The 230686-nt window shown below is 34.8% G+C and carries 234 protein-coding genes, 14 pseudogenes, 2 riboswitches and 1 other annotated feature (1 of these 251 running past the window's edge); of the genes and pseudogenes, 188 read left to right on the top strand and 60 right to left on the bottom strand.

All coding sequences use genetic code 11. The features are described from left to right. Positions 1-571 precede the first annotated feature (571 nt). Positions 572-1963 carry an amino acid permease gene (locus Q9B79_RS01490; protein ID WP_306182358.1) on the top strand — a complete coding sequence of 464 codons (1392 nt, stop codon included), beginning with the start codon at positions 572-574 and terminating at the stop codon, positions 1961-1963. Positions 1964-2012: 49 nt separating this feature from the next. Here Q9B79_RS01490 and Q9B79_RS01495 read toward each other — a convergent pair whose 3' ends face one another. Then, complete coding sequence (locus Q9B79_RS01495; RefSeq protein ID WP_306182359.1) at positions 2013-3032, bottom strand: zinc-binding alcohol dehydrogenase family protein; 1020 nt, start codon at positions 3030-3032, stop codon at positions 2013-2015. A gap of 188 nt (positions 3033-3220) precedes the next feature. On the opposite strand from Q9B79_RS01495, the gene aiiA reads away from it, so the two are divergent. Further along, the gene (aiiA, locus tag Q9B79_RS01500; protein WP_306182360.1) at positions 3221-3973 is read left to right on the top strand and encodes a quorum-quenching N-acyl homoserine lactonase AiiA; all 753 of its coding nucleotides are present in this window, start codon (positions 3221-3223) and stop codon (positions 3971-3973) included. A gap of 40 nt (positions 3974-4013) precedes the next feature. On the opposite strand, the gene Q9B79_RS01505 is transcribed toward aiiA, so the two are convergent. The 3 genes from Q9B79_RS01505 to Q9B79_RS01515 all read right to left on the bottom strand — a co-directional run bounded on the left by Q9B79_RS01505 (position 4014) and on the right by Q9B79_RS01515 (position 5522). Then, the gene (locus Q9B79_RS01505; protein WP_306183301.1) at positions 4014-4508 is read right to left on the bottom strand and encodes a hypothetical protein; all 495 of its coding nucleotides are present in this window, start codon (positions 4506-4508) and stop codon (positions 4014-4016) included. A gap of 89 nt (positions 4509-4597) precedes the next feature. Next, positions 4598-5062, bottom strand: a complete 465-nt coding sequence (locus tag Q9B79_RS01510) for a DMT family transporter (protein WP_000967631.1) — start codon at positions 5060-5062, stop codon at positions 4598-4600. A gap of 13 nt (positions 5063-5075) precedes the next feature. Continuing rightward, a complete protein-coding gene (locus Q9B79_RS01515) occupies positions 5076-5522 on the bottom strand; it encodes a DMT family transporter (protein WP_306182361.1) in 447 nt (148 codons plus the stop codon). Positions 5523-5630: 108 nt separating this feature from the next. Here Q9B79_RS01515 and Q9B79_RS01520 point away from each other — a divergent pair, with 108 nt between their 5' ends. From Q9B79_RS01520 to Q9B79_RS01535, 4 genes are all read left to right on the top strand, one after another. Then, on the top strand, positions 5631-6323 hold the full coding sequence (locus Q9B79_RS01520; protein WP_001969245.1) for a cyclic nucleotide-binding domain-containing protein: 693 nt from the start codon (positions 5631-5633) through the stop codon (positions 6321-6323). 13 nt (positions 6324-6336) lie between these two features. Beyond that, entirely contained in the window at positions 6337-6690 is a 354-nt protein-coding gene (locus tag Q9B79_RS01525) for a glyoxalase superfamily protein (RefSeq protein ID WP_306182362.1), read from the top strand. Positions 6691-6893: 203 nt separating this feature from the next. Beyond that, positions 6894-7937: a flavin-containing monooxygenase gene (locus Q9B79_RS01530; protein ID WP_306182363.1), complete on the top strand. Its 1044-nt coding sequence runs from the start codon at positions 6894-6896 to the stop codon at positions 7935-7937. A gap of 277 nt (positions 7938-8214) precedes the next feature. Further along, positions 8215-8463, top strand: coding sequence for a hypothetical protein (locus Q9B79_RS01535; protein ID WP_000666952.1), 249 nt, complete (start codon positions 8215-8217; stop codon positions 8461-8463). 36 nt (positions 8464-8499) lie between these two features. On the opposite strand, the pseudogene Q9B79_RS01540 reads toward Q9B79_RS01535, so the two are convergent. Then, a pseudogene (locus Q9B79_RS01540) lies at positions 8500-9527 on the bottom strand (serine hydrolase domain-containing protein). A 103-nt stretch (positions 9528-9630) separates the two neighbouring features. Next, entirely contained in the window at positions 9631-9825 is a 195-nt protein-coding gene (locus Q9B79_RS01545; protein WP_306182364.1) for a hypothetical protein, read from the bottom strand. A gap of 131 nt (positions 9826-9956) precedes the next feature. Here Q9B79_RS01545 and Q9B79_RS01550 point away from each other — a divergent pair, with 131 nt between their 5' ends. Next, positions 9957-10238: a hypothetical protein gene (locus tag Q9B79_RS01550; protein WP_306182365.1), complete on the top strand. Its 282-nt coding sequence runs from the start codon at positions 9957-9959 to the stop codon at positions 10236-10238. Between the two features lie 29 nt (positions 10239-10267). Here Q9B79_RS01550 and Q9B79_RS01555 read toward each other — a convergent pair whose 3' ends face one another. Continuing rightward, positions 10268-10558: a DUF3784 domain-containing protein gene (locus Q9B79_RS01555; RefSeq protein WP_097889798.1), complete on the bottom strand. Its 291-nt coding sequence runs from the start codon at positions 10556-10558 to the stop codon at positions 10268-10270. Positions 10559-10674: 116 nt separating this feature from the next. On the opposite strand from Q9B79_RS01555, the pseudogene Q9B79_RS01560 reads away from it, so the two are divergent. Next, a pseudogene (locus tag Q9B79_RS01560) lies at positions 10675-10860 on the top strand (MazG-like family protein); the annotation flags it as partial. Beyond that, a pseudogene (locus tag Q9B79_RS01565) lies at positions 10834-11073 on the top strand (subclass B1 metallo-beta-lactamase); the annotation flags it as partial. The pseudogenes Q9B79_RS01560 and Q9B79_RS01565, both read left to right, overlap by 27 nt. 430 nt (positions 11074-11503) lie before the next feature. On the opposite strand, the gene Q9B79_RS01570 reads toward Q9B79_RS01565, so the two are convergent. Further along, positions 11504-12535 carry a hypothetical protein gene (locus Q9B79_RS01570; RefSeq protein ID WP_306183302.1) on the bottom strand — a complete coding sequence of 344 codons (1032 nt, stop codon included), beginning with the start codon at positions 12533-12535 and terminating at the stop codon, positions 11504-11506. Positions 12536-12813: 278 nt separating this feature from the next. Between Q9B79_RS01570 and hcp the strand changes: the two genes are divergently transcribed. The 6 genes from hcp (at position 12814) to Q9B79_RS01600 (ending at position 17593) form a co-directional block, all read left to right on the top strand. Continuing rightward, the gene (gene hcp / locus Q9B79_RS01575) at positions 12814-14100 is read left to right on the top strand and encodes a hydroxylamine reductase (RefSeq protein WP_306182366.1); all 1287 of its coding nucleotides are present in this window, start codon (positions 12814-12816) and stop codon (positions 14098-14100) included. 420 nt (positions 14101-14520) lie between these two features. After that, complete coding sequence (locus Q9B79_RS01580) at positions 14521-14841, top strand: PadR family transcriptional regulator (protein ID WP_000429488.1); 321 nt, start codon at positions 14521-14523, stop codon at positions 14839-14841. A gap of 74 nt (positions 14842-14915) precedes the next feature. Next, the gene (locus Q9B79_RS01585; RefSeq protein ID WP_306182367.1) at positions 14916-15257 is read left to right on the top strand and encodes a DUF1048 domain-containing protein; all 342 of its coding nucleotides are present in this window, start codon (positions 14916-14918) and stop codon (positions 15255-15257) included. Positions 15258-15410: 153 nt separating this feature from the next. Then, positions 15411-16172, top strand: a complete 762-nt coding sequence (locus tag Q9B79_RS01590) for an ABC transporter ATP-binding protein (RefSeq protein WP_306182368.1) — start codon at positions 15411-15413, stop codon at positions 16170-16172. Continuing rightward, on the top strand, positions 16173-16922 hold the full coding sequence (locus tag Q9B79_RS01595; protein ID WP_306182369.1) for an ABC transporter permease: 750 nt from the start codon (positions 16173-16175) through the stop codon (positions 16920-16922). Positions 16923-17221: 299 nt separating this feature from the next. After that, positions 17222-17593 (top strand): DUF805 domain-containing protein, encoded by a 372-nt coding sequence (locus Q9B79_RS01600; RefSeq protein ID WP_306182370.1) that lies wholly within the window; start codon positions 17222-17224, stop codon positions 17591-17593. A gap of 137 nt (positions 17594-17730) precedes the next feature. Here Q9B79_RS01600 and Q9B79_RS01605 read toward each other — a convergent pair whose 3' ends face one another. Then, entirely contained in the window at positions 17731-18693 is a 963-nt protein-coding gene (locus tag Q9B79_RS01605) for a helix-turn-helix transcriptional regulator (protein ID WP_306182371.1), read from the bottom strand. A 110-nt stretch (positions 18694-18803) separates the two neighbouring features. On the opposite strand from Q9B79_RS01605, the gene Q9B79_RS01610 reads away from it, so the two are divergent. From Q9B79_RS01610 to Q9B79_RS01625, 4 genes and pseudogenes are all read left to right on the top strand, one after another. After that, on the top strand, positions 18804-19283 hold the full coding sequence (locus tag Q9B79_RS01610; protein WP_097908018.1) for a GyrI-like domain-containing protein: 480 nt from the start codon (positions 18804-18806) through the stop codon (positions 19281-19283). 173 nt (positions 19284-19456) lie between these two features. Further along, positions 19457-19718: pseudogene (locus Q9B79_RS01615) on the top strand (DUF4176 domain-containing protein). A gap of 92 nt (positions 19719-19810) precedes the next feature. Further along, the gene (locus tag Q9B79_RS01620; RefSeq protein WP_306183303.1) at positions 19811-20200 is read left to right on the top strand and encodes a hypothetical protein; all 390 of its coding nucleotides are present in this window, start codon (positions 19811-19813) and stop codon (positions 20198-20200) included. A gap of 287 nt (positions 20201-20487) precedes the next feature. Next, positions 20488-20745, top strand: a complete 258-nt coding sequence (locus tag Q9B79_RS01625) for a DUF3963 domain-containing protein (RefSeq protein ID WP_306182372.1) — start codon at positions 20488-20490, stop codon at positions 20743-20745. 273 nt (positions 20746-21018) lie between these two features. Here the strand turns inward: Q9B79_RS01625 and Q9B79_RS01630 are convergent, their stop codons facing one another. Next, entirely contained in the window at positions 21019-21609 is a 591-nt protein-coding gene (locus Q9B79_RS01630) for a TetR/AcrR family transcriptional regulator (RefSeq protein ID WP_061536198.1), read from the bottom strand. Positions 21610-22224: 615 nt separating this feature from the next. Between Q9B79_RS01630 and Q9B79_RS01635 the strand changes: the two genes are divergently transcribed. The 7 genes from Q9B79_RS01635 to Q9B79_RS01665 all read left to right on the top strand — a co-directional run bounded on the left by Q9B79_RS01635 (position 22225) and on the right by Q9B79_RS01665 (position 31737). Then, entirely contained in the window at positions 22225-22878 is a 654-nt protein-coding gene (locus Q9B79_RS01635) for a CPBP family intramembrane glutamic endopeptidase (RefSeq protein ID WP_306182373.1), read from the top strand. Between the two features lie 330 nt (positions 22879-23208). Then, the gene (locus tag Q9B79_RS01640) at positions 23209-23970 is read left to right on the top strand and encodes a glycosyltransferase family 2 protein (protein ID WP_306182374.1); all 762 of its coding nucleotides are present in this window, start codon (positions 23209-23211) and stop codon (positions 23968-23970) included. A gap of 554 nt (positions 23971-24524) precedes the next feature. Then, a complete protein-coding gene (gene sigI / locus Q9B79_RS01645) occupies positions 24525-25247 on the top strand; it encodes an RNA polymerase sigma factor SigI (protein WP_306182375.1) in 723 nt (240 codons plus the stop codon). Further along, positions 25237-26607, top strand: coding sequence for an anti-sigma-I factor RsgI (gene rsgI, locus Q9B79_RS01650; protein WP_306182376.1), 1371 nt, complete (start codon positions 25237-25239; stop codon positions 26605-26607). Before sigI ends, rsgI begins: the two co-directional genes overlap by 11 nt. A gap of 177 nt (positions 26608-26784) precedes the next feature. Continuing rightward, complete coding sequence (locus Q9B79_RS01655; RefSeq protein ID WP_306183304.1) at positions 26785-30132, top strand: trifunctional glycoside hydrolase family 18/polysaccharide deacetylase/glycosyltransferase family 2 protein; 3348 nt, start codon at positions 26785-26787, stop codon at positions 30130-30132. Positions 30133-30361: 229 nt separating this feature from the next. After that, complete coding sequence (locus Q9B79_RS01660) at positions 30362-30637, top strand: ArsR/SmtB family transcription factor (protein ID WP_000662957.1); 276 nt, start codon at positions 30362-30364, stop codon at positions 30635-30637. A 299-nt stretch (positions 30638-30936) separates the two neighbouring features. Further along, positions 30937-31737 (top strand): ABC transporter ATP-binding protein, encoded by an 801-nt coding sequence (locus Q9B79_RS01665; RefSeq protein ID WP_306182377.1) that lies wholly within the window; start codon positions 30937-30939, stop codon positions 31735-31737. A 193-nt stretch (positions 31738-31930) separates the two neighbouring features. On the opposite strand, the gene Q9B79_RS01670 is transcribed toward Q9B79_RS01665, so the two are convergent. Then, positions 31931-32254, bottom strand: a complete 324-nt coding sequence (locus tag Q9B79_RS01670; RefSeq protein WP_001072984.1) for a winged helix-turn-helix transcriptional regulator — start codon at positions 32252-32254, stop codon at positions 31931-31933. Between the two features lie 124 nt (positions 32255-32378). Between Q9B79_RS01670 and Q9B79_RS01675 the strand changes: the two genes are divergently transcribed. From Q9B79_RS01675 to Q9B79_RS01705, 7 genes are all read left to right on the top strand, one after another. Next, positions 32379-32912, top strand: coding sequence for an NAD(P)H-dependent oxidoreductase (locus tag Q9B79_RS01675; RefSeq protein ID WP_025991632.1), 534 nt, complete (start codon positions 32379-32381; stop codon positions 32910-32912). Positions 32913-33046: 134 nt separating this feature from the next. Beyond that, positions 33047-34549: a class I adenylate-forming enzyme family protein gene (locus tag Q9B79_RS01680; protein WP_306182378.1), complete on the top strand. Its 1503-nt coding sequence runs from the start codon at positions 33047-33049 to the stop codon at positions 34547-34549. A gap of 165 nt (positions 34550-34714) precedes the next feature. Then, positions 34715-35263: a GNAT family N-acetyltransferase gene (locus Q9B79_RS01685; protein ID WP_000985519.1), complete on the top strand. Its 549-nt coding sequence runs from the start codon at positions 34715-34717 to the stop codon at positions 35261-35263. 182 nt (positions 35264-35445) lie between these two features. Beyond that, positions 35446-36009, top strand: coding sequence for a GNAT family N-acetyltransferase (locus Q9B79_RS01690; RefSeq protein WP_000775375.1), 564 nt, complete (start codon positions 35446-35448; stop codon positions 36007-36009). Next, the gene (locus tag Q9B79_RS01695) at positions 36006-36710 is read left to right on the top strand and encodes an SDR family NAD(P)-dependent oxidoreductase (protein ID WP_306182379.1); all 705 of its coding nucleotides are present in this window, start codon (positions 36006-36008) and stop codon (positions 36708-36710) included. Before Q9B79_RS01690 ends, Q9B79_RS01695 begins: the two co-directional genes overlap by 4 nt. Beyond that, a complete protein-coding gene (locus Q9B79_RS01700; protein WP_306183305.1) occupies positions 36707-37483 on the top strand; it encodes a GNAT family N-acetyltransferase in 777 nt (258 codons plus the stop codon). Before Q9B79_RS01695 ends, Q9B79_RS01700 begins: the two co-directional genes overlap by 4 nt. Positions 37484-37494: 11 nt before the next feature. Next, on the top strand, positions 37495-38394 hold the full coding sequence (locus Q9B79_RS01705; protein WP_306182380.1) for a PhzF family phenazine biosynthesis isomerase: 900 nt from the start codon (positions 37495-37497) through the stop codon (positions 38392-38394). 113 nt (positions 38395-38507) lie between these two features. On the opposite strand, the gene Q9B79_RS01710 is transcribed toward Q9B79_RS01705, so the two are convergent. Then, entirely contained in the window at positions 38508-38717 is a 210-nt protein-coding gene (locus tag Q9B79_RS01710; protein ID WP_000801653.1) for a hypothetical protein, read from the bottom strand. Between the two features lie 175 nt (positions 38718-38892). Here Q9B79_RS01710 and Q9B79_RS01715 point away from each other — a divergent pair, with 175 nt between their 5' ends. The 5 genes from Q9B79_RS01715 (at position 38893) to Q9B79_RS01735 (ending at position 43446) form a co-directional block, all read left to right on the top strand. Next, positions 38893-39732 (top strand): phosphotransferase, encoded by an 840-nt coding sequence (locus tag Q9B79_RS01715; RefSeq protein ID WP_306182381.1) that lies wholly within the window; start codon positions 38893-38895, stop codon positions 39730-39732. A gap of 27 nt (positions 39733-39759) precedes the next feature. Further along, a complete protein-coding gene (locus Q9B79_RS01720) occupies positions 39760-40317 on the top strand; it encodes a DUF7010 family protein (RefSeq protein WP_306182382.1) in 558 nt (185 codons plus the stop codon). A gap of 25 nt (positions 40318-40342) precedes the next feature. Further along, positions 40343-41170 (top strand): MBL fold metallo-hydrolase, encoded by an 828-nt coding sequence (locus Q9B79_RS01725; RefSeq protein ID WP_306182383.1) that lies wholly within the window; start codon positions 40343-40345, stop codon positions 41168-41170. 15 nt (positions 41171-41185) lie between these two features. After that, positions 41186-41752, top strand: coding sequence for an SGNH/GDSL hydrolase family protein (locus Q9B79_RS01730; RefSeq protein WP_306182384.1), 567 nt, complete (start codon positions 41186-41188; stop codon positions 41750-41752). A gap of 368 nt (positions 41753-42120) precedes the next feature. Further along, positions 42121-43446 carry a S8 family peptidase gene (locus Q9B79_RS01735; protein WP_306182385.1) on the top strand — a complete coding sequence of 442 codons (1326 nt, stop codon included), beginning with the start codon at positions 42121-42123 and terminating at the stop codon, positions 43444-43446. A 160-nt stretch (positions 43447-43606) separates the two neighbouring features. Here the strand turns inward: Q9B79_RS01735 and Q9B79_RS01740 are convergent, their stop codons facing one another. Next, positions 43607-44023 carry an SRPBCC family protein gene (locus tag Q9B79_RS01740; protein WP_000951533.1) on the bottom strand — a complete coding sequence of 139 codons (417 nt, stop codon included), beginning with the start codon at positions 44021-44023 and terminating at the stop codon, positions 43607-43609. Between the two features lie 80 nt (positions 44024-44103). Further along, positions 44104-45114, bottom strand: a complete 1011-nt coding sequence (locus tag Q9B79_RS01745; protein WP_131100344.1) for an aldo/keto reductase — start codon at positions 45112-45114, stop codon at positions 44104-44106. Between the two features lie 429 nt (positions 45115-45543). On the opposite strand from Q9B79_RS01745, the gene Q9B79_RS01750 reads away from it, so the two are divergent. From Q9B79_RS01750 to Q9B79_RS01770, 5 genes are all read left to right on the top strand, one after another. Then, a complete protein-coding gene (locus Q9B79_RS01750; protein ID WP_000860823.1) occupies positions 45544-45885 on the top strand; it encodes a winged helix-turn-helix transcriptional regulator in 342 nt (113 codons plus the stop codon). A gap of 190 nt (positions 45886-46075) precedes the next feature. After that, positions 46076-46402: a winged helix-turn-helix transcriptional regulator gene (locus tag Q9B79_RS01755; protein ID WP_000816333.1), complete on the top strand. Its 327-nt coding sequence runs from the start codon at positions 46076-46078 to the stop codon at positions 46400-46402. A gap of 308 nt (positions 46403-46710) precedes the next feature. Continuing rightward, entirely contained in the window at positions 46711-47883 is a 1173-nt protein-coding gene (locus Q9B79_RS01760; RefSeq protein WP_306182386.1) for a cyclopropane-fatty-acyl-phospholipid synthase, read from the top strand. Between the two features lie 212 nt (positions 47884-48095). Continuing rightward, a complete protein-coding gene (locus tag Q9B79_RS01765; protein ID WP_306182387.1) occupies positions 48096-49157 on the top strand; it encodes an oxidoreductase in 1062 nt (353 codons plus the stop codon). A gap of 31 nt (positions 49158-49188) precedes the next feature. Next, positions 49189-49926, top strand: a complete 738-nt coding sequence (locus Q9B79_RS01770) for a GntR family transcriptional regulator (RefSeq protein ID WP_306182388.1) — start codon at positions 49189-49191, stop codon at positions 49924-49926. Positions 49927-49989: 63 nt separating this feature from the next. On the opposite strand, the gene Q9B79_RS01775 is transcribed toward Q9B79_RS01770, so the two are convergent. After that, entirely contained in the window at positions 49990-50334 is a 345-nt protein-coding gene (locus tag Q9B79_RS01775) for a winged helix-turn-helix transcriptional regulator (RefSeq protein ID WP_000860831.1), read from the bottom strand. Between the two features lie 469 nt (positions 50335-50803). Here Q9B79_RS01775 and spxA point away from each other — a divergent pair, with 469 nt between their 5' ends. From spxA to Q9B79_RS01845, 14 genes and pseudogenes are all read left to right on the top strand, one after another. Further along, a complete protein-coding gene (spxA, locus tag Q9B79_RS01780) occupies positions 50804-51199 on the top strand; it encodes a transcriptional regulator SpxA (RefSeq protein ID WP_000236189.1) in 396 nt (131 codons plus the stop codon). Between the two features lie 47 nt (positions 51200-51246). Next, positions 51247-51381 carry a BA3454 family stress response protein gene (locus Q9B79_RS01785; protein WP_106824588.1) on the top strand — a complete coding sequence of 45 codons (135 nt, stop codon included), beginning with the start codon at positions 51247-51249 and terminating at the stop codon, positions 51379-51381. 110 nt (positions 51382-51491) lie between these two features. Further along, the gene (locus Q9B79_RS01790; protein WP_000573532.1) at positions 51492-51626 is read left to right on the top strand and encodes a BA3454 family stress response protein; all 135 of its coding nucleotides are present in this window, start codon (positions 51492-51494) and stop codon (positions 51624-51626) included. A gap of 189 nt (positions 51627-51815) precedes the next feature. Continuing rightward, on the top strand, positions 51816-52229 hold the full coding sequence (gene saiR, locus Q9B79_RS01795) for an Rrf2-family transcriptional regulator SaiR (protein ID WP_306182389.1): 414 nt from the start codon (positions 51816-51818) through the stop codon (positions 52227-52229). Between the two features lie 127 nt (positions 52230-52356). After that, positions 52357-52692, top strand: a complete 336-nt coding sequence (locus Q9B79_RS01800) for an IDEAL domain-containing protein (protein ID WP_000987469.1) — start codon at positions 52357-52359, stop codon at positions 52690-52692. A 7-nt stretch (positions 52693-52699) separates the two neighbouring features. Next, positions 52700-52837: pseudogene (locus Q9B79_RS01805) on the top strand (DUF3888 domain-containing protein); the annotation flags it as partial. A 1012-nt stretch (positions 52838-53849) separates the two neighbouring features. Next, complete coding sequence (locus Q9B79_RS01810) at positions 53850-55169, top strand: aromatic amino acid transport family protein (protein ID WP_001014168.1); 1320 nt, start codon at positions 53850-53852, stop codon at positions 55167-55169. Positions 55170-55339: 170 nt separating this feature from the next. Beyond that, positions 55340-55762: a SpoIIAA family protein gene (locus tag Q9B79_RS01815; RefSeq protein WP_306183306.1), complete on the top strand. Its 423-nt coding sequence runs from the start codon at positions 55340-55342 to the stop codon at positions 55760-55762. A gap of 242 nt (positions 55763-56004) precedes the next feature. Further along, on the top strand, positions 56005-56511 hold the full coding sequence (locus tag Q9B79_RS01820; RefSeq protein WP_306182390.1) for a heme-degrading domain-containing protein: 507 nt from the start codon (positions 56005-56007) through the stop codon (positions 56509-56511). 45 nt (positions 56512-56556) lie between these two features. Beyond that, positions 56557-57030 carry a tautomerase family protein gene (locus Q9B79_RS01825; RefSeq protein ID WP_306182391.1) on the top strand — a complete coding sequence of 158 codons (474 nt, stop codon included), beginning with the start codon at positions 56557-56559 and terminating at the stop codon, positions 57028-57030. 582 nt (positions 57031-57612) lie between these two features. Then, positions 57613-58827, top strand: a complete 1215-nt coding sequence (locus tag Q9B79_RS01830) for an MFS transporter (protein ID WP_306182392.1) — start codon at positions 57613-57615, stop codon at positions 58825-58827. A 16-nt stretch (positions 58828-58843) separates the two neighbouring features. Next, complete coding sequence (locus Q9B79_RS01835; protein ID WP_306182393.1) at positions 58844-59683, top strand: aldo/keto reductase; 840 nt, start codon at positions 58844-58846, stop codon at positions 59681-59683. Between the two features lie 426 nt (positions 59684-60109). Continuing rightward, entirely contained in the window at positions 60110-61183 is a 1074-nt protein-coding gene (locus Q9B79_RS01840) for a WD40/YVTN/BNR-like repeat-containing protein (protein WP_306182394.1), read from the top strand. A gap of 378 nt (positions 61184-61561) precedes the next feature. Next, the gene (locus Q9B79_RS01845) at positions 61562-62161 is read left to right on the top strand and encodes a nitroreductase family protein (RefSeq protein ID WP_306182395.1); all 600 of its coding nucleotides are present in this window, start codon (positions 61562-61564) and stop codon (positions 62159-62161) included. Positions 62162-62477: 316 nt separating this feature from the next. Here Q9B79_RS01845 and Q9B79_RS01850 read toward each other — a convergent pair whose 3' ends face one another. Beyond that, on the bottom strand, positions 62478-62795 hold the full coding sequence (locus Q9B79_RS01850) for a winged helix-turn-helix transcriptional regulator (RefSeq protein WP_087981308.1): 318 nt from the start codon (positions 62793-62795) through the stop codon (positions 62478-62480). A 303-nt stretch (positions 62796-63098) separates the two neighbouring features. On the opposite strand from Q9B79_RS01850, the gene Q9B79_RS01855 reads away from it, so the two are divergent. The 7 genes from Q9B79_RS01855 (at position 63099) to Q9B79_RS01885 (ending at position 73530) form a co-directional block, all read left to right on the top strand. Beyond that, complete coding sequence (locus Q9B79_RS01855; protein WP_306182396.1) at positions 63099-63836, top strand: GTP cyclohydrolase II; 738 nt, start codon at positions 63099-63101, stop codon at positions 63834-63836. Then, positions 63829-64932 (top strand): bifunctional diaminohydroxyphosphoribosylaminopyrimidine deaminase/5-amino-6-(5-phosphoribosylamino)uracil reductase RibD, encoded by a 1104-nt coding sequence (ribD, locus tag Q9B79_RS01860; protein ID WP_306182397.1) that lies wholly within the window; start codon positions 63829-63831, stop codon positions 64930-64932. The genes Q9B79_RS01855 and ribD overlap by 8 nt, the downstream gene beginning before the upstream one ends. Before the next feature lie 59 nt (positions 64933-64991). Next, on the top strand, positions 64992-65561 hold the full coding sequence (locus tag Q9B79_RS01865) for a 5' nucleotidase, NT5C type (protein ID WP_306182398.1): 570 nt from the start codon (positions 64992-64994) through the stop codon (positions 65559-65561). A gap of 459 nt (positions 65562-66020) precedes the next feature. Further along, entirely contained in the window at positions 66021-67736 is a 1716-nt protein-coding gene (locus Q9B79_RS01870) for a methyl-accepting chemotaxis protein (protein ID WP_306182399.1), read from the top strand. A 304-nt stretch (positions 67737-68040) separates the two neighbouring features. Beyond that, a complete protein-coding gene (locus tag Q9B79_RS01875) occupies positions 68041-70269 on the top strand; it encodes a putative mucin/carbohydrate-binding domain-containing protein (RefSeq protein WP_306182400.1) in 2229 nt (742 codons plus the stop codon). 165 nt (positions 70270-70434) lie between these two features. After that, on the top strand, positions 70435-72132 hold the full coding sequence (locus Q9B79_RS01880; RefSeq protein WP_306182401.1) for a M4 family metallopeptidase: 1698 nt from the start codon (positions 70435-70437) through the stop codon (positions 72130-72132). A 603-nt stretch (positions 72133-72735) separates the two neighbouring features. Continuing rightward, a complete protein-coding gene (locus Q9B79_RS01885) occupies positions 72736-73530 on the top strand; it encodes an SDR family NAD(P)-dependent oxidoreductase (RefSeq protein ID WP_306182402.1) in 795 nt (264 codons plus the stop codon). Positions 73531-73790: 260 nt separating this feature from the next. On the opposite strand, the gene Q9B79_RS01890 is transcribed toward Q9B79_RS01885, so the two are convergent. Both Q9B79_RS01890 and Q9B79_RS01895 read right to left on the bottom strand, forming a co-directional pair. Then, positions 73791-74249: an epimerase gene (locus Q9B79_RS01890; RefSeq protein ID WP_306182403.1), complete on the bottom strand. Its 459-nt coding sequence runs from the start codon at positions 74247-74249 to the stop codon at positions 73791-73793. 496 nt (positions 74250-74745) lie between these two features. Then, entirely contained in the window at positions 74746-75741 is a 996-nt protein-coding gene (locus Q9B79_RS01895; protein ID WP_306182404.1) for a zinc-dependent alcohol dehydrogenase family protein, read from the bottom strand. A 429-nt stretch (positions 75742-76170) separates the two neighbouring features. Here Q9B79_RS01895 and Q9B79_RS01900 point away from each other — a divergent pair, with 429 nt between their 5' ends. The 10 genes and pseudogenes from Q9B79_RS01900 (at position 76171) to Q9B79_RS01945 (ending at position 89050) form a co-directional block, all read left to right on the top strand. Further along, positions 76171-77124, top strand: coding sequence for an LLM class oxidoreductase (locus Q9B79_RS01900; protein ID WP_306183307.1), 954 nt, complete (start codon positions 76171-76173; stop codon positions 77122-77124). A 13-nt stretch (positions 77125-77137) separates the two neighbouring features. Beyond that, the gene (locus tag Q9B79_RS01905) at positions 77138-78091 is read left to right on the top strand and encodes an NADP-dependent oxidoreductase (protein ID WP_306182405.1); all 954 of its coding nucleotides are present in this window, start codon (positions 77138-77140) and stop codon (positions 78089-78091) included. A gap of 251 nt (positions 78092-78342) precedes the next feature. Then, positions 78343-78879, top strand: a pseudogene (locus Q9B79_RS01910) (glucose-6-phosphate dehydrogenase); the annotation flags it as partial. Between the two features lie 350 nt (positions 78880-79229). Beyond that, positions 79230-80714, top strand: a complete 1485-nt coding sequence (zwf, locus tag Q9B79_RS01915) for a glucose-6-phosphate dehydrogenase (protein ID WP_306182406.1) — start codon at positions 79230-79232, stop codon at positions 80712-80714. Positions 80715-80753: 39 nt separating this feature from the next. Further along, a complete protein-coding gene (gene tkt, locus Q9B79_RS01920) occupies positions 80754-82748 on the top strand; it encodes a transketolase (RefSeq protein ID WP_306182407.1) in 1995 nt (664 codons plus the stop codon). 112 nt (positions 82749-82860) lie between these two features. Beyond that, positions 82861-83754, top strand: coding sequence for a phosphogluconate dehydrogenase (NAD(+)-dependent, decarboxylating) (gene gnd / locus Q9B79_RS01925; protein WP_306182408.1), 894 nt, complete (start codon positions 82861-82863; stop codon positions 83752-83754). 51 nt (positions 83755-83805) lie between these two features. Beyond that, on the top strand, positions 83806-84474 hold the full coding sequence (gene fsa, locus Q9B79_RS01930; protein ID WP_000667675.1) for a fructose-6-phosphate aldolase: 669 nt from the start codon (positions 83806-83808) through the stop codon (positions 84472-84474). Between the two features lie 390 nt (positions 84475-84864). Next, the gene (gntP, locus tag Q9B79_RS01935; protein WP_306182409.1) at positions 84865-86190 is read left to right on the top strand and encodes a gluconate permease GntP; all 1326 of its coding nucleotides are present in this window, start codon (positions 84865-84867) and stop codon (positions 86188-86190) included. 130 nt (positions 86191-86320) lie between these two features. Next, entirely contained in the window at positions 86321-87862 is a 1542-nt protein-coding gene (gene gntK, locus Q9B79_RS01940; RefSeq protein ID WP_306182410.1) for a gluconokinase, read from the top strand. 126 nt (positions 87863-87988) lie between these two features. Beyond that, the gene (locus Q9B79_RS01945; protein ID WP_483861654.1) at positions 87989-89050 is read left to right on the top strand and encodes a lactonase family protein; all 1062 of its coding nucleotides are present in this window, start codon (positions 87989-87991) and stop codon (positions 89048-89050) included. Between the two features lie 143 nt (positions 89051-89193). Here Q9B79_RS01945 and Q9B79_RS01950 read toward each other — a convergent pair whose 3' ends face one another. Continuing rightward, entirely contained in the window at positions 89194-89370 is a 177-nt protein-coding gene (locus Q9B79_RS01950; RefSeq protein ID WP_001207874.1) for a DUF1272 domain-containing protein, read from the bottom strand. 195 nt (positions 89371-89565) lie between these two features. Between Q9B79_RS01950 and Q9B79_RS01955 the strand changes: the two genes are divergently transcribed. Together Q9B79_RS01955 and Q9B79_RS01960 are read left to right on the top strand one after the other, a co-directional pair. Continuing rightward, a complete protein-coding gene (locus Q9B79_RS01955) occupies positions 89566-90387 on the top strand; it encodes a pentapeptide repeat-containing protein (protein WP_306182412.1) in 822 nt (273 codons plus the stop codon). Between the two features lie 19 nt (positions 90388-90406). After that, positions 90407-90946, top strand: a complete 540-nt coding sequence (locus Q9B79_RS01960) for a hypothetical protein (RefSeq protein WP_306182413.1) — start codon at positions 90407-90409, stop codon at positions 90944-90946. A 14-nt stretch (positions 90947-90960) separates the two neighbouring features. Here Q9B79_RS01960 and Q9B79_RS01965 read toward each other — a convergent pair whose 3' ends face one another. Then, on the bottom strand, positions 90961-91845 hold the full coding sequence (locus tag Q9B79_RS01965; RefSeq protein WP_306182414.1) for a DMT family transporter: 885 nt from the start codon (positions 91843-91845) through the stop codon (positions 90961-90963). A gap of 343 nt (positions 91846-92188) precedes the next feature. Here Q9B79_RS01965 and Q9B79_RS01970 point away from each other — a divergent pair, with 343 nt between their 5' ends. Beyond that, positions 92189-92971 carry a glycosyltransferase family 2 protein gene (locus Q9B79_RS01970; RefSeq protein WP_306183308.1) on the top strand — a complete coding sequence of 261 codons (783 nt, stop codon included), beginning with the start codon at positions 92189-92191 and terminating at the stop codon, positions 92969-92971. Here Q9B79_RS01970 and Q9B79_RS01975 read toward each other — a convergent pair. The 5 genes from Q9B79_RS01975 to Q9B79_RS01995 form a co-directional block, all read right to left on the bottom strand. Then, a complete protein-coding gene (locus Q9B79_RS01975; protein ID WP_306182415.1) occupies positions 92940-93863 on the bottom strand; it encodes an NAD-dependent epimerase/dehydratase family protein in 924 nt (307 codons plus the stop codon). The genes Q9B79_RS01970 and Q9B79_RS01975 overlap by 32 nt on opposite strands. Continuing rightward, positions 93860-95083 (bottom strand): class I SAM-dependent methyltransferase, encoded by a 1224-nt coding sequence (locus Q9B79_RS01980; RefSeq protein WP_306182416.1) that lies wholly within the window; start codon positions 95081-95083, stop codon positions 93860-93862. The genes Q9B79_RS01975 and Q9B79_RS01980 overlap by 4 nt, the downstream gene beginning before the upstream one ends. A gap of 12 nt (positions 95084-95095) precedes the next feature. After that, positions 95096-96151, bottom strand: coding sequence for a CDP-glucose 4,6-dehydratase (rfbG, locus tag Q9B79_RS01985; protein ID WP_306182417.1), 1056 nt, complete (start codon positions 96149-96151; stop codon positions 95096-95098). Between the two features lies 1 nt (position 96152). Further along, entirely contained in the window at positions 96153-96920 is a 768-nt protein-coding gene (gene rfbF, locus Q9B79_RS01990) for a glucose-1-phosphate cytidylyltransferase (protein WP_306182418.1), read from the bottom strand. 114 nt (positions 96921-97034) lie between these two features. Beyond that, positions 97035-97829, bottom strand: coding sequence for a glycosyltransferase family 2 protein (locus Q9B79_RS01995; RefSeq protein ID WP_306183309.1), 795 nt, complete (start codon positions 97827-97829; stop codon positions 97035-97037). A gap of 276 nt (positions 97830-98105) precedes the next feature. Here Q9B79_RS01995 and Q9B79_RS02000 point away from each other — a divergent pair, with 276 nt between their 5' ends. The 4 genes from Q9B79_RS02000 to Q9B79_RS02015 all read left to right on the top strand — a co-directional run bounded on the left by Q9B79_RS02000 (position 98106) and on the right by Q9B79_RS02015 (position 101176). Further along, on the top strand, positions 98106-98513 hold the full coding sequence (locus Q9B79_RS02000) for a MerR family transcriptional regulator (RefSeq protein WP_000285637.1): 408 nt from the start codon (positions 98106-98108) through the stop codon (positions 98511-98513). Between the two features lie 120 nt (positions 98514-98633). After that, positions 98634-99962: a hemolysin family protein gene (locus Q9B79_RS02005; RefSeq protein WP_306182419.1), complete on the top strand. Its 1329-nt coding sequence runs from the start codon at positions 98634-98636 to the stop codon at positions 99960-99962. A 52-nt stretch (positions 99963-100014) separates the two neighbouring features. Next, a complete protein-coding gene (locus Q9B79_RS02010) occupies positions 100015-100428 on the top strand; it encodes an ATP synthase subunit I (protein ID WP_306182420.1) in 414 nt (137 codons plus the stop codon). A 199-nt stretch (positions 100429-100627) separates the two neighbouring features. Then, complete coding sequence (locus tag Q9B79_RS02015) at positions 100628-101176, top strand: DUF2179 domain-containing protein (RefSeq protein ID WP_306182421.1); 549 nt, start codon at positions 100628-100630, stop codon at positions 101174-101176. A 117-nt stretch (positions 101177-101293) separates the two neighbouring features. Here the strand turns inward: Q9B79_RS02015 and Q9B79_RS02020 are convergent, their stop codons facing one another. From Q9B79_RS02020 to Q9B79_RS02030, 3 genes and pseudogenes are all read right to left on the bottom strand, one after another. Further along, on the bottom strand, positions 101294-101533 hold the full coding sequence (locus Q9B79_RS02020; RefSeq protein ID WP_078419174.1) for a DUF3923 family protein: 240 nt from the start codon (positions 101531-101533) through the stop codon (positions 101294-101296). A 76-nt stretch (positions 101534-101609) separates the two neighbouring features. Continuing rightward, positions 101610-102005 (bottom strand): hypothetical protein, encoded by a 396-nt coding sequence (locus Q9B79_RS02025; protein ID WP_306182422.1) that lies wholly within the window; start codon positions 102003-102005, stop codon positions 101610-101612. Positions 102006-102161: 156 nt separating this feature from the next. Beyond that, positions 102162-103338, bottom strand: a pseudogene (locus tag Q9B79_RS02030) (MDR family MFS transporter). 112 nt (positions 103339-103450) lie between these two features. Between Q9B79_RS02030 and Q9B79_RS02035 the strand changes: the two are divergent. From Q9B79_RS02035 to Q9B79_RS02050, 4 genes are all read left to right on the top strand, one after another. Continuing rightward, complete coding sequence (locus Q9B79_RS02035; protein WP_306182424.1) at positions 103451-103993, top strand: CGNR zinc finger domain-containing protein; 543 nt, start codon at positions 103451-103453, stop codon at positions 103991-103993. A gap of 41 nt (positions 103994-104034) precedes the next feature. After that, entirely contained in the window at positions 104035-104790 is a 756-nt protein-coding gene (locus Q9B79_RS02040; protein ID WP_306182425.1) for a class I SAM-dependent methyltransferase, read from the top strand. 146 nt (positions 104791-104936) lie between these two features. Next, complete coding sequence (locus Q9B79_RS02045) at positions 104937-107444, top strand: collagen-like protein (protein ID WP_306182426.1); 2508 nt, start codon at positions 104937-104939, stop codon at positions 107442-107444. 23 nt (positions 107445-107467) lie between these two features. Then, complete coding sequence (locus Q9B79_RS02050; RefSeq protein WP_306182427.1) at positions 107468-109981, top strand: BC_3345 family exosporium-associated protein; 2514 nt, start codon at positions 107468-107470, stop codon at positions 109979-109981. A gap of 71 nt (positions 109982-110052) precedes the next feature. On the opposite strand, the gene Q9B79_RS02055 is transcribed toward Q9B79_RS02050, so the two are convergent. Both Q9B79_RS02055 and Q9B79_RS02060 read right to left on the bottom strand, forming a co-directional pair. Then, a complete protein-coding gene (locus Q9B79_RS02055; RefSeq protein WP_167498212.1) occupies positions 110053-110196 on the bottom strand; it encodes a hypothetical protein in 144 nt (47 codons plus the stop codon). A 97-nt stretch (positions 110197-110293) separates the two neighbouring features. Further along, positions 110294-110437, bottom strand: a riboswitch (cyclic di-AMP (ydaO/yuaA leader). A 29-nt stretch (positions 110438-110466) separates the two neighbouring features. Further along, the gene (locus Q9B79_RS02060) at positions 110467-110937 is read right to left on the bottom strand and encodes a GNAT family N-acetyltransferase (protein WP_306182428.1); all 471 of its coding nucleotides are present in this window, start codon (positions 110935-110937) and stop codon (positions 110467-110469) included. A gap of 136 nt (positions 110938-111073) precedes the next feature. Between Q9B79_RS02060 and Q9B79_RS02065 the strand changes: the two genes are divergently transcribed. Beyond that, positions 111074-111322, top strand: a complete 249-nt coding sequence (locus tag Q9B79_RS02065) for a GlsB/YeaQ/YmgE family stress response membrane protein (protein ID WP_306182429.1) — start codon at positions 111074-111076, stop codon at positions 111320-111322. A gap of 63 nt (positions 111323-111385) precedes the next feature. After that, entirely contained in the window at positions 111386-112507 is a 1122-nt protein-coding gene (locus Q9B79_RS02070) for an AI-2E family transporter (protein WP_306182430.1), read from the top strand. Between the two features lie 67 nt (positions 112508-112574). Here the strand turns inward: Q9B79_RS02070 and Q9B79_RS02075 are convergent, their stop codons facing one another. Beyond that, a complete protein-coding gene (locus Q9B79_RS02075; RefSeq protein WP_306182431.1) occupies positions 112575-112886 on the bottom strand; it encodes a hypothetical protein in 312 nt (103 codons plus the stop codon). A 152-nt stretch (positions 112887-113038) separates the two neighbouring features. After that, positions 113039-113244: a binding site (T-box leader), on the top strand. Between the two features lie 195 nt (positions 113245-113439). Here Q9B79_RS02075 and Q9B79_RS02080 point away from each other — a divergent pair. Continuing rightward, positions 113440-114438 carry a tryptophan--tRNA ligase gene (locus tag Q9B79_RS02080; RefSeq protein WP_306182432.1) on the top strand — a complete coding sequence of 333 codons (999 nt, stop codon included), beginning with the start codon at positions 113440-113442 and terminating at the stop codon, positions 114436-114438. Here the strand turns inward: Q9B79_RS02080 and Q9B79_RS02085 are convergent. Together Q9B79_RS02085 and Q9B79_RS02090 are read right to left on the bottom strand one after the other, a co-directional pair. After that, entirely contained in the window at positions 114435-114893 is a 459-nt protein-coding gene (locus Q9B79_RS02085; RefSeq protein WP_306182433.1) for an NUDIX hydrolase, read from the bottom strand. The two genes, Q9B79_RS02080 and Q9B79_RS02085, sit on opposite strands and share 4 nt — an antisense overlap. An 18-nt stretch (positions 114894-114911) precedes the next feature. Beyond that, positions 114912-115751, bottom strand: coding sequence for a DUF2785 domain-containing protein (locus Q9B79_RS02090; protein ID WP_306182434.1), 840 nt, complete (start codon positions 115749-115751; stop codon positions 114912-114914). A 123-nt stretch (positions 115752-115874) separates the two neighbouring features. Here Q9B79_RS02090 and Q9B79_RS02095 point away from each other — a divergent pair, with 123 nt between their 5' ends. The 5 genes from Q9B79_RS02095 (at position 115875) to Q9B79_RS02115 (ending at position 120637) form a co-directional block, all read left to right on the top strand. Beyond that, the gene (locus Q9B79_RS02095) at positions 115875-116597 is read left to right on the top strand and encodes a GNAT family N-acetyltransferase (RefSeq protein WP_306182435.1); all 723 of its coding nucleotides are present in this window, start codon (positions 115875-115877) and stop codon (positions 116595-116597) included. Between the two features lie 201 nt (positions 116598-116798). Continuing rightward, complete coding sequence (locus Q9B79_RS02100; RefSeq protein ID WP_306182436.1) at positions 116799-117818, top strand: tyrosine-protein phosphatase; 1020 nt, start codon at positions 116799-116801, stop codon at positions 117816-117818. A gap of 114 nt (positions 117819-117932) precedes the next feature. Then, positions 117933-118847 carry a phosphotransferase family protein gene (locus Q9B79_RS02105; protein ID WP_306182437.1) on the top strand — a complete coding sequence of 305 codons (915 nt, stop codon included), beginning with the start codon at positions 117933-117935 and terminating at the stop codon, positions 118845-118847. 46 nt (positions 118848-118893) lie between these two features. Then, a complete protein-coding gene (locus Q9B79_RS02110) occupies positions 118894-119604 on the top strand; it encodes a YjjG family noncanonical pyrimidine nucleotidase (protein WP_306182438.1) in 711 nt (236 codons plus the stop codon). A 70-nt stretch (positions 119605-119674) separates the two neighbouring features. Then, the gene (locus tag Q9B79_RS02115; protein ID WP_306182439.1) at positions 119675-120637 is read left to right on the top strand and encodes a tubby C-terminal domain-like protein; all 963 of its coding nucleotides are present in this window, start codon (positions 119675-119677) and stop codon (positions 120635-120637) included. Between the two features lie 160 nt (positions 120638-120797). Here Q9B79_RS02115 and Q9B79_RS02120 read toward each other — a convergent pair whose 3' ends face one another. Continuing rightward, a complete protein-coding gene (locus Q9B79_RS02120) occupies positions 120798-121001 on the bottom strand; it encodes a helix-turn-helix transcriptional regulator (RefSeq protein WP_098521473.1) in 204 nt (67 codons plus the stop codon). Continuing rightward, positions 120989-121348 (bottom strand): DUF3796 domain-containing protein, encoded by a 360-nt coding sequence (locus Q9B79_RS02125; protein ID WP_306182440.1) that lies wholly within the window; start codon positions 121346-121348, stop codon positions 120989-120991. The genes Q9B79_RS02120 and Q9B79_RS02125 overlap by 13 nt, the downstream gene beginning before the upstream one ends. A gap of 179 nt (positions 121349-121527) precedes the next feature. Between Q9B79_RS02125 and Q9B79_RS02130 the strand changes: the two genes are divergently transcribed. From Q9B79_RS02130 to Q9B79_RS02155, 6 genes are all read left to right on the top strand, one after another. Then, on the top strand, positions 121528-121722 hold the full coding sequence (locus Q9B79_RS02130) for a hypothetical protein (RefSeq protein WP_306182441.1): 195 nt from the start codon (positions 121528-121530) through the stop codon (positions 121720-121722). 89 nt (positions 121723-121811) lie between these two features. Next, positions 121812-122537: an ABC transporter ATP-binding protein gene (locus tag Q9B79_RS02135; RefSeq protein ID WP_306182442.1), complete on the top strand. Its 726-nt coding sequence runs from the start codon at positions 121812-121814 to the stop codon at positions 122535-122537. Then, the gene (locus tag Q9B79_RS02140; RefSeq protein ID WP_306182443.1) at positions 122530-124188 is read left to right on the top strand and encodes a putative ABC transporter permease subunit; all 1659 of its coding nucleotides are present in this window, start codon (positions 122530-122532) and stop codon (positions 124186-124188) included. The genes Q9B79_RS02135 and Q9B79_RS02140 overlap by 8 nt, the downstream gene beginning before the upstream one ends. 56 nt (positions 124189-124244) lie before the next feature. After that, entirely contained in the window at positions 124245-125003 is a 759-nt protein-coding gene (locus Q9B79_RS02145) for an SDR family oxidoreductase (RefSeq protein ID WP_306182444.1), read from the top strand. Between the two features lie 338 nt (positions 125004-125341). Next, on the top strand, positions 125342-126052 hold the full coding sequence (locus Q9B79_RS02150; protein WP_306182445.1) for a hypothetical protein: 711 nt from the start codon (positions 125342-125344) through the stop codon (positions 126050-126052). Positions 126053-126143: 91 nt separating this feature from the next. After that, on the top strand, positions 126144-127202 hold the full coding sequence (locus Q9B79_RS02155) for a pyruvate kinase (protein ID WP_306182446.1): 1059 nt from the start codon (positions 126144-126146) through the stop codon (positions 127200-127202). Between the two features lie 50 nt (positions 127203-127252). On the opposite strand, the gene Q9B79_RS02160 is transcribed toward Q9B79_RS02155, so the two are convergent. Together Q9B79_RS02160 and Q9B79_RS02165 are read right to left on the bottom strand one after the other, a co-directional pair. Continuing rightward, a complete protein-coding gene (locus Q9B79_RS02160) occupies positions 127253-127543 on the bottom strand; it encodes a DUF1292 domain-containing protein (protein WP_306182447.1) in 291 nt (96 codons plus the stop codon). Positions 127544-127774: 231 nt separating this feature from the next. Continuing rightward, entirely contained in the window at positions 127775-128650 is an 876-nt protein-coding gene (locus Q9B79_RS02165; RefSeq protein WP_306182448.1) for a LysR family transcriptional regulator, read from the bottom strand. Between the two features lie 138 nt (positions 128651-128788). Between Q9B79_RS02165 and Q9B79_RS02170 the strand changes: the two genes are divergently transcribed. Beyond that, positions 128789-129457, top strand: a complete 669-nt coding sequence (locus Q9B79_RS02170; protein WP_306182449.1) for a YczE/YyaS/YitT family protein — start codon at positions 128789-128791, stop codon at positions 129455-129457. 189 nt (positions 129458-129646) lie between these two features. Here the strand turns inward: Q9B79_RS02170 and Q9B79_RS02175 are convergent, their stop codons facing one another. The 3 genes from Q9B79_RS02175 to Q9B79_RS02185 all read right to left on the bottom strand — a co-directional run bounded on the left by Q9B79_RS02175 (position 129647) and on the right by Q9B79_RS02185 (position 133472). Next, entirely contained in the window at positions 129647-129958 is a 312-nt protein-coding gene (locus Q9B79_RS02175) for a hypothetical protein (protein WP_306182450.1), read from the bottom strand. A 161-nt stretch (positions 129959-130119) separates the two neighbouring features. Beyond that, a complete protein-coding gene (locus Q9B79_RS02180; RefSeq protein ID WP_372339532.1) occupies positions 130120-131400 on the bottom strand; it encodes a histidine--tRNA ligase in 1281 nt (426 codons plus the stop codon). A gap of 278 nt (positions 131401-131678) precedes the next feature. Continuing rightward, on the bottom strand, positions 131679-133472 hold the full coding sequence (locus Q9B79_RS02185) for a helix-turn-helix transcriptional regulator (protein WP_306182452.1): 1794 nt from the start codon (positions 133470-133472) through the stop codon (positions 131679-131681). 269 nt (positions 133473-133741) lie between these two features. Between Q9B79_RS02185 and Q9B79_RS02190 the strand changes: the two genes are divergently transcribed. The 5 genes and pseudogenes from Q9B79_RS02190 (at position 133742) to Q9B79_RS02210 (ending at position 139876) form a co-directional block, all read left to right on the top strand. Continuing rightward, a complete protein-coding gene (locus Q9B79_RS02190; RefSeq protein WP_306182453.1) occupies positions 133742-135904 on the top strand; it encodes a serine hydrolase domain-containing protein in 2163 nt (720 codons plus the stop codon). Between the two features lie 204 nt (positions 135905-136108). Then, entirely contained in the window at positions 136109-136585 is a 477-nt protein-coding gene (ybaK, locus tag Q9B79_RS02195; RefSeq protein ID WP_000710860.1) for a Cys-tRNA(Pro) deacylase, read from the top strand. A gap of 397 nt (positions 136586-136982) precedes the next feature. Next, positions 136983-137456, top strand: coding sequence for an Imm26 family immunity protein (locus tag Q9B79_RS02200; RefSeq protein WP_049111868.1), 474 nt, complete (start codon positions 136983-136985; stop codon positions 137454-137456). A gap of 279 nt (positions 137457-137735) precedes the next feature. After that, positions 137736-138860, top strand: coding sequence for a helix-turn-helix domain-containing protein (locus Q9B79_RS02205; RefSeq protein ID WP_306182454.1), 1125 nt, complete (start codon positions 137736-137738; stop codon positions 138858-138860). A 12-nt stretch (positions 138861-138872) separates the two neighbouring features. Next, positions 138873-139876 (top strand): annotated as a pseudogene (locus tag Q9B79_RS02210) (alpha/beta hydrolase family protein). A gap of 153 nt (positions 139877-140029) precedes the next feature. On the opposite strand, the gene Q9B79_RS02215 reads toward Q9B79_RS02210, so the two are convergent. From Q9B79_RS02215 to Q9B79_RS02225, 3 genes are all read right to left on the bottom strand, one after another. Continuing rightward, positions 140030-140686 carry a GAP family protein gene (locus Q9B79_RS02215; protein WP_306182455.1) on the bottom strand — a complete coding sequence of 219 codons (657 nt, stop codon included), beginning with the start codon at positions 140684-140686 and terminating at the stop codon, positions 140030-140032. A gap of 13 nt (positions 140687-140699) precedes the next feature. Continuing rightward, positions 140700-141458 carry a MerR family transcriptional regulator gene (locus Q9B79_RS02220; RefSeq protein WP_306182456.1) on the bottom strand — a complete coding sequence of 253 codons (759 nt, stop codon included), beginning with the start codon at positions 141456-141458 and terminating at the stop codon, positions 140700-140702. 64 nt (positions 141459-141522) lie between these two features. Continuing rightward, positions 141523-141666: a hypothetical protein gene (locus tag Q9B79_RS02225; protein WP_000808929.1), complete on the bottom strand. Its 144-nt coding sequence runs from the start codon at positions 141664-141666 to the stop codon at positions 141523-141525. Positions 141667-141883: 217 nt separating this feature from the next. Here Q9B79_RS02225 and Q9B79_RS02230 point away from each other — a divergent pair, with 217 nt between their 5' ends. From Q9B79_RS02230 to Q9B79_RS02240, 3 genes are all read left to right on the top strand, one after another. Then, positions 141884-142459 (top strand): TetR/AcrR family transcriptional regulator, encoded by a 576-nt coding sequence (locus Q9B79_RS02230; protein WP_000532767.1) that lies wholly within the window; start codon positions 141884-141886, stop codon positions 142457-142459. 49 nt (positions 142460-142508) lie between these two features. After that, positions 142509-143729 (top strand): MFS transporter, encoded by a 1221-nt coding sequence (locus tag Q9B79_RS02235; protein WP_306182457.1) that lies wholly within the window; start codon positions 142509-142511, stop codon positions 143727-143729. Between the two features lie 128 nt (positions 143730-143857). Then, entirely contained in the window at positions 143858-144316 is a 459-nt protein-coding gene (locus Q9B79_RS02240; protein ID WP_306182458.1) for a DUF2262 domain-containing protein, read from the top strand. 100 nt (positions 144317-144416) lie between these two features. On the opposite strand, the gene Q9B79_RS02245 is transcribed toward Q9B79_RS02240, so the two are convergent. Next, positions 144417-145847 carry a YfcC family protein gene (locus Q9B79_RS02245; protein ID WP_306182459.1) on the bottom strand — a complete coding sequence of 477 codons (1431 nt, stop codon included), beginning with the start codon at positions 145845-145847 and terminating at the stop codon, positions 144417-144419. Positions 145848-146047: 200 nt separating this feature from the next. Between Q9B79_RS02245 and rraA the strand changes: the two genes are divergently transcribed. The 7 genes from rraA (at position 146048) to Q9B79_RS02280 (ending at position 153644) form a co-directional block, all read left to right on the top strand. After that, positions 146048-146527: a ribonuclease E activity regulator RraA gene (gene rraA, locus Q9B79_RS02250; protein ID WP_306182460.1), complete on the top strand. Its 480-nt coding sequence runs from the start codon at positions 146048-146050 to the stop codon at positions 146525-146527. A 338-nt stretch (positions 146528-146865) separates the two neighbouring features. Next, positions 146866-148632, top strand: a complete 1767-nt coding sequence (locus tag Q9B79_RS02255; protein ID WP_306182461.1) for a DUF4430 domain-containing protein — start codon at positions 146866-146868, stop codon at positions 148630-148632. Between the two features lie 56 nt (positions 148633-148688). Further along, the gene (locus Q9B79_RS02260; protein ID WP_306182462.1) at positions 148689-149528 is read left to right on the top strand and encodes a DUF4430 domain-containing protein; all 840 of its coding nucleotides are present in this window, start codon (positions 148689-148691) and stop codon (positions 149526-149528) included. A 22-nt stretch (positions 149529-149550) separates the two neighbouring features. Next, complete coding sequence (locus Q9B79_RS02265; protein ID WP_306182463.1) at positions 149551-150429, top strand: energy-coupling factor transporter transmembrane component T; 879 nt, start codon at positions 149551-149553, stop codon at positions 150427-150429. Further along, entirely contained in the window at positions 150402-152063 is a 1662-nt protein-coding gene (locus Q9B79_RS02270) for an ABC transporter ATP-binding protein (protein WP_306182464.1), read from the top strand. The genes Q9B79_RS02265 and Q9B79_RS02270 overlap by 28 nt, the downstream gene beginning before the upstream one ends. Then, positions 152036-152737 carry an ECF transporter S component gene (locus tag Q9B79_RS02275; RefSeq protein ID WP_306182465.1) on the top strand — a complete coding sequence of 234 codons (702 nt, stop codon included), beginning with the start codon at positions 152036-152038 and terminating at the stop codon, positions 152735-152737. Before Q9B79_RS02270 ends, Q9B79_RS02275 begins: the two co-directional genes overlap by 28 nt. A 184-nt stretch (positions 152738-152921) precedes the next feature. Further along, a complete protein-coding gene (locus Q9B79_RS02280) occupies positions 152922-153644 on the top strand; it encodes a YwiC-like family protein (protein WP_306182466.1) in 723 nt (240 codons plus the stop codon). Positions 153645-153676: 32 nt separating this feature from the next. Here the strand turns inward: Q9B79_RS02280 and Q9B79_RS02285 are convergent, their stop codons facing one another. After that, positions 153677-153868 carry a hypothetical protein gene (locus tag Q9B79_RS02285; protein WP_000544998.1) on the bottom strand — a complete coding sequence of 64 codons (192 nt, stop codon included), beginning with the start codon at positions 153866-153868 and terminating at the stop codon, positions 153677-153679. A gap of 122 nt (positions 153869-153990) precedes the next feature. Then, positions 153991-154089, top strand: a riboswitch (SAM riboswitch). Between the two features lie 101 nt (positions 154090-154190). Between Q9B79_RS02285 and Q9B79_RS02290 the strand changes: the two genes are divergently transcribed. The 4 genes from Q9B79_RS02290 to Q9B79_RS02305 all read left to right on the top strand — a co-directional run bounded on the left by Q9B79_RS02290 (position 154191) and on the right by Q9B79_RS02305 (position 156038). Then, a complete protein-coding gene (locus Q9B79_RS02290) occupies positions 154191-154448 on the top strand; it encodes a hypothetical protein (RefSeq protein WP_000171478.1) in 258 nt (85 codons plus the stop codon). A 252-nt stretch (positions 154449-154700) separates the two neighbouring features. After that, positions 154701-155090 (top strand): SWIM zinc finger family protein, encoded by a 390-nt coding sequence (locus Q9B79_RS02295; protein ID WP_306182467.1) that lies wholly within the window; start codon positions 154701-154703, stop codon positions 155088-155090. 22 nt (positions 155091-155112) lie between these two features. Further along, on the top strand, positions 155113-155688 hold the full coding sequence (locus Q9B79_RS02300) for an NAD(P)H-dependent oxidoreductase (protein WP_306182468.1): 576 nt from the start codon (positions 155113-155115) through the stop codon (positions 155686-155688). Further along, on the top strand, positions 155685-156038 hold the full coding sequence (locus tag Q9B79_RS02305) for a group-specific protein (protein ID WP_306182469.1): 354 nt from the start codon (positions 155685-155687) through the stop codon (positions 156036-156038). Before Q9B79_RS02300 ends, Q9B79_RS02305 begins: the two co-directional genes overlap by 4 nt. 40 nt (positions 156039-156078) lie before the next feature. Here the strand turns inward: Q9B79_RS02305 and Q9B79_RS02310 are convergent, their stop codons facing one another. Then, the gene (locus Q9B79_RS02310; protein ID WP_306182470.1) at positions 156079-157425 is read right to left on the bottom strand and encodes a short-chain fatty acid transporter; all 1347 of its coding nucleotides are present in this window, start codon (positions 157423-157425) and stop codon (positions 156079-156081) included. Between the two features lie 441 nt (positions 157426-157866). Between Q9B79_RS02310 and alo the strand changes: the two genes are divergently transcribed. After that, the gene (gene alo, locus Q9B79_RS02315; RefSeq protein ID WP_306182471.1) at positions 157867-159405 is read left to right on the top strand and encodes an anthrolysin O/cereolysin O family cholesterol-dependent cytolysin Alo; all 1539 of its coding nucleotides are present in this window, start codon (positions 157867-157869) and stop codon (positions 159403-159405) included. Positions 159406-159841: 436 nt separating this feature from the next. Here the strand turns inward: alo and Q9B79_RS02320 are convergent, their stop codons facing one another. The 3 genes from Q9B79_RS02320 to Q9B79_RS02330 form a co-directional block, all read right to left on the bottom strand. Beyond that, on the bottom strand, positions 159842-161101 hold the full coding sequence (locus tag Q9B79_RS02320; RefSeq protein ID WP_306182472.1) for a serine hydrolase domain-containing protein: 1260 nt from the start codon (positions 161099-161101) through the stop codon (positions 159842-159844). A gap of 101 nt (positions 161102-161202) precedes the next feature. Further along, entirely contained in the window at positions 161203-162402 is a 1200-nt protein-coding gene (locus tag Q9B79_RS02325) for an MFS transporter (RefSeq protein ID WP_306182473.1), read from the bottom strand. Positions 162403-162417: 15 nt separating this feature from the next. Further along, on the bottom strand, positions 162418-162834 hold the full coding sequence (locus Q9B79_RS02330; protein ID WP_306182474.1) for a MarR family winged helix-turn-helix transcriptional regulator: 417 nt from the start codon (positions 162832-162834) through the stop codon (positions 162418-162420). A 174-nt stretch (positions 162835-163008) separates the two neighbouring features. Here Q9B79_RS02330 and phaZ point away from each other — a divergent pair, with 174 nt between their 5' ends. The 22 genes and pseudogenes from phaZ to Q9B79_RS02440 all read left to right on the top strand — a co-directional run bounded on the left by phaZ (position 163009) and on the right by Q9B79_RS02440 (position 177739). Beyond that, entirely contained in the window at positions 163009-163926 is a 918-nt protein-coding gene (phaZ, locus tag Q9B79_RS02335) for an intracellular short-chain-length polyhydroxyalkanoate depolymerase (RefSeq protein WP_306182475.1), read from the top strand. A 60-nt stretch (positions 163927-163986) separates the two neighbouring features. Beyond that, on the top strand, positions 163987-164220 hold the full coding sequence (locus Q9B79_RS02340) for a hypothetical protein (RefSeq protein ID WP_306182476.1): 234 nt from the start codon (positions 163987-163989) through the stop codon (positions 164218-164220). A gap of 114 nt (positions 164221-164334) precedes the next feature. Continuing rightward, entirely contained in the window at positions 164335-165531 is a 1197-nt protein-coding gene (locus Q9B79_RS02345; protein WP_306182477.1) for an MFS transporter, read from the top strand. Continuing rightward, positions 165515-165715, top strand: coding sequence for an NETI motif-containing protein (locus tag Q9B79_RS02350; protein WP_000166305.1), 201 nt, complete (start codon positions 165515-165517; stop codon positions 165713-165715). The genes Q9B79_RS02345 and Q9B79_RS02350 overlap by 17 nt, the downstream gene beginning before the upstream one ends. Positions 165716-166020: 305 nt before the next feature. After that, the gene (locus tag Q9B79_RS02355) at positions 166021-166443 is read left to right on the top strand and encodes a hypothetical protein (RefSeq protein ID WP_306182478.1); all 423 of its coding nucleotides are present in this window, start codon (positions 166021-166023) and stop codon (positions 166441-166443) included. A gap of 26 nt (positions 166444-166469) precedes the next feature. Further along, positions 166470-166775 (top strand): WXG100 family type VII secretion target, encoded by a 306-nt coding sequence (locus Q9B79_RS02360; protein ID WP_000014540.1) that lies wholly within the window; start codon positions 166470-166472, stop codon positions 166773-166775. A 22-nt stretch (positions 166776-166797) separates the two neighbouring features. Then, entirely contained in the window at positions 166798-167517 is a 720-nt protein-coding gene (locus tag Q9B79_RS02365) for a DUF5081 family protein (RefSeq protein ID WP_229130936.1), read from the top strand. Then, positions 167517-167843: an MFS transporter gene (locus tag Q9B79_RS02370; RefSeq protein WP_306182479.1), complete on the top strand. Its 327-nt coding sequence runs from the start codon at positions 167517-167519 to the stop codon at positions 167841-167843. Before Q9B79_RS02365 ends, Q9B79_RS02370 begins: the two co-directional genes overlap by 1 nt. 32 nt (positions 167844-167875) lie before the next feature. Next, positions 167876-169570: a polymorphic toxin type 15 domain-containing protein gene (locus Q9B79_RS02375; RefSeq protein ID WP_306182480.1), complete on the top strand. Its 1695-nt coding sequence runs from the start codon at positions 167876-167878 to the stop codon at positions 169568-169570. Positions 169571-169579: 9 nt separating this feature from the next. Further along, a complete protein-coding gene (locus Q9B79_RS02380; RefSeq protein WP_098883136.1) occupies positions 169580-170119 on the top strand; it encodes a T6SS immunity protein Tdi1 domain-containing protein in 540 nt (179 codons plus the stop codon). Positions 170120-170340: 221 nt separating this feature from the next. Further along, positions 170341-171063 (top strand): annotated as a pseudogene (locus tag Q9B79_RS02385) (HNH endonuclease). Continuing rightward, positions 171060-171485, top strand: coding sequence for an SMI1/KNR4 family protein (locus Q9B79_RS02390; protein WP_306182481.1), 426 nt, complete (start codon positions 171060-171062; stop codon positions 171483-171485). The pseudogene Q9B79_RS02385 and the gene Q9B79_RS02390 overlap by 4 nt, the downstream one beginning before the upstream one ends. 35 nt (positions 171486-171520) lie before the next feature. After that, positions 171521-171991, top strand: a complete 471-nt coding sequence (locus tag Q9B79_RS02395; protein WP_098672168.1) for an SMI1/KNR4 family protein — start codon at positions 171521-171523, stop codon at positions 171989-171991. A 316-nt stretch (positions 171992-172307) separates the two neighbouring features. Continuing rightward, positions 172308-172652, top strand: coding sequence for a DUF2185 domain-containing protein (locus Q9B79_RS02400; RefSeq protein ID WP_046957980.1), 345 nt, complete (start codon positions 172308-172310; stop codon positions 172650-172652). Between the two features lie 677 nt (positions 172653-173329). After that, positions 173330-173821: an SMI1/KNR4 family protein gene (locus Q9B79_RS02405; RefSeq protein WP_306182482.1), complete on the top strand. Its 492-nt coding sequence runs from the start codon at positions 173330-173332 to the stop codon at positions 173819-173821. Between the two features lie 18 nt (positions 173822-173839). After that, positions 173840-174271: an SMI1/KNR4 family protein gene (locus Q9B79_RS02410; RefSeq protein WP_306182483.1), complete on the top strand. Its 432-nt coding sequence runs from the start codon at positions 173840-173842 to the stop codon at positions 174269-174271. Between the two features lie 175 nt (positions 174272-174446). Beyond that, positions 174447-175103, top strand: a complete 657-nt coding sequence (locus Q9B79_RS02415) for an SMI1/KNR4 family protein (protein WP_306182484.1) — start codon at positions 174447-174449, stop codon at positions 175101-175103. Between the two features lie 191 nt (positions 175104-175294). Next, a pseudogene (locus Q9B79_RS02420) lies at positions 175295-175498 on the top strand (cytoplasmic protein); the annotation flags it as partial. A gap of 113 nt (positions 175499-175611) precedes the next feature. Then, positions 175612-176265 carry an SMI1/KNR4 family protein gene (locus Q9B79_RS02425; RefSeq protein WP_306182485.1) on the top strand — a complete coding sequence of 218 codons (654 nt, stop codon included), beginning with the start codon at positions 175612-175614 and terminating at the stop codon, positions 176263-176265. Between the two features lie 72 nt (positions 176266-176337). Next, positions 176338-176805, top strand: a complete 468-nt coding sequence (locus Q9B79_RS02430; protein ID WP_306182486.1) for a DUF2004 domain-containing protein — start codon at positions 176338-176340, stop codon at positions 176803-176805. Positions 176806-176833: 28 nt separating this feature from the next. Then, positions 176834-177291 (top strand): annotated as a pseudogene (locus Q9B79_RS02435) (immunity protein YezG family protein). A gap of 55 nt (positions 177292-177346) precedes the next feature. Further along, the gene (locus Q9B79_RS02440; RefSeq protein WP_306182487.1) at positions 177347-177739 is read left to right on the top strand and encodes an Imm30 family immunity protein; all 393 of its coding nucleotides are present in this window, start codon (positions 177347-177349) and stop codon (positions 177737-177739) included. A gap of 269 nt (positions 177740-178008) precedes the next feature. On the opposite strand, the gene Q9B79_RS02445 is transcribed toward Q9B79_RS02440, so the two are convergent. Then, positions 178009-178263 carry a SunI/YnzG family protein gene (locus Q9B79_RS02445; protein ID WP_000900622.1) on the bottom strand — a complete coding sequence of 85 codons (255 nt, stop codon included), beginning with the start codon at positions 178261-178263 and terminating at the stop codon, positions 178009-178011. Between the two features lie 312 nt (positions 178264-178575). On the opposite strand from Q9B79_RS02445, the gene Q9B79_RS02450 reads away from it, so the two are divergent. Together Q9B79_RS02450 and Q9B79_RS02455 are read left to right on the top strand one after the other, a co-directional pair. Beyond that, the gene (locus tag Q9B79_RS02450) at positions 178576-178908 is read left to right on the top strand and encodes a DUF3895 domain-containing protein (RefSeq protein WP_016087139.1); all 333 of its coding nucleotides are present in this window, start codon (positions 178576-178578) and stop codon (positions 178906-178908) included. 96 nt (positions 178909-179004) lie between these two features. Then, positions 179005-179361 (top strand): Imm3 family immunity protein, encoded by a 357-nt coding sequence (locus tag Q9B79_RS02455; RefSeq protein ID WP_306182488.1) that lies wholly within the window; start codon positions 179005-179007, stop codon positions 179359-179361. 404 nt (positions 179362-179765) lie between these two features. Here Q9B79_RS02455 and Q9B79_RS02460 read toward each other — a convergent pair whose 3' ends face one another. The 3 genes from Q9B79_RS02460 to Q9B79_RS02470 all read right to left on the bottom strand — a co-directional run bounded on the left by Q9B79_RS02460 (position 179766) and on the right by Q9B79_RS02470 (position 181069). Continuing rightward, complete coding sequence (locus Q9B79_RS02460) at positions 179766-180149, bottom strand: DUF1433 domain-containing protein (RefSeq protein ID WP_306182489.1); 384 nt, start codon at positions 180147-180149, stop codon at positions 179766-179768. A gap of 76 nt (positions 180150-180225) precedes the next feature. Then, entirely contained in the window at positions 180226-180609 is a 384-nt protein-coding gene (locus tag Q9B79_RS02465) for a DUF1433 domain-containing protein (protein WP_306182490.1), read from the bottom strand. 82 nt (positions 180610-180691) lie between these two features. Then, on the bottom strand, positions 180692-181069 hold the full coding sequence (locus tag Q9B79_RS02470) for a DUF1433 domain-containing protein (protein ID WP_306182491.1): 378 nt from the start codon (positions 181067-181069) through the stop codon (positions 180692-180694). 58 nt (positions 181070-181127) lie between these two features. On the opposite strand from Q9B79_RS02470, the gene Q9B79_RS02475 reads away from it, so the two are divergent. Continuing rightward, the gene (locus Q9B79_RS02475) at positions 181128-182309 is read left to right on the top strand and encodes an alpha/beta hydrolase family protein (protein WP_306182492.1); all 1182 of its coding nucleotides are present in this window, start codon (positions 181128-181130) and stop codon (positions 182307-182309) included. Between the two features lie 12 nt (positions 182310-182321). Next, on the top strand, positions 182322-182705 hold the full coding sequence (locus tag Q9B79_RS02480; protein ID WP_016134935.1) for a hypothetical protein: 384 nt from the start codon (positions 182322-182324) through the stop codon (positions 182703-182705). A gap of 285 nt (positions 182706-182990) precedes the next feature. Here Q9B79_RS02480 and Q9B79_RS02485 read toward each other — a convergent pair whose 3' ends face one another. After that, positions 182991-183698, bottom strand: a complete 708-nt coding sequence (locus Q9B79_RS02485) for a DNA alkylation repair protein (RefSeq protein ID WP_306182493.1) — start codon at positions 183696-183698, stop codon at positions 182991-182993. Positions 183699-183907: 209 nt separating this feature from the next. Here Q9B79_RS02485 and Q9B79_RS02490 point away from each other — a divergent pair, with 209 nt between their 5' ends. The 22 genes and pseudogenes from Q9B79_RS02490 to Q9B79_RS02590 form a co-directional block, all read left to right on the top strand. After that, positions 183908-184396 carry an antitoxin YezG family protein gene (locus tag Q9B79_RS02490; protein ID WP_306182494.1) on the top strand — a complete coding sequence of 163 codons (489 nt, stop codon included), beginning with the start codon at positions 183908-183910 and terminating at the stop codon, positions 184394-184396. A gap of 84 nt (positions 184397-184480) precedes the next feature. Next, positions 184481-184855, top strand: a complete 375-nt coding sequence (locus Q9B79_RS02495; RefSeq protein WP_306182495.1) for an immunity 22 family protein — start codon at positions 184481-184483, stop codon at positions 184853-184855. Positions 184856-184982: 127 nt separating this feature from the next. Then, a complete protein-coding gene (locus Q9B79_RS02500; RefSeq protein ID WP_088122617.1) occupies positions 184983-185321 on the top strand; it encodes a DUF4064 domain-containing protein in 339 nt (112 codons plus the stop codon). 101 nt (positions 185322-185422) lie between these two features. After that, a complete protein-coding gene (locus Q9B79_RS02505; protein WP_306182496.1) occupies positions 185423-185752 on the top strand; it encodes a hypothetical protein in 330 nt (109 codons plus the stop codon). A 55-nt stretch (positions 185753-185807) separates the two neighbouring features. Then, the gene (locus Q9B79_RS02510; protein ID WP_306182497.1) at positions 185808-186764 is read left to right on the top strand and encodes a DUF3994 domain-containing protein; all 957 of its coding nucleotides are present in this window, start codon (positions 185808-185810) and stop codon (positions 186762-186764) included. 155 nt (positions 186765-186919) lie between these two features. Further along, positions 186920-187378 (top strand): hypothetical protein, encoded by a 459-nt coding sequence (locus tag Q9B79_RS02515; RefSeq protein WP_306182498.1) that lies wholly within the window; start codon positions 186920-186922, stop codon positions 187376-187378. Between the two features lie 310 nt (positions 187379-187688). Further along, positions 187689-187976, top strand: a pseudogene (locus Q9B79_RS26935) (S-layer homology domain-containing protein); the annotation flags it as partial. 15 nt (positions 187977-187991) lie between these two features. Then, positions 187992-188315 (top strand): S-layer homology domain-containing protein, encoded by a 324-nt coding sequence (locus tag Q9B79_RS26940; protein WP_372339538.1) that lies wholly within the window; start codon positions 187992-187994, stop codon positions 188313-188315. A 410-nt stretch (positions 188316-188725) separates the two neighbouring features. After that, positions 188726-189472 (top strand): DnaD domain-containing protein, encoded by a 747-nt coding sequence (locus tag Q9B79_RS02525; protein ID WP_306182499.1) that lies wholly within the window; start codon positions 188726-188728, stop codon positions 189470-189472. A gap of 110 nt (positions 189473-189582) precedes the next feature. Continuing rightward, entirely contained in the window at positions 189583-193002 is a 3420-nt protein-coding gene (locus Q9B79_RS02530) for a DUF4132 domain-containing protein (protein ID WP_306182500.1), read from the top strand. 102 nt (positions 193003-193104) lie between these two features. Further along, complete coding sequence (locus tag Q9B79_RS02535; protein WP_306182501.1) at positions 193105-195495, top strand: penicillin acylase family protein; 2391 nt, start codon at positions 193105-193107, stop codon at positions 195493-195495. Between the two features lie 178 nt (positions 195496-195673). After that, positions 195674-196618: an ATP-binding protein gene (locus Q9B79_RS02540; protein ID WP_000999215.1), complete on the top strand. Its 945-nt coding sequence runs from the start codon at positions 195674-195676 to the stop codon at positions 196616-196618. A gap of 29 nt (positions 196619-196647) precedes the next feature. Beyond that, a complete protein-coding gene (locus Q9B79_RS02545) occupies positions 196648-198381 on the top strand; it encodes a tetratricopeptide repeat protein (RefSeq protein ID WP_306182502.1) in 1734 nt (577 codons plus the stop codon). Between the two features lies 1 nt (position 198382). After that, positions 198383-198748 (top strand): hypothetical protein, encoded by a 366-nt coding sequence (locus tag Q9B79_RS02550; RefSeq protein ID WP_306182503.1) that lies wholly within the window; start codon positions 198383-198385, stop codon positions 198746-198748. An 84-nt stretch (positions 198749-198832) separates the two neighbouring features. Next, a complete protein-coding gene (locus tag Q9B79_RS02555; protein ID WP_088081053.1) occupies positions 198833-199606 on the top strand; it encodes a DUF6612 family protein in 774 nt (257 codons plus the stop codon). 206 nt (positions 199607-199812) lie between these two features. Further along, the gene (locus tag Q9B79_RS02560; protein ID WP_306182504.1) at positions 199813-200880 is read left to right on the top strand and encodes a glycoside hydrolase family 113; all 1068 of its coding nucleotides are present in this window, start codon (positions 199813-199815) and stop codon (positions 200878-200880) included. Between the two features lie 89 nt (positions 200881-200969). Next, a complete protein-coding gene (locus Q9B79_RS02565) occupies positions 200970-201161 on the top strand; it encodes a DUF378 domain-containing protein (protein WP_000670803.1) in 192 nt (63 codons plus the stop codon). A 209-nt stretch (positions 201162-201370) separates the two neighbouring features. Beyond that, complete coding sequence (gene serC, locus Q9B79_RS02570; RefSeq protein ID WP_306182505.1) at positions 201371-202453, top strand: 3-phosphoserine/phosphohydroxythreonine transaminase; 1083 nt, start codon at positions 201371-201373, stop codon at positions 202451-202453. Between the two features lie 12 nt (positions 202454-202465). Next, positions 202466-203638: a 3-phosphoglycerate dehydrogenase family protein gene (locus Q9B79_RS02575; RefSeq protein ID WP_306182506.1), complete on the top strand. Its 1173-nt coding sequence runs from the start codon at positions 202466-202468 to the stop codon at positions 203636-203638. Positions 203639-203651: 13 nt separating this feature from the next. Next, on the top strand, positions 203652-204899 hold the full coding sequence (locus Q9B79_RS02580; protein WP_306182507.1) for a DUF1015 domain-containing protein: 1248 nt from the start codon (positions 203652-203654) through the stop codon (positions 204897-204899). A gap of 143 nt (positions 204900-205042) precedes the next feature. Continuing rightward, positions 205043-205552: a DUF4303 domain-containing protein gene (locus tag Q9B79_RS02585; protein WP_306182508.1), complete on the top strand. Its 510-nt coding sequence runs from the start codon at positions 205043-205045 to the stop codon at positions 205550-205552. Between the two features lie 72 nt (positions 205553-205624). After that, positions 205625-205762, top strand: a pseudogene (locus Q9B79_RS02590) (enoyl-CoA hydratase); the annotation flags it as partial. Between the two features lie 343 nt (positions 205763-206105). Here Q9B79_RS02590 and Q9B79_RS02595 read toward each other — a convergent pair. Beyond that, on the bottom strand, positions 206106-206501 hold the full coding sequence (locus tag Q9B79_RS02595; RefSeq protein WP_306182509.1) for a DUF3224 domain-containing protein: 396 nt from the start codon (positions 206499-206501) through the stop codon (positions 206106-206108). A 71-nt stretch (positions 206502-206572) separates the two neighbouring features. Beyond that, positions 206573-207604 (bottom strand): S66 family peptidase, encoded by a 1032-nt coding sequence (locus Q9B79_RS02600; protein WP_306182510.1) that lies wholly within the window; start codon positions 207602-207604, stop codon positions 206573-206575. A 276-nt stretch (positions 207605-207880) separates the two neighbouring features. Between Q9B79_RS02600 and Q9B79_RS02605 the strand changes: the two genes are divergently transcribed. After that, on the top strand, positions 207881-208522 hold the full coding sequence (locus Q9B79_RS02605) for a hypothetical protein (protein WP_306182511.1): 642 nt from the start codon (positions 207881-207883) through the stop codon (positions 208520-208522). 127 nt (positions 208523-208649) lie between these two features. After that, positions 208650-208919 (top strand): 2TM domain-containing protein, encoded by a 270-nt coding sequence (locus Q9B79_RS02610; RefSeq protein WP_000438997.1) that lies wholly within the window; start codon positions 208650-208652, stop codon positions 208917-208919. Between the two features lie 227 nt (positions 208920-209146). On the opposite strand, the gene Q9B79_RS02615 is transcribed toward Q9B79_RS02610, so the two are convergent. Further along, positions 209147-210019: a LysR family transcriptional regulator gene (locus Q9B79_RS02615; protein WP_306182512.1), complete on the bottom strand. Its 873-nt coding sequence runs from the start codon at positions 210017-210019 to the stop codon at positions 209147-209149. 182 nt (positions 210020-210201) lie between these two features. Here Q9B79_RS02615 and Q9B79_RS02620 point away from each other — a divergent pair, with 182 nt between their 5' ends. From Q9B79_RS02620 to Q9B79_RS02655, 8 genes are all read left to right on the top strand, one after another. Next, positions 210202-210930: a (Fe-S)-binding protein gene (locus tag Q9B79_RS02620; RefSeq protein WP_098347153.1), complete on the top strand. Its 729-nt coding sequence runs from the start codon at positions 210202-210204 to the stop codon at positions 210928-210930. Continuing rightward, positions 210927-212339 (top strand): LutB/LldF family L-lactate oxidation iron-sulfur protein, encoded by a 1413-nt coding sequence (locus tag Q9B79_RS02625; protein ID WP_306182513.1) that lies wholly within the window; start codon positions 210927-210929, stop codon positions 212337-212339. The genes Q9B79_RS02620 and Q9B79_RS02625 overlap by 4 nt, the downstream gene beginning before the upstream one ends. Position 212340: 1 nt before the next feature. Next, positions 212341-213033: a LutC/YkgG family protein gene (locus Q9B79_RS02630; protein ID WP_166688339.1), complete on the top strand. Its 693-nt coding sequence runs from the start codon at positions 212341-212343 to the stop codon at positions 213031-213033. Positions 213034-213073: 40 nt separating this feature from the next. Then, complete coding sequence (locus Q9B79_RS02635; RefSeq protein WP_306183311.1) at positions 213074-214426, top strand: MFS transporter; 1353 nt, start codon at positions 213074-213076, stop codon at positions 214424-214426. Positions 214427-214868: 442 nt separating this feature from the next. After that, the gene (locus tag Q9B79_RS02640) at positions 214869-215708 is read left to right on the top strand and encodes a YitT family protein (RefSeq protein WP_000747493.1); all 840 of its coding nucleotides are present in this window, start codon (positions 214869-214871) and stop codon (positions 215706-215708) included. A 152-nt stretch (positions 215709-215860) separates the two neighbouring features. Further along, on the top strand, positions 215861-216538 hold the full coding sequence (locus tag Q9B79_RS02645; RefSeq protein WP_098759280.1) for a response regulator transcription factor: 678 nt from the start codon (positions 215861-215863) through the stop codon (positions 216536-216538). A 1-nt stretch (position 216539) separates the two neighbouring features. After that, positions 216540-217916, top strand: coding sequence for a sensor histidine kinase (locus Q9B79_RS02650; RefSeq protein WP_306182514.1), 1377 nt, complete (start codon positions 216540-216542; stop codon positions 217914-217916). A 206-nt stretch (positions 217917-218122) separates the two neighbouring features. Next, positions 218123-218593 (top strand): DinB family protein, encoded by a 471-nt coding sequence (locus Q9B79_RS02655; protein WP_306182515.1) that lies wholly within the window; start codon positions 218123-218125, stop codon positions 218591-218593. 126 nt (positions 218594-218719) lie between these two features. Here Q9B79_RS02655 and Q9B79_RS02660 read toward each other — a convergent pair. After that, a pseudogene (locus tag Q9B79_RS02660) lies at positions 218720-218983 on the bottom strand (hypothetical protein); the annotation flags it as partial. 107 nt (positions 218984-219090) lie between these two features. On the opposite strand from Q9B79_RS02660, the gene Q9B79_RS02665 reads away from it, so the two are divergent. Beyond that, entirely contained in the window at positions 219091-220155 is a 1065-nt protein-coding gene (locus tag Q9B79_RS02665) for an ABC transporter permease (RefSeq protein WP_306182516.1), read from the top strand. Further along, positions 220155-220826, top strand: a complete 672-nt coding sequence (locus tag Q9B79_RS02670) for an ABC transporter ATP-binding protein (RefSeq protein WP_000202604.1) — start codon at positions 220155-220157, stop codon at positions 220824-220826. Before Q9B79_RS02665 ends, Q9B79_RS02670 begins: the two co-directional genes overlap by 1 nt. 49 nt (positions 220827-220875) lie before the next feature. Here the strand turns inward: Q9B79_RS02670 and Q9B79_RS02675 are convergent, their stop codons facing one another. Together Q9B79_RS02675 and Q9B79_RS02680 are read right to left on the bottom strand one after the other, a co-directional pair. Next, on the bottom strand, positions 220876-221994 hold the full coding sequence (locus Q9B79_RS02675; protein WP_306182517.1) for an LPXTG cell wall anchor domain-containing protein: 1119 nt from the start codon (positions 221992-221994) through the stop codon (positions 220876-220878). A gap of 150 nt (positions 221995-222144) precedes the next feature. Then, a complete protein-coding gene (locus Q9B79_RS02680; RefSeq protein ID WP_306182518.1) occupies positions 222145-222726 on the bottom strand; it encodes an ATP-binding protein in 582 nt (193 codons plus the stop codon). A 216-nt stretch (positions 222727-222942) separates the two neighbouring features. Here Q9B79_RS02680 and Q9B79_RS02685 point away from each other — a divergent pair, with 216 nt between their 5' ends. The 8 genes from Q9B79_RS02685 to Q9B79_RS02720 form a co-directional block, all read left to right on the top strand. Beyond that, on the top strand, positions 222943-223863 hold the full coding sequence (locus Q9B79_RS02685; protein ID WP_306182519.1) for a class I SAM-dependent methyltransferase: 921 nt from the start codon (positions 222943-222945) through the stop codon (positions 223861-223863). 362 nt (positions 223864-224225) lie between these two features. Next, a complete protein-coding gene (locus Q9B79_RS02690; protein WP_306182520.1) occupies positions 224226-224984 on the top strand; it encodes a DUF975 family protein in 759 nt (252 codons plus the stop codon). 170 nt (positions 224985-225154) lie between these two features. Continuing rightward, positions 225155-225568 (top strand): DUF6892 domain-containing protein, encoded by a 414-nt coding sequence (locus Q9B79_RS02695; RefSeq protein WP_306182521.1) that lies wholly within the window; start codon positions 225155-225157, stop codon positions 225566-225568. 91 nt (positions 225569-225659) lie between these two features. Beyond that, entirely contained in the window at positions 225660-226304 is a 645-nt protein-coding gene (locus Q9B79_RS02700; protein ID WP_306182522.1) for a hypothetical protein, read from the top strand. A gap of 630 nt (positions 226305-226934) precedes the next feature. Beyond that, on the top strand, positions 226935-227924 hold the full coding sequence (locus tag Q9B79_RS02705; protein ID WP_306182523.1) for a beta-ketoacyl-ACP synthase III: 990 nt from the start codon (positions 226935-226937) through the stop codon (positions 227922-227924). Next, complete coding sequence (locus Q9B79_RS02710; RefSeq protein WP_306182524.1) at positions 227914-229077, top strand: ATP-grasp domain-containing protein; 1164 nt, start codon at positions 227914-227916, stop codon at positions 229075-229077. The genes Q9B79_RS02705 and Q9B79_RS02710 overlap by 11 nt, the downstream gene beginning before the upstream one ends. Beyond that, positions 229074-230060: an NAD-dependent epimerase/dehydratase family protein gene (locus Q9B79_RS02715; protein WP_306182525.1), complete on the top strand. Its 987-nt coding sequence runs from the start codon at positions 229074-229076 to the stop codon at positions 230058-230060. Before Q9B79_RS02710 ends, Q9B79_RS02715 begins: the two co-directional genes overlap by 4 nt. Then, on the top strand, positions 230057-230686 hold the 5' portion of the coding sequence (locus Q9B79_RS02720) for an MBL fold metallo-hydrolase (RefSeq protein WP_060631502.1). The gene runs 222 nt beyond the window's last position; only the first 630 of its 852 coding nucleotides appear in the window; its start codon is at positions 230057-230059; the stop codon falls past the right edge of the window. The genes Q9B79_RS02715 and Q9B79_RS02720 overlap by 4 nt, the downstream gene beginning before the upstream one ends.

Genomic DNA, 230686 nt, shown 5'->3' on the forward strand with positions numbered 1-230686 from the left:
GGTAAAAGAGTCTCTTTTTTTAATGAGACTCTTTTATATTGTATCCCGCTGTTTTGAGGTAGCAAGATTCCTGCCTCAAAATTGGGCTGGACTAAAGAAGTTAGTAATTTATTAATATATTAAATTTCTGGTTGGTATATAAATCGGACGTGTGGGAAATTACGTTATCAACTATACAGATTGAAGTACATGAGGTGTGAAACCGAGGAAGAAATACTCTCCTCGGTTATTTATATTGTAATAATATTCATACCGGAATCAAATTGAATAGATGTATTTTATTGTTAATTCAGTTAAAAATTAAACATAATCATGCATATTAATTTATTGAAAAAATAATTGAATTTTTCAGATTAATGAATTAATATAAGGTAAGTAATTTTAAGATTTATAGAATATTGGAAGATGAAAGGTTTTGAAAATTTTGTAAGAGGCAAAAAAAAGATTTTAGGATAGCTTTAAAGCTAGTGTAAAATGACGTTTGCTTCATCATTTTTAAGGCCGAAAGGAATTAGGGGAAGGCATCTTGATTTAAAATGCGGCTATGAATCATCTAAGAGGGGGAAGTGAAGTGGCAAACAAAGAATTGAAAAGAGGCTTAGAAGCACGTCATATTCAAATGATTGCTTTAGGTGGAACGATTGGTGTTGGCTTGTTTATGGGGTCAGCCAGCACGATTAAATGGACAGGTCCGTCAGTAATGCTTGCGTATGCAATTGCAGGTATTTTTATTTTCTTCATTATGCGTGCGATGGGTGAAATGTTGTATATGGAGCCGAGTACAGGTTCATTTGCGACGTTTGGCCATAAGTATATTCATCCGTTAGCTGGTTATATGACAGCGTGGAGTAACTGGTTCCAGTGGGTTATCGTTGGGATGTCAGAAATTATTGCGGTAGGAGCATATATGCAATATTGGTTCCCAGACTTACCAGCATGGATACCAGGTGTAATCGCAATGGTTATTCTTGGCGCAGCTAACTTAATTTCTGTTAAGTCATTTGGTGAATTTGAATTTTGGTTTGCGATGATTAAGATCGTTACGATTCTATTAATGATTATTGCAGGATTTGGACTTATTTTCTTTGGAATTGGTAACGGTGGAGAAGCGATTGGCATATCAAATCTTTGGTCAAATGGCGGTTTCTTTACAGGTGGTTTTTCAGGATTCTTCTTTGCATTATCACTTGTAGTGGGTGCATACCAAGGTGTGGAGTTAATCGGTATTACTGCTGGTGAAGCAAAGGATCCGAAGAAGACACTTACAAGAGCGATTCAAAGTACCATTTGGCGTATTTTAATTTTCTATATTGGTGCTATTTTCGTTATTGTAACTGTGTATCCGTGGGATCAATTAAGTACAATTGGTAGCCCGTTCGTAGCAACTTTTGCGAAGGTTGGTATTACGGCAGCAGCTGGACTTATTAACTTCGTTGTTATTACAGCGGCGATGTCTGGTTGTAATAGTGGTATTTATAGTGCGGGTCGTATGCTTTATACGTTAGGTGTAAATGGACAAGCGCCGAAATATTTCACGAAACTTTCTGGAAATGGTGTACCTTTATTCGGTACAGTTGGCGTAATTATCGGTTTAGCGGTTGGTGTTGTATTAAGTTATATTGCACCGAAAAACTTATTCGTATATGTATATAGTGCGAGTGTACTTCCTGGTATGGTACCATGGTTTGTCATTTTAATTAGTCAAATTAATTTCAGAAAAGAAAAGGGAGCAGAGATGAAAGATCATCCGTTCAAAATGCCATGTGCTCCTGTTACAAACTATTTGACGATTGCCTTTTTAATTATGGTGTTAATCGGAATGTGGTTTAACGATGATACACGTATTTCACTAGTTGTAGGTATTATTTTCTTAGCTATCGTTACAATTAGTTTCTACGCTTTCGGAATAGGGAAACGACGTCCGTTAGATGTTCCAAATGATCAGGAGTTTTCAAGTAAATAAAGATAGTAAAAAAGTCCGATTTCTCATTTGGAAATCGGACTTTTTGCTATTAAAACTTTTCTAAAACGATTTTCCCAATTGTACTTCCGCTTTCAAGCAGGGCATGTGCTTTTTTTACATTTTCAGCGTTAATTGGTGTGAATGTTTCATTTAATGTAGTCTTTAAAATACCTTCATCTAATAGTTCACTTACTTTATTTAATAGTTCGTGCTGCGTAATCATATCGCCAGTTTCATACATCGCTTTTGTGAACATAAACTCCCAAACGAATGTAGCACTTTTACTTTTTAAAATACCCATTTCAAGAGGGTGTTCATTTTCTACGATAGAGCAAATTTTTCCTTGTGGTTTAATGAGCTCACATATTGCTTGCCAATGTTGATCTGTATTGTTTAAGCAGAAAATATAATCTACATCTTTTATCCCGAATTCTAATATTTGATCTTGTAAAGGTTGGTGATGGTTAATAATATAATCGGCACCAAATTTTTCAACCCAGTGTATCGTTTCATTGCGGGATGCAGTTGTGATGACATTCAGTCCAGCCCATTTCGCAAGTTGAATGGCAATTGAACCTACACCACCAGCACCGCCAATAATTAAAATGTTTTTGAATGTATTCTCATCTCTCTTATTGTAATCAATACCTAAACGTTCAAATAAACCTTCCCATGCTGTAATGGCTGTTAGAGGGAGTGCTGCAGATTCCGCATCACTTAACGTTTTTGGTTTCTTACCAACGATTCTTTCATCAACTAAATGATATTCACTATATGTACCTTGTCTCGTAATACTTCCAGCGTAAAACACTTCGTCGCCTTCTTTAAATAACGTACAACCTTCGCCAGTTTGCACAATAACACCACTAGCATCCCAGCCAAGTATTTTCGCTACATCTTCTTTTTTATCTTTCGGAGAGCGAACTTTTGTATCAACTGGGTTAACGGAAATAGCGTTAATTTTAACGAGTATATCTCTTCCTGTAGCAACAGGTCTTTCAACTTCAATATCAATTAAACTGTTTTCTTCTTCAATAGGTAAGTATTCATGTAAACCAATTGCTTTCATTTGTATTCCCTCCATTAAAGTAAGAATTCTTTACTTCTATATTATAGATGGTGAAATACTGCTATGTAAAAAAAATACCCTCTTTTTTATGTAAGCTGTACTGATAGTCTAGAAGGAGTTTATTTCTAAAAAGAAGAATTTTTTACTGTATTACTTTATCCCAAACTAAATGTAAAGGTGGATACATAATGACAGTAAAGAAGCTTTATTTCGTTCCAGCAGGTCGTTGTATGTTAGATCATTCTTCTGTTAATAGTACAATCGCGCCAGGGAATTTATTGAACTTACCTGTATGGTGTTATCTTTTGGAGACGGAAGAAGGTCCCATTTTAGTAGACACAGGTATGCCAGAAAGTGCAGTTAATAATGAAGGGCTTTTTAACGGTACATTTGTTGAAGGGCAGATTTTACCGAAAATGACTGATGAAGATAGAATCGTAAATATATTAAAGCGTGTAGGGTATGAGCCGGACGACCTTTTATATATTATTAGTTCTCACTTACATTTTGATCATGCAGGAGGAAACGGTGCTTTTACAAATACACCGATTATTGTGCAACGAACGGAATATGAGGCAGCACTTCATAGAGAAGAATATATGAAAGAATGTATATTACCGCATTTGAACTACAAAATTATTGAAGGGGATTATGAAGTGGTACCAGGTGTTCAATTATTGTATACGCCAGGCCATTCTCCAGGCCATCAGTCGCTATTCATTGAGACGGAGCAATCGGGTTCAATTTTATTGACGATTGATGCATCTTATACGAAAGAAAATTTTGAAGATGAAGTGCCGTTCGCAGGATTTGATCCAGAATTAGCTTTATCTTCAATTAAACGTTTAAAAGAAGTTGTGGCGAAAGAGAAACCAATTATTTTCTTTGGCCATGATATAGAGCAGGAAAAGGGTTGTAAAGTGTTCCCGGAATATATATAGTGCAAAAAGTCATGAGCTTACGTGCTCATGACTTTTTCGGTTAAATAATTTTTTTGAATAAGTTATAAACCTTTTTTGAGCTATCTTCATTTAATTGATAGTACTTGAGGTTTACATCATTAGGAGTATCTTGCTGAGCAATCATCACTTCGTTACTGTGATGATCAACTACCCATATGAAATATTTTTTATAAGTTCCATCCTCAAAAGTAATCCACATATCACAATCTATTAAATCTGATCCTTCTTCATCTAATGTTAATTTTCCTTTTTTTGCGGTATCCATACTATTAATAAACGTTTTTAATTCATCTGTTTTTGTAAGGAAGATATCCTTTTTTGTTTTAATGGACTCGACATGTATATCTTTTATTTCTTGTTTTCCTAAGAAGACAGGGGGCTCATTTGGATCCCTTTGAGTTGAAATAATAGTAGCTTTTTTCTTTGGCTTATTTGCTGTATACAAATCTTGAATAGATTTTCCAGAGTTTACAAACCATATGATTCCACAAATAATCAATGTGCTACAAAGCAGTAAAATAATTTTCTTAATAGAATATTCTCCTCTCTATTACTTCGTATGAAGAGCTTTTCTATTAATATATGATAGGTAAGCGTAAAGTATTATAGTTGAACGTGGCTATTCTTAACAGTTTTCAGGGGGCGATCAACGAGTAAATTGTAAGTAAGCCCAATTAATACGAAAACACCGCCGATAATCTTTCCAGTTGAGAGTTCATTTGTCAGGAAGAAATCAATGATAGTTCCCGCAAATAATTGTCCGATAAAGATGAGTAACGTTAAATAAAATGCTGATATTTTAGGAGTAATATAGTTTGATAATGAAATAACGATAACGCCTACTAATCCGCCTAAATATACAGCGATAGGAATGGACTGTAACGTATGCATTGGAATGTACAATGAATCTGAACTGAACATTAAAAATAACATAGAGAAAAATAAGCCAGTAATATAATTAAAAAACGTGCCTTCCCAATTCCCAATTTCTTTTGCTAAATTCGCATTAATAATTCTAGCAACGACGATAGAAACACCAGCTAAAATAGCGATTGTAACATATAACATTTTCTTGCCCCCATTAATAAATTGTCATGATTATAATTCCAGAAGAGATGAAACATAGTCCAATTAGTTTTTTCTTTTCAAATTTAGCAACTTTCATTCCTAATAAGCCAAAATGATCAATAACGATGGAAGCAATGGACTGACCAAGTAAACTTAATGCGATCGTAATAGAGGCACCAAGGACGGAGAAACTTATATTGTTAAAAAGAACAGTGAATACTCCAATCGCTCCAGCGCTATATAAAAAAAGTGGAATACTCTTATCAAAATGGATTTTATGTTTGTTTATGATTAAAACGAAAATAACTGCAATTAAACCGACAAGGTGAATGACAACACTTGCTGTATACTTGCCGATTAACTCAGATAAAATCCCATTCAATGGAAGCATAACGGCGATGAGCACACCAATAAAGACAGAAAGAAAGTTATACAATGTAATATCCCCTTTAGATTTCATATTTGTAATGACTGTATCATGCTGAAATTGTGTATTACTATGACATATGTCATAGTGGAAGAAGAAAATTTTGATTACAATGGGGATGAGTTGTAAAGGTGGGGGACTATGAAGAAAATATGTAATTCAATTAAATTAGCAGAGTATATGAAACAAAATAACATTGATTCATTTTTTACTAATGATATGAAGCCATATATGGAGCTTATATTTTTTAAGAAGAATGAGTTTATTTGTAGAGAAAATGAAGAGATAGATTATTTATATTTCTTCGTTGAAGGAAAAGCAAAAGCGTTTAACACATTAAGTAACGGGAAATCTGTATTATTATGTTTTTATGATAGCTTGCAGTTACTTGGAGATGTGGAGTTAATTCATTCACAAAGGATTACTTCAAACGTACAAGTGATGGCAGATTCATATTGTGTTGGTTTGCCTTTAGGGAAAGTGAGAAATCAACTATTTCATGATGCAAAATTTTTACGATGTATTTGCGGATCGTTAGCACATAAGTTAAATCGACTTTCCAAAAATAGTACAATTAATTTACTATATCCACTTGAAAACAGACTTGCAAGTTACATGTTAGCAGCAGGGGAACGAGCGGTGCAGCACGGAAATCGAATTGTATTTAGTGGGAATTTAACAGAAACAGCTGAATTGTTAGGAACGAGTTATCGGCATCTATTACGTACATTAAATATTTTTTGTGATAAAGAGATTATAAAGAAAAACAATGGATGCTTTGAAGTAGTGAATGTGGATGTTTTAAGGGAATTGGCGGCAGATGTTTATAAATAGGAGAGGATTATAAATGATTACACCTATATTTAGAATTTTTGATATTGAAAAAGCAAAGCAATTTTACATAGATTTTTTAGGGTTTAAACGGGATTGGGAACATCGGTATGAGGAACATATGCCATTATATATGCAAATTTCGTTACATGATGCTGTAATCCATTTATCAGAACATCATGGGGATGCTTCGCCAGGCGGTACGATTCGGTTCAAAATAGGTAATGTAGAGGATTATCATTCTATATTATTGAATAAAGAATATGCTTATTCGAAGCCAAATATAGAAAAAACACCTTGGGATACAATTGAATTAACTGTAATTGATCCGTTTTCAAATAGAATTATATTTTATGAGGAAAAATTGTAGAGCCGGAAGGAATTAATATATATTTTTTTAGAGATAGTGCAGTGTAATTACGTATTAAATAAATGGGATGAAGAGTAGTTCATAAAGCGGTGAACTACTCTTTTCATTTTGTTAAATAGATTGAAATATTGAAAAATAAATCGTATCATAAAACATATGAACAAATGAGCATGTATTCATACGTTTTGAGAAGGAGGAAAAAGATGTTAGATGTAATTATTATTGGAGCTGGTCAAGCTGGATTAGCTATGGGATATTACTTGAAGCAAGAAGGATATAATTTCTTATTAATTGAGGCAGGAAACCGAATTGGGGATTCATGGAGAAACAGATATGATTCTTTACAGCTCTTCACACCGAGAGAATATAGTAGTTTACCAGGTATGGTAGTAAAAGGAGAAGGAAAGGGATTTCCATGTAAAGATGAAATGGCAACATATTTAGAAGAATATGCAAGATACTTTACATTACCGATCCAATTGCAAACCGAAGTTTTAAAAATAAAGAAAGAAAAAGATATATTCGAATTACATACTCCTACAGAAATTCTACAAACGAAAAAAGTTATTATCGCAACAGGTGGTTTTCAGCAACCGTACATCCCTTCATTTTCACAACATCTTTTATCACATGTTTTTCAAATACATTCATCACAATATAAATCACCATCACAAATTCCTAAGGGGAAAGTACTCGTAGTAGGTGGCGGGAATTCAGGAATGCAAATTGCAGTAGAACTTGCAAAAACTCATGAAGTTACAATGTCTATCAGCCATCCTTTAACATTTTTACCGTTACGTCTTTTTAGAAAAAGCATTTTTAATTGGTTAGAAAAATTAGGTTTATTGTACGCCGAAGTAAATACTAAGAGGGGAAAGTGGTTTCAGAAGAGAAAGGATCCTATTTTTGGTTTTGAAGGTAAAGAATTTATTTGTAATGGAGCAATTAAACTAGAGGAAAAAGTGGTTCATGCATCAGAAAATGGCATTATGTTTCAAAATGGTGGCACGTATAGCGGAGGAAGCATTATATGGTCAACTGGTTTTATTCAAAACTATAAATGGATTGAAATAGAGCAGGCAGTGAATGAGAAAGGATTTCCTAATCATATAAGAGGAATAAGTCCAGTAAAAGGGTTATATTATATCGGTTTACCGTGGCAATCTCAAAGGGGCTCTGCACTTATTTGTGGTGTGGGAAAGGATGCAACATATTTACTTTCTAAGATCAAAAAAATAGATCAGTAGCAGCGACTACTGATCATCCATATGTACATGAATTAGGAGAGGTCAAACATTTATTAACTTTATTATAATAGATTTTCAAGAGAATAAAAACTGAAAATTCTAATTTTATGTTGAGAAAGTTTTTTGTATCGAAATATATAAAAGAATAAGGGTTTTTAGTAAAAGGAAATATGATATTTATATTTTACTAAAGTGTGATATAGTCTATATAGGATTTATTTCCTTAAATTGGATTTTTATAGTCTTTATATTTTTAAAGTAGAAAGGGGAAGCGATTGTGAAGTTTGATGATCAACGCCTACTAGGAGTACGATTAGGATCGGTACTTGTAACAGAGGAAAATCAATATTTAGTAATTAAGAAAAAAGATCATTATGCACTATTAAATATACATACTTTAGAATGCACACATGTTGAAGTACAGTTAGAACATATTGAAGAAATGTTGCAGGAAGATTTCCAAGAAAGTATAACGGAGATTATTGCGCCAGAACATATAAAAATTGTTGCGAAAAATGTTATATAAGTAAAGAAGCTGGAAGGAACAGCTTCTTTCTTTTTATTATAAGGATAACGTTTCTAAGACGTCACCAATAATCCCTTCCATTTGATGAACACCTAAGTCAGCGTTTGTCATTATAATAGCGCCATTACCTCGGTATGGATAGCATACCATCATACATTGAAATCCAACGCCCCATCCGAGTGAATATATTTGTAAGTCTTCATTTGAATCATCTAGAAAAACACCTAGTCCCGTCCATTTTGAGCAACCTTGAGGAGAAATCATGTCTTGAACTGTTTTTTGAGAAAGTTTTAGTTTACCCTTTCCTTGTAAGGAATGAATGATTTCAATTATTAAAGTTGATAAGTCTGTTGGTGTTGTCCAAATACCTGAAGCAGCTGTGAAGGGATAAAATGGATACTTTTCATTTGTAACGGTGCCATTTTTATTATGCCCGCAAGCAAAGGTCTCCATTTTATTTATATCTTCAGAAGAGAATACTGTACTATTTTTTAGCTGGAGTGGCTGAATGATATATTCTTCAAGTAAAAGATTGAATGGTTTTCCAGTTATATCTTCAAGTAGTAGTTCAATAATACAAAAGTTTGCATCGGAGTAGTGAAATTCGCTTTCTGGTTTATAAGTTATTTCTATTGGTACTGGGCAATATGATGTTTTACCAGCAAGGAGTTCAGACATGTTTGGTCGCCCTTGTGCAAATGTATAATGTCCAAAGCTATTAGGAGGATCAATAATTCCAGATTGGTGACTTAATAAATTTCGCAGGGTGACTTTTTTCTGTGAGGTAAATAGGTTGGTAGGTATGTTCCAAGATGTGAGTCTATCATTTATGTCTTCATCTAAATGTATGATTTCTTGATCTGATAACGTTAGTACGAGCATTGTAGTGATATTGAACAAGAGTTGAATATAGAATTCGTAGTGACAGTTCTAGTTGTTCTAGATTCAAGCGTTCCAAAGGCAATCGTTTCGTCTAGTTTGCCATCACGTATAATAGCAAGGCTTAAACCTGCAACGGAATATTGGTTCATTTTTTCGTATATATTGTTACTTTTTAAGTTCATAGTGACTCCTTTCTTAAAAAAGACAGAATGTTAGTTCTATTATACAGTAGTAAATAAAGAGAAAAAGAAAAAACTTCATCTTTTATCGATGAAGTTTTTTTAGTTAATTCGAAGTGAATGTTTTAAAAAATTTATCTCGGTACATGTACATAAACCATGAAGTTGTTAGTAAGGAAATGATAACTTGTTTATTTTGAATTGGCGCATTGAAAACAAGCCAGCCAACGATATCAAATAATAAATGTAGTGCAATTGAAAGAACTAAAAATTGTAGCAACGTATTTAAAAATCTTTTCATAAAGTGTCCCCCTAAAATAAAAGGTTTTATCAACATTGTTGTATATTACTATTATACATTAAATGTGTTTTGTGGTAAAATTTACATAAGATAATGAAATAAAACAAATGAGAGCTAATAGGGGGATAGTCATGGAATTTTGGATGATCATACCGATAGCGGTCTTTGGGTTTATTTATATTATTGAAAAATTAAATAGAATCGAAAAGAAAACGGATGCACGTTTAAAGAGGATGGAAGATAGATTACAGCTAATTACGAAAGAAATGGGAATTATAGATAGAGAACCTGAAATTAATAAAGAGTTGCGCCAGCTTATGGAAGAAGGAAAAACAGTTACAGCAGTTAAAAGAGTAAGAGAGGCTTTGGGTTTTTCTTTACTAGAAGCGAAGCAATATGTTGATAAATTATAAAAAAGATCATCCATTTGGATGATCTTTTTTCAATGCACCATGCGTGTATTTACATAAGCAGCGATTATAACGTGGCCAATTATAATGATAGGAAATAAGATTTTGACATTAGGAGTAGTGAAGACACTACCAATTGTGGCGATAACACCGGCAATTAAATTATAAAGACCAACTATTTTTGATAACTTATCTTTATTTGGCACACGGCGTTCATTGAATCCTGATAAGAGCCAAGTGTATTGTTTAACTCCGATGAAATAGGCTAGTGCAAATGAAATAATTGCTAGTATGAATAATGATGGGGAAGCGAAGAGAGTCATTGAAAACACCTCCGTTAAAGAGTTATAAATAAATTATAGTATGAATGTTATAATTTAACAAAATAGATTTAAGTGTAATAGAAAAACGGAGTATATATCATGAAGGGGGATTAAGTATGAATATTGTGGAATTCCAGAGATATGTATCAAATTTCAGTAAAGAAAAAGGATTTCAAGATACTACAATTGAAGAACGTGCAATGTATGCAATGGCGGAATTAGGTGAATTAGCGGAAGTTATATTAAAGCGTGATAAAATACAAGATTCGAAAAGAGAGATAGAAGATAATATTGTCGTATGGTTACCGCAATATAACATTTTAGCTGGAGGTTGTTTAGTTAAATCTGCGTCCTCGAAAGATTTAGGAAACGTTGCAGATGCCTATGTAAATGAATGGTCTATATCGATTGAGAATGTGCTGAAGCGATATGGAAACATCAATTCAGTAGTGCCTGGTCATGGGGGAGTAGGGGATAGAGATTTACTTCTACATACATTGGATTTGTTGAAATAAAAAAAGCGAAGAGAAACAAATTTCTCCTCGTTTTATTCTAACTATATTTAAATGCGAAGCCTGCATATGTTACTGAGATTTTAATTCCAAGTATACAAATACCAGTACCGTCATAATTGCTATAACAACGTAAGTAGCATCAAGCATTATAAGTGTCTTTAAAGTTTCAGTCATCCTCATTCACCCCTGGTATAAAAATATAACATAATCTCTTATCAATTAAATCAGAGATTATAAAGATAACAATGTACATAAAACTTCTTAAGTAGTGTCTATATAAATATATCATATAAATAATATAAAAAATGTTAAGATAGTGTAAATGTATTGTAAATTAAAGGGTCGCTCATAATGTCTGTAAATCTTTTTTATATACTATGTATCTCTTGTGTGCCGGATAGAAAACAGTTATAACATGTGAAAAATAAATTTACTTTGATAAATCAATCACAATGGTAGCTGTTACTACATTTTCCTCTATTACTTCTACCTGTACTTGTTCATCGTTTCTCCAATTGATATTGAAGTTCTCTGTCGTATACATTTCCTTAAGAGTAACCTCTTTATATTTTTTTAAAATGCTACCTCTTTCCCCATAATAGATTCTTACAGTTGAACTGGGACTTGGTCCTTTTGATTTTATTGTTTCTCTTAATTCGATAATATTTATTAGACTTGGAGATTCACTTTTTTGAAAGGTAAAGGAACTGACCACTTTTTGTACCTTCTTAAAAACAGAACCATTGGATTTATTTGATATGTTAAATTCCACAACTTCAGGTACGGATTCTTTGCTTCGTAGCGTTATTGTTGCTTCATAATCGTTTTTCCAATCTATTGTAACGTTTGAAGAATCGAGACGTTCCCCATCATTTGTAATATTTGTGTCAAAATGTTCCCATAAGCCGTATTTAATTCTAACGGGAGAGGAACCATGAGAAGTGTCTGAATCTATTTTTACTACTTTAATTGTATTTATATTATTCGGAGAATGACTTTTTTTAAGTGTAATGTCGTATAAATACAAAATGTAAGAAAAACAGCCTACTACTAAAATAATCGAAATTACAATACGTAAGGCAGTAATTGGACGGCTTCGTTTTCTTTTTTTCTTAGTGCTTTTACTATTTTGTTCAAGGTCTTTTTCAATACTCGTTTGAACTGTTATTTTTGGCGGGCGAATAAGCGACCAAATGAAAGCTATAAGTAGTAAGAAAAGAGGTATTCCTTGAATAAAGAAAAATCCTTTCCAAAAATCAAGTGCAGTACTATATGGAGAATCTGTTGCCATCCCCCCTATAAAAAGTGCCATTGGACTTGCAAGTATATTTACCCCTAAACCAATCAATACGAATGAAAGATTTTTATTCCTAATTTTTCGTGACCCAGCCATAATAAACAGCAATACTGCAATACCAAGTATAAGAAACAGTATTCCGTAATAAAACATCATATATACCATCATATTGTCCCTCCATAACTATAATTGTACCATTAGTAAGGAAAAATTTGTGAAATGTTAGATGGATATGATATTTGTATTCCTTAAAAGTGTGCCGATATATTATGCAAATAAATAATCATGCGCAAGTATTAATATAAGGAGACAGTAAAAATGTTATGTCAACAATGTGAACTGTCACAAATTTATATATATTATTGTGATTGATATCACATCCTTTTTTCTCAATGGGTATTATCCTTAGGGTGTAATTAATGATTGGGAGAGGGTGGGATGATATGTTTTGTTATCAATGTGAACAAACACCAACAGGCGGATGTAAAGTAATGGGTGTTTGTGGCAAGAATGAAACGATTGCGAGTTTACAAGATACGATTGTGTTTGGGTTAAAAGGAATTGCGGCTTATCGTACGCATGCTGCTCAGCTAGGGTATACGGATGCATTTGTAGATGCTACAACACAAGAAGCTTTATATATGACATTAACAAATTCTAACTTTAACGAACAAGAGCATATTGATATGGCTATGAAAGTGGGGAAATCAGCTTTACGGGTGATGGAATTATTAGATGAGGCACATACGAATCACTTTGGTGTGCCAGAGCCTGTACAAATTACACAAAATCGTGTAGAAGGTAAAGCAATTGTAGTTACGGGTCATAATTTATTTGCACTAGAAGAATTATTAAAGCAAACAGAAGGAAAAGACATTAATATTTATACACATTCTGAAATGCTACCAGCACACGGATATCCGCAGCTGAAAAAATATAAACATTTAAAAGGAAACATCGGTAAGGCATGGTATGATCAAAGACGCCTTTTTGAAAAATTTACTGGTGCCATATTAGCTACAACGAACTGTGTTATGCCAATTAAAGGATCGTACTCTGATCGATTCTTTTCATATGACATTGCAGGTTTAGAAGGTGTACAAAAAATTGAAAATGATGATTTTACACAATTGATTCAAAAAGCGCTAGAACTTCCAGAAGTACATATGGAGTCAGATGAACAGTTAGTGACAGGGTTTCATCATCATACAGTATTGTCATTAGCTCCAGAAATTATTGATGCAGTAAAAGAAGGGAAAATAAAGCGTTTCTTTGTTATCGCCGGTTGTGATGCTCCAGGAAAAGGCGGAGAATATTATCGTGAATTGGCAACGTCACTTCCGCCGGAGACAGTGATTTTAACGACTTCTTGTGGTAAATTCCGTTTTAGTGATGTGGATTACGGCGTTGTACCTGGTACCGAGATTCCGCGCTACATCGACTTAGGACAATGTAATAATTCCATTTCTACAGTGAAAATAGCAGCTGCTTTAGCTGATGCTTTCCAATGCGAAGTGAATGAATTGCCAGTAAGCATTGTCTTATCTTGGCTTGAACAAAAAGCGGTTGCGATTTTACTTGGACTATTTAGTCTTGGTATTCAAGATATTCGCATCGGTCCAAAGGCGCCTGAATTTATTTCACCTGGTGTGCTCGATGTATTACAAGAAACATTCGGTTTAAAACTAATTACAACTGCAGCAGAAGATATGGATATGATGTTATCATAACAAGAGGATGACTGGTTTTATTCAGAAGAATAGCTAGCTTATTGCGCCCCAAAACAAAAATGTAGAATTTTGTTTTGGGGTATTTTCTTTTCTTAGCTGGGTGGGTAATAGTTGATTTTAGAAAAATATAAAAGTCGAGTTGATATTTCAACTACTCAGTCATACAATGTACTTGTAATAGGTAATACTGTGTAGTGCTGTTTCTCAAAATATTTTCAGTAAACGATGGGTAATAGCGGTTTTTAGAAAAAATTTGAAAATCAGTTGACATCTACAACTACTTAGTCATACAATGTAGTTGTAATAAGTAATACTGAATAGTGTAGTTTTACTCAAAGGCTATTCAGTAAAAATTCGCCTTAGTACTCTGTAATACTGAATATAAGTCAGACAGAATAGGGGGTAAAGGAGGATCAGGACATGGAAAATTTAACTGAAATGCTGAAAGGTTCACTGGAAGGGTGTGTACTGGAAATCATTAGTCGCCGTGAAACGTATGGCTATGAGATTACTCGCCACCTGAATGATCTTGGTTTTACAGAAGTCGTGGAAGGAACGGTCTATACCATCCTCGTACGATTAGAGAAGAAAAAGCTTGTGAATATTGAAAAGAAACCATCAGATATGGGACCACCTCGTAAGTTTTATTCATTAAATGAAGAAGGCCGCCAGGAGCTTGAATTGTTTTGGAAAAAATGGGATTTTGTATCGTCAAAAATTAATGTCTTGAAGTCAAAATAGGTTCATAAGATAAAATGTTTTGGCCGATACTTTGGGAATTTCTTGTTCGGTTTTATAAAAAGGAGGAAAATAAGATGTTGGAAATGTTCAAAAAGTTAATTGGTGATAAAAAAGAGTACAAAATGATGATGGCACGAGTTGCAGCACTGCCAGAGGACTATCAGTTTGTGTTTAAGAAAATTCAAAACTACATGTGGAATTTTTCGACCGGAAACGGGATGGATATGCTGCACATTCAGTACGAATTAATCGATTTGTTTGAAGCTGGTGCAGCGGAAGGCAGACAAGTGTTAGATATTACTGGGGAAGATGTGGCATCTTTTGCTGACGAACTAGTAGCAAGTGCGAAAACGTATGTCTCCAAGTATCGTGAAGATTTGAATGAAAGCATCATGAAGAAATTGAGAAAAAAATAAATGTAATAAGTCATACCGACTGATTAGCTGGTTACAAATGTGAATTGCCACCATCGCTATTCAGTTATATTTTTAAATCACTACTAAGTATTACAGATTATCAGTGATACTAAATAGAGGCATAGGTAATCTATTTTGATAAGGGGGAAAAGTATGAGTAATGCAGTGATTTCCGTAAAAGGGATAAAAAAATCTTTTAAAGATAAAGAAGTCTTAAAGGGAGTGGATTTTGAAGTGCAGCGTGGCGAAATTTTCGCGCTGCTAGGCTCAAATGGAGCGGGAAAGACGACAACGGTCAATATCCTTTCGACACTAATGAAACAAGATGATGGTGAGGTGAGTATTTGCGGGTTTGATATCCAACGTCAACCAGATCATGTTCGGCAAAGCATCAGTTTGACAGGGCAGTTCGCAGCTTTAGACGGCATGCTTACTGGGAGGGAAAACTTGATCATGATTGCCAAGTTACGTGGTGTTTCTAGTCCCGCCCAAGTCGCTGACAATCTACTTACAAGATTTAGCCTGACAGATGCGGCCAACCAGAGGGCGGATCAGTATTCAGGCGGGATGAAGCGCCGGCTTGATATCGCGATGAGTTTGATTGGAGCGCCAGCAGTTATTTTTCTAGACGAACCAACGACTGGACTTGATCCTGAAGCGCGGATCGAAGTGTGGAATACAGTCAAGGAACTGGTCAGCAGCGGCACAACAATCTTGCTCACGACGCAGTACTTGGAGGAAGCAGAACAGCTGGCTGATCGTATCGCGATTTTGCATAGCGGAAAAATTATTACGACAGGTACTCTTACTGAACTGAAAGAGATGTTTCCACCAGCAAAAGTGGAGTATATCGAGAAGCAGCCGACATTGGAAGAAATTTTCCTTGCGATTATCGGTAAAAAGGGGGAGATGTAAATGAAAAGCAAAACAGGGGTATTACTAGGGCGCTTAATGCGTAATATTATGCGTAGTCCAGATACAATTATTACTGTAGCGATTACACCGATTATGATGATGCTATTGTTTGTTTACGTATTTGGCGGAGCTATAAAGGCAGGAACGGATAACTACGTCAATTATTTATTGCCGGGAATTTTGCTAATGGCTATTGCATCCGGTGTAGCTTATACTTCTGTACGATTATTTTCGGATGTAAAGAGTGGGTTGATGGCACGTTTCATTACGATGCCTATTAAACGCTCATCGATATTGTGGGCTCACGTTTTAACCTCTCTTGTTGCTAATGTGCTTACTATCGTGGTGGTTATGCTTGTTGCGCTCTTAATGGGCTTTCGTTCTAGTGCTGACATGCTAGATTGGCTTGCAGTAGCTGGAATACTGGGGATGTTTACGTTAGCGCTAACATGGCTAGCTATCATTCCGGGGCTGACAGCGAAGTCTATGGAAGGGGCGACAGCATACTCTTACCCACTCGTTTTTCTTCCATTTATTAGTTCGGCATTCGTACCTACCGAAACGATGCCAAAAATTGTTCGTGCATTTGCAGAGAATCAGCCTGTAACTTCAATTGTGAATGCGATTCGTGCCCTTTTATATGAAGGGACTGTTGGCAACGATATTTGGATTGCACTTGCTTGGTGCGTAGGAATTATGATTATCTTGTACTTTTTTGCTAGTAAAGCATTTAAACGTCAGTTAGGGTAAGTGAATTAAATCATTCAAAATTATATACGTTTTAGAAAAAGCACGGGAAGATTTTCCGTGCTTTAATAATACATTCACACTTCGCTTAATTGTAATAGTTTTAAAGTGAATAGGAGAATAATGAATTGAATACAAATGCTATGAAATATGGTATGTAACGCTTAACTAAAATAACTTAAAAATAAACAGAATATTCTATATAAATATAGAGATTATAGTTGTGATGTGTTATATTTATACTTATAAGGTATATAATGTATAAATTAATTGTTTAGGGGATGGAAAAGGGAGAGATTCAAATGAAATGGTATTTATATGCTCTCAAAAACTATGCGAAATTTAGTGGGAGAGCAACGAGAAAAGAGTACTGGATTTTTACTTTAGTTAATAAGGTTACGTTTTGGTCATTAATATATTTTGCCTCATATTCTCCGTCTGTCTTCTATTTAAGAGCCAATATTACTTTGCTATATATAGCAATTTTTATCGTTCCTACTCTGGCAGTGGAAGCTCGTCGATTACATGATAGTGGAAAAACCGGATGGTGGCAGCTATTAAATTTGGTGCCATTTGGAGGAGCGGTTCTACTTGTGTTTTGTATCATTGAAAGTGATGAAGGCGAGAATAAGTATGGACCAAATCCACATACAAATCTTAAACAAGCAATTTAATGTATTTATAGGAAACTCTAATATAAAAAGGTGTGAACTAAAAGCTAGTTCACACCTTTTTTGTTGTCTTCTTCATAGAGGCCTCGTTAAGAAGTGACTAGTTAAACTCAATATTTTGAGGTTTAACTAGTCACTGCTTATGGAGTGTATAAGCATAACCGCTCTTGTAAATCTTTTAATACTTCTTCAGGCATTTCCCTAATTGTAATATCTTTCCCTAGGAAAAGTAGCCAATTTGCTATTTCCGTTACTTCATCCGAATTGTTAACATTGATAAATGTTTTTAAAATGGCTGTGGATTGGTAAGGATTTGTATAAGATATTGAAATTTTGAAAGGGTGGTATTTTTTGAACTGGGCAATTGCTTTTGGACCAAGTTCAAGTATAAGGTTAATCGCTTCATCCTTCTTACTTAGTTTTTCTAAAATCTTTTTCTTATTTAGCTTTTTTTTCGTCGTGTATGGTTCGATATGGATGAGATGATCGACAGGAAACATCCTCTTCTTTTCTTCTTTTAAGTCAAACCCTTCAATGATCCATTGACTTTTTTCTTGATACAGGTGTAATAGATAAATGGAATAAGACTTGATTTCTTTCTCTTCTTTAATGGAAATCAATAAATGTCTATCCAAAAGAAGTATTTGAATGAGTTTTTCTAACATAGGGTGAGGGAGATCAGAAAGCTCAAGTAAATCAGGATTATGAGGGTTGGTCCCTTCAAACAGCAAGAGCTGATTTAAAAGAACAATGTCATCTTGCTGGGTTTCTGAAATGAGTCCTAACAGTTTTTCGGCTAATGATTGACGACTTTTTAAATAGGGAAGTTGTTGATTTCTTGTAGCCATAAAGGCAATAAAAAGAGCTTTCACTTCGTTATCAGTAAAGCGAACAACGGGCAGGATAGAGTTATGCATAACAAAATATCCCCCAGTCCTCCCAACTTCAGCGACAAGTGGCATGCCCATAGCTTCAATTTCTCTAATGTCTCTAATGGCTGTCGATCGAGAGATGTTAAATTCTCGTATGATTTCAGAAATTGTAAAGTGGGAGCGGTTGTTGATATACCGCATAATTGTATTAATCCGTTCAACTTTTTTCATTTTAGTCTCCTAAACAGTATCATTTTTTGACATGATTTAAAGATATTATAAACTCATCAGATGAAAAGATAAATCATTTGATTCATTTTAAAAAAAGGAAGGTTTTGAATATGAAAAATTATACGATTGAAGAAAAAGATAGCTTTATTGTGTTAGGTATTGGAACTGAAATTAAGAGTGACTATACAGACTTTGCTGGGATAAATAAAGAAAAGAAAGACTTTTGGTCGGCTGTTAAAGAAGATGGAAGGCTGGATACTTTAAAAGCTTTAGCTACAAACGAATATATTTTTTCTGTGAGTGAAGCAGTGAATAACAAGATGATGTATTATGCTGGTGTTATGACAGAAGTACAAATAGAAGAAGCATCTAGAGTAATCCAGTTTCCAAAGGGAGAATACTTAGTGGTGAAAGGGGAAGATAAAACGGCTGAAGATTTAAGTAATAAGCTGACTGGCATTGCCTTCGGTCAAGCTTTACGAGAAGCAACGGATTTTGCCTATGTTGGTGGGCCAAATACAACAGTTGAGATGGGGCAAAGAAACGGTTTAGTGTTTGGTGAAATGTGGATTCCGGTTGTTAGGAAGTAAAGTGATAAAAGATATGATTATGGAATGTAGAGGCTAACAATCTTGAATTGTTGGCCTTTTTGACGTGAGTATAATATTCATATACTACTACACATTATGTTCTGATAAAATGGAATAAAAGGGAATTATCAGAAGTTGGTGGTTCAGTGAAAGCTGGATCAAGTGGCTTTCAGATTAGTCTTCCTTGGGGGCCAGGAGCAAGTCTTGTTGGCTCAGTTGTAAGATTTAAAAGTTGGGAACAACTTGTAATGATATATGGTAGAAATGAATTCTAAAACTAAAGAAGAGTGGGATTATGTAGCTTGTTATTATCCAATTGGTAATATTTCAACTGAATATAATTTGTTTTTTAATCATGAACATGTATCGGATATTGTTTTTACTGGATATATTAATGATGAGGAAATCAAACTGAGTGAAGATTTAAAAAGATAAAATATAACTATAATTGTTTATTGATTTCGATATATTTCCAGTTAAGTATAGCCATTTTAGTATGATTTATTTTTTTAGTAAAGGAAGAGTTAATATTGAAAATATTAAAAGGTATAATGTTATTAGCTTGTTGTTTATTAATTGTCAGTGGATGTTCTTCTAGAGAAGGAAAAGTTGTTGGTGGAAAAGTAAAAAGTTCTTCAAATAGAATATTAGGAGATTATAGAGAGTTTACTGGTTCCGCAAGTCGTGATATGGAAGTCAAAAAAGGAGAGAATTGGGTGTTTTCTTTTGATGAAACAACAAAGAAAGGAACTGTAGTTGCTTATGTTGTGGATTCAAATAATAATACAATATTAGAATTTAATAATGGTAAAGATGATAAAAGCCTTAAAGTGCCTAAGGACGATAGATATAAAGTGAAAATTAAAACAGAAGAACATGCTGGGAAATTTTTAATAGAGTGGAAAAAATCATCTTAAATTGAAGAGGAAAATTAATGACGAAAATGGTTAGGTATCCAGACATGAAAAACAATTTAGGGATGGTCACTTATTTATTGGTCTTTTTGTTATTTGAAAAGGAGTATATGGTCTGGGAGTAAGAATCTATTCGCTTGTTAAATTTTAAAAGGCCGCATTATGGAATGTAAAGGCTAACAATCTTGAATTGTTAGCTTTTTTTGACATGAATATATTATTCATATACTACTACATATTATGTTCTAATAAACTGGAATAAAAGGTAATCATTGTAAGGTGGTGACGGAGTGAATAAAAAAAGATTATTTGAGCTATTCACAGTAACGTTTATTTTTCTATTCCTTCATGTAAGCACATTTACTAATGAAAAATTTAACGATAAATTGGGATCCTTTACTTTCATTGTGCTACTTCTTATGCTTTCTACTTACACCGTATTTATAGAAAAGTATTTTCATGATATACAAAAGTGGATTCGAAATATCACATTTTGTTTTGCTTTGTTAGTAGTAGTTTTAGTAGCTCTATGGGTAGGGTATTTTTAGAACTTTACTTCAGGGACAGTTTATTTAGTGCCCAATATTTTGTCCATCTATAGGGAAAAGGAGATAGGTAATTCTTTAAATGGAGATACGAAAGTGGATATTTTTTAAAGTGAAAAAGAGAGGTATGTGAAAAATAGATTGGTAGTATGCATAATATACAACGTCAAAAAAGCTACAGTTCCTAAAAACTAATACCCTTCTCATAAACAGTAAATACTTTTTATGGGAAGGGTATTTAATTTAAGGCTATAAAAAGGCAATGCAAGTTCTCACTTATTTAGAATAAGAGAAAAGATGATGTTTTATTTGTTCAATAAAATAATGATGGTGTATATTATCGTTAGATACACGACTTGCCATAATAGCGCCCTCCATTGAAGAGGCAAGGAAAGAAGCAAGCGATATAATGTCTATATCTTCTTTAAGTTCTTGTTTCTCTATTCCTTCTTTTATGAGAGAAGCCATTAACATTACTGTATCATCATAGCCTTTTGCTGCTGCTTTTTGTAATTCTGGAAATACGCCAGTACTTTCAATTGCGCTATTAAGCAATGGACAGCCTCCAGCAATAGGGGGGTTATTAGCTGCATCTTGATATACAAGGAAAATTGCAAGGATTTTATCGATTGCTGTCTTTTTATTTTCCATTGCTTTATGAAAATGACTCCACATAATCTCACCACTTTTGTCGTAGGCGGCAAGGACAATTTCTTCTTTATTTTTGAATCTACGATAAATAGATCCTTTAGGTAGTTCAGTAGCTGTCATTATATCCTGGATGGATGTGCGAGTTATCCCATTAGTATTAAATAAATATAAAGATGTTTCAATAATCTTTTCTTTTACCGTATCAACTTTAGTCATGCTTTGTAGTCCTCCTAATAAAAACGAGCTTAATATTCCAGGGAATGTTTACCCTCTATTTTCTTAATTTTTTTGTAAGTAGAAATAAGTTTGGAGCAAAAAATATCTTATCAATTCCTATCTTATGGAAACCTCAAACTGTATTGTCCATACCATTCGAATGAATTTTCTGTCAAAAACAATATGACCAGTTGGTTAATTGAGTCATATCATGCAACTAATTTTACCGTATCGACATATGAGTATTATATATAATTTTAATTAATATGTTTAGCTAAAATGTTTGAACTACTCTCATTTTCACTTCGTTTAATTAGGAGATCTTGCGGTGAAAAGCTGTATCGCTTCATACTATAAAAGATTAATCGTTAATAATGAATGAGTACGAGAATTTGATTTAAATAAGAAACTGAGGTATAAATTTATTTGCTTTTTCCGGTTTTGATTGTGTTAATAATTTGTAAAGGGGGTTTAAAAAACTAGAAACTTATAGTATCATTAGATTCCGGACCGAACCGTCCGGTTTGAAATCTTATATAAATATATTTAGAAGGAGTACGTTATGCAGAAAGAAAATTCAAAGATTCTAGGTAATTTCATTATGGAGGTAATAAAGTGAACTTTATTAAAATGAATACAAAAGAACTTATTATGCTAATAGTTTATACAATGTTTGCATTACTTCAAATTGGCTTATTCATATTATTTGGCATATCACTTTTAACTAATAGCAATTTAGTTGAATCAGAATTTGTTCTTAGTGCCGTCGGTTTGACTGTACCTGCTATTGTAGGAATAATTTTCTTTAGGAAAGAAATTATTGAAAGTTTTACTTATTTTAAAGAGAAGACAATTTTGAAAATAGTAAGTATTCCTATGGTGGTTTTATTTACAGTAATTGTAGAACAGATTGTTATGCGTTTCCTAGCAACTGGTCAGCCAGAGAACCAAGAACAGCTCCTTGAAACGGGCGCGGAGATACCTCTTATATTTACATTGCTTGTATTTGGTATTCTAGGTCCAATACTTGAAGAAATTATATTTCGTTATATAATATTAAATCGTTTTTCACATTATATTGGTACTGCTATTGCATCTATCATCTCAATTATAATTTTTACACTTCTTCATACGAATCAGCTTTCGGATATTGCTATTTATTTACCTGGTGCAGTGATACTTACTGCGGCTTATCTTATTTCTAACAGATCCCTTGCATATGTCATGGCGATACATATATTAAATAATTGCCTTGGTTTCATTTTGTAAGAAATTAAACTTAGCTCTGTTACGAAGTTGAAGACTAGATACAGATATTGATAAATGAGGAGTACAATTTAGACAGTGACTTATGATTCATGTAATTCCTTGTACTTCAAAAAACCACAGTTTGGGTGCAAACTGTGGTTTTTTTATATAGGGGGACCAACACTTCGCAAACAAGTTAAGCTCATACAACGTCAATTTTTGTTTTGTTAGCTTAATAGTAGCCCTATTACAATTAAAATAATATTTAAGTACTCTTTTTATAATAAAACTTAATCAATTTTAATATATGTTATGTATAACATATATTTATCTAAAATAAGGGGGAATATCATGACTGAAATAAACGAATTTTCAGGAAGGAATTCACAAAAAGATGTGAAGTTTTCTATTATAATCCCTGCACATAATGAAGAAAAATACATTAGAAAATGTTTGGATTCAATTGCAAAAGCATCAGAAGCATATAAAGAGCAAACAGAAGTTATAGTTGTTTTAAATCGTTGCACAGATCAAACAGAGGAAATAGCAAAATCTTATGATTGTATTACATTAAAAAATGACGATAAAAACTTATCTAAAATCCGAAATGCAGGGGCAGAAATAGCTAGTGGAGAAATAATCGTTACTATGGATGCTGATACGATAATGACAGAGTCTTTGTTATCTAATGTAGATAAATATTTATCTTCAGGTAAATATATTGGTGGTGGGGTGAATGGGAAGTTTGAAAGAATGTCTTTTGGAATATTTTTTTCTGCAATTCTAATTATAATTCCCTTACTTTTTAAGTACGGAGCTATATCTGTAGGGATTTTTTGGTGTTATAGAAAAGATTTTATGGCAATTAACGGATTTAATGAAAACATGCTTATGGCAGAAGATGCAGATTTCGCAAAACGGTTAAAAGAATGGGGAAAACGAAATAATAAGAAATTCGGTACCATTAAAAATGGAATGATAACTTCATGCAGAAGATTTGATACATATGGAGACTGGGCCTTACTTAAAAATCCAAAAGTAATATTAGCTTATCTAAAAGGAAATGATCAAAAGTATGCAGATAAGACATATTATGATAATCAAGAAAGATAACGATGGAGAAAAGAGACAGGAAATAGTGAGAACAGCAGATTTTCTTATACATAATAAGAGCCTAACTTAATTTAATAGATAGGATAAGAAAACCATCAATTTGATTAGTCCTTTTTCAAATCAATGGTTTTTATTTTTGAAATAAATATCTATTTTTTTATAAAAATATTTTTTGACCCCCATAAAACTTTGTATTCCTCCGAATATGTATAGTGAAGAAAATAAATAGAAGAAAACTGATTATGAAAGAATACTGACGTGTTAATAAAATTACTAGATTAAGTGGGGCATCCGAAATAAAAGGGTGAAATTACCAATGATATAGAGAAGAGTTATTCAAGGATTGCAGATAAAATAGAAACAGAGCAAGCAAAACAAGCGGAAGAAAATAAGAAAGTAGAGTAAAATGTAAGCCTAACTGTAAGAACGATAGAAAAGTTGGCTTTGAAAAATATGAACAACAAGAAGACAAGCCTAAAGAAAATGTGGTTGAATGGTCACTTGTTTAGTGACCATTTTTCTATTTCAAGCAGAAGGAGGGAGAGAGATTACCCGTGTTGAGTTTAGTAATGAAGATCTTAAGAAAACCGAAAATAGAAGATATCGTATGTAACATACAAAATAATAAAGAAGATAAAGAAGTTTTTATCGTACAGTATCAGCCGTTTATTAGAAAATCAATATCGTCTGTCTGCCGCCGATATATTACAGAACAGGATGATGAATATAGTATTGGATTGTTTGCGTTTAATGAAGCAATTGAACAGTATTCATATAAAAAAGGGAAATCTTTTCTAGCGTTTGCTGATCTTCTTATAAAAAGAGATGTAATTGACTATATACGCAAGGAGTCTAAGCATAACCTTGTCTTTTTAAAAGAAGATGAGCAAGAGGAAATGTTAGAAATGCAAGTATCGCTTACGGAGTATATGAAGGAAATAGAAAATGGTAACCGTAAGGAAGAAATTCTCCATTTTCAAAGTGTGTTAGCTGAGTTTAAAATCACATTTTCAGAGCTTGCTAAAGAATCTCCTAAGCATCGTGATACGCGTGAACACTTAATAGAAATTGTAAAGATGATTATAAAAGAAGAGGAAATGATGGAGGAGCTGTTCCGGAAGAAAAAGTTACCGCTTAAACATATTGAACCGCGTGTTAGGGTAAGTCGTAAAACGTTGGAGCGGCATAGAAAATATATCATTGCAATGTGTATTATTTTCGCAAACAACTATACATACATTCTTGATTATATAAGGGGAGGGAAGCATGATGAATAAAGGAATTGTGATGGATATAAAAAAACATAGCGTAGTTGTTTTAACGCCAAATGGAGAGTTTATTACGTGTAAAAGAAAAGGGGATTCTTGCATGATTGGAGAGGAAATTTCATTTGATGAGCAAGAACAAAAAGCATCGCGTTTTTCAATCCCTTATTTCTTAAAGCCGGCATCATTACTTGTTGCTTGTTTTCTATGTGCGCTGTTATTTTTCTACAACCAACCGGAAGAAAAAGTATTCGCTTACGTCTCAGTTGATATAAATCCAAGTTTAGAAGTGAGCGTAACGAAGGATCTTCGCGTTATAGATTTACAAGCTTGTAATGATGATGGAAGGCGTATTTTAAAAGAATTGAAGCAATGGGAAAATAAACAATTGCAAGAAGTAATACGTACAATTATAAAGCAGAGTCAAGAGGATAAGTATTTAACGAATGATAAGCAAGTTATGCTAACCGCTATTGCAAAGGATAAGTTGCTAGAACCGAAGTTGGAAAAGGTAATGAAAGAATTAAAGAAAGAATATGAGCTAAAACATATTACAGTCGAATATCAAAATAGCACGATGCAGGTACGAGAGAATGCTAGAAAAGCTGGAATGGGCACAGGTGTCTATATAAAGCAAGAGAATGAGAAGAACAAATCGGTTACGCCGCCCGCCACGCCGTCTAATCCGGTGGAAAACGAAGAAGAGAGGCAATCGCAGCAGGATTCATCTCCTGATGTAGTGCCAGATTTGTCTTCTGTAAAAGACAAAAAATATGAGAAACCAGAGCATAAAGAACAAAAGAAAATAGAGGAACAGCCAACGAAGCAAATAAAAGAAAACAATGGTAGAGGATCTCAGCAAGAAAATAGAGGGAATCAGCAGGAGAATAACGGTAGGGGATCCCAACAAGGAAATAATGGGAATCAGCAAGGGAACAACGGTCGAGAATCCCAACAAGGGAATAATGGAAATCAGCAAGGAAACAACGGAAGAGGATTGCAAGGGAATGATGGGCACCAGCAAGAGAACAATGTAAGAGGATCGCAAGGGAATAATGGGAATCAGCAAGGAAATAACGGAAGAGGGTCCCAAGGAAATAATGGGAATCAGCAAGGAAACAACGGAAGAGGGTCCCAAGGAAATAATGGGAATCAGCAAGGAAACAACGGAAGAGGATCCCAAGGAAATAATGGGAATCAAGAAGGTGACAATGGTAGAGGATCTCAACAAGGAAATAATGGGAATCAGCAAGGGGACAATGGAAGAGGGTCCCAAAAAGAAAATGTTGGAAACGAGCAAGGAAACAATGGTAGGGGGTCTCAACAAGAAAATAGAGGCCACCAGCAAGGGAATGAAAAGAAGAATCAATAGAAATATAGAAGTGGGAGATTCATTTTAAAGTGAAAAGGAGTTATCTCACTATTGCGGGCAGTAAAACTCCCATCTCAAAATTTGGCTAGGGCAAAGAAGTTAGGTGGGAGTTGGACTGCTTAAAGTTGCACTTTATTATTCTATAGTTCTATTAAGAAGGAGTACGTGAAAAATATAATGGAGAAAAACATTCAACAAGAGAAAGATAAAGTAAAACCTGTTTTTTATGATCCGAAAGGAAGAAGAAACATAGCTTTTATTTCGTTTCTATGTATCTCAATAGTTAGCGTAAGTATTGTATTTTATTTTTTCTTTCAAAGTATTTTTTCAACACCAGAAATTCCAAATATGAATACCGCTGTACAACAAGATAATAAACTTGTACCAATTAATCAAAAACTTAGTGATCAGCAGTTAAAGAAGGAAGAGTTTAAACCAAATACCGAAACGAAGGATAATAAAAATTTGGTGAATTCGCCGAAGGATAGTAAACAACGTAAAGAAGTGTATGGTTTTTATGTAAACTGGGATGAAAATAGTACCGCTTCTTTAAAAGAAAATATCGATTCATTAACCACGCTAGTACCAGAGTGGTATCATTTAAAAGCAGATTTAACGATTAGAAGTGAGATAAAACCTGAGATAGTAAAGTTAGCAGAAAAAAATCAAGTGAAAATTATGCCTTTACTAACTAACTATACTGAGGAATCTTCTGGTCCTGATAGTGGGCTAATTCATAAGTTGCTGAATTCCTCAAATGATGTAAAGACAAAGTTTATAAATGATTTAGTAAAGCAAGTTGAAAAGAATCGATTTGCGGGTATTAATATTGACTTTGAGGCCGTACCTGAAAGTGATAGAGAAAACTTAACAAATTTTATGAAAGAACTTACTACGGTCTTTCATAAACATGATTTGCTCGTTACACAAGATGTTCCAGCTAATGATAAGGCTTTTGATTATAGTGCGTTAGCAAAAATAATAGATCGAATGATTGTAATGATGTACGATGAGCACTATGGAGCGGGAGAGCCAGGACCAATTGCTTCAAATAAATGGTTTCAACACACATTAAAAGAACTGAATATTCCGTCTAATAAACTTATAGTTGCTTTCGGTAACTATGGATATGATTGGAAAGTAAATAGTAAGGAACCGGCGAAATCTTTAACTTTTTCAGAAGTTATGGCAATGGCTCATAATTCAGATATGAATATTCAATGGGATAAGATGAGTGGAAATCCTTATTTTAGATATAAAACAGGAGATAAAGAACATACTGCTTGGTTCTTAGACGGCGTTACTCTCTATAATCAAGTGAAAATCGCAATGGACAACAATGCAAAGGGGTTTGCGTTATGGAGATTAGGAGCAGAAGATCCTACAATATGGAAAGTTTTAAAAAATCCGATTGAGGCACAAAAAAATCCTAATGTATTACATAAAATCAATAATTTAGATGAAGTGAATTATTCTGGACAAGGTGAAATTTTACAGATTGAGAACGAAAAGCAAAATGGATTGAGAGATTTTAAAGTAGGTAAAGATGGTTATCTTACAGATGAAGTATATCAATCCTTACCATCTGCATACGAAGTGCAACGATATGGAAAACCGAAAGGGAAACAAGTAGTATTAACATTTGATGATGGACCAGACCCGAAATATACGCCGGAAATTTTAGATATATTAAAAGAGAATAAAATAAAAGCTGCTTTTTTTGTCCTTGGTGAAAACGCGCAACTAAATCCTAGTATGGTAAAAAGAATATACGATGAAGGGCATGAAATTGGCAATCATACTTTCAAGCATCCTAACGTAGCTGATACGTCTTTACTACGAACAAAAGTAGAACTTAATACGACGCAACGTCTGATCCAGGAAATAACTGGGCATTCTACAGTTTTGTTTAGGCCACCATACGAAGCGGATGCTAACCCGGATTCCTCAAATGAAATATTGCCTATTTTACGGGCACAAAATATGAACTATACAATGGTAGCAGAAAAAGTGGATCCTAAGGACTGGGCAACACCATCAACAAATGAATTAGTAAAGCGTGCTCTTAATCCTGTTTATAAGGGAGAGGGAAATATTATTCTTCTCCACGATGCGGGAGGGAATCGTACCCATACGGTAGAGGCGTTGCCGATCATTATTAAAGAGCTTAAAAAGCATGGATATAGTTTTGTAACAATTTCAGATTTAATGAATAAAGAACGAGATGAAATTATGCCCCCAGTTTCTTCTGAGGGTGAGCAATATTTACTTTACAATAAAGCTGTCTTTTCAGGGGCGGGATACTTTAAACATATATTAACAACTATTTTTTATATTGCTATTGGATTAGGGGTTTTTCGATTTTTATTCTTAATTTATTTTGCATGGAAGCAAAAAAGAAAAACGCTATCTCGCTCTATTAATTCGTCCTATCAACCTTTTGTTAGTGTTGTCATAGCAGCATATAATGAAGAAAAGGTGATAGCTAAGACAATTCGCTCAATTTTGGATAGTAAGTATGGAGAATTTGAAGTTATTGTTGTGGATGACGGATCGACAGATGGTACGTCAAAAGTAATGCAAGAAACATTTTATAAACACCCTAAAGTTCGTTTCATTCAGAAAGAAAACGGCGGGAAATCATCGGCAATGAACTTAGGGTTTCAACAATCGCGAGGAGAGATCATTGTCACTTTAGATGCGGATACTATTATTGCGCAAGACGCCATTTCTCTCATGGTTAGACACTTTGAAGATCAAAATGTAGCAGCAGTTTCAGGTAATGTCAAAGTGGGGAATAGACGAAACTTATTAACTACTTGGCAACATGTTGAATATATAACAGGATTTAATTTAGAACGTAGAGCTTTTGATGAGTTAAATTGTATTACAGTAGTTCCAGGGGCTATTGGGGCGTGGCGTAAGAAGAATGTAGTTGAATCTGGATATTTAAGCGAAGATACATTAGCAGAAGATACAGATCTTACTATTACATTTTTACGTCAAGGACATAGAATTGTATATGAAGAAAAAGCGTATGCTTATACGGAGTCACCTGAAGATGTGAAAAGTCTCATTAAACAGCGATATCGTTGGTCATATGGTACACTTCAATGTCTTTGGAAACATCGAAAAGCGTTATGTAATTCAAAGCATAAAACGTTAGGATTTATTGCATTGCCTAACATGTGGTTATTCCAATATGTTCTGCAATTCATTGCTCCTTTTGCAGATATATTAATGATTATAGGATTATTTAGTAGTAATCCGCTAAAAGTTTTAGGATTTTATTTTGTATTCTTTTTAATGGATCTTCTCGCATCTCTATTTGCATTTAAATTAGAGGAAGAGAATCCGAAACCATTAGTATGGTTAATTTTACAACGCTTTATTTATCGTCAATTTATGACTTATGTTGTCGTTAAATCTATATTCTCATCGATTCGAGGAGTAGCGGTAGGTTGGAATAAGCTAAAGAGAGTGGGAAGTGTAGAACACTCTACGGAACATAAGGAGGCATCATAAGAGAGCAGATTATCTGCTCTCTTTTTTATTGATTTTAGTGAGCTGAGTGTAGAGTACATACATCTGTATCTATAAGAGTTCTAATAGTGAGACATTATGTGAAGATACTCCCTTAGTTTCGGAAAAAAGTTTTTTTATATTTTTTTTAAATGACGGACATAAAATCATATATACCTTCGAATTATATATATGGATAACATAAATATATATATAAAAGGGGAGCAATAAGATGAAAGAACAAAAAGAAATGTTTGAAGAAATCTCTGAAGTACTAAAGGTATTGGCGCATCCTGTCCGTTTATCATTAGTAAAAATAATGCTTGCAAAAGGTCCTACTAATGTAACAACAATGTATGGTGATTTGGAAATGCCTCAAAGTACAATTAGTCAACATTTATCTAAATTAAAAGCTGCTAAAATGGTTACAGGTACTCGGAAAGGATTAGAAATTTATTATGAAGTAACTGACAATCGCACAAAATCAATATTAGCATGTTTAGTTTAAATGCTGACTTCTATTTCAAAATAAGAAACGCTATTCTTTTCTATGATTTTACAGAGAGAATAGCGTTTTTTATTTTTAAGGAGTATCTTTTTATTAGCTTGATGGTGATATGGTATTATCTCTAAAATATAAAAATATTGATTTTGCTTTTATTCTTTCTCAGAAGTTTGAGCTCAAAAGGCCGACTATCACTTTGTTTCCAATGAAGTGGACAGTGGAAGAACTTATATTTTTGAATAGAGGGCATTCTATGTTTTTGATATATTAATAGTTGGGGAACAGAAATGGGGGATATAGAAATGGAATTATTTGATTACTATAAGCGAAAAGGAAAGATGAAACTGTTAATTGGGACGGGTATTTTTATTCTTGCTTTATGCGCTGTATATGAAGATTGGGGACATATTAATTGGGGGCAGTTTATCTTTTTTGTTATCGCTGCTTCTATCTTTTTTGGAATTGGATTTTGGCAGTCAAGAAAAGGAAAGTTGATACAAAAGAATATGATAAAAAGTAATGCAACATTTTGGGATGTTGATACTTTGGTTGTATTAGAATTACCGAAACGAAACAAGCAATTTGGTTTATATCATCCTGATGGTAAGTATATAGCAGGAACAAAGATGGTTTCATCAAATATTCTTTTTTCAGTAATACCCTTTTTACATAATAAAGATGTTTACGGATTAGAAACGAGTAGCGGGGAAATTCTAGCTTATTTTCATACTGAAGTGGACGGATATGATTGGGTAATTTATGACTCGAATTATAACCAAATTGGTATGTTTAAAGAAAAAATGATACAAGGATTTACTATGATACGTGGTACTTTGATGACAAATAAAGCCACAAAATTGTCAGATGTAGAAGTTGAGTTTGATTTTATTCAAAGTACTCTCCGTACAATAGATGGACGTACATTAGCAATTGGTAAGCAGGGATATATGCCTATAGAATGGAGTGAAAGATTTATGGGTTTAAATGTACCTACTATTACCTTAGGTTCTAATGCGTCTAATAATGAAAAAATTCTTGGCTTAGGGGTGCTCCTTTATAGTTTACGTACAATTGAGATTAGAAAAAGTCGGGCAAGTGTTTAATGAGGCAGAAGTAGTGTTTATATGCGAAATTGTATAGAAATCTCATTTTTCTAATTATATCTTTTTAGATTGATGGATGTGGGGTCACGTCCATCAATCTAAGAAAACAAGTTAGCCCAAAAACGATAAAAATAAAATTTATAAAAACACAAAATATAAACATTGAGGATTAAACGAAGTATATAGTGCCTTTTTAGTCATGTAATCTTTTGAGCTGATGATCTTTTCCCCATTCAAATAGTTCATTCATAATTTGCATTAAAGATTTCCCGTATTCGCTTATTGTGTACTCAACCTTTGGTGGTACTTCTTGATATACAGTACGATGGATAATCCCATCTGCTTCAAGTTGCCGAAGTTGTTGAGTCAGAACTTTTTGCGTAATGTTTGGGATTTCTCGTCGGATTTCATTTGTTCGCATTTTTCCATCCATCAAAACACATAAAATATGAACTTTCCATTTTCCACCGATTACATCGAGCGTCGTTGCAATTGGACAGTTATCATTTTGATTCATATAACACCTCCAAAGGTACCTCAAGGTTCCTATAGCACCTGAAAGTACGTACTTTTCAATTATATGTAATGCATTCATACTAATATGTAAAGGATTGATTCATTTATAAAGGGGATGGAAAATGATGAGAACACTTGTAATTGTAGCACACCCTCATATTGAAAAATCAAAAATTAATAAAAGATGGATAGAAGAACTTGAGAAACATTCAGATGAAATTACGGTGCATGAATTATATAAAGTGGCACCAAACTGGGAGTTTAATATTGAAGAAGAGCAAAAGTTATTAGTAGAACATGACAGATATATATTCCAATTTCCGCTTTACTGGTACAGTTCACCGCCATTATTAAAAAAATGGTTTGATGATGTATTGACATATGGATTTGCGTACGGATCAAAAGGGGATAAAGTGAAGGGAAAAGAGTTTGGTGTAGCTATTTCTATAGGTGGATTAGAAAAAGATTATGAAAATAGCGGAATTACGATGGATGAGTTAACGAAACCATTTCAAGCTACTTGCTTATATACAGACATGAAATTTATACCTTCATTTTATTTATATGGTGCCGAATATAAATTAAGTGATGAAGAGATTGATAAAAGTGCACCTGAGTATGTGCAATATGTAATGAACAAGAAGTATTCTAATATATAATGAAAAATAGCTATTTACTTGTGAAGTAAATGGCTATTTTATATTCTTCTTATATTCACTAAGTGTAATCTTTAGTAAATTAATAGTTAATCTGGTAAAATAAAAAACCTAACATATATAAAGGGGAGTTTTACTTGAGAACGATGCAAAAATTACTACAAAAAAGAGCAATGCAATCACCAAATTTGGAAGCGCTTGTAGGGGGGGAGAAAAGATATTCGTTTCAGCAATATAATGAACGAGTAAATCAGCTTGCACATTACTTGTTACAAAACGGTGTGCAAAGAGGAGATCGTATAGGAATACTATGCAAAAATAATCACCCATTTCCAAGCGTTATGATGGCAAGTTTAAAAATTGGAGCGGTATTTATTCCGTTAAATCACCAGCTTACTGTTTATGAATTAGAAACGATTGTAAAAGAAGCGAAATTAAAAGTGTTAGTTATTGATGAAGAATTTAGTGAAGTGTTATTAAAGGTTGATGCTGTTAAAGAAATTCCTTGTGTAATTCAAACGACAAAAGAAGGCTTTGGTTCATTTGAATTAGAGTTGCAAAAACAACCAACGACAGAACCGAACGTAGAAGTGCATGAAGAGGATGATGCCATTTACTTATTTACTTCGGGAACGACTGGACAGGCAAAAGCATGTGTAATTGGACATAAAAACTTACATCAATATTTTGCAGAGATTGCGGGACAAAGAGAAATTCCAGCAGGTGAACGCTTTTTATCCGTGCATCCATTGTTTCATATGAGTGGTGTGCTTTCTATTTTAAATTGTATTTATCATGGTGTTACGATGATCTTCTTAGCTGATTCGAATCCTACTCTTATTTGGGATAAGATTGAAAAAGAGAAAATTACTACGATGCTTGCATTCCCAGCTGTTTATAGCTATATGCTTGATGAACTAAATAAAAAAGAACGTAACATTTCTACTTTTAAAGTAGCACAAAGCGGTGGAACAAAAGTGCCAGAAACACTCATCCAAAAATATATGGAAAAAGGAATCTATATGGTGCAAGGCTATGGTAGTACAGAAGGTTGGGTCGTAACATCATGGCATCCAATGATGGGAAAAGAAAAGATGTCTTCTGTAGGAAAAACATTGAAAAATGTAGAGGTAAAAATTGTTCATCCAGAAACAGGCGATGAACTAAAAACAAATGAAGTTGGAGAGATTCATGTAAGAAGTCCATACATGTTTAAAGGGTATTGGAATAATGAAAAGGCGACAAAGAAGGTAGTAAAAGATAATTGGTTTAACATGGGTGATGCAGGTATGATAGATGACGACGGATTCCTGCACATAATGGGAAGATATAAAGACGTTATTATACGTGGTGGTGACAATGTATATCCAGACCAAGTAGAAGATGTTATTCATGAAATACATGGTGTTTTAGAAGTTGCAGTAGTTGGAGTTCCAGATGACTTTTGGGGAGAGGTTCCGACAGCGTACATTGTAAAAGACATGCAAACGTTTTTAACAGAAGAAGAAATTATACAGTATTGTAAAGAAAAACTAGCAAGCTATAAAATACCCAAAGTTGTATTTATGAACAAATTACCGAAAAATGCTTTAGGGAAAGTACTGAAAAGGGAACTAAGAGAAAATATACTTGTAAAATAAAAACGATTAAATGATGAGGAATCCAGTTATGTATAAAGCATAACTGGATTTTTTGTTTATGATTCTGTTGGTGGATATTGTAAATATTTAAAACCTTTTATGTTTTTTTAGTGTAATATTGAAAATAAAGGGAGCTAACTAATTTCAGTACTAGGGGGAGAAACTATGGCTATAAAATTAGAAACTGAGCATTTATGTATAGAACCTTTTACTAATGATGACGTGTTTAGAATTAAAGAGTTAGCTAATGATAAGGAATTAGCTAATATTCTTGGGCTTCCACACCCATATAAATTAGAGTTCGCGCAAGATTGGGTTGATATGCAACCAGAACTTATAAGGAAAGGAATCGAATATCCTTTAGGAATTGTCTCTAAAGAATCAAGAGAAATTGTAGGTACAATTACACTAAGAATTGACAAGGGTAACAATAGAGGTGAACTTGGTTATTGGATTGGTAAGAATTATTGGGGAAAGGGTTTTGCAACTGAGGCTGTAAACAGAATGATTCAATTTGGCTTTATCGAATTAGGTTTAAATAGAATTTGGGCATCTGCCATTTCTAGAAACCGATCATCGATTAAGGTGTTGGAGAAGTCGGGCTTACGTAAAGAAGGCACGTTGAGACAAAATAGACTTTTATTAAATACATATGAAGATGTTGATGTGTATGGAATATTAAAGACAGAATACAAGGTTTTAAATCACAGATAAGTCTGGTAGTGTGATGACAAAAGGAAACCCTTCAGAACAGGGTTTCCTTTTTGTATTTCTCAAAAATTAATATTGTAGTTTAACAGGACCTTGTTTATCAAAAACATAATAATTTACTAGATTTTTCATTTTGTGTAAGATAATAAAGAATATTCAAACATTAATCAAGGGAAGAGATGTAAATGAAGCTGCCGCTATTACAGGTAGAGACAGAGAGACTGATGATCCGTCCGTTCCAAAATGATGATTATGAAAGTTGGTTAGATGGATTTAATAAGAGGTTACCATCGCAGTATAAATATGATGATGGTTATCAAGTTATGGCATCATCAACAAAAGAATGGTTCACGGAATGGATAAGGGGCTTTGATGAAGCAGCGCATCGAGATGAGATGTACGTATTAGGTATTTTTCGTAAAGAAGACGGAGCTAATATTGGTAAGCTAGAGCTGATTAAAATTTTACGTATGGACTATCAATGGGCGATGATGGGATATTCCATACATAATCAATACTGGAAAAACGGATATGGCATGGAAAGTGTGAAAGCTGCAGTATCGTTATTTTTTAATCGTCTTCATTTTCATAGAATCGAATTACATATACGTGTTGATAATGAGCCATCCGTTCGTCTTGCGGAAAGAGCCGGTTTTTCTTTTGAATGCAAGAGAGAGGCGTTTTCATTAGAGAATGGTAAGTGGATGGATTTTCTTATTTATTTTAAAAATAAGGAGATGAATATATGAGAGTTCTAATTACAGGTGGAAATCGCGGATTAGGGTTACAGTTAGTAAAAGTGTTTCATGAAAATGGACATATCGTTTATCCGTTAGTTAGAACTGAGGTTGCGTTAACACAATTGAAGAAAATGTTTAGTTGCAGATGTTTTCCTATATTGGCAGACTTATCGATTGATGAGAGTACGGAGCAAATGAAAAACCAGCTTGAGGAATATACAGAGTATATAGATCTAGTTATAAATAACGCAGGAATTACTGGGAAGGAGACTGAGGTTTTACATACAAATTCAGAAGAGTTAACGGGCTTATTTAATATTCATTGCTTAGGTGTAATTCGAGCTGTAAAAGGTACATATATGGCTTTAGCTAAATCGGATCATCCGAGAATCATAAATGTGTCCTCTCGGTTAGGTTCATTGCATAAAATGGCGAACAAAGAGTTTCCGCAAGGTCAGTTCTCATATTCATATCGAATTGCTAAAGCTGCACAAAATATGTTAACGCTTTGTCTGCAACAAGAGTTTGAAGATAAAGGAATTCGTGTAACTGCCATTCACCCTGGAAAATTAAAGACTGACATTGGTGCTTTTGATGCGAATATGACTCGGGCTGAAGGAGCGCAAAATATATATGATTGGGTAATAGATTCGAATGAGGATGTTTCAGGGAAGTTTATTGAGCCAGGTGTGGGTGAATTAAAGTGGTGATATACGATCTTACAATTATTCAGAATTTATTTGGTCCCTCGAAAAAAGTATTAAATGGCTTACCAAATGCATTGACGATTGAAGAGATAGAAGAAGATGCCTTTTATAACGTACAAACTTATAAAGAGAAGATAAGTAGATTTGAAGAAATTTGTTTTAACTGGGAGTTAAAAAGAGCGAGTATTGTATTAAATAAGAGGTTTAGTAGTTATAGCACAAGTGTAAAAGTGTTACTTGATGCCGGTTTTTCTTTGCACGCAGCAAAGGTAGAAGTATGTAGAGAATTGAACAATATAGAAGAGCTTGAAAGACAATATACATATCGATCAATAGCAGAAGGAACGTTATCGGAAAAAGATTTTAAATATATTTGGGAACAATGTATGTCGGGTTCAGGGAATCAAACTTCAATTTTAACTATCGATGAACATTTTTATTCTGTACAAACAGAGTTAGGTAAGGGTTGGGAAAAGTCATGTATTGTTTTTTATGATAAAAATGAGCCGATTGGTATGTCCATACCGCATATAGAAACTGGAACAGAAAGTGAAGGACGATTATTTTATTTTGGGGTAATGCCTTATTATCGTGGGAAAGGAATTGCTTCCCGGCTGCATCTTCAATCTTTACATATGTTAAAGGAAATAGGGGCTACTTATTACATCGGAAGCACACATACTTCAAATGAAAAGATGCAGAGAATATTTTGGAGAAATAATTGTTCGTTGAAAACGGAGATAGAGCTTTATTATAAAATTTTTAAAGAAGGTTAGGAGAAAAGAAAATGAAGACTATAAACGTATTTCATTATGACGCATTTACGAATAAACCGAATATGGGTAATCCAGCAGGTATTGTATTAGAGGCAGATGGATTAACGGAAGAGGAAATGCAAATTATTGCTGAAAAAGTTGGATATAACGAAACAACTTTTGTTCTTTCCTCAGAAGTAGGAGATATAAGAATGCGCTACTTTACACCTGGTTTTGAAATGGATTTATGTGGTCATGGGACAGTAGGGACGCTATATGCCTTGCGCGAAAAAGGTTTATTAGAAGAGAAAAGTAACCTTACGATTGAAGCTAAGGCTGGGATTTTACCGATACAAATAGGTGTAAATGAAAATGGAGAAACCTTTATTAAAATGAGGCAGGCAACACCTCAGTTTAAAGAATTTATAGGTTCAAAAGAAGAATTAGCTCATAGTATCGGTTTAGAAGTAAATGATTTAGATGTAAGTTTACCGATTGTATATGGAAGTACTGGTAATTGGACTGTAATTGTACCGATTAAAAATCTAGATGCGTGTGAGAGAATGAAACCTAATAATGCTGCATTTCCATCAGTATTAAAAGAAATACCTAATGCTTCTATTCACCCAATTTGTCTAGAAACTTATGATGAACTAGCACAAATGCACGGCCGGCATTTTTCATCAGCTTACGCTGGAACGATAGAAGACCCAGTGACAGGAACAGCTTCAGGTGTAATGGGAGCGTATTATGCGACGTATTTGGAAAAAGATTTTGACCATGAAATGGAGTTAATCGTTGAACAAGGTCAAGAAATACATAAAGATGGTCGTGTAACGGTATATGTAACGAAAGATGTAGAAAATGAGAAGTTACAAATAGATATTGCTGGAACAGCGGTATATGTGAAAGAATTTGAAGTTATAATATAAAGTGAAACTTTAATCAGTGGGGGGCATCCCCACTGATTATCAGCCCTCACCAATCGGGCTGCCCAGCGAATAGTGGGATAAAAAAGAAAGCCCGGCATACATCCGGACTTTCATTATCGGTTCAATACTTCAATATACGAAGCATCTCCAGTTGTTCTTAAAGCAGAGCGGAAATTGTTGTTTTCTAATGTTTTAGCGACTTGTTGTAACTGCTGTGCATCATCATGATGGATAAGTAAGCTGTCAGCACCGCTTTCCTCTATATGAATGTGTTCGACATTTCCGATGGCATCATGTACAGCTTTTAAAAATTCAGGTTTCATATTGTCCTCCTATATGTATGTAACGTTATTGTTAGTATTTCCTTATTTATGAAATATAAAAGTAAGTGATTTTTTGTTATATTAAGATTTTTGAAGGGATTTCCTATTTGTTTGTCAAATAATAGTAAAGTTGTCTTTTGAATTGCGGGAATCTTCGAGATTAAAGGGTGAGGGAATGGACATTTCAATAATTGCGGCACAACTAGTTAAGGAGAACGTGATTTCACATTATCCAAATAGTATAAAAGTGTTGAACGGAGGAACGACAAGTACAGTATATTTGTTGGACGGAAAATATGTTGTAAAGCTGAATGAAGCGGAAGTAATACGGGAAGAAGCTCATTTTCTTTCTTTTTATGAGGGGAATACTTTGTTTTCAAAGCTTTTGTATAAGGAACCTTTCCATACGTATATTGTGTATTCTGTTCTTGAAGGTAGTACTTCTTGCGAACAAGGGCATAAACGAAGTACGCTTCGTACACTCGTAAAAGAAGTTATTAATAAGTATGAAATAGTTTCAGATGTAGATGTCTGGGGATGGAAAAAAAGTCCGGTTCAATCTTGGAATGAATTTTTAACGACAAATGTGATGGAAGCTCATGAAAATGTAAAATGTTACATAAGTGAAGAAGAGTATAGAATGGTTCTTAAGTTAGCAAATAGGGACGCTGGAATAAATCAGCCGTTTTTATTACATGGTGATCTTGGATTCCATAATTTTATATTTCAAGAGAATAAGCTGCATGGTGTAATTGATCCTTTACCAGTGTTAGGAGATCCTATATACGATTTAATTTATGCATTCTGTTCAACCCCGGAAGATGTAACAAAAGAAACAATTCATTATGCGATGAAACAGTGTGTATTTCATAAAAAAGAAAGTGATTTATATGAAGAAATAGTCATAGGATTATATTTGCGTATAGATACATGTTTACGGCACCACCCGAAAGATTTAGAAGATTATTTAGCAGCTTGGCGTTATTGGATGAGCGAGGTTGAGGTGACTTTATAGTACAAATATTTTTGGGGAGATGGTGAGATGAATGTTGCAGAAGCGAAAAAGGATTTAGCAATCAAAACGAAGAGAGGATTACCGATTATATTAGCTGGTGTTTTATTTTGGATAGTTATGAGTATAATGGGTTTTGCTCTTTCTGAAAAACAAGTGGTGTGGGTATATTTAATCGGCATGGGATGTGTGTTTCCTTTCGGCTTAATGATAGCTGCTATATTGAAAATTGATATGTTTGCGAAAGGAAATCCGTTAGGGGTTTTGGCAGGATTAATTGGTGGGATAAATGTATTGAATATTCCGCTTGTATTACTTGCCTATTTTCAATTTCCAGAATGGTTACCTTTTGTAGTAGCGATGTTAATAGGTGTTCATTTTATCCCGTACGTATGGATTTATGAAAGTAAAAGTTATGCTTTATTGTCAGTAGGAACTGTATTCGTAACGTCAGTTTGCGGGATTCTTTTTGCAGAAAAAGGATTTACTGTAATTCCATTGTCAGTTACAGCTGTTTATTTACTTACTTTTATCAGTTTATTAATTGAAAATAAAAAAGCAGATCATTATCAACAAAAATCAGCTTAATAAAAATAGAGGGATAGGGGAAATTATGATGAAAAATTTCGTTTGTACAACGTGTGGCGTGCAGTATGCAGCGGGTGTAGAAGAACCAGTGAGTTGTCATATTTGTGATGAAGAGAGACAATATGTGAATCCGAAAGGGCAGTCTTGGACGACGCTAGAAAGCTTACAAACAAGTGATACATATAAAAATGAAATAATCGAAGAGGAAAATGGGCTTTTTAGTATTACAACAAAACCAGGATTTGCGATTGGTCAAACGGCATATGTAGTGAAAACAGAATCATATCGTTTACTATGGGACTGTATTACTTATTTAGATGAAATGACAATTGCGAAAATAAAAGAGCTTGGCGGATTAGATGCAATTGCCTTGTCTCATCCTCATTATTATTCAACGCAAGTAGAATGGGCAGAGACATTTGATGTACCAATTTATATACACGAAGATGATAAAGAGTGGGTAATGCGTCCGAGTAGTCGTATTATTTATTGGTCTGGTGAGTCTTTACAATTAGCTGATGGATTGGTCATTCATCGTTTAGGAGGTCATTTTAAAGGTGGATCTGTCTTACATTGGGAAGAAGGTAATGATGGAAAAGGAATTTTGTTAACAGGTGATATTATTCAAGTTGTAGCGGATGAACGATGGGTAAGCTTTATGTACAGCTATCCAAACTTAATTCCATTACCAGCGAGAAAAGTGGAAGAAATGGTGAATCGAGTGAAGCCGTTACAGTTTAATCGTTTATACAACGCTTTTCATCGAGTAGTAAAAGAAAATGCAAATGAGGCAGTTGAACGTTCTGCTGAAAGATATATAAAAGCAATAGAAGGAAAGTTGTTTCATACGTAAAAGGAGAGTAGCTTAATGAAAACGTTAGTATGCTTTGGGGATAGTATTACAGCTGATGAAATGTTTTTCAATGGAACGCCGAGGTTAACACCACGTTTGCGAGAGATGTTTCCGAATTGGAAAGTAGTGAATGCAGGTGTTCCAGGTGATAATACTTTTGATGCGTTAAAAAGGATTAAAGAAGATGTAATATCATATAAACCAGATTTCGTAACAGTTTTTCTTGGTACGAATGATGCAGTTTCTTTTTCTCAAGTATCATTACAAGCATATAAAGGAAATTTAGAGAAGATTGTGAACCAATTTTCATCAGATAAAGTACTACTGATTAGTCCTGCACCAGTTGATGAAGAAAGACAGCATAATAGAACAAATGAAGTACTCGGTCAGTATGCAGACGTGGTAGAGGAAGTGGCGAAAGAAACAGGAAGCTATTTTCTAAATTTGTATGCTGAAATGATTCAAGAACGGAATTATAAAAGGTTTGTAGAAAATGATGAAAGAGATGGGCTACACTTTGGACCAGAAGGGTATGAGTATGTAGCGAAGTTAATTGGTGAAAAGTTAAAAGGGATTTTATAAGGAGCAAAGCAGTGGGTGGGTGCTTTGCTTTTTCTCGTTTTTTTGCAATCTATAAACTTATTCACCGCTGCAATTTGCACAGATATTTTGTTTTTTTATGCCTAAAAGGTTAGCTCTGTTATAAAGTAGTATAAATTTATTTTTAAAAATTTATATTTCGTAGTTGAAAATCAGTAATAGTGTAACTATAATGGTTACAGTAAGTTTGTTGTTTTAAAATGTACATATTGAATTACAAGAATGAAGGGAGTTTTTATGTAAATCAAAAAGTTATAAAAATCTATTAATTTTTATAATAAGATAAAATGTTTTTGGTTCATACACATTATTAAATATGTTATTTCTAATAGAAAACTAGAGGTGGAAAAATGAAAAATTTTAAAGGTATGTTGATATCATCACTTGCAATTACAACTTTTGCTGGGGTAGGTACGACATTTGCAACAAATACAGTACATGCTGCTCATGACGATTCTAGTAAAATACAAGTTCGTTCTAATAAAAGTATAAATACAACAACTGGCTCGAGATTGCCTGTATTATCAGTCAATCCTTATGATGAACCTAGATTTTCAAGACAGGGATATCTTGAAGAGGCACCATTAGGAATTAATGCCCCTTATGCTTGGGGGATTAAAGGGGGAGATGGCCAAGGAGCAACTTTTGTAGATTTGGAAGAAGGCTGGTTATTAAATCATGAAGATTTAGTCGGTCAAAATATTGAATTTATGTCTGGAAAAATGAGTAATGATCTTTCTCATGGTACTTCAGTTCTAGGTGTTGTTTCTGCAGCTGACAATGGGATTGGGAACATTGGGATTGCACCAAAAGCAAAGGCGAAAGTAATTTCAGTGATCCGAGATAATGGGAGAATTGATGTAAGAGATGCTATTTTAAGTGCCGTAGATTCTTTACAGGCTGGAGATGTTTTATTAATAGAAGAATCCTTTAAATATGATGGATATGGAGATAACCCTTTACCAGTAGAAGTGTACCCGAGTATATTTAACGCCATTCGCAAAGGTACAGATAAAGGCATTATTATTGTAGAGGCGGCTGGTAATGGTGGGATTGATTTAGATGAATTTAAAGACCGTAATGGTAAACAGATTTTAAATCGAAACAGTCAAGACTTTAAAGATTCAGGAGCTATCATAGTTGGAGCATCTACTGCAAGAGTTCCTCATAAACGTTTAGCTTTCTCTAACTATGGTAGTAGAATTGATGTATATGGTTGGGGAGAGTATGTTGATACATTAGATACATATCAAAATCAAAATAGTAAAGGACAAAAGGTTACAGATCACAACATAATTAATCGTTATACTTCTAATTTTCGTGGTACTTCTAGCGCTTCTCCTATAATTGCTGGGGCTGCTGTATCGATTCAAGGGATTGCTAAAGAACATTTAGGTAAGACATATACACCAAAAGAATTGAGAGCAATTTTAAGTAACCCAAATACAGGAACAAAGTCTAATAACCCATCGTCTGATAAAATAGGAGTTTTACCAGATTTAAAAGCGATTTTGTCTAACCTTGGATTTCATAGTGGTTTGACTACCAATGATCCTATGATATTTCCAGGTGAAGAAATAAAAAGAACAGAGGATAAAAATTCAACTGTAACCTTCCCAGAAGAAGATTTAAAACAGGAAGAAAAAGAAGAGGGATTAATTGTTTTTCCAGATTAATAAAAAAATACTACCTTCCATTTGGAGGTAGTATTTTTTATTTCTTGTCATTAACAAGCGTGCATGAAATTTGTATTTGTTTATCTTTCATAATGAACTTAACCACAAAATCGAATATTTGACTGTTAATTAACTTTTTCGTCTCAATCAATTACACGAATCAATCTAAAAATGCTTGTTGCAATGCTTTAAGCCCATCGCTATAGATACCATGAAACAGATTAATTGCCTCTTCATCACTAACCTCTACAGGAGTGAACGTACCAGACCACTCTACTACCGATGTGTTACTTTCAGTACCTTCTTTCACCTGGATTGTAGATAGATAATTAGTGACTGGAAATGGTGCATTCATGATTGAATACGTGTAGTATCGTTCTTTCTCATTGAATACTTCTAATCGTTCTATAATCGTGTCACCATCTGGATTAGCTAGGTGACGTACACGACCGCCTTCCGTTAATTTACTGCTAGGTATATATGGTAACCAGTCTGGAAGGGAGTTGAAACCTCCGATTAATTGCCATACTTGTTCAGGTGAACCGAAAATTTCCATAGATGTAGTAGTATGTGCCATATTCATTATGCTCCTTTTCATCCCGGTATTTACGGGTAAATAATCAGTGGGGGATGCTCCCACTGATTAAAGTTTCATTATTATTTTACGTTGATTGGTAGTGGTGCATTAGGTGCTACTAGTTTTTGTTCGCGCATTTCTTCCCAGAATGCTGCTGGAATTACTGTATTTAAGGCGTTTTGGTCTTCTACAATTCGTTCCGGTTTACTTGCACCAGGAACAACTGCAGCAACTGCTGGATTCGCTAGTGAAAATTGTAATGCAGCAGCTTTGATACTGATTTCGTGACGATCTGCAAGAGCTTTGATTTTCTCAACTTTTGCAATAATTTCTGGTGATGCTTTTTGATATTCGAAGTGAGCACCTCCAGCAAGAATACCTGAGCTATATGGGCCACCAACAACAATATCCATATTATGCTTAACAGCTGCGGGCATTACTCGTTGCAAGGCACGCTCGTGATCTAATAATGAATAACGACCAGCTAATAGGGATATATTTGGCTTCGCTTCTTCTAAATCAAGCATAAGTTCAATTGATTCTACTTTGTTTACTCCAAGCCCCCAGCCTTTAATTACACCTTCTTCACGTAAACGTGTTAGTGCACGGAATGCTCCTGTTCGAGCTGTTTCAAATTGTGAAATCCACTCATCACCATAAAAGTCTTGTGCTAAATCATGAATGAAAACAAAGTCTAGACGATCTGTTTTTAAACGTTTCAAACTTTGCTCGATAGAACGAAGTGTTGCATCTGCGCTATAATCATTGATCATTTTATTTTTACGGCCAAATTCGAAAAGTCCGCCTTTTTCACCTAAATCACGTGCAGATGGATCTTCTAGTTCATCTGAAATCGTTCGACCTACTTTTGTGCTTAAAAAGTAATCATCACGATTTCTTTTTGATAGTGCTTCACCAAGACGAATCTCCGCTAAGCCAGATCCATAAAGTGGAGCTGTATCAAAGTAACGAACGCCATTATCCCAAGCAGCATCCACTGTAGCGATTGCTTCTTCTTCTGGAATATTACGGTACATATTTCCTAGTGGTGCTGTACCAAAACCAATTTTTTCTTTTAGTAATTTACTCATTATAAATATCCCCCTAAAATGTATTTAAAAATTAATTCATCATTGTGAATGGATGTGAAAATGAAAACATGTCATTTCATCGTCTGACAAAAGGCATGATAAAAGTATATAAACAGTTAAAAAAGTACGTTAGCACTAAAAGATAACATGGGTAATTTCTAACACTGCATGACTCACTCAACTCTTACAAATGCTATTATGAAATGTATTTTACATAATGAAAAGTACGTACTTTAAAGTAATATAGATACTAAAAAGTAATACAGGTACTTTTTAGTGCCGTACTACTCATCTGCTGTTTACGTATGCTATTATGAAACATGTTTAATACAATAAAAAGTACGTACTTTAAGGTGCTATAGATACTTAAAAGTAATATTTAAATCTTTAGCTTAATTGCCTTATAACATTATTAAAGGAGATTTTTATATGAAAACATACAATATTCCTGTAGAGGCGACTTTAGAGGTTATCGGTGGAAAGTGGAAAGTAGTAATCCTTTGTCATTTAAAGAAAGACAAAAAGAGAACGTGCGAATTAAAACAATTAATGTCTGGTATTACACAAAAGATGTTAACGCAACAATTACGTGAATTAGAAGAAGACGGTGTGATCGAGAGAAAAGTGTATAACCAAGTGCCGCCAAAAGTAGAGTATTCGTTAACGGAATACGGTCATTCTTTAGATGCTATACTCGATTCTCTTTGTAACTGGGGAGAACATCATCTTGAAAAGAATGGCAACACGTCTATGCTCATTACAGCAGAATAAACAAGAAAAAAACGAACGAGAATACGTTCGTTTTTCTTTTTGTATATAGGAATATTTTTAAGCGGCATAATTACTTTTTTGTAATATAGGTACTTTTTAGTGCTGTAGGAACTAAAATGTGCCGTATAGAAAATTATTTGTTTTTAGGCAACAATAGAGAAGAAATTTAGAAAAAAGGAGGGGAAATCGTGTGAAACAATATAATATACCGATAGAAGCAACTTTAGAAATTATCGGGGGAAAGTGGAAGGTCGTCATTTTATGTCACTTAACGAAAGGAACGAAGCGAACGAGCGAGTTGCAGCGTCTAATTCCTGAAATTTCAGTTAGAATGTTGACGCAACAATTACGTGAGCTAGAAGATGATGGTGTGATTACACGTGAAATCTATAAAGAAATTCCACCCAGAGTAGAATACTCCTTAACTGATTATGGGTGGTCTTTGCAAAATGTATTAAATCAATTGACCGTATGGGGAGAACGATGCATAGATAGAAAAAATAGTAAAGTTAAATGAAATCTATATATGTAATATTGAAACACCACCTATTGATGAGGTAGTGTTTTTTAGTGTGAAAATTTAGAAAGTAAAAGTAAGGATCCATACCATATTAACAACTGTTTTAGCCGTGATGAATAATTGATTAAAGTTTTCATAGGTACTTAAAAGTGCCTTCATCACTTTAAAGTACGTACTATGCTTCATAATATAACCGTTTTATAATGACACTCGTAGTAAGAAGTCATAACGGTTTTAAGCTATGTTCAAAAAGACTTATTAACTAGAATAGTTTTTTGTTCAATTTTTTAGTAGGAGATGTTTATATGGTTGAAGAACTTTTTTATAAAAAAATACTCAAAAATCTTTTTTCAGATCCAGTTCAAATTACACTTTGGAATGGAGAAACAATACAATATGGAGAAGGGGAACCTCAATTTCATGTAACATTCCATAAGCCACTTTCAAAAAAAGAGCTTGCTAAGGATCCGTCTATTGCATTTGGTGAAGCATATATGAATGGGGACCTTGAAATAGAAGGGAATCTTGAAAAAGCAATTCAATCAATTTATAAAAGGCAGGATAGCTTTTTAGGTGATAGTAAGTTGCAATATTTCAAAAGTAAATGGAATTTCTCAAAACAAAAAAATAAAGATGATATTGCTCATCATTACGATATTGGGAACGATTTCTATAAATTATGGCTTGATGAAACAATGACATATTCTTGTGCGTATTTCCAAAATGAGCAAGATTCTTTAACGACAGCTCAGCATAATAAAGTGAATCATATTTTGAAAAAGTTGAACCTTAAAAAAGGTGATACATTATTAGATATTGGTTGCGGGTGGGGTGAACTCATTACAGCTGCCGCTAAGCAGTACGGTGTGAAAGCGATGGGGGTAACGTTAAGTGAGGAACAATATGCTAAGACTTCCGAGCGAATTAAACAAGAGGGACTTACGGATTTAGTTGAAGTATCTTTACTTGATTACCGCGATATTAAGAATCGTAAATTTGATAAAATTGTTAGTGTAGGTATGATTGAACATGTAGGAAAAGACAACATTACGCAATACTTTGAGACAGTGAATGCACTACTAAATGATGGTGGGATTTCTCTACTTCATTGTATTACTTCCCCGGCCAATGGTGGTGCTACGAATGGTTGGATTGAAAAATATATATTCCCTGGCGGATATGTTCCTGCTGTTAACGAATTAATCACGAACATGACAAACGAACAATTTTTCATTGTTGATGTGGAAAGCTTACGCAGACATTACGGGAAAACATTACAACATTGGGCCCGGAATTTTGAAAACGTACTGGAGGAAGTTCGCAAAACGAAAGATGAGCGATTCATTCGTATGTGGCGCTTATATTTAAATGCATGTGCAGCTTCGTTCTTTACAGGTAATATTGATTTACATCAATTTGTATTTACAAAAGGTATTAACGATACAATTCCGATGACACGTTCTTATATGTATGAATAAGAGTATGTAACCAAGTAGCTATCTACTAGTCATCGAATGTAAATAAAACTGATGGTAGGACATAAGTCTATAACGTAAAGTCGAGATGGGAATCAGAAAATGATTTCCATCTCGACTTTTTTGATATATAATTTTAAAACTATATACTTTTGATAATGAAAATATATAATAAGTATAGAAACAAAAATATATGAGCAAGGAAGTTGAAGAATATGACATTAACAATGGGCTTTATTGGATTTGGAAAATCAGCTAACCGTTATCACTTACCGTATGTAAATACACGTGAAAATATAAAAGTAAAAACGATTTTTGCTCGCCAAATTAATGAAGAATTAGCGGCTCCATATAAGGAAAAAGGTGTTATTTTCACTACTGATTTGGATGAATTGTTGAATGATAAAGAAATTCAAGTGGTGACGGTCTGTACGCCAGCACATACGCATTACGAATTAGCGAAAAAAGTTATACTTGCTGGGAAGTCAGTTATTGTTGAAAAACCATTTTGCGATACAGTTGAACATGCGAAAGAATTATTAGCTTTAGGACGAGAGAAAGGTGTAGTAGTTATGCCTTATCAAAACCGTCGTTTTGATGGTGATTTCTTAGCTGTGAAGCAAGTTGTCGAACAAGGATTCCTTGGTGATATTGTTGAGGTTGAATCACATATTGATTATTTCCGTCCTGGTTCAATCTCTCATGAAGCTCCAAAAGAAGAAGGGTCATTTTACAGTTTAGGTATTCATACGATGGACCGCATGATTTCACTATTTGGCCGTCCAGATACGGTAACATACGATATTCGTAATAACGAAGTGGAAGGTGCAGTTGATAACTATTTTGATGTTAGTCTACATTACGGAAATCAGCTGAAAATTAAGCTGAAAACGAACCATGTTGTAGCGAAAGATTATCCGCGCTTTATCGTTCATGGAACAAACGGATCGTTTATTAAATACGGTGAAGATCAGCAGGAAAACGATCTAAAAGCGGGTATTATGCCTGAGAGTGCAGGATTTGGTGAAGATTCGCCAATGTACTATGGAGTTGCTAAATATCGCAATGCAAACGGTGATTGGATCGAAAAACAAATTAAAACGCCGCTTGGTGATTACGGTCGTTTTTATGATGCAGCGTATGAAACAATCGTAAATGGTGCACCAAAACTTGTGAAAGACGAAGAAGCGGTAACGAATATTGAAATCTTAGAAAACGGATTTGCTGCGCCATCACCTTCAGTATACAAACTTGAAGCTTTAAATTGGAATGAATAGAAGGTAGTTAAATATAAAAGGAGGTTGGGAAGTGGCAAGTGGATCAACACAAGTAAAATACCTCGGCATTTACCAAAAAATTAAACAACAAATTTTAGATGGTGAATATAAAATTAATGAAAAAATCCCGAGCAGTCCCGTCCTTGCTGAAGAATTTGGTGTTTCAGTCCTTACTATTAAAAAAGCGCTGGATTTGTTAGTTAGAGACGGATATATCATCCGCCGGCGTGGAAGTGGAACAGTCGTTCAAGATTGGCGTCAACAGGAAAAAGCACGAATGATTCAAACTTTAACAGGTACGAAAGCAGTTTATGGCAGTGAGGTAGAAAGTAAAATTATCGAGTTTACGATTGTCGGAGCCGAGGATATCATTGCTGAAAAATTGGGCATTTCAGTAGGGGATTTTGTATATAAAATCATTCGCCTCCGTATCATTCACAGTATCCCAACAATTATGGAGCATACATGGATGCCCATTTCGGTCATTCCAGGTGTTGAGGTTTCTGTTTTAGAGGAATCGATTTACTCGCACATTCAAAATAAACTAGGTCTTGAAGTGGGAACATCCGTTGTAAGGGTCAAAGGAATTCGCCCAGATGATAAAGAAAAGCAGTTTATGAACTTAACAAATCAAGATTTCCTAATGAGAGTGGAACAGGTGGCCTATTTAACGGATGGACGAACTTTTGAATACTCTTATGCCGATCATCTGCCAGAAACTTTTGAATTTGAAACAGTTATTACTGCAAAAAGTTATAAAGAGGCATAAAAATAGGTTGGGGCACGTATTGCCTCAACCTATTTTCTGTCTTCAATATAGTAGGAACAGCTATTATTCATCTGCTGTAATCAGCATGGATGTGTTCCCGGTTTTTTCAAGATGAACTTCTCCCCAGGAACAGAGGGAATCGAGTATAGCTCCTAAAGACGAACCGTAATCCGTTAAAGAGTACTCTACTTTTGGTGGTACTTGGTCATATACTTTCCTTTGGATTACACCATCTTCTTCTAGTTCCCGTAATTGTTGCGTTAACATTTTTTGCGTAATACCAGGCATTAAACGTTTTAATTCACTCGTTCTTTTTGTTCCTTTTTTTAAATGACAAAGGATAACAACTTTCCACTTTCCGCCAATAACTTCTAAAGTCGCCTCCACAGGAATATTGTATGTCTTCATAAAAAAACCTCCTTTGATGAATTTAGATTGCCGTTTTGGGGTTACATTTGTTTTCGTGCTAAAATTATTACTTTTTAGTACCTATAATACTTTAAAGTGCGTACTTTTTATTATGTTAAATATATTTCATAATAGCACATGTAAGCAAGAAATGAATAAAATGTACTTTAAAGTACATTGGGAATTGGTTAGCGTAACACTATAGGGACATTCATATAAAACAAATAATTTGTTCCGTTCAATAGAATATATCCAAGACTTAACATTTGATTAATAGAACTGTAAAGTTTAAAATTACAGTATAGTTTTTAGAAGTGAGTTGTTATCGTCTTTAAAATGTAGATAAATTAAATATTCTCGAAAAGATAATATTGCGTGTATTTGATTCTAAACTGTAATTTTTTTTAATACATTTCAATAACCGATATTTAAAATGTACGTTTAATAACATTAAAGGAGTGAGTTAAATATGGTGATTCTATATACAACAGCAAGCTGTGCTTCATGCCGAAAAGCGAAAGCATGGCTTGAAGAGCATCAAATTGATTATATTGAAAAAAACATCGTATCAAATTCTATGACAGTTGATGAGCTTAAATCGATTCTTCGTTTAACTGAAGAGGGGGCTACTGAAATTATTTCAACGAGATCCAAAACTTTTCAGGACTTAAATATAAATATTGATGAGCTCTCGCTAAATGAATTTTATACATTAATAATTGAGCATCCACTAATGTTGCGTCGCCCGATTATGCTGGATGAAAAAAGATTGCAAATTGGTTTTAACGAAGAAGAAATTCGCAAATTTTTACCACGTAGCGTCCGAACATTTTTAAACATTGAACTGCAAAAGTTGGCTAATTAATAAGTAATAGTATGAAAGAGGAATTTTTTGAAAGGAGGAAACTGAAGGTGATAGAAGTATGCGTTACAGTTAATTATAAAGATAGAAACTATCAAACAAATGTCATTGTGAACAAAGATATGATTTGGACAAAAATTGAACAGTTGGCAGAAGAACAAGTGAAGAAACAGTGGGGTTTTTAAACTTAATTATTTAAAAAAATGAAGTTATATGCTAGAGATTATAACTAAATTCAAAATTTTTCAGGTATTAAATATAAATAAGAAATTTTCTTGAAAGGAGGAAGCAGAAGATGATTGAAGTATGTGTTACAGTTAATTATAATGATAGAAATTATCAAACAAATGTTATTGTAAGTAAAGATACGATATGGACAAAAATTAAACAATTGGCAGAAGAACAAGTGAAGAAACAGTGGAGTGTTTAATTTTATTTCCAACTTAAAAAGCTAAATGAAGTTATCAGATATAGGTGGGACCAGATAGAATATAAGGGAATTAATTTTTTATGGCAAGAAGTATTCCACATGTTTTAACGTTCTAACCAATCTGTAATATTTATGGCTACAGTATGTTAATATAGGAGAAATAATATTTTTGATCGTAGGAGGAAAACAATGAGCAGCGACTTTACTTTGGCCATACACAGTTTAACTTATTTAGCTTTACAGCCAGACAGGATGTCAACAAGTAATGCTATTTCAGAAAGTGCAGGTGTTCATCCAGTACGCATTCGCAAAGTGCTAAGTTTGTTAAAAAAACATAAGTTTATACAATCGAAAGAGGGGACTGGTGGCGGTTTTATTTTCGCTCGAGATTTAAGTGAAGTTAGCCTCTGGCATATATATCAGATAACCTCTGAAGGTGCGTTGCAGCCTAAGTGTCCTGAATCAAATGATCAGTGTATTGTAGGTTCAAACATGCGAAAAGTGCTGTTCACTATTTTCTTAGGTGCGGAAGAACATCTAGGTGAATATTTAAAGAACTATACAATGAAAGAAGTTGTTGATCTTATCAATCAAGAACGTTAAGTGGCTTACTTGTTATATAGAGCCGTAAGTTCTTATTATTGAAATGTAATGAAAAATATTACAGTTTAATTTCGTTTTTATTTATTTTTTATCGCCACAAAAAATTTTTATAAGAAGGTGAAAAAGTATGATGTCAAATAATAATCAAGTTTTAAAAGTAGGAGATTGGGTTCGTGGAATATCAAATGAGGGCGAATTCATAGTTGGCTACATTGTATCACTTGATGAAGTGGAAGATGTAGTTACAGTTAGTATTGTGAAACGTGACGATAAGTACACAATAAACGAAGCGATTTTACTCTTCAGTAAACATGTTAACAAACTCCCTGAATCAAAGGTAATCAATAAGGAGCAAATCCTTTATCTGATAGACCTTGCATTATTAACAGGGGACGAAGAATGGTTTATCGAGCTTTCTTCAAAATTAAACTCGATAAAAGAGCTGGTTAATGAGGGATTTTAAAATTTAAACTTTTGAGGATGCACACAATCCGCCTTATGGAGAGGACATAATTACTTTTCGCATAAAAGGAAATGATGTAAAAACGATTCATTACAAACATAGAGATATTCCTGAAGAAGAGTTAAAAAAACTCGAATTAAGATGACCTTGCATTGAGTTGTTTGCACACCTCTGATAACAATTGTTATGTAAATAAGCTGCCCGATATGGGCAGCTTATTGTATTTTTGCGTTTAGCGTAGGTTTTTGTAAAATGTTAGCGGTCCTCTTATTGCCATCAAGTAAAAAGGTAGCTTCCTAAAAATGTATATGAATGCAATGTAGATAATATATATCCTGAAAATTGGTTGGTACATTCAAAAAGATATTTCTTTTTAACCACATTAATTATTTATTAGAATATCTTTTTGAATTAAAATAAATTTTTTTGAAAAAGAAGAATATAAGTATCTTTATAATGACTAACTTGAATAAGTAATATATGACTGTATTTTATGCTAATTCATTCGGTTTTAAGCTATAGGAATAAGGGTTTCGTGCTAACTGTAACTTATTATCCATATAAAATTATATACATTAAATATTTCAGAAAATATAAAAATATTAATTTTATAAATATACACGTTATAATGAGGGCGTCGAGAGAAATTTTATTATCTCTGGAGAAAATATAAAAAATGCGGTTATTAGTAAGAAAGGTGTGTGATTAGAGGCGAAATGTATGTAAAGTGCTTCAGTGGCTTGTGTAAGCAATATCATCAGTGCTGCCGAAGTTATGAAAGTAATGTATAGAATTGAGAAAGAAATGCCTCGGAAATTAAGAGGGGCCGGTTTAGCTAAAATTACTGTTAAAAGTAAAAAAGAGAAACCGTTAAAGTAATACACTGTTATTAGAAATGTTGCAACGTATTTATGAATTCTATTCCATATTGTTCTCTTAAGCGGTCTTTATATAAAGAGCGGATATTACGAGTAAACTTTTTTGTGAACGCTAACAATTATATTAGGACGCTAACTAGCGAATGTTTCAATTTGGTTTCATTATGATGAAGGACATACAATGTGGGGCAACTTGTAAGGAATTCATTTTCCCAAAAAGGAAAATATTCGGTAGCTATTAAGAGAGAGGCAGGAATAGATACAAGGGGGAGTTATTATATGAACGGGAATACTGCAAAGAAAATAGAAGTTCAAGCTGAAAATACCGCACTAAAAAATGAGCAATATGCAGATCCGAAAAAGTGGCATAAGCAGGATACTACATGGGCACTGAGTCTATTTGGAACTGCAATTGGAGCAGGGGTGCTCTTTTTACCGATTAATGCAGGTTCAGGTGGTTTATTATCTTTACTACTAATTACATTGCTTGCATATCCAGTTATGTACTACTCACATAGGGCACTTGCTAAAATGATATACGCTTCTAATTCTGCTGATGAGGGGATCACAGGTACAATTAGAGAGTATTTCGGAAATAAAGCGAGTATTATTTTTAACATCGTATATTTCGGTTCAATTTATACAATCGTACTAATGTATTCGGTTGCGCTTACAAACACTGCAAGTAGTTTTATCGTGCATCAATTGCACATGCCAGAACCTCCAAGGGCTATTTTATCACTTGTATTAGTTCTTGGTCTTATCGCTATACTAAATTTTGGTCAAGATATTACTGTAAAGGTAATGAGCATGTTAGTGTATCCTTTCATAGTTTCTCTACTGTTTATCGCAATATCTTTAATTCCACAGTGGAATACGTCAATGCTTAGTTTTTCAGCTGTTTCAACTGCTTCAACAGGAACAGGCTATTTTGGGACGATATTGATGATTCTACCAATCATCGTATTCTCATTTAATCATTCACCAATGATTTCATCATTTGTTGTGAAACAGAGAGCTACGTATGGAATCGAAGCCACTGATGCGAAATGTGCGCAAATACAAAAAGTTTGTTATATTATGACATTCGCTGTAGTTATGTTCTTCGTTTGGAGTAGCGCATTGAGCTTGACTCCAGATGATATAAAAATGGCAAAAGAACAAAACTTATCAATTCTTTCATATCTTGCTAATGAGCTTAATTCGCCTGTAATCACTATTGCAGCTCCAATTATTGCTTTTGTGGCTATTACAAAGTCTTTCCTTGGCCATTATATAGGAGCATTTGAAGTAATGCGTGACATGATTATTAAGTTCGGTAAATCACGTGGAAAAGATATTGAAGAAAAAACAATTAAGACAATAATCCTTACTTTTGTTGTATTATCATGCTGGTTTGTTGCTTATACAAATCCAAGTATTCTTGGACTTATTGATTCTCTAAGCGGTCCTTTAGTGGCTGCTATCTTATGTCTATTACCGATGTATGCGATTCAAAAAGTGCCAGTACTAGCTAAATACAAAGGGAAAATGAGCAACGTATTTGTTATTATTGTAGGTGTACTTACTGTTTTAGCAAGTATTAAGTCATTATTCTAATTCACGATTGCTAGTTCTAGTGCAAAATAAAATAGAACGATTTTGGGACAGGCTTCTCCGTTTGGAGAGTGTGTCCCTTTTTAAATGAATGATAAAAGGTCATCTTGCACATAGGCTCTTTTTGTACATAATGTTGCTTTATTGCGTAACATTTTTATCTTATTGCATTTATCAGATTTTTACGCATAATTGTAACTAAGGGAGATGATTCCAAGTTGAGTAAGCCGAATATAAGTACAACAGTTTCAGGAGATATAATTGTTACTCGTCTTATCGGCAAGATTAAAACAGATGATGTTTATGAATGGTTTAATGACTTCGAGCAGATATGTCAGCAATTCATTTCCGAGGGACGGAAATACAAATTGTTAGTGGATAGAAAAGGATATACGCCAGATCATTTTTCTGTTCAAAAAGCATGGAAAGATAAATTTTTCAATGAAACGATTTTGAATCACAGTAAGGCAATTGCTTTTCTCCTTGAAGAAGGAGAGATACTGAATTATTTACAACAGTCCAATACAAAAAAATCTGTAAAATTTTTTGATGATTATGAACAAGCATTAGTTTGGTTGAATGAATATCCCATATGACACTTTTAGCGAACCAGTTGCTCAATCAACTGGTTTTTTTATGCATGTAATGCTGTTGTTGTATATGCACTCGGAATCAAGGAAGTAGAAAACTTCTATATGAAATGTTTAGTACTAAAGGACATACATTTTTAATGCGTTAAATATAATTCATATTAGCACCAAGAAGAAGAGAATACGCTTTACGCTATTAGTAATATTGAAAGGTCGTACGATAGAGTAACATAAATTTAAAAATATGAATGTCGCATAAAGTGATTAAGGGGGATAAAGATATGAGTACTTCAAATTTGAATGAAATAAGTAAACAAATTTTAAAAGAGGAAGAAACACTTCAATTTACCTCTTTTACAAATGAAGATGCCTTGCAACTAGGTTTATTTATCGTTGAAACAGCAAAGCGAGAGGGTAAATTGATTGCTGTTGATATAACAAAAAACGGTGTGCAATTATTTCATTTCAAGATGACAGGGACAAATGAGGAAAATACGAAGTGGATTGAGCGTAAAAAACGAGTTGTTTCTCTGCATGATCGTAGCTCGTATTATATGCAGATACAAAGTGAAATAACTGGAATTTCATATAATGAAAAATATCTTTTAGATACTTCGGAATACGCTGCGTTTGGTGGATGCTTTCCTATCAGAATAAAAAACGTAGGGGTTATTGGAATGATAACAGTTTCAGGATTGCCGCCAGAAGAAGATCACGAATTGGTAATAAGAGCAGTTAAAAATCATTTGAACTAATCATTGTAGCTAGTGAATAGATAATTAATTTTAGGGGGCAATACTATGCCATTAATTGAGCTAAATACTTGGCCAACCATGTCAACAGAAGAAAAGAAGGAATTCATTTATCATGTAACGGAACTTACAATAAAACGATTAAAAATTGTCCCTGACAAAATTCAAGTGTTGATAACGGAACTTGAGAAAGAAAATTGGGGGAAAGCTGGAGCTGTAGCAAGTGATGCTACCTTTGCTGAGAAAAGTAGGGTGTCCAATTGGGAGACGAAAGAGTCTTACGATACACGGAATCGTAACGTTGATGGAATGGCTATCATTAAGATTGATATATGGAATACATTTGATCAAGATACAAAGGATAAGTGGGTAAACGAACTTACTCAATTAACATCTAAATATACGCACGCACCTTTGGATAAAGTGCTAATTCTTATTCATGAAATGATTCCAGGAAACTGGGGGCAAAGTGGTGTAACGGGAGCTAATGCAGATTTTCTTTCCAAAAGTCGTACATTTTAATGATTAAATAAAAAAGGCAAAAATGAACATATTTCTGTTCGTTTTTGCCTTTTTATTATTTGTCTGCGGTAATGAATATGATCTTTTACATTTTCAAGTAATACCCTCTAAAGTCGCCTCTCTAGGAAGAGTGTATTTCTTCATATGCTACCTTTCTTCGTTGAATGTAGATTTCAATTTTTGAGCAAAATAAGCTAGGTTATGTAAATGTTACTTTTTAGTACCTATAGTACTTTAAAGTGCGTACTTTTTATTATGTTACATATCATTCATAATAGCACATGTGAGAGGGAAACAAGCTTTATAGTACTAGTAATTAACTATGTTACTTTTTAGTACCTACAGCACTTTAAAGTACGTACTATTCATTGTGTTGCATGTATTTCATAATAGTACATGCAAGAGAAAATTGAGAAGTACGGTACTAAAAAGTACCTATAGTACTTTAAAGTGCGTTCTATAAAAAGAGAATGAAACCATTCATAATAGTGTTTGTAGAGATAAAATATATTTTTTAGAAGATAAAAAGGCCTTTTTATCACACTATTATGATAGGAATTATAGGGAAGAGGGGGAACTCAATTGAATTCATATACAGCATCGTCTTCAGAAATTCAGACGAATCGAAGAAGTATATTTGCATTATTAGCGCTAGCAATTAGTGCGTTCGGGATTGGAACAACTGAATTTGTTAGTGTCGGTTTATTACCATCTATTTCGAAAGATTTACATGTGTCGGTGACAACAGCTGGTTTAACAGTTTCTTTATATGCGTTAGGAGTAGCATTTGGTGCTCCAGTATTAACGTCATTAACAGCTAATATGTCACGAAAAACGTTATTAATGTGGATTATGATTATTTTCATTATTGGTAACGGAATTGCAGCTGTCGCAACAAGCTTCACTGTATTACTTATTGCGCGAATTGTGTCTGCACTTTCGCATGGTGTGTTTATGTCAATTGGTTCAACGATTGCGGCGGCACTCGTACCAGAAAATAAACGTGCTAGCGCGATTGCCATTATGTTTACTGGCGTAACAGTCGCAACTATTACAGGTGCACCAATTGGAACATTTATCGGTCAACAATTTGGCTGGAGAACATCATTTTTCGCAATTGTGGTAATTGGAATTATTGCTTTAATCGCAAATAGTATTCTCATTCCATCCAATATGAAAAAAGGTACGTCTGTATCATTCCGTGATCAATTTAAACTGGTTACGAACGGAAGACTGTTACTTGTTTTCATTATTACTGCACTTGGATACGGCGGTACATTCGTAACATTTACGTATTTATCTCCGTTATTACAAGAAGTAACAGGATTTAAAGCTAATACGGTTACGATCATTTTATTAGTATATGGAATCGCTATTGCAATAGGGAATGTGATTGGCGGGAAATTATCGAATCATAATCCAATTCGAGCGCTATTTTACATGTTCTTTATTCAAGCGATTGTATTATTTGTTTTAACATTTACAGCGCCATTTAAAGTAGCTGGGTTAATTACAATTATTTTCATGGGACTATTCGCATTTATGAATGTTCCAGGGTTACAAGTATATGTCGTAATGTTAGCCGAACGATTTGTACCGAGTGCTGTCGATGTCGCATCGGCAATTAATATTGCGGCGTTTAATGCTGGGATTGCTCTTGGTGCTTATTTAGGCGGTATTGTAACGAACTCGTTAGGGTTAATTCATACAGCTTGGGTAGGCGGCATTATGGTAGTAGGTGCTGTTATTTTAACAGCATGGAGTATGACATTAGAAAAAAGAGATCAAGTAAAATAAAAGGAGAGAAAATAAAATGAAAAATTTACAAAGTACAACAACATTGCATAACGGAGTAGAAATGCCTTGGTTCGGTTTAGGCGTATTTAAAGTAGAAGAAGGACCAGAACTTGTAGAAGCAATTAAATCAGCAATTAAGGCAGGATACCGTAGCATCGATACAGCTGCAATTTACGGAAATGAAACAGCTGTAGGTGAGGGGATTCGTGCCGGTATGGAAGCAACTGGTATTTCAAGAGAAGAATTATTTATTACTTCAAAAGTATGGAACGCAGATCAAGGATATGAAGAAACAATCGCTGCATACGAAGAGAGTTTAAAAAAATTAAAACTAGATTATTTAGATTTATATCTTGTTCACTGGCCTGTAGAAGGGAAATATAAAGATACGTGGAGAGCGTTAGAAACACTTTATAAAGAAGAGCGTGTACGTGCAATTGGCGTAAGTAATTTCCAAATTCATCACCTGCAAGATGTAATAAAAGATGCAGAAATTAAACCAATGATCAACCAAGTAGAATACCATCCTCGTTTAACGCAAAAAGAGTTACAAGCTTTCTGTAAAGAACAAGGTATTCAAATGGAAGCATGGTCACCACTTATGCAAGGTCAATTATTAGATAATGAAACATTACAGGCAATTGCGGAGAAATACGGTAAAACAACAGCACAAGTGATTTTACGTTGGGATCTTCAAAATGGAGTAATTACAATTCCAAAATCAACGAAAGAACACCGTATTATTGCAAACGCTGATGTATTTAACTTTGAATTAACGAAAGAAGATATGGAAAAAATCGATGCGTTAAACCAAAATCACCGCGTTGGTCCAGATCCTGATAACTTTGATTTCTAAGATTAAAGAATGAGTAAAAAGAGTGCAAAGTTGCACTCTTTTTTATTTTCTATTCAATAAAATGTTTCTGTTTATTTGATTAGCGTTTATATTATGGCTGTTGAATTGCTTTTGGCTATGTAGAGAACTTACTCTAAGACAGTATTAAAGTTTGACATGTAATCATGCATTCTATAATATGTATGCTATAGCATGTATATTGTAAGTTATTTGGAGGTGGCATATGGACTTATATGAGTGAACAGGACGTCTTGTTCATCGTACTGATGTGAAATTAACAAATTATATAATGTAAGTTTTTAATCACATATTGCTTATAAAATTCATCTTTTATATGCTATAGCATATAAAATCCGCCTCTTAAATTGTAATGGCGAAAATTTAAATAATACAGTAGATATATTATGAAACGAGGAGATTTTAGTTATGGAAAAATTTATATTAGCGTTTGATAGAGAGCTTGTAATTGCAGAAAAAAAAGACTCAACATGGAGTGTCCAATCACAGTTTGTAGGTGCGAATCCAGTTGCGTTAGCTTTAGATCCATACGATTCAGAAAGAATGTATTGTGGTACTTTTGATAGAGGATTATGGAGAAGTAAAGATGGAGGAAGTTCATGGGAAGCGATTGGAACTTTACCTTCTTTTGGTGAAGTGTTCCCAGCTAATGCTATTCATATGAGAGCTATTACAGCAGTTTCTGTATCTCCAGCGAAGGGTGATGACGGTAACGGGATCATATATGTAGGAATTGAACCGAGCGCAATGTTTGTATCTAAAAATGGAGGAGACAGCTTTGAACTGCTAACGGATTATCGACAAATGCCATCGTATTCATCATGGTTCTTCCCTCAACGAACATATACGCACCATGTAAAACACATTGAAATTGATGCTAATAATCCAGAAACTATTTATACAACGATTGAGGTAGGAGGATTAATTAAAAGTGTAGATGGCGGTATGACATGGACTGAGGAAAAAGAGGGGAACTATCCTCAAGATATTCACATTCTTAAAACGCATCGCAATGTGCCAAATCGCTTATACGGGGTTTTAGGTGATTCATTCTTGAAAGAACCAGGTCACGAGTATGCGGAGAGTAATGATGGAGGTAAGACGTGGAACTATATGTGTAGTGGGCTAAAGCATCATTACGCATATCAAATGGCAGTTAATCCAAATGATCCAGAAAATATTATTATTGCGACATCGTCAAATCCACACGTAGCACACGATTACAATAATGGAAATTGTGAATCATTTATTTATAAAAAAGAAAAAGATCAGCCTTGGGCAGAAATGAATGCAGGTTTACCAACTCCTAAAGGCACAATTATACCAGTATTAAAGGCAACAAGTGATGGAACGTTCTATCTGTTTAGCAATAAAGGAGTGTATCAGTCAGTAGATGGTGGTTCAAATTGGACATCATTAGAGATTCCTTGGGAGAATAGATTTATGGAACAACATCCTTATGAGATGTTAATTATTAAATAAGTGATGAGTATAGTTTTGACTACTATTCATTAAAAATGGTTAGTTGAATTTACAATGTAAAAAGCCAGGTAATGCATTATTCATGCTACCTGGCTTTTTTGATCATCAATTTAAGGTTATTTTCATATTTGTGTAAATATGAAACAAGCAGGATACATGAATAGAGAATGGGTAAAATAGTACCGAATGATGACTAGATTTTATTAATGATGTTATAAGGTTGTTTAGAGCAACTGAAGGAAGCAGTGTGTTTAGATTCAGAATGACTGGCAATTGGTGTTATGGAGTTCAATGATTTAAAAATGGACTCATTTAAACGCATATTATCTTCGAGATGTATCATTTTGAAGAATATTAAAACTTGGGAGGAAATGAATTATGACAAAAGATTTCTATACTGCACTGAAAGAAAGACGTACTTACTATGGGATTAATAAAGAGGTAAAAGTATCAGATGAAAAAATTAAAGAAATTGTGGAGTTTGCTGTGAAATATACGCCTTCAGCTTTTAATTCACAAACTGCGCGAGTAGTTGTATTATTTGGTGAAGCTCATAATAAATTATGGGATATTACAACTGAAACATTAAGAAAAGTAGTTGGAGATGGAGATTTTTCAGGAACGCAACAAAAAATGGATTCCTTTAAAGCTGGTTATGGAACCGTACTATTCTTTGAAGATGAGTCTATCGTAAAATCGCTTCAAGAAAAATTTGCTGCATATGCTGAAAACTTCCCAATTTGGTCACACCAAGCATCAGGTATGCACCAATTAGTCGTGTGGACAGGGCTAGAAGCAGAGGGATTAGGGGCGTCTTTACAACATTATAATCCATTAATTGATGATGAAGTGAAAACAGAATGGAATGTTCCTGCTAATTGGAAACTCATTGCACAAATGCCATTTGGTAATCCAACGGCTGCACCAGGAGAAAAAGAATTCCAACCACTTGAAGAGCGTGTGAAATTTCATAAGTAATAAAGTGAAACTTTAATTAGTAGTGGTCTTACTGTCCGCAAATAGCGGGAGAAGCTACCTGTATTGTGAAAAGAAAACTGTTTAGTTACAAAAAGTTTCTTCGTTCTTTTTATTAAGCGATGTATGAATAAAAGGCGTTAGAAATACTATTTTAATCTTTAAAGGAAAAAGGTGATCGTTTTGATCACCTTTTTTATTTCTTGCATTTTATTTATTAAAAAACGCTAAGTTTTCATAAATGCTTGAAAAACTAGCGTTTTAATCATAGGTATTTGTAATTTGATTACTTAAAACTATATACGAAAAAGCTTTTATATTATTCCTCAAGCTCTATCCATTCCTGTGACCATTCTTCTATTCCGCGAATAATAGCTTCTAAGGCAAATCCTTTTTGAGTTAAAGAATATTCTATACGAACTGGTGTCTCAGGAAAGACTTTACGTTCGACAATTCCCTCTAGTTCTAATTCTTTCAATCTTTCTGAAAGTAATCTTCCGCTAACAGGAAGAGAAGATTCAAGCGTACAAAAGCGCTGAGATCCAGAGAAAAGTTGGTAAATAATGAGTGCTGTCCATCGTTGACTAAAAAATTTCATTCCTTTTTCAAAGCGAGGGCATAATGTAGAATCCTTCATTTTCCTTCACCTCCTAAAGTGAATTATATAACATATTACTATTAGTAACAAATGTTTTTATAATTAATTACTTGACGTAAATTGATTACAAATATATACTTACTTACATAAAGTAACTAAGTAGTTTTATGTAACTAAAGTTCTTTTCTTTAAATGGCCAAAGTTGTGATGATACATATTGCATATAAGCTGAGAGAAAAAAGAATATCATCTGTAAAAACACTTACGTTGTGTAAGTTAAACAATAAAAAATATAACGATGGAAGAGGATTTTTAGAGATTCTCTATACTAGGAGGTACCTAATGGTTACAACAGATACAATTCATATGTTAGAAGATAAAATTCAATTTATACATCAAGATGGAAAGGATATTTATTTAGTAGGTCCTATCAAATTGCCAATTAATTTATATGGGGAGACTAAAGTTTTTCAATGGTATTCTTGGTTACAATGTAGTGAGGGTACAAATAGTGTAGCAGGGATTATTGAAAAACTTTCATCTATTAATTTAGCTGATATGCAGCAATCTAGTGTGCTTGTATATGGTGATTTTGAGAATTCTGAAGATGCCCTAATTCGTATGCATAGTATTTGTCACACGGGTGATATCTTTGGGAGTAAACGTTGTGACTGTGGATTCCAATTAAAGCAGTCCTTAAAAATGATTACAGAACATGGTTCAGGCGCTTTATTTTACTTAGCGAATCATGAAGGAAGAGGGATTGGCTTGTTTAGTAAAGCGATGACGTACCTCTTGCAAGAAAATGGATTAGATACAGTAGAAGCTAATCTGAACCTAGGTTTTGAAGATGATGTTCGAAACTATGATGATACAATTGAAGTATTAAAAGCACTACGCTCAAAACCTGTAAAACTTATTACAAATAATCCGAAAAAATTAGAAGCGTTACAAAAAGCGGGATTAAATGTTACGAGCCGTGAACCGTTATGGGGTGATGTCTCAGAGTTTAATGAGAAATATTTGCAAACGAAGATTCAACGTTCTGGACATTTTGAAGGGGGACACTTACATGCTTGAGCATGAATTGTATATGAAGTTAGCACTAGAAAATGCCAAGGCTATGAAGGGACAAACGACTCCAAATCCACTGGTTGGATCTGTAATTGTAAATGATAACCGAATTGTAGGGATTGGAGCACATATGAAGGCTGGAGAACCACATGCTGAAATACATGCGATACGTATGGCGGGAGAACAGGCCCGTGGTGGTACAATCTATGTAACTCTTGAACCTTGTTCTCATCATGGAAGAACAGGGCCTTGTGCAGAAGCAATTGTACAAGCAGGAATTAAGAAGGTAGTAGTTGCTACACTTGATCCAAACCCACTTGTTTCTGGACGTGGAATTAAAATTCTACAAGATGCAGGTATTGAAGTACTTGTAGGATTGTGTGAAGAAGAATCGAAAAAAATGAATGAAGTCTTTAATAAATATATTTTGACAAAGCGCCCATTTGTAACGATTAAATCAGGAGTTACATTAGATGGGAAAATCGCTACGTCTTCATCGGATAGTAAGTGGATTACATCTACAGAAGCAAGACAGGAAGTACACCAAATACGAAACGAAAATGCGGCTATTTTAGTAGGAGCGAATACTGTACAAAAGGATAATCCATCATTGACGACGCGTATTCCAAATGGGCGAAATCCAATTCGAGTAATATTGGACTCAACATTACGCATACCAATGGAAGCTAACGTTGTTACAGATGGGGAAGCTCCTACCTGGATATTTACAACAAGTAATCATGCAGCAGAAAAAAGGAAGGCATTAGAAAGTGCAGGAGTCAAAGTATTTGTTACTAGCGGAGAAAAGCATATAAACTTATATGAAATGCTTGATGTTTTAGGGGGAAAAGGAGTTTCCTCCCTGCTTATTGAAGGTGGGGGAGAGGTAAATGCTTCGTTTATTGAAAATAAATTAATAGATAAACTTATTTTATATATTGCACCTAAAATGATTGGGGGTAGATTGGCGCCTAGTTTTGTAGAGGGGACTGGTATTACTAAAATGCAAGATGCAATTGAATTTAAGGATATATCATTTACCCCGGTTGGAAAAGATTATAGATTTATTGGTTATCCAGAATATCGGAAAGATGAGGAATAAGGAGAATAAAAACTACTTATATGTTCCGATAGATGGATCGCAGAATGGAGCGATGAAGAGTGAAGTTTGGATTTGATATTGATGATACGTTAATTGATTTAAGGCAGCATGCTTTTCATTTATATAATAAAAAATTAAACAAAAAAATAGGATTGGATGTATTTCATTCTTTGAAAACAATTGAAATTCATGAAGCATTTGGTATGACTTCGGAGGAAGGCAGTCATATGTGGAATAGTTTGTTGGATGAGATTTATTATACTTCTTGTTCACCGTTTCCGTATGCAGTAGAGACTTTGCAAGAATTAGAAAGACAGGGACATGAAATTTACTATATAACGGCGCGACCTAAAGAGCATGGAGAGCAAACAAAAAAATGGTTAATAGAAAAAGGATTTCCGGTACATGAAGATCGCTTTTTCTATGGAATGAAGGATGAAGAAAAAATACACTTCATACAAGACATAAAATTAAACTATTTCTTTGATGATAAGCCGGCTGTTTTAGAAACGTTAATAGGAAAACCGATAAATGTGTATGCAAAAACCACTTCTTACAATCAACATCTCAATATCCCGCGTATTACAAGTTGGACGGAGTTAGGAAATATTATAAAGAAAGATATGTAAAGATTTAATTAGAAAATTAAATAGAGCCAAGAGTATATTGAGTGTTACAACTTTAGAGGAAAGACATATGTGTTATGTCTTTCCTTATTTTTTGGATTATAGGGAATACTATCGTTTTTTTTATGTGATGTGCTAGGAGTATTTCTGATAGAGGGAATAGAAAAATGAGCAATAAGAAAAAATGTAAGCTAGTCTTGTATGTAAGCGTAATGTATATATCAATGATGGGTTCCCCTGTTGCCACAATATTTGCGGATATTTTGGATGAGAAGTTAAAGAATTAATTGGGTTTGTTCATAATCATGGATTTTCAGAAAACTAAAATTATAATGTTAGGTTATTTTGATTTAGTAGTGGATGATATGCAAAATTGCATATCGCAAAATAAACATCGTAATTTTAGGATTCTTATTATAAAATACATTACTTAAACTATATATTAGAATGGAGAATGTGAAGTTGGAATTATTAAGAAACAGTAAGGTAGGTACAAAACTAAACATACTAATAGCGATATCAAGTATTGCATGTATAGTATTATCCCTAATAGGATTTTTGGGATTAGAAAGAGGGAAAAGTACTTCTTCTAATATGTATGAGGATAATTTACTACCAATTGAGTGGATTGGGATTGTAGAATCTAATTTTTATCATGTTAATATGAACTTTATGGAAATTATGTTATCAAAAGATGAAAAAAGAATGCATGAATTAATAAGAGAAATGGACGAAATTCGTCAGGAAAATGATCATCTTTTAAAGCAGTTTGAGGCTAAAGTTATTTCTACTAAAGAAAAAGAATTATATAACACGTTTCATGAAACATTTAATGAATTAAGAACTCAAATGAAGAAAGCGCAAGAATTAGGGAAATCTAATAATGAGGAAGCATATGCATATTATCTAAAAGAGATTGAACCTAATATGCAAAAATCAATAAAATCAATTCGTGAATTGATTTTATATAATAGTAATGATGCAGAGCTTTTACAAAAGGAAAATAATAATGGTGCAAAAAATACAATGATAATGTTTGTTAGTATTTCGATTTTAGCAATCTTAATAATTATGTTAATTGGATACATTATTAAATTAACTATCCGAAAACCACTTGCGTTACTACAAAATGATATGGAAAAAGTAGCAGCTGGAGATTTAACAACACGTACTCCTTATAAAGCAAATAATGAATTAGGGCATATTGTCCAGTCTTTTAATAGTATGTTAGATAACCTTCAACAATTAATTGCGAATGTTAAAATGACAACACAAGAGGTTATTTCTTCTACGGAGGGCGTATTACAAGATACAAAGCGAGCATCTCATATTTCAAATGAGGTTGTACAGACTGTTTTAGAAGTAAAAACAAAAATAGAAGGACAGGTAACTAGTATTCAGGAGAGTTCATCCTCGATGGAAGAAATTACAACCGGGGTGCAAACTGTAGCTGAATCTTCAGCAGTAGTCGCTGAGGTAGCAGTAACGACTACGGAACGAATAAATATCGGTAGTGAAGTGATAAATCACTCTATTCTTCAAATGAACAGTGTGCATGATGTTGTCGAGGAAACATCAAAAGTAATAAGTAAACTTGTTACACGTACACAACAGATTGATACAGCTCTAGCTGCAATTACTAATATTGCCGAACAAACGAACCTTCTTGCCTTAAATGCTGCTATTGAAGCGGCACGTGCTGGAGAGAATGGAAAAGGATTTGCAGTGGTGGCCGCAGAAGTTAGAGACTTGGCTGAGCAATCTAAAGAATCTGCAAAGGAAGTTAATGATTTAATAAAATCCATTCAACAAGATACCCAAGATACAGTTAATGTCATGCAAAAAGGACAACAAAAGGCAGTAGAAGGAAAAGAAGCTGCTCACAAAGCGAATCAAACTTTCTTGTCTATTATGAGAGATATTGATAAAATTACAGGTCAAATTCAAGAAGTATCCGCAGCGACAGAAGAGATGTCTGCTGGTACAGAAGAAGTAAATGCTTCTCTTTCGCTAGTTTCTGAAACTGCAACAGATGTAAAAAAAGAGACTCTTCAAACAGTAAAATCAATTCAATCACAGGCCGTATCAATTGAACAAATATCAATTCAATCCAACAAAATGAAAGAAAAGGTGGAAGAATTAACGGAACTGGTTTCGAAATTTAATATTACAGAATAAAAAGGATAATTCATTCAATCACAAGTGTAATAACATGTAGATAAAAACACATGAAGACTTAAGGGGCTTCGTGTGTTTTTTTATTGAATAATGTATGAAATAACATTGGATCATTATACGATATTTCGGAATTTGTTATTAAATATTTGAATATGCAAAATTACATACATTTAATGATTGATAATCATGAGTTAATGTAACTATAATAATTACACTGATGAGTAACTTACTGACGACAGTTATAAGTGAAGAGGGAGGGTTTTATTGTATTTTGTATATAAAAAATAGAAAAGGAGATATGTAAATGAAAAGGCTACTTGTTATAGGCATCATGTATACAATGTTTTTCCTCATAGGAAATATACACTTACATGCTGACGAACGAACAAATGTAAAAGAAATTACTAGTTTAGAAGAGCCTACGTGGATATTTCAGGCTGGCATAAGTAAGGGGAAATATCATGATCGACAAGATTTAGGATTTATTTTGCAGAGAAATACACCATTAAAGGTAAGACAAACGAATCCTAATTTTAAAGACAAATTAACAGTACGTTTATTGTCTAATGACTCAAAAAATGAAAAATCCATACAAGTAGGAAATGAATGGGTTACTATTCAAGGTGATACGTCTTTAGTTCCTTTCATAGATACCCCATATGGTGAAGAGTACGCTACACTTGAGTACCAAGTAGGGAATGAAAGTGCTACTAAGCCTCTTCCAATTTATAAACAACAAGGAAGTGTATCTCAATTTTTTAGTACATGGGATCAATTTGATGGGGAGTATGCGTTAATTCAAGGGGAGAGTTTTCAATTATTTGTACCTAAAAAAGATAAAGAGTTAGTAAGATCTTTAAAAGATTTTCAATCGTTGGATGAGTTAATTGCATATTATGAGGATATTTTTGCGATGTATGATGCAATTATTGGTTTAGATGGCTCAACGGTTGAAAATAAAAAAAGTCAAAATCGTTATTTCTTAAAAGCAGATATATCCGGTGCTGGCGGTGCCTATTATGGCGCAAATTGGACAGCGAATAGTACAGATAGTACAAAGATGTGGTTAGATAAACTAAGTTGGGGAACTTTACATGAAATCGCTCATGGATACCAAGCTGGTTTTGATAATCAAGGAATATTTACAGGAGAAGTTTCTAATAATCTATTTGGTGTTCAATATCAATATAGTAAATACGGCAAAAAGGCAGATCAAGTTGGTTGGTTATTTAATTTTGGGAAGAAGGAACAGGTAGAACGGAATTTATACAACGCTTTAATGAAGGAAAATAAAAATTATGATGACTTAGATTTACGACAAAAACTTATTCTTTTAACGATGGCGAAACAAAAAGCTGGCAATGAAGCTTTTGCAAAAATGTATCAAGGTTATCGAAAACTAGCTAGCAATGCTGCTTTTAAAAAAGGTGACCATTCTTTACCAGATTTAATGAATCAGTATTATAGCGAGAATGTACAAGTTGATTTTACACCCGTTTTTGAAAGATGGGGCTTTAAGCTTAATCATAAACAAATAGAGATGAATAGGGCGAAAGGTTATCCGGTAGTTACTTCTTTAGCGTATATAGTACCTGAATCACAATTAGCTAAGGCGAGAGCTCTAGTTGATCCTAATATTCCGATAAACTCCAACTTTGAAATAGTTACGAATCAACAAATTGCTTCACTTGGGTTAAAAGGGAATTTGCATATCCATTTAAATACAAATGAAATAGATACATTGAAAGGAGGAAAAATTAAATTAAAAGAAGGGAATACAGTTATTCAAGAGAAAACAATTGAAACAACAGAAATCAATTTACAAGACATACCAAATGGAGTTTATACAGTTGAGATTTCAGGTGGGAAAACGGATAGAATGTACCATTTCAGTACGCATTATGCCTATATAAAAGAAAAAGATAATAGTCTAACGATTGATGTTAACGAAATGAAGGTGAGCAATTTGGTAAATGAAACGATCCAATTCCTAGGATTAGGAGATGATCAGTTTGCCGAATTAAATACAGACTTAGAGCAAGAGCGAGCTGTTTTTACGGTTACTACTAAAACGCCTCATAGCTATTATGCAGGTGAAAAATACGCATCAATAGAGGTGTTTAATGAGAAGGATGAAAAAATTTATACGAAGGAAATGGAAGGAACAAATGTAACGATTGTAAAAGATATCATTCCACTAAAAGAAGGATATAGAATTAAAATCTATCATGATGAAATAAAAAAACGATTAACTAGTAAAGCTGCCATTATTAATCCTATGAATAAAACAAATGAATTTATAATGACAAAATGGGGATTTAAAAATACTTTTTTGCAAAATAATCCAGAAGAAAATCTTATGCAAAGAATTGATGAAGAAATGGAAGCGATTATAGGCAATGCGTTTTTAAAAGAGATACCAATGCAAAAATTAGAAATGAAAAAGAATGTGTGGATGGCAATAAATATGTTATCAGAACCACAAAAAATAACGTATATGAATAAATATAAAGATAGCTTATATAATGAGTAATTTTTGAGAAATGAATTAAATCTAAAAAAGTAGCAAACCAATCTATTAATCTATGTATGTAGAGGTATGTAAAATTGATTGGCGTTAGTTGAAATTTTTATCTATGCTTAAAATTCTAAAATACATTTATTTAATTTAATAATACAATTATAAAGGAGTAAAAATATGAAGAATTTCGTAAAGGTAGGTTTAACCACAGGAGTGGTGTTATCGGCGATTATGCCTTATGGGGGAGTACATGCGGCAACAGAAGATTTAAAAGTAGAAACAAAGGAAGATACGTTCCGAACAGGTAATTTAACAGCACCTTCTCAAAAATCGGCAGAAAATGTAGCAAAGGATGCGCTAAAAGGAAAAACAGAACAAGCGTTATCATCAAAGCAAGTTAATACTGAATCAAAAGTTAATTATAATGTTACGCAAAGTCGTAAATCTTATGATGGTACTACATTGGTACGTCTTCAACAAACATATGAAGGACGTGATGTATACGGATATCAACTAACAGCACATATTAATGATGATGGTGTCCTTACGAGTATTTCGGGGGATAGTGCCCAAGATCTACAACAACAGGAAGATTTGAAACAACCTATTATTCTATCAGAAGAGGATGCAAAGAAGCAGCTTTTTAAAATCTATGGGGATAATCTCACATTTGTTGAAGAACCAGAAATTAAACAAGTGGTATATGTAGATGAAAATACAAATAAAGCTACAAACGCATATCAAATTACTTTTAGTGCCTCTACACCTGAATATGTATCTGGTACGGTATTAATTGATGCTTTTGTTGGGGATCTATTAAAAGAACTCGTTCAAAAATTGGGTATACAAGTAGATAGTAGTATTGTCCAATCTGCGACAGCAAATAAATCACAAGATCCTTCAAAATTAACAGGCACAGGAAAAGATGACTTAGGTATGAATCGTACATTTGGAATTTCACAACGAAGTGATGGAACGTACACTCTTGCAGATTATTCTCGTGGTAAGGGAATTGAAACGTATACTGCGAATTATAAAGATTATAATAATTATAGAAGAAATGTATGGGGTTATTTGGATGATTTAGTAACAAGTAATTCTACAAATTTTACAGATCCTAAAGCAGTTAGTGCACATTATTTAGCAACGAAAGTATATGATTTTTATCAAGAAAAATATAGCCGTAACAGCTTTGATAATAATGGACAAAAAGTAATTTCAGTAGTTCATGGCTGGAATACAAATGGTACGAATAAAGGAAATCCTAAGCAATGGTTTAATGCATTTAGTAATGGGGCTATGCTAGTATACGGAGATCCAATTGTTAGAGCATTTGATGTGGCAGGACATGAGTTTACACACGCGGTTACAAGAAATGAGTCTGGACTTGAGTACGCCGGAGAAGCTGGTGCCATTAATGAGGCTCTATCTGATATTTTAGGGGTAGCAGTTGAAAAGTATGCCAATAACGGAAAGTTCAATTGGACAATGGGAGAACAATCAGGTCGTATATTTAGAGATATGAAAAACCCATCATCTATCTCTTCTAGATATCCAGAAGATTATAGACATTATAACAATTTACCTATTGATGCTGACCACGATTATGGTGGTGTACACACGAACTCTAGCATTATAAATAAAGTAGCTTATTTAATTGCTAGTGGTGGAAATCATAATGGAGTAAATATACAAGGCATTGGGGAAGATAAAATGTTTGATATTTTCTATTATGCAAATACCGATGAATTAAATATGACTTCTGATTTTAAAGAATTAAAAGAAGCTTGTATTCGTGTAGCAACGAATTTATATGGTAAAGACTCATTAGAAGTACAAGCTGTTCAACAAGCATTTAAAGCAGCTTATATTTAATATTATTGTAATGAATTATAAACCCTTTCATTTTAATATGATGATTAATTTGTATTTATACACAAAAACCTTGTAGAATTTTTCTGCAAGGTTTTTTAGAATGTTATGTTACAGATGTGTTATATAGTTTTTGAGTTAATTAGGATAAAAATATTCCTGTAACAGCATGTAAGAATATGTAATTTTATACTTTTTCTTTGATAGAAAAGGATACTACGTTAGTAAATATAAAAAGTTAGAAATTATGGTATATAGGGCACTTTTTTGTTCCTATGGAACTTTAAAGTGCGTAATTTTCTTTCTGGTTAATATAGATCATAATGGTATTTACTAGTTGGTTTTAGCTTTACTCTGCTGTTGATGTAATTTTTTACATTAGAATGATTTGAATTAGAATTATTGAGTGGATCTAAATACTGATAATTTTGATTTTTAGTTCAGTACAGAGTGAAATAGCTACATAATTTTCGTTTATACTCTGTTGAAAAAAGGGTGGATTTGCTTATTTTCTGTTAAAGATAAGAGAAGTGAACGACAATATAAACGTAATTATTTATTCCAACGTAAGTCAATCATTTAGCACATGAATTTGGAGGGATCTATATGCATATGCAATTAAAAGGAAAAACAGCACTGGTTACTGGATCTACGGCAGGGATTGGAAAAGCAATTGCCACTTCATTAGTAGCAGAAGGAGCTACTGTACTTATTAATGGACGCCGTGAAGAAAATGTTCATCAAACGATAAAAGAAATTCGAGCGCAGTATCCTGATGCTATCCTTCAACCCGTAGTAGCTGATTTAGGAACAGAACAAGGGTGCCAAAATGTGATTGAAAAGTACCCTGAAGTAGACATTCTTATTAACAACTTAGGAATTTTTGAACCTGTAGAATATTTTGATATCCCTGATGATGATTGGTTTAAATTGTTTGAAGTCAATATTATGAGTGGTGTTCGACTTACTCGCTCGTACTTAAAAAAAATGATTGAAAGAAAAGAAGGAAGAGTCATCTTTATTGCTAGCGAAGCAGCTATTATGCCATCTCAAGAAATGGCTCATTATAGTGCGACTAAAACGATGCAACTCTCACTTTCTCGCAGTTTAGCTGAGTTGACGACAGGAACGAATGTGACTGTTAATACTATAATGCCTGGTTCGACTTTAACGGAAGGAGTGGAGACTATGTTAAATAGTCTGTATCCTAATGAGCAATTGACAATAGAAGAAGCTGAGAAGCGATTTATGAAAGAGAATCGACCAACCTCTATCATTCAAAGACTTATTCGACCAGAAGAAATTGCTCATCTTGTCACTTTCTTAAGCAGCCCACTTTCTTCAGCAATTAATGGTTCCGCGTTGCGAATAGACGGGGGATTAGTACGTAGTGTATTTTAAAAAATTTAAAACAACATAATATTCTGTTGAAGGTAAAAATGGTAAGACAAATGAATTGTATTTTATCTATAAACGGAAATATACAAAAAGTAAATTGCGATATGAAAACAGCCGAATTTTCTACTATAAGAAAAATTCGGCTGTTATTTTTTGACTTGCTGTAAAGGAGGAAAAGCTTTTAGCACTGTGGCATCTCTCATGTTAAATTGCAAACTAAAAAGGTATACTCCATTTGAAGCATACCTTTTTAGTTTACAATTTTATTTATTTGTATCTCGCTCGTCTTGATTATCAAATTTCTCTAAAATCTTTAATAAAATAGTTAAGATAATTGTGGATACGATCGCTACAATTAAAATGCCATGAGGTGATAGTTGAACCGAAGTTAATCCAACTTTAGTTATTCCAAAATATCCTACATAAGTAGCTAAGAATGATGTAACCACTGAAATCGTAAATCCTAAAAATCCTAATTCATCTAGTTTCTTTTCAGGTAATCCACATACACTTAAAACCTTAGTGAAAATAGCAGCTACTATGAATAACTCAATGGACAGAATAAATAATGACATGACTCCAGAATATACAATTTCATCTGGCATCCATTTCCCTAATGCTAGCATTAGAAGAGCAGGAAGGAAGAGTGGTAAAAATAGTCCTAAAATCATGACTACGATTTCCATTTTATTTGGTGCTTCATTATTATTTTGATTGCTCATAAATCCTCCTAAATAGTAATATGAATGATAGTTTCATGAAGAGTTCAATATATACTATCACATTAAATGTATGAGCTTAATATTATTTTTTATTCAGAAAATGGGGTGCAATTGAGGTCCTCAAAATATGAGTTATTTTCGTATTTTAACTGTAAGAAATTATATAGTTGGATTCAGCTAGGGTTTTCAAGGCTTAGATAGTTCAACAGTAAATTTTAGATATGTAGGTTCTTATGGAAGAGGGGCAGCAATTTGAAGTATTCGTAATTCAGGTATATCAATAACTTTTCCGTTGGACATGTATGTAACATACATGTAGAGGGGATTAAAAAACTATAATAAATAAAGTTGCATAAATTGACCTTTATGCAACTTTATTGTTCTTCCTAAGATCACTAGCATCATGAAATTAGATAAATGATGTTAGCGATAAAGGAATTTTATTTACTCTGTTAATTTCCAACAACGAATAATCATTATTTTTATCGGACTATAGTTACCAAACGTTTTTCAACACTATTTTTCCAATTGCTTCTTTCGACTCCAAATATTCATGTGCTTGTGCAACTTCATCAAACGTAAAAGATTTAGAATCTAGCAATGGACGAAGTTTTCCTTCTTCTACAATTTGCGTTATTTTCGTTAAGATTTCTCCGCAATCATTACGCTTATCTGTATGTAATATTTTTAACGCCATAAAAGTAACCTGCAGAGAGAGTCCTTTTGCGTGTAAAGGAGAGAGGTCATGGGTTGAACGAGCTGCAATTGTTACGACAGTTCCATTGACTGCAGCAGCTTCAAAAGAATGATCGAGATTCTTGCCACCTACTGTATCAAATATAACTTCAAATCCGTTGCCATTCGTATGTTTTTGCACATATTCTTGAACAGATTCTTCTTTATAATTAATAGCTATGTCGGCTCCTAGACGATGAGCTATTTCAATTTTGTTCTGCTGAGAAGCTGTTGTAAAAACTTTAGCACCAGCCCATTTAGCTAATTGAATGGCTACGTGTCCTACGCCACCAGTAGCTCCGTGAATGAGCACATTTTGACCTGATTTCACATTTGCACGATCAAATAAAGATTCCCAAGCTGTAATTGCAACTAATGGTAGAGCAGCTGCTTCTTCCATTGTTACATTTTTAGGTTTGTGAGCAATCAATCGCGCATCAGCAAGCATAAACTCTGCAAGTGCACCACCAGTTTCTTTAAAACCTCCGGCACATCCATATACTTCATCACCAGTTTTGAATTTCGAAACGTCTTCTCCTACTTCTATAACAATACCTGCTACATCCCCGTGTAATATAGCTGGAAACTCAGGAGCAACTGATGAAACAGCGCCACTGCGCATTTTCGTATCGATTGGATTTACACTTGTTGCTTTTACATGAATTAGAACATGACCGGGTAAAAGTTTCGGTTTTGCAACTTCTTCTAATTGAAATACAGATGAATCTCCAAAAGAATGGATAATTTGTGCTTTCATTTTTTATACCTCCTGTTTGTGGTTATAGCATAGCAAAGTACGAAAATTAAGTATAATATTTTGAATTTGGTTAGTGAGAATTTTATATAGAGAAGGGGAAAGTACGTGAAATCATGTAACGTACTTGCGAAAGCAACGGTACAGCTTTTTGAAGAAAGGCTAGATGTTATTTTTGCAGCATGATTTATTCATTATGTTTATTATTACTCACTTAGTATAGGTACTTAAAAGTGCCTACATCACTTTAAAGTACGTACTGTTATTCATGTTATGACCGATTTATAATAACACTCGTAGCACAAAGAAAGTTATAACGATGACAATCGGCAACAATGTGGTGTTATAGTATCGCTAATGAATTTTGAGAAGAAATATGAGAAGTAAAGAAAAGTATAGATTTATATGAATGAAGGAAAGTGAGTGAAACACATGGAAAAGTTTGCGAATCATTTTGGATATAATCGTATGTTTGCGAAAGATCAACTTACATTAGGAGTTCACATTCCGATTGAAAATTATCAGTTTCATGCGCCAACGATGGAAAAACAAGTAGAGTTAGTGCAAAAAGCGGAACAATATGGTTTTACAGGCGTATGGCTTCGTGATGTTTTGCTGCAAGACCCTGACTTTGGAGATCCTGCAACAGGTCAAATTTACGATATGATGATTTATTTAACGTATTTAGCAAGCAAAACAGAGAAAATCGCATTTGGAACGTCGGCAACTGTATTATCGCTTCGTCATCCATTACGTGTGGCGAAAGAAATTGCGACATTGGATCAACTGTTTCCGGAAAGAATTATGCTCGGCGTTTCATCAGGTGACAGACGTGCCGATTTCAAGGCGTTAGGTGTTAGTCATGAAACGCGAGGTGAACAGTTTAGAGAAGCGTTTGCTTACTTGGAAGAGATTTTGTATAAAAACTTCCCGTCTATCCAGTCGACGCTAGGAGAAGTGAATGGAGCGAATTTAGTTCCAAAACCGTCTAAACGTGTTCCAACCTTTATTACAGGTTTTAGTCAGCAAAATATGGACTGGTTCGCTGAACATGGTGATGGATGGATGTACTACCCACGTAGTCCGGTGCATCAGGCGGCAGCAATTGGACAATGGAGAGAATTAGTAGAGGATTATCATCCAAATGTATTCAAACCATTTATACAACCGATGCATTTAGACTTATCTGAAGATCCAAATGAACGTCTTACACCGATACGTTTAGGTTACCGTACAGGACGTAAGGCGCTAATTGAATTACTTGATATATATAAAAGTATTGGTGTGAATCATTTATTCCTTGCTCTATTTGATGGTCAACGCCCGGCTAATGAAGTGTTAGATGAGCTAGGAGAAGAAGTACTACCTCATTTCCCAGCATTGTAAAGGAGTGAAAAGAATGAAAGCAATAGGACTTATGCAATATGGAGATAAAAGTGTACTACAAGAGATTGAAATGCAGACACCGCTATTGGGAGAAAATGATGTACTGATTGAAGTATATGCAGCTGGTGTAAACCCCGTGGATTGGAAAATACGTGAAGGTTTACTTCAAGATGTAATTTCTTATGACTTCCCGCTCGTTTTAGGATGGGATGTTGCAGGTGTAGTTGCTGCTATAGGGCCGAACGTTACAGCATGTAAAGTGGGGGATGAAGTATATAGTCGTCCGGATATTGAACGAAACGGTGCTTATGCAGAGTACGTGGCTGTAGATGAGAAATATGTGGCGAAAAAACCGAGGAATTTATCTTTTGAAGAGGCAGCATCAATCCCTCTTGTAGGTTTGACAAGTTGGCAAAGTTTAGTGAAGTTCGCAAATGTTCAAAAAGGTAATAAGGTTTTAATTCATGCTGGATCTGGCGGGATTGGTACGTTTGCTATTCAGCTAGCGAAAAGTTTCGGTGCGCATGTTGCAACTACGACTAGTACGAAAAACATACAGTTTGTAAAGGAGCTAGGCGCTGATACTGTCGTCGATTACAAAACGGAAGACTTTTCTTCACTTTTGCATAATTACAATATTGTATTTGATGTGTTAGGCGGTGATGTACTAAAGGATAGTTATAAAGTGCTTGCACCAAATGGAAAGTTAGCATCTATTTATGGTCCGAAAGGTATGGAAATTCCGCAAACTGAAATAGCAAGAGAGAAAAATATTGAGAGTGACCATATATTTACTGAACCTAACGGATATGAACTTTCTCTTATTACAGAATTAATTGAGATTGGGAAGATTAAACCTGTTGTCACGCATGTGTTGCCTTTACATGTAGAAGGTGTAAAAAAAGCACACCACATAAGTGAGTCAGAGCGTGCTCTTGGCAAAATAGTATTGAAGAAACATTGGTAAAGTATGAGGTTTTAGAGACAGTATTGTGCTAAGTAGCGAATGAGTTTAAATATTCTATTCTAGCAATTGTTTTAAAAGGGAGAGAACAAATGGATTCAATGACATTTCTTTTACCCCGCATTAACGGGCAGTAAGACCCCCACCTCAAAATTCAGCGATATCATAGAAGTTAGGTGGGGGCAACTGCCTGTAAAAGCCCGATTGGTTCAACTAATAATCATTGGGGGATGAACAAAACCCCCAATGATTAAAGTTTCACTTTATCCGGAGCGACAGGGGATTTAGCGAAACGCAAAATTTACCCTGCTTTATACAAATTATTTAGTAATGAAAATATACCGCGATCTATTTCGATTATCGGTATTGGCAGAAGGGTAATGTCAGATGTGGAATTTCAAACAAAGGTAGAACAATCCCTTGCTACATTTTCTAGAAGTGCTACTGATGAAGAATCAGGAGTAGAAGAATTTATTAGCACATTTCGTTATTGTCAATTAAATACAGCGAATATAGAGGACCATCAAGATTTGTTGAGTCTTGTAAAAAGACGTGAAGCAGAATTAAACATTCCTGAAAACCGCATATTTTACCTATCTGTTATACCAGAAGTATTTGATGTCATTGCTTTAAATATTAAGGAAATTGGATTGTGGGCTACAAAAGGATTGAACCGTCTTATTATAGAGAAGCCTTTTGGTCATCATGTAACGTCTGCTCGCGAGTTTAATGAAAAATTAATTGAAGATTTTGATGAAACTGATATTTATTATATCGATCATTATCTTTGAAAATGAATGGTAACTCAGGATAAACTTAGAAAAGTATTACGAAATAAATCGTATGTAATTTAAGACATATTTATTGACGATAATAATTTATGTGGTTAATATACTAGATATAAGATTATTTAATTACTAAAAGTAATCAGATATAAAATATTTCGTTAAATTCTATAAATAAGTACGTTGTAGTAGAAACGCTTTGAATTGGCACTATTAATATTGGGGACAATTAGAAGGCGAAAGGTATAAAAAGAATTGGAATTTGATAACTCTTTGTTTTTTATAAAAACATGAGCTTCTGTACAATTCATTTTTAATATATTGACCAGGATTATACAACAAGAGGGGGACTGAAATTGGAATCAATGACCTTTGTTTTATTTGGAGCGACAGGGGACTTAGCGAAACGCAAAATTTACCCCGCACTATATAACTTATATAGAGATCAAAAGCTTCCAAAGCGAATATCCGTTATCGGGCTTGGGAGACGCCAAGTATCTCATGTAGATTTTCAAGGAAGAATAAAAGAATCAATAGAGACATTTTCCCGTCATCGAGAAGAAGGTACTCCAGAACTTGAAGGTTTTTTAGATAATTTTCGCTATTGTCCATTAGATGTGGGTAAGCCGGAAGACTATGAGAAATTATTACAAGTCGTTCGTGAAAGGGAAGAAGAACTACATATAAAAGGGAATAGAATGTTCTACCTTTCCGTTGCTCCTGAATTTTTCGAGACAATCGCTTTAAATATTAAGGAAAGCGGACTTGATAAAACGGATGGATGGAAACGCCTAATGATTGAGAAACCGTTCGGGCACGACCTTACATCTGCTCGTGAGCTGAATGATAAGCTTAGTCGCACGTTTGAAGAAGACGAGATATACCGTATTGATCATTATTTAGGTAAGCCGATGATTCAAAACCTTGAAGCACTAGAGTTTGCAAATCCTGTTTTACAATCGATTTGGAATAAAGAACATATAGCGAATGTACAAATCACAGCGAGTGAAACAGTTGGGGTTGAAGAAAGGGCAGGATATTATGATCAGGCAGGAGCCATTCGAGATATGGTTCAAAATCATATGTTACAAATATTAATGATGACTGCTATGAATTTGCCAGAAAAGGTTAATGCATGTGAAATTCGAGAGGAAAAGCGAAAGGTAATGGAGACGCTTCGTAAAGTGAAAAAAGAAGACGTTCAAAACCATATCATTCGCGGACAATATGGTGCAGGTGAGATAAATGGCGGGCAAGTTGTAGCATATAAAGAGGAGCCAGGAGTAAATCCTTCTTCTAACATAGACACATTTGTTGCTGCTCGCTTGTGGATCGATAATCCATTTTGGACTGGCGTTCCCTTTTATATACGAACAGGCAAACGAATGAAAGAAAAGTCTACTCGTATTGTAATCGAATTTAAAAATACGTTAAAACAGCAATATCAAGATAGTAATCCAAATGCAGCACCTAACTTGTTAATAATTGAAATTAGCCCAGGTGAGAACGTTTCATTACAGTTAAATAGTAAAAATCCATTGAAAAATGGAGAAATTGAACCGATGCGTATTAACTTTACTTGTGAGCAAGCGGATGTGGGAGTACCTGAAGCGTATGAAAGACTCATTCATGATGCTGTGAGTGGAGACGCTACATTCTTTGCACATTGGAGAGAAGTTGAATTGTCATGGGAATGGGTACAACCAATTCTTGAAGCATTCGAAGAAAACTTATTACCACTTCATGAATATGAGTCTGGTTCATATGGTCCAGATGCGTCTAATGAACTATTGCAAGAAAGTGGATTTAAATGGTGGTTAGATCAAGAAACGGAAAAATAAGTACTTTCTTTCATGAAAGCATTTAGGAGGACGATTACTATGACACAAAACATAAATCAATTAGCAGTGAATACACTTCGTACGTTATCAATTGATGCTATTAATGTGGCAAATTCAGGTCATCCAGGTCTTCCGATGGGAGCAGCGCCAATGGCTTATGCATTATGGGCGAATCATTTAAATCATAATCCTAATCATCCAAAATGGTTTAACCGTGATCGTTTCGTTTTATCGGCGGGACATGGGTCTAGCTTATTATATAGCCTACTTCATTTAGCTGGATATGACGTTTCAATTGATGACTTGAAAAACTTCAGAAAATTAAATAGTAAAACGCCAGGACATCCTGAGTTTGGTCACACTTCTGGAGTTGAAGCGACTACAGGCCCGTTAGGACAAGGGATTGCCAATGCTGTCGGAATGGCAATGGCAGAAGCGCATTTAGCAGCGAAGTTTAATAAGGATGGTCACTCTATTATAGATCACAATACGTACGCTTTAGTTGGAGACGGTGATTTAATGGAGGGTGTCGCTTATGAAGCGATGTCAATGGCAGGACATATGAAACTTGGCAAGTTAATTGTGCTGTATGATTCAAATGAAATTTCACTTGATGGTGAATTAAACATTGCTTTCTCTGAAGATATGCAGAAAAGGGTAGAATCTGCACGTTGGCAATATGTAAGAGTTGAGGATGGAAACGATGTTGATGCGATTACAAAAGCGATTCAATTAGCGAAAGACAATACGGACCAACCTACTCTTATAGAAATTAGAACCATTATAGGTTACGGAAGTCCAAAAGTTGCTGGAACGAACAAAGCACATGGTAACCCGCTTGGAGTAGAAGAAGCGACAGCGACAAAACAAGTGTATGGTTGGCATTATGAAAAAGACTTTTTTGTACCTGAAGAAGTAACAGCTCATTTTAATGAACTGAAACAAAAAGGTATTGAAAAAGAACATGGCTGGAATGAGCAGTTCAACTTATACAGAGAGTCAAACCCTGCACTAGCAGATGAATTAGAAAAAGCGATTACAGGTGAAGTTTTAATCGAAGCGAAAGACATTTTATCCTTCGATACTGAAAAAACGATTTCAACTCGTGTTGCAAGTGGGGAAGCTATTAATCATTATGTGAAATCGATTCCTTCTATTTTCGGTGGAAGTGCGGATCTTTCTCATTCTACGATGACAGATATAAAAGGTGAAGCAGTGTATGCGGTAGAATCGTATGCTGGCCGAAATATATACTTCGGTGTACGTGAACATGCAATGGGTGCGGCAGCGAATGGACTGGCCCTTCATGGCGGAGTAAAACCATTCATAAGTACATTCTTTGTATTTAATGATTACCTTCGTCCATCTATTCGACTGGCTGCATTGCAAAAGTTACCTGTTACTTACGTATTTACACATGATTCGATTGCTGTAGGAGAAGATGGTCCAACGCATGAACCAATTGAACACTTGGCAGCTCTTCGGGCAATTCCTGGTTTAACAGTTATCCGCCCGTCAGATGCAAATGAAACAGCAAGTGCGTGGGCTTATGCATTACAGCAAACGGATGGTCCAGTCGTTTTAGTACTGAGTCGTCAAAATTTACCGGTGTTTCATGAAACGAAAGCGAACATAGAGAATCTTTCTAAAGGAGCTTACGTATTAACACAAACGAATGACAATCCAGATGTGATTTTAATTGCGACAGGTTCTGAAGTTTCTTTAGCTGCTAATGCAAAAGCGAAACTAGAAGAAGACAATGTCTCTGTTCGTATCGTTGCAATGCCGAGCTGGGAATTATTCGATCGCCAATCGAACGAATATAAAGAATCCGTTCTTCCGTCTTCTGTAACGAAACGAGTATCTCTTGAGATGGGTGTATCTCTCGGTTGGGAACGTTATGTAGGACAAGAAGGAAAAGTACTATCAATTGAAACATTTGGAGCTTCAGGAACTGGAGCTGAAGTCATGAATCTATTTGGATTTACGACAGAAAATGTTGTTCAAATTACTAAAAATGTATTGAATTCTTAAGCTATGACTGTGAATACCTTTCTGTACATATCAACATATCAGTGCTGAAAGGTATTCCAGATTGTAGTGATATGGATTTTTAATAAAAGATGATTTGAGGAGGAATTATATTATGCAAGTAGGATTAATTGGGTTAGGTAAAATGGGATTGAATTTAGGGAAAAATTTAATGGATCATAAACATGAAATAGCAGCATTCGATTTGAATGCAAGTGCAGTGGAAGAAATGAAAGCGTATGGGGCAACAGGTGCATCTAGTTTAAATGAACTTGTTCAGTCATTACAATCACCAAGAGTTCTTTGGGTTATGGTACCACACGCTGTTGTTGATTCTGTTATTGATGAAGTTACACCATTGCTTTCAAAAGGAGACATTTTAATTGAAGCGGGTAATTCACATTATAAAGAGTCTATTCGCCGATATGAGCAACTAAAGAAAGATGGTATTCACTTTATGGATGCAGGTACTTCTGGCGGAATGGAAGGCGCTCGTAATGGTGCTTGTTACATGATCGGAGGAGATCAAGAAGCTTGGGATATCGTTGAACCTATTTTCCGTGATACAGCTGTAGAAAATGGATACTTATATGCTGGAAAAGCTGGTAGTGGTCACTTCTTAAAAATGGTTCATAACGGAATTGAATACGGTATGATGGCTGCTATTGGTGAAGGATTTGAGATCCTAGAGAAAAGTGAATTTGACTACGATTATGAAAAAGTATCAAAAGTATGGAACAACGGTTCAGTAATCCGTTCATGGTTAATGGAATTAACTGAAAATGCATTTTCTAAAGATGCAAAACTGGATGAAATTAAGGGGGTTATGCATTCTTCTGGTGAAGGAAAATGGACAGTAGAAACAGCATTAGACCTTCAAACAGCAACTCCTGTTATCGCAATGTCGTTATTAATGCGCTACCGCTCATTAGACAATGATACATTTACAGGGAAAGTTGTAGCAGCTCTGCGCAATGAATTTGGCGGACATGCAGTAGAAAAGAAATAAACATCTTAAAAATTTAACTCATTGACGTTTAAAAAATGGAGGGAATAGATCATGAAGTTTTTTATTGATACTGCAAATCTTGAGGACATAAAAAAAGCATATAAACTTGGAGTTTTAGCTGGTGTTACAACGAACCCGTCTTTAGTAGCAAAAGAGGGCATTAAGTTTGAAGACCGTATTGCAGAAATTTGTCAGGCAGTACCTAAAGTTGAATCTGTTTCGGCAGAAGTAACGCCAGATGCTGTTACAGCTGAAGAAATGATCGCCCAAGCAGAAGAACTGATTAAAATTAACGGTGGCGATGAAAAAGTTACAATAAAACTTCCGATGACGCTAGCAGGATTAGAAGCTTGTCGCTATCTTACTGAAAAAGGTGTGAAAACGAACGTTACACTTATTTTCACTGTGAACCAAGCCCTTTTAGCGGCTCGAGCAGGTGCAACGTATGTTTCTCCATTTTTAGGACGTTTAGATGATATTTCTGAAGATGGTGTACTATTAGTTGCGAAAATTGCAGAACTATTCGATATTCATCAATTAGATACACAAATTATTGCAGCTTCTGTGAGACACCCAGATCATGTAACTCGTGTAGCGATGGCAGGTGCTCACATTGCAACAATCCCTTATAAAGTAATTGAACAACTTGCTATGCATCCATTAACAGATCAAGGTATTGAAAAGTTCGCTGCAGATTGGGCGAAAGCACCTAAATTATAATATATGAAAGTGAAGGAGACTTTCCGAAAATTGCTTTTCATGAGAGGAAAGATTCCTAGGTAACTTCATCGTTTAACTTGGATCCCGAGTTTGGAGTCTTACTATGTGAAAATAGCAAGAGAAGAAAGTGTCATTCACTTTTGAAGAAGGAAAATTTGCTTACGCGTAGCGTTTATCACAATAACATTACAATTATGAAAGAGAAATCCCCTTATCAGAGAGAGTAGGTAACATATATCTCTGGTAAGGGAGATTCTTTTTATATAAATTATTATGTTGTGAAGATGAGTTGTATTTCGATATATAAATTCTTACTCAAGAAAGAACTATATAGGTTCTTTTCATTGTATAGCATTTTTGAAAGGGTTTACACAAAGGGGGGAATTGCGTATGAATATGTACCTTTTAATGATTACATTATTATCAATTGTAATTGTTATTTTAGGGGTATCGTGGTGGAGATGGCATGCGTTTATTAGTTTGACGATTGCAAGTTTGTTTTTAGCAATTATGTCTGGAATGCCAATGGATAAAATAGTGAGTGCTTATGAAACGGGAGTCGGAAGTGTTCTTGGACATTTAGTAGGTATTTTAGTATTAGGTACAATTTTAGGGAAAATGATGGCAGAGTCAGGTGCTGGAATGCAGGTGGCAGAGTTCTTTATTAAATCCTTTGGAATAAAAAACTTACCATGGGCGATGTTAATTGCGGGTTTTATTATTGGAATTCCAGTGTTTTTTGAAGTAGGTATTTTAATATTATTGCCGTTGGTAATTTCTATTCATAAAACAACGAAACAAAATATTTTATTGATAGCATTACCAGCAATTGCTGGGTTATCTGTCGTACACGGCCTTGTTCCTCCGCATCCAGGGGCAATCGTTGCAATTGGTATTTATAAAGCGAATCTTGGGAAGGTACTTCTTTATTCACTCATTATTACATTTTTTGCAGCGATTATTGCAGGTCCTATATTCGCTAAATGGATTCACAAACGTGTAATTCCTGAAAATGAGCCAGAATTGATTCGTGTAAATACAAAATCAACGAAATTACCAGGAATAGGAGTTTCATTTTTAGTTATATTGTTACCTGTAATGTTAATGGTGTTAGCAGCAGCAGCTCCGTATGTTCCGCTTTCTACTACTTTGATGAAGATAGTCACATTAATCGGTAGTCCTATTATTGCGTTATTGATTGCATGTTTTGCAGCGTTTTATTTTCTTGGATTTCGTCAAGGTATCGATAAAAAGGCTATTAAGAAGGTAACAGAAGATAGCTTATTACCAATAGGTTCAATTGTTGCGATTATTGGTGCTGGTGGCGGATTTAAGCAAATTCTTATTGATAGTGGTGTAGGTAATGCTATTGCTCAAATGTCTGAGCATTTAGCTCTATCTCCAATTGTATTAGCATTTATAGTAGCAGGCTTAATTCGGATTGCGACAGGGTCAGCGACAGTCGCTTTAACAACAGCAGCAGGCATCGTTTCAACAATCATTGAAAATAAGACAGGTGTGAATTTAGAGCTACTCGTCATTGCAACAGGTGCAGGAGCACTCATGTTTTCCCACGTAAACGATGCTGGGTTCTGGATGGTAAAAGAATACCTAGGGTTAACAGTGAAAGAAACATTTAAAACATGGACGGTATTAGAAACTTTACTTTCATTTATCGCTTTTGGAGGAGTTCTACTACTCGATATGTTTGTTTAAAATAAAGATATTTTTATATGAATTGGGAGAGACAACTTTAGCACATAACGTTATGAACAGATAAAATAAATATATTTTTATGGTTCTTATATTATTAGGATACTGTAGGGATTTTTGTTAGGAGGAAGAAATGGTGAGCTCAAAATATATGATTGGTGTAGATATTGGGACAACTAGTACAAAATCGGTTCTATTTTCTACTGATGGATCTGTTATTGCAAGTCATGGAATTGAATATCCTTTATATTCTTCTACGCCTGAAACAGCAGAACAAGACCCAGAAGAAATTTTTCATGCAGTAATAAATACGATTAAAGAAACTGTACGTTCAAGTCATGTACAGCCGAATGATATTCTTTGTGTCTCTTTTAGTTCGGCAATGCATAGTATCATTGCTGTAGATGAAAAAGGAAAGCCGTTAACGAGATGTATCACTTGGGCAGATAATAGAAGTGCAAGCTGGGCAGAGAAAATAAAGAATGATATGAATGGTCATGAAATTTATTTGCGTACTGGGACACCAATTCATCCGATGTCACCACTTTCGAAATTAGTTTGGTTACAGAATGAACAGGCAGAATTGTTCGCAAAAACTTATAAATTTATTTCTATTAAAGAATATGTTTTTTACAAGTTATATAAAGAGTATGTAATTGATTATTCTATAGCATCAGCAACAGGAATGTTTAATTTGAAATCTTTAAAATGGGATGAAGAGGCTTTACGTGTTGCGGGAATTACAGATGAAAAGCTTTCTAAACTTGTTCCAACGACGCATAGCTTAACAGGATTAGATGAAGAACTTGCAAAAGAGATGAATGTACTTGTTTCCACTCCTTTTATAGTAGGAGCGAGTGATGGAGTCCTATCCAATTTAGGTGTAAATGCAATAGATCCTGGTGTTGTGGCTGTTACAATTGGTACAAGTGGTGCGATACGTGCTGTAACAAATCGTCCTGTAACAGATCCGAAAGGTAGAATTTTTTGTTACGCCTTAACTGAAGAGCATTGGGTAATTGGTGGACCAGTTAATAACGGTGGTATGATTTTCAGGTGGGCTCGTGATCAATTAGGCACTTCAGAGATTGAGCTTGCGAAGCGTTTAGGAAAAGATCCATATGAAGTGCTTACTGAAATAGCAGCAAAAGTGAATCCGGGGTCCGACGGTTTATTATTTCATCCGTATTTAGCGGGGGAAAGAGCTCCTTTATGGAATGCAAATGCACGAGGGTCTTTCTTTGGACTTGGATTGCATCATAAGAAAGAACATCTTATACGTGCTGTTTTAGAAGGGGTAATTTATAATTTATACACCGTTCTTCTCGCTTTAAAAGAGCTCATTGGTGAACCGAAAAAAATTCAAGCGACAGGTGGTTTTGCAAGATCAGAACTTTGGAGACAGATGATGGCGGATATCTTCCATCAAGACGTATATGTTCCGGAAAGTTTTGAAAGCTCTTGCTTAGGAGCTGCCATCCTCGGTTTATATAGTTTAGGTGAAGTAGATACGTTGCATGTAGTTTCTGAAATGGTAGGTGCGAATTTTCACCATGAACCAAACATGGAAAGTGTGGAAAAATATAAAGATTTAACACCAATCTATATTCGTCTGTCACGTCAATTGGAAGAAGAATATGAAAGTATAGCAGCGTACCAAAAAAAGTGGGTTTAAAAGCTATTTAACAAGAAAATATGGTAACGTATAAAGAGGTATTCCGATTTTTTAGGATACTCTTTCAACATAAAACATTGTGAGAAGTAAGATGAATGAAAAATATAGGGAGAGAGGGTTATGAAAATGAAGGATAACAAAGAGTTTATTGGATATGTTGGAACATACACGAAAGAAAATAGTGAAGGAATATATAAGTTTACTTTAGATACGGAAGCAAAGAAAATTAGTAATGTAGCACTTGCGGCAAAGCTGGATAACCCTACATATGTAACGATTAATCGAAATAATAAATATCTCTATTCCGTTGTTAAGGAAGGCGAATCTGGCGGTGTAGCTGCTTATTCGATTGATAGTAAAACAGGGGAGCTAAAGGAAGAAAATAGACAAGTAGTAGAAGGGGCTTCTCCTTGTCATGTGAGTGTTGATAGTGGAAATCATACAGTAGTTACAGCAAATTACCATAAAGGAACGATTGAGTCTTTCATAGTTAATGAAGAAGATGGAACTGTAAATCCTGCTACATCAATTATGACACATGAAGGTTCAGGTCCAAATAAAGAAAGACAAGAAAAACCACATGCACATTATGCGGGATATACTCCGGATGAAAAATATGTGGTTGGTGTTGATTTAGGGATAGATAAATTAATTACGTATGAAATAAAAGATAGTGCATTAACAGAAGTGAATCGTTTATCTGTAAATCCAGAAAGTGGTCCGAGACATATTACATTTCATCCGAATGGAAAATATGTGTATGTGATGACAGAGCTTAGTTCAGAAGTTATTGTATTAACATATAATCCGGCAGAAGGATCATTTACAGAATTACAGTATATTTCTACCATTCCTGAAGCATTTGATGAAAATAATCAAGGAAGTGCGATTCATATTTCTTCTGACGGTCGCTTTGTATATGCAGGTAATCGTGGTCATAATAGTATTGCTGTTTTCAGTGTGGATCAAAATTCGGGTGAGCTTACATTTGTTGCACATACATCTACAGAAGGAAATTGGCCAAGAGACTTTGTATTAGATCCTACTGAAAAGTTTCTTGTTGCTACAAATGAAAAGTCACATAATCTTGTGTTATTTTCAAGAGATGAATCTACAGGTAAGTTAACACTTTTACAATCTGATGTTGCTGTGCCAGAGCCTGTTTGTGTGAAGTTTTTAAATGTTTAAGTTGTGTTGAAGTTGAATGGGTATAGAAGAGATGTCGTTATTTGTCGGTAAGTCGATATCCTTTGTCGAAACGTCGATATATTAAAAAAATCGTTGATATAATTTCATATGCTTAAAAAAAGCAAAGCGATATCGCTTTGCTTTTACTGTTTCTTTTTCGGTCTACGTACTAACTCGCCGCCACAGTTTGGGCAAACGTTGTGTCTTTCTTCTGTACATGGTGCACAAAATGTACATTCATATACGCAAATGTATGCTTCAGAATCTTGTTCTAGCGATTGATCGCAAATTTGACAGTTTGTTTTCATTTGTAGTGCCATAATAAGTCTCCTTTTAGTTAGAAAATTTATAATTTAATTATAATTCATTAAATAGAAATAGTCCTTTTCGATTGAAAGGAAATCGAATGATAAAGTTATGAATTGAAACGAAAGATGCCGGTTTATTTTAAAATTGATTATTTATTACAGTTGGAATATTATGAAATAGTCAAAAGACAACAGGGGGTATAGATTTTGACTAATCATAATGATCATTTAAAAGCAAACTGCGAAAAATGCTTTGGTCTATGTTGCGTGGCGTTACCGTTCGCAGCATCGGTAGATTTTGCAGTGAATAAAGATGGTGGTAAACCATGTTCCAACTTACAGTCAGATTTTAAATGTAGTATACATAAAAATCTTCGAGGAAATGGTTATAAAGGTTGTACAGTATTTGAATGTTTCGGCGCTGGGCAGAAGATTTCTCAGGTTACGTTTAAAGGGATTGATTGGCGGAAAGATGCTAAGCATGCGAGAAAAATGTATGATGCTTTTCCAGTTATGCATCAGCTCCATGAAATGCTTTGGTATTTGAATGAGGCTATTTTATTGAAGGCGACACAATCAATCCATAAAGAATTAAGTAAAGCAATTGAAGAGACTGAGCGTCTGTCCAATTTAAGTCCAGATGAGTTAATGAAAATAAATGTTCCATTACACAGAGCGGAAGTGAACATCCTCCTTTTAGAAACGAGCGAATTAGTATGGAAGGAAATGAATGCGATGCGTAAGAAACGAATAATCCACCGCGGCGCAGACCTGATGGGAGCAAATCTGAAAAAGAAAGATTTACAAGGGGCGAATTTAAGAGGAGCGTATTTAATTGCGGCTAACTTAAATGGTGCAAACTTACGCGGTGCGGATCTCATCGGAGCAGATTTGCGAGATGCAGATATTCGCGGGGCTGATTTTACAAATAGTATTTTTCTGACTCAAGTTCAAGTAAATGCAGCGAGAGGGGATAAACATACGAAATTGCCGGAATTGTTGTCTCGGCCATCGCATTGGAGTGCGTAAAGAGTGAGAAGTATTTAATGTGGATATATTTCAGGATTTAGAAGAAATGCAAGAGGATATATTTTCGTTACCAATAGAGCAAATAGAATTGAAGTATTTTGAAATTTGTTGCATGTTGGCGTCTACGGAATATGCAGAACGAATTAAAGCAATTGATTTAGAGTCATATAAGGAAAGTATTCGAGTAGGTTTGGATGCAGCTGTAGACATGGCTACTAATGAAGAAGCAAAAGCGATTTATTTTGAGTATGACCTTGATAACGAGTGGGATAGTCATTTTTATATTTGTGAGGAATACGTTCCACTTGAAGAAGAGGATGATGATTGGGCTTCTGAATGGACATATGATGTTGAGGGACCGAAGTCTGTAGAGTTAGCGGATATGTATACTGAAAATGGCTTTGATACAAATGAAAAAGCAATTGGTATAACTTTGTATTTAATTGCTAGAACGGTATGTAGTTTTATGAGTGCGTGTAGTGAAGTGCAAAGGAATATACCGATTTGTATTGGTTTTCACGATCAGGACCCAATTATACGAACAGGCAGAGATTCTTAGTCTCTGCCTGTTTTTCATTTCTTTTCAAAAGTAGTAATGAAAACACTACATATAATCAGAATACCACCAATAAAAAAGTTGCTGCTCAATGTTTCGTTTAATAGTAACCAACCAAGCAACGACCCAACGATAGGTTGGAAGAAGAAAAATAAGGAACCAATGCTGGCGTCCATTAATTCTAATCCTTTATTCCAAAGGAAAAAGGCACCTGCTGTTGAGACGACTCCTAAATATACTACGCCTAATATTACGTACGTATTTACTGTTTCGATAGAGTTTGATTGTAGTTCCCATAGCATAAAAGGTGTAATGAAAAAGAGTGAAAAGAATATGGCGTATGTTGTAATCACTAAAGATGAAAATCGGGCTGAAGCGATCTTCACATAAATAGATAGTAAAGCCCACGTGATAGCTGCCCCAACTAATATGATTGTTCCGATAAAATAGGAGCCAATTTCAATATCCCATCCGATTACGATAATAACACCGATTGTCGCTATGATAGTAGATAACAGTCTACGAGCGGTTAGTTTTTCTTTTAAAATGATCGCTGCAAATATAACGATAAATGCAGGTGTAGCAGATGTTACTAAAGATCCTGTATGAGCGTCGGATAATTTTGTTCCAATAAATTGACAAGTAATCGAAATAAAGTAGCCGATAAATCCAATCCAAGCGAAGAGGAGCCAATCTTTTTTACGAATGGTTACTTTTTTCTTTTGCTTTTTCTCAGCTATTTTCAAAATGAAATATAAAACAACGAAAGCAATGATAAAGCGTAGCCAAACGAGTGTTAGTGGTGGGATAAAGTCGAGTACATATTTGCTAACAACGTACATACCGCCCCATATACTTGCTGCTAGTGATAAACATATAGCTCCTAAAATTGTTTGTTTCATGTAAAGTACCTCCGTCTATTTTTAGGGTTTTATGACTTCCCTAAGACGAGGCGTATTTATTAAATGAATGCCCGTCTTAGTTTATAGACGGCCTACAGGTTGATCGTTTTCGAATGAAGTGTTGTAGTACATGCGTGCATTCCTCCTTCATATTTTATAATGATATTATAACTTAATTTTCAGTTTATTGGGATGTTTATTGTGGGGAGCTGCTTTTTTAGAAAATGGAAAAGTTAGTTTCCTAAGAAAGCATAGAATATGGTAGAAAAACATATTTTTAAAATAAAAGAAACCAATTACATAATTGATAAGTATATTAAGAGTAGGATGAAAAAGTAGATTAATAGAGAAAGAGGAGATTATTATAACTACAACCGTTATTTCTCATTTTTATAATGAAGAGTATTTATTACCGTGGTGGCTTGCTCATCATACGAAATTGTTTGATCATGGCATTTTAATTAATAAAGGCTCAACAGATCGTTCGGTTGAGATTTGTAAGAAATTCGCACCGCATTGGGAAGTACGAGATTCTGTAAATCCAGAGTTTGATGCATATGCGACAGATCATGAAGTGATGAGGGTAGAACAAGAAGTACAAGGATGGAAAATGATTTTAAATACGACTGAGTTTCTTTGTGTGCAAGATAAAAGTCAGTTTTGGAAGTCACTAAATGAATTGGGAGGGAGGATGTATTGGCTGGAAGGGCTTATTATGGTAGATGACCCTAACTACAATTATCCGGATCTTAACTTTGGACTACCTTTAATAAAACAGCGATTTCACGGTTATTTACCAGAAGATTGGCCGTTGTGGAGAAGAGGTAGATTTATTCATAATCATGAACACGGAAGTTATACGGTTGGAAGACATTTATCCGCGCATGAATCTATGATTTATCCGCCTCTTGCTTGTATATTATGGTTTGGGTTTAGTCCGTGGAACGATGCGATGAGAAAGAGAAAGTTACAAATTGGTCCGACTCTTTCTGAAGCTAGTAAACACGGGGGAATGGGGACGCATCATATTATTACGCCGGAAAGATTAGAAGAATGGTATAAGGAATTAGCGAGAGGAACGAAGGACTTACGTTTTAGTGATGCGTATCGTTATGTTTTTGTATAAATGATTCCCACCATAAAATTGTGTCTTCAATTCCAGTATTTAGATCGTATGTTGATTTCCAGTTTACTTCAGTTTTTAAACGTTTTACATTAACGCCGACAAATAAAGGTTCATCTTTAGAGAAAGGGATTGCACCTAATTTAATTAGATGTTCTTTTCCTATCTTTTTAGCGATGATAGAAGCTAACTTTTTAATTTGTACAGATTGACCAGAAGCGATATTGATTGTTCCTGTAACACCATGTTCTAATACTGTTACGAGAGCATCAGCGACGTCGCTCACATGGAGGAAATCTCTTGATTGTTTTCCATGTGTACATAGTGCTTCCTCATTTTTTAATAAGGAAGTGATAATGTTAGAAACGAGCCGATTCCCTTGTTCGTGAGGGCCATACATATGAAAAATGCGGCCCCAACACATGCTGAGACCGGTTTGCTCGGCGTACGTTTGTAGCCAGGAGTGTAGTGCATTTTTACATAATGAATACGGGGTTTTATAGGAAAGAAGCGGTGAATCTTCAAATAGTACGCCGTTAAACCATTCATACTCTGCGCCAGTACCTGCAACGACGACTCGCTTTCCACCGCATGTTGTGAAGTGTTGAATCAATGAGATGCTGGATGTAAGCCAATAGTAATTATTAATGGATACATAACACGCTGGAGGCACTGCTTCCCAAGCTAAATGAATGAGATGACTAGGCTTCATGTCATAAATGAGTTTTTTTATTTCTTCATCGCAAAGTAAGTTTACTTTATGCCAATGGCAAGAAAGGTGGGAAGGCTTATTTGTATTGTAAGTGGCATGCACTTCATAGCCCTTTTGAATAAGAGAATGTACAACATATTTACCAATCCATCCGCTACCGCCTGTTACAAGAATTTTTTTCATGGCTCAATTACCTCAATTTCCGGAATCGTTACTAAAAATTTGCCGCCCCATTCACGAATGAAAGAGCATTCTTTCATAATCTCGTCTTTTAAATTCCAAGGAAGTATAAGAATGAAATCAGGTTTTGTACGTTTTATTTCCTCTGGAGATTTTATTGGAATGCGGGTTCCTGGTAGAAGGAGATTTTGTTTATGAGGGTTTTTATCTACTGTATAAGCTAGAAATTCTTTTCCTATCCCGCAATAATTTAAAAGGGTGTTTCCTTTAGCTGGCGCACCGTAACCGATAATTTGTTTGTTTAAAGCTTTTGCTTCTATAAAAAACTTTAAAATATTTATTTTCAATTGTTCGATGCGTTTAGAAAAAAGAAGATAACAATCTAATGTATCTAGCCCGTAATCGACTTCTTTTTGGAGTAATTTTGTAACAGTGGAATGGATAGAGGATTGGTCGCTTAGATGATTTACAAAAATACGCAATGAACCACCGTGCGTTGAAAGTTCTTCTACATCGACAATTTGTAAATGGTGATGAGCTAAAATTTTTTGCAGGCTTATAAGTGAAAAGTAGGAGAAGTGTTCATGATAGATCGTATCGAACTGTTTAAAGGATATGAGATTTAATAAGTGCGGGAATTCAATTGTTATCGTGCCATCTTGTTTTAATAACGTTTTTAAACCTGCAACAAAATCATGTAAGTTCGGAACGTGTGCTAATACGTTATTAGCGATGATTAAATCTGCTTGCGGTAATTTTTTTGCTAAGTCATTGCTGAAAAAATTTACTTCAGTAGGAATTCCTTTTTGGATAGCGATTTCTGCTACATTTTTTGCTGGTTCAATTCCTAATGTTTCGATATTTTCTTTTTGAAAGTATTGTAATAAATATCCGTCGTTACTTGCGATTTCAATTACTTTTGAATGGTTTGTTAAGTTAAAACGCTTAATTGCCATTTCTACATATTGCTTAGCGTGTAGTAGCCAGCTTGATGAGTAAGAACTGAAGTATAAATAGTCATGAAAAATATTGTGAGGAGATTCAAATTCATCTAATTGTACGAGTAAACAAGAAGGACAGACAAACGTGTGCAGCGGATAAAATGGTTCCATTTTATAGGCGTGTTCTGGAGCGACAAATGAGTTAGCGAGAGGGGAAACGCCTAAATCTAAAAAAGTATTTGCGAGTAATGAGTGGCAAAAACGGCATTTTTTCTGTTCCATTTTATAGCCCCCTTATAAATTTTTGAATGCATCGATTTGTTGTCGCGTGAAAGACTCCATATTTTCACCAGATGCATATTTTTTGTACCAATCAACAGTCCAAGCAATAGAGTAATCTGTTGATAACTTAGGAGTCCAACCGAGTTTATTTACTGCTTTTGTACTATCGAGTGTTAAAATTGGTGATTCATACGGGGTATTTGTATGAGGAGAAAGGACTGTTAATGGTTGATTCCATAATTTCATGATAGATTGAATGACCTCATAAACGGTTCTGTTAGGTTCATTCATCGGGCCAAAATTCCACGCTTCTGCATACGCGGCGTCTTGCCAAAGTTTTTCAGCTAAAAGGATATAGCCGTGTAAAGGATCTAATACGTGTTGCCATGGGCGAATAGCGTGTTTGTTTCTAATATTTAACGTAGCATCTTGTAAATATGCACGAATGACATCTGGGAATAATCGGTCTTCTGCCCAATCACCGCCGCCGATAACGTTACCTGCTCTTACTGAGGCAAGATTCTGAGTGTTAGTGCGGAAGAATGAGTTTTGATAGGACGTTGCCACTAGTTCGGCACAAGCTTTACTCGCACTATAAGGATCGAAACCTCCTAATCGGTCACTTTCTACGAATGCACGGTTACCGCTCCCATCATTTTCATAGCACTTATCACTTGTAACATTAATAATGCTGCGTATACTTTCTATCTGTTTTGCCGCTTCTAATACGTGAACAGTACCTAAAACATTCGTTTTAAATGTTTCGATAGGATCTTTGTATGAAGTGGTGACGATTGGCTGGGCAGCTAAATGAAATAGTATGTCAGGGTTATGATGTTTTAGGGCGTGTAATAAAGAATCGTAATCTGTAATGTCGCCTTTAATTGTTATGCACTCTTTTGCTACGTTACCTTGCTCAAAAAGGTTTGGAATGGATGGTGGATGAGAAGAATAGCCAACTACTTCTGCGCCTAAAGAAGTTAAAAAAAGAGTGAGCCAGGAGCCTTTAAAGCCAGTATGCCCTGTAATAAATACTTTTTTCTTATTCCAAAAAGATGATGAAGCCATATTACCAAACCTTCCACGGAGCGTTATTACTTTCCCATAGCTCGACTAATTTATTTTTATCGCGCAATGTATCCATCGGATGCCAAAAACCAGAATGTTGATATGCGGCTAGTTCATTTTTGTTTACTAACTGAACTAAAGTTTCTGTTTCAAAAACAGATTTATCTCCGCTAATGTAATTGAAAACATCAGGATTTAAAACGAAAAATCCACCGTTAACCCATCCGCCATCCCCGAGTGGCTTCTCTTGAAAGGATGTGACAGACTGTTTATCTAATACGAGAGAACCGAATCTACCAGGAGGTTGTACGGCTGTAACAGTTGCCATTTTTCCATGTTTTTTATGAAATGCAATGAGTTCTTTTATATTTACATTACTTAATCCATCGCCATAAGTGAGGCAGAAAGGTTCATCCCTGACGTAATGTTGTATTTTTTTAACTCGTCCACCTGTGTCGGTATTTAGACCAGTATCAATTAATGTAACTTTCCATGGTTCAATGCGATGAGAGTGGTTCGTAATTGTATTGTCACTTAAATGTATCGTAAAATCGGACATGTGTAAGTTGTAATTTAGAAAGAATTCTTTAATTGCATATCCTTTATAGCCTAAGCAAATAATAAACTCCGTAATGCCGTAATAACTATACAAACTCATAATGTGCCATAGAATAGGTTTTGTCCCAATTTCAATCATAGGTTTTGGTTTTAAATGAGTTTCTTCCCCAATCCTTGTTCCATATCCACCTGCAAGAATAACAGCTTTCATTTTTTCCTCCTAAAATAAAAATTTATAATATATACAGTATTCATATGAAATACAAATGGTATAGTTTTTAGCTAAGTGCGTAAAAATGTGTGGAACATGATAGGATGAGAAATATTAAGGTTTGAATTTTGGGAATAACTGTTGATACTCAGGGTGGTTACGAAGATCTTGTGTTATGCTACTAAGCTCTAAAAATCGAGTTTCGAGTTGCTCAGGGAATTGACCATAATGTGCTTGAAGTCCCATTCGAATGCCCTTTTTTGAAAGGGTAGGTGTTATTTGTAATTTTCTTGCCTTTGCATGTTCGTTCCAAGGGCTAAAATAAAATTTAACAATAAATGAAGGGGAGTTATAAACGATATGTTGATGCCGAGTAAAATGTCTGCCAGGTAAATATGCGCCATCAAGATGATTGTGTATAAATCTCCAGGCACATCCGATTTCTGGTTTATAAGGAAAAAGACCATGGTATCGTTGCTCTACTAATGGAATAGAATATCTTAGTTTGGAATAATTGTAATCATGCTTATCAATCATGACAATCATTCTTATCGCATACATATTTTGACCTAGCGTATGAAGTGAAGAGAAAAATTCTTCTACATTATTACAACAAAGAAATTCTGTAGTATTTAATACCATCTTCCAACCTGAAACTTTTCTTTCGATTTCCATCACCTCAATATCAGTATTAGTGGGGTCAAAATCAAGGAATCTTGAATTTCGTACTTCCCAGTTGGGAGCAAATAATTTACAAATTTCAACGGAACGATCTGTAGAACCTCTATTAATTAATATACCGTGATCAAATATTTTTGTATGATGCATAAGCCACCATGGTAATAAATACTCCTCGTTATAAAAGTGAGAGATAACTGTCCTAGTGATTTTAATCTCCTCCAATTGTATAAATAATGATTGTATTTCACTATTATTATCATATGTTTTACAGTAAGAAAGGTTGAAAGGAACGGGGGATTCCATTTTCCTATTTTAGTATCGGTATATCGAAAAAACAGCAATCTAACTATATAGATAGAGTTATAGAGTGTGAATATACTACATACTTAGATGGCATGTGAAATCGTGTATAAATTATGAATAATAAACCGTCACGTTTGACTGTACAGTTTATGTATTGTATGATGTTAGTAATATAAACAAGGGGGGAAGATCGTTGGGAAGGTGTATCGAATCGGACAGTTGGCTCTCATGGCTCACGTGTCGAAACGAACGATTGATTATTATACGAATCTAGGTATCTTAAAAGCGGAGCGATCTCAATCTAATTATCGCTATTATGACGAAACAGCATTTGAGACATTACAATTTATTGAGAAGTGCAAAGAAATGCATATGCCGCTTTGTGAGATTAAAGAGAAAATCGAGGAGAAGAAGAAGCTGCTCGGTATCAATGAACACGTTTCGAAACAAGTGAATGAAGTGACAGACCATATTCATCGATTAGAAGCAGAGTTAACGGAGTTAAAGCCGCTTTTAGATGGATTGACTGATTCACAACGTGAAAAAATATCGAAATCTTTATCTGGTCAAACGACAGCTTTAATACAGACACTTGCTCTATTATTATAGAAAAAGTGAAATCCGACCTCTTTAATTTTTGTATCGGGCTATGTTTTCTAAGAAACAAATAAGAAAACATTATAGTATACAGGAGGTGGACACCTTAGTTTTGTAAACTAAGGGGATTCATTGGAAATATTTAATTTAGTCATGGTTGCGATTTTAATCGCATTTACTGGATTTTTCGTAGCAGCAGAGTTTGCGATTGTAAAAATACGTTCAAGTCGTATTGATCAGCTTGTTGCGGAAGGAAAACGCGGTGCTTTAGCAGCGAAAAAAGTAACAACAAATTTAGATGAATATTTATCTGCTTGTCAATTAGGTATTACAGTTACAGCTATGGGATTAGGTTGGTTAGGTGAACCTACAATTGAAAAGTTATTACACCCGTTATTTGAGAAATGGAACTTAAACCCTTCTATTTCATCAGTATTAACATTTGGTCTTGCTTTTATGATTATGACGTATTTACACGTTGTAGTAGGGGAATTAGCTCCGAAAACGATGGCAATTCAAAAGGCTGAACAAGTAACGTTGTTATTGGCAGGTCCGTTAATGATGTTCTATAAAGTGATGTATCCATTTATTTGGGTATTGAACGGTTCAGCACGTGTGGTAACTGGCTTATTTGGTTTAAAACCAGCTTCAGAACATGAAGTAGCTCATACAGAGGAAGAATTACGCCTTATTCTTTCAGATAGCTATGAAAGTGGCGAGATTAACCAAGCTGAATACAAGTATGTAAATAACATTTTTGAATTTGATAATCGTATTGCAAAAGAGATCATGGTACCGCGAACAGAAATCATTGGTTTCTACTTGGAAGATTCAGTAGAAGAACACATGAAAGTAATCCAAAATGAACGATACACACGTTATCCGATTTTTGGAGAAGATAAAGATGATATTATCGGTATGGTCAATGTAAAAGATTTCTTTATTCGATATATGAACAACGATAAAGAGGATTTATCATCGATTCGCACGTATATGCGTCCGATTATTGAAGTGATGGAAACGACTCCAATTCACGATTTATTACTTCAAATGCAGAAGAAGCGAATTCCAATGGCTGTTTTATATGATGAGTACGGAGGAACAGCTGGAATTGTAACGCTTGAGGACATCTTGGAGGAAATCGTCGGCGAAATTCGTGACGAATATGATGAAGATGAAGCACCACCAATTCAATATGTAAATGAGCAACATATCATTGTTGATGGAAAAGTGCTTATCTCAGAAGTGAAAGATTTATTTGGATTACACATTGAAGAAGATGATGTGGATACAATCGGTGGATGGATTATGATGCAAAATCATGAAATTGAAGAAGGACAACATGTTGAGGCGGAAGGATATGAATTTAAAGTGTTAGAAAAAGACGCTTACCAAATTAAACGTGTTGAAATTCGTAAGATGGAACAAGAGCAAGAAGAAGAGAAAGCAGCAACTGTGTAAGTTGCTGCTTTTCTTCTAACGTATAAAAAATGCAAATTTAGGAGCGGATATTTTGATTCAAACAGCCTTACGTGTATATCGATTACAATTGTATGTGATCTTTAGTGGTTTACTACTTATGTGGACGATTACTCCGTTTGGAAAACAAGTAACAGGATTTGGTATCGGATTAGCTGTAAGTGCATATTGCCTTTGGTTATTAGCTCGCAGAGTGGAGAAACTTGGGAAAAGTATCGTAATGAAAGAAAAGGCTCCTGGATTAGGTATTTTAAACCGATTTGCAGCAGCCATATTAGGAGCTATCATTATGTATGAAATTGAGCATGAAATGGAAATGTGGGCATTTGGTACAGGTATTTTAGGTGGTCACTTTTTAATGATTGCGAATTTAGCTTATGCAAATATGCAGGTAGTGAAAGAAGAAGAGAAGCAAAGAGAAAAGGCTTCGAAAAACATAGAGCTATGATGAAAGGGACCTAATCGGGGTTCCTTTTTTAGTTTAGCGATATGATAAAAGGAATCAAATTAACGACAAATATAATACGCTTCTTTTTTGCGTTTTTCAATAGTATGAAAAATAATAAAAAAAAATTTGAAAACCCATCGATTTCTAAAGGTTATGTATGTTATCATGACAAAAGACTTTTTGAAAGAGGTGGATACCAATGTTACAAGCGTTACTTATTTTTGTGCTTCAAATTATTTACGTTCCCATTTTAACAATCCGTACGATTTTGCTTGTAAAGAATCAAACAAGATCCGCTGCTGGTGTTGGATTGTTAGAAGGAGCTATTTACATTGTCAGTTTAGGTATTGTGTTTCAAGATTTATCAAATTGGATGAACATCGTTGCCTATGTCATTGGTTTTAGTACGGGACTATTATTAGGCGGTTATATAGAGAATAAATTAGCAATTGGTTATATTACGTATCAAGTTAGTTTACTAGACCGTTGTAATGAATTAGTAGATGAATTACGTCACTCTGGATTTGGCGTTACAGTATTTGAAGGTGAAGGTATTAATTCAATCCGTTATCGCTTAGATATCGTTGCGAAGCGTTCTAGAGAAAAAGAACTGTTAGAAATTATTAATGAAATTGCACCGAAAGCGTTTATGTCTTCTTATGAAATTCGTTCATTTAAAGGTGGATATTTAACGAAGGCGATGAAGAAGAGAGCGTTAATGAAGAAGAAAGATCAAAATGTATCGTAAAAAGGGGAGTAGCGCTGCATTAAAAGTGCAGTATAAGCTCATATGTAAAAGAGAGGAATCTATTTGATGTAGATTCCTCTCTTTTTTATGAAAAAAATGTATCTGTTCATTGAAAAACTAAATCGTATAATTATTTTTTCTACTCATCCTCAAATTAATGATTAGCCATATAACTTGAAAAAATACAGGTATGATAAACGCGATTAATATAACGATAAGTGATATGGATTTAATTTCGGGTGTTTGAATAACACCAGCACCATCAACATCTCGTAGCCAAATAATAGCGGCCCATATTCCAAAAACGATAATCCAAAATAGGTTACCGATCCACCAAGAAATCCATCGTTTTTTCATGTTAGCACCCCTTACATTTATCTACTGTTAAAAGTGTATTTTCGTTCGTTACATTTATAATGAAATAACTTTAAAATTAGTTTTTAACCGTATATCTAACTTGTTTGAAGGTGACTATTTCTCCAGCATCATTATCATCTTTCGTTTGCAAAAGTTGAACTTTTGGTTTGTAGTCTGTCCTATGAGCGTGTTCGATATTTTTAATGTTAAGTTTGTAGGATTCACCATTATTTATTTTTTGTTCGAATACTTTTGTATTGGCAACATAAATAAAAGTCACTTTATTTTCATCAATGCCCTCGATCTTAATTTCTAATTCATTATCTTTTGTTGTAATCGTCGGTGTTACTAATTCAATACTGCCGTTTCCGGTTTCTAAAGAATTTTCTACTATAGTTGAACATCCGGATAATATGATTGCGGTGAATAGAAGAACAATTAATTTCTTTTTCATAACATCCCCCAATTTCAAGTGATTTTTGATTTTGGTATTACTAGACTGCTAGTGTTTTATGGAAATGTTTAGTTAGCATTCTTTTTGATTATACCATAATATGTAAAATAAAGCAGGCTGTATATCCAATTTAAGGGAGATTGAAAGTTTACTTATTACCGTAAATTAGTATTTTTACAGTAGGTATATATCTTCTTTAGGAAATCCTTTTTTTATTTAAAATATGTAGTGAGACAAAACCAATAAGTCCTATTCCGCCGAAAATAAGCCATGGTGTATACATTCCGTTTAAGTTGGATGTAAACCATGTACCGGTATAATTACCGATGATAAAACCAAATGCGAGTGATAGTTGATAAAAACCGAAGTAAGTAGCTGTATATGATTCATTACTGTAATTTGCAATAGCGATATCAGCGTTAGGTAATACGAGTGTTTCACCGATTGTAAATAAAATTACACAAATAAATAGCCAATATGGGTGTTGAAATAAAGGAATGAGTAAAAAGGAAATACTCATTAATAAAATACCGTATTTAATAATTAAAAGTGTGTTGTATTTATGAAATAGTTTTCGGAATAACACCATAAATATGACGCCTGTTATTGCATTTATCGTAATAACGAGTGTAGCAAGTTGATTGCTATTACTAATGTTTTTCATATGAAGTGGAAGTGCGACAGTAAGCTGCGTAAACATAATATAGAAGAAAATCATGATAAAGGAAAACAGAAGGAAAGACTTGTTTTGTAAGATGGCCTGTATTCCTAATGTAATAGACGTGTTTTCAGTAGTGACTTGGAAGTGATTTTTAAGTAAGTAAAAGATAAAAGCAAATAACAGCATAAGAAATCCTGTTAGAGAGAAAGCATAGATTGGATCGAGTAAGAGTAAGAACCCTCCTGCAATTGGTCCGATTATTGCACCGCAATTAAAGCTAAGGTTTAAATATGTAAATAAATTTTTTCTTAAATGAGCTGGCTGTGAGCCAAATATAGCACGAGCGGCAGGTTCGTAAAATGCAGTTCCGAAGCCAATAAGTGCAGAAGAAATAGAAATTGTATAGAAATCAGAGCATATTCCTAAAGCGATAAATCCGATTCCTCTCAAAAATAAACCGGATATCATCATAATGATATAGCCTATTTTGTCAGCAATTAATCCTGAAAATAAAGGGATAACTCGTGATGTAATTATTATAACCGTCAACACTGTTCCTACTTGAAAAGTTGAAAAATGAAGAAAGGTTAATAGATAAATAGCTAAAAATGCGTATACAGCAAAATACCCAAAAGACATAAAAAATGAAGAAATAAGCATGAAACGTATCGGTGTTGAGAAATTTTTCATAGAAATCCCCCTAATTATGTAACCAGTAAAATTATTTGATGGTTAACTATTTTATATTATAATTATACATAAAGTCAGAAAAAAGTAAATTTTAAGAAGAAGGTGAATCGAATTGGATCAAAACGCTCCAAATGAACTAGAATATATTCGGGAATTTTTAAATACATGGAGAATACCAAACGATACGAGAGAAGCAATTGATTTGCTGCAAACAGAAGAGGATATAAAGCTCTTTATGAAAGAATGTTTTGATGAAGAGCTTCCATTTCATACGATAGAAGAATTAAAAAGTTTTCGAGAAGATATTCGGATGGTAATTGAAGGAGAAGGATCGTTGCAAAAATGGTTAGAGAGATACCCATTTCATGTACATATAAAGGAAGATATGAAAGGTATTACATATGAACCAGTGCGGGAAGAAAATATGTATACAAAAGTATTAAGCATTGTGTTAACGGCAATTCAAGAAAATTTGTGGGGAAGGTTAAAAGCATGTCCAGATTGTCGTTGGGTATTTTATGACCATTCGCGTAATGGAAGTAAAAGATGGTGCGGTATGTATGCTGGAGAAGAAGGAGGAAGAGCGTGCGGTACAATTGCAAAAGTGAAAAATTACCGGGCAAAGAGAAAAGGGAGATCGGGTTATGATGTGTAATTTATATTAGTGCAAGAAAATTGGATGGGGGAATGTAGAATATGAAAGACACACAAATGTTAGCTTTAAATAAAAAGTGTTGGGATATAGTTGCACCTTATTTCTTTCAAGTTGATTGTTTACCGAAATATGGACCATATACAGCGTCTGAAGATGAAATTCATTTGTTTGATTCAATCAAAAATAAAAAGGTTCTTGATATTGGATGTGGAAGTGGGCATTCGTTGAAATATATGGCAGAACATGGTGCAGAAGAATTATGGGGACTTGATCTTTCGAGCACACAAATTGAAACGGCACATGAAACGTTACAGTCGTGGAATCCAAAGTTAATATGTGGAGCAATGGAAGAGAAAGGGGGTATTCCGAAAGGGTATTTTGACATAGTATACTCCATTTATGCATTAGGTTGGACTTCGGATTTAAGAAAAACGTTGGAATTGATATATTCATATGTAAAGCCGGGAGGAAGTTTTATTTTTAGCTGGGAGCACCCAGTATATTCAAACTTAATGTATGGGACAGAGGAGATTACTTTAAGCTCGTCTTATCATGAGGAAACTCCTATTATGTTTGAAACATTTAAAGGGGAAAATGTACAAGCAACGTTATATAAAAGAAAAATGAGTACATATATAAATGAGTTAAATAGAGTTGGTTTTACAATTGAGAGGATGGAAGAGCCTGAACCAGCTAGTTCATTTGCTGAAGAATTAGCTGAACCTTCTACGAAGTATTATTCTTTATATAAAGCTAGAATGGTGCCGACGACATTTATTATTAAGGCGAGGAAGTAATGTGTTTTATAAAAAGAAGCCTATCATTTCAAATAAATGAAATGATAGGCTTCTTTATTTTTTAAAAAATGAGGTTAAATGCGTACTCTTATTATAAAAATGCATTTTATATAAAAGGTGTAATTATTTGGGGGAGGAGGATTGTTGTGCGTCATCATAAAAATTGCAAAAAATTTGGAGTGGCACTGCCTCTTCCACTTATAGGAGCAACAGGCCCTACTGGTAACAGTGGACCAATTGGACCTACAGGAGGGCATGAAGGTCCGGTTGGGCCTACTGGGGTGACTGGCCCTACTGGAGCAACTGGTCCCCAAGGTCCACAAGGTATACAAGGAGTACAAGGGAACCCGGGAACAACTGGTGCTCAAGGAATACAAGGAGCAATTGGCGATACGGGTGAGCAAGGAGTAACAGGTCCAGTTGGCTTGCAAGGGCCTCAAGGATTAATTGGAAACCAAGGTTCAACGGGTGATATTGGAGTACAAGGATTAGAAGGAATACAAGGAATTACAGGCCCTACTGGTAGTCAAGGTATACAAGGTCCACAGGGAATACAAGGAGAGATAGGTGAGCGAGGACAAACGGGAGCACAAGGAATGCAAGGTGTGATAGGGGAAGCTGGTATTACAGGTGTAACAGGTCCCCAAGGTTCCCAAGGAGCGCAAGGAATACAAGGGGAGGACGGAACTACAGGTATACAAGGAGGAGAAGGTCCACAAGGAATACAAGGAATTACTGGAGAGGAAGGACCCCAAGGTAATCAGGGAATACAAGGTGTAGTAGGCCCAACTGGTTCTACTGGTCCACAAGGCCCTCAAGGTATAAGCGGAATAAAGGGAATAACAGGTGTAATAGGTCCTCAAGGTCCATCAGGTATTCAAGGAATACAAGGAATAAACGGATCCACAGGTTTTCAAGGAGCAAAAGGAATACGAGGGATAACAGGAGCAACCGGTCCTACCGGTACACAAGGTCCAGTAGGTCCGCCTGGTGGACCTACTGGAATAACCGGTCCAATTGGTCCATCTAGTGGAGTGACTGGTCCGGCTGGTCCACCCGGTCCACCTGGGGGGCCAACAGGTCCAACGGGCGAAACTGGTGCGCGGGGTGTAACAGGGGGAACTGGTGCGATAGGAGCACAAGGGTTACAAGGAATAACTGGTCCAACTGGTCCTCAAGGTGTAAGAGGAGCGCAAGGAGCTCAAGGTGTAGTTGGAGCAGTTGGCTTTCAAGGAGCACAGGGGCCCCAAGGCTTTCAAGGAATAACAGGAGCAACCGGTGCAGAAGGTCCAATAGGCATACAAGGCCCGCAAGGAGAAATCGGTCCAACGGGTGCAGAAGGTCCTAAAGGTGTGCAAGGAATACAAGGAATAACTGGTCCAACGGGAGCACAAGGAGTGCAAGGGTTACAAGGAATAATAGGTCCCACAGGTCCAACAGGAGCGGCAGGAGCTCAAGGTGCACAAGGAATCCAAGGGGCAACCGGTCCAGCAGGAGCACAAGGCATACAAGGTGCACAAGGGATCCAAGGAGAAACAGGGGCAGCTGGAGTGCAAGGAATACAAGGAGTTCAAGGGATACAAGGGATAACGGGATTGACAGGTCCTCAAGGTGCACAAGGTCCTCAAGGAGTGCAAGGAATAATAGGGCCGACTGGAGCTATTGGTTTGCAAGGACCTCAAGGGATACAAGGTATAGTAGGCCCAACAGGAGCACAAGGCTCTCAAGGTATGCAAGGCATACAAGGAATAACAGGTCCGACAGGTGCGCAAGGAGTTAGAGGTCCCCAAGGGAATCTAGGAGAAAACGGGATAACAGGTCCTCAAGGAGTGCAAGGTGCGCAAGGTCCTCAAGGTCCTCAAGGTCCTCAAGGAAACATTGGAATTATTGGTGAAACCGGAGACACAGGAGCGACGGGAGCAACCGGAGCGACTGGATTACAAGGTGTTCAAGGAGTACAAGGAACTATAGGGCTACAAGGGATAACGGGACCGACCGGAAATACAGGAGCAACGGGTCCACAAGGAATACAAGGTATTCAAGGTAGTCAGGGCTTGCAGGGGCAGGCTGGTGTAATAGGGATGACAGGAGTTAGCGGAAGTATAGGACCGGCCGGAGCGCAAGGTAGTCAAGGACCTATTGGAGCTGTGGGACCTACCGGAGCCACTGGTAGTGCAGGTTCAATAGGTTTCTTGGGAATAGCGGGAGCGACTGGAGCGACTGGTTTACCTAGCGGGGGCGGTTATTTCTTTTCTACTTCAACGAGTGCAATTGCAGCGAATGCACTAATACCAATCAATTCCGGTTCTACAATTTTTGGAGCAGGAATTAGTTTAACAAGTGCAACAACGATAACGTTAAGTACGCCAGGAATATATTTAGTAAGTTATTACTTTCAAGGTGATCCAACTGGTGGAAATGAAACGATTTCAGTGAGGCTTACTTTAAATGGAACACAAGTCGCAGGGAGTTTTATTTTTTATGTTACAGGAGGTACTTTTGTATTAGAACCAGCGATTTCTAATACGATGGTCATAAATGTTGCTTCTTCAAATGCTACTTTATCTTTACAAAATGGCCCATTAGCTATTGGGCATGTAACGACATTATCTGGTGTGATAACAGCTAGTTTAAATGTATTAAAAATAGTTTGATACGTTAGTTATAACGGGGGGAGATGCTTGTGAGGGATCAAGATAAGTGTAGTAAGTTTCAAGCACCTATTCCTTTTCCGGCGTCAGGTATTACGGGACCGACTGGTCCAACGGGTCCGACAGGTTCTTTAGGTGGACCGACTGGCCCGCAAGGAATACAGGGCGTACAAGGTCCAATCGGTCCAACTGGTCCAACAGGAATTCAAGGAGTGCAAGGGGTACAGGGAGAAATTGGTCCAACCGGTCCAATCGGTTTAACAGGACCACAAGGGTCTCAAGGTAGCCAAGGACCGATGGGAGAACAAGGTCCGCAAGGAATACAAGGTGTTCAAGGTATTCAAGGCGAACGAGGTCCGACTGGCCCAACTGGAATACAAGGTATACAAGGTATACCTGGTCCAATGGGAGAAACAGGTCTAACAGGAATACAAGGTATACAAGGTATGCAAGGTGAAATTGGTCCAACCGGTCCAACAGGAATACAAGGTATACAAGGAGTGCAAGGTGAAATCGGTCCGACCGGCCCGACAGGAAATACGGGTATACAAGGTGTTCAAGGGAATTTAGGGAGTAGTGGTTTACAAGGGGTAACAGGGATACAAGGTATTCAAGGTCCGATTGGTCCAACCGGTCCAACAGGTTCACAAGGAATACAAGGAGAACAAGGACCAATGGGACCAACAGGAGCAACTGGCGTCCAAGGTTTACAAGGTCCACAAGGTGAGATGGGGCTAACCGGTCCAACCGGATCTCAAGGAATTCAAGGAGTGCAAGGTGTAATAGGACCAACCGGCCCAACAGGCTTGCAAGGGGATCCAGGTCCAACAGGCTCGACTGGCCCAACCGGAGTAACTGGTGCAACGGGATCTGCAACAGGTCCAACAGGAGCAACTGGCCCAACAGGTCCGCCAGGAGGTCCGACCGGTCCAACCGGTCCAGCAGGATCACCAGGAGGTCCAACAGGTCCGACGGGAGCAACTGGTGCAACGGGAGCGACAGGAGCAACGGGAGCGACTGGAATTCAAGGAGTGCAAGGAGTACAGGGAGCAACAGGAGCAACAGGTTTAACGGGTTTGCAAGGAGTGCAGGGACCAATGGGGGCAACCGGTCCGACGGGTGATCAAGGTATTCAAGGACCTCAAGGCATAATGGGAGTAACAGGCCCAACCGGTCTACAAGGTTTACAAGGAGTGCAGGGACCGATAGGAGCAACGGGGCAGGCAGGTCCTCAAGGGGTGCAAGGGGCACAAGGTCCAATCGGTCCAACAGGCCCGCAAGGTATCCAAGGAATACAAGGTGAGCAAGGAGTAATGGGAGCAACCGGCCCAACTGGATTACAAGGAATTCAAGGAATTCAAGGTCCAATTGGCCCAACCGGTCCACAAGGAGTGCAAGGCGTACAAGGGCCGAGCGGGATAACTGGTGCAACCGGCCCGCAAGGAATTCAAGGAATACAGGGACCTCAAGGAAATATAGGTCCAACCGGAGCGACTGGAATCCAAGGAGTGCAAGGTCCAGAGGGTCCAACCGGTCCAACAGGGGCAACAGGACCACAAGGAATACAAGGGATACAAGGTCTACAAGGCCCAACCGGTCCACAGGGAATTCAAGGTCTGCAAGGAATCCAAGGTCCGATTGGTCCAACGGGCCCAACTGGACCTCAAGGGATACAAGGAATAACAGGTTCGACGGGTCCAACCGGTGCGACTGGAGCAACAGGTTTGACGGGAGTGACGGGTCCTCAAGGTCCACAAGGAATTCAAGGACCACAAGGCGTAACAGGAGCAACAGGAGCAACCGGAGCGACGGGAGCAACCGGTCCACAAGGCGTGCAAGGAATCCAAGGTCCACAGGGGATAACGGGTCCGACGGGAGCAACCGGAGTTACTGGAATAACAGGCCCACAAGGAATCCAAGGAATCCAAGGCCCACAAGGTGTGACGGGAGCAACCGGAGCAACCGGAGCGACGGGAGCGACTGGTGCAACAGGACCGACAGGAACACAAGGCATACAAGGAATAACCGGATCAACAGGGGCAACGGGAGTAACAGGCCCAACAGGTGCTACGGGCCCAACCGGCTTAACAGGAGCAACGGGATCATCTGCTCTATCGACAGGTGGTGGATATTTCTTTTCTACCTCAACAAGTACAATTGCAGCAAATGCCGACATTCCAATTAATTCAGGATCTACTGTATATGGAACTGGTGTATCATTAACTAGTGCTACAACTGTCACAGTGTCGACGCCAGGAATATATTTAGTAAGTTATTATTTCCAAGGGGACGCGAATGGCGGGAATGAGACAGTATCTGTTAGATTGCTATTAAATGGAACACAACTAACAGGGAGTTTTATACAAAATGTAACGACATCAACTGTAGTAATCGAACCAGCCATTTCAAATACGCTCCTCGTAAATGTAACGAGTGCTAATTCAACGTTAGTATTACAAAATGGTCCATTAGGTGTAGGGCATGTAACGACTATAGCGGGCGCGATTACAGCAAGTTTAAATGTAGTGAGAATTTTATAGGAAAAATAAAAAACACAAGGTGTGTCTTTTTAGACACACCTTGTGTTTTTGCTGTTAAATGAACCATTTCTTTATCTTTTCGGTTGAAAAATATGTTGAAAGAAGTATTTGTGATGTAAGTTATCTACAACTTTATTTGCTTGATATGTGCGATGTTGCTCTAGTCGAAGTTTTTGCTCCATCATTTTTATTGCGTGATCAGATAAACGTAACATTATACATATCTCCTTTTCTATAAATATAGGTGACTATTTGGTATCGTTCCCATATTTATAATTAAGGAGGCACACTGTGTAACATAGGCAAAAAGCACCTTCCTCTCCCATTACGCTTACGGGGTTAGCTGTCGGACTCGGGAAGTGAGAGTTTCCCTACTTTAAATAAGATTCGCCCCAAGTAGCATAGCTACAAAAATGGTTCCCCCGCTCCAAATTTTGGACTCAGCAAAAGGTTTTATAAAGTAAAAGATAACATGAATAAATCGATTAGTCAAATTGTTTGGTTTTTTCTGATTTTTCGAGCGAGGTCAAAATCACTCCATCAGGTAATATGATATCCTTTACTTCAACAAAGCCATGTTTTTTATATAAAGACAGAGCAGGGGTATTTTCTTTCCCTGTTTGTACAATATATGTTTGGGAAGGGGAGAACATGTCAAATACATATAGTAGTAGTTTTGTTGCAATTCTTTTATGAAAATGATCAGGGGATACTACTAAACGATGAATATCAACTTCCTCTTCATCTACTTTAAAAGAAATAAACCCAGCAAGTGTATCTTCATAAAAATAGCCGTAAAACATTTCATCACAGGATTGAATATCGGCTACAGTATCATAAAGGCGAGGGATAGCCGTACTATTTATATATTTTGCCTCGATTTCATAAGCGGGTATTTGAATGTTTAAAATAGAAGTAGCGGTGTTGTGAGAAGTTGTTATTAATTTTTGAATCATAGGGTAAAACCTCCTTGTAGACTTTATTTTCATAGATTTGACAAGATTTTTCTTTTTTGGATATAATAATTATAATAGTTACATAACAATTTAGTATGAAAAAGAAATACACCATAATAGAAATGGAGGGCTAAAGATGGGATGGATTATCACATTAATAGTTGGTGCTATTATAGGTGCAATTGCAGGTTCTATAACGGGTAAAAATTTTCCGGGTGGTATGTTTGGAAATATTATTACAGGTTTATTAGGTGCTTCGTTAGGCAGTAAATTATTTGGATCTTTTGGGCCATCTTTTGGTGGGATTCATGTTGTGCCAGCATTATTAGGGGCAATTGTGTTAATTTTTATTGTATCATTTGTAGTGAAAGCTGCAAAGAAATAGAGATATAGATTATGATGAAAAGCCCTGAATAAGGGCTTTTCATCTTTCGAAGAGGTGGTTTCGTTGGAGAAATTAAATATAAGAAAAAGAGATAAGTTGAAAAAGTTTTTTAGAGAACACAATTATTTAGCAGTGCTACTTGGGTTTGCACTATTGTTCATTAATATTTTATTACTAACAAAAATATCATTTGTTTTTACACCGTTTATCGTCTTTTTAAAGACAATTTTCTTCCCCGTATTATTAGCGGGTGTACTATTTTACATTTTGCATCCATTCGTTTCGCTTCTCGAAAAGAAAGGTGTATCAAGAATCGTATCGATAGCTTCTATATATTTAATAGTAATAGGATTATTTGTATTTTTAGTCTTGACAGTTATTCCTATTATTAAAGATCAAATTGATGCATTAATAGATAACTTACCGTATTTCGGTCATGAAATTGAACGAGCAGCACGTAGATTTGGGGAAAGTAATTTACTAAGCAAAATCCAGGAGAATTTAAATATCGATGTAGCGAGTATGGTAAAAGACTATACAGTTGATTTTACGAAGTCGTTATCATCAGTAACAGGAAATGTAACTGGATTTTTAAGTACTATTACAGAGGTCGTTTTAACATTTGTAATGGTTCCATTTATATTGTTCTACCTTTTAAAAGATGGTGAGCAATTACCGAATCACTTTTTAAAGTTTATTTCAGAACAAAGACAGCCAGCAGCAATGAGAATACTAGATGATATGCACTATGCGATTAGCTCGTATATTAGAGGACAAATTATCGTTAGCTTATTTATCGGTATTATGCTATTAATTGGTTACCTTATTATCGGTATTAAATATGCGGTACTACTCGCTATTTTAGCGATGATTGTAAATATCGTTCCGTACGTAGGCCCAATCATTGCAATTACACCAGCTTTAATTATTGCATTTATTGATTCGCCAGGAATGGTTTTAAAAGTAATCGTCGTTATGATGGTCGTACAATTAGCAGAAGGTAAGTTTATTTCTCCGCAAGTCATGGGGAAAAAGCTAGATATTCACCCGATTACTATCATTTTTATTATTTTAACTGCCGGAAATCTATTTGGAATTATGGGGATTATTTTAGCGATTCCAGGGTATGCGATATTAAAAGTGTTAGTTACGCACGGTTATCGATTTGTTAAGTTGAATACGTGAAAAAAAGAGCTAAAACAGGTAAGACTGTTTTAGCTCTTTTACTCTTTCTATAGTAGACAAATTGACCTCATGCGTAGGCTTTTAATTCAACAATAGGTAGATTGCTTTCTTTTAGTTTGTAATCAAATATTAAATCGTCCATGCGAAAATTAGCATCTACTTCAAGAGAAATAAAAGTACCCCCGATTTCTACTTGATTTCCGTTCTCATTTTCAAAAGTGAGCGCACCTTCAAACGTTTCTATGTACTCATCGCAAGTGTATACATATATAGCGACAGGTGTGAAATGTATAATTACTCCTAAAGTATCACCTTGCGTTGTATCATCGTTTTTAAACTCATCAATTTTTTCATCGTTCTTTTTAGTAAACCAACTCATGACATCACCTCTTTTTTGTATTACAAATCGCTTCTGTATATATTGATTATATATTGTGCGGAATAAATTGGTAATGATTATTATTAAAATGTTAAAAAGTTTGAATATTTAGTTTTGGGTGAGGGGAAAATGTGATAAACTGTAAAAAATAAAGAAAAGCGATGAAAGAGAAGAGTACATATTCGAAACTTTTCAGAGAGCTGATATGTGGTGGGAATCAGTAAGGGATGAATATGGAATGGGCTCTGGAGCTTCTAACTGAAATGAGTAGGTAAAGACGGTTGTTTCACGTTAAGAAGTTGAAGTGAGCTAACAATAGCTAATTAAGGTGGTACCGCGGGAGTCTCTCGTCCTTTTTAAGGATGAGGGGCTCTTTTTATCCCGCTTTAATGGGCAGTAAGACCCCCACCTCAAAATGCAGCGAAAGCAAAGAAGTTAGGTGGGGGATCAACTGCCCATAAAAGTCCGATTGGTTCAACTAATAATCAGTGGGGGATGAAGAAAATCCCCACTGATTAAAGTTTCACTTTATTTTGAGAAAGGAGGAGTTAGGATGGATGGAAAAATAATGTTAACAGGGATTAAGCCGACAGGTTATCCGCATTTAGGAAATTATATTGGTGCGATTAAACCTGCGTTGCAAATGTCAAAGAAGAATGAAGGAAAAGCATTGTATTTTATCGCTGATTATCATGCGTTAAATGCTGTGCATGATCCAGAGAAGTTCAGTAGCTATACGAAAGAGGTAGCAGCTACTTGGTTATCACTCGGACTTGGTGAAGAGGTTGTTTTTTACAGGCAAACAGAAGTGCCGGAGATTCTAGAACTAGCTTGGATATTAGCTTGCCTAACTCCGAAAGGGCTTATGAATCGTGCCCATGCGTATAAGGCGAAGGTGGAGCAAAATAAAGAGGCGGGGTTAGAGGTCGATGCAGGAGTGAATATGGGATTATATACGTATCCAATTTTGATGGCAGCTGACATATTATTATTTCAAGCTACTCATGTACCAGTCGGGAAAGACCAAATTCAACATATTGAAATTGCTCGTGATATTGCGACGTATTTTAATCATACATTCGGTACGATATTTACACTTCCACAGTATGTCATACAAGAAGAAGGTGCCATATTACCTGGACTTGATGGAAGAAAAATGAGTAAAAGTTACGGGAATGTGATCCCGTTATTTGCAGAACAAGAAAAGCTACGAAAGTTAATCTTTAAAATTAAAACAGACTCCTCACTTCCGAATGAACCGAAAAAACTAGAAACGTTATATACAATATATAAAGAATTTGCGACGGAAGATGAAAGGCAGTCGATGCGTGAAAAATATGAAGCTGGCATTGGATGGGGCGATGTGAAAAAAGAGTTGTTTCGCGTTGTAGACCGTGAATTAGCTGGACCTCGTGAGAAATACGCTATGTATATGAATGAACCAAGTTTATTATATGAAGCATTGGAAAGAGGTGCTGAACGGGCAAGAGAAATCGCGAAAGTAAATTTAGAGGAAATTAAAAAACGGATTGGATTTGAAAGGGAACGTTAAGCGTTCCCTTGTTTTTTTCGGTAATCGGTAACAATCCTCTCAATAACAGAAGGAAGATTACTAGGTAACTCATCAAGTGGAAAAAAGCGTAGTTCTTTCGATTCCGTTTGGTTGCATACAAGTTCACCGTTGAATTCGCGGCAAATATAAACAACGAGTACACCGTGTACTTGATCGCCGTTTGGATAGATTTGAAAGAAATCAGGTCCTGAGTATGTACGGAATAGTTTTGGATTTTTAATGATAAGTCCAGTTTCTTCATATACTTCTCGTTTTAAAGCTTCTTCTAACATTTCGTTATATTCTAAGGCGCCTCCAATAATGCCCCAGCGGTTAAAATCTGTACGGAGTTGTAGTAATATTTCATTTTTCTCATTTAATATAATGGCGTGTGAACCTATTAAAATAAGTGGATGATTTCCTACTAAATTTCTCATGTCTTCAATATAACCCATATTTGTTCTCCTTATATGTTAATAATAGTTAGGAAGTTCTTTTAACATTCTTTCTGTTTTACGTGCAGTAAAGGCTAAGTTATGGTCATCTTTCGATCTGAAAAATAATGTGCGTAAAAAGGTTTTAATGTTGGCACATAAAATACAATATTCATTTAGCGAAAGGCGTTTTCTAATTTGAGGAAGCCTTTTTATTTTTTTATGAATAATTGAAATTAAATCATCTTGCGGGAAGTCATGATATAGCATCGATAGTAACGGCGTAACAATTCGTTCATCTTCATTGTTATGAAAAAGGTCAGATGGAATGAAAAGTTTATTTAATAAACAATGAATTAATTCTTCGTACCATTCAAAAGTCGTATAGGAATTGTGAACAATTTCAGTAAAGGCATCAGATACGTGGGCAAGACAATGAGCCCATCCTTTATTTTCAATATAGCCTCGGAAATCTGTTTCTAAGTTTGTGTATGTAATGAGTTTGTTTTTTATGTCTTCGATATCCTCCTCTGTAAAAAAGTAGTGCGAGTTAGCAAATTGGAGTATTAACGCAATTAACGAAACAGTATAAGAACGTGTGAAAACCCCATCTGTATGTGGGGAGTAAATGTCACAATATAAATACTCATCACTTAAACAAGTTTGTAAAAGTAATTTCAGCTGATCATCCATAAGGAATTCATGATGAATGAAATGTGCAAAACATTTATATATAAGTTGGTAACGAACGTAACTATCAGTCGTTCCGATATATTGAAGCATGTTGAGTGTTAACTCATTTATATCTATATGTTGCAGTTGCGTATAGTCATTTTGTTGTATAAGCTCTAACTGTTGTTGCAGCTCTGTAATATCCAATGGAGAACCTCCTCCGCACTTTAAAGATGCGATGTTTTCTAGTATTCTATATATTCAAGGACAATCCTGCTCATGCAAGGAGAACAAATAGAAATTCGAGTATGACATAGATGAGGGAAGTATATGATGACTATAGAACAGTTAGAAAAACATTTTAAAATAAGAAGAAATGCTTCTTCTATCATGATAAAAGAAAATAATGCAGAGCCTTTTACAGAAGAGCAATTAAAGGAAATGATGCAATACTGCGTTGCTGAAGCTGAAAAAGAGGGAATAGAAAACTTACATTTTGAGATTTCGTCAAAAAGCCCAAATTATGATGTGTATAGAAAATGTTTTGAAACGTATTCATTTGAATATATTACTGAAAACATGATTGTGTTTAAGGATATATATGAAGTAGAAGATGTAGAAAGTGAAATTGATTTTAAGCCGATTGATGAAGTAGGAGAAGATACATTTTATTCTCTTTGGAATGAAATGACGGAAGAGCAAGTCACTTATGATCAATTTGTAAATATGATGCTACAAGAAATTGGGGAGCAATGGAAAGAACATTGTTTAACCGCGAGTGTAGGTGAACAGCCGATAGGAATTGTAATCCCTTATATTGAAAGGGGTACGTTAGAAGAAGGAAAACTCATGTATTTCGCAGTCGCTCCAAATATGCGAAATAAAGGATACGAAGCAGCATTCTTCACAGGAGCAATGTTCGTCTTAAAAGAAATAGGTGCATCTTATTATATTGGCGAGACAAATGTACAAAATGAGTGGATGAAGGATGTTTTTGAAAAGAATGGATGTCAGCTGCTGAGTTGTACTGAGCGATATGTGAGGGGGGGTTAGGAGGGGGAATGATGTACTCTCTTGAACTCGTATAGCGGGAGGGGACTATTTGTGTTAAAACAATCCATGTACAACTTATGAACAAGTAAAAGAACTTTTTGCCTATTTGTAAGATAAAAAGAAAAATGAGAACGACAAAATGGATATTTCTATAATACAATAAAGAAAGATTCGATTATATGAGAAAGCGTTGGTGAAAGAATGGAGCAGCAAAGAAATGGGTTACAAGCAACTGTAGAAAGAAATGCAGACAATACGTTACAAATAAAGTGGGAAAATAATATAGAAGAAGTTCGCATTTACTGGAGTACTTCACCAAATCATATTGAAGAAAATGGAGAATTACTTGCAACGGTAAATGGAGAATCATCATGTACACTTGTAAATCCGAGTGAAAATGAGCGTCCATATTTTAGACTAGTAGGAAGTAATGGACAAGCAGTGACAGTAGCTGAGCGTAGATTACCATTACAGGGCGCGTTTAACTTCCGTGATATGGGAGGATATGAAACGACAGATGGCCTTAAAGTAAAATGGGGCAAGTTGTACCGTTCTGAAGAATTAGCAGGACTAACAGAGTGGGATATCGACTATTTACAAAAGTCTGGCTTAAAGTTAATTTGTGACTACCGTACAGACTTTGAGGTAAAGCATAAGCCAAACCCAGAAATTACAGGCGCTCGTCAAGTGTGCTTACCAGTTATGCAAGACTTAGCGAAAGACCTAAACATAAATGAATTTTTCCAAGTTGGTGACCTTTCTATGTTAGGGAAACCAGGTGAGTACCTTGTGAAAATGAATCAAGATTTCGTAAGTGGTAATGAGGCATTCGTGAGTTTCTTAAACTTAGCGCAAAACCCGGAAAACTTACCGTTAGTAAACCATTGTACAGCTGGAAAAGACCGTACAGGATTTGGATCAGCATTATTATTACTTTTACTAGGTGTACCAGAAAAAACAGTAATGGAAGACTACTTACTAAGTAATGGTTTCCGTGAAAAGTTAAATGAAAAAATGATGGCCTTTTTAGGTGCAAAATTACAAAACGATGAAAGTAGAGCGATATTAGGCGCAATGTTTGAAGCGCGCGCTGAATATTTACAAGCTGCGATTGATGAAGTGAAAAAGCAATACGGATCAGTTGAAGCGTATGCTGAAAAAGCACTTGGCTTTACGAAAGAGTCGTTAGAGGAAATGAAAGAGTTATTGTTAGAGGATTAATAAGAAGTCAGGAGGTTAATTGGATTAGCCTCCTTTTCTTATTGTTGTTATAATTTTGTTTATGAAGATTGTTGTGCACTGGGGATGAAAAGAAATTAAGAATCGGGGGATAAAATGATTCATACACGTGTAAAAGCAGAGGGGTTAAAAGAGAAGCTAGTAACAATACTAAGTCAAGATTATAAGGAACTGGCTGTTCAGAATTTAAAGGTGATTGGAACAGGAGTGCAAAATATTGTTTTTCGGGGAGATTCAGAAAAGGGAGCTTTAGCTTTTCGAGTGCCGTGGGAGAGAGAAGTAGAAAATATAAATGAAGATTTATTTAGTAGTCGGATTTCATTGGAAAAGGAAGCAGAGCTCTCAGAGTTTTGTTATTCAAAAGGTATTCCAGTGCCAAAGATACACGGATTGCATCTTTCTACCGAACTTGATTTTTTAATTTCGGATTGTGTGTGTACGGATCATATGCCAATTTCTGCGTACAAAATAGGCGAGTTAGTTAGTAAGCTTCATAGTATGCCAATTGATGGTTTACATTACGGACAAAACATTAGAGAGCCCATTAGTAAGTATATAGCAGAACGAATTGTGAAACGGGTAGAAGGGTTTCATACAATCACGAACTGTGGAATGAAACTTCCAGATACGAAAACAATTGAACATATTCTTAGTACAGCAGATCATGAAAAGAGTTTACTACATATGGACATTCGACCAGCCAATTTAATTGGATATAATGGAGAAGTTAAAGCGATAGTTGATTGGGATAACGCTCTAATTGGTCACCCATTACTGGAGCTTATGAGAATAGCTGAAACAAATGAGATTAGTTGGGATGAATTTAAAGATGGATATAAGAATGATAGTATCTTTAACGCTACTCCTCATATTGTTAGTTTATTTTATAGGTTAGATACAGCGGTCATGCTGGCAAACTTATTTATAGCACATTTGAAAATAGAAGATAAAGGTGTATTCTATAAAGAGCGGGTTAAAGCAATCCATCACGAAATATATAAAAGTTTATAAGCTATGGGAATGAATTTTTGAAATAGAATTGAGGAGAAAGAACATCATGAAATACAAAGTTATATTATTCGACGTAGACGATACATTATTAGATTTTCCTGAAACGGAAAGAAACGCATTACATAACGCGTTTGTACAGTTCGGGATGCCTACAGGGTATAATGATTATCTTGCAAGTTATAAAGAGATTAGTAATGGATTATGGAGAGATTTAGAAAATAAAATGATTACCCTAAGTGAATTAGCGGTAGATCGATTTAGACAATTATTTGCCCTTCATAATATAAAAGTAGATGCACAGCAATTTAGTGATGTATACCTTGAAAACTTAGGGAAAGAAGTACACCTTATAGAAGGTGCAGTGCAATTATGTGAGAAACTACAAGATTGCAAGTTAGGTATTATTACGAATGGATATACGAAGGTACAACAATCTAGAATTGGAAATTCGCCTTTATGTCATTTCTTTGATCGTATTATTATTTCAGAAGAGGTTGGTCATCAAAAACCAGCACGTGAGATTTTTGATTATGCGTTTGAAAAGTTTGGGATTACGGATAAATCAAGTGTATTAATGGTTGGAGATTCGCTTACTTCTGATATGAAAGGCGGAGAAGATTACGGCATTGATACGTGTTGGTATAATCCGAGTTTGAAAGAAAATAGGGCGGGTGTTAAGCCTACTTATGAAGTGGAGAGTTTGCTACAAATTTTAGAAATTGTGGAAGTGACTAAAGAAAAAGTAGCTTCATTTTAAGTGTATTGATATATGTTCAGTTACAGTCAATATAGGAAAGAGCTGTGTAACAACAAGAGGTGAGTAAAGAATGTTAACGTTTTCATTTGAGTTAGACAAAAATATTCCACAAAAGGATGAGTCACGGTATGCGGCTTATGCAAATGGCTTTATTGAAGGGGATTTAACAATTCGCGCGAGTGACAGCGTATTTTTCCAGCAGTCATGCATAAAGGTCGCAGAGCTCGGTATCTATTTAGGTCAGTGGATGGAACAAGTGCAACATGGGCAGAACGAACAGTTGAATTATGAAACGGGTGATCGTGAGGAAGTAATTCTCGGATTCGTATATGAAGAGGAAGATCAGTGGAGAGTTTTTTCCAGTTGGCAACAATTTGAACTGCAAGAGCGTATATCCACTACAGCATTAGTAGAAAGCGTTGGGCGATATTTGAATGGGCTAAATAAGGAACTGCGCGCGATAGAATATCCTGTTACGTTTGATCAGTATTTAAGAGGAGAGCGAATGATGCAGCTTTCTTACAAACGACTGTGTGATAGTAAAGCTGATACGACGTCGATAGAGGTTTATAATGAAAGCGAAAGAGTAGGCGCAGTACGGGGCTATTATAAAAATACGTTAATGAAAGTGCTAGACTTTATTCCGAAAGTCGGTAGTAACATTATTTATGAAATAAAGGATAGTAAGGATAATATTCGTGTCATTGCAAAGGATGTAAGTAGGCAGCGTCAAAGAAGGATTTTAGTAACGTATATCGATCATAATGATGCAGAGCATGAAATACTTATTTGTGACGGAAAGTTATTAGATGCAAATTTCTTATTTACCTTTACATATAAGAGAGAAGAATATGTTGTTCACAAAACTCCAATTGGACTTGGAAAGTTATTACGAAACGGCTATGTAATCGCAGATTGGAATATTCGTCTTGAGGAAGATATGTATGATATTGAGATGAATGTATATGATGAGGGTTATATAGAGGATCAATACTTACTGTTAGGCGTATTTCATGCAGTTTTGTATGGGTGATAAACGAAAAATACCACTTTAATGGGCAGTAAGACCCCCACCTAAAAATGCAGCGAAAGCAAAGAAGTTAGGTGGGGGTCGGGCTGCCCATAAAAGTCCGATTGGTGAGAGCTGATAATCAGTGGGGGGGAAGAAAACCCCCACTGAATAAAGTTTCACTTTATTCATCCTCAAAAATAAAAACCTCATCAATCGTACTATGAAGTGCCTTCGCTATATCGTGAGCAAGCTGCAAGGAAGGATTGTATTTTCCTTTTTCAAGGTGGCTAATCGTTTCACGGCGTACGCCAACAGCTTTTGCTAAATCTTCTTGTGTCATGTTCAACTTGGCGCGGTATTCTTTTATTTTCGTTACGAACGCCATGGTGCATCTTCCATTTCATCAACAGGTTTATCGTAAAAGAACATAGAGAAGCCGAATGTAAGGATGAGTGTACTGAAAATAAGAGCGATATCAATCTCTTGTAGTACCGGGTTTGGAAATAACATTTCAATAAACAGAATGATAGCGGTAGTTAGTAATGTAACGATAAAGGCGTTGCGGCACGATTTATTGACGATTTGTTCAAATAGTTCATCGTGTTGAACCGTTCTATACGATGTGAAAAAGGAGAAGAAACAAAACATAGTAAACAATCCGTTTTCATAAAAAAAGCCGAGGAAACCGAAGAAACCGAGAAACCCTAAATATTTTATCCAAGTTGTTTTCATGATAGATTCTCCTTGTGATATTAGAAATAAATCACGTTATGTTATAAATATATCACGTATGGAAATATATAGTAATAATAGTTTTCCAATTCTTTTCATAATAATAGTAAAAAGAGGAAATATACTGCGAAATAAAGAGGATAATATTGTAAAATGGTTGTAAGGAGGGGGAGGAAGGAATGCTAACTTGGATCATGATCGTTGTATTACTTGTAGTCATTACTGTAGTGGCGACGGTGTTAATTGGGCGAAATGGTGATGCAAATTATAGTAAAGCGACAAAGGGGAATATTAGAAGGCTTACGATGATTTATATTATACTAGCTGTCATTTTAATCGTTGGATTAGGTTTGTATATTTATTTTAAAGGTTAAAAAAACTGAAAAAATACAAAAATCTAAAAATGGAAGTATGCTATAATGTTAATATAGTTATTTGGTAATTAAGGAAAGGATTGGATGGAATGATTGAAATTACGAATGTGTCAAAAAGTTATAATGGATCTACCTATGCAGTAAAAGATTTAAGTTTATCTGTGCCTAGCGGAGAAATTTTTGGATTTTTAGGGCCGAATGGTGCTGGTAAATCAACGACAATTAAGATGATTACTGGTATTCATGGGGTGGACAAAGGGACGATTACGATTAACGGTATAGATATTACGAAAAATCCGATGGAAGCGAAGAAGACGTTTGGTTATGTTCCAGATAGTCCAGATATGTTTTTACGATTAAAGGGAATTGAATATTTAAACTTTATTGCAGATATGTATGAAGTGCCGAAAGAAGTACGACAAGAACGAATTGAGTCTTTAGCGAAGAAATTTGATCTTTATAATGCGCTATCGGATCAAATTCAAAGTTACTCACACGGTATGAGACAAAAAATCGTTATTATTGGTGTGCTCGTGCATGAGCCAGATGTTTGGATTTTAGATGAACCGTTAACAGGGCTTGATCCGAAATCTGCCTATATTTTAAAAGAAATGATGAGAGAGCATGCGGATAAAGGAAAGATTGTATTTTTCTCTACACACGTATTAGAAGTGGCAGAAAAATTATGTGACCGCGTCGCGATTATTAATAAGGGGAATTTGCAGTTCAAAGGGAATTTAGATGAAATGAGAGATCATTTTAAATCCAATGAATCACTTGAAAAAATGTTCTTGGAGATGACGGGCAATGAGTAAAATTTGGACGTTAACGAAAGTATTATTAAAATTAAATTATGCAGATTTTATAACAGATAAGAAGAAGCGATGGGCGTATGTATTTTCATTTGCAGCTATTTTATTTGTCGGCTTTTTAATATTTGGTTCGATGACGCACGGAATGTATGAAGGGATGAAACATTTAGGGCAAGACCCAGGAATGATTATCGCAATGGGACTTGCGATTGCGAGTATATGGGTATTTTTAATGAGTATAACGAACATTTTAACTGTATTTTACTATAGTAATGACATTGAAATGTTATTGCCGTTACCATTGAAACCAGCCCAGATTATTTCGGCAAAATTCTTAACAGTATTGATTACACAATACGTAATGAGTTCATTCATTTTATTACCAATCTTTATTACGTACGGGTTAAAAAGTAGCGCATTTATTACCTATTACATATACATGATTTTTATTTACTTACTCTTCCCGATTGTGCCATTAGTATTAGCTTCATTATTGATGACAGTTATTATGAGGTATACAAATATAGCGAAAAACAAAGATCGAGGTAATATATTTATTGGAATCGTAAGTATACTATTTATTGTAGGAATTAATGTATTTTTACAGTGGAAAAATAAAAGTTCGTTTTCTGAAGATGCACTTACGAATTATCTTGCGAGCAACCAATCTTCACTTTTAGTACAAATGACAAATTATTTTCCAACTACATATTTTGGAGCAGTGGCATTAGTAGAAAATGCAAATTGGAAGGGCCCTTTATACGTAATCATTTTTGCACTTATTTCATTTGTATTTTTTGTGTTGTTTTATTACATTGCAGAGCGTACATATTTAAAAGGGGTTATTGGACTTTCAACGAGTACAGCAAAAAAAGAAGTCATTTCAGCAGAAGGTTTACAGAAATCAACGGTACAAAGTTCACATTTAAAAGCGTATGTGAAAAAGGAGTTTAAAACGTTATTCCGTACACCACAATTTTTCTTAAATTGCATTGTACAAACTTTCGTTATGCCGATTATGTTATTCTTCGTTTTATTCGTGCAAGATGGAAATTTAGAGTGGATTACAGGGTATATTGATAACCCAAAATCAGCAGGTCTTGCAATTGGTGTGGGCCTTTGTGCATCGCTATTTTTAATGGGAAGTAACGTCATCGCAACAACATCATTTTCACGTGATGGAAGTTCCTGGTTTGTGAATCGTTATTTACCTGTAAAAGCTTCGGATATCTTTTTTGCAAAAGCGATTACTGCTTGGTTAATTAATGTGATTATTTTAGCAGTATTTGGTATTACGATGGCAGTTGTAGCGGGGATTTCGCCTGTGTTCATGTTACTGTGGTTTTTACTAAGTGCGAACGGGTTACTGTTAATTAATTTAATTGGTACGCGCTGGGATGCACAAACTGCAGATATACATTGGGATACAGAGCAGAAATTATTTAAGAGTCGCTATACAACATTGTGGAATTTTTTAGCTAATATTTTCATAGCTTTAGTTCTTGTAGCGGGAGTAAGTGTACTATACTTCTTCCTTCAAGTAGGGCTGTGGATTATGTTTATCGTTTTATTTGTAGTGTTTACGATTGTAAATTATATTTTTATTAAAATGTTAAAATTAGGTGCAGAACGTATATTGTCAAATATTGAATAAAAAGATAAATCCTCTGTATTCGTGCAGAGGATTTATCCATAGATGGAGGAGAAAAGGTGAAGAAAATAGCAATTGTAACAGGGGCAACTCGTCTGAATGGAATTGGTGCAGCTGTATGCAAGGTGCTTGCTCAAAAGGGGATAGACATTTTTTTCACGTACTGGTCTCAGTATGATAAAGCGATGCCGTGGGGAATGCATGACAAAGAACCCTTTTTGTTGAAAGAGAAGATTGAAAGTTTAGGTGTTCGATGTGAAATGGCAGAAATCAATTTATCGCAGTCGTATTCACCAAATCGTTTGTTTTATATGGTATCAGAACGGTTAGGCGATCCATCTATTTTAATTAATAATGCAGCCTATTCTACTCATACGAGAGTTGAGGAATTAGATGTAGAACAGCTGGATAAACATTATACGGTAAATGTTCGGGCTACTATGTTATTAAGTTCATTATTTATAAAACATTATGCAAGCAAGACGAGTGGAAGTATTATAAATCTTACTTCAGGCCAGTCATTAGGACCAATGCCTGATGAACTAGCATACGTAGCGACGAAAGGAGCCATTGAAGCATTTACAAAATCAGTAGCACCTGTTGCGATGGAGAAGGGGATTACAGTGAATGCTGTTGATCCAGGACCAACGAATACAGGTTGGATTACAGAGGAGCTAAAGCATCATTTAGTGTGGAAGTTCCCGCAAGGTAAAGTAGGAGAACCGGTAGATGCAGCACACGTAATTTCTTTTTTAGTAAGTGAAGAAGCAAAATGGATTACGGGGCAAGTTATTCATTCGAATGGTGGTTACTCATAAATATATTATGTTAACAATTGTTGAGAAACAAAAAAACGAAAGAAAATTTTCTTTTTTTGTATAAATAAAATGTCAAGAAAGATAAAAATTTGATAGAAGAGTATATCGTCATATGAAGATTGTAATTCTTCATGTGACAATATACTCTTTTTCTTTTGCTAGAGAGAAGAAAAATGAAGTAGAAGAAACTCGAATATTCGAATTGATTTATCAGTTTTTGTACGTATTATTATGAAGATTACTGTCGGAAAAATGATAATTCGTATGAAAAGGAATTTTTTACGGGGAAATCGAATCGTAAAGGGGAGGATAAATTACGTAAACATAGGGGGATTTATATGAAAATGAAAAAGATCGCTATCGCATCGATAACAATTGGTACAATGCTTACTATGGCAGCTTGTAGTCCTTCAGCAGATAAAGAGAAAGAAAAGAAAGAGCAAGTAACAGCGCAAAATGAAGGAGAAGCAAAAACGACAAGTGCAGATGAAACGTCAAAAACAACGAAAGATACTGACAAAGAAACAAATACTTCTTCAAATGAAAAAACAGATAAAGATGCAAAAAATACGAAAGAATCATCAGGAACAGAAAGTAACGGTAAAACATCATCTCAAAATGAGAATGTGAAAACAAAAGAAAAAGAGACGACAGGAAAAACGAATGACCAAACGACTAGCGGAAAAACGACAGATCAAAGTACAAGTACAAACTCAAACGGAAAAACAACGAAAGATCCGAAGAAAAGCGTAGCCGTGAAAACAAATGTAAAAGAAGTTGCTGCATTAATTGAAAGCTTAGACAAGCAATTAGCTGCAAACCCTAAATTAGAAACAGTAAATAAACTTGGAAAACAAATTAATGAAAAGTGGGATGTAATCGAGAAAGAGTTAGAAGCATCTCACCCAGCTGAATCTAAAACAATCGGACAAAGTATGTATCCGTTAATTGTAGGAGCGGAGAAAGAAAAAATAGATATTACTAAAATGAAGTCATTAACGACGAAAACGAAAAAAGATTTAAATCAGTTATTAACGAAACTTTCGTAGTTTTAAAAGCCTACTTGTGAGTAGGCTTTTTTATGTTGAGAGTGTAATGAAAGTTTATGGGAATCCTAATGAAAAAAGGATAGTGATAAATATGACAATCGATCGAGTTTGTACAATTGGGCCAGCAAGTAATAATAAAGAAACGTTAGCGCAGTTAATAAACAATGGCATGAAAATAGTAAGATTGAATTTATCACATGGCACGCATGAAAGTCATAAAGATATCATTCGTTTAGTCAAATCGTTAGATGATTCTATAAAAATTTTAGGCGATGTACAAGGACCTAAAATAAGATTAGGTGAAATAAACGGAGAACAAATTACACTTCAGGCGGGAGATTCTTTTCTTTTACATACGCAACCAGTTACAGGGAGCAATGAAGAAGCAAGTGTTGATTATGAAGGAATTGCGAATGATGTGAAAGTTGGAAGTAGAATTTTAATTAATGATGGGGAAGTTGAGTTAATCGTTGAGAGGGTAAGTACGGACAAAATAGAAACAAAGGTGAAAACAGGTGGTAATATCTCCTCTCATAAAGGGGTGAACTTACCAGGAGCAATCGTTCATTTACCAGCTATTACGGAGAAAGATAAAAAAGATATTCAGTTTCTTTTAGAAGAAGATGTTGATTATATCGCATGTTCTTTCGTACGAAAACCTAGTCATATAAAAGAAATACGAGATTATATACAACAATATAAAGAAACGTCACCTAATATAATTGCTAAAATAGAAACGATGGAAGCAATCGAGAATTTTCAAGACATATGTAAAGAAGCAGATGGAATTATGATTGCAAGGGGCGATTTAGGAGTAGAGTTGCCGTATCAATTTATTCCGCTCTTGCAGAAAATGATGATTCAGGAATGTAATCGAACGAATACATATGTTATTACAGCGACACAAATGCTTCAATCTATGGTAGATCATTCTATTCCAACAAGGGCTGAGGTGACTGATGTGTTTCAGGCTGTACTAGATGGGACAAATGCTGTTATGCTTTCTGCTGAAAGTGCATCCGGCGAGCACCCGGTTGAAAGTGTAAAAACATTACGTCTCGTTTCTGAATTCGCTGAGCATGTGAAGAAAGATGGTCCTTTTGTGATGAAAGATGTACTGGAATTGCTACATAAGTCTTTGGATGCATGATAAATAAAAAGAGGGCGGATATGCATCCGTCCTCGAGTGTTTCATTCCTATTATTCTTGTTCTTCTTGCTCTTGCTCATCCAAAATCTTTTCAAACGCAGCAGATACTTTATCAAACTCTTCATCATTTTCAATGTATGAAAACTCATTATCTTCTTCTACTTTTAAAAAGAAGATATCAATGTCTTCCTCAGTTTCTGTTTGAATGTCTTCTACGAAGGCCACTGCAATATATTCTGCGCCTTCGACATCCATCGCTCCAAGTACTTCTACTTCTTGCTCTTCGTTATTTTCATCACTAAGAGTAAACACTTCGCCAACTTCAATATCAGACATATTCATTCTCCTCCTGTCCAGCTCTAATAAATAGAGCGTTTAAACTGCATACATACTAATATAGTTTTCCATGGAAAATCAATTTCATACATAGAAAAAATCAAATTCTACTTCTTTAGTATGCGTATCCAGCTTTCAGGAGGATTATTTTTTGCGTGCTATGGACATTCATTCTGTCCATAGCTGGTCTTGTTATATCTCACAGTAACTACCTGTTTCATCATTTGTTCACACATTCTAATCAACCATTTCCCAAAATTGAGTTGCTGCTGTGGAGATTTGTTGGGTTTTTAATTTTACTATTGCAGGTTCTAGCTGGAAATCAAATTGTTCCAATTCTAAAAGCGTTGTATGCGCTAAAAATGGTGATGTGTAGTCCATTCTTGGAATAATGGATAAACCTAGCCCTTTACTAACAAGTGCTATAACCATACTTATATCTTTACACTCGATAATGATATTTGGCTTGACTTGATGTTTATTAAACGCTTTGAGTAGGTTTTCATTGAAGGACAGTCCTTCCATCGCTCCGAGCATAATGAATGGGAACTGCGCAATCTTTTCAATTGTTACATGTTGTGATGGAAATGATGTTTTCCAACTTGCAGGGATAATTACAGCAATTGGTTGTTTTTTTAATGATTTTATCTCATAGTGTTCACTATTTCCTAACCGCAAAAGTAGGGCAATATCAATTTCTCTTTGTTCTAGTTTTTTTAATAATTCTTCTGAATTTCCGGTTACTATATTTATTTTAACATTAGGGTATTGTGTTCTAAACGTACTAACATAGTCAACGAGCATATTCGAACATGTAGAAGAGACACCGATATTTACAGTTCCGCCTATACCTTGTTCAATTTCTTGAATTTGCTGCTTTATATCTTGAGCTTGTATTAGCATTTGTGTGGCATACTCGTATAGTATTTCACCTGTTTCTGTAAGCTCCCATTTTTGACGATATCGATGAATTAAAGTTGTGCCAAGATCAGTTTCGAGCTTTTTTAATAATTGACTAAGTGGTGGTTGCGCGATATGGAGCACTTCTGCTGCTTTCGAAATACTTCCTTGTTTCACAATTTCTTTAAAGTAATATAATTGCCTGAAATCCATTGTATCTCTCCGTTATATGTTTTTTCATATGATTAGTTTATCATATATATATTTTTAATATGTTTAATTTGACGTTATATTTAATTCTATAGCTATAGTCTTTATATTAATAATGTCAATTAGAAAGTGAGAGATAATATGGGTCATCGGAACAGAACCTTGAAGCGCATCACCTTGTACGTGCTCGGGTTATTTTGTATGTCGATTGGCATTAGCATGTCAATTCAAGCAGGGTTTGGTGTATCGCCTGTATCATCATTGGCATATGCAAGTACGCTAACGATTGGTTTATCGGTTGGTGTGACAATGGCGCTTGCAAATGTTTTATACATTTTTATTCAAGTCGTATTAAGTAAACGAATGGAGTTCAATGAATTTGTAAGTCAATTTATTATTTCGTTTATATTTGGATTCTTCATGGATGCAACGCTTTTCCTTGTACAACTTTTCCCTCTACCAGAAACGATCTTTGCTCGAAGTGTATATTTGATTGTTAGTTTATTTGTTATAGCGGTCGGTTTAATGGGCTATACAACAGCGAAACTACCATTAATGCCGTATGATGCGTTAACTTATGCAATCAGTGAAAAATTTAAATTGAAATTCGGTAAAGCAAAAATTTTGAGCGATTTAATAAACATTTGTGCAGCGGGTATTATCTGTATCGTTTTCATTCAATCGTTAGGTTCAATCGGAATCGGTACACTAATTTCCGCCTATTGTATCGGTAAAATTTTAGGATGGATGATACCGTATTATCAACCGGCTCTACATCGATGGGTATTTAAAACAGAGAAGGTTGCTTAGTCATAGTTAATATGCTAAAGCAATAAAGATAGAAATTGTAAGGGGATCTATATACTTTAAAGCTATGTTCTTATCAATGAAAAAACGCAATTCTTTCTGTAAAATCATAGGAAAGAATTGCGTTATGTATTAGCGTTGTAATAAAGAAAAGTGATTTGCTGAAAAACATGTATTTCTAATTTTATGTTTCTAGGAATCACAAACTTCTTTTGCATTCATAGAAACGGCATCTAATAAAAGGAAAACAGCTGCTATAATATGTAGAACGAGTGCTATATAAGGAAAGAAGGCAACTAGAGTAACGATAATACCGATATAATGAGGGTACGTATTCATGCCACCTTTTTTAGCTAATAAAATAGTAGTGATATGTAAAAGAATCAATAGTAGCAAAGGCATCCCATATAGGTTAACAAGACTTGGGAATAAATAATAACAAGGAAGTAATAAAAGGTGATAGATCCCTGTTGTCCACTTTAGTGCTTGTATGTAAGTTTTCAAAGTAAATCCTCCTAAAATCATTCGTATCTATATATTACCAAAGATAATAGGTAATTGGATATTATATATTTGTAGCTTCGAGTAGATTATAAATATTTTATGTAAACTAATGTTTCGTTATCTATAAAATAGAAAAACCACCCAAACGAGGGTGGTTCGTATTATAAATAACTACTTAAAGAAGAAAGGGGAACCTTCACTTCACTACCTTCCTTCATATTCCGTAGCACAACAGTGTTTGTACTAAGTTCTTCGTCCCCAATAATAAGCACATAAGGGATATTCTCTTTATTGGCATAATTAAGGGCACGTTTCAATTTGCGTCCCGCTAGTTCTAGTTCGACTTTTAAGGAAGTAGTAGAACGTAATTGCTGGGCAATTTGTAAGCATTGTAACTCTGTCCCGAGTGGGATGATAAATAAATCCGCTGTAGATGATATTGTTTCTTTCTGTGATAATGCTGTATAAATAACGTCTAAACCGAATGAAATACCGACTGTTGGATAGTTCATGTTATCACCACGGAATGCTCCGATAATATTATCGTAACGACCGCCGCTACCGATGCTAGATGTAATCGATCCATCTTTTAAAAAGATTTCATATACGGTACCTGTATACATTGTAAGTCCCCGCGCTAAAAACGGATTGAATATAGCAGTTTCATTTATTCCAAGAGCGATTAAATATTGCTGTAATTGTTGTAATTCGTCTACTCCATTGGCAACGAGTGGATTATTGAAAGCATCTTTAAAGTCAGCAATCGTAAGCTGTAGACAAGATAATACAGTATTACAGATTGTATCGGCCATTTCTACAGTAACTCCGCGTTCTAATACATCCTTTCGTACACCATCAACACCAATTTTTTCGATTTTATCTAATGATAAAATGACGTCACTCGTTAGTTCAGTAGGGATGTTAATAGCTTGAAGAATACCGTTTAATAATTTTCGGTTATTATATTGGATCGTTACTTCTAAGTTTAACGTTCGAAACAGCTCAAACGCCATGCTCATAAGTTCAGCTTCTGCCATGACCGACTCAACACCGACTATATCAACGTCACATTGAATGAACTCACGAAATCTCCCTTGTTTAATAGGGCCATCTCGAAATACTTTCCCAATCTCATAGCGTTTAAAAGGGAGGCGAATATTCGGATTCATCGCCACAATTTTTGCGAATGGAATAGTTAAATCGTAGCGTAAGGCAAGGTCACGTTTTCCTTGATCTTGAAGTGTATATATTTCTTTTAATATTTCATCGCCACCGCCGTACTTGTATGACATAAGCTCATACATATTTAACGTTGGTGTTTCTAAAGGTTTACAACCGTATCGTTCAAACGTATCTTCACAAGCTCTTTTAATTTTATTTCGCAGCACTTGTTCCTCTGGTAAATAGTCTTTCGTTCCCTTTACATTTTTCATTTCCATCATAATCACTCCTTTTTTAAATTAAAAAAAGCTATGCAGGTATAAAAATACCCACATAGCTTTATGAACGCTTCGTGGGTCAACAGGAAAAGCCCTGTACCCACGAAGAAAAATTTTTCTTCGGATACACGGCGTTACGTATGATGATGAAGTTGGAAAGAAGTATTAACATTTCGCATTACGAATCTCTCCTTAACGTAAGTTTTTCCAAATTATATCAGATGATTTTTGAATTATCAATATTTTTAGTTTTGAAGTGGAATGTATTCATTCCATATTGCCTACAAGATGTTTTCTGTTTGTGCTTTTTTTATTGCTTCTTCACGATTGTTAACACCTAGCTTTGAATAGAGATTTGAGCAGTAATTACGGATTGTTCCTTCAGATAAAAATAGTTTAGTAGCAATGGATTTATAGCGTAATCCGTTTGATAGATGTTCTAAAATTTCCATTTCCCGTTTTGTAAGTCCATATGGAGAAGTTTGTTTAGTTGATTTGATTTTCGCTAATTGCTCACGTTGAAGTTTCATTTCTTCAAAAATACGTGTAGCAACCGATTGGTCAATCCAAGTTCCACCGTTATAAATAAGTTTCAAGGCTTCCTTCATTTCTTGTGGATGAATAGACTTCAACATGTAACCTTCAGCTCCATGTTCGAGTGCAGTTGCTGCTTGTAAGGAATCTTCAAATGTTGTCATAAGAACAATCTTTATATTAGGCCAACGTCGCTTCATTTCTAGTAAAGCCTCAATGCCATTCATTTCTGGCATCTTAATGTCCATTAGTACAATGTCAGGTTGTAATTGTTCACATAATTTTAATGCCTCAGATCCATTATACGCCTTACCAGCAACAATAAAATCAGTTTGGTGTTCTAAAATTTGCTCTAAACTATTTGTAATAAGAGCCTGATCATCAACGACCAATAAGCGAATTATATCATGTGCGGGTTTTATTTGTAATGGAATATTACAAATGATAAATGTTCCTTGTTCAGAGCTAGAATGAACTGACAATGTCCCGTGAACTTGTTCAAGTCGTTCCTTCATTCCGCTAAGTCCAAAGCCAAATTGAATTTCTTCCATTCCAATACCATTATCTTCAATTTGCAATCGAAGTTGTTGTTCGTCGAAATACAGTTGAACAGATATGGTGCTCGCTTTACCGTGTCGAACAGCGTTTGTTAACGACTCTTGAAGACAGCGATATAGGCAAAAATTCACTTTTTGCATCAAAAGAGTCTCGGTGCCAATCACCCGAAATGTAACGGTTGTACCTGTAGATTTCATAAATTCTTCTATTAATTGTTGTAGTGATTCACTTAATGAGTTACTAAGTGAATTATGGGATAAATCGTGTAGATGTCTTCGGGTGTCATCTAAACTATGCTGAGCAATACTGATAAGTGAATCAATTCTTTCAAACTGTGAATTCGGTACTGCTGACCTTAGTGATGTGACACCAGCGATGAGAGAAGTAAGTGTGTGACCAATTGTGTCATGTAGTTCATGTGACAGTCGATTACGCTCTTCTATTAGAGTAAGCTTTTCAATCTTTTTAATATGTTGTTCTAATAGTAGCTTTTGCTCTTCAATAATTCGAGATTGCTTATGATACTGAATTAATATATTAAAAGAAATGCCAATGGCAAAACCGAGACTACAACTAACGATTAGTTCATATGGTGGTCGGTTGGCAATCCAAGCATTCAATAGTGGAAAAACAAACCCACAAAAAATACCGCCCCATATATAATTTTTTTGATTACTACATAGTCCAATAATGATTACGAGTAAAATGAAAGACCAAAGTAAATCAGGAGCTACGGATGCTAAGTAAAGATAAAAGCAACCTGCAGTGAAAATATCGAATGCAGGGTACCATTCTGTCTTCTTATATCGAACAATTAATGGTATAAGGTAAACAACAAGAGCAAGGGGAAGTACAACTAGACCGGACGTATGAATGAATGAGGGAAACATAAAATCGGCACCAAGGATAACGATTAGCCAAAATGTTCGTATAATCACAAATATCCAATCATACCAAATCCATTTTTTTGTGAATGATAACATGAAATAAGCACCTACTTGTATTTTAAGATTAATTATCTAATGATTTAGATTTATCATGTAACATATCTTTGAAATCGTCAATAGAAAGACAGTCAATAAAGTATGTCATATGAAGCAATTGACAGTTTGTCACATATTTTATATGACATAGCTGCATAAAGCGTCATAAGTAAATTAAAGCGTTTTGTCACTACGTTATTTAACAATATTGAAGTTAAGGTGAGGGAGTGAGGCAACAGAAAAATTCAAAATAATAGGAGCGATGCATAATGAAGTCATTTATCTTAAAAAAAGGAGCAGCCCTTACTTTAACAGGGGCAATATTGGTTGGGGCGTTAGCGATACCTTCTTACGAAAACCTACATGCGGTAAACAAAAGGACATCAATTGAACAAGTTGTCGATAAAGCTGCCGATGAAAAGAATATTCCAGGAGTTATTGTTACTGTGAAAAATGGAGAGACAAGTTGGGCGTATGCTTCTGGCGAAGGTAATATTGAGCGAAATCATAAAGTAGATGCTGATTCTGCTTTTAGAATCGGGAGCACAACGAAGACCTTTGTGGCTACAGTAGTATTGCAGCTTGCAGGAGAGAAGAAGCTAAGTCTTGATGATACAGTAGAGAAATGGTTGCCAGGACTTGTAAAGGGAAACGGATATGATGGGAATAAAATTACAATTCGCCAACTATTAAATCATACAAGCGGAATTGCTGACTACCTGACTCCAGATCTTAAAGAGAAATTAATAGAGAATCCAAGTGAGAATTATACAGCGGAACAATTAATTTCTCGTGCTTTACAATTAGAACCAGTAAAAGGCTGGTCATACTCGAATACGAATATGGTTATCATAGGATTAATTATTCAGAAGGTAACAGGAGAATCATATGCTGAGCAGATAAAGAAACGAATTATAGAACCTCTTAGTTTAAAAGAAACAGTCCTTCCAGGAAGTTCAATGGATATTCCGAAGAAAAATGCACGTGGCTATTTAAATATGGGGGATAAATTAGTAGATATTACTTTGTTTAATCCATCATTTGCTAATGCTAGTGGTGAAATGATTTCAACAGGGGAAGATATGACAACGTTCTTCCGTGCCTTATTAGGTGGTAAATTACTGTCACCAGAAATGCGGAAAGAGATGGTGACTAACACAGTTGATACCCCATTAGGGAAGTATGGGCTTGGTATTCACACAACAAAATTGCCAGATGGTACTGAAGTATGGGGACATGGTGGCGGTATTCCTGGTTTTACTAACTTTGCTGGTGGAACGGAGGATGGTCAACATGTTATCTCGATAAATATTAATGTATTAGGAGCCGAAAAACAGATTAACAATATTTTAGCTTCAGAATTTGCGGCAAAATCAAAAAAGGAACCCACTGATAAGGAAAAGAAAAGTAAACATCGAGAAGAAGTACAAAATGTAATGGATCAAGTAGTAACGAATAAAAAAATTCCAAGTATTATAGCTGGCGGATTAAAGGATGGAAAAAGCTGGTCCTATGCTACCGGAACAGCTAGTTACGAGATGCCACGCCCTGTAGAACCGAATTTTTCGTTCCGTATCGGAAGCATAACGAAGACATTCACTGCTTCTGTTGTACTGCAATTGGCTGAAGAAAAACAATTAAACCTTGATGATACAGTTGAAAAATGGTTGCCGGGAGTTTTGCAGGGTAACGGATATGATGGGAGTAAAATTACAATTCGTCAGTTATTAAACCATACAAGTGGGATTGCAGCATATACAGATTTAGATATGAGAGATATTACATTGCCTCAAAACCCATTTCGTTACTATAGTACCGATGAGCTTATAAGTTTAGCACTTGCAAAACCGCCTGTATTTTTACCAGGCGAGGGCTGGGACTATTCGAACACAAATACTGTTATAGCCGGGGAAATTATTCGGAAGGTAACAGGAGATACGTATGCGGAGCAAATTAGAAAAAGATTCATTGAACCGCTCGGGTTAAAAGAGACATTCGTAATGGAAGCAAGTTCGCACATACCGGGTAAGCATGCTAATGGATATAATATGGATAGATTAGGGCGTTTATATGATTTGACAGAAATTAATCAGTCATGGGCAAATGCAGCTGGAGATATGGTTTCAACAGTGAAAGATTTGACTACATTCTTCAGTGCACTGTTGGGTGGGAAGCTCTTAAATCAAGAGCTAATGAATCAGATGTTCACAACAGTAGATTCACCTATAGGTAAGGTTGGACTGGGAATTTATGAAGGGAAAACATCAGACGGACAATCGTATTGGGGGCATGCTGGTGGGACTTTTGGATTTGAAACAAGGGCCGGTGGACCTATTGGAGGAGAACATATTTTAGTAACTGCTATTAATGCAGTAGGTCCAGAAGCCATTACAGGCAGGGACAAAATATTTAATAAAGAGTTTGGACGTTAAATGTAAAACAGATATGGTGCCTTTCATTTGAAGGCTCCATATCTGTTTTCTTTATGTGAGTTTGAATTCAATGAGAAATAAAATCTTAGTAGGATGATGCATACATATATCTACAAAAATGTGAAGTTATACAGGAGAAACAGAAAAAAGGTGTATAATAAAAGAAAATTTAATGTTATGAAATAACCTTTTAAGGAGATTCCAATGAAAAAAGATAAAACAAATGCGATGCGAATATTAGATAAAGAAAAAATTGAATATTCGATGATGTCATATGATCCGGATGATGGGAAAATTGATGGTGTATCAGTAGCCGAGAAAATTGGACGAGAAGTGAGAGAAGTATATAAAACGTTAATTGCTCAAGGGAATAGTAAAAATTATCATGTATTTATCATTCCGGTAGATGAGGAACTAAATTTAAAAGCTGCCGCAAAAGCAGTAAGTGAAAAGAAGATCGAAATGATACCTGTAAAAGATATTACGAAAGTGTCAGGATATATTCGTGGCGGTTGTTCACCAGTCGGAATGAAGAAGTTATTTTCTACATGTATTGATGAGAGTGCTCAATCACTTGAAACGATGATTGTAAGTGGCGGGAAAATTGGAATACAAATTGAGCTGAAAGTTGATGACTTGGCGAAAGTGACGAGAGCGCAGTTTGGTGAGGTAACGAAGTAATGATACATAGGGAAAGAAGTTCTAGGTTTATAGGATAGTTAGTCCATTAGGGGGCTAACTATCCTTTTTATTTACATACTGGATAAACTGAATCATTTGTTTGGCTTTGGGGGAGGACAAAGGCTCGGTGTGAGGACTTTAAATAAACAAGAAGAGTTACTCACAAAGATAGACAAAAGAAGGGAGCGTGTTTTAATGAAGGTTCAAGAAATCCCCATAAGAAATCACATATTGGGGGATGCCAGTATTTGGGGGAAATCCCACGCTAAGAGTATGCAAGATTTTATACAGTTTTTTTGCTAATCCAGTAACAAACAAGAACCCTAAAACCGTGCTAGTATAGGAATGTATAAAAAATGTATAGATTTATAGAACTAAAAAAGAAATGGGGAGAACAATGAGTATAAACTATCCATTTAAACCAAAATCAAATCGTTATTTAGTACCAGGACAATTTTGGACTATTCCTTTAGATAACAGTAAATTTGCATGTGGTAGAGTAATTGAAATAGATCCAAATAGTAGAAAGGGATTTTTAGCAGGCTTGATGGACTGGATTGGAGATAGCCCACCTATGGCTGAAAATTTAAAAGGTTGTAAAACGTTAATACAAATGGATGTTCATATTAAAACCATTCATGAAACAGCATTGGATGGTTTTATAAGTGGCTATCGCTCATTAGAATTAGATGGAATTGAAACAGATTATTTCACTTCACAAATGGTTCATGATGAGAATTGTATGTTAATGAAAGGATATTCAGTACTTAGACAGGCGACCGAAGAAGAAGCAGATACGTATGATCAGTTTGGTTACGCAGGCTATATGATGATTAAATGTTACGCAGAAGATTTATTAGCAAATAAATAACTTCCTATAACGAAAATTATGCAAATAAGCTGTTCACTGCATTCGCATAGAAAACTGTGGTGAGATGAAATTTTTGATTTTGAAGTACTTCAAAATCCCAGCTAGATGGCTAGTATCGGTACCCTAAAATAAAAAGGCAGGAACATATCAAATATGTTCCTGCCTTTGATTTTATTTTAGACGGATGTTTCCTAGCAGTTGATTTTGTTAACGAAAGTTGACTTTAAATCCATATTTTGTGTGAAATAAAAGCATATAATAAAAGTATGAGGTGATGATGTGAAGGAGATAAATATTCATAAAATAATTGCGGATAAGAGAAAAGAAAAGGGAATTACGCAGGAAGAGTTAGCGGCGTATATCGGTATTACGAAAGCGTCTGTTTCCAAATGGGAGACGGGGCAAAGTTATCCGGATATTACATTTTTACCACTGTTAGCATCGTACTTTAACATAAGTATTGATGAACTGATTAACTATACCCCACAAATGGAGCAGGAAGATATTAAAAATTTATATCATAGACTAGCGGAAGCTTTTAGTGAAGAACCGTTTGATGAAGTAATGAAGGAGTGCAGAGAAATAATTAAAAAATATTATTCTTGTTTTCCATTATTACTTCAAATGGGACTACTTTTTATAAACCACCATATGTTAACAGAGGATATGGATAAAAGAATTGAAATTTTAGAAGAGGCAATGTCTCTTTTTAGCAGGGTGCAGGAAGAAAGTGATGATGTTTCTCTTGTGAAAGAGGCGGCATCGTTTCAAGCAACTTGCAACCTTATACTCAATAAACCAAATGAGGTGCTTCAATTACTTGGCGAAACGATACGTCCTAACGTCCCAGCGGAAGATCTAATCGCACAGGCGTATCAAATGCTTGGAAATACTGAAAAAGCGAATAAAATAATGCAAATTAGTATGTATCAACATTTAATACAACTCGTTGCGACAATACCAAATTATGTAGTAGTAAATGCCTCAAGCGTTGAAAAAGTAGAGGTAATTTTAAATAGAGCTTTTATGTTAATAGATATATATGAAATAGAAACATTACATCCCAATATGACTTTAAAAGTATACTATGCTGCTGCACAAGTATATTGTATGCAAGGCAATTTTGAAAGAGCATTAGAAATGTTGCAGAAATACGCAACAGTTTGTGCAGCTAGTTTCACAGTAAATAGTTTACATTTACACGGCGATTCCTATTTTGATGCGATTGATGGATGGTTTGCAGAATTTCCGCTCGGCGCTAAAACAGTTAGAAATGAAGAGATTATAAAGCGAAGCATGTTACAAAGTATTGCAGAGAATCCAATTTTCGCTCCGATGAAAGATGTAAGAGAATACAAAAATATAATAGTGAGTTTGAAATTTAAATTGGATATAAAAGAATAGAGGGAGGAAAAAATGATGACTTTTGATGAATATGAAATAGTGATAAATAGTGAATTTACGTTGCAAGGTACAATTACTAAACCAAAAGCTGATGGGAAGTATGCGGCTGTTGTCATTATTGCTGGATCTGGAGAGATTGATCGTGATGGAACGATATTACCGCTACAGCTTGAGTCGAACATATATAAAGATCTAGCGCATGTATTGGCGAGGCTTGGAGTAGTGACGCTCCGTTTTGATAAGCGCGGAGTAGGAAAGAGTGAGGGAGAATTTATGAAGACTGGAATGTGGGATTTAGTTAGTGATATAGAGTCTACGATTACGTATCTAAAAGAACAACCATTTGTTGATCCAGAAAATATCATTTTAGCTGGTCATAGTGAAGGATGTATGTTGGCAACAGTAGTAAATGCAAGAACACCAGTTAATGGGCTTATCCTTCTTACAGGAGCTGCGGAATCGTTAGAAGAAGCTACGAAAAGACAAAGAGAGATTGCTTATAAAGAATTAAAAGAACAAAAAGGAATAAAGGGAAAACTCATGCGCCTTCTTAATGTAGAGAAACGTGGAGAGAAGCAGATGGAAAAAATAAAAGAGAAAATGATGAATACAGAAAAAGATACAATTAAAGTAGGTTTTAAACCGATGAACGCAAAGTGGTTTAGAGAGCATTTTCAGCATGATATTTATAAAGATTTACAACAAGTAACATGTCCAGTATTAGCTATTGCTGGTGATAAAGATATTCAGGCTGACCCCGAAAGAGCGAAGCGGATCGGTGATTATGTGAAGGGGGATTCTGAAGTACATGTAATAAAAGATATGGATCATAGTTTGAAAAGTTTTGAGGGGGATTTCAAGGCTTTAGAATTTAAAAAGAATTATGAAGAAGGGGCGGGAAAGCCACTTCATCCATTGCTGGAAGAAATAATTACGAATTGGATGAATACGCATTTTATCCTGCATCAAAATTAGATGAATATGAGGAAGAGGGAAGGGAGAGTAACAGCCTGTAAAAGAAAAATTGGTGTGGGCTGAGCCTGTAGGTACAAATTCTTCTACAATAGTAATTTTTTTTATAATAATCTCTTCCATATTGTAGATTCTCTAATTAGTTTAACATCATTTTTGAGCTAATAAGATGTTATTTAATACTTTGGTAAAACACCCTATAAATAGTCCAGGCTATTTAATATTAGGAAGAAGCCAACTATACACATAATCCATGACAGAGCTGATCCTGTACTATTAGCGATTTTCATTCGAAGTCTCTCGAGAGGTTTTTGCATCCAGCGACCAAATAGGAGATAGAAGAGAAACAGTACGAGAGAGGGCAATACCATAATAAAGTTGTATCCCGCTAAAATAGAAGACCATTCTATCCAGGATAGATTAGAAGTAGTAAGTATGCCAATTGCTGCAAAATAAGGAAATGCAGTACCCGCTTCAATGAATGTAGTAGTGAATCCTAGCGCAATCATAGAAAAAATGCTTTTTGATTTTGGTGAGGGAATCTCTGAATTTTTCTTTGGTGGAATATAAAAGCTTGCGATGAATAATATGACTCCAATAATGAAGAACGACCAGCTTACGATTCGGTTTTGAAATACGTCAGAAATAATCTTAAACAAAAAATCTAATCCTAACATAAGTGAAACTCCAACAGCAAAATAACATCCTGCTATCGTCAATAGATAAACGAATAAATGTTTCGTAAGATTCTCTTCATCTGTTAAAAGTAGATATATTGTTACTCCTATTGTAGTAGGACTTAGCGTATCCAATATAGCCAATCCGCCTATTAGGAGAAGTTGTTCTGTACCCATCGCTCGTGCCCTCTTATTTCGGCTTAGAATTATTCTTTTCAGCCATAAAAATGGCATATGCCTCGTTTATAAACTGAAGTACATCTTGATCAATTGGATATAAACTTAGCTTCTCTGATTGTTTTGGAGACATCCGTATCTCCCAAAGCTTATTTAAAAATTCATCCTCACCTTCAAATTCTTCTAAGCGTTTTTCCTCCATTCTTCTTATGATATTTTGAACTTTCGTTGCTTTTGGTCCATCCTTCATATAACGCTTTAACTGACCTATGAGAGCAATCCATTCGAGTGAATCAGAACAGTCACTTGCCATCTTAGGAACCTTTTCTAATAGTTTTATTTCTTTTTCTTTAAATACAGATTCGCGATAATATTGTTGGATTTCTTTATCTTTGCTGGATAATTGCATGATTTTTTGAATCGCAATCCAGCTTTCTTCTCCTTCTATCGCAATTCCATTTATCATTTCCCGTAAGGATAATTCTATTTTCTTTAAATTTTCCTGCTCATTTATTACATAAGATAATTGGCTCTTTAAACTATCCGACCAATCCCACTCATTGAAGCCGAGCATATGTTTAATCTCTTGTAACGGAAAGCCAACCTTTTTTAAAAATTGAACGTGCTGAAGTTTTTTTATTTCTTCATTTGTATATAAACGATGGCCACCCTCTGTTTTGGATGCTGGTTTTAATAATCCGATTTTATCGTAATAACGCAGTGTCCTTACTGTAACGCCTGTTAGTTCTGCAACTTTATTAATATGTATCAACTAATAAACCTACCTTTCTATACGTTAAGGTTTTATCTTTAACGATTATTTTCTTATTTCACATCTATTCTTCTTTACTAAAAAGATTTTTAAGTAAGTAGCCTGCTCCTAATCCAATTAGCACACCAGGAAATGCATAATCTAATGTCAGTCCGATACCTGCACCTATAATGACACATCCATAAATAATAATATCGCCCTGTTTCATCTGGAAACCTCCTATTTTTCTAATTTCTTTTATGAAATTGCTAAATAGTAGCTACTTAACAGTATATAAAATGACCTAACGTCAACTTCAAGTGTTTTTGATTTTTTAATAATAAGTTTATATAACCTTTAAACGGAAGACTTGATTTCGAAATGTTTTTGTGGACTTATCGTTCCGAAAAGAATATATTAAAGTATATGATAGGGGGTGTTATTAAATGGGGAGAAAGATTAGTTTTAACAAAGAACAAGCTTTAAATAAAGCGATGCATTTATTCTGGGAGAAAGGTTATGATGCTACATATATATCAGATCTTATTGAAACGATGGGCATAAGTCGCTCTACTCTCTACGATAGTTTTGGAGATAAGGATGCACTATTTAAACTAGTTTTGGAACATTATAAAAACTATGGATCTCAAAAGAGAAATTTGCTTTTTAGTGGTATAAACGCGAAAGCATCACTTACATCCTTTTTTTATCAACATATTGAAAAATGTTATTCAGATGAAATTCCAAAAGGGTGTATTATAACAAACTCCTCACTGCTTATTGGAAAAATTGATCCTGCCATAGAAGAAATACTCATAAATGATTTTAATGAACTTGAAAAAGTATTTAAGCAAGTTATCGAAGAAGGAAAAAGGAAAGGGGAAATTTCACAAGAGGCTGATACTGAATTAGTTGCATATTCTTTATTAAGTTTAAACCATAGCTTGAATATAATGTCCAAATATAAAAAAGAAAAAAAATTAGCCTATCGTCTAGTAGATAAGACTATTGCAGACCTATAGTCTTTCTTTTTTTAATAATTTCGGAATGAACGTTCCAAAAAAGAAAGGAATGGTAAAGTTGAATAACAAGACAAATTTTCTAATATTTATTTTGGCGATTAGTTGTGGTTCACTTGCTGCAAATATTTATTATGCACAACCAATTGTACAATTCATTGCAAAGGACTTAAATATCTCCTCTGATTTATCAGGATTGCTTACTACTTTGACGCAAATTGGGTATGGATTGGGATTGTTTTTTATCGTACCAATGGCAGATTTATTTAAAAGTAAGAAAATAATAGCGATTCTTATCGGGCTAACTATTCTTTCTTTAATGGGTACGCTAGTTTCGACAAATGGAATTCTTTTTTTACTATTAACAACTATAATTGGTATTGGAGCCTGTGCGGCTCAAATGTTAGTTCCGCTAACAATGCGGATTGTACCTATTGAAGAGACGGGGAAATATGTGGGTAAAGTAATGAGTGGTTTATTGATTGGGATTATGATTGCTCGCCCATTATCTATCGGAATAGCTGACTGGTTTGGCTGGAGAATGGTCTTTCTTTTTTCACTAATAGTCTTAGTTGTTGTCTTACTGTTAATTATAAAATTTTTACCCAACTATGAAGTGATATCGACTAGTAACATGCGATATCCAAATTTAATAACTTCTATGGTAAAACTACTTATACATACTTCTCCGCTACAACAAAGAGCTTTTTATCACGCATGCTTATTCGCAACATTTAGCTTGTATTGGACAGTTATTCCCATTTTATTAAGGTCAGAGTCATTGCAGTACTCAAATAATGAAATTGCATTGTTTGGGTTTGTTGCAATAGCTGGAGCTTTATTAACTCCTACTATTGGTAAAATAGCAGATAAAGGTTATATTTTTACAATGACGAATGTATCAATGGCGCTCGTACTATTATCTGTCATACTCCTATTTTTTGTTCAAGATCATTCATTGTTTAGTGTGATTTTAATACTTATTTCAGGCATTAGCATCGATATTGGTGTAGCAGGAAATTTATTATTAGGTCAAAAAGTTATCTTTAGTTTGAATTCGGAGATAAGAAATAGACTAAATGGATTATATATGACTATTTTCTTTTTGGGAGGAGCCTTTGGTTCATGGATTGGAAGTTATACGTACTATAAATTTAATAGTGAAGTAACTTTACTCATTGGAGTAGCTTTTCCTTTAATTGCTTTGTTCGTTCATTTCATAAAAAATAATACAAAAAAATTATCGGAAACCAAAAGTGAGTTCATATCTTGACTATGTATGTCTCTAAAAAGTCAAGGTTAAAATTCAATTTTGGGATATCTTTGATGGGCATGGGGATCGTCACATGCTCATCAAGCCAATTAAAGTTACTCTCTCACAGATAGAAAGGAAATAAAATCATGGAAAAATCAATAAAAAGTGAATTAATTGGAATGTTTATCTTTAATGAAACTTTTCATACATATGAGCAAAACGAGGGGAAAGTACATTGGGAATTGGATATTGGAAAAGAGCTTCTACATGTACATGAAATGATGAAAAGAGCAGAAAAGCTTTATGTATGTTTAGAAGAATTTGATAAAAAAGCTAAGGTCGCTATAGCGAAAGAATTAATAGAGTATAAAAATGATTTTTGGCCTGAATATGATGAGAATGATGAACATTTAGATTGGGATGCTGTAGATGCAGGAGAATATGATATGACGAAAGAAACATTTGAGCAATCTATTACTCTAATGGACATTGTAATTAGAGAAAATGATATATATTGCGAATATAATGACGGAGGTTTATTTGGTGGCCATAGAATCCATGCTTCTTTTGACAGTGAGTACAATTTATTAGCTGCAGAGATTTAGTTTTGAGAGATGAAAGTGAAAAGGATTGATTACTATAATCAATCCTTTTTGTCATTATTATAAGATAACGGTGAAATCATAGGGAGAAAGTTACATAGTTTTAATACGGTCCCCACTCAATATTCACGCCAACAATAAGAAAAATAAGTCCGATGATAAACCAAATGAATGCAAGTGGCGCCATGAATCGAAGCCATTTTCCATAAGAAATGCCGCTCGCCGCGAGAACGCCCATTAAAACACCGGAAGTTGGATTGAGGCAGTTCACTACTCCTTCGCCAAGCATAACAGCTTGTACTGTAACTTGGCGTGTAATGTGCATGAAATCGGCAAGTGGAGCTAATATCGGAATGAAAATAACAGATTCTCCTGTCCCAGATGAAATGAGGAAATGTAATGCCGCACTACTTACATACATGCCGAGAACGCCAAATACAGGACTTTGTCCTTCGAGAGACTGTGCGAGCTGATTCACAATTGTATCAAGTAATTTGCCTTGTTCTAAAATGACTGAAATACAACGAGCCATTCCGACGATCAAAGCACCGTAAATGAGATTTTGGCAGCCTGCTAGAAAGGTAGAAGCGATATCGTTTGCTTTCATGCCACCTATTATTCCCGCTGTAATAGCGATGAAAATAAAAGTAGCGGTCATTTCTGCGTCTGTCCAATGTAGACGGAAAGCACCTATTAAAAATGCAATTAATGATAAAGCTGAAACGAGTAAAATTAATTTGTGACGTATTGTCCAAGGAACTTCTGTTTTCTCTATTTCTTTCTCACTTGAAAGAGCATTACTTGGAAACCAGTTATCTCCGAGTATGCTTCCTTTATTCGATTTTTTTAAGCGCTTTATATACCAATTAATATAAAGGATGGTAGCAAGTAAAAAAGAAATATAGATTGCTGTGCGTAAACCAATCCCTGAAAACATCGGAAGTTCTGCGATTTTTTGTGAAATGCCTAAAGGTGAGGGAGATAATATAGTAGCATTAAAACCAGCATAGGTGCCTAAGTAAATAATTGCTACACCGACGATAGCGTCCCATTTTAATGTGCGTGCAACGATGATGCCGATGGGGATAAAGCCGATAACTGAGTTAACGATAATGCCAGTCGTTCCGAGAATAGAAAAGAGTGCAGCGACAATACAAATGAAAAGTAATTGCTGATTACGAAATTTGTTAATCACATGATAGATTAAACCGTCAAGAGCACCTGTTTTTTCAAGAATGGCAATAGCTCCACCTGTAAATAAAATTAAAAAGATGATAGGAGCAGCAAGTGTCATTCCTTTTTCAATAGCGGTAAAAAACGAAACAAATCCTACCGGCGATTGCGGAACAGAATGGTAACTTCCTGGTATTGTCGTTGTAACAGTCCCGTTAGTAACTCTTTTAAATTCTCCAGCAGGAACGAAATAGGTAGCAATGGCACAAAGTAAAGCAATAAAAAATAGTAGTACGTACGCGTCAGGCATTTTAAACTTTCGTTTACTAGGTTGTTTTTTCACCTCAGTTTGTAATTGCATAAAATCCCTCCTTTTTCACTTAGTTAATTTTAAATATTCCGAAATTTATCCGTGAAATAGATTATAATAAAGGTAGCTTCCTAAGGCAATAGTTTTTCTATCCTTTTTCCGCAATACAAATTCTTACAACATTAGACAGGGAAACGAAAAGAATTCAAGAATATATTATATAGAAAGAATAAGGAAAAGAGGGAAAAAAGATGTGGAAAACTACGGATTTATGCGATGAGTTTGAGAATGAATTACAAATATGTCGTCAGTCTTTTCGGTCGTTTGGGAAGAAGGAACAGTTTTATGGGAAAATTGCAACGGTAAAAGTGAAGGATGATAATGTACTAGTGAAGGCAGGATTGCAAACACTACCAGAAGGAACGGTATTAGTTGTTGATGGCGGAGCGTCCACGAATTGTGCGTTACTTGGTGATAATTTGGCAGCTATTGCGGAGGACAGAAAGCTAGCAGGGATTATTGTGAATGGATATGTTCGTGATTCTAGTGAACTAAAGAATATTAATATTGGTATATTAGCGTTAGGAACGATACCGAATAGAAGTGTAAAAGAAGGGAAAGGCGAGAAGAATATTTTATTGCAATTTGGACAAGTAGAATGGAAGCCGAATGAATATGTATATGCGGATGAAGATGGCGTCATTATTAGTAAAAAGAGTTTGCATCTTTAAAGGCTAGTAAGTTACTATTCTTAGAAAATAAATCGGATAAAGCATGGACAAAATTCTTTGTCAATAGTAAAATAATACAGAAATTTAAAATTAACAGAATGTATAGGTTTATCGTTTTACAATAACTGAAATGGAAGTAAGTAGTGCCAAGAAAAGTGAATGTTATCACAATGATACGTTCATAAACAAAATTATTTTTCCTATACAAATATAGCCGCGAATGATGCGGGTCGGAGGTGTTGCACAGTTTGTTCGACACTTACAAAAAAAGAGTGTCAATAGCACGCCCTTGAAGGGCCTTTTTTTGTGTGAATAGTAGTAAGGGAGGAAATTTTGGGATGGCAATGTTGAAAAAATGGCTGCTTACGTCGTTAATGGCAGTTATACTTGTATTTGTTTCTTTTGCGAATACAGTACATATTACGTTTGCTGAAGGAAATACAGCAAAACTTGCAATTATTGGTGAATCACAAAAGGGTATTATGTTATGTCCGAAAGAAGAGCAGATTACAGATGGGGAAACAGCTTTAAGTTTGCTACAAAAAGTCATGGGGGACAAAGTAACAGCAGAGACGATGTCGTTTGGAACGTATGTCAAAGGCATTGACGGCTTAATGGCTGGGGACACAAGCGGCTGGTTGTATGATGTAAATGATAAATCTGCAGAAGTTGGAGCGGATAGTTATAAATTAAAATCTGGAGATGTTGTTGTTTTCCGCTTTGTTTCAGACTGGAGCAATATGAGCCAGGAAACATTACAGCAAACATTAGATAAATTTGGTACTTGTAAAACTGTAGAAGAACCAAAGACAGATGATCCAAAACAAGAAAAACCAGAAGAACCAAAGACAAATGATCCAAAACAAGAAAAACCAGAAAAACCAAAGACAGATGATCCAAAACAAGAAAAACCAGAAGAACCAAAAACAAATGATGAAAAACCAGAACAACCAAAGCAAGAGAATATTCAAATTCCAGCGAAGCAATTAGAGGAAGCAATCTCAAAAACATCTGAAAAGATGTTACAAGATGGAATTGAAAGTGATTGGGTAGCTTTAGGCCTTTCTCTTTCTGGAAAGAATGTTCCAATTGAGGCGAAATTAAATTATGTTAAGTCAGTCACTGAAAAAGTAGAAAAGCGCATTAACCGTTTTTCAGCGACAGATTTAGCTAGAACAATTATTATGATGAATGCAATGCAAGCAGACCCTACAAAGGTTGGCGAACATAATTTAGTTCAAAAATTGTACGAATCAGATAAAGTGAATTCTGTTACAGGTTATACATTTGCTTTACTTGCATTTGATACGAAGAAATATGAAGTGCCAGTGAATTCAAAATGGAATCGAGTTGCTTTAGTAGATGCACTTTTAAACGCACAACATACAGATGGCGGCTGGACTTACGATAGCGCAAGCAGTAAAGACAGTGCTAGTAGTGTTGATGTAACAGGTATGGTTTTATCAGCATTAGCTCCTTATCAAGATCGACCAGATGTGAAGCCAGCTGTAGAAAAAGCTGTTGCCTATTTATATAAAGAACAACTAGAAAATGGTGGTTTTTCTGCTGATGGAAAAGAAAACTCTAATAGTGTTGCGCAAGCAATTATTGGATTATCACTTGTGAAAGATGTAGATCAAAACCGTCTACATAAGGCAGTGCAAAATCTATTGTCATATCAACTTCCAAATGGTGAATTTAAATGGTTACCAAGTGATCAAAACGGTAGCGGAATGGCTACAGAGCAAGCATTTTTAGCTTTACTTCAGTTTAAAGACATTGGAAAATCGATTTATGATTGGTCAAATGTATCTGTTCCTGAAGTCGATCAGAAACCAAATGTGGATGTAGAAAATGTTGTAGTAGAAAAAGAAGTTACTGAACAACCACAAGAGCAAAAAGAACAAAAACAAGTACAACAAGAAACGAAAGATGACACGTTAAAAGTTGTTGATGATAATGAACCGATTAAAAGCAAAAAGTCAGGAAACGGTAGCACGTTACCAAAAACAGGAGCATCTTCTCATAGTGCAGCTACAGAAGTAGGTATGGGTGTATTATGTATTGCTTCTGCATATGTATTATGGAGACGTAAAGCAGCTTAACAAAAATTAGGAGCAATTATTTGCTCCTAATTTTATTATGAAAGGTGAGAGAAAACATGAGTAAGATGAAGTGGTTTATTTCTTTAATGCTTTCACTTGGGCTCCTTGCTGGATGTGAAGAGGCAGCAGTAAAGTCTGAGAAGAAAGTAGAACCAAAGCAAGAAGAGGTAGCAAAACAAGAAGAGAAAAAAGATGAAGCGAAACCGGAAGAAAAGCCGGAAGAAAAACAAGCTGAACAAGAGCAAAATAAGCAAGAAGAGCAGAAAGAGAAACAAGAACAAAAAGTAGAAGAGAAGCCAAAAGAAGAAAAGCCGCAGGCACAACCGGAAGTAAAGAAGGAAGAAAAACAACAGGAACAGCCTGCTACTAAGCAACCAGAACAACAAAAAGCACAAGAAGAAAAACCACAACAGCAGCAACAACCGAAAGCACCAGAAGTAAAAGAAGAAGCTAAGGTTGTGAATCAGCCGAAAGAAACACCGAAGCAGGAGCAGAAGGTGGATCCGAATAAAGAGGAGAAAACGATACCGACTCCGCCCGTTCCAAAGCCAGTGCCACCTAAACCAGATATAGTACCAGAACCACCTAAACCACAAGCAAAACAAGTTACGATCTCAGTAAAAGGTAATGAAGGCTACTTATTAGGTGCGAAAAAAATGGATGTACAAGAAGGCGATACAGTGTATAAAGTATTGCAACGTACAGGTTTAGATGTGGATGCGAGTGGATCTAAAGGCGATGTTTATGTAAAAGGGATTAATGATTTATATGAAAAAGATATTACAGCTACTAGTGGATGGAAATATCGTGTGAACGGTGCGTTTCCAAACCATAGTGCAGGTGTAGTAACAGTTAAGCCAGGAGATACAATCGAGTGGGTGTATGTATTAAAATAAGAAAGGCATTCGGTAAAGGACTATGAAAATAAGTTTTTCTTCTTTACATCCTTTTGTGAATTTTTTCTATTATATTGGGGTGATGATACTATGTATGATGTGTCTTCATCCTCTTTTTTTAATTGGAGCAATTCTATTGATCGTTATAATAAACATAATGCAAGGGAATAGCGAAAAGATAAGAAAGATGTTACCGAGCACAATTGTTTTCTTTTTTATGGTCATTTTATTTAATTCGTTATTAACCCATAGAGGCCGAACTACATTATTTTGGTTAGGAGATAGCCGCATTAAGCTTGAGGCGATTATGTTTGGAGTAGTAATGGGATTATTATTAGTTGCGATTATGTTTACGTTTGCTTCGTATAATGATATTATTTCGAGTCATAAATTTTTATATTTATTTTCTAGAATCTCACCGAAAGTAGCATTGTTAACGATGATTACAGTGAGGTTTGTTCCTTTATTTATGAGGCGATTACAGAAAATAACGCTCGTCCAAAAGACAAAAGGTGTACAAGTAGACGCAGGTTCCATTGTGGAACGGGTGAAAAATGGTATGCAATTGCTGCAAGTACTATTAATTTGTTCGTTAGAAGATGCGCTGCAAACAGCTGATTCTATGCAAGCTCGTGGATTTGGTGTAACGAAGCGAACGACGTATATTCGGTATAGAATGGAAAGGCGAGATTGGTACACGCTCAGTTATTTAAGTATTCTACTTATCATTGCTATTATTTGTAGTACGTATGGCGGAGGAAAGTTAATCATTTATCCGAAAGTTGAATCTATTCTATTTCAGCAATACGATGGAGTGATGTTTGTCGTACTTACGATGTTTATTAGTTTACCAATTATAATGGAAGGAAAGGAATGGATATGGTGGCGCATGCAGAAATAAACAATTTATCATTTGTATATGCTGATGAAAACGAATACGCGTTACAGCATATTTCTCTTTCTATTCAAAAAGGAGAGTTTATTACACTTGCCGGCGGATCAGGCTCTGGAAAGACGACTTTATTAAAACATTTTAAAAAGGAATTACTTCCAATCGGTACACGCTCAGGAGAAATTTTCTATGATGATGTTTTATTAGAGGAAGTACCTGATTTATTATCTGCTCAAGAAATTGGCATGGTATTTCAAAATCCAGAAAATCAGCTCGTAATGGATACAGTTATTCAAGAATTAGCATTTTCCTTAGAAAATATTGGATTACCATCACATATTATTCAAAAACGAATAGCAGAGCTTATTAGTTTCTTAGGATTTCAAGATTTATTGCACCAATCTGTTCATACGTTATCTGGCGGGCAAAAGCAGCTTGTTAATTTAGCTGCGGTATTAGTTATGCAGCCGAAATTATTATTATTAGATGAACCGACGGCGCAGTTAGATCCCATTGCTGCGAAAGAGTTTTTAGGATTGTTAAAACGTATTAACGAAGAACTGGGTATTACGATTGTGTTAAGTGAACATCGTTTAGATGAAGTGATCCCACTTGCTACGCGCGTTATTTGTATGAATAATGGTCAAATCGTGTATGATGGAAATCCTAAAGCGGTTATCGCGAACATGTGGGAAGTAGAAAAATTCCGTCCATTTATTCCGCAAATTCCAAGATTGTTTTTAGAATGGAATGCGGAAGATATTCCGTTTACAGTGCGAGAAGCGCAAATGAAACTGAATAACTTTTCAGCGATATCATATGTGAATGAGCCAATAGTACAAAGTGAAAAGCGAGAAGTCATTTTAAGTGCAGAGCATATTTCGTTCCAATATGAAAAAAATAGTCCGCATATTTTACGAGATTTAACCGTATCGATTGAAAAAGGAAAATGGGTAGCTCTCGTTGGAAAAAATGGTACAGGGAAGTCTACGCTTTTAACGATTTTAGCTGGATTACAAAAAGCAAGAAGAGGGAAAGTAAAGTGGAATGGGAAAGTGATACATAAAATTGATTCGAAAGAACGATTTAAAAGTATCGGGTATGTATCGCAGCATCCGTACTATCATTTTACATTTGATACAGTGTGGGAAGAAGTGTATGAACGTGCACGTGAGTTATACGGAGAACGAGGAAAAGAAATAGCAGAAGATATGCTAAAACAGTTTTGGCTATATTCGCTTAAAGAACGCCATCCGCACGATTGTAGCGGGGGAGAACAACAACTACTCGCATTATGTACTACGTTATTATCAAAGCCGACTTTATTATTACTCGACGAACCGACAAAAGGATTAGATCCATGGAAGAAAGAACGAGTAGGAGAGCTATTTAGGAAGTTGCAAAAAGAAGGTGCAACAATTGTAATGGCAACGCATGATATTGAGTTTGCAGCGAAATACGTGGATCGATGTATGATGTTATTTGATGGAGCAGTTATTATGAATGATGCACCGAAAGAATTTTTTAGTGGTAACTTCTTTTATACAACATCTATCAATCGATTCATTCGAAAAGAGTTACCCTATGCATTAACGTGGGAGGATGTGTACGAAGCGTGTCCAAACGATATGTTGCATTCATAATATGCATTTTTGCAGTAATAATAGGCACATTACTCTTTACTACGCTTATCATGGACGGTTATTACATGTTAAGTAGTTTGTTTTTATTAGTTGTTATTATGTTACCGTTCTATATCCGGTTTGAAAGAAAGGCGTTTGTTTCACGTGAAATTGTTCTCGTTGCTGTGTTAGCAGCAATTGCAGCAGTTAGCCGCGTACCATTCTCTCTTTTACCAAGTGTACAGCCGACTTCTTTTGTCATTATCGTTTCTGCGATCGTGTTTGGGAGTGAAACTGGTTTTATGATCGGGGCAACAGCCGCCATCGTATCTAACATTTTTTTAGGACAAGGTCCGTGGACGCCGTGGCAAATGTTTTCTTGGGGGATGATTGGTTTTATAGCTGGATTATTACGGAATACATTTTTAATGAAAAAGCTATGGGGAAGACTTCTATACGGATTGTTTGTTGGATTTTTATTTGGCTGGATTATGAACTTATGGGGGCTTCTCGGGTTTATACGTGAGGCAACGTGGGAAGCTGTCATTTCATATTATATCGCAAGTTTTTATTTCGATTTGAGCCATGCGATTTCGAATGTTATTTTCTTACTACTATTTAGTACGTCTTGGATTACGATTCTTACAAGATTTAAAAAGAAATATGGCATTTTAGATAAGCATAACATGGCATAGAAAAGCATACTCATATAAGGTAGGGTCGCGACTTACATATTCGTTTGCCTCTTTCATGCTTCTTACATATTGTAAGGAGCATTTTTTATTGTCAAAAAATTGATCCAATATACTTCCGTTGTTATATAAGATTATTTGTATAATAGTAGGTGAGAAATGTTTTCGAATAGGAGGTGTATAGTTAATGAAGTTAGTTATTCCGAAGCAACACGGCGCATGGGCTATGCTCGTTATACCATTTCTATTAAGTGTCATACTTGGGAAACCTACTATGTATCATATTCCGTTGTTTTTAGCGTGGTTCTTTATTTATTTAGCTACGTACCCATTTCTTACATACATAAAGCAAAGACGAAAAAAAGAGTACTTACATGCAGCAATTGTATATTTTATCATTGCGTTCGTATTTGGAATGATTTCTCTATTATATGAATGGCGCATTCTTTTATTCGTAGTATTCATGATTCCATTATTTATTGTAAATATGTATTACGCTCGTCAAAAAAATGAAAGAGCATTATTAAATGATATGAGTGCGATTATTGTTTTCTGTATTGGTGGTTTAGTTAGTTATTATTTTTCAATGAAACTTATAGATAAAACAGCATTATTTATTGCGCTTATTTCATTTTTATATTTTTTAGGAAGTACATTTTATGTGAAAACGATGATACGCGAGAAAAATAATCCGAAGTATCGGCTTATATCGTGGGGGTATCATATTGTATTAACAATCATCGTATTTGTTATCAATCCGTGGTGTTCTCTTATTTTTATACCGAGTGTCATTCGAGCAATTATGTTGTACGGTAAAAAGATTTCTATTATAAAAGTAGGGGTTTTAGAAATTGCTAATTCTGTATATTTTTTAATTATAACGGTAATAATTATGAAGTATGCCATTTGAAAAAGCTTCCCACCTTATGATGGGAAGTTTTTTCAATCTTGTTCTAAAATATGAACGGTGTAATCACAACGTTGAATAGCTTGTTCGATCGCATAAAGAGATTGTTCAATACGTGCGCGATTAAAATCTTTTTCAACAGTTTGTAGTGCTGCTTCTAAACAATGTTTTGCTTCTTGTAATGATTGAAAAGAGTCTTGTACATATCCGCGAGCATTTTCGTGCATTTCATAATCCTCCTTGCATGTTCATATATGTATAGTATGAACAGTAAGAAACAAAATATAATTTGTTATATTTATTTGACAATTAAAATGAAATTACGTATAGTAAGAATTAAGTGAATATTTTCTTATCCAGAGAGGTGGAGGGACTGGCCCGATGAAACCCAGCAACCGCGATGCAGGTGCTAATTCCAGCAGAACATATTTGTTCTGGGAGATAAGACGAAGATATATACGTAACTTCTTCTTATCGGAGAGGTTTTTTTATTGCAAAAAAAACCGATTACGAAAATTTATATTAAGAAGAAAGGGGTTGCGAAGTACTGTGACACTCGAAAAATACGTAAAACTGCGTAGTACAGTTTATGAATATATGATAGAGCAAGATAAGCCAATATCATTGTTAGATATTCAAGAACATATCGTTTCGCATCATGAAGGAAAATTCACGAAAAAGATGTTACATCAATTTTATTTATCAAGGCTATTAGACGAACTGAAACTGGATGGGAAAATTACATTAGCTGATGAATATCTCTATACTGAAAAAGGGGTATTTTATAAGGCGAGAAAAGGGAGCTAAGCTCTCTTTTTTTGAAGTATGTAGTGTAAAAGACTGCTTAAGCAGCCTGATACAGGGAATGGTGTTGAGTGTGTAGTGTCAAAGATTGAATGTGCCTGAAAGAGGCACTTCATATCGGCTGCAAATGAAAAGAGACACCTTCGCCGAATAGGTGTCAGTCATTTTGTCATATAGACTTGCTATTTGACAGTTATTAGAATAACATGCAGGGGTTATGGAAGTCAAAAGGGAATTAAAGGAAGCGGTGTTGTTATGTACGCTTATTTAATAAAAGAATTATATACGCATATTCCGAAGTACATTATGGATAAAGGTTATGAATATTATGAAGAAGGACATGTAGAAGATGTTGAAATACAAGACAAGAAAATATTTGCTTTCGTTATTGGAAATGCAGGGAACTATGAAGTGATTATTGATCTTGAAGATTTTACAGAAAGTAGCTGCGAATGTCCATATGAAAACTATTGTAAGCATATGGCGGCAGTTGTTTATGATATTCAAGGCACTGGTGAGAGTACGGTGAAAGAGAAACTGAATGATTTAGAAAAGGAAGAGTTACTTACCGTATTAAATCGTTTATTACAAAGTTCGAAAAACGTGCAAATTGTAGAGAAAATGTTAAAGAAGGGGAAACTTTAACTATAGAGGGAGTTGTTTTGTAGTGAATGTATTAATTGTATACGCTCATCCTAGTCCTTCAAGTTTTAACGCAGCGATTTTAAAGCATGTGCAAAAAGGATTACAAGAAACAAATCATTCAGTTACGGTACTTGATTTATATAAAGAACAATTTGATCCAGTCCTTGTATTTAATGAGGAGAAGAAAAGACGTGATTTAGTAAATGAAGAAGAGACAGCTCAGTACAGAAAATTAGTAGAAGAAGCGGATATGCTTTTATTCATCTATCCGATATGGTGGTGGGGGATGCCTGCTATTTTAAAAGGGTTTATTGATCGCATTTTCGTCGCTGGATTTGCTTATAAATATGAAGGTGCCTTGCCGAAAGGGTTACTAAAAGGTAAGAAAGCGTGGGTAATTAATACGCTAGATTCACCGTTATGGTACGTCGCACTATTATATCGATCAGCGGATTGGATAATGATGAAGAGAGGTGTGTTACGTTTTTGCGGCATTCGCGATATAAAACGATCAGTTTTTCAATCTGTGAAAACGAGTAAACGAGAGAAGCGGGAAAAGTGGTTATTACAAATAGAAGAAAAGGCTCGTACATTATGAATGAAATGGAACGTATTATAAAGTGTTGCCAGTATGATAACGAGCTTTTTCGTACATATATTCATCGCTTAGTTCAATTGAAGAAATGCAGTGAAACGTTTCAACAAATGAAGATTCAATTAAGAAATGATTACTTAATAAGAGGAATTTGTGAAAGAGAAGTTGATGAAGTAGTAAGGGGAAGTAAGGAATATGCGATGCATTTTCTTCCTAAAGCGTTGCAGTGGAATTTCTTGAGGGGAAATCCACATCTAATTGAAAAAGTATGTGAAGATTTTTTTGCATTTGAGGCGTTATATCTTACGGATGTAGAGTGGGAGGTCGTAATAAATTGCATGGGAAATAAGTGATTTATTATGTAAAAAAGCTAGTATAAAACTAGCTTTTCGTTTAAATAAATAAGAAACATAGACTAATGATGAATCCTGCATATAGTAAGTTCACAACGCAAAATCCCATAATATCACGAGCGCCTAAACCAGCTATCGCTAATGCCGGTAATGCCCAGAAAGGTTGAATTAAATTCGTCCAAGCATCACCCCACGCAATTGCCATTGCTGTTTTTGCAGCAGGTACACCAAGTTCAGCGCCAGCTGGAATCATAATGGGTGCTTGCACAGCCCATTGACCGCCACCAGATGGAACGAAAATATTAACGATGCCAGCACTTAAAAAAGTAAAGAGCGGGAAAGTCGTTTCGTTTGAAATGCTAATAAAGAAATTCGAAATAGCTCCTCCAAGTGAAAGTCCTTCGTTATTTGCTCCAATCATCATTCCCATAATTCCAGCATAAAACGGAAATTGAAGTAAAATGCCAGAAGCACTTTTCGTAGAGTCTGAAAAAGCGCGAATATATTGAATCGGAGTACGGTGAAAAATAAGTCCAGCAATTAATAACATAAAAATAACGATGTCTAGCGTAAGGTTAAAGCCTTTCGTATAAAAGTAATTGAAAATATAAATGAGACCTAATAATCCAACGCAAAGTGTAATAATGATGCTATTTTCCATTTTCTCAGCGAACGTATTTTTCCCTACCTCTTGAGCGGCAGCTTCCTCATGGAATACGCTAGGATCTACTGTTATTGTATGTTTTTTATCTGGATGCATCGCCTTATTAATGAGAGGCATCGTAACTAAAAAGATAATAACTGGAACGAGAGCGTATGGTGAGAATAACGTTTCAGTGATTGGGATTGCTTCTTTTATACTTCCAGCTGTCGTTTTCATTAACGTTTCTCCGCCTGTTGCTAACGTAAGAGGGATAGAAGCAGAAAGCCCCGCATGCCAAATGAGAAATCCAGAGTAAGAAGAGGCAATGGCTAGTCTATAATCTAATCCTTCCAGCTGTCTTGCTACTTCTTTTGCATATAAAACAGATACAACAATACCAAATCCCCAGTTTATGTATGCCCCTAGTAAACTTACGATTGAAATGGCAATAATACCTTGTCCATTCGTTTTTGGTAGTTTTGCCGCTTTTGTTAATCCTTTTTTAATAAGAGGAGCGTTTGCTAAAGCAGATCCTGTCACGAGTACAAGTGCCATTTGCATAGAAAAGGCGAGAAGTCCCCAAATTCCATCACCCCAATGAGTGATCATTTCCACCGGCGTTTGGTGCGTTGCAAACATGCCGAAGAAGATAACAAAAACAGTTAATAAACATGATAAAATAAACGGTTCTGGCAAGAAACGTTGCACTAAGGCGACGCAACCATTTGTAAAAGAACGAAACAAAATAAATCAACCTCCTTATGTGTTTATTACAATTATTCGAGGTTGTTTAGTTGATAACCTTTTAAAGTTAGAAAATTCCGATAAATTTAAAAGGATTGAAATTCTATGTCTATACGTTATTTTATTTTGAATCGAAATATTTATAAGAAGGGTAGTACCATCAACACTTTGACAGAAAAAGTTGCTCTTTCTTCAATATGAAATATTGCATATAAAAATGAATTGATGCAAATGTAAAAGCTTATTATAATGAAAGCATAAATATACAACACGTCTTAATACAGCAAAGAGGAGGAAGTAATATGGAAATCGCAATGGCAGTTTTAAAATTTATAGGTGGAGTAATTCCTTTAGTTCAAGAACTATTAAAAGCATTTATGTAAGTTTATTCGTTAGCTATTATGTATCAATTATTATTATATCTTACTAAAAAAGAACGGGGTGATTTTTCTGAATATTAAGAAAAATAATAAAAAAAGAAAGTTCCTTGCATGTTTATTAGTTAGTCTATGCACTCTTAATTATTCATCTATTTCTTTCGCAGAAACACAAGCCAGTCATGCAACTGATATAACTAAAAATGCTAGTAGTATTGATACTGGTATAGCAAATCTTAAATATAATAATCAAGAGGTTTTAGCTGTAAATGGTGATAAAGTAGAGAGTTTTGTTCCGAAAGAAAGTATCAATTCAAATGGTAAATTTGTAGTGGTGGAACGCGAGAAAAAATCACTTACAACGTCACCAGTCGATATTTCGATTATTGATTCTGTAGCAAATCGCACGTATCCAGGAGCTGTACAACTTGCCAATAAAGCTTTTGCAGACAATCAACCAAGTTTACTAGTGGCTAAGAGAAAGCCTTTGAATATTAGTATAGACTTACCTGGCATGAGAAAAGAAAATACAATCACTGTCCAAAATCCGACATATGGTAATGTGGCTGGAGCAGTAGACGATTTAGTATCTACTTGGAATGAAAAGTATTCCACAACACATACGTTACCTGCAAGAATGCAGTATACAGAATCTATGGTTTATAGTAAATCACAAATCGCAAGTGCTCTTAATGTTAACGCCAAATATCTAGATAACAGTCTAAATATTGACTTTAATGCCGTTGCAAATGGAGAGAAAAAAGTGATGGTGGCGGCATATAAGCAAATATTCTATACCGTAAGTGCTGAACTACCTAACAATCCATCCGATCTATTTGATAATAGTGTTACTTTTGATGAGCTAACTCGTAAAGGAGTAAGTAATTCAGCTCCACCTGTTATGGTCTCAAATGTAGCTTATGGTAGAACGGTTTATGTAAAATTAGAAACAACATCTAAGAGTAAAGATGTACAAGCTGCGTTTAAAGCCTTACTTAAGAATAACAGCGTTGAAACAAGTGGACAGTACAAAGATATTTTTGAAGAAAGTACCTTTACTGCTGTAGTACTAGGCGGAGATGCGAAAGAGCATAACAAGGTTGTTACAAAAGATTTCAGTGAAATCCGAAATATCATTAAAGATAATGCTGAATTAAGTTTTAAAAATCCAGCATACCCAATTTCATATACAAGCACTTTCTTAAAAGATAATGCAACTGCTGCTATTCATAACAATACAGATTATATTGAGACGACAACTACAGAATATTCAAGTGCTAAAATGAAACTTGATCATTACGGTGCATATGTTGCTCAATTTGATGTATCTTGGGATGAATTCACATTTGATCAAAATGGGAAAGAAATACTAACACATAAAACATGGGAAGGTAGTGGCAAAGACAAAACGGCTCATTACTCTACAGTTATCCCTCTTCCACCAAATTCAAAAAATATAAAAATCGTAGCAAGAGAATGTACAGGTCTTGCATGGGAATGGTGGAGAACCATCATTAATGAACAAAATGTTCCATTAACAAATGAAATAAAGGTTTCAATTGGAGGAACAACATTATACCCAACTGCTACTATTAGTCATTAGGTTGGAGCAAAGCGCCCTATTTACAGGGCGCTTTTTTTATTTAGGTGAAAGTAAATCGGCGTTTTTCAAATATATCATAATCAATTCGCAAATCTTGTAACCATATTTTTTAATGATTGTATAAGTGATATCAGTTCTCATTATTAATTTATTGCGAATCAGCATTTGGATATTTTTATTGGGAATAGTAAGGATGAGGGGAGGTGCATTACATATGGGAAAAGGTAGAAGTAATAATGCTGGTAAAAAGCAACCAAATTTCGATGATTCATCTAATTTCGCTAAACAAAGTCAACCGACAGAAAAGAAGAAGAAATAAAAAAAGGAGCTCTCTTTATCAAGAGAGCTCCTTTTTTAGATATATTGATGTTTCAACACAACAGATCGTGTGTTCAATCAAATAGTCATAAATGTAAGGTTTAAACCCCGGCTTCCACTACTGTGGAAGCTTTTCTAAATGATGGGCAATATCAACATACATGTTTGAGTATGTTGAATGTATGTCATTACTTGGCGTAGCGTTAGAAGAGAAGTGGACAATTACCATGTTTGCTTTCGGATCGATGTAAAGTGTTTGTCCGTAACTACCTAACACTTCAAAAGCACCTTGTTCATTGTGCGGAATCCACCATTGATTATGATAAGAAATGGAAGCTCCAGGGCCAACTGCAAGTTCACCTTGTTGGACATTTTTTATATCTTCAGTAATAGAAGAAGGGAGAATTTGTTTTCCGTTATATTCCCCGTTATTTAATAGTAATTGCCCGAATCTCGCCATATCTCTAGCTGTTGCATTTAAGCCAGCGCTTGCTTGTTCTACTTTCGTTTCATCTGTAACGTAATACGCGTTTTCTTCCATACCAATTTGATACCAAATTCGTTCACTAACATTTTCCGCTAATGATTTACCTGTGATCGTTCGAATCACCCAAGCGAGCGTTTCCGCTGATCCGTTATCGTAAGAAAAATCGGAACCAGGCGGTGCAGTTTCTTCTGCTTCTCGTAACATATCATAAATTTTCAGCGGACCGTCGTAGTTTTTACCTCTAGGTAAAATATTGCTCGCTAAATATAGTTGTGCATCTTGATTTTCTAACGCTGGATGTTCATATCCGTGAGTAGGGTACTGTGCAGAAACTTGCATGTCCATTAATTGCTGCAGTGTTGCTTTTCCGAACGGTGTATTTTTTAATTCTTTTATATATGTGTCAGCTGTTTTTTCTAAATCAATACGGTTTTCTTCAGCGAGAGATTGTATCATTGCTCCGGTAAAAACCTTTGCTAATGACGCCATACCATGAGGCTCACTCTCGTTATATCCATTGAAATATCTTTCATAAACAAGTTGACCATTATGTACAACGACAAAAGCATCCGTTTTGTTATCGTCTAAAAGTTTTTTTAGAGGAGTTGTATTTCCAAATCTACGCTCTACAGCAAAATCATCTAAGTTTTGCAATGCGGTAGAGAAGTGGGATACTTGATCCGGGTTATTTTTCACCTCGTTAATTAAAGTGAATTCTTTCATGTGTGTATACGACCAACGTAAGTACGGGTCATCTAACCAATTTTTCTTCGTCACGTTATTTTTCGATGGGATTGTTTTATTATGTTTAAAGTATGTAAAACCGAGCCCTGTAATTACAAATATAAATGTGATTATGAGTAAGAGTAGGGGAGATTTTTTAAGTTTCATAGGGGTCCCTCCTTTTTTATTTCTAGTATAAGTATACGCTTCTAATGAAAGAAATACAAAATAAGGAAAGTAAACGGGGAAGTTTACTTTCCTTATTCATGTTAAGCGGAAACTTTTCCGTCTGTCTGTTGTTTCTTGAATTTTTGTTTTCGTCCGTGTAATCCATAATAGAGAAGTAAAGTGAACGCAACGATAATAGCTGCGATAAAATACATATTATGGTAACTTGATTTCGCTGCGACGATACCTAAAATGAAAGAACCAAAGCCAATACCACTATCAAAGAATGAGAAGTACGTAGCTGTCGCAGAACCACGTCGGTGATTTGGAGCGGCAGAAATTGCAATCGTTTGGAAGCTAGGAATTAATGTTCCATAGCCTAAACCGATTAACATACCTGCACCAAGGAACCAAAATGAAGTTTGTGCTTGGCTTAAAATGAACATCCCAATTGTGAAAATAATGATAGCAGGGTAAACAAGTACATTTTCACCGAAGCGATCAAAAATCTTACCTGTAAATGGACGAGAAATTACAACAACAAGTGCGTATAAAATAAAGAAGTAACTTGCAATGTCAGCTAAACCGAGCTCTTTTGCATAAATAGGAATAAAGGATAAAATGCCACTATAAGAAAAGGCTAAAACAAATCCTGTCAGAGCAATCGGAATAGAAGATGGTTCAAGTAAGTCTTTCCATTTCATTTTTTCTTGTTTTTGTTTCTTTACTGGTGCTTCATGCGGAATATTTACAAGTAGACCTAATAAAAATGCAAGCAATGAAAATACGGAACAAACGATAAATAATACTGTAAATGAAAAATGAGAAATAATTGTTAAACCTAAAAAAGGACCAATTACCATTGGCAAACTCATGAATACGCCGAAATAGGCAAGTGCTTCGCCGCGTCTATGAGCTGGCGCAACATCTGTGACAATCGTACCAGTTGCTGTCGTTGCCATACCGAACCCGATACCATGTAAGAAGCGAAGGGCAAGTAATAAAAATAAACTTTGTGCACCGAAATACATAACAGTAGCGGCTAAAAATAAAGAAAGTGAAATAAATAATATTTTCTTTCTTCCTAAATCATCGAGCCATTTGCCTGTAAATGGTCGACATAAAACAGATGAAATAAGAAATACAGTTGCAACTAAACCAATTTCCTCAGGTTTTCCTTTTAGGCCGTCTATTACATAGACAGGCAAAGTAGTCATAAGCATATAAAATGTTAAAAAGAGAAATAGACTACTAAAACAAGTTCCGAGGAAATCCTTCGTCCAAAGTTTCTCACTTTGCATCGTCATCCCTCCAATTTAATCTAAGTTTTTAATAATTTGTTGTAACACTTGAAATGCTTGATGTAACTCATCTTTGTTAATACCTTCTAGCGTCTTTTCTTCAAAAGTATCAACTTCTTCTTGCCATACCGGAATCATTTTTATCGCTGTTTCGGATAAAGAAATAAGCTTCTCACGGCGATCTTTTCCTTCAGTACGAATAATCCATCCCATCGTTTCCATACGTGTTAACGTACGAGTCATCGTTGGTGATTCAACATTTAAATACTGGCATAACTCTGTTTGTGTACAAGAACCAGTTTGATTGATGCGGAAAATAACAGCCCATTGCGCACTAAATAACCCAGTGGGAGATACGCGTTCATTAAATTTCTTCGTAAACTTGCGAGAAGTCTGGCTGACAATGTGGAAAAAATGTTGTTTTTCGTCCATGTATTTTGATCCTTTCAAATTAGTTACCTAGCTAACTATATACTTTTTCATTATAATTGTCTAGTAATAGACATGTTGATTTATGTAAAAATTTCGTATAGGTTTTATGTTGCGAACGTACATTCTGCATGCTATTCTTTAATTAAGTAAAGAATTTTCTTTCTATTAAAAAGAATGGGGGAACTTGTGATGATTAAGCCTGCAACAATGGAGTTTGTTTCACTATCGAACGGAGAAACGATTGCGTATCAGGAAGTTGGAAGGCAAAATACAGAAATTCTTGTACTCATTCACGGGAACATGACATCGTCACAACACTGGGATTTAGTTATTGAAAAGCTGCAAAATCAATACCATATTTACGCTCTTGATTTAAGAGGATTTGGCCAATCAACATATAATCAATCGATAGATTCATTACAAGACTTTGTAATAGATGTAAAACTATTTATCGATCAATTAAAACTAGAAAAATTTTCATTAATGGGCTGGTCAATGGGCGGTGGTGTTGCGATGCAGTTTACAGCAAATCATCCAACGTTTGTCGAAAAGTTAATTTTAGTAGAATCAGTTGGCATGAAGGGGTATCCAATTTTCAAAAAAGATATAAATGGGCAACCGATCGTATCAAGTTTAGTAAAGACGAAGGAAGAGGTTGCACAAGATCCTGTACAAATTGCTCCAGTGCTAGATGCGATAAAAAATATGAATAAATTATATTACCGAACAGTATGGGATTTATTAATATATACACATAATCAACCGGAACCGGATCGTTATGAAAAGTATTTAGATGATATGTTAACGCAGCGTAATTTCGTAGATGTAAATTATGCGCTTATTACATTTAATATTTCGGATGAACATAACGGGGTTGTAGAGGGAAATAAGCAAATTCATCATATTAAAGCTCCAACACTCGTCATACAAGGTGACAGAGATTATGTCGTACCGCAAGTAGTCGGTGAGGAATTAGCAAAATATTTGCCAAATGCAGAGTTGAAAGTGTTAGAGGATTGCGGACACTCACCGTTTATAGATTGCTTAGATGTATTTATAAAACATGTAGAGGATTGGTTAGAAGAGAAATAATCCCCGAAATGAGATGTATTGCATATACTATAACATTGTAGGTAAAAGGGGAGATTATCCATGCATCATCCGTTCTTAATTGCGCATTCGCCATATAATCATCACTTATATACAAAAATAATGATAGCTCCGATGTATATGCAAGTTTCACCAGCTGTAGTTCCTTTACAAATGCAATACCCGCAGCCACCAATTGCTAGTGCACAGCAATACGTGTATGAAACGGATTTTTATAAACATCCATATTTCAAGCAATTCCATAACAATGTGAAAGCACAAGTTTGGGAAGGATAAGAAGCTAAAAGAATCATTCTTTTAGCTTCTTTTTTTATTTTGAATATTCGTACACGCATTTGAAGAAACAGTTTATAATGAAAGGTGGAAAGCGTGAGAAGGAGAGGGAAAGGGATGTCACTGCGTTTTACATTTTGGATTATGGTTGGGATTGTAGCAATCTCGGGTTTGTCACAAGGGATGCTCTTACCGGCCATTGCAATGATTTTTGAACAAGAAGGGGTTAGTTCAAGTATTAATGGTATTCATGCGACGGCACTATATATTGGGATATTAGTTATTTCACCGTTTCTTGAAAAACCGATGCAAAAGTTTGGGATGAAGCCAATTATCGTGATTGGTGGGTTTCTCGTTATTATTTCATTATTTTTCTTTACACAAACTTTTTCATTTTGGGTATGGTTCGTTCTTAGATTTCTAGTTGGAGTCGGAGATCATATGCTTCATGTCGGAACACAAACATGGATTACGACAACAGCAGACCCAAGTAAAATAGGGAGACAAGTATCGATATACGGTGTATTCTTCGGAATTGGTTTTGCCGTTGGTCCGTATTTAGCAAGCACTGTTCAGTACGGTCTTGCAACGCCATTTATTATATCCACTATACTGTGCTTAATAGGTTGGCTATTATTACTGCCAACGAAAAATGCATTCCCGGCGCAAGATGAAAGAGAAGTGAAGCGTGAGTCATCATTTTCTCGTTATAAACAAGTTGTTGGATTAGGATGGATTGCACTGCTGGGACCACTTGCATATGGTGTACTGGAAGCGATGTTAAACAGTAACTTACCAGTATACGCGCTTCGAAAAGGATGGTCTGTTTCAGAAGTATCCTTCTTATTACCAGCGTTTGCAGTTGGGGGTATTATTACACAAATTCCGCTCGGTATATTAAGTGATAAATACGGAAGAGATCGTATTTTAACGTGGACGTTCAGCGTAAGTACGGGTATTTTCCTGCTGGCAGCAGTATTTGATCAATATTATTGGATTGTCTTTGCCTGTATGCTATTAGCTGGTATGGTCATTGGATCGTGCTTCTCATTAGGCCTTGGATTTATGACAGATTTATTACCGAGACACTTATTGCCAGCAGGTAATATATTATCTGGAATCGCCTTTAGTTTAGGGAGTATACTGGGACCTGTATTAGGAGGCGTATTTATAGAAAAAATACAGTATACAAGCTTTTTTATTGCGGTTATGATTATAATAGGAATTCTCGCAATGTTATATATCGTCTACATGAAGAATCAATTCGCATCAAGAAAAATAGAAAGTAGGTTAGGGCATGACAAAACAACCTAATAAAAAGAAATTTGAAGTACTCGAAAACGAAACAATTACAGATTGCTTAGCACGTATGGAACAAGAAGGCTATGCACCATCTCGTCGCATGGAAGAGCCAATCTTTCATGAAGTGAAGAAAAACGGCAAAACAGAAGTTGAACCGTGCGGTAGGAAGATTGTCTTTGAGGGGAAATTGAAGTAATACATTATATAAAAAGAATTTGCTTTCGGGTACAAGAAAGATAAAACATATAGTCACATAAAAAAATGCTGTTGATTTCAATATCAATAGTGTTTTTTTATTTAACAAATATATAGGTCAAAATGAATTTCTGCTTGAATTGAAGAAAAATGCGAAACCTTTTTATAAAATATGGAAATGTTAAAATCCCTTTGATAAAATAGCAATATGCAAAAATAATTATTTATAAATTCTCAATGTAATGAATATTCATGTTCAAATATACGAATTTAACTACATAGTTATTGTAATAAAGGGGGAGAAAGATGTTAGATGAATTGTACAATGCTTTTTTAAATGCATCGGGTTTTACAGAAAGCGCGAGGAAACGAGACCAGTATGATAAATTACATGATTATTTGAAAGATCAAGAAAGAGAGTTAAAGCAATTCATTCAAGAGGCTGAATCAGCGAAAAGAGATTATGAGAGTAAAAGTAATGGTTTAGAAGCTAATAAAATTCCGGCAGTTGAATTTGAACAAAAACGTCATGAAAAGGATGAAGACTTACATACAGTATTATCCTATTTTAAAAGTGAATTAAGCAATGTTGGATCTGCGATAGGTACAGCTTATGCAAAGTATTTGGAATATAAAGCGAAAGCAGAAGCGGAGAAAGTGTCAGCATACGCTGCAGCGACCAGAGCTTTTGAAGAAAAGAAAAAGGAAATTGAAAAACTTATCCATTAAGTATACAAAGAATGGAGGGAACTAACATGAGTGGTAAAGAGGTTGAAATTATAGGAAGTAACACTGCAAGTGCCATTTCTTACGCACAAAACATAGAGAACGGCATGAAAGATTCTTTAAATCAAGCGAAAAACTTAAAAGCATACGTTACATGTGCGAAATGGAATGGAAAAACGAGAGATGCCTTTTTAAGTTATCTTGATTTAATCATTCAATATAACTCAGAAATGGTAGAGGCATTTGAAGGACATACGAAAGCTTTGAAAGAGTTAGAGAAAAGTATTCAAACGTATGGCGATATATCGGAAGTAAGGGCGATAAAAAAATTGTGATGGAGAAATGAGGGATAAAAGAATGGGGAAAGAAATGATTTTTGCACCTGCTGAATTATATGTTCTCGCAGGTGCAGCTGGGGTTACCGATATATTTGGATTGCCAAACCGTGACGTAATTATTTTACTTGATGAAGAATGTGTGACAAAAGCAACTACGAGTTTAAAAGAAAAAGGCCTACTTACAAGTGAAAACGGAATTACCCCTGCAGCTTTTCAAATGATTGAGCTATTAAAAGAATATGAAAATTGTCATGAATACACGAGAATGAATAATGTATTAATTGGCTTTTTGAAAGAGGATAAAGACCGAGTGGCTGTATTAACGGAAATAGAGCCAAATAAAAAATACGAGATCGACTACATACCAAAGCCAGACGTATATTTTTCCTTATTAACACGCATCCCTTTCTTATTGAGAGAACCGAGGGAAATAGAAGATACATTTTTCTCAAAGAGAATGACAGAAGAAGAACAACAAACATTTGAGGAAAAAGATTTATCAAATAAAGATGTTATAGCGATAGAAACGTATACGAGGCCTCGGAGTAATAGAGGAGGAAAATGGGAATGTTTCTTATATTTCACTGAAGGAGAAGATTTCGTTCAAATTGATGTAGAACGTAATCGATATGACTGGGTGAGTCTCTATGCGGTAAATAAGAAATTGTATGACGTGTTAAAAATGCCGTATAAAAAATTAATTGACCCGAGACAATTTTCGTTAGGAGGTATTGAATAATGCAAGTATCAATGGGAGATGGTGGTTCTGGTGGTGGAGAAGAAGTATTAGTTAATTTTCAAGAACTACTTGATATAGTAATGAAGTTAGAAAATATATATAAAATCCATGTAGACGTCATTGGAACGAATATTGAGAGTTTATTAAGCTGTGATTTTTATCAAAAAGGTGAAGCGATGAGAGTAATTGAAAAATATCCTGATATATTACACAAAACACTTGAATTGGCTGAACACTATTATAGGTCGGCGACAGTTGTAAGGGACGCATGTATAGAAATGTTTGAAAAGGACGAACAATTACGTGAAATATTAAGTAAGTTGTAGAAATCACCATACGGCTGGGGGATGAAAACGAAATGGATGTGAAATATAGACCTGAACCATGGCAAAACATGGGGGATGGTATGAATCGAATTACAAAAGATGCACTCATAAAATTACGGCACGCAAATGAATTATTGAAAAAAATTGATGGAAGAATACGAGATTTAGACTCAGATGGTAGTATACATTTTAACCCAAAAGATCAATCGCAAAAAATCGGGGAATTACTTGATAGCTATTCGACATTACAAAAATATTGCGGAGAAGCAGGGCGATTGGTCTCTGAACATATAGATAAACCTTTTTTAGTAGAAATGGATAAATTCGCTCAAAAAATGAGAGATACATCTATTCTCAGTTTCGAAACAGATAACCGAATTGGCTCCACAACAACGACAGTATTACCAGATGCGCACGCGGGATACGGAAGTGTACCGCAAACAATACAGACGAAAAAAGATAAAATAACAGTAGAAGATATTTTTAGAGATTCACCTGCATTTGATAACGTACTTAGGGCGGAATACAAAGAACTAAAAAAACAAAATCCAGATGCAAAACTAAATTATGAAGAATACAAGAAAGTAGTCCCATCCACACGAGGATTTGAATACAAATCGATAGAAGATGAACAGAAAAAACTAGAAATGGTGCGAGACATAGGAATAGGTCTAGGAATCATCATCACAACAATCCTTTGCCCGCCACTCGGGGCCGCTGCCGCAGTAGTATACGGTGCTGTACAAATCAAAAGTGGTATCGACGGAGAAGACTGGGGAACACACAGGAAATTGAGCCAAGAAGAACGGGTAGGAAACATCATTTTTGGCGGATTAGATGCAATCCCAGTTGTGGGAGCAGTAGGAAAAGGAGTAAAAGCATTCAAAGGCACGAGTGAATTAGCTGATTTAGCGAAATTATTAAAATTCAAAGAAGGAATGCCTGGTTTTAATCCAAATTTGGGTAAAAATGTGGTACAATCGCTTAAGGAAAATAAGACTTTAAAAAATGCACTAGATGCGATGAAAAATACTCCTATTCCAGTAGCAGTTAGGATGGTGGATACTGGAATAGGAGTGAGGCTTCCTTATATAGAATCTTCAACTGTTGGAGAAGTAGCTGGAAAGTTTTCAAAGGCAAGTACGGCAGCTAAGGATGATGCTTATCAACTTGCGCATGGGCATAGTAAATTAGAAGGAAGTAATAAAACTAGCGGAGTGGGTAATAATAGCTCGCGTACTGACGAAATTGGAATCGAATTTAAACGTAATCCAAAACATAATGAAGATGAGTTTATACGACAATTAAAAAATCAAGAAGATGGACTGGGAAAATTGACAGTTGATGAGTTTATTCAGAATCGGAACCAATTTTTAAAATATGGAAGATCAAAACAAGCAAATTCAGCTCAAAGATTAGCACGAAAACAAGCTGTGCAAGATAAAATAGATGAATTTATGGAAGAAGGTTTTTCATTTAGGGAAGCAGAAGAGCAAGCTTTAAAGTGGATAAAGGATAAAGCTGCATTACATGACCCAGATCAAATTGCGGGTGGAAATCCATTAAAAATAACTGGCATGGGTGATTCTAGAATTAATTCATCAATAGGTTCGCAGTGGAAAAGCAGGATTGGTAATGTGGATAAGGAAATTAGACGAGTTGCTGACACCTTATCAGAGGAAGAAAAAAAATTGACATATCTTAATGTTAGATTGAAATCGGAGTAGGGGGATACTATGGAAAATATAAATGATTTTATATCTTTCGAAAAACCATCAACAGAGGTTATTGAAAAGTATACAGGGAAAGTTCCAGATCAAATAATAGATTTATGGAAATGCTATGGGTTTGGGAGTATGTTAAATGGATACTTAAGAGCAATAAACCCAGAAAAATATTTAGATATATTAAAGGAAAGTTATATCCGTTATGAAGAAGCTATCCCAATTTTTACAACAGGTATGGGAGATATTCTTGTGTGGGAAAATAACTATTTATTATTACTTAAGTATCGAAAAGGTACGGTAGATGTAGTAGCTGGAAAATTCAAGTTTTTCTTTAAAAATACGAAAGATGATTATTTTTTAGAGAAAGTATTGGATTGGAAGCATTATCAGGAGGCATTAAATAAATACGGAAAGCTTGAAATAGATGAATGTTTTGGTTACACACCTTTACTTGCACTAGGTGGACCAGAAAAAGTAGAAAACTTACAAAAAGTCAAACTTATCGAGCATGTTTATTTAATTACTCAATTTATGGGGCCGATAGAATAATGAAAGAAGAAACTGGAAGGTGGATTAATCCTCTTTCAGTTTTTTTATTTAAAAGGCTATTAATGTAAATGAAGCTTTAAAAGATACGATTGAGTTAATGTTATAATATAGAAATGTGGTAACGAGAAACTTGGGTTAAATTTATAAAAAGTAATTTTTTATGAATTAAGGCTAACATAAATTCCTAGTATTATATAATTGAAATTAAACTAGCAAAAGGTGTGGACTCCGTAACCCCATTCGTTAAAGGGGTAGAAATACTGCCAGATGGAAGTGTCGTTAGATCTGGAACGAACTATAGCGGGAAATTCCAAGAAGCCCATGATGCCTCAAAGGCGAGTATTCAGAGTAGGATTTCGAATTTGGAGAGTGGTGGGGTTAAGGGTACGGGTAAAGGTACCCAAACTATAAAAATTAAACCGACTAATGAAAGAACTGCAGAATATGAAGAAGCTATGACAAAAGCAGCTAGAGATTTACCTCCTTATGGTAGAAAACCTAATAAACCAAGAGATTTTGAAGAAAAAGTAGTAGATGATTCTATAGGAATTACTACTTATACATTTACATTTAAGAAAAATGGGGAAAATTATAAAGTTAAATATGATAAAGATGGTTACCCAATTTTTAATTCAAAATATGAAACATCTTTATCACAGTCATATCATATAGAGCCTGACTCAGTGCAGTTAAAATATCTCTCACAAAAATTATAGGACGATATAATGAAAGATCCAAACTTAGCAAAACAATTTAGCCAAACAGATATTGAGCTATTTAAATTAGGTAAGAAGCCAAAATCAGTCACATGGCATCATCATCAAGAGACTGGTAAAATGCAACTTGTTAATTACTATGAACATCAGGTTGCGGGTCATACAGGTGGTAGAGATGATGGTAGAACAGGTAAACTGAAGAAAATTATTTTGGAGATGATAAAATGAGCCGAGTAACTTGGCTATTTACGGATGGAGCGATAGATGAGCAAGTAATTATTGCTGTGGAGAATTCCTTTGGTGTCAGATTTCCAGATGACTACCGTGAATGCATTAAAAAAAATAACGGTGGTTATCCTGATCCTAATATTTATGATATTAATGATGATGAGGGTGGAGCAGTCTTTGATTGTCTATTAAGTTTTACAAGCAAAGATGCAAATATAGAAGTTGTTTATGAATTAACTTCACTTCCGGAAGGTATTATTCCATTTGCAAGAGACCCATTTGGGGTACTAATTTGTTTTAATTACTGTGCTGAAGATTCTCCGTCAGTAGTTCTCTATGATCAGGAATCAGTGAATGAGGATAAAATTAAATTAATATGCGACTCTTTTTCTGAATTGATTGAGAGATTATACTCTGATTGAGAAAAACAAAATGAACAGGAAAGAAGGTTAATTGTATGAGGAATTTAGATTTTGAATATACTTTTACCTCTATTGGCATTGAAGATATCGAAGATTTCGAAAATAAGTATGGTATATTGTTCCCTGATGATTATAAACAATTTTTGCTGTCTAAAAATGGAGGAAAAACTGAGCAACGAAGATTTAAAACTAATGATACAACTAAGAAAGGCGTAATAACATCGTCTGTTTCAATGTTTTTTCCTCTATCAATAGAAAATGAAATAAATCTAGAAGAGAAATTAAGAAGTTATAATTTGGTGCAAGTGGTACCAAGTAATTTGCTTCCAATTGGAATTGACCCAGCGGGGAGTTTGATTTGTTTATCAATTGATGGGAAAGATAGAGGTAGTGTATATCATTGTGATATGGATTACTTTGAAGAAGATAACGAGTTAAGAGAGGAATACATCCGACTAATTTCTAAAAGTTTCTCTGAATTTGTTAATGAACTTTCTAAAAAATAGAATTGCATTATTACCGAGTAAACATGTAAAATATCCAAATTAACTAGCTTTAGTTGGACTATTGAAAAAAAGAATAGTGACGGGTTAATGTTACTTATAAAACATATGAACTTAAAGCACTTGATTGTTATTTTGGACAACAAGTGCTTTTTTCATAGATGTATGTAAACTTAATGAATAATGCGCGGTATATATTAATAAAAGAAAATAGATTGTTAATATTGTATAATTGAAATTAGAGGAGCAAAAGGTGTGGATTATACCAAAGAGTATTCTTTTAGAAATGATTTATTAACTCTTATTGAGGAGTGTGAATATGAAAGTTAATAATTCTGACTATGGAGGTTTTATTGTTTCTAAGAATGTTGTAGCCGGAAAACCAATACGTTATACATTTAGAGAAAAATCAGAAGTTCCTCAATTAAATGGGTGGACTATTTACTCTTCAGAAGATAATGATGAATATGTAAATGATTCTAGTAATTTTCAAGTTTTAGGAGCAAACTCTGTATTAGAAATAGCCCCAGTTATGTTAGAAATTTTTGATGCTCCCTATGGAACAGACCTATGTTGGTTGTATAAAGCAGGTGTTCATGTAGGGTTTTATGATTTGATAAGTGAAGATGAGAAAGATATTGGTCAAATTGTAAAAGGAAATTGATGCTATTTTGTGAGTTCCTTGATTACTAACAAAAATACATTTCCACTAAGAAAAGTCAACAGCGACGTTAGGAGAACGTCATGGTCTGTTGACTTTTTTTAGTGTGATTTCATGACAAGATTTATTTATCATCTTCGTTTAAGTTAATGGTTTCTTTGTTTTTACGAACTTCAAGGATAGCTTTTCTCATGTCTCGTTCGATTCGTTGCTTGTAAAGAAGTTCTGTAAATGCTCTGAAGCATTCATTACCACTTCCAACATACACTCGAATCAATCAGTTTAAATAAAAAAGCTCGTCTTTTTCATCACTGTTTTCTCAACAAAAACCGATATTTGCCCGCAAATCCTCAATAATAGTAATACCATTGATATTATAGTTTGTCCGCTTGATATTCTAAGATTACAATGAGACTAGATAAAAGTTTATATATTAAGCCAGATGATATACAGTTTAAAAAGTGTACAAGGATATGAAAAGAGTAAATTGAAAAAGGTGAAGTGCCAAGAGAACTGTTTACTCCATAACAGCTTGATCAGATTGAAAAGGGAAGAACTAGAATAAAGGAGGTTACTTGGCGCCATCATCAGGTTCCTGGAAAGATGTAATTAGTATTAGAAGATATTCATGGGGCAGTTAACCATATTGGTGGAAATAAATGATGGAGAGAGGGTATTAGATGAGAAAAGATTTAGAGTGGGAATGTGCTGATGCAGAAGTATTAGAAACTAAGATTAAAGAAATTGGATTACAATTAGGCTTCCAGTTACCTCAAGATTATATTGATTGTGTAAAAATAAATGGAGGTGCGAGTGTATTACCAGAAGAATTTAAAGTAGGCAATGTAGAGCGTTGCTTTGGTAGTTTATTTAGTTTTGATGAGGAAAGTAGTGAGTACATTGTTAAAAAGTATGAAATATACAAACCTACGCTTCCGCAAAAAGTATTCCCTATTGCAATTGATCCAGCTGGAAATTTAATGTGTTTAGATTATAAAAATAATACAGAAAACCCAATTGTAGTTTTTTGGGAACATGAGAATGCTGGCGAAAAAGAAATGTTAATGCGTCAAGAAGGTTTAACAGAAGCACAAGTAGAAGAACTGGCAAGAGAAAATGTATTTTTTGTTGCTAATACGTTTACAGAGTTCTTAAGTAAGTTACATGATTAATAGAAAGTTAAAATTAAAATGAACATACTACATAATATCAGTGCTATGTATACTGTTGATACAAAAGAACCTCCTTCGAAAGAAAAAGAAATTAAAGCGCTTCAGCATTTCTCAGTAATAGTTGTACTTACAGAATATATAGAAATGATTCAGCTAGCTTCAAATGTTGAAATTAATGTTAATGACCAAATGTATATTAGGATATGGGGAGCTTCGGATTGCATAGAAATGAATGAAGCTTATAAAGTGCAGAATTACCTTCTTCATTCACTCGCAATTGGTGATGATGAAGGTGGGGGTGTATTAATTTATCTACAAGGTAAAGAGGGTTTTGGTATATATTATAACAGTTTTGGAAATTTGGACATGGAGGATGCAGTTAAAATTGCACCATCTTTAACCGAGTTATTAGTAAATAATGTTGGTGTGAATATCTTATTAGACATTTGAGAACATGTAGAGACTTTGGTGTTATAGTTTCATTGTAATTTGTTTTCTAATAGCTATAGGGAATACAGCAAAGAAAAAATAACAATATCTATTATTAATATTCTTGGCTTAGTTTGTTAGTAAACAACCAGATACAAAAGAATACATATAAAGTATGAATAGGGATGTAGTAAAAATGACAATGATACAATTTAATTCTTATCATCAAAAAGTAGAGATAAAGAGAAATTTAGAACTTATGAACTTAGAACATAAAAAAATTAGAGAGTATGTAAATTTTGATGTATGTTCTTTTGAGCAATTAGATGAATTTCAATTAGGATACAGCATTGACATCGATGGAAACTCCCTTGTAACCGATGAGGAAGATACTTGGGATGCAAATTGGATTGTTATTGCATATGAAACTATGTGTGGAGATCCAATTATTATTGACTTAAGTGAGGAAGGATACCCTATATCTTCACTCATGCATGGAATGGACAGTTGGAGTGGTGGCGATTTTCTTGCAGATTCCATGGAATCATTTATTAATTTTATGAAAGATATAGGTGATTTTCTAAATGAGAAACAAGTGTTAGACGGTAAAAGAATGATACTAACTAAAGAATTGGATATGTTGTTAAATGAGTTTTTGGAAAGAAATAAATTTACTGATTTTGAAATATGGCACTCTTTATTAAGTCCATTATTTGATATTGCAGAAGAATATGAGCAAACAATGGAGATAAAAGTAAAAAAGATGAAGGAAGAAGGAAAGAAAATAACGGAGATTGCTCACATGCTTAATATAAAACCTAAAGAAGTGTATGAGTATATTAAAAAAGTTTAATAGAAACTCTTCACTTTTAAGAGAATAATCAAGCGCGATGATGGAGCAATACAGGCAGAAAATGCTTGGATTTTTTATAAAGCCCAAACAAAAATCTGCTGAAGAAGAATCCATTTTGATCAATCTTTTTTCAAAATGGATTCTTTTTATTTATCGTAAAACTTAGGATTAAGAGTTGTTTTTGATTAGAGTTTATATCTATTGATCACATAAATATTCTTGAAGAAGTAGAAAGAGACCTTGAGATGTGTGCACTAAATCGTTTAGTAAATGGAAAAGTAGATAATTTTTATGAAAAGGTATTTAAGGTGTATAAAATGGGAGGATGGCCTTGTGGATGGAAAGGTGAGTACATGAAAGGGAAAATGATTGTCTACTTACCAAATGAAAAATGAAGGCTTACATACCGACATACTTTATGAATTTCATGAAATCTATGGCGAAACGATTATAGAGAGATGACGGGTGATACGTAAAAATATCTTGATAGTTTAGGAGGGATTATTAAATGATTAATCTATCTAATATTCCAGATTTGATAGCAAAGTCAGCAGCGAGTGATATTGAAATTCAAGCAGTAGAAAATCGTATAAATGTTACCTTACCTAATGTATATAAGGAATTATTGAGATGTACAAATGGCTTTTCAATCGGTGGTGGGTTACTTATTTATGGTACGGAGCATATTGCAGAAAGGAACGAGGTTTGGGAAGTAGATGAGTATGCAATGGGGTATGTCGTAATTGGTGATGACGGTGGCGGTAATGTATTTTTAATGGTTCAACATGCAAAGGAAAAAGAGGTGGTAGTAATTGATTCTGGGGACATGAATCCAAGCCATGCTACTGTAATTACCGCTGATTTAAAAAAATGGGTGAATAGTGGTTGTGTAAGTGAAATAGAACAGAAAACAATACATAAGTCATCTGATATTTGTAATATAGTGTTAGTGAAAACTCCTAATGAAGGTTTGAAAGATTTAATAAGAATAAAGAACGTATTAGGGCTTGAGATTTCCGCAATTGATTTGCTAAAGGGTTCAAAAAATTTTCCTTATATATTAGTAGAGAGATTTCCATACGGGAAGGCGAAAAAACTCATTGAAAAATTAGCAATTGATAGTACTATACTGAGTATAGAAACGACTGGAAAAAACAGTTAATGTTAGAGGGTAACTTTCATACGAATAGAGAAATCTATATGGATCCAAGGGAGTAAATAGGGAGAGTTAAAAATGATTATAAATGATGCAGTTTTTGGTGACATTGAGTATACATATGGATGGGTTAAGGATATTACCGTTGAATTTTGTGGAAAAGAAGTTGAAATAGCATTGATAGTGAAAGGTGAAAAAGACGGTAATTTTGATGAAGAACAATATACTGCTTATAATTCATTATTGCAAAATTGGGAACAACTGCAGCGAGGTTTTTTACAAGCGATTTTAGACTATTACAAGCAAGAGCGTCAACAATTAGGGTATGATATTGGATTTAATGAAAATTATCCGTATATCGAAACAATTGATCAATTACTTAAGAGAATCACTTTAGTTGGAATTGTAGTCCCATATGGAGATATTCATGAAGAGCGAGATATTGGGATAACTTTCGATTGTACGTGGGATACAGAGAATGGATTAGGAATACGTTTACTAAATGAAAAAGTAATTGAAGTGGGGTATCAAGACGTTGCTATTTAACTTTTAATCTAAGGAGTGAAAAAGTAATATGAAAGAATTTGAGGAAAGGTTTAGTGAATTGCAAGCTGATATGATATCTATATATATATGGAATATGCTGAAAATAGAGTTGATAAAGTATATGTGTACGCTTCATGTGAAGAAGATATGATTTCTAGTATTTTCTTTTATTTCATTAACAATAAGTATGTAGAGTGTCACAAGGTGAATGATGCATTGGAAAATGGGGAAAAAAGATATGATGTATCTCCAGAACGAATGTTTCAGGTTCTACAAATTATAAGTGAAGATATTGAAGGAATTGAAATGTTATGCAAAGAATACGAAAAAGATATGCCAACTGAGATGAAATTAATATACGATACTAAGAGTGGTAAGTTTAAAGCTGAATATGAGTATGATTTAATCCATACAAATGATGATATAAAAACGGCGGATGATTTTGCTGATGAGTGGTTTGAGGAAGTGAAAAATAATAACCTTTAAAAGGGTACAGTAATAGTTATATCTTAGTTAAATAGATAATGAGTGGGAGTAGAAAATGGAGAAATCAATGGATTTTAATGAGCGAATAGCCATTTTATATAAAATGCGTTTTCTAGAGAATGAAGGGGATGATATTGAAGTTTTTGAGAGTATTCTTAATGAATTAGCGAATAAAGGGACAAATGATATAATTCCTGATCTTTGTATAATTTTTGAGGATGATTGGCTGAGCCATCAGCGGGTGACTACCTTATTGAAACGATTTTTTTATATTGCTGAACATTCCGGGGTAGAGGAAGGGCTATACAAATTAGCTATTAGTATTCCTAAAATGTTACCTCACGCAGAATTCTGGGCGGAAAGAATTCATCGGACACTTTTACATTCAAAAGGTTTAGTCGTATCGTATATGAATGTTTTAGAAAATATAAATAATTCAACAAAGTAAATAATTAAAGGGATTCTTCTTGAGATAAGAGAGGACTGCCAATGAGGTTATTAGTCAATTACAAGGAGTTCATAAAAATAAATAAGAATTGTAGAACTACTGTATTATAGATAAAACTAAGAACACCCTAGCGAAGAGTTAGGGTGTTTGTGTTATATAGTTTCACCATACGCTTCCGAATTAGGAGCAGGAGTAATCAACGAATCTTTTGCAGCGTTTCCTATAATAGAATGTAGGTGTTTAACATTTAAATATAGGAAGAAAAACAATTAAGCTTTTATTTTATTTAAAATGGATACTCTATTAGTAGTGAATAGTAAATAATTTTGCTTTACTGTCTTAATTAAAATACGATCAGTTGTACCATATGCTGTTCCAATTCGGATTACGCTTTTTTCTTCAACACCAGCATATGTATTATCTTCCGTTACCTCAGTGATTTCACATAATGGAATATGAATTTTAGAGAATTGCCATGAAATAATTAGTTCATCTTTTGTTTTTTCAACATGAATACCTAACATGTTACCAGAACCTTTCTATAGTAAAATTTCACTCGTACTATTTTATTATACAGATTTATAGATTATATTTCTATTTTTTTACAGAGAGTATACAATTAACAACGAGAAAATGTTCATTATTACTTTCATCCCTATTATAACGAATTCTACAATAGAAAACAGAACGTATATTTGGTATAATCGAAATATACTATATGAAACGATGTACATGAGTTTGAGATTTTTGAAAAAAGGTAAGTAATACATAATAATACATACGCTATAGGATTCAGTTCATGTTATACAAATCAATCGTTAGAAAGGAAAAGAAGTATGAATCAAATTTCATTCGAAGATTTATTTGAAGAAGAAAACAAACGAGAAAAGGTGGAGGTAGCTGAGATTCCCGTACCTTTATCGCCCTTACAAAAGGACATTTTAGAATTAATTAATTCTGAAGAAATAAGTGCACTTGAGTTATGCGAACAATTAATACGAGCTGGTAAAATATCAGATGAAAGATTCACAACGAATAAGCCTAAAGCATATGGGCAAGTATGCTTACTATTAGAAGGGTTTGTTAAAGAAGAAAAGCTTATTTTTGTCAAAAGTGATGAGAAAAGAGATAGAGTATATAAATTGAAAGACGAAGATTCTAACGAATAAAATGTATAAAGTATGGTAATGAAATAAGGAAGTCCTCATATTTGTGTTGAAAGATTATTTTCACATAAGCGTGGGGATTTTTTTGAGGGAGGATGTATGAAAGATTGGGAGTATAATGAATTATTTCATGCAATTCGGGAGGCGTACGAAGAGTTATTAGATGAAGAGAGAGGGTATCGATATGCTATAGCAAAACTAGCGGGTGAATTTGATAATGTAGGAAAGATTGAAGATGTTATCGTTGATACTGCCATAGGAGAAATAGCAGTCAATCATCATATGGTTTTTGTTGGGCGTATTAAAGGTATAACAAAGAGGCTAAGTATGTTTAATCTTCAAGAGGCAGAAGGTGAATTGACAGTAGAGGAAATAAAAGATTTATCGATAAGAATAAATAATGTAATAGAAGGGTTAAAAAATGTAAAGAGTGATTATAAATCTTCGGTTGAATAATTCATGTTTCTGCAAATGTAAGAGACATAGCTAAACAAGAGAATAGAAATCGCTGCATACATAAAACGTAAGATAGATGAGAGATAATAAAGATTGGAAAAGGAATAAGACTAAAATAATGAGATTGATAGGCATATGGTTATCAAATATAAAAAAATTTATCCCGCTTTAATGGGCAGTAAGACCCCCACCTCAAAATTTAGCGAAAGCAAAGAAGTTAGATGGGGGATCAACTGCCCATAAAAGTCCGATTGGTTCAACTAATAATCAGTGGGGGATGAAGAAAACCCCCACTGATTAAAGTTTCACTTTATCTTATAGATAGTTAAATGGCTATTACGATATTAAATATAATCAACTTTTGTTTTATTTTTTATAGGAAAACAAAAGAGTAATCGTAAAGACTACTCTTGGATTTTTTTCTTTTCTTTCTTTTCAATTTCGGATACGGATTTTTCAGGTTGTTTTATAAGCTGTCCAAGTTCTCCAGAACGCCCCAATTTCCTTTCGAAATTATCATTACTATTAAGACCAGCATCAAACCATAATTCTTGATTATCATTTATATATCCTTTTATATGAGGAACGCCCATAGGACTAGTTTCGTGTTCTGTAAATGTAATAGATTTTACATCTTTAACATTATAATGAATATATTTTGCTACTCTTGTTTCTTGTACTTTCCAAAACTTTTCCTCTTCTTCTTTTTGTTTTAAGTATTCCATTGTAAAATACCCTCCTGCTATGAGTAACAAAGCAGATACAATCAAAATGACTATTTTCTTCATGGAAAATCCCCTTATAAAAAACTTACCAATGCATTCTTCTTAAAATGAGACGAAGAAGAAAATAGTAGTACAAAGACTACTCTTGTTTCTTTTCCTTCTCTTCTTTTTCAATTTCAGATACCGACTTTTCAGGGTCTTTTATAAGTTTTCCAAGTTCTCCAGAACGTGTGAAATCATCTTCGAAATTTTCTGTAGTACTAATATAAGCTATAAAATCCAATTCTTCATTATTATTTATATAACCTTTTAATCTGGGAACACCCATTGGACTTACACTGTGTTCTTTAAATGTAATCGATTTTACATCTTGAATATTGTAATGAATATACTTTTCTACTCGTGCCTCTTGTGCCTTCCAAAACTTTTCTTCTTTTTCTTTTTGTTTTAAGTATTCCATAGTAAAATATCCTCCTGCTATGAGTAACAAAGCAGATACAATCAAAATGACTATTTTCTTCATGGAAAATCCCCTTATAAAAAACTTACCAATGCATTCTTCTTAAAATGAGACGAAGAAGAAAATAGTAGTACAAAGACTACTCTTATTTTTTTTCCTTCTCTTCTTTTTCAATTTCAGATACTGATTTTTCAGGGTCTTTTATAAGTTTTCCAAGTTCTCCAGAACGCGAGAATTTATCTTCAAAGTTTTCTGTAGTACTTATACTAGCATTAAACCACAATTCCTTATCATCATTTATATAACCTTTTATATAAGGAATACCCATTGGATTTACTTTATGTTCTGTAAATGTGATAGATTTTACATCCTGAATATTATAACGAATATACTTTTCTACTCGTACTTCTTGTACTTTCCAAAACTTTTCCTCTTCTTCTTTTTGTTTTAAGTATTCCATAGTAAAATATCCTCCTGCTATAATACAAATAATGGATAAAATAATTACCAATTTTTTTTTCATTTAAAATCCCCTTGTATTTGAATATAGTTAAAATATACCATGAAACGAGTTGAAACATATGGGTGAATTCAAAAAAAATCCAATTGCGACAGATGAAGATTATTTCGAGTTATCAAGTAACGTTTATGACGATGATTCTTTACACAAAGGAGCGGAAATAAAAGGGGTCGATGGTAAGAAATGGGTAGTTATAGAATCAATTGATGCAGATTGTCAAAAAGTAAAAAATGGATTAGAAGCTATCGCAGTAGTACCAGCAGACAAATATGATGAAAATGCAACACATTATGATGATATAATCCTAGCATTTCGTGGAACAGAGCCTACGCAATTAGCAGATTTCGAAACAGATATCGATCAGATTACGTTTGGAATTAAAACACATTCTAAAGTAATTACTCCAAGTAACAGTCAAACTATAAAACCTGATTCTGAAACATCATTTGATACTGGATTAAAATGGGCAAAAAATGACATCGTAGCAAAATATAACCCTTCTTCTCTTCATACTACTGGACATAGTAAAGGTGGTGCAGAAGCGGACCTTATCGCTGCAGAATTAGAGTGTTATGCAACTACATGGGCTGCACCGAATCCCTATCGTATACTAAGTCCTGAAGCAAAAAGACGAGTAGATGAAGGGAAAATGGACAATAAAGCAACTGATTATACACATGAAAATGACCCGATTGGTAACCACACTCAATTCGGTGCACCTCTAATTGGTAAGCAATACACAGTGAGACAGAACGATACAAAACAAGGAATTTTTACACGTTTAACTATGGACGGACACGGCAGAGATACATTTAAGGGATCCTTTCATTCAAATGGAAGCCCCATATTAAAATTAGAACCTGAAGATATTATAAAACAAGTAAAAAAAATTCAAACACTCAGCAATCGATTATCAGATATCGCAAAAAATATAGAAGAGTTTCAAAGAAACGAAGCTGAAGCAGTTCAAAAGTTAAAAAATCAATTAAAACATGAAACAGGGCCAGGTGGGAAATATCATCTATTAGAAGCATACGAAATAGATGAAGCCATCTCACGAATTGCTAAAACGAAAGAAGGTGGAAATGACTATTTTCACGATGTACACATGGCAGAAGAATTAATTCATCTTTTAAGAAAAGAACAAAAAAGTTTAAGTAGATTTGGGGACGAAATTAGTGATGCAGCAAATTCACTTAGGGATAAAGACAATCAATTAGCAGGGAATTTTCAGTTTAGATAAGGAGATAATTATATGATGGATTTTATGGGGGAAATTAAAAAGATAGAAAAGCAAATCGAAAGTGTTACAGGAGATTTAGCGGATCAGGTAGTTGAGGAGTTACAAGCTGCTAAAAAACAGATTGAAAGAGAAATGCAGCGTATGATGTTAAAAACAGAAGTAGGGTTTAAATCAATAGACATTATAAAAGAAGATACATATACTCTTCAAAAAAACATAGGGGCATTTCATGAATTACAAACGAGTCTAAGAGATATAGCAGCAGAATTAGAGAAAAGTTTTGAAAGTAAAACTGGCAGTAAAATCAATGAAGAATTAAAAAAATATGAAAAACAAATTAACAACAACATTTTTAATGAACATGTTCACTTAGCAAACAGTTGTGGGAAAAAATAAGAGAAGAGGAAAAACTAAAGATAGTTTCTATTGCTTTAATTTACTGAAAGAGATGCACTATGTAAATGTGAGGTTTGAATTGAACAGAAAAGTATGTCTAGTGATAAGTTATATGAATGAATAGATAATACAAATTGTATAGAAATATAGGAGTTCGTTTATTAAATGAAAAGGTAATGGAAGTAGGTTATCAGGATATTATTTTTTAATATAAGTCAGAGGATATATAACCTGAATGAAAAAGGTGTCAACCTTTCTCGAATTGACACCCAGAAACGAATCTGTTTAACATCTAACATATTTACGTTTGAAACCAAGTCTTCCTCTATCAAGTTCTTTCTGAATACTCTCTGTAGCATGTAGCAAACTGCTTTTTTTATTATCACGTTTGATTTCAACTATACCAACTTCTTTTGCAATCTCGACTGCTTTTTCGTGTAGTGGTACATATGAAATTGCTACTGTGTTTAGGAAATTATTCATAGCGGATTTTGTTCGTTCTGGAGAATGATGAATTGTATCTTTCACCATTTCAAGCATATCGGAAATTTTACTTTCGGAAAATTCATTATCTTTGCGATTTCCTAAAAGCCAACAGTAGCAACTCCAGCCGGCAGACATTTTAAGCTCGTCCCCACTTGCGATCCATTGATCAGCAACGTCTTGTGCAATATTTGACTCCGATAAAGTTACTGCTACAACATAATCAGATAGCATATAAAAATAAGCCCCATCTATCCAACGATTAAAATCCGATTCACTCATAGCTTTTGGGTCGGCAATAATGCCTGCAAAATACATAGCATCGTAGTTGCCTGTGGCATAAAGTTCTTCAGCTAATTCTTGATTTAATTTTATTTTTTTAGCGATTGGTTTCATGGCACCTGTAGCTACGCCAAAAACTGGCTCGTGGGCGCCGTTAGATATGTATATTTTTTTCGTTCGTTCCTTACCTAGAGCTTCAAGTTCTTGCATAACTGTTTTAAAATCCATAGCTGTGCACTTCCTTCCTTCATATAAAAACCTTTTTAAGTCTTGTATACTTTTCAATGTTAATACTAATTGTATTCTGGAGGTATGTCTACTTTCTAAAGTTTATCAAAATTCGATCTGAGTGTTGAATAAAATGAAGCCAGAGATAATCTGGAAAATGGTATAATATAGAAAAAGTGGGCGGTAAAAATCATATAGGAGGAATTTAATTGGAAAAAAAGCTGAAACGATTATATAGAGAGATAGCGGAGACGGTTAATGAAATGATTCCAGCAGAGTGGGAGGAATTTTATTTTTACGCTCAAATATCAGAAACTGGAGGGGGAACTTACTTTTTCTATAACAACTTCAGAAATAAAGAAAATTATAATTATAGTGTAGAAATTCCTTTTAAATACGAAGTTAATGAAGAGGAGTTTGAAAGGAAAGAAGATTTTTTATATAAATTGAGTAAGGAATTAAGAAATGTTTTCAAAGATAACCACCAAGAACTTTGGTATTCCTTTACAATGTCTGTTGAACATAGTGGGGAATTTAACATGCATTTCGATTATACAAATTGGTTCGATACAGAATATAGTTTTAGTGATCAGATGATTATTTGGAAACATAAATACTTAGGTGAAGTACCAATTGATGAAAATGATAAAGAGCTAATTAATAAGTATGACAATGAATTTCCGAATAATCCTATTTGACGGAAAGGAAAGAAGAAATGGTTTTTATAAAAATCATGAGTTTTAAAATTGGTTCTGCAAGATAGGAATTAAAGGAGGACTACAATGGAAGTACACGGAATGGTTTCAATATGGTTCGGTAATATGCAAACGCAAGATCAGTTAGATACATATATCGATGTTACATATGATGAAGAAGGAGACTCTATACCAGCAAGATTTTTTGTTGATTTTAATATAGATATGATTGATGTAGATGAGGATTTTATTGAAAAGGAAGTGTTAGAAGAAGCAAGTGATGACATTTCTATGCTATTAACGGGATGTTCATATGATGATAAAATACTCTCTCGAATTAAGGAAGTAGTTAAGTTAAATAAATCCTATAATTCTATCGTTTTAATTTATAATTTTCAATATGACAATTCAGTAAGTAATTGTAAAGGTTTTAATTTTGTAACTACTACAAGCTATTTATAATGGTAAGAAGATCACTGTAAGGTAAGGAAGAATGAAAAGTATGTATAGTTTTTCCAATAAATATTTGGTATGATGGTGAATGGGAAAAATATACAAGTTGTTAGTGGCTCATAAAAGGGGGATTGAATTGAAAAGAACGATTGAATTCGTACTAGGTTTAATTGGTGGCATTATAGGAATTATTATTTCCATACTATTAATAGTTGTAGCGTTTAATATTATGGAAGGGTTTGATTATGAACTTTTAGCTTATTATTCTATTATTTTAACGGTTCAAATAGGGTTGCTTATTTTATCATGTTTAGTAAATAAGGTTAATAATAAAGTTTATGGAGTTTGTATGATTGTGATTCCTATAGTTATGTTATTTATGTCATTATTCTTTTTGCTTATTCCAACAATATTACAAATTATGTCTGGTTCATTTGCATTTAGAACACTAAAGTTAGAATCGAATGTAGGATAAATATAATTATTAACGTCTGAATATTATGTTTTTTTGATATTTTCGTTTGCAGTTCAAATTAACATAAGGTACAAAGTTATACGCTTTAGGAGGATAAATAGATGATTATTTGGTCTGGTTGGGGTTTTTTAGTCGCAATTATTGTAATTATTAATACTCTTTTGGGTAAGGCTATCTTTGGAACTATAACGGGGGACGCTACATATTTTCAAGACCATAGTTGGCCAATGGCGGTAATGTTTATTATATCAGGGGTTATGTCTTGGTATTTAGGAAGATATATTAATAAGCCAAATGGGAAAGTTTATATAGATGCCGAAACTGGTGAAAAAGTTATGTTTAACAAAAAGCACTCACTATTTTTTATAAAGATGGAATATTGGGGACCGATTTTAGGAATTATTGCGATTGTAACTTTAATTACAAAATAAAAAAGAGGGTGGGTATAGTAAGAGTAATCTATTCAAGTAAAAGGAGAAATCAGTCATGAATACAAAGAAACTACTAGGGGTAGCAGTTCCGGTCATGTTGTTATTTGGTTGTGGAGTGTCTGAGAAAACGAACACTTCTAAACAGGAGAAAACAGAAGAGTCTAAAGTAAAAGAATCGAAGTCTAATAGTAAGAAAGAAAAAGTTTCAAAGGAAGACTATCCTAATAAAGTGTATAAATTAGGGGTAGAGTTTGATAAGTTGTTTGCGGAGCATAACAACATTACGAGAGAGGTTTTTGACGGTAAGAAAAAGAAATCAGATATAGTAGATAGTGTGAAAGAATTAAATAAAACGTTAGATAAATTCGAGTCGATAGATCCCCCTGCAGAGTATGTAAATCAACAAAAGGATTTTGAAAAAGCAATTAGTTATTTTAGAGAGTCTTTTTCTTTAATCAATGAAGTATTCACCCGAAAAGAAAAAAGAGAAAAAGGCGATAAGACTGATAAAGAGTTAATGGAGAAATCCGAAAAGTTAGTGAAAGAAGGAGATATTTACTGGCTTAAGGCATTCAAAGACCTTGAAGGGGATATTAAAATCGGTGACGGTACAGTATCTGTGAAAGATTTGAAAGAGTTAGATAAGAAAGCTGGAATTAATACGGATAACGTTATGAAGAATGTGAAAGATGGTACGGAATTAATTGGTAATTGGGGATTCAAAGGAACAGACGGTTTCATTATGTCACTTATTCTAAAAGGTGATAAGACATTTGAAACGTATGGTAAAGGTGAGTATCCAAATAAAAAGAATTATATTGAAGGAACTTGGGAATATGATAAGGAAGCTTTTACAATCTATTTACATCTCAATAAACGTTTAGTAGACGGTGTAGAAGAGACAATTCAAAAAAAGAAAATAGCATATAAAGTTCAAGATTATGATGGAGAAAACTTACGATTATTTAATGAGGCTTCATTCAATACAATTAAGTATGTGAAGCAAAGGTAAAGTTATGTAGGACTAGGTTTAAATGGCCTGGTCCTTAATTAAATTGTGGGAATGCAACTAATATTTTATCGTTGGCTTTGCCTATTTTATATCATGTTATTTTTTAATAAATTGATAAACGGAATTTAAATGTAAGTATGAGGAGTTGCTTATAAATGATAAAGGAATTTACTAGAGTAGTACTAACTACGGTGATGCCAATTAGTCTTATCATGGGTTGTGGGAACGCTGAAAAAAATAAAGTACAAGAGGCGAAAGCGGCACAATCGGAGAAAAAGGATTATACGGATTACTCATATGGAAGCAAAGGTATATTAGTAAGTGGAAAAGCGAAAGAACGTCAACAATACGAGGTTGGATATATGGATGAAAATAAGTTAATTGGGATTGACGAAAATATTGAGGACTGTATTGTTTTAGACAATAAAGATGAAGCGGGTCTTGTTTGGAAGCAAATAGAGCGTGGATCTATTATTGAAGTACAATATGGTAAGGACCGCAATGATATCGTAGGCGTACAATTAGTAAGAGATCGTGAGTCATACGAAATTAGTGATAAGTTTGATCGAAATACGATAAATGAGATTGTCGAAAACGTTAAAGGGAATTTGTAATAGATGTATTTCGATAGTATAGGATTCCTTATCATGAAATTGTGAATCAACGGCATTTTTTATATGAAAATGCCGTTGATTTGTGTTGAAAAATAAGTACTTTTGACGACATTTGCAATTGGTTATAAAATAATGTCTATTAAGGGATTTTGTGGAAGGTATAATTCACCTGCTGGGGATAAAATGAAGTGTTTATAAAAAGGCGGAATGAACATATTTTTATACATAGTAGATTCATAGTCTTTCACGAATGAGAAAATAAAGGGAAGTTAGGATGCTTACATGAACTGTGTAGGTATTTCATACAGCAATGAATATTAAAAAGCGAGTAATCACACTATCAACAAGTTTAGTAATGTTAGGGAGTGCACCTTTAGCGATTTCAGCAGAAGAGATAAACAAATCTCATACTGACTAGCTTAGTATTGCCCAAGAAGAACGTGGAACAAGCGGGTTCAGTTATTCGAATTTCAATCTAGAAACTCCAGATTACATGCAAATTAATGAGGCAGAAGTATCAGAAAATGAGAAAGTTCTTCTGGCAGAATATAAGCATAAACATTCTGAATCAGAAGAATTACATAAAATGAAAGAAGCGAGCAATTTGATTCAAATGAATTTAATCCAGCCTAGCTTGGAGTTAGTCGTAAATGGTGGCGGTATAAACATACGTAGCGGTGCAGGAATTATTAGCGGTCGTGGTGGTGGGATTTTTGATCCGAATGCACCCATCACTCGTGCATCTATCATGATTGACAACGCATTACAGTATAAAGGTGTTACAGGTGAATTAGTCGCATTACCATTTAGGGATAAACATTTAATCACATACAAACAGCCTACAGATAGTTACTGGTGTTGGAAATATAATGGTACAACAACTCGTGGTGAGGCAGCTGCCTTTTTAGTGAAGATGTTAGATGCAAGTCAAAAATAGAAAGAATGGTAAAGGAGCTATCCAACATGATAATTTGGAACAGCTCCTTTTTATCCCGCTTTAATGGGCAGTAAGACCCCCACCTCAAAATTCAGCCAAAGCAAAGAAGTTAGGTGGGGGCTAATAATCAGTGGGGGATGGAGAAACCCCCTACTGATTAAAGTTTCACTTTATTTTAGCCTCTATGAAGCCCCTTCCAAGCCCCTTATAAGCACCTACCAAGTAATAAATCACTAAGAAAAAACAAAACAAAAACAACTACAAGAACAAAAAAGCGCGAAAAAATAAAACCGGCGTTGTAGTAGTTAAAAAAATTTGGAATTCAAATGCAAAAACAAGGCCCCCATTCCTATATGTATATTGAAGGGTTGAATTCTGCCTTTTTATGAATAAAAGGAGGAGGGAAACATATGGCTGTGTACCGTAATGTCCAGGTGAACTTTTGGCAAGATGAATTCATATTAGATTTAACGCCAGAGGAGCGTTATTTTTACATATACTTGTTAACTGGTACGAAAACGAAGCAATGTGGAATTTACGTATTACCGAAGCGTGTGGCAGAGCTTGAAACAGGTTACAGTATGGAGACTGTTGAGAAGCTATTAAATAGATTTGTTGCATACGGGAAGATTTTATATGATGCGGAAACGCAAGAGTTATACATACTAAATTGGCTACACTATAACCCTATTTTAAATACAAATGTAGAGAAGTGTGTGTTACGTGAGCTAAAGACTGTAAAAAGTAAAGAGTTCATACATATGTTTTTACATAAATGTCTGGAAGAAGAATGTAAGATTCCGTTGTTATTAGAACATTTTAGCATACCGAAAGAAGAGGAGAATAGTAGTTTACAGGAAGTTACTGAGGAGAAGGAAGAGATAGAAGAGGATACTTCGCATAGTGAAGTTTATAAGTTTTACGAACAACATATAAGTAATCTATCTCCATATATCGTGAAGGAATTAAAAGAGTGGATACAAAAAGTTTCAGGAGTGAGAGTATTAGAGGTTCTCAAGATTGCGTTTGAACAGAATAAGCGAACATTTGCTTATGTGAAGGGGATTTTGAGAAATTGGTGTAGCGAATATAGTGGAGAAAGGCGTGTAATGGGAAGTTTAGAGAGAAGGAGAAGTGTTTTGAGTAGTGTGTTTTAATTTACATTAATTTAACACGGAATGTATGTTCGTTTTTGTGGTTTTTATGCTATACTACAATTAAATAAGGGTATTTTTATAGTAGATAAAAAGATGCGGGGGAACAAAATTTGACTACAAATACAGCTCAGTTGTTTCAATATGTCTATATGACAGAAGAGCAGGAACAATTATCATTGCGTTATTTAAAAACGAGAGAAGAAGAGATTTTAAATAATATTCAACTAACGACAATTAGAGATCAAAAAAGAAGTGATTTTGCAAATCAGTTTATAAATGATTTTAGGAAAGTATATAAACAAGATCCAGCTTTCTTTCGGTTATTTTATTATTTGTTAGGGGAGCAATTGTTAAATGTTCTTATAATAAGGTTTAAATATGTGGATTTTACTAATATGAAGATTTATTTAGAGAAAAGTGCACTTCCATTGGATAAACTTGTAGTAATTTCTTGTAAATATTTAACTAATATCTCGAGTTATGTAAATGAGGCATATGTTTTTCTTCGAGAATTAATAGATGAGAATCCGAATTATATCGAAGAGCAGCTATTAAAATTATCTAATCAGCAGCAACTATCATTACTTCTCGTAATGTTTGAAGTAGATTATGAGAGGTTCCATACATATAGCTCTTTATTGGACGAAAGATTAGAAGAACATGCTGAATTTATATTGAATTTGAATGGAGAAAAGGTAAAGGTTGAAGCAGTTGAAAGATATATAAAAGGTGAGAGTGATAGGGAATTATTTTTAGGTGGAAATTTACCAGAATATATTTGGCGACTATTATTTAGCATTCATCAGTATTCAAATATTGCGAGGCGGTATGTTGAAATATTAGCGAAGAAAAACGTTTGGGGTTTTATGAATTATGCTACGCGTTACGTGTGTCAAACTCTCAATCAGCCTCAAAACTATAAACGAACAGGGAGTATAAATAAGAAAACCTATAATGAAATTCAAAATTTTTGTAAACAGTTTTGGATTTCTGAGGAAAGATTCTTTGCACATCGTTTAAGGCAACATAATTTAAACAATGAAGAATTTTGTAAGACGTATGAATATGAAATGTTATGCTCTGTGGCGGAAGAAAATCCTGAATTTGTTCAACGTACTTTGCAATATGTAAGTAAAAGTAATTACCTCATAATCGCCCGAACGTTAGCTGAAAAAGGACATGAGTTAAATAGAGGGAGAATGCGAGAAGAATTTTTTGTCGCTGCTTTGCAACTTAAGTTGTCGACGGTGCGGGATACGTATCGTGATTATTTACTCGGAAAATTGTCATTTGATGAAATGAAACAAATACTTAAAAATCCGAAATATAGAAACATGTATTGGGATATGCCAGTTTTAGAAGTTGTACTTCTTTGGGATATAGATGATGTGGCAAAAAGAGAAGCGGCACTCACCTTGCAATTTGGAGATGTGCATAGTGTTTATTTATATGAACTTCTGTATGAGTGTTCAGCTAGAGGGATAGAACCCGAAAAAATAATAGAAGATCTATTTTCTTACGGGCTAAGTAAAGAAAAGCTGATTGATTATTCAGTTGAGCAAGCCTCACATTATGTAGAAGAGAGAAATAAAGCGAAGGAAGCACTCGTTACGATCATTATAAAAGAACAGGCATACATAATGGAACGATTTGATACGTATTCTGCTGAGGCAAAAGCATATATTTTGAATGAATTAGCAAGAGATAACAAGGTTGAAATACGTCCGATTTTAATTAAAAACTTAGGTGATTCATCTAAAAAATTACGTAAGTCTATAGTTGAACTGCTTTCAAAAGACATAGAAGCGGCAGAGGATGTAGCGCTAGAACTTCATAATAAAAAGAAAATTGTTCGTGAAAATGTGATGAAAATACTACTAGCGTATAAGATTGAAACATATACGCAACTCGTACAGGAAGCATTGAAAGAAAAGAAGAATGCCTCTTTGGCCGAGAAGTTTGCTCCATTACTTGGAGTGGGAAGAAACTCAGAAAATATAGAAGAACTTTGTGACCGTATCGTAACGGAACAAAAAAGAAATTCACTTCTGCAATTGATTGGGGATGAACCACAAATCCGTCTTCGTCATTCAAATGAAGTTGCCGATGCCACAATTTCATTAGCTTATTTACAACAGTACATTTCAGATTCAGTCATTGAAAAGAAAGAAGCAGCTGAAATAATTGGTAGTAGTTTAAATGAACAAGACTTGAAAGAATATGTGCAAGCAATATATCAAATATGGATTTCTCAAGATGCAGATGTGAAGAAACGCGGTATTCTCTCTTTATATGGAATATATAGTGATGACAAAATGGTCGGTATACTTAAAAAGCAAATCGATGAATGGGTACTAGATATGAGAGGAAAGATTGCAGCAGATGCTGTTCGTGCTCTAGGTTTGTCTTCATCTAAGCTTGCACTTATGTCTATTCATGCAATGGCATTTAAATATAAACATAAACAAGTGCGTAATGCGGCGAAAGAAGCACTAAGTCTTGCTGCGAAAACACGCGGTATAACGGAAGAAGAGCTGGAAGATCAACTAGTACCAGATCTTGGGTTTAATATACGTGGTGAGAAGAAGATTGATTTTGGGAATAGATGCTTTACTGCTATTTTAACGTCTGAGTCAAAAATTGAATTGGAGACAGAAGAGGGAAAACGTGTGAAGTCACTACCAAAGCCAAATGCAAAAGATGATATAGAAAAAGCTGAATTAGCTAAGCAAGAGTTAGCCGCTTTAAAGAAAGAGCTTCGAAATGCACTTTCCATACAGAAACAACGTTTGGAAGCTGCTTTATCATTAAAACGCTATTGGTCATATGATACGTGGAAATCGGTATTTTTGGAAAATCCAATTATGAAGCGATTTTCCACTTCACTTATTTGGGGTGAGTATGCGGAAGGAAAGTTACTGAAAATGTTCCGTTATGCAGAGGATGGTACGTTTTATTCAATAATAGGAGAGAAGCATGAAGCTTCATCTGGAACTGTAATCGGTTTAATTTATCCGCTAGAATTATCTGGAGCGGAAAAGGAAATGTGGAAAGAGCAACTGGAAAATTCGAAAATTGTCCAGCCATTCCTACAAGTTGAACGTCCAGTGTTTGTAGTGGAGGAAAATGATAAGGTTACTGTTGAGAGATTTGGCGGTATTTTATTAAATGGTCGCTCATTATTTGGTAAGATGACGAAACTTGGGTGGATTCGTGGATCGGTTCAAGATGGCGGTGTGTATTATACGTTTTATAAAGAAGATACTCGCACGGGGTTAGGGGCGCAACTGTCATTTAGCGGCGCACCGATTGGCTATGAAGATGAAGAAGATATATGTGTGTATGACATTGAATTTTATAGGGCAGGTACAGTCAACCGAGGTTCATATGAATACGATGAAATTGATGATGAAAGCCGCATTGTACCAAAACAAGTAGATAAACGCTTCTTTAGTGAAATATTATATAATGTGCAATTAGCGACCGATTCAAATCTTGGTCATAATGAAAGCTGGCGTAACAAACGTTAAGAAAACCCTCTTCATTTGTAGAAAATGAAGGGGGTTTTTCTACTTTTCTAAAAGGTTCTTCCTTAAATAGAAGCGAATAGTTTGAAAAGGGAGGGGTTATATATGGAAGTCGTCATAAAGAAGAAACGAACTAGAGGGAAGAAAATTTTTATTTGGTGTAGTAGTATCGTTCTTTTGTTAGTTATTTGTACAGCGATTTTTTTAAACATATATACGCTTAGTTCTGTGCCAAAGATAGATGGGACGATAAAACTAGAGGATTTACAACATGCTGTTCAGGTAAAGCGGGATAGTAAAGGGGTACCGCATATTAAAGCGGAAAATGCACATGATTTATATTTTTCGCAAGGGTATGTACAGGCGCAAGATCGTTTGTTTCAAATGGATTTAAGCAGAAGGCAAGCTTCCGGAATGTTGAGTGAAGTTGTAGGGGAAGTAGCTGTTGATCGAGATAAGTTGTTTCGAACGCTCGGATTACGGCGAGCAGCTGAAGCGTCTGTTAGTCAATATGACGGGGAAGCGAAATATGCGCTGCAGTCATTTGCTGATGGGGTAAACGCTTTTATACGCGAGGCAAAAGAGGAAAAGAAATTGCCAGTTGAGTTTACTATATTAGGATATGAACCTACTGAATGGTCCATTGTTGATACGTTAACAATTGGAAAGTATATGGCGTTTGACTTAGGGGGACATTGGCACGGACAAGCGTTTCGATATTGGGCGCTGAAAAATTTACCGAAAGAGCAAGCAAATGAGCTATTTCCTACATATCCGAAAGATGCGCCTAGATTGCTAGCTGAACTGGAAAATACAAATGTAAATGTAGCACAAAGTTTTGCAAAAACGATCATTCCGCCAGAGTTTAATGGTAGTAATAACTGGGTCATAAGCGGAGAGAAGAGTGCGTCTGGTAAGCCAATTTTAGCGGATGATCCTCATCTATCTCTTGCGACACCTTCTATTTGGTATCAATCGAAACTTGAAATGAAAGATTTACAAGTGAGTGGTGTTATTTTCGCTGGAGTGCCAGGTGTTATATTAGGTCATAATGACAAAATAGCATGGGGCGTTACGAATACTGGCCCTGATGTGCAAGATTTATATATTGAGAAGAGAAATCCTAATAATGAAAATGAATTTTTGTATAACGATAAGTGGGAAAAAGCTACAGTTGTTGATGAATCTATTAAAGTAAAAGGTGGGAAAACAATTCCGTATAAAGTGACGGTTACGAGGCATGGTCCAGTTATTTCAGAGTTTGCGGATAAAGGGAAAGAGAAAACGAAAACGGTATTCGCTTTGAAATGGACTGCTTTGGAGCCTTCCGCTGAATTAAAGGCTGTATTAAATATGAATAAAGCGAAAGATTGGAATGAGTTTGAAACGGCACTTCAAGACTTTCATACACCAACTCAAAACTTTGTATTTGCATCAAATGACGGCACAATTGCTTATAAAGCGAACGGAAATATACCAGTGCGTAAAAAAGGTGATGGTAGTTTACCAGTGCCAGGATGGACAGACGAATATGAATGGGAAGGGTATATCCCGTATGATCAACTTCCAAAAGTAATCAATCCAAAACAAGGGTTTATTTCAACTGCGAATAATAAAATTGTGGATGATAACTATCCGTACCATATTAGTAATACGTGGGCACAGCCATATAGGCAAATGCGTATTCAAGAGTTTTTACAAGAGAAGGAAAAGTATACGGTGAAAGATTTAGAAGGGTTACAAATGGATCAAAAAAATTTATACGGGAAAGAATTTGCTCCTATATTGTTAAAAGAGTTAAATAAAGCATCTTTAAATGAAGTAGAGAAAGAAGGCGTAAAACAATTAACGAAGTGGAATTTTTATGATAGTAAAGATGAAGCGGCGCCATTACTATTCCATTTGTTAATGAAAGAGATTTCGAATACGTTATTTTCAAAAGAAATACCGAAAGATGTGATGGAGTTATTTGAAGGGAAGTCACAAGTTGTTGATGAATTGATTCGAAAAGAAGTAGCAGGAGAAAATAGTGCTTGGTTTACGAAGTACGGAGGCTTCACGAAAGTTGTGCATACATCGTATGAAAATGTAATGAAGAAATTACAGAAGGAATATGGACCCAATGTTGCGGAGTGGAAGTGGGGCGATTACCATCAACTTGCTTTTACACATCCAATCTCAAAATCATCTAGTATGTTAGCATTACTAGCATTTAATCGTGAAAAACCAGTTCCGATTGGCGGAAGCCAAGTTACCGTTCAAGCAGCGAGTTACGGAGATAACGGTATTGTCAATCATGGAGCTTCATGGCGATTCGTAATTGATACGAAAGATATGTCAAACGGTTATCATATCGTAGGGCCAGGACAATCGGGACATTTTAGAAGCGATTGGTATCATGATCAAATCGATGATTGGGTAAATGGAACGTATCATACGACTACATTGAATACGGAGGGGATAGAAGGTAAGGTGTTAAGTTTACAACCGAAATAATGTTTGAAGAGGCTCTTACTATAGGTAAGGGTCTCTTTTTTGCTGTGTGACAAAATTTGACAAAAAATTCTGTAGAACTTTGTTATAATTTTTTTTGGAATATTTTGTTTAAGGTTTTACAGCAATAGTGATACATGTATTCTAAATTAAAGGGTTTTATAGGGGGATAAATACAAGAATGAACGACATGGAGAAATATCGAGAGAAAATTAAAGTGATTTCTTTTGATAGAGAAAAAAATCAAATGGTTGAAGTGGAAGAGAGTAAAATAACTTTTGATGATGTTGGCGGAATGGAAGATATTAAAAAGAAAATCAATATGGACTTTATTATGCCGATTAACAATCCAGAGTATTTTCAAGCTTTCGGTAAGAAAGTAGGAGGCAGTTTATTATTTTATGGGCCGCCTGGATGTGGTAAGACATTTTTAGCGAGAGCAGTTGCAGGTGAGATAAACGCTAATTTTATTCATTTAGAGTTGCAAGCAATACTATCGATGTGGTCAGGAGAAGCAGAGAAAAATTTACATGAAGTGTTCGAAGAGGCAAGAAAAACAAAGCCTTGTATTTTATTTATAGATGAGTTAGACGCATATGGCGGGAATAGACAGAAGATGGGTGCTCATCATCAAAGAACGTTAGTTAATCAATTGCTAGTGGAGATGGACGGAAGCAATTCTTTTAATGAAGGTGTTTATATAATTGGGGCAACAAATACACCATGGTATATTGATCCAGCGTTACGACGACCAGGCCGTTTTAATTCACTTGTTTTTGTGGCACCACCAAATAACGAGGAAAGACTGACAATACTAGAGTTGAAAACAAAGGATAAACCGAGAATGGAATTGCAGTTAGATTTTGTTTCGAAGTATGCAGAGCATTTTTCAGGAGCAGATTTAACATATTTAGTGGAAGATGCTATTAATGAAGCTATTCAACGTTCATTTGAAACGGGACAGTTACAACCCTTATCCAATGAAGATTTATTAAAAGCAATGAAAAAACGGCAACCGACAACTTTAGACTGGTTCTCAACCGCAAAAAATTATGCAACGTTTAGTGATGTAAATAAAGATTTTGACAAAGTATTAGAGTATATGGAAGAACACCAATTGAAATAAATGATATTAGTTTGGAGGGAAAGGAATAGATGGAAGAGCAACTTAGGAGAATCTCGCACTTATTGAAGCTTGGTGATGTTGAGCTAGCAAAAGAAGAAGCGGAATGGATGATTAAAGAAGATCCAGAAGATGCTACTGGTTATATTTGTTTAAGTCATGTGTACTACTTTGGATTACGACAAATTGATGAAGCAAGTAAATATTTAGAAGAGGCACTAAAAATAGATCACTTAGATGAAAATGTTTTATTAACAGCGTTAGATATTTTTTATGCGCAAGAAAATTTTAAGAGATTAAAAGAGATAGCAGAAATAGGGATAAAAAATTATCCGGAAGAAGGAGTATATTACTTTTATGTGGGTGAGGCAAAAGTACATATAGAATCGCTTAATAAAGGTATTACATACTATAACAAAGCGATAGAGTTAGAACCTGAAAATGATATGTATGTAGGAAGATATGCTTTTATTCTTTTAAGTTATTATCCGAAACGAATAGAAGAGGGTATAAAGGCGGAAAAACGTGCGTTAGAGCTGAATCCAGAAAATGTAACAAATCTAGTCTCTTTTGCAAATGTAGCAAAAGAAAAAGGGAATTTTAAAAAAGCAAGAATGCTAGCTGAAACTGCAATACGATTAGAGCCGAATCATGAAGGTGCCTACAAAATTTATAGAGATACAATCGGAACGAAAAATAAGTATTGTGCTTTTATGGCAAGTTTTACGTATACATTTTGGAATTCATTTTCTAAGTTTTGTAAAATATTTTCGTTTACAAGTAAGAAGAGTCTTAAATTATATTATATTTTAGTTGTTTTAAGCCTTTTAGGATGGATAATCCTCCCTGTATATTTAACAGGTTGGTATGCCGGTTCCGTGTATATAGTTATTTTTATGATGTATATCATTTCATCTATTATAAAAGGGCGGATTCATAAAGAAGTAGGATTAGGAACACGCTTTGATGCTGAATACAATGTGAAAAAAAATAAAATCATTCGAAATCGTGAAATTTCCAATATGGAAAGTACAGTTAAAAAAGGAGAAGCTACTACTATTCCAGCTGCGAAACTATCAAAAGAAGAACTGGAAGCACAGCTAGAGGGCTTTTGGAGTAAAGGAACTGTGTATGAGGGGCAGCAAGAGGTTGCTGCAGCAGTGAAAGAACCAGCTTTATCATCAGCTGAACATAAAAAGATTCAATCATATTCAGATATTGAATCACCAAAATATAATAAATGGTATATTTGTTTAATTGTCGTTTTATCGATCTCCTTTATATTTAAAGTTGGGAAATTGTATAATTTAAATAATACAAATGCGGTGAATACGACGCCAAAAATGAGTCAAGAAACGAAGGATATTATTGTAGAGCAGCAAGATAAAGCGCTCAAAGATAAAAAAGAATCGTTCGATAAGTTAGAAGTAGTAACTGTATTATACGTATTAAGAAAAGGTGATTGGAATGGAAGTACAATTGAGGGAGCTATAGAGAAAAGTTATGTACCGGTTATGTTAGAAAAAGTAGGACAACCAGCCGGGGAGAAGTTAAAAAAAGCAACTCCTATGAAAATATATAAAGAGGATACAAGAACGTATGTATTACTTCAAAATGGAGATAGCTCTTTTATAATTGAAATAACAGCAAGAAAGTTAACTCATATTTACGGTGAGAGCTGGAATAATGCGCAAGAAGAGATGCAAAAATATGAAGAGCTACTAGGGAAAATAGAGTCACAAGGCGTTGAAGCAGGGGGGATTTAGCATGAGTATTAAAGTAGTAAGGGCAACGGGAATGATGGGAGGAGCAGCAAGAGTCGCTGTAAAGGTAGATAATGAAGTAGTAATGAAACTTGAAAATAATGAAGAATATACGCTTCCTTTTGAGGGAGATGAAGCAAATATAAAAGTAAAACAATTCTTTTTTGGGAGTAAAGAAAAGAAAGTAAAGGATGGCGATATAGTAGAAATTAAGATTAATAGTATCGCCATTTTATTCATGATTGTGTCAATAATGGCTGTTGCATTTGGCTCTTCAATTGGTATAAATATAGTTATTTTTGGTGTTATTGGAGCGTTAGTTACGTTAGTATATGGATTGAATAACTGGTTTAGTTTAGAAGTTAAATAAGTATTGTATCTGTTTTGTGTTAATTCATTTCATTTACTATACATAAAGTGTAATTATTTTTAATAGAGGACGGGGAGAATCATTATGAAGAAAATAATTGTAGCATCTAGTTTGGCGTTAATAGTAGGTTTGACAACTGGTTGTAGTAGTGAAAAAACAAGTGGGCCTAAAACTACATCTGTACAAAAAGAAAAAGAGTTAGTAGCGAAAGACATTTTTAAAAAAGCGGGTGATAAATTAAAACAAGAAGAATATCTCACTTTAACGTCTCTTATGTCAATGAAGGGGAACAGCCAATCAGAAGAGATTAAAATGAACATTCAAATGGAGCCAAAACGAAAGAATTCTAGAGCGGAAATGAAAATAAGTGGAACAGATATTGTAACGTACGAAGTAGATGGAAAGGTCGCTGTTCAAGTGAAAGACCCTGGTACAGGAGAGTTAGTTACGATACCTAATGATCAATTTAATGTTGATGACGTAATGGTAAGTAAAAATTTACTTAATGAGTTAGATTTACCGGAAGATTTAGCTAAAAAAATGAAAGCAAAGAAGGAGGGAGATACATATAAGCTTACACTCGACTTAAAGGGGAAAGAAGCAGTAGATACATTACAGAAAATTAATGGAGATATGAAAAAATTAACGGACGGATTTAATATGGATGCGTTCACTGTTGAATATATCATAACGAAAGATTATAAATTTGAAGAGATGCGTACAATTATAAATGTAAGTGAACGTAATACAGATAAGAAATCTAGTGCGGATAAAGAAAAATTGGATACAGTTGTGAGTATAAAAATTGATTCATTTGAAAAATTTGATCCAATTAAGTTGCCTGAAGGAAGTCAATAAATTCAATCATATAAAGGTAAAAAAGGAGCGGAAATACGCTCCTTTTTTTATTTACCTTACTATTTTTAGGAGGTTAGTATGAATAAGGTGTGGATAAAGGGTGAATAGCATTTTTATTGATGAAATTTCATTAAATATTCTTATGGAATATATGTGAAACATTGTATAAAATAATCAGGAAAGCCAAAAATTATAGGGGGAAAGTTGTGAAGAAAAATAAGAGTTTAATAAGTTTTTTAGGAGTGTTTATTATGCTGTTTTCTTTTTGTTTTCAAGGAAATGTACAGGCAGATGTAAATACTGTTCAATCTGGGAAAATCAAAGCAGGAAATGTAACGGTATGGGAAGTTGGAAATGTGGCGAAAGTGTTAGCTGATGTAGAGCGCTTAAATTTAAATACAGTAAATGTACCGATTCAGGTAGATATTCCGAACGTGACTTCTACGAACATGGTAATTAATCAAGCGCAAAAGCAACAGGCTATTCTTTTAATTCAAGAATTATTAAAGCGTAATATTCAAGTTATCGTGGAACCGTTCCCGTATATTCAGCAAGGAAATGTTGGGGAAACGGAATGGAATCCGAGTAATATTAATGATTTCTTCTGGAATTGGAAAACGGTTATTTTGCAAGATATCTTTCATTCGATTACAAGTAAATACAATGTGTACGGAATCAAGATTGCTTCTAATTTCGTGAATATGGAATATGCAGAAGGATATTGGAGCGATACGATTGATTTCGTTCGTCAGCAGTATAAGGGAAATGTTTTGTATCAAATGAATTGGTGGTTAACAGCAAGTTGGGATCCTTCTTATGAAGCGAAGTTTGTAGAGAAAATCAATCGTCCGTATTTAAAAAAGGTAGATATAGTTAGTATCGATAGTTGGTTTGAAGTTTCGGGAAAAAGAAATCCATCATACGAAGAAGTAAAGCAAAGTTTATTTGCGACGACAGTGTATAACCGTGGGCAAAATGTTGTGCAGCAGTTGGAACAATTACATAAAGCAACAGGAAAACCGATTTACTTTGGTGGATTTAACGTTCCGGCACGTGAACTTGGACTGCAGAATCCGTGGAATCCAGATGTTTCAAATGTATTTTCAAAAGACGTACAATTAAACGGATGGCGCGCTTACCGTGATGTATTAGAACCGAAACCATATTTTAAAGGTTTTTCAATTTGGTTTATTGGCTCTCATAATAGTACGCATGCGTATCAAATACATAGTAAAGAAGCAGAAACAGTTATTAACGGCTGGTACCGAAAATAATTTTTATAAAATAGGTAAGTTTTGAATTTTACCACATATATTTCTAGTGAAAGGCCTTTCACCATCTTATCACCTAGGGGGCAATCATAATGAAATTTTTGTCTTACCTTACAGTAATTTTGGTGATTCTTGGCGGTTTGAATTGGTTGTTTGTAGCGTTAGATTACAATGTAGTTGAGAAATGGTTTGGTTCTATGCCGGCGCTTGTGGACACTATTTATTGGCTCATTGGTCTTTCTGCTATTTATCAAATTTTTGATCGGTTCTTCACGGACAATTAGCAATTATACTTTATTACTAGAGTGTTAAGTACGATTATGTACTTAACACTTTTTTGTATGTTTATAAAAATAGTTTGCACATGCAAGCGATTCCATTGCGTCTTACGCTGTAATAATAGAAAACAAATTGACCACGTATTATATTTCGGGTTATAATTCAGAAAGTTTAAAAATTAATAAAAATGAGAAATAGGGAGGTTTTCAGGGTGATGGAGAGAGTGTATAATTTTTCAGCTGGACCATCAATACTCCCTTTGCCAGTTTTAGAGAAAGTGCAAAAGGAGCTTGTAAATTATAACGGGACAGGCATGTCTATTATGGAAATGAGTCATCGATCTTCTTATTTTCAAAGTATTATAGATGAAGCGAGTAACCTACTTCGTGAATTAATGAACATTCCTAATGAATATGATGTATTGTTTTTACAAGGCGGTGCGTCATTACAATTCTCTATGATACCGTTAAATTTAATGAATACGTATAAAAAAGCAGGGTACGTATTGACTGGCTCATGGTCTAAAAAGGCGCTGCAAGAAGCTGAAAAAGTAGGGGAAGTTCAAGTGATTGCTTCTTCTGAACAAGCGAAGTTTACTACAATTCCTAAATTGGATGGTTTACTGAGCGATGAAAAACTAGATTATGTACATATTACAACGAATAATACAATTGAGGGGACGAAATATGTGGATATTCCACATGTAGATAAAGTACCGCTCGTTGCGGATATGTCCTCAAATATTTTATCAGAACAATACGATGTTTCGAAGTTTGGTCTTATATATGCGGGAGCGCAAAAGAATTTAGGGCCAGCGGGCTTAACGATTGCAATTATAAAAAGAGATTTAATTGGGGGAGCAGATCGCTCCTGTCCTACAATGTTAAACTATGAAACTTACAGTAAAAATAACTCCTTATATAATACACCGCCGTCCTTTAGTATTTACGTAACGAAACTTGTATTAGAGTGGCTGAAAGAGCAAGGCGGGGTATCTGCGATTGAAGAACAGAATAGAATGAAATCTTCACTTCTTTACAATTTCTTAGATGAATCAAAATTGTTTACTTCACCGGTTGATCCTACGTATCGATCACTTATGAACATCCCGTTTACAACAACGTCAGAAGAGCTGAACAATGAGTTTTTACAAAAAGCGAAAGAACGCGGTCTTGTTACGCTAAAAGGACATCGCTCAGTCGGTGGTATGCGCGCTAGTATTTACAATGCGATGCCAGCAGAAGGTGTACAGCAATTAGTAAATTATATGAAGGAATTTGAGCTTGAGAATAGATAGGGAGATGGGGATATGTTTCGTGTTCAAACGTTAAATCAAATTGCAGAAAAAGGCTTGCAAGTACTTAGCGGAGAGCGCTATGAAGTAGGGGAGAGAATGGATCACCCAGACGGCATTTTACTTCGTAGCTATTCTTTACATCAAGAAGAATTCTCAAAAGATTTAAAGGCGATTGCGAGAGCTGGTGCAGGGGTAAATAATATTCCTGTCGAGCGATGTACAGAAAAAGGGATTGTAGTCTTTAATACGCCAGGAGCGAATGCCAATGCAGTAAAGGAACTTATCATTGCCAGCCTTATTATGTCTTCACGTAACATTATTAACGGCGTAAGCTGGACGAAAAATTTAGAAGGTGAAGAAGTACCGCAGCTTGTTGAATCAGGGAAAAAACAATTCGTTGGATCAGAAATTGCAGGGAAACGTCTAGGTGTTATCGGACTTGGCGCAATTGGTGCTTTAGTTGCGAACGATGCGTTAGCTTTAGGGATGGACGTCGTCGGATATGATCCTTACATTTCAGTTGAAACAGCTTGGCGCCTTTCTACACATGTGCAAAGAGCATTTAGTTTAGATGAAATTTTTGCAACGTGTGATTATATTACGCTGCATATTCCTCTTACAAATCAAACGAAGGGGATTATTGGTGAACACGCTCTAGAGAAGATGAAAAAAGGTATGCGTCTATTCAATTTCTCAAGAGGAGAACTTGTAGATGAAAAAGTTCTTCAAAAAGCGTTAGAAGAAGAGATTATTGCGCATTACGTAACGGACTTCCCGAATGAAAATGTGATTAAAATGAAAAACGTAACAGCGACGCCCCACCTCGGCGCATCTACGTCTGAATCGGAAGAAAATTGTGCAGTAATGGCAGCGCGTCAATTACGTGAATATTTAGAGACAGGAAATATCCGTAATTCAGTAAACTATCCAAACGTAGAACTGCCGTATATCGGAAAGAAACGTATTACAATCATGCATCAAAATGTTCCAAACATGGTAGGACAAATTACAGGATGTTTAGCAGAACATCATATTAATATTGCTGATATGATTAATCGTAGTAAACATTCTTGGGCGTACACAATGATTGATATTGATAACGGAATTGATGATATAATAAAAGAGAATATTGTGGAAAATATAAGCAAAATTACAGGTGTTGTAGCCGTTCGAATGATTGTGTAAAGGAGAGAGGAATTTGGCTAAAATCCGACCGTTTCGGGCCATTCGTCCAGTAGAAGAAAAAGCAGCGGAAGTGGCTGCTTTACCGTATGACGTATTAAATAGTGAAGAAGCAAGAGAGGTTGTAAAAGGGAATCCGTATTCTTTCTTACACGTTGATAAAGCAGAAATTGATTTAGACCCGGCACTTTCACCGTACGATGATCGTGTATATGAAAAAGCGGGTGAAAATTTAAATCGGTTTATACGAGAAGAAGTGTTCATTCAAGACGAAGAGCCAGCGTTATACATTTATGAATTGACGATGCAAGGAAGAACGCAGTCAGGTCTTGTCGTTTGTACATTTATTGATGAGTATGAAGATGATATAATTAAAAAACATGAAAGAACACGTCATGAAAAAGAACTTGATCGCATTCGCCACGTAGATGTGTGTGACGCGAATACAGGTCCTATCTTTTTAACGTATCGTACAAAAGAAGAGATAAAGCGTTTCATTGCCAGCTGGAAAGAAGAACATGCGCCAATCTATACATTTACAGCAGAAGACGGCGTTAGGCATGTCGCTTGGAAAATAGCTGATGAAGAAGTAATTGCAAGTTTAGTAAACTTATTTAAAGATATTCCTAATCTTTATATTGCAGATGGACATCACCGCTCCGCATCAGCTGCAAAAGTTGGGCTCATGCGAAGAGAACAATATCCGAATTACACAGGAGAAGAAGAATTTAATTTCTTCCTATCTGTTTTATTCCCTCATGATGAATTATCTATTTGGGACTATAACCGAGTCGTAAAAGACTTAAACGGCTTATCAGAAGAACAGTTTTTAAAACAAATTGCACAATACTTTTATGTAGAAGAAGCAGCTGTGTCTCCGTATAAACCAAATGAGCCAAAAACATTTGGAATGTATGTAAACGAGAAGTGGTATAAGCTAACAGTGAAAGAGGAAACGTTTGATGCGAACGACCTTGTAAAAGGTTTAGATGTATCTATTCTGCAAGATCATTTATTAAGCCAAGTACTTGAAATACATGATCCGCGATCTGATTCACGCATTGATTTTGTCGGAGGAATCCGTGGTTTAGAAGAACTAGAACGCCTTGTAAATAACGGTGAATATAAAGCAGCGTTCTCATTATATCCGACATCAATGGAATCTTTATTAGCAATCGCAGACGCTGGGGAAATTATGCCACCAAAATCAACGTGGTTTGAACCGAAGCTGCGCAGCGGGTTGTTTGTACATTCTTTAAAGTAAATACAGACTTCTTTAGTTTGAAAAACCGAAATGATTATAGTTTCGGTTTTTCTTATTTTAGCTCAGTTAACGTTCCATGCTGATTTTCATGTTAAGATTGAAATATGTAATGACAGGTCGTTACAAAAAATGGAGGAAATACGATGAAAATGCAGCTGCAAGAAAGTTTTTATGTTGAGTTGAAAAATGCAATTCGTTCTCATTATAACGAACTTATAATTAGGTGCGGTGTTGACACAATATATGGATACTCCATATTAACAGACGATTGTGTCAATAGTATTGGACCAGTGGCTAATGAAGAAAGACTAATCAAAGTTAATAAGTCGGAGCCTTTATACAATTATTATAGATACGGAGCTGTTGAGTGGAGCGAATGGGACGATTTTGGAATGTTTGATGAAGTGAACAAAATTATCAAGAAATATCATGATATCGTCGAAGAGGACTTTAACATACGAGTAAATACACTGTTGAAAGAAACGTTAAATGTGTTAATGGAACTTGAATCAGAAGGCTTGTTTGGAGACAGAGATGATAATCGATTTATTGTCATTTGTGTAACTGATTCATCAAACGAAATCATGATTGAATCAGCTCGATTGCTTAATACATTAAAGACATACGAAGAATATGCTTCAGAATTTGCATAAGAGTGAATATAAGTAAAACTGCGCTCTATAAGAGGCGATTTTCATTTGATCGAAAGTCACCAATTAATAGTAACGATTCGTTGTGATGTAACCATTGAACAATTTGAACCTGATGAAAGAAATCGTCCAAAGATTACTGCGATGTTTATATGTAGGAATCAACTTGAAAAAGAAGTTATGAAGGGGAGTTTTTCGGGGATTATTCTTTAGTTAGTAGAAAAAGTAATGAATAGGTGGGGCCCACATGCCTCTCAGGCTTAGCGTTTTAATTTCTCCATAACGAAAATTTTATCCCGCATTTAACGGGCTGTAAGACCCCCACCTCAAAATTCAGCTAAAGCAAAGAAGTTAGGTGGGGGATTAACTGCCCGTAAAAGCCCGATTGGTTCAACTAATAATCAGTGGAGGATGAACAAAACCCCCACTGATTAAAGTTTCACTTTATGTATTATACTTCTTAACTATTAGAAAATAGTTGAATAAGCTCGTCAACAAAAAGGACATTCCTAGTATTACAAGAAATGTCCTTTTTACTAAATTATAAGGTGTTTTGCTAAAATTCAAACTCTAAAATCAGTTTGCTAGTTTGACCTGTAAACTGATAATGATAGGATCCTCTCAAATTTTCTAAGTTACCGGTAGCTTTAATAATTGTTCCTGGGGAATCTAGATTTCCTTTATCAAATATTCCTTGCTCTATAGCTGTAAATGTCCCTTGTTGCCCCTTGTAAACCCCTTCAAAGTGTAAAAATCCAGAAATTTTAGCAGTAGCCAGGTGACCATCATGTATATTTGAGTCTACATAATATAATAAGTATTCAACAGAAGCTTTTCCTTTTAATTCCCCATCAATATCATATTCAACATGGGCCATATTAATAGGGAAATCTTTTCTAGTATCATCGATTGGTTTTTCATCCCATTTACTTACTGTAAACGTTACTTCCATACACGTAATCTCCCTCCGATTATATACTTTTAAAAAGTATCCATTCACATTCATATTTCATAGGAATGTTTTTATTCCACGCCACTCTCTAAAATAGAGAAAGACCCATTTTCACAATCAATTTCTGCCAACGCGCCGTAAGGTAAAATAAACTTTGGCTCGGTATGACCAAAATTTAAATTATAAAGAAGTGGCAAATCTTCTAAGTTATATTCTTTCATAACTTTTAGTATTTCATGTTTATATTCTTCATAATACATTTCGTCTTTTGGTTTACCAAAAATAATCCCTTTTGCTTTTTGGAGAATGCCTTGCGCTGCGTAATTTCGTAAACAATACTTTATATAACTTGGTTCTGGGTGATCTTCAGAAGTTTCAAAGAAAAGGATACTATTTTCCCAATGTTTTTTCTCAGGCCAAAGTTCTGTTCCTTTTGCAAATTCCAGTACTTCTATACAACCACCAATTAAGCGTCCTTGTACGGTAGTAGAGCCTTGAAGTACCTCATATCCATTGTTTTGCTGCATCGTACGTCTTGTATCTTTATTTACCTCTATCCATTCTAAACGCTCACTCGTCCATTCAGGAGCTGGTTGAATTTCGCCAATCGTTTCATTTGAAAAGAGAGTTCGCTTTACCATTTCAATCGTATATGGATTCATCTCTATATTTTCAGCAAAATCCGTTAAAATGGCTGGACCGTAAAAAGAGGAGATTCCTGCTTTATGACAAAACAAATGTGAAATGGTAACATCAGAGTATCCCATAAAAATTTTCGGATTTTCACGTATTACATTAAAATCTATATAAGGAAGTAAGCGGATGCTATCCTCTCCGCCAATATTTGCGATAATTGCTTTCACGCGCGTATCTTTAAAAGCTGTCATTAAATCTTCCGCACGAGCTTGTGGATTGTTATAAATGAATTCGCTACCTTTTAAACTATTTGGCATGGGAACAACCGTAAGACCGAAAACTTCTTCTAATCTCTTTACTCCTTGGTCATATCGCCATTTTATCTCAGAATCACCTGCGCCTCCCCATGAAGGACTTACTGTTGCTACGATATCACCTGGTTGTAATCTGTTTGGTTTTTTTAACATGTTAACTCCACTCCTACATAATGTAATGGACTACGACTGTACAAACTGTAGCTTTGAAAAAATATGATGCATCACATTATTTTCTTCATCATCAATCTGTTTACCTGCTGGTATTCAAGAATTCAGTCTTAGCGTTAAATTGCATTTGAGAATTAAAGTATGCAACATTGCATAAGAAAGAGGGTTGCTATTTTTTATTAACTGTAACTATAATAGTTACAGGTTGGTCGTATCCAATCAAAAAAATAAAATCATCATGAATGGAGATGTTTCATAATGGGTATGAAAAAATTAATTTTAGCAGGTGCTTTAGGTATCGCAGCATTATCAGGAACGAATTTACCAGGATTAGAAGTAACAAAAACGAGTGCAGCTTCTATTGAATCGAATTTCTCGACGTTAGAAGGACGAGTAGTGGAAGTAGATAACGGTGTAATTGTTGTGAAATCTAAGCAATACGAAGAACCTGTTAGTGTATACATGGATACTTTCTCAAATGTGAAAGTAGGAGATGAGGTTAAAGCTACTGGATCTATGATGCGTAATTTTACAGAATATATGGTTGCAACTGCAATTGAAAATACAACAAATAAGTTAGGCATGCACATGAAAGAAGATGGCTCACCTGATTATGTAATTGGGGAAGTAGCAAAAGTAGGAATGATGGAAGATGGGGGAGAAGGTTTTACAAAATATGTCGTAGTTGAGTATCCATCACTAAACGGGAAAAAAGTGATTATTGATATTTTCTTAACGAAGGGACAAGTATTTCATACGGGCGAGAAAGTAAAAGTTGATATGAAGTATGTGAGCTGGGGCGGAAGTTCTATTAACTGGAACACGGTTGATCATATCGAAAAAGTGTATGAGGTAAAGAGCAACGTTGAAAATAATGATGATGTTTGGATTTGGTCTTAATTAGATTCTTATAAAAATGTATCATGCAGTACCCATCGAATGATCATATGTATGACAATTCGATGGGTACTTTTTGTTTTGTGTTTTTTGAGAATAACGGATTTCCGATTAGAATATGATGTTAATACTGGAGCGAGATGAGGTTTATTTACGAGCTAAAAAAAGGGTGGAGAATTTAAAAGCTTTTTACATTCATTTAACGGTTTATATTCTAGTGAACTTAATGCTTTTTATTATAAATATAATCTCTGATTCAAGTAAATTATGGTTTTTATATCCACTTGCAGGTTGGGGAATCGGTATCGTTATACACGGTTTGACAACATTTCCAGTTGGGATATTCGGAAAAGAGTGGGAAGAACGAAAGATTAAAGAATATATGGAGAAAGATAAGTAAATTCATTTTGATCATTCGATTTTTAAAAAAATACTGAGGATTACAATTCATAAAAAAAACAAAGATGTGAAGTCCCTTCTATGACTTCGCGTCTTTGTTTTTTCTGTTTAGAAGGAATACTAAGACATATAACATGTCCAATGATAATAATAGAAGAAATAATTTTATAAACGAGGTAACAACGATGGAGAAGTGAAGAAATCCATCGCTATACCTTCAAAATGAATTCATGTACATTCTATAAATCGTTGTGCTCTTTTAGAAAGCGTCCGATCTTTCAGCCATATAATCGATGATTCGGACTGATAAGGGAAATCCATTACATCTACTATTTTTATAAATTCTTGCGAGATATGAGATACAGCACTTTTAGGCAGGATAGACGCGCCGACTCCAGTCATGATAAGCATAAGAATAAATGCCGAGTCTGGACATTCACATGCTATGTTTAATTGAATACCTCGGTGCCTGCATTCATCAATGACGAGCTGATGATAGCTGTTTTCTTTATCTTTATGTAAAAGTAAAAGGGGAATATGACTTAATTCGGTTAGAGGAATTGGAAGCTGTGAGTGATATAGTTCCCATTTAGCAGGCATGACTATTACGTATGGTTCTTTTGATAAACAAATGCTAGAAAAAACATCTTTATTAAAAGGGGAGCGTAAAATAGCAAGTTCGATATATCGATTTTCTAATTGCTCTATTAAGTAAAAAGGGCCACCTTCCCATATTTTTAAGTTCACATTTGGATAGTTTTCTTGAAAATAGCGGATTTTTTCAGAGAGAAAAGGAATGCAAGAATGAAATGCTCCAATAGATAGATTCCCCCTTAGCCCTTCACCGGTATCTTTAATTTCCGTAATGGTTTCTTCTAATTGCTGAATAATGTTTTTTGCTTTCGTATATAAAATTTTTCCTTCTTCAGTTAAATGCATATTTCGACCGTTTCTTTCAAATAAGTTTACTGATAATTCTTGTTCTAGTAGCGATAGCTGTCTACTTAGAGGTGGCTGTGCCATATGAAGCCGCTGGGCAGCACGCGTAAGCTGTTTTTCTTCAGCGATTACAGTAAAGTAACGAAGTTTTCTTATATCCATTTCAAAGTCCCTTCTATACCTTTTTTATATACAAAAACAACCTTATAGATAGTTTTCATATAATACCCCACATGATATCATAAACAAAAAGTTTTAAAAATAGAAAATTCTAAAAATTTAAAATTTAATTCGGTAGAATCATAACTTGAAAATAGATCGTACCGTTTTAAGGGGGGATTTTTATGAAAGTTTCGTTGTTTATTACTTGTTTATCAGATATGTTTTTTCCTGAAGTAGGTAAAAGTGTCGTAGAAATTATGAAGCAATGTGGAGTGGAACTAGATTTCCCAGAAGGACAGACTTGTTGCGGACAACCAGCTTACAATAGCGGATATCAGGAAGAAGCAAAACTAGCAGCAAAGCAAATGATAAAAGCATTTGAGCATAGTGAATATATTGTGACGCCTTCAGGTTCTTGTGCCAGCATGGTTCATCATTATTATAAAGAAATGTTTAAAGAAGATAGTGAATGGTATGAAAAAGCAGTTCATTTAGCGGATAGAACGTATGAGTTGACGGATTTTTTAATAAATGTACTTGGAAAAAGTGATTTGAAATCTAAGTTGGTTGAGAAAGCTGTTTTTCACCAATCTTGTCATATGAGCCGTGCACTTGGGATAAAAGAGGAACCACTTCAGTTATTATCGCAAGTAGAAGGTCTAGACGTAAAAGAATTACCATATTGCCAAGATTGCTGCGGGTTTGGTGGCACCTTTGCAGTGAAAATGAGCTCGATTTCTAAAACGATGGTTGATGAAAAAATAAAACATATTGAGGCGGCAGATGCAAACCTTTTAATTGGAGCAGATATGGGATGTCTTATGAATATTGGAGGAAGATTGCGCAGAAAAAATAAAAATATTCAAGTGTTACATGTAGCAGAAGTACTGGCGAAGGGGCTGAATAAATGAGTGAGGCGGGGGAACAAGTTTTTTTGAAAAGAGTAGATAAAGCGTTGCACGATCCGCAGATGAGAAGTGCGGTTCCGTTTACACAAGATAGGCTTCGGATGGGACGGGAACAAGCTACACATGAATTAGGGAATATGGAAGAATGGCGTGAGGCAGCATCTGAAATTCGGATGCATACAATTGAAAATTTAGATAGTTATTTGGAACAATTAGCTACTAATGTTCGAAAAAATGGGGGGCATGTTCATTTTGCTTTCAAAGCAGAAGATGCCGTATCGTATGTTTCTGAAATCGCAAGAAAAAAAGAAGCGAAATCAGTAATTAAGTCAAAGTCCATGGTCTCAGAAGAAATATACCTTAATAAAAAATTAGAAGAGATAGGGGTGAAAGTAGTAGAGTCTGATCTTGGAGAGTACATTATTCAATTAGCTGGAGAAGCTCCATCCCATTTAATTGCCCCAGCTATTCATAAGACAAAGGAACAAGTAGCAGAACTTTTTTCTAAGGAAGCTGGAAGAAAGATACCGGTTGATACAAATCAACTACTACAATTTGCTAGGGAGCAATTGCGTAAAGAGTTTTTAGAAGCTGATATTGGTATTTCTGGTTGTAACTTTGCAGTAGCGGAATCTGGATCAGTTGTTCTTGTAAGTAATGAGGGAAATGCTCGTCTTACTACGACATTACCAAAAGTTCATATTGCTATTATGGGGATGGAACGTCTCGTTCCCACATGGAAAGATCTTGATATAGTCATTTCGATGTTAACAAGAAGTGCGACAGGCCAAAAAATTACATCTTATGTAACTGGAATTAATGGCGCACGTTTACCTGAAGATATGGATGGACCTGAAGAGTTTCATTTAATTATTCTAGATAATGGTCGTTCTGATATTTTAGGAACTGCTTATGAAGAAATATTAAAGTGTATAAGGTGCGGAGCTTGTGTAAATGTTTGTCCTGTGTATCGTAATATTGGGGGCCATGCTTATGGAAGTGTGTATAGCGGACCAATTGGGGCAGTACTAGCGCCTTTATTAGAAGGGTATGAAGAATTAAAAGAACTACCTTTTGCATCAAGTTTGTGCGGAGCGTGTACAGATGTTTGCCCTGTGAAAATTCCATTACATGACCTTCTCATTGAACATCGTAAAGATGTGGTGGAACAAGGGTTTATAACGAAATTTGAGAAACTGGCCTTTAAAGGTTTCACGTTTATGGCGAGCCATCCGTTCGTGTATGAGAGAACTATTAAAATGGCACACACAGGTTTATCAATATTTGCAAAAGATGGTTATATTGCGAATGGTCCCGGCCCATTAAAAGGGTGGACAGAAAGTAGAGATTTTCCAAAACCTGCGAAACAATCATTCCGTGATTGGTGGAAAAAAGAAATGAGGGATTCATAATATGAATACGGATGTACAACAATCTTTTTTAAACAATATCGCACGTAAACTAAACCGAGAACGTCGCTCGGGGGTCACTCCTCCTAAGTGGAAAAACAATCCACTTAGACACTTTCCTAAAGAGATAAATCACGAAAGTTTAGTAGAGCAGTTTATTGCAAACTTAAATACGTTACATACAGAAGTAAGTCATATATACCGTTCAGAAATAGAGAATGCACTTCAATATGTTGTACATAAATTTAATGTTCAATCTGCGGTGTATTGGGATGATGATAGATTACATCAGCTTGAAATAGGAAAGCATTTAACAGGAAATTTCGTTTCTCATCGAATTTGGCAAAGTAAAGAAGGTGAAAGAGAACTACGGGATTATGCAGCTCAAGTGGATATGGGCATTACATATGCCGAAATGGGACTCGCTGAGACTGGAACCGTTGTTTTATGGAATGGTGGTGGACGCGGACGTTTAGTTAGTGTTTTGCCAGCAGTTTATGTAGCGATTCTCTCAGAACATACCATTTATAGACGTTTAACTGAAGGAGTAACTAGTATTCACGAACAAGTTTCGAATGGATTACCCGCCTGTATTAATTTTATCACTGGACCGAGCCGGACAGGTGATATTGAGATGGAATTAGCTTTCGGAGTTCACGGCCCTGGAAAGGTTCATGTCATTTTATTAAAGGATTAGAGAGAAAAACAAAAGAATACGAGGGGGAGTGAAGATTTTGATGAAGAATAAATTTCGTTATTATGTCTTTACAATGCTCACGTTTATTACGATGGTAAATTATATTGATCGAGGGGCCATCGCTTATGCGCAGTCTTTCATTATAAAAGAATATGGCTTTGACCCGAAGGAATGGGGAGCTATATTGGGGTATTTTGGTTACGGTTACATGATCGGTTCTTTATTAGGAGGCATTTTTTCAGATAAAAAAGGGCCGAAATTTGTATGGATCGTAGCAGCAACTGCTTGGTCTATTTTTGAAATTGCGACCGCTTTTGCTGGAGAGATAGGGATTGCTGTTTTTGGAGGGTCTGCTTTAGTAGGATTTGCAATCTTCCGCGTTTTATTTGGATTAACAGAAGGTCCATCTTTTGCGGTATCGAATAAGACAGCAGCAAACTGGGCAGCTCCGAAAGAAAGAGCGTTTCTAACATCCCTTGGTTTTGTTGGCGTTCCATTAGGTGCAGTATTAACGGCACCTGTAGCGGTTCTGTTGCTATCTTTCACTAGCTGGAAAGTAATGTTTTTCATCCTCGGTACAATTGGAATCATATGGGCGATTATTTGGTATTTTACTTTTACGAATATGCCTGAGGATCATTCACGAGTGACAAAAGAAGAACTAGCTGAAATACGAAGTACGGAAGGTGTGTTGCAATCCGTAAAAGCAGAGAAAGAAATTCAAAAAGAGCCATGGTACTCCTTTTTTAAAGTTCCGACATTCGTTATGGTTACGATAGCATATTTTTGCTTCCAATATATCAATTTTTTAATATTAACTTGGACACCGAAATATTTGCAAGATGTATTCCATTTTCAATTATCCTCCCTTTGGTATCTTGGGATGATTCCTTGGCTTGGCGCTTGTATCACATTGCCGCTAGGGGCGAAGCTATCTGATCGTATTTTACGGAAAACAGGAAACATTCGTTTAGCTCGAACAGGGTTACCGATTATTTCCTTATTACTGACAGCAATTTGTTTTAGCTTCATTCCCGCGATGGATAATTATGTAGCTGTATTAGCACTTATGTCGCTTGGAAATGCGTTTGCTTTTTTACCGAGTTCATTATTTTGGGCAATTATTGTCGATACGGCTCCTGCTTACGCAGGAACATATAGTGGAATTATGCACTTCATCGCTAATATCGCCACAATCTTAGCCCCGACTTTAACTGGATATTTAGTTGTAAGTTATGGCTATCCTTCTATGTTTATCGTAGCTGCCATGTTGGCTGCTATTGCAATGGGGGCAATGTTATTTGTGAAACCAGGGCAGCAAACGAAGACTGAAAGCTTATTTAACTGGAGAAATAAGAAGGGTTTAGAGGAACCTCGTGCTAATTTTGAATGAGTGATGAAGTAAAATCGAATAGTGGTATATGAAAAAACTCCTGAACTTGCATACTGAGTATGCAAGTTCAGGAGTTTTTTTCATTACACGGAAGAAATAAAGTGAAACGATCAACAACATACAGAAGTATAAAATGACATATAAATCTCTGTGATCAAATATTTTATGCGAAGTTTATTCTATAGCTTTGTACTCGAAGGATGTGCGAATGAGTGTTTATTTTCATTTTTTAGCAGTAATTGCATGTGAAATCAAAACATTATGTGTAGTACATAATAAATACAGTTGTTATCCTTTTTTAATTACATGTGGATATAGGATAAAGTTGATTTATCATCCTATATTAAAATAAAAATAAACCACTGTTCGATTTGAATATTCCACGTTATAATGGTGAGAGTTTATGACAGAATAAATATTTACATAAGAAGTGAGGTACTGTATGAAAAAAAGAACGACAGACATTATTTTTATTATTATTGGTGCATTTCTTTTTGCGTTAGGTGTCAATTTGTTTGTTATCCCGAACGAGTTTGGTGAGGGTGGGGTAACAGGTATCACGATTATTACGTACTATTTATTTGAATGGTCACCGGGCTTAGTTAACTTAATTTTAAATGCGATTTTATTAATAGTCGGTTATAAATTTTTAAATAAAATCACAACAATTTATACGATTATCGCTGTAGTTACGAACTCACTATTTCTTCATTTGACAGAAGGCTGGACGATTGCTTCGGATGAAATGCTCGTAAATGCCATTTTTGGAGGAATATTTATCGGGTGCGGGATTGGTCTTATCATTCGCGTTGGAGGAACAACGGCAGGTACTACCATCTTAGCAAGGATGACACATAAGTATTTAGGTTGGAGCATTAGCTACGGTCTACTGTTCTTCGATTTAATCGTTGCGTTTTCATCTTATTTCATCATTGGTGCAGAAAAACTGATGATAACAATTATTATGCTATATGTAGCAACGAAAGTAATGGAATTTGTAATTGAAGGTTTAAATCCGAAAAAGGCTATTACGATTATTTCTGATAACCCAAATGAAATCGCCGGGAAGGTGACTACATTAATGGGCAGAGGAGTTACGGTGTACTCAGGTCATGGTTATTACACGAAAACTCCGAAGGAAATTCTTTATGTTGTTATTAATAAGCAAGAAGTAGTGAAGCTAAAACGGATTGTTCAAACTACGGATCCAGCTGCGTTTATCGCTATACACGATGTTCGGGACGTATTTGGAGAAGGATTCGTTGATATTTCTAAAGCTTAGAACTTATTTTTTATTAAAATAATCTTAATACTAAAACGTAAGAATCTATTTTGAATAATCTTTTTTCAAAATAGATTCTTTTTCTTTTTCTTGCAAAAAATCCAATTGTTTCTTAAGGTAAGGATGTAGAAGGATGAACAAGAGAGGGTTTAATGAAGATGATACATATTTTATTAGCTGATGATGATAAGCATATTAGAGAGTTGTTGCATTATCATTTACAAAAAGAGGGGTTTAAAGTTTTTGAAGCAGAAGATGGAAAGGTAGCGCAAGGCGTATTAGAGAAAGAAAATATTCATCTTGCGATAGTAGACATTATGATGCCATTTGTTGATGGCTATACGTTATGTGAAGAAATCCGGAAATATCATGATATACCTGTAATTTTATTAACGGCGAAAGATCAGTTAGTTGATAAAGAAAAAGGATTCATTTCTGGTACGGACGATTATATTGTAAAACCATTTGAGCCAGCTGAAGTCATTTTCCGTATGAAAGCATTACTGCGTCGCTATCAAATGCTGAGTGCTGATATGATTACACTGCACGGCACAACAATTGACCGAAAAGGCTTTGAAGTGAAGTGTAACGGTCAAACAATTTTACTTCCATTAAAGGAATTTGAATTGTTATCACAACTTGCTAGTTATCCTGGAAGAACATTTTCAAGAGAAGAACTAATTGAATTAGTATGGGGAATGGACTTTGAAGGAGATGAACGAACAGTCGACGTTCATGTGAAGAGACTACGAGATCGCTTCTCAAAACGAACGGATGATTTTCAAATTACGACAGTACGCGGACTCGGTTATAAGTTGGAGTTGAAATAAAATGAAATCATTATATTCTAGATTTGTTTTTATGACGGTCGGGATCATGCTACTTAGCAGTATTATCGGTTTTTTATTAACAAATGTGTACTATCAAGTGAAGTTAAAACCGTATAATAGTGAAAAGATTTTAATGTATGCGGAAGAAGTAAAATCGTTATATGAAAAGCAAAGTGAAGAAAATCAAGAGGCATACTTACAGTCTATTGCGAAGCTAGGGTATGAAATTTATATTGTCGATGATCAAAAGAATGGAAAGCGTATCGGTAATGCGTTTCGTAAAACGACAATAAGTGATGATACCGTTCATAAAGTATTGCAAGGAGAAATATTTAATGGTGTTTCTACTTATCCAACGCGTCTTTTTATTACAGGATTTTTCGATAATGAATTAATTAATAGCGTCGGTGTCCCGGTAAAACATGGTGATAAACAGTACGCTTTATTCATTCGCCCTGACATTCAGCAACAATTCGGCGAGATGAGAATTTTCTTAGCGGTATTACTTGGGTTTATCGTACTATTAAGCATTATCTTTATCGCAATCGCAGCAGGCTATATTGTTCGTCCCATTCGTAAATTTACGAAAGCTACGCAAAAAATTGCGAGTGGTGAATATGAAATTGAATTAGACGTAAAGCGAAAAGATGAAATAGGGATGTTATCTACAAGTTTCCAAAAGATGACGAAAAGTATAAAAGAACTAGATGAAATGAGACAAGAATTCGTTTCGAATGTTTCACATGAATTTCAATCGCCGCTTTCTTCTATACAAGGTTTTTCGAAGACACTGCAAACAGAAAAGATGAGCATGGAAGAAAGAAACTATTACTTACAAATTATTGAAGGTGAAAGTAAGCGAATGTCTAGTTTATGTAAACAGTTACTTACGCTCGCTTCTTTAGATAAAGAGGAAAAGGTTTTACAAGTAAAAGACTTTTCCTTACAAAAACAAATTAAAGACGTCATTTTTATGCTTGAATGGAAATGGCGTGAGAAAGATATTGCCGTTGAATTTGATGTACCGGACATTACAATACAAGGTGATGAAAATTTACTTCATCAAGTATGGAGTAATATTTTCACAAATAGTATTAAGTTTTCAAACGATGCTGGGACCATTGAGTTTTTTGTCGAAGAGTTAGAGTCTAGTGTCATTATCTCTATATCCGATAACGGAATCGGCATGGAAAAAGAAGAAATGGCTCGTATTTTTGATCGTTTTTATAAGGTGGATACAGCAAGGGCAAGAAACGTAGAAGGTAGCGGTTTAGGATTGTCGATTGTGCAGAAGATTGTTGAACTGCATAAAGGAACCGTTTCGGTTTATAGTACGAAAGGGGAAGGGACGACTGTTCGGGTTGAACTTCCTAAATAAATGTAAGGGGAGAGGCTGTTTGGGAACAGCCTCTTCTTTTTTTGTCTCTAGTATACATGTAAAGTGAAAAAATGTGAGTCATTTTAATTACATAATTGGACGAGTTTGTGGAGTGAGCTCAGGAGGAAGTTTATTTGAAAATGTAGAATCTCTACAGAGTTATAAGGATTGTATTAAAACTTGAACCGTGTAGGGAGGAAATTACTTTGAAACGAATTGACTTGTTATTAAACGTACTAGATTCAACATTTGATAAAGAGAGTTGGTATGCACCGTTTAAACATGCTATAGAAGGACTTACAGCTGAACAGGCTATGTGGAAACCATCTGGTGATGCAACGAATACCATTTGGGAGAACGTTAATCATCTCATTTATTACAAAGAGAGGCTTGCTGTAAACTTGGAAGGCCGTGAATGGACACATAATCTTGACGGTAATGACACCTTTTATCTTACTAAGCAATCTAATGATGATATGGAATGGAAGGAAGTCGTTGACCGTTCTGAAAATGCTCAACGTAATTTAAGACAGGTATTAAGCGCAATCTCCGAAAAAGAGCTTGAACAAAATACACTAGAGGAGAAATTACTGGACATCATGCTGCATGATGCTTATCATACAGGCCAAATTATTCAATTAAGGAAAATGCAGGGAGCTTGGCCATCAAAGCGTTAACTGAACGTTTTCGTTGGTGCTATTGTTGAATAAAATTTAGATATTCAAACGACTTTATTGTTATATTTTTAGTGAAGTATTTTACATCCAAAATGAAATAACTATATGTTTAACCCCGTCCCCAATTTAGAACGGGGTTATGTTTGTTTCGCTATAAAGCCGCATCTTTCCCGCCTCTTCCTTAAACCGAACCCCAAAAGTATCCGCTGTAATTTCATCCGCTTTCGGCAATGAACGTAATTTCGGATGAAGTAGCCATACGAGAGAAATGAATAAAATCCCGATGCTAGCGAGCGCGAAAATGAGTTGGCTACTAAATACATTTGCGGTGTATCCACCAATTAAAGAACCGAACGGCATAGCAATTTTCCCCATACTTCTTGTTTTTGATAATTCCTGAATATTTAATCTTACTCTCTGTAATCTTCTGTTCATATTCCGTTCATATTTCTTTTTTATGATTAGTGCATAGAAAGAAAGAGGAAGGAGCGAGCGAAATGTTTTTAGCTCTGCGTGAATTAAAACAATCAAAATTACGATATGGATTAATCGGACTGATTATGGTGTTATTATCATTTTTAGTTCTTGTTATTTCAGGATTAGCAAATGGACTATCATATGATAATGCTTCATCGATTCAAAATATGGAGGCAAATAAGTTCGTTTTAGCAGATGATGCGGAAAATAAATTACTTCGTTCACAAATTAAGAAAGATGATGTAGATAACGTAGTCAATCAAGTAGGGGAGAAAGAGGCTGTTCCGTTTCGTGTGAAAGTTTCAACGTATGAAAAGAAAGATAGTTCGAAAAAAGTGGATGTTGCCATTTTCGCAAGTGAACGTGATTCATTTTTAGAACCGAAAATTGTAAAAGGTGAGAAATTAGGTACAGCAAACAACGAAATGGTTGCTGACGAATCTATTAAAGAAAAAGGAATCGATATTGGAGATACAATTATCGACCCTGTTTCAAAGAAAGAATTTAAAATCGTTGGATTTACGAAAGATCAAATGTTTAGCCATACACCAGTCGTTTATGTAAATGAAGACGTATGGGGATCTATTTCACAACCAAATCAAAAAGATTATAGTGCAATTGCACTTAACACAGATAAAGAGATTAAAAATGCACACGTAATTGACAAAAAAGAAGTACTACAAAGTATTCCAGGATTTAAAGAAGAGCAAGGAACATTAACGATGATCATTGCGTTCTTACTTGTTATCGCTGCGTTACTAATCGGTGTATTCTTCTACGTCATTACACTGCAAAAAACACAGCAATTAGGTGTATTAAAAGCAATTGGTACGAAGAACTCATATTTAGCAAATAGCTTAGTCGTACAGGCGTTATTCTTATCTGTCGTTGCGATGGTAATTAGTATCGTTCTTGTACAAGGATTAGAACAAATTTTACCAGCAGGTATGCCATTCTTATTAACAACACCGATGATTGCACAATATGCAGCAATCTTTATCGTTATTAGTATTTTAGGAACACTTATTTCGTTATATCAAGTATTAAAAGTTGATGCGCTAGAAGCAATTGGAGGCGGGATGTAATGACTTCATTATTGAAATTAGACAAAGTAAGTAAAGTGTACGGAGAAGGGAATACGGAAGTAACAGCCCTTCATCCGATGTCGCTTGATGTGAAAGCTGGAGAATTTATCGGAATCGTCGGTCCTTCTGGATCAGGGAAAAGTACGTTATTATCAATCGCGGGTGCTTTATTATCACCTTCAAAAGGGGATATTTACATTCGTGAACAAAATATTACGAAGCTATCAGAAAAGGAAATGACGGACATTCGTTTGAAAAAAATCGGCTTCATTTTCCAGTTCGCAAATCTCGTTCCATATTTAAATGTAAAAGAACAATTACTTTACATTGCAAAGCTTAAAAAAGAAAACAAACAAGAATCAGAAAAGCGTGCGGATCATTTATTAGCAGCATTTGGATTAGGGGAAAGAAAAAATCATTATCCAAATCAACTATCTGGCGGAGAAAAACAAAGGGTAGCAATCGCTCGCGCGTTTATGAACAATCCGGATTTAATATTAGCGGATGAACCAACGGCAAGCTTAGACTCAAAACGTGCACGTGAAGTCGTTGAAATGATGAAACGTGAAGTGAAAGAGAGCCAAAAAGCAGCAATTATGATTACGCATGATGAAAGAATGCTTGATGTATGTGATCGTATATTGACGCTAAGAGATGGAAAGTTAATATAAAGAAAAAAGACAATCGCACAAGTGTGCGGTTGTCTTTTGTATAATTACTTTATTTTGAGAATAACGCTTTAATTTTATTTCGTGTAATTAATAAAACGCCGCCTAAGACAGATAACATACCTAAAGCCATATTGTTTGATTGCTCACTACCAGCGTTAGGAAGTTCTTTAGCGTTATTGTTTGTGTTTGTAGTACCAGTCTTTGTTTCTGGTTGTTTCGATTGAGATACTTCATTAATTTTGTTATCTACATTTTGCTTCGTAGTATGTAACTCAGCTAATTTGTCCTCAATTTTTTTCTCAGTATGTTTAAAGTCGTTGATTTTAATATCTAAGTCTTGTTTTTTCTTTGTTAAATCATCTGAAACAGTTTGTTTCGCTTGTTTAATTTCGTTAATTTTATTTAGTAAATCTTCTCTAGCTTTTTGTAATTCAGCTAGTTTGTTTTTTACATCTTGTTTCGCTAGTTCTAAGTTAGCGGAAAGGCTATCTAAATTGCCTTTAATTTTTTTAAGTTCCTCTAACGTGTTACCAGTATTCGGTTTGTTTTCTTTTAGCTCAGCAAGTTTGTCCTCAGCAGTTTGTTTCGCTTTCTTTAATTCAGCTAACTTTTCATCTACTTGTTTTTTAACTTCTTTAAGTTCATTAACCTTTTGATCAATGTTCTCTTTATGTTGCTTCATTTCACTCACTTTTTCATCGACAGTTTGTTTATGTTCTTTAATCTCATTCACTTTGTTATCGATATTTTGCTGATGTTCTTTCACTTCAGCAACTTTATCTTCTACTTGTTTTTTATGCTCTTTAATTTCAGCGATTTTATCTTCGGCGATTTGCTTGTCTTGCTGAAGTTTTGCATCTAACTCTTCTTTACGTTGTTTAATTTCGTTAATTTTTTCATCAGCAACTTGTTTACGCTCGTGTAGTTCATTCACCTTCGTATCAACATTTTCCTTAACTTTGTTAAGTTCATTTAATGTTTGATCCACGTTTTCTTTGTGTTGCTGCAATTTCGCATCTAACTCTTGTTTATGTTGCTTAATTTCAGCTAATCGATCTCCCGTGCTTTGCTGAGGAGTAGCATCAGTTACGTCTGCATGAGCAGAATTTGCGCCAGCAATCATTGCTAAAGCTAGTGTAGACGCAGCGATTGTTTGTTTTGTTTTCATATTTTTGTACCTCTTTTCTTTCATATGCATGAACTGTTTTGTGTAAAAATGAGCATATAGAAGTAGATTATCTTATCATTATATACCATGTTAAGTGGTTAGAGGAAGGATTTGCATAATAATCTATCATTATGTAAGTATAAAATTCTCTTATTTTGGAGTGGGGGACAAGACTTTAGCTAGATGAACAATTTCTTTTATAGTAGAGTTTACATCCTTACTATTACGAATAACAAACAAATAATCCGCCTCGTTTTCTATCGGATCGACCACATCTTCATGCAGTGATTCAGCCTGTTGTCGATCGAGTACTTCCTTGAAATTAGAATATCCACCTCTAAAAATATTCGTACTTCGCGTGCTTCGAGCTACTCTTTCGTAAAGGACATCATCTGGAATGTCAAAATGAACGAGTATACGTACATATTCCTCTTTCTGAAACAATTCATTTAGCAAATACATCCGGCCGTTTCGGCTTCTATTTGAGTTGCAAATAATAAGATGTAAACTCGTATGTTCTTTTGCATAATCAACAATGAATTTCGAAAGACCGTGCTTAAATGTATTAGCGCCTTCAGCCGGTTGTAACTTTTCATAATGCGTGTTAATAAATTCTGCTTGGTTATCTTGATCCATAACGAAAGAGTGAGGTAACTCTTTTTCTAGTTCTTTAGCAAATGTAGTTTTACCGCTGTGTGTTTTTCCTACTGTAATAATGACGAATCGTTTCATATTGTCCTCCATGTGTATTGTTATAATCTGGGATATTCTGTGTGAATCGACAATTTTCCTGCCAAAGAATATATAAAGCATCGGAGTGAAAGTAGGCTAAAAACTTGACAAAAAAACTTATTTATGCTATAATTTACCAAAATAAAAATAAAGTGTATAATAGGGTTCTCCTGGCCAGGGGAACCCTATTTTTGTTGTGAAAATGAAGGAGAGTGTATGTGCGTGAAACAAGGTGAAGCAAGTGTAACGTCGTTAGTATCAGCTTTCAGCAGGGCATATCATAGTGAATTTGATAGTCCGAAAATCTTTGATGATTACATCGCTAAAGAATTCATATTGCCAAAAGAACGAAGCGATATTGAAACGAATATGGTTCAAGGGATACAGTTTTTCAATACAGACATTGCTGAGCGGTTTCGAGATAATCCGAAAGAAATATTAAATTGGATTACACAAGTTCAATTATCACCAACACCTTTGGCACGCGCAGCATATTGTGAAAGAGTATTACTACATGAGATTACATTAGGTGCAAAACAATACGTCATACTCGGTGCAGGTTTGGACACGTTCGGTTTTAGACATCGAGAATTAGAGAATGAAATAGAAATTTTTGAAGTAGATCATCCTTCTACGCAAGCATTTAAGAAGGAGAGAATAAAAGAAGCAGAACTTGAAATTCCAAACAACCTTCATTTTATTTCGATGGATTTCACGAAAGGATTTTTCAGTGAACAGTTACGGAATGAAGGAGTTGAAAATAAAAAGACTTTCTTTAGCCTATTAGGTGTTACGTACTATTTAACGAAAGAGGAGTTATCTAGTTTAATAGAACGTTTATTTGCGATGGTTCCAGAGGGGAGTTCTATCGTATTCGATTATCCGGATGAAAACTTATTTAAGGAAAAAGGATTCTCCAATCGAGTTGAGAATATGGTGAAAATGGCTGCAGTAGGCGGAGAACCGATGAAATCGTGTTTTTCTTATACCGAAATGGAAGCACTGTTAGAGAAGGCAGGCTTACTCATTTATGAGCACTTAACACCAGAGGATATTCATACATTATATTTTGAAGGACGAAATGATTATTTAAAAGCTTTCGAGACGGTGCATTACGTGCATGCGGTGAAGAAGTAGGAATTAGTAGGCATGGGGAGGAATCTCTGTGTCTTTTTTTTTTGAGAACAAGAGGATAAGATTTATTGAGAAAGATAATGATAGATATATTGCTACATGAGTTACTACATCTAGATGAACATAAGGAAGAATACGGGGGTATTTATCGGAATAAATAGAATGTTCAACCAAAAAAGAGAATTATGTTATATAATAATTTTAATAAACTATATTTTAGAAATTACCCCCTATTGTGTAGAAAGTATATTTTGTTTTGAGAAGCTAAAATGTTTGGCTAAAAGAACTTGTAGTGGGGCTTGCTACAAGTTCTTTTATTTGTAAAATTTTCATTAACTAAAATGTGGAAAAAGGAGGATGTAAGTTTGATAAGAAATTTAAAGAAAGCAGCACTTAATTCGTTAGATGGGAAATGGGGAGTAAGTATAGGGGTATCGGCGTTATACTATTTTGTACCAACTTTAAGCGCATCAGCAATCACTAGTTTTATATATTTAATATTTGTCCTGTTTATTGGGGTAATTGGTTTGGATGTTTTCTTTATTTATTCAATTGGTGGGCAGCCACAAGTAGATCCAACAGCACTAGTTTTACTTATTCTAAGTTATGTTTTTATAGGACTGATTTGTTTCTTAATTTACAGTGTCATACAAGGTATCTTTAATTACGGGTATTCTGTTTTCACCTTACGCTTAGGTAAAAATGAAGATGCTAAGGTGGACGATGTATTTGTGGGGTTTAGGAAGAACAATTTGTTTAAATCAATGAAATTAGGAGTGTTGCAGGCTATTTTTCTCTTTTTATGGAGCCTGTTATTAATTGTTCCAGGTATTATTAAATATTTTTCTTATTCAATGGCATATTATATTTTAATAGAGAATCCAGATTATACAGCAAGTGAAGCACTAAGGGAGAGTAAAAGAATAATGAAAGGGCATAAGTTCAAGTTATTTGTTCTTTGGTTATCTTTTATTGGTTGGTTTTTATTAACGGCATTTATAGGTATGTTTACATTTAATCTGTCATTTATATTCATTTCCCCTTATTACAACACAACTGTCTCGCATTTTTACTTAGACTTAATTAAGAAACAGGATGCTAGAGAAGCGAAGATAAGTATATAAAGAATATAACTAGTAAGAAAATATTTTTAATGTATATTTTCTCGATTGTGGTCATGCAATTATGTATATCCCTTTTTAATGTGGTATTGAAAGAAATAAAGTAGCTGCAATTGGATAAGTTTACTTGTAGCAATTTGGAAAATGATGTTATAACAGTGGAGGGATTTAAAATGGGGAAGAGTGAGATGTTTCAGGATTTTAATTTTAAATTAGTAGTAATTGAAGCTTTATTAGATAAAGAGCCATTATTTTTAAAAGAATTAAAAGACTTAATAGATAAGTATACGAATAATTTTGAATGGTATTCAGGAGCTGGCTCGATTGTTGAAATTAGAGATTTTTTAGAAGGGTTAATTTTGGAAACAAGTGATTTGGAAAAGATTGAATCCCTTTGTTTTGATGGAGGAAATGAAATTTATCATATCTTAAAGCCAGATTGGGATGGTGAAGACAGTTTATTTGATGTAATATCTGTTGAAGGATTTCAAAATTTAAAAAATCTAAAAACAGTGGAATATATTTCAATGTGTTACCCAAAAGTATTAGAACCATTTAAACAAGCTGGAATTGAAATTGAGGATTAATGAGAGACAAGTTATACAATAATGGAAGTGATTCTTATTAAGAAAGAGTTACTTTTTCTTATGCAACGAACAAAGTAGAATGGAGGATACTATGATAATAATCGATAATGATGGTGAAGGCTACTGGAGTAAAACTGTTGATTTGGGCATTTTAGGTAAATTTAATAGTGTTTTTATAGATTTAGATGGATGCGATATAACAGGGGCGACGGACAATATGACTCAAGAAGAAAAGGTAGAAAAAGCTACAAAATATTATGGTAATAGATTCAAAGAGTTAGAAACAAATGTTGAATTTATAAATGAGCAATTTCTAATGTGGGTTATAACGCATTTATGTAATATAGAATATCCATTTTGGGAATTTGGTGATGAAGATGAAAGTAGTGAAGATTATCCAGATTATATAGTAAAAGAAGAAATAAAAAAATTCGAAGATGAAAATGGACAATTGCAACATGATCCGTATAGTCCAAGTCCGATTTATAGAGAAATTCAGAAATATAATGTATATAATAATGAAGATAATTTATTAAGCTATGAAATCATAATGAAATATTTACCGGTTCTTGATTTCAAAAAGCTTGTAAATACAATTAGACCTAATAGTATAGATACATTTGAAGATAACATAAACTTTCAAGTGAGTAGTGAAGTTTGTGGTGGAATGTTACTTTGTGCTACTTACGGAACAATTTATGCTAATAACGAGCTAGAAGTTACGCATAATTGTTAGTACAAAGATTACTGATAGGTATATCGCTACACATCTATTAACTGAAAAATATTAATTGCAATCAAGCATAAAAAACGTGATTCTTAGTAAAAAAATAGTGTTTTTTTACTATTCAAATATGATTACATTTGAATTTACTACCTCAGTTTGATTTATCATATTTCAATCGAAATAGAGAAGTAAATTGGTATAAAAGATATGAGGATATATACTTTAGGTTTTAAATTACAATAACTTTTGGGGAAACAAAAGACAAAATAGAAGATGTTAAAATTACAAGTATGTACGTTCCATATGTGTATATTTGCTGCTCAATAAACGATCCTCTCACGTAAGTTTATACCACATATTCACTTTTATTTACAAAAAATACTATTAATTATTTGCGGATAATTGTTATAATATAATTAAATTGATATAAAAGTTTTTTTCTAAAGTATGTATTTGAAGAATTCTCATGCGAAAAGAGCCAGTTCTCAAGTAGAGAACTGGCTCTTTTTTGAAGAGAAGTAGGATTAGATGTACATAATGGGATAGCAGGATTTCACAAAAAAATCTGTATTTATCCACAACAGTATTTAGATATGACGGAATTTTTAAATTTATAAAAAGATTAAGAGGCGATAGAAAATGAAAAGATATATTAGTATAAAAGGAATTGGTACATATCTTCCGAAAAGAAAGGTAGAATCTTTTGAAATAGATCGTATGCTACAAGTGCCAGAAGGCTGGACATTAAAAAAAGCTGGGGTAAAAACAAGATATTTTGTTGATGGGGAGACGTCTTCTTATATGGGGGCGGAAGCTGCAAAAAAAGCTGTAGAAGATGCGAAGTTAACATGGGATGATATCGATTGTATTATTTGCGGAAGCGGAACGATTCAACAGGCGATTCCTTCTACAGCATCACTTATTCAAGAACAGCTCGGGCTACAACATTCTGGTATTCCATGTTTTGATATTAACTCAACATGTTTGAGTTTCATAACAGCACTTGATACAATTTCGTACGCAATTGAATGCGGGAGATACAAAAATGTTGTTATTATTTCTTCTGAAATTTCTTCTGTTGGATTAAATTGGGGCCAAAATGAAAGCAGCATTTTATTTGGTGACGGTGCGGCAGCTGTTGTTATAACAAAAGGCGATCATACATCTTCTATTATTGCTTCCCATATGGAAACGTATAGCTCTGGTGCGCATTTATCAGAAATTCGTGGAGGTGGAACGATGATTCATCCTCGCGAGTATAGTGAGGAACGAAAAGATGACTTCTTGTTCGATATGAATGGAAGAGCCATTTTTAAACTATCTTCTAAGTATTTGTTGAAGTTTATCGACAAGCTACTTATGGATACTGGTTATTCCCTGGCCGATATTGATTTAATTGTTCCTCACCAAGCGAGTGGGCCAGCTATGAGACTCATTCGTAAAAAACTAGGGGTTGATGAAGAGCGCTTTATGACCATTTTTGAAGACTACGGTAATATGATTTCCGCATCTATTCCAGTCGCTCTTTTCGAAGCGATTAAGCAAAAGAAAGTGCAACGTGGAAATAAAATACTATTACTAGGTACTTCTGCAGGACTTTCTATCGGGGGCATCCTTCTTGAATACTAGGAAAACAGTATTAATTACAGGGGGACGTGCACCAGCAACTTTGCATTTATGCAGACTGTTTCATAACGCCGGACATACCGTTATTATTGCAGATAGTATTCCGTATCCATTAAGTAAAGTTTCAAAGAGTACGGATTATTTTTACGAAATTCCTTCTCCAAAATGGAAAACAAATGAAAGTATCCGTGCGCTACTATCCATTATTCAACGACACAATGTGGATTTGCTTATTCCTACTTGTGAAGAAGTGTTTTACATATCTAAATATAGAGAAGAATTAAGTGCATTTTGCCATGTGGTAGTAGATGATTTTCAAAAACTTTCATTACTGCATAATAAGTGGGAATTTATTCAGTTCGTAGCGAATTTAGGGTGGCAAGTACCTGCAACATATAGAATAAATAATGAAGAAGCGATAAGTTCAATGATGCACAAAACATCAGCTCATACTCTTTTTGTAAGAAAGCCGATTTTCTCCCGTTTTTCTGATAAAGTGGAATTTATTACAAAAGAGGATGCTTTAAAAGAAAGCGTGATAGATAAGTCGAATTATATTATGCAAGAGTTTATACGAGGGACGCAGCATTGTTCTTACAGTATCGCACAATCTGGGGAAGTGTTAGCGCACTCTACGTATAAAACGGAATTTACTGCAGGCTTAGGTGCTACCATTGCGTTTCAGCATATGAATCATCCTAAAATTAATCAGTTTGTGAGACATATTGTAAAAGAGCTAGATTTCTCAGGGCAAATTGCTTTTGATTTTATCGTTACAGAGGATGGAGATGCGATTCCGATTGAGTGTAATCCACGTACTACAAGTGGATTACATTTATTCGATGAGGAAATATTGCCCGCTTTCTTTCATGAAACAGTAAACAATACACTTATTCCAAAAGAAAATTCGGAGTGCGCAATTCGGTTAGCGATGCTTTTATATGGATCTGCTTATTTAAAAAGTAAACCAAAACGTAAGCGATGGTTAAAAGTTCTATGCTCTTATCCAGACATCGTTTATCGTCACAATGATTGGAAACCATTTTTCTATCAGTTTTTTAGCATGTATAAATTATGGCGTGAAAGTTATAAAAATGAACGGACTATTTTAGAGCAAACAACATATGACATATCGTGGGATGGTGAAGATTTATGAAAATGCTAGTAACTGGTGGAACGGGCTTTCTAGGACAAAAACTCGCCTTTCGACTGAAGAATATGGGCTATGAAGTAACCGCAACGGGAAGAAATAAAACAATTGGTAAGGTATTAGAACAAAATGGAATCGAGTTTGTTCATTGTCCTCTTGAAGACAGGGATCGTGTGCTACAAGTTTGTAAAGATAAAGATTATATCTTTCATAGCGGCGCACTTTCTTCACCTTGGGGCAAGTATGAAGATTTTTATAATGCGAATGTGTTAGGAACGAAACATATTATCGAGGGATGTCAAAAGTACAGTATAAAACGCTTGATCCACGTATCAACACCAAGTATTTATTTCTATTATGATGAACGACAAAATGTAGTAGAAAACGCGAAACTTCCTGATACATTTGTAAATCATTATGCAAAAACGAAGCACATGGCTGAACAAGCTATCGATCAAGCTTTCATGCATGGTTTACCAGTTATCACAATACGCCCGCGCGCTTTATTCGGACCAGGAGATAATGCGATTCTTCCGCGTCTTATTAAAGTATGTGAAAAGGGTGCTTTACCGAGAATTGGTACTGAAGATGTTCTTGTAGATATTACGTATGTTGAGAATGTGGTAGATGCTTTACTTCTTTGTATGCATTCCCCAAAACATACATTAGGGCAAAAGTACAATATAACAAATGACGAGCGTGTAAATTTATATGAAGTCATAGAAAATGTAATGAAGCGTCTTGATAAGGAAGTAAAATATAAAAAAATTTCCTACAAAACCGCATTTTCACTAGCTGCTATACTAGAAGGAATCTCAAAAACTATTTTATTCGGAAAAGAACCTATTCTCACAAAATATACCGTTAGTGTCCTTTCAAAAAGCCAGACATTAAATATTGATAAAGCTAAAGAAGAACTAGGATATGCTCCAAAAATCAGTATAGAAGAAGGAATTACAAAATTTGTAGACTGGTGGAAAATACAATGAAAATCAAATCTTTAAAGCTATATGATACAGGATATTGCACACATCCAGAAAAAATTGCATACTCCAAGGGCAGTTGGAAACAAATATGCTTTCCTGCTACAGTAGGGTTACTTGAGCATCCAGAATTAGGATATATTTTATTTGATACTGGGTATGCGGGACATTTTAAAGAGGCGACAAAAAAATTTCCTTACTCTGTATATGCAAAACTTACGCCTGTTCATTTTACGGAAGAGCAATCTATTAAACAGCAACTTCTTCTTGATGGTATTCAGCCAGAAGAAATTAAATATATTATTCTTTCTCATTTTCATGGCGATCATACTGCTGGTTTACCTGACTTTCCAAAAGCGAAAATACTAACCTTCGCAAAAGCTTATGAGGATATTAAAAAGAGAAGTAAATTTGGTGCTCTATTAAAGGGGTGTCTAAAAGATACACTGCCGATGGATTTAGAGAAAAGAATGTCATTCATTGATCAAACTCCATCCCTTAACTTACCTTCTACATATGGAAAGTTTGAGGAGGGGTATGATGTATTTGAGGATGGCTCATTATTTGCCGTTGACTTAACAGGACATGCAACGGGACAATTTGGTCTATTCGTTCATTTACAGAGTAATAAA

The sequence above is a fragment of the Bacillus sp. MHSD_36 genome, assembly GCF_030757775.1.
Taxonomy (GTDB): domain Bacteria; phylum Bacillota; class Bacilli; order Bacillales; family Bacillaceae_G; genus Bacillus_A.

Coding starts and splice junctions, on each gene's coding strand:
- Q9B79_RS01495 (WP_306182359.1), bottom strand. CDS start 3,032: ATGAAAGCAATTGGTTTACATGAATACTTACCTATTGAAGAAGAAAAC.
- aiiA (WP_306182360.1), top strand. CDS start 3,221: ATGACAGTAAAGAAGCTTTATTTCGTTCCAGCAGGTCGTTGTATGTTA.
- Q9B79_RS01510 (WP_000967631.1), bottom strand. CDS start 5,062: ATGTTATATGTTACAATCGCTATTTTAGCTGGTGTTTCTATCGTCGTT.
- Q9B79_RS01515 (WP_306182361.1), bottom strand. CDS start 5,522: ATGAAATCTAAAGGGGATATTACATTGTATAACTTTCTTTCTGTCTTT.
- Q9B79_RS01520 (WP_001969245.1), top strand. CDS start 5,631: ATGAAGAAAATATGTAATTCAATTAAATTAGCAGAGTATATGAAACAA.
- Q9B79_RS01525 (WP_306182362.1), top strand. CDS start 6,337: ATGATTACACCTATATTTAGAATTTTTGATATTGAAAAAGCAAAGCAA.
- Q9B79_RS01530 (WP_306182363.1), top strand. CDS start 6,894: ATGTTAGATGTAATTATTATTGGAGCTGGTCAAGCTGGATTAGCTATG.
- Q9B79_RS01545 (WP_306182364.1), bottom strand. CDS start 9,825: ATGAAAAGATTTTTAAATACGTTGCTACAATTTTTAGTTCTTTCAATT.
- Q9B79_RS01550 (WP_306182365.1), top strand. CDS start 9,957: ATGGAATTTTGGATGATCATACCGATAGCGGTCTTTGGGTTTATTTAT.
- Q9B79_RS01555 (WP_097889798.1), bottom strand. CDS start 10,558: ATGACTCTCTTCGCTTCCCCATCATTATTCATACTAGCAATTATTTCA.
- Q9B79_RS01570 (WP_306183302.1), bottom strand. CDS start 12,535: ATGGTATATATGATGTTTTATTACGGAATACTGTTTCTTATACTTGGT.
- hcp (WP_306182366.1), top strand. CDS start 12,814: ATGTTTTGTTATCAATGTGAACAAACACCAACAGGCGGATGTAAAGTA.
- Q9B79_RS01580 (WP_000429488.1), top strand. CDS start 14,521: ATGGAAAATTTAACTGAAATGCTGAAAGGTTCACTGGAAGGGTGTGTA.
- Q9B79_RS01585 (WP_306182367.1), top strand. CDS start 14,916: ATGTTGGAAATGTTCAAAAAGTTAATTGGTGATAAAAAAGAGTACAAA.
- Q9B79_RS01590 (WP_306182368.1), top strand. CDS start 15,411: ATGAGTAATGCAGTGATTTCCGTAAAAGGGATAAAAAAATCTTTTAAA.
- Q9B79_RS01595 (WP_306182369.1), top strand. CDS start 16,173: ATGAAAAGCAAAACAGGGGTATTACTAGGGCGCTTAATGCGTAATATT.
- Q9B79_RS01600 (WP_306182370.1), top strand. CDS start 17,222: ATGAAATGGTATTTATATGCTCTCAAAAACTATGCGAAATTTAGTGGG.
- Q9B79_RS01605 (WP_306182371.1), bottom strand. CDS start 18,693: ATGAAAAAAGTTGAACGGATTAATACAATTATGCGGTATATCAACAAC.
- Q9B79_RS01610 (WP_097908018.1), top strand. CDS start 18,804: ATGAAAAATTATACGATTGAAGAAAAAGATAGCTTTATTGTGTTAGGT.
- Q9B79_RS01630 (WP_061536198.1), bottom strand. CDS start 21,609: ATGACTAAAGTTGATACGGTAAAAGAAAAGATTATTGAAACATCTTTA.
- Q9B79_RS01640 (WP_306182374.1), top strand. CDS start 23,209: ATGACTGAAATAAACGAATTTTCAGGAAGGAATTCACAAAAAGATGTG.
- rsgI (WP_306182376.1), top strand. CDS start 25,237: ATGATGAATAAAGGAATTGTGATGGATATAAAAAAACATAGCGTAGTT.
- Q9B79_RS01655 (WP_306183304.1), top strand. CDS start 26,785: ATGGAGAAAAACATTCAACAAGAGAAAGATAAAGTAAAACCTGTTTTT.
- Q9B79_RS01660 (WP_000662957.1), top strand. CDS start 30,362: ATGAAAGAACAAAAAGAAATGTTTGAAGAAATCTCTGAAGTACTAAAG.
- Q9B79_RS01665 (WP_306182377.1), top strand. CDS start 30,937: ATGGAATTATTTGATTACTATAAGCGAAAAGGAAAGATGAAACTGTTA.
- Q9B79_RS01670 (WP_001072984.1), bottom strand. CDS start 32,254: ATGAATCAAAATGATAACTGTCCAATTGCAACGACGCTCGATGTAATC.
- Q9B79_RS01675 (WP_025991632.1), top strand. CDS start 32,379: ATGAGAACACTTGTAATTGTAGCACACCCTCATATTGAAAAATCAAAA.
- Q9B79_RS01685 (WP_000985519.1), top strand. CDS start 34,715: ATGGCTATAAAATTAGAAACTGAGCATTTATGTATAGAACCTTTTACT.
- Q9B79_RS01690 (WP_000775375.1), top strand. CDS start 35,446: ATGAAGCTGCCGCTATTACAGGTAGAGACAGAGAGACTGATGATCCGT.
- Q9B79_RS01695 (WP_306182379.1), top strand. CDS start 36,006: ATGAGAGTTCTAATTACAGGTGGAAATCGCGGATTAGGGTTACAGTTA.
- Q9B79_RS01705 (WP_306182380.1), top strand. CDS start 37,495: ATGAAGACTATAAACGTATTTCATTATGACGCATTTACGAATAAACCG.
- Q9B79_RS01710 (WP_000801653.1), bottom strand. CDS start 38,717: ATGAAACCTGAATTTTTAAAAGCTGTACATGATGCCATCGGAAATGTC.
- Q9B79_RS01715 (WP_306182381.1), top strand. CDS start 38,893: ATGGACATTTCAATAATTGCGGCACAACTAGTTAAGGAGAACGTGATT.
- Q9B79_RS01720 (WP_306182382.1), top strand. CDS start 39,760: ATGAATGTTGCAGAAGCGAAAAAGGATTTAGCAATCAAAACGAAGAGA.
- Q9B79_RS01725 (WP_306182383.1), top strand. CDS start 40,343: ATGATGAAAAATTTCGTTTGTACAACGTGTGGCGTGCAGTATGCAGCG.
- Q9B79_RS01730 (WP_306182384.1), top strand. CDS start 41,186: ATGAAAACGTTAGTATGCTTTGGGGATAGTATTACAGCTGATGAAATG.
- Q9B79_RS01735 (WP_306182385.1), top strand. CDS start 42,121: ATGAAAAATTTTAAAGGTATGTTGATATCATCACTTGCAATTACAACT.
- Q9B79_RS01740 (WP_000951533.1), bottom strand. CDS start 44,023: ATGGCACATACTACTACATCTATGGAAATTTTCGGTTCACCTGAACAA.
- Q9B79_RS01745 (WP_131100344.1), bottom strand. CDS start 45,114: ATGAGTAAATTACTAAAAGAAAAAATTGGTTTTGGTACAGCACCACTA.
- Q9B79_RS01750 (WP_000860823.1), top strand. CDS start 45,544: ATGAAAACATACAATATTCCTGTAGAGGCGACTTTAGAGGTTATCGGT.
- Q9B79_RS01760 (WP_306182386.1), top strand. CDS start 46,711: ATGGTTGAAGAACTTTTTTATAAAAAAATACTCAAAAATCTTTTTTCA.
- Q9B79_RS01765 (WP_306182387.1), top strand. CDS start 48,096: ATGACATTAACAATGGGCTTTATTGGATTTGGAAAATCAGCTAACCGT.
- Q9B79_RS01775 (WP_000860831.1), bottom strand. CDS start 50,334: ATGAAGACATACAATATTCCTGTGGAGGCGACTTTAGAAGTTATTGGC.
- spxA (WP_000236189.1), top strand. CDS start 50,804: ATGGTGATTCTATATACAACAGCAAGCTGTGCTTCATGCCGAAAAGCG.
- Q9B79_RS01790 (WP_000573532.1), top strand. CDS start 51,492: ATGATTGAAGTATGTGTTACAGTTAATTATAATGATAGAAATTATCAA.
- saiR (WP_306182389.1), top strand. CDS start 51,816: ATGAGCAGCGACTTTACTTTGGCCATACACAGTTTAACTTATTTAGCT.
- Q9B79_RS01800 (WP_000987469.1), top strand. CDS start 52,357: ATGATGTCAAATAATAATCAAGTTTTAAAAGTAGGAGATTGGGTTCGT.
- Q9B79_RS01810 (WP_001014168.1), top strand. CDS start 53,850: ATGAACGGGAATACTGCAAAGAAAATAGAAGTTCAAGCTGAAAATACC.
- Q9B79_RS01820 (WP_306182390.1), top strand. CDS start 56,005: ATGTCGCATAAAGTGATTAAGGGGGATAAAGATATGAGTACTTCAAAT.
- Q9B79_RS01825 (WP_306182391.1), top strand. CDS start 56,557: ATGCCATTAATTGAGCTAAATACTTGGCCAACCATGTCAACAGAAGAA.
- Q9B79_RS01835 (WP_306182393.1), top strand. CDS start 58,844: ATGAAAAATTTACAAAGTACAACAACATTGCATAACGGAGTAGAAATG.
- Q9B79_RS01840 (WP_306182394.1), top strand. CDS start 60,110: ATGGAAAAATTTATATTAGCGTTTGATAGAGAGCTTGTAATTGCAGAA.
- Q9B79_RS01845 (WP_306182395.1), top strand. CDS start 61,562: ATGACAAAAGATTTCTATACTGCACTGAAAGAAAGACGTACTTACTAT.
- Q9B79_RS01850 (WP_087981308.1), bottom strand. CDS start 62,795: ATGAAGGATTCTACATTATGCCCTCGCTTTGAAAAAGGAATGAAATTT.
- Q9B79_RS01855 (WP_306182396.1), top strand. CDS start 63,099: ATGGTTACAACAGATACAATTCATATGTTAGAAGATAAAATTCAATTT.
- ribD (WP_306182397.1), top strand. CDS start 63,829: ATGCTTGAGCATGAATTGTATATGAAGTTAGCACTAGAAAATGCCAAG.
- Q9B79_RS01875 (WP_306182400.1), top strand. CDS start 68,041: ATGAAAAGGCTACTTGTTATAGGCATCATGTATACAATGTTTTTCCTC.
- Q9B79_RS01880 (WP_306182401.1), top strand. CDS start 70,435: ATGAAGAATTTCGTAAAGGTAGGTTTAACCACAGGAGTGGTGTTATCG.
- Q9B79_RS01885 (WP_306182402.1), top strand. CDS start 72,736: ATGCATATGCAATTAAAAGGAAAAACAGCACTGGTTACTGGATCTACG.
- Q9B79_RS01890 (WP_306182403.1), bottom strand. CDS start 74,249: ATGAGCAATCAAAATAATAATGAAGCACCAAATAAAATGGAAATCGTA.
- Q9B79_RS01895 (WP_306182404.1), bottom strand. CDS start 75,741: ATGAAAGCACAAATTATCCATTCTTTTGGAGATTCATCTGTATTTCAA.
- Q9B79_RS01900 (WP_306183307.1), top strand. CDS start 76,171: ATGGAAAAGTTTGCGAATCATTTTGGATATAATCGTATGTTTGCGAAA.
- Q9B79_RS01905 (WP_306182405.1), top strand. CDS start 77,138: ATGAAAGCAATAGGACTTATGCAATATGGAGATAAAAGTGTACTACAA.
- tkt (WP_306182407.1), top strand. CDS start 80,754: ATGACACAAAACATAAATCAATTAGCAGTGAATACACTTCGTACGTTA.
- gnd (WP_306182408.1), top strand. CDS start 82,861: ATGCAAGTAGGATTAATTGGGTTAGGTAAAATGGGATTGAATTTAGGG.
- fsa (WP_000667675.1), top strand. CDS start 83,806: ATGAAGTTTTTTATTGATACTGCAAATCTTGAGGACATAAAAAAAGCA.
- gntP (WP_306182409.1), top strand. CDS start 84,865: ATGAATATGTACCTTTTAATGATTACATTATTATCAATTGTAATTGTT.
- gntK (WP_306182410.1), top strand. CDS start 86,321: ATGGTGAGCTCAAAATATATGATTGGTGTAGATATTGGGACAACTAGT.
- Q9B79_RS01945 (WP_483861654.1), top strand. CDS start 87,989: ATGAAGGATAACAAAGAGTTTATTGGATATGTTGGAACATACACGAAA.
- Q9B79_RS01950 (WP_001207874.1), bottom strand. CDS start 89,370: ATGGCACTACAAATGAAAACAAACTGTCAAATTTGCGATCAATCGCTA.
- Q9B79_RS01965 (WP_306182414.1), bottom strand. CDS start 91,845: ATGAAACAAACAATTTTAGGAGCTATATGTTTATCACTAGCAGCAAGT.
- Q9B79_RS01975 (WP_306182415.1), bottom strand. CDS start 93,863: ATGAAAAAAATTCTTGTAACAGGCGGTAGCGGATGGATTGGTAAATAT.
- Q9B79_RS01980 (WP_306182416.1), bottom strand. CDS start 95,083: ATGGAACAGAAAAAATGCCGTTTTTGCCACTCATTACTCGCAAATACT.
- rfbG (WP_306182417.1), bottom strand. CDS start 96,151: ATGGCTTCATCATCTTTTTGGAATAAGAAAAAAGTATTTATTACAGGG.
- rfbF (WP_306182418.1), bottom strand. CDS start 96,920: ATGAAAGCTGTTATTCTTGCAGGTGGATATGGAACAAGGATTGGGGAA.
- Q9B79_RS02015 (WP_306182421.1), top strand. CDS start 100,628: ATGTTACAAGCGTTACTTATTTTTGTGCTTCAAATTATTTACGTTCCC.
- Q9B79_RS02020 (WP_078419174.1), bottom strand. CDS start 101,533: ATGAAAAAACGATGGATTTCTTGGTGGATCGGTAACCTATTTTGGATT.
- Q9B79_RS02040 (WP_306182425.1), top strand. CDS start 104,035: ATGAAAGACACACAAATGTTAGCTTTAAATAAAAAGTGTTGGGATATA.
- Q9B79_RS02050 (WP_306182427.1), top strand. CDS start 107,468: ATGCTTGTGAGGGATCAAGATAAGTGTAGTAAGTTTCAAGCACCTATT.
- Q9B79_RS02055 (WP_167498212.1), bottom strand. CDS start 110,196: ATGTTACGTTTATCTGATCACGCAATAAAAATGATGGAGCAAAAACTT.
- Q9B79_RS02060 (WP_306182428.1), bottom strand. CDS start 110,937: ATGATTCAAAAATTAATAACAACTTCTCACAACACCGCTACTTCTATT.
- Q9B79_RS02065 (WP_306182429.1), top strand. CDS start 111,074: ATGGGATGGATTATCACATTAATAGTTGGTGCTATTATAGGTGCAATT.
- Q9B79_RS02075 (WP_306182431.1), bottom strand. CDS start 112,886: ATGAGTTGGTTTACTAAAAAGAACGATGAAAAAATTGATGAGTTTAAA.
- Q9B79_RS02080 (WP_306182432.1), top strand. CDS start 113,440: ATGGATGGAAAAATAATGTTAACAGGGATTAAGCCGACAGGTTATCCG.
- Q9B79_RS02085 (WP_306182433.1), bottom strand. CDS start 114,893: ATGGGTTATATTGAAGACATGAGAAATTTAGTAGGAAATCATCCACTT.
- Q9B79_RS02095 (WP_306182435.1), top strand. CDS start 115,875: ATGATGACTATAGAACAGTTAGAAAAACATTTTAAAATAAGAAGAAAT.
- Q9B79_RS02100 (WP_306182436.1), top strand. CDS start 116,799: ATGGAGCAGCAAAGAAATGGGTTACAAGCAACTGTAGAAAGAAATGCA.
- Q9B79_RS02105 (WP_306182437.1), top strand. CDS start 117,933: ATGATTCATACACGTGTAAAAGCAGAGGGGTTAAAAGAGAAGCTAGTA.
- Q9B79_RS02110 (WP_306182438.1), top strand. CDS start 118,894: ATGAAATACAAAGTTATATTATTCGACGTAGACGATACATTATTAGAT.
- Q9B79_RS02115 (WP_306182439.1), top strand. CDS start 119,675: ATGTTAACGTTTTCATTTGAGTTAGACAAAAATATTCCACAAAAGGAT.
- Q9B79_RS02120 (WP_098521473.1), bottom strand. CDS start 121,001: ATGGCGTTCGTAACGAAAATAAAAGAATACCGCGCCAAGTTGAACATG.
- Q9B79_RS02125 (WP_306182440.1), bottom strand. CDS start 121,348: ATGAAAACAACTTGGATAAAATATTTAGGGTTTCTCGGTTTCTTCGGT.
- Q9B79_RS02130 (WP_306182441.1), top strand. CDS start 121,528: ATGCTAACTTGGATCATGATCGTTGTATTACTTGTAGTCATTACTGTA.
- Q9B79_RS02135 (WP_306182442.1), top strand. CDS start 121,812: ATGATTGAAATTACGAATGTGTCAAAAAGTTATAATGGATCTACCTAT.
- Q9B79_RS02140 (WP_306182443.1), top strand. CDS start 122,530: ATGAGTAAAATTTGGACGTTAACGAAAGTATTATTAAAATTAAATTAT.
- Q9B79_RS02150 (WP_306182445.1), top strand. CDS start 125,342: ATGAAAATGAAAAAGATCGCTATCGCATCGATAACAATTGGTACAATG.
- Q9B79_RS02155 (WP_306182446.1), top strand. CDS start 126,144: ATGACAATCGATCGAGTTTGTACAATTGGGCCAGCAAGTAATAATAAA.
- Q9B79_RS02160 (WP_306182447.1), bottom strand. CDS start 127,543: ATGAATATGTCTGATATTGAAGTTGGCGAAGTGTTTACTCTTAGTGAT.
- Q9B79_RS02165 (WP_306182448.1), bottom strand. CDS start 128,650: ATGGATTTCAGGCAATTATATTACTTTAAAGAAATTGTGAAACAAGGA.
- Q9B79_RS02170 (WP_306182449.1), top strand. CDS start 128,789: ATGGGTCATCGGAACAGAACCTTGAAGCGCATCACCTTGTACGTGCTC.
- Q9B79_RS02180 (WP_372339532.1), bottom strand. CDS start 131,400: ATGATGGAAATGAAAAATGTAAAGGGAACGAAAGACTATTTACCAGAG.
- Q9B79_RS02185 (WP_306182452.1), bottom strand. CDS start 133,472: ATGTTATCATTCACAAAAAAATGGATTTGGTATGATTGGATATTTGTG.
- Q9B79_RS02190 (WP_306182453.1), top strand. CDS start 133,742: ATGAAGTCATTTATCTTAAAAAAAGGAGCAGCCCTTACTTTAACAGGG.
- ybaK (WP_000710860.1), top strand. CDS start 136,109: ATGAAAAAAGATAAAACAAATGCGATGCGAATATTAGATAAAGAAAAA.
- Q9B79_RS02200 (WP_049111868.1), top strand. CDS start 136,983: ATGAGTATAAACTATCCATTTAAACCAAAATCAAATCGTTATTTAGTA.
- Q9B79_RS02215 (WP_306182455.1), bottom strand. CDS start 140,686: ATGGGTACAGAACAACTTCTCCTAATAGGCGGATTGGCTATATTGGAT.
- Q9B79_RS02225 (WP_000808929.1), bottom strand. CDS start 141,666: ATGAAACAGGGCGATATTATTATTTATGGATGTGTCATTATAGGTGCA.
- Q9B79_RS02230 (WP_000532767.1), top strand. CDS start 141,884: ATGGGGAGAAAGATTAGTTTTAACAAAGAACAAGCTTTAAATAAAGCG.
- Q9B79_RS02235 (WP_306182457.1), top strand. CDS start 142,509: ATGGTAAAGTTGAATAACAAGACAAATTTTCTAATATTTATTTTGGCG.
- Q9B79_RS02240 (WP_306182458.1), top strand. CDS start 143,858: ATGGAAAAATCAATAAAAAGTGAATTAATTGGAATGTTTATCTTTAAT.
- Q9B79_RS02245 (WP_306182459.1), bottom strand. CDS start 145,847: ATGCAATTACAAACTGAGGTGAAAAAACAACCTAGTAAACGAAAGTTT.
- rraA (WP_306182460.1), top strand. CDS start 146,048: ATGTGGAAAACTACGGATTTATGCGATGAGTTTGAGAATGAATTACAA.
- Q9B79_RS02255 (WP_306182461.1), top strand. CDS start 146,866: ATGGCAATGTTGAAAAAATGGCTGCTTACGTCGTTAATGGCAGTTATA.
- Q9B79_RS02260 (WP_306182462.1), top strand. CDS start 148,689: ATGAGTAAGATGAAGTGGTTTATTTCTTTAATGCTTTCACTTGGGCTC.
- Q9B79_RS02265 (WP_306182463.1), top strand. CDS start 149,551: ATGAAAATAAGTTTTTCTTCTTTACATCCTTTTGTGAATTTTTTCTAT.
- Q9B79_RS02270 (WP_306182464.1), top strand. CDS start 150,402: ATGGATATGGTGGCGCATGCAGAAATAAACAATTTATCATTTGTATAT.
- Q9B79_RS02280 (WP_306182466.1), top strand. CDS start 152,922: ATGAAGTTAGTTATTCCGAAGCAACACGGCGCATGGGCTATGCTCGTT.
- Q9B79_RS02285 (WP_000544998.1), bottom strand. CDS start 153,868: ATGCACGAAAATGCTCGCGGATATGTACAAGACTCTTTTCAATCATTA.
- Q9B79_RS02295 (WP_306182467.1), top strand. CDS start 154,701: ATGTACGCTTATTTAATAAAAGAATTATATACGCATATTCCGAAGTAC.
- Q9B79_RS02305 (WP_306182469.1), top strand. CDS start 155,685: ATGAATGAAATGGAACGTATTATAAAGTGTTGCCAGTATGATAACGAG.
- Q9B79_RS02320 (WP_306182472.1), bottom strand. CDS start 161,101: ATGAAACTTAAAAAATCTCCCCTACTCTTACTCATAATCACATTTATA.
- Q9B79_RS02325 (WP_306182473.1), bottom strand. CDS start 162,402: ATGCAAAGTGAGAAACTTTGGACGAAGGATTTCCTCGGAACTTGTTTT.
- Q9B79_RS02330 (WP_306182474.1), bottom strand. CDS start 162,834: ATGGACGAAAAACAACATTTTTTCCACATTGTCAGCCAGACTTCTCGC.
- phaZ (WP_306182475.1), top strand. CDS start 163,009: ATGGGGGAACTTGTGATGATTAAGCCTGCAACAATGGAGTTTGTTTCA.
- Q9B79_RS02340 (WP_306182476.1), top strand. CDS start 163,987: ATGCATCATCCGTTCTTAATTGCGCATTCGCCATATAATCATCACTTA.
- Q9B79_RS02345 (WP_306182477.1), top strand. CDS start 164,335: ATGTCACTGCGTTTTACATTTTGGATTATGGTTGGGATTGTAGCAATC.
- Q9B79_RS02350 (WP_000166305.1), top strand. CDS start 165,515: ATGACAAAACAACCTAATAAAAAGAAATTTGAAGTACTCGAAAACGAA.
- Q9B79_RS02355 (WP_306182478.1), top strand. CDS start 166,021: ATGTTAGATGAATTGTACAATGCTTTTTTAAATGCATCGGGTTTTACA.
- Q9B79_RS02360 (WP_000014540.1), top strand. CDS start 166,470: ATGAGTGGTAAAGAGGTTGAAATTATAGGAAGTAACACTGCAAGTGCC.
- Q9B79_RS02365 (WP_229130936.1), top strand. CDS start 166,798: ATGGGGAAAGAAATGATTTTTGCACCTGCTGAATTATATGTTCTCGCA.
- Q9B79_RS02370 (WP_306182479.1), top strand. CDS start 167,517: ATGCAAGTATCAATGGGAGATGGTGGTTCTGGTGGTGGAGAAGAAGTA.
- Q9B79_RS02375 (WP_306182480.1), top strand. CDS start 167,876: ATGGATGTGAAATATAGACCTGAACCATGGCAAAACATGGGGGATGGT.
- Q9B79_RS02380 (WP_098883136.1), top strand. CDS start 169,580: ATGGAAAATATAAATGATTTTATATCTTTCGAAAAACCATCAACAGAG.
- Q9B79_RS02390 (WP_306182481.1), top strand. CDS start 171,060: ATGAGCCGAGTAACTTGGCTATTTACGGATGGAGCGATAGATGAGCAA.
- Q9B79_RS02395 (WP_098672168.1), top strand. CDS start 171,521: ATGAGGAATTTAGATTTTGAATATACTTTTACCTCTATTGGCATTGAA.
- Q9B79_RS02400 (WP_046957980.1), top strand. CDS start 172,308: ATGAAAGTTAATAATTCTGACTATGGAGGTTTTATTGTTTCTAAGAAT.
- Q9B79_RS02405 (WP_306182482.1), top strand. CDS start 173,330: ATGAGAAAAGATTTAGAGTGGGAATGTGCTGATGCAGAAGTATTAGAA.
- Q9B79_RS02410 (WP_306182483.1), top strand. CDS start 173,840: ATGAACATACTACATAATATCAGTGCTATGTATACTGTTGATACAAAA.
- Q9B79_RS02415 (WP_306182484.1), top strand. CDS start 174,447: ATGACAATGATACAATTTAATTCTTATCATCAAAAAGTAGAGATAAAG.
- Q9B79_RS02425 (WP_306182485.1), top strand. CDS start 175,612: ATGATTAATCTATCTAATATTCCAGATTTGATAGCAAAGTCAGCAGCG.
- Q9B79_RS02430 (WP_306182486.1), top strand. CDS start 176,338: ATGATTATAAATGATGCAGTTTTTGGTGACATTGAGTATACATATGGA.
- Q9B79_RS02440 (WP_306182487.1), top strand. CDS start 177,347: ATGGAGAAATCAATGGATTTTAATGAGCGAATAGCCATTTTATATAAA.
- Q9B79_RS02445 (WP_000900622.1), bottom strand. CDS start 178,263: ATGTTAGGTATTCATGTTGAAAAAACAAAAGATGAACTAATTATTTCA.
- Q9B79_RS02450 (WP_016087139.1), top strand. CDS start 178,576: ATGAATCAAATTTCATTCGAAGATTTATTTGAAGAAGAAAACAAACGA.
- Q9B79_RS02455 (WP_306182488.1), top strand. CDS start 179,005: ATGAAAGATTGGGAGTATAATGAATTATTTCATGCAATTCGGGAGGCG.
- Q9B79_RS02460 (WP_306182489.1), bottom strand. CDS start 180,149: ATGAAGAAAATAGTCATTTTGATTGTATCTGCTTTGTTACTCATAGCA.
- Q9B79_RS02465 (WP_306182490.1), bottom strand. CDS start 180,609: ATGAAGAAAATAGTCATTTTGATTGTATCTGCTTTGTTACTCATAGCA.
- Q9B79_RS02470 (WP_306182491.1), bottom strand. CDS start 181,069: ATGAAAAAAAAATTGGTAATTATTTTATCCATTATTTGTATTATAGCA.
- Q9B79_RS02475 (WP_306182492.1), top strand. CDS start 181,128: ATGGGTGAATTCAAAAAAAATCCAATTGCGACAGATGAAGATTATTTC.
- Q9B79_RS02480 (WP_016134935.1), top strand. CDS start 182,322: ATGATGGATTTTATGGGGGAAATTAAAAAGATAGAAAAGCAAATCGAA.
- Q9B79_RS02485 (WP_306182493.1), bottom strand. CDS start 183,698: ATGGATTTTAAAACAGTTATGCAAGAACTTGAAGCTCTAGGTAAGGAA.
- Q9B79_RS02495 (WP_306182495.1), top strand. CDS start 184,481: ATGGAAGTACACGGAATGGTTTCAATATGGTTCGGTAATATGCAAACG.
- Q9B79_RS02505 (WP_306182496.1), top strand. CDS start 185,423: ATGATTATTTGGTCTGGTTGGGGTTTTTTAGTCGCAATTATTGTAATT.
- Q9B79_RS02510 (WP_306182497.1), top strand. CDS start 185,808: ATGAATACAAAGAAACTACTAGGGGTAGCAGTTCCGGTCATGTTGTTA.
- Q9B79_RS02515 (WP_306182498.1), top strand. CDS start 186,920: ATGATAAAGGAATTTACTAGAGTAGTACTAACTACGGTGATGCCAATT.
- Q9B79_RS26940 (WP_372339538.1), top strand. CDS start 187,992: ATGAATTTAATCCAGCCTAGCTTGGAGTTAGTCGTAAATGGTGGCGGT.
- Q9B79_RS02525 (WP_306182499.1), top strand. CDS start 188,726: ATGGCTGTGTACCGTAATGTCCAGGTGAACTTTTGGCAAGATGAATTC.
- Q9B79_RS02535 (WP_306182501.1), top strand. CDS start 193,105: ATGGAAGTCGTCATAAAGAAGAAACGAACTAGAGGGAAGAAAATTTTT.
- Q9B79_RS02540 (WP_000999215.1), top strand. CDS start 195,674: ATGAACGACATGGAGAAATATCGAGAGAAAATTAAAGTGATTTCTTTT.
- Q9B79_RS02545 (WP_306182502.1), top strand. CDS start 196,648: ATGGAAGAGCAACTTAGGAGAATCTCGCACTTATTGAAGCTTGGTGAT.
- Q9B79_RS02550 (WP_306182503.1), top strand. CDS start 198,383: ATGAGTATTAAAGTAGTAAGGGCAACGGGAATGATGGGAGGAGCAGCA.
- Q9B79_RS02555 (WP_088081053.1), top strand. CDS start 198,833: ATGAAGAAAATAATTGTAGCATCTAGTTTGGCGTTAATAGTAGGTTTG.
- Q9B79_RS02565 (WP_000670803.1), top strand. CDS start 200,970: ATGAAATTTTTGTCTTACCTTACAGTAATTTTGGTGATTCTTGGCGGT.
- serC (WP_306182505.1), top strand. CDS start 201,371: ATGGAGAGAGTGTATAATTTTTCAGCTGGACCATCAATACTCCCTTTG.
- Q9B79_RS02575 (WP_306182506.1), top strand. CDS start 202,466: ATGTTTCGTGTTCAAACGTTAAATCAAATTGCAGAAAAAGGCTTGCAA.
- Q9B79_RS02585 (WP_306182508.1), top strand. CDS start 205,043: ATGAAAATGCAGCTGCAAGAAAGTTTTTATGTTGAGTTGAAAAATGCA.
- Q9B79_RS02595 (WP_306182509.1), bottom strand. CDS start 206,501: ATGGAAGTAACGTTTACAGTAAGTAAATGGGATGAAAAACCAATCGAT.
- Q9B79_RS02600 (WP_306182510.1), bottom strand. CDS start 207,604: ATGTTAAAAAAACCAAACAGATTACAACCAGGTGATATCGTAGCAACA.
- Q9B79_RS02605 (WP_306182511.1), top strand. CDS start 207,881: ATGGGTATGAAAAAATTAATTTTAGCAGGTGCTTTAGGTATCGCAGCA.
- Q9B79_RS02615 (WP_306182512.1), bottom strand. CDS start 210,019: ATGGATATAAGAAAACTTCGTTACTTTACTGTAATCGCTGAAGAAAAA.
- Q9B79_RS02620 (WP_098347153.1), top strand. CDS start 210,202: ATGAAAGTTTCGTTGTTTATTACTTGTTTATCAGATATGTTTTTTCCT.
- Q9B79_RS02625 (WP_306182513.1), top strand. CDS start 210,927: ATGAGTGAGGCGGGGGAACAAGTTTTTTTGAAAAGAGTAGATAAAGCG.
- Q9B79_RS02630 (WP_166688339.1), top strand. CDS start 212,341: ATGAATACGGATGTACAACAATCTTTTTTAAACAATATCGCACGTAAA.
- Q9B79_RS02635 (WP_306183311.1), top strand. CDS start 213,074: ATGAAGAATAAATTTCGTTATTATGTCTTTACAATGCTCACGTTTATT.
- Q9B79_RS02640 (WP_000747493.1), top strand. CDS start 214,869: ATGAAAAAAAGAACGACAGACATTATTTTTATTATTATTGGTGCATTT.
- Q9B79_RS02645 (WP_098759280.1), top strand. CDS start 215,861: ATGAAGATGATACATATTTTATTAGCTGATGATGATAAGCATATTAGA.
- Q9B79_RS02650 (WP_306182514.1), top strand. CDS start 216,540: ATGAAATCATTATATTCTAGATTTGTTTTTATGACGGTCGGGATCATG.
- Q9B79_RS02665 (WP_306182516.1), top strand. CDS start 219,091: ATGTTTTTAGCTCTGCGTGAATTAAAACAATCAAAATTACGATATGGA.
- Q9B79_RS02670 (WP_000202604.1), top strand. CDS start 220,155: ATGACTTCATTATTGAAATTAGACAAAGTAAGTAAAGTGTACGGAGAA.
- Q9B79_RS02675 (WP_306182517.1), bottom strand. CDS start 221,994: ATGAAAACAAAACAAACAATCGCTGCGTCTACACTAGCTTTAGCAATG.
- Q9B79_RS02680 (WP_306182518.1), bottom strand. CDS start 222,726: ATGAAACGATTCGTCATTATTACAGTAGGAAAAACACACAGCGGTAAA.
- Q9B79_RS02685 (WP_306182519.1), top strand. CDS start 222,943: ATGTGCGTGAAACAAGGTGAAGCAAGTGTAACGTCGTTAGTATCAGCT.
- Q9B79_RS02695 (WP_306182521.1), top strand. CDS start 225,155: ATGGGGAAGAGTGAGATGTTTCAGGATTTTAATTTTAAATTAGTAGTA.
- Q9B79_RS02700 (WP_306182522.1), top strand. CDS start 225,660: ATGATAATAATCGATAATGATGGTGAAGGCTACTGGAGTAAAACTGTT.
- Q9B79_RS02705 (WP_306182523.1), top strand. CDS start 226,935: ATGAAAAGATATATTAGTATAAAAGGAATTGGTACATATCTTCCGAAA.
- Q9B79_RS02715 (WP_306182525.1), top strand. CDS start 229,074: ATGAAAATGCTAGTAACTGGTGGAACGGGCTTTCTAGGACAAAAACTC.